195 protein-coding genes and 7 pseudogenes (2 of these 202 cut by a window edge) are annotated in these 230,686 nt (G+C 62.8%); 103 read left to right on the top strand and 99 right to left on the bottom strand.

Annotated elements, in window-relative coordinates:
* The 3 genes from E6B08_RS11880 to E6B08_RS11870 form a co-directional block, all read right to left on the bottom strand.
* Positions 1-1,526 carry the beginning of an NEL-type E3 ubiquitin ligase domain-containing protein gene (locus E6B08_RS11880; protein WP_192938654.1) on the bottom strand. Its footprint begins 3,049 nt before the window's first position, so the window shows 1,526 of its 4,575 coding nt (coding positions 1-1,526); it begins with the start codon at positions 1,524-1,526; its stop codon lies off the left edge, out of view.
* Positions 1,527-1,601: 75 nt separating this feature from the next.
* Positions 1,602-3,962 carry a DNA polymerase II gene (locus tag E6B08_RS11875; protein ID WP_136914172.1) on the bottom strand — a complete coding sequence of 787 codons (2,361 nt, stop codon included), beginning with the start codon at positions 3,960-3,962 and terminating at the stop codon, positions 1,602-1,604.
* A gap of 64 nt (positions 3,963-4,026) precedes the next feature.
* The gene (locus E6B08_RS11870) at positions 4,027-5,217 is read right to left on the bottom strand and encodes an MFS transporter (RefSeq protein ID WP_136914171.1); all 1,191 of its coding nucleotides are present in this window, start codon (positions 5,215-5,217) and stop codon (positions 4,027-4,029) included.
* 115 nt (positions 5,218-5,332) lie between these two features.
* Between E6B08_RS11870 and E6B08_RS11865 the strand changes: the two genes are divergently transcribed.
* Positions 5,333-6,244 carry a LysR family transcriptional regulator gene (locus E6B08_RS11865; RefSeq protein ID WP_136914170.1) on the top strand — a complete coding sequence of 304 codons (912 nt, stop codon included), beginning with the start codon at positions 5,333-5,335 and terminating at the stop codon, positions 6,242-6,244.
* On the opposite strand, the gene E6B08_RS11860 is transcribed toward E6B08_RS11865, so the two are convergent.
* The gene (locus E6B08_RS11860) at positions 6,225-7,145 is read right to left on the bottom strand and encodes a LysR substrate-binding domain-containing protein (RefSeq protein ID WP_136914169.1); all 921 of its coding nucleotides are present in this window, start codon (positions 7,143-7,145) and stop codon (positions 6,225-6,227) included. The two genes, E6B08_RS11865 and E6B08_RS11860, sit on opposite strands and share 20 nt — an antisense overlap.
* A 160-nt stretch (positions 7,146-7,305) precedes the next feature.
* Between E6B08_RS11860 and E6B08_RS11855 the strand changes: the two genes are divergently transcribed.
* From E6B08_RS11855 to E6B08_RS11820, 8 genes are all read left to right on the top strand, one after another.
* Positions 7,306-8,082 carry a YqcI/YcgG family protein gene (locus E6B08_RS11855; RefSeq protein WP_136914168.1) on the top strand — a complete coding sequence of 259 codons (777 nt, stop codon included), beginning with the start codon at positions 7,306-7,308 and terminating at the stop codon, positions 8,080-8,082.
* A gap of 2 nt (positions 8,083-8,084) precedes the next feature.
* Entirely contained in the window at positions 8,085-8,714 is a 630-nt protein-coding gene (locus E6B08_RS11850) for a LysE family translocator (RefSeq protein ID WP_136914167.1), read from the top strand.
* 40 nt (positions 8,715-8,754) lie between these two features.
* Positions 8,755-9,849: a hypothetical protein gene (locus E6B08_RS11845; protein ID WP_136914166.1), complete on the top strand. Its 1,095-nt coding sequence runs from the start codon at positions 8,755-8,757 to the stop codon at positions 9,847-9,849.
* 156 nt (positions 9,850-10,005) lie between these two features.
* The gene (locus E6B08_RS11840; RefSeq protein WP_136914165.1) at positions 10,006-10,701 is read left to right on the top strand and encodes a sel1 repeat family protein; all 696 of its coding nucleotides are present in this window, start codon (positions 10,006-10,008) and stop codon (positions 10,699-10,701) included.
* Between the two features lie 99 nt (positions 10,702-10,800).
* On the top strand, positions 10,801-11,502 hold the full coding sequence (locus E6B08_RS11835) for an AzlC family ABC transporter permease (protein ID WP_136914164.1): 702 nt from the start codon (positions 10,801-10,803) through the stop codon (positions 11,500-11,502).
* Positions 11,499-11,813, top strand: a complete 315-nt coding sequence (locus tag E6B08_RS11830; protein ID WP_136914163.1) for an AzlD domain-containing protein — start codon at positions 11,499-11,501, stop codon at positions 11,811-11,813. The genes E6B08_RS11835 and E6B08_RS11830 overlap by 4 nt, the downstream gene beginning before the upstream one ends.
* Positions 11,810-12,643 (top strand): AraC family transcriptional regulator, encoded by an 834-nt coding sequence (locus tag E6B08_RS11825; RefSeq protein ID WP_136914162.1) that lies wholly within the window; start codon positions 11,810-11,812, stop codon positions 12,641-12,643. Before E6B08_RS11830 ends, E6B08_RS11825 begins: the two co-directional genes overlap by 4 nt.
* 74 nt (positions 12,644-12,717) lie before the next feature.
* Positions 12,718-12,945, top strand: a complete 228-nt coding sequence (locus E6B08_RS11820; RefSeq protein ID WP_136914161.1) for a hypothetical protein — start codon at positions 12,718-12,720, stop codon at positions 12,943-12,945.
* 42 nt (positions 12,946-12,987) lie between these two features.
* Here the strand turns inward: E6B08_RS11820 and E6B08_RS11815 are convergent, their stop codons facing one another.
* From E6B08_RS11815 to E6B08_RS11795, 5 genes are all read right to left on the bottom strand, one after another.
* Positions 12,988-13,476 (bottom strand): copper chaperone PCu(A)C, encoded by a 489-nt coding sequence (locus E6B08_RS11815; protein WP_136914160.1) that lies wholly within the window; start codon positions 13,474-13,476, stop codon positions 12,988-12,990.
* A complete protein-coding gene (locus E6B08_RS11810; RefSeq protein ID WP_136914159.1) occupies positions 13,476-14,084 on the bottom strand; it encodes an SCO family protein in 609 nt (202 codons plus the stop codon). Before E6B08_RS11810 ends, E6B08_RS11815 begins: the two co-directional genes overlap by 1 nt.
* Before the next feature lie 226 nt (positions 14,085-14,310).
* Complete coding sequence (nfuA, locus tag E6B08_RS11805; protein WP_063545100.1) at positions 14,311-14,895, bottom strand: Fe-S biogenesis protein NfuA; 585 nt, start codon at positions 14,893-14,895, stop codon at positions 14,311-14,313.
* A 58-nt stretch (positions 14,896-14,953) separates the two neighbouring features.
* Positions 14,954-15,988: an acyltransferase family protein gene (locus E6B08_RS11800; protein WP_136914158.1), complete on the bottom strand. Its 1,035-nt coding sequence runs from the start codon at positions 15,986-15,988 to the stop codon at positions 14,954-14,956.
* Between the two features lie 108 nt (positions 15,989-16,096).
* Entirely contained in the window at positions 16,097-18,436 is a 2,340-nt protein-coding gene (locus E6B08_RS11795) for a fatty acid cis/trans isomerase (RefSeq protein ID WP_416194381.1), read from the bottom strand.
* Between the two features lie 137 nt (positions 18,437-18,573).
* Here E6B08_RS11795 and metH point away from each other — a divergent pair, with 137 nt between their 5' ends.
* From metH to dkgB, 5 genes are all read left to right on the top strand, one after another.
* Complete coding sequence (gene metH, locus E6B08_RS11790) at positions 18,574-22,281, top strand: methionine synthase (RefSeq protein ID WP_136914156.1); 3,708 nt, start codon at positions 18,574-18,576, stop codon at positions 22,279-22,281.
* Between the two features lie 116 nt (positions 22,282-22,397).
* Positions 22,398-22,616, top strand: a complete 219-nt coding sequence (locus E6B08_RS11785; protein ID WP_136914155.1) for a DUF2970 domain-containing protein — start codon at positions 22,398-22,400, stop codon at positions 22,614-22,616.
* Between the two features lie 413 nt (positions 22,617-23,029).
* Complete coding sequence (locus E6B08_RS11780) at positions 23,030-24,682, top strand: nitrite/sulfite reductase (RefSeq protein ID WP_136914154.1); 1,653 nt, start codon at positions 23,030-23,032, stop codon at positions 24,680-24,682.
* Entirely contained in the window at positions 24,666-25,160 is a 495-nt protein-coding gene (locus tag E6B08_RS11775; protein WP_136914153.1) for a DUF934 domain-containing protein, read from the top strand. The genes E6B08_RS11780 and E6B08_RS11775 overlap by 17 nt, the downstream gene beginning before the upstream one ends.
* 225 nt (positions 25,161-25,385) lie before the next feature.
* Positions 25,386-26,189 carry a 2,5-didehydrogluconate reductase DkgB gene (gene dkgB, locus E6B08_RS11770; protein ID WP_136914152.1) on the top strand — a complete coding sequence of 268 codons (804 nt, stop codon included), beginning with the start codon at positions 25,386-25,388 and terminating at the stop codon, positions 26,187-26,189.
* Positions 26,190-26,192: 3 nt separating this feature from the next.
* Here dkgB and E6B08_RS11765 read toward each other — a convergent pair whose 3' ends face one another.
* Complete coding sequence (locus tag E6B08_RS11765; protein ID WP_136914151.1) at positions 26,193-26,669, bottom strand: sn-glycerol-3-phosphate transporter; 477 nt, start codon at positions 26,667-26,669, stop codon at positions 26,193-26,195.
* Between the two features lie 123 nt (positions 26,670-26,792).
* Here E6B08_RS11765 and E6B08_RS11760 point away from each other — a divergent pair, with 123 nt between their 5' ends.
* The 4 genes from E6B08_RS11760 to E6B08_RS11745 all read left to right on the top strand — a co-directional run bounded on the left by E6B08_RS11760 (position 26,793) and on the right by E6B08_RS11745 (position 30,965).
* Entirely contained in the window at positions 26,793-28,223 is a 1,431-nt protein-coding gene (locus E6B08_RS11760) for an alpha/beta hydrolase (RefSeq protein WP_238349326.1), read from the top strand.
* A gap of 108 nt (positions 28,224-28,331) precedes the next feature.
* Positions 28,332-28,796: a DUF1348 family protein gene (locus E6B08_RS11755; RefSeq protein ID WP_136914149.1), complete on the top strand. Its 465-nt coding sequence runs from the start codon at positions 28,332-28,334 to the stop codon at positions 28,794-28,796.
* Positions 28,797-28,918: 122 nt separating this feature from the next.
* Positions 28,919-30,154: an MFS transporter gene (locus E6B08_RS11750; RefSeq protein ID WP_136914148.1), complete on the top strand. Its 1,236-nt coding sequence runs from the start codon at positions 28,919-28,921 to the stop codon at positions 30,152-30,154.
* 37 nt (positions 30,155-30,191) lie between these two features.
* On the top strand, positions 30,192-30,965 hold the full coding sequence (locus E6B08_RS11745) for an AraC family transcriptional regulator (RefSeq protein WP_136914147.1): 774 nt from the start codon (positions 30,192-30,194) through the stop codon (positions 30,963-30,965).
* A 7-nt stretch (positions 30,966-30,972) separates the two neighbouring features.
* On the opposite strand, the gene E6B08_RS11740 is transcribed toward E6B08_RS11745, so the two are convergent.
* From E6B08_RS11740 to E6B08_RS11705, 8 genes are all read right to left on the bottom strand, one after another.
* Positions 30,973-31,935 (bottom strand): aliphatic sulfonate ABC transporter substrate-binding protein, encoded by a 963-nt coding sequence (locus E6B08_RS11740; protein WP_136914146.1) that lies wholly within the window; start codon positions 31,933-31,935, stop codon positions 30,973-30,975.
* Between the two features lie 15 nt (positions 31,936-31,950).
* Positions 31,951-32,910 carry an ABC transporter substrate-binding protein gene (locus E6B08_RS11735; RefSeq protein ID WP_136917386.1) on the bottom strand — a complete coding sequence of 320 codons (960 nt, stop codon included), beginning with the start codon at positions 32,908-32,910 and terminating at the stop codon, positions 31,951-31,953.
* Between the two features lie 214 nt (positions 32,911-33,124).
* Positions 33,125-34,180, bottom strand: coding sequence for an ABC transporter substrate-binding protein (locus E6B08_RS11730; protein WP_136914145.1), 1,056 nt, complete (start codon positions 34,178-34,180; stop codon positions 33,125-33,127).
* 389 nt (positions 34,181-34,569) lie between these two features.
* Positions 34,570-35,592: an aldo/keto reductase gene (locus tag E6B08_RS11725; protein WP_192938653.1), complete on the bottom strand. Its 1,023-nt coding sequence runs from the start codon at positions 35,590-35,592 to the stop codon at positions 34,570-34,572.
* Between the two features lie 36 nt (positions 35,593-35,628).
* Positions 35,629-37,416, bottom strand: coding sequence for an ABC transporter ATP-binding protein (locus E6B08_RS11720; RefSeq protein ID WP_136914144.1), 1,788 nt, complete (start codon positions 37,414-37,416; stop codon positions 35,629-35,631).
* A 25-nt stretch (positions 37,417-37,441) separates the two neighbouring features.
* On the bottom strand, positions 37,442-38,605 hold the full coding sequence (locus E6B08_RS11715; RefSeq protein ID WP_136914143.1) for an LLM class flavin-dependent oxidoreductase: 1,164 nt from the start codon (positions 38,603-38,605) through the stop codon (positions 37,442-37,444).
* 50 nt (positions 38,606-38,655) lie between these two features.
* A complete protein-coding gene (locus E6B08_RS11710; RefSeq protein WP_238349325.1) occupies positions 38,656-41,181 on the bottom strand; it encodes a TonB-dependent receptor plug domain-containing protein in 2,526 nt (841 codons plus the stop codon).
* A 146-nt stretch (positions 41,182-41,327) separates the two neighbouring features.
* Positions 41,328-42,545, bottom strand: a complete 1,218-nt coding sequence (locus E6B08_RS11705) for an acyl-CoA dehydrogenase family protein (protein WP_136914142.1) — start codon at positions 42,543-42,545, stop codon at positions 41,328-41,330.
* 269 nt (positions 42,546-42,814) lie between these two features.
* Here E6B08_RS11705 and E6B08_RS11700 point away from each other — a divergent pair, with 269 nt between their 5' ends.
* The 11 genes and pseudogenes from E6B08_RS11700 (at position 42,815) to E6B08_RS11650 (ending at position 54,766) form a co-directional block, all read left to right on the top strand.
* Positions 42,815-43,804, top strand: coding sequence for an ABC transporter permease (locus E6B08_RS11700; RefSeq protein WP_136914141.1), 990 nt, complete (start codon positions 42,815-42,817; stop codon positions 43,802-43,804).
* Positions 43,801-44,646 carry an ABC transporter permease gene (locus E6B08_RS11695; RefSeq protein WP_136914140.1) on the top strand — a complete coding sequence of 282 codons (846 nt, stop codon included), beginning with the start codon at positions 43,801-43,803 and terminating at the stop codon, positions 44,644-44,646. Before E6B08_RS11700 ends, E6B08_RS11695 begins: the two co-directional genes overlap by 4 nt.
* 33 nt (positions 44,647-44,679) lie before the next feature.
* A complete protein-coding gene (locus E6B08_RS11690) occupies positions 44,680-46,275 on the top strand; it encodes an ABC transporter substrate-binding protein (RefSeq protein ID WP_136914139.1) in 1,596 nt (531 codons plus the stop codon).
* A 169-nt stretch (positions 46,276-46,444) separates the two neighbouring features.
* Complete coding sequence (locus tag E6B08_RS11685; protein ID WP_136914138.1) at positions 46,445-47,365, top strand: ABC transporter substrate-binding protein; 921 nt, start codon at positions 46,445-46,447, stop codon at positions 47,363-47,365.
* The gene (locus E6B08_RS11680; protein WP_136914137.1) at positions 47,362-48,510 is read left to right on the top strand and encodes a phosphotransferase enzyme family protein; all 1,149 of its coding nucleotides are present in this window, start codon (positions 47,362-47,364) and stop codon (positions 48,508-48,510) included. Before E6B08_RS11685 ends, E6B08_RS11680 begins: the two co-directional genes overlap by 4 nt.
* Positions 48,511-48,520: 10 nt before the next feature.
* Positions 48,521-49,399, top strand: a complete 879-nt coding sequence (locus E6B08_RS11675; protein ID WP_136914136.1) for a sulfurtransferase — start codon at positions 48,521-48,523, stop codon at positions 49,397-49,399.
* Between the two features lie 112 nt (positions 49,400-49,511).
* Positions 49,512-51,679: pseudogene (locus tag E6B08_RS11670) on the top strand (TonB-dependent siderophore receptor).
* Positions 51,680-51,688: 9 nt separating this feature from the next.
* On the top strand, positions 51,689-52,522 hold the full coding sequence (locus E6B08_RS11665) for a 5'-nucleotidase, lipoprotein e(P4) family (protein WP_136914135.1): 834 nt from the start codon (positions 51,689-51,691) through the stop codon (positions 52,520-52,522).
* Positions 52,523-52,543: 21 nt separating this feature from the next.
* On the top strand, positions 52,544-53,140 hold the full coding sequence (pnuC, locus tag E6B08_RS11660; protein ID WP_136914134.1) for a nicotinamide riboside transporter PnuC: 597 nt from the start codon (positions 52,544-52,546) through the stop codon (positions 53,138-53,140).
* Entirely contained in the window at positions 53,137-53,910 is a 774-nt protein-coding gene (locus tag E6B08_RS11655) for a GntR family transcriptional regulator (RefSeq protein ID WP_136914133.1), read from the top strand. The genes pnuC and E6B08_RS11655 overlap by 4 nt, the downstream gene beginning before the upstream one ends.
* 364 nt (positions 53,911-54,274) lie before the next feature.
* On the top strand, positions 54,275-54,766 hold the full coding sequence (locus tag E6B08_RS11650; RefSeq protein WP_136914132.1) for an isochorismatase family protein: 492 nt from the start codon (positions 54,275-54,277) through the stop codon (positions 54,764-54,766).
* Here E6B08_RS11650 and E6B08_RS11645 read toward each other — a convergent pair.
* From E6B08_RS11645 to E6B08_RS11630, 4 genes are all read right to left on the bottom strand, one after another.
* Positions 54,744-56,372: a BCCT family transporter gene (locus E6B08_RS11645; protein ID WP_136914131.1), complete on the bottom strand. Its 1,629-nt coding sequence runs from the start codon at positions 56,370-56,372 to the stop codon at positions 54,744-54,746. The genes E6B08_RS11650 and E6B08_RS11645 overlap by 23 nt on opposite strands.
* A 203-nt stretch (positions 56,373-56,575) precedes the next feature.
* Positions 56,576-57,706 (bottom strand): hybrid-cluster NAD(P)-dependent oxidoreductase, encoded by a 1,131-nt coding sequence (locus tag E6B08_RS11640; RefSeq protein ID WP_136914130.1) that lies wholly within the window; start codon positions 57,704-57,706, stop codon positions 56,576-56,578.
* Positions 57,707-57,711: 5 nt separating this feature from the next.
* The gene (locus E6B08_RS11635) at positions 57,712-58,968 is read right to left on the bottom strand and encodes an aromatic ring-hydroxylating oxygenase subunit alpha (protein WP_136914129.1); all 1,257 of its coding nucleotides are present in this window, start codon (positions 58,966-58,968) and stop codon (positions 57,712-57,714) included.
* Between the two features lie 108 nt (positions 58,969-59,076).
* A complete protein-coding gene (locus tag E6B08_RS11630; protein ID WP_322349414.1) occupies positions 59,077-60,036 on the bottom strand; it encodes a LysR substrate-binding domain-containing protein in 960 nt (319 codons plus the stop codon).
* Between the two features lie 469 nt (positions 60,037-60,505).
* On the opposite strand from E6B08_RS11630, the gene E6B08_RS11625 reads away from it, so the two are divergent.
* The 3 genes and pseudogenes from E6B08_RS11625 to proX all read left to right on the top strand — a co-directional run bounded on the left by E6B08_RS11625 (position 60,506) and on the right by proX (position 63,752).
* Positions 60,506-61,666 (top strand): quaternary amine ABC transporter ATP-binding protein, encoded by a 1,161-nt coding sequence (locus E6B08_RS11625; RefSeq protein ID WP_136914127.1) that lies wholly within the window; start codon positions 60,506-60,508, stop codon positions 61,664-61,666.
* A gap of 16 nt (positions 61,667-61,682) precedes the next feature.
* A pseudogene (proW, locus tag E6B08_RS11620) lies at positions 61,683-62,654 on the top strand (glycine betaine/L-proline ABC transporter permease ProW); the annotation flags it as partial.
* A 69-nt stretch (positions 62,655-62,723) separates the two neighbouring features.
* Complete coding sequence (proX, locus tag E6B08_RS11615; protein WP_136914125.1) at positions 62,724-63,752, top strand: glycine betaine/L-proline ABC transporter substrate-binding protein ProX; 1,029 nt, start codon at positions 62,724-62,726, stop codon at positions 63,750-63,752.
* A gap of 947 nt (positions 63,753-64,699) precedes the next feature.
* Here proX and E6B08_RS11595 read toward each other — a convergent pair.
* The 6 genes and pseudogenes from E6B08_RS11595 to E6B08_RS11570 all read right to left on the bottom strand — a co-directional run bounded on the left by E6B08_RS11595 (position 64,700) and on the right by E6B08_RS11570 (position 72,639).
* Positions 64,700-67,762 carry an efflux RND transporter permease subunit gene (locus tag E6B08_RS11595; protein WP_136914122.1) on the bottom strand — a complete coding sequence of 1,021 codons (3,063 nt, stop codon included), beginning with the start codon at positions 67,760-67,762 and terminating at the stop codon, positions 64,700-64,702.
* Positions 67,762-68,847 carry an efflux RND transporter periplasmic adaptor subunit gene (locus E6B08_RS11590; RefSeq protein WP_136914121.1) on the bottom strand — a complete coding sequence of 362 codons (1,086 nt, stop codon included), beginning with the start codon at positions 68,845-68,847 and terminating at the stop codon, positions 67,762-67,764. The genes E6B08_RS11595 and E6B08_RS11590 overlap by 1 nt, the downstream gene beginning before the upstream one ends.
* Before the next feature lie 42 nt (positions 68,848-68,889).
* A pseudogene (locus E6B08_RS11585) lies at positions 68,890-69,560 on the bottom strand (DUF998 domain-containing protein).
* Positions 69,561-69,679: 119 nt separating this feature from the next.
* Positions 69,680-70,729 carry an NAD(P)-dependent alcohol dehydrogenase gene (locus E6B08_RS11580; RefSeq protein ID WP_136914120.1) on the bottom strand — a complete coding sequence of 350 codons (1,050 nt, stop codon included), beginning with the start codon at positions 70,727-70,729 and terminating at the stop codon, positions 69,680-69,682.
* Positions 70,730-70,950: 221 nt separating this feature from the next.
* Positions 70,951-71,655 carry an SDR family oxidoreductase gene (locus E6B08_RS11575; RefSeq protein ID WP_136914119.1) on the bottom strand — a complete coding sequence of 235 codons (705 nt, stop codon included), beginning with the start codon at positions 71,653-71,655 and terminating at the stop codon, positions 70,951-70,953.
* A 90-nt stretch (positions 71,656-71,745) separates the two neighbouring features.
* Positions 71,746-72,639, bottom strand: coding sequence for a LysR substrate-binding domain-containing protein (locus E6B08_RS11570; protein WP_136914118.1), 894 nt, complete (start codon positions 72,637-72,639; stop codon positions 71,746-71,748).
* Positions 72,640-72,921: 282 nt separating this feature from the next.
* On the opposite strand from E6B08_RS11570, the gene E6B08_RS11565 reads away from it, so the two are divergent.
* The 3 genes from E6B08_RS11565 (at position 72,922) to E6B08_RS11555 (ending at position 77,029) form a co-directional block, all read left to right on the top strand.
* A complete protein-coding gene (locus E6B08_RS11565; RefSeq protein ID WP_136914117.1) occupies positions 72,922-74,271 on the top strand; it encodes an MFS transporter in 1,350 nt (449 codons plus the stop codon).
* A gap of 21 nt (positions 74,272-74,292) precedes the next feature.
* Positions 74,293-75,555, top strand: a complete 1,263-nt coding sequence (locus E6B08_RS11560; protein WP_136914116.1) for a gallate dioxygenase — start codon at positions 74,293-74,295, stop codon at positions 75,553-75,555.
* 226 nt (positions 75,556-75,781) lie between these two features.
* Positions 75,782-77,029, top strand: coding sequence for an OprD family porin (locus E6B08_RS11555; RefSeq protein WP_136914115.1), 1,248 nt, complete (start codon positions 75,782-75,784; stop codon positions 77,027-77,029).
* A gap of 6 nt (positions 77,030-77,035) precedes the next feature.
* Here E6B08_RS11555 and E6B08_RS11550 read toward each other — a convergent pair whose 3' ends face one another.
* A complete protein-coding gene (locus E6B08_RS11550; protein WP_136914114.1) occupies positions 77,036-78,247 on the bottom strand; it encodes a LysR family transcriptional regulator in 1,212 nt (403 codons plus the stop codon).
* A 158-nt stretch (positions 78,248-78,405) separates the two neighbouring features.
* On the opposite strand from E6B08_RS11550, the gene galB reads away from it, so the two are divergent.
* The 5 genes from galB (at position 78,406) to E6B08_RS11525 (ending at position 84,027) form a co-directional block, all read left to right on the top strand.
* Positions 78,406-79,140 (top strand): 4-oxalmesaconate hydratase, encoded by a 735-nt coding sequence (gene galB, locus E6B08_RS11545; protein ID WP_136914113.1) that lies wholly within the window; start codon positions 78,406-78,408, stop codon positions 79,138-79,140.
* On the top strand, positions 79,137-79,853 hold the full coding sequence (locus E6B08_RS11540; protein WP_136914112.1) for a 4-carboxy-4-hydroxy-2-oxoadipate aldolase/oxaloacetate decarboxylase: 717 nt from the start codon (positions 79,137-79,139) through the stop codon (positions 79,851-79,853). The genes galB and E6B08_RS11540 overlap by 4 nt, the downstream gene beginning before the upstream one ends.
* Positions 79,854-79,855: 2 nt before the next feature.
* Positions 79,856-80,947 (top strand): 4-oxalomesaconate tautomerase, encoded by a 1,092-nt coding sequence (locus E6B08_RS11535; RefSeq protein WP_136914111.1) that lies wholly within the window; start codon positions 79,856-79,858, stop codon positions 80,945-80,947.
* A gap of 86 nt (positions 80,948-81,033) precedes the next feature.
* On the top strand, positions 81,034-81,963 hold the full coding sequence (locus tag E6B08_RS11530; RefSeq protein WP_136914110.1) for a D-2-hydroxyacid dehydrogenase family protein: 930 nt from the start codon (positions 81,034-81,036) through the stop codon (positions 81,961-81,963).
* Positions 81,964-82,113: 150 nt separating this feature from the next.
* Positions 82,114-84,027, top strand: coding sequence for a tyrosine-protein phosphatase (locus E6B08_RS11525; RefSeq protein ID WP_136914109.1), 1,914 nt, complete (start codon positions 82,114-82,116; stop codon positions 84,025-84,027).
* Positions 84,028-84,046: 19 nt separating this feature from the next.
* Here E6B08_RS11525 and E6B08_RS11520 read toward each other — a convergent pair whose 3' ends face one another.
* The 8 genes from E6B08_RS11520 to E6B08_RS11490 all read right to left on the bottom strand — a co-directional run bounded on the left by E6B08_RS11520 (position 84,047) and on the right by E6B08_RS11490 (position 92,960).
* Complete coding sequence (locus E6B08_RS11520; RefSeq protein WP_416194397.1) at positions 84,047-85,024, bottom strand: AraC family transcriptional regulator; 978 nt, start codon at positions 85,022-85,024, stop codon at positions 84,047-84,049.
* A 68-nt stretch (positions 85,025-85,092) separates the two neighbouring features.
* Positions 85,093-85,251, bottom strand: coding sequence for a hypothetical protein (locus tag E6B08_RS30825; RefSeq protein ID WP_192938652.1), 159 nt, complete (start codon positions 85,249-85,251; stop codon positions 85,093-85,095).
* On the bottom strand, positions 85,218-86,810 hold the full coding sequence (locus tag E6B08_RS11515) for a S8 family serine peptidase (protein WP_192938651.1): 1,593 nt from the start codon (positions 86,808-86,810) through the stop codon (positions 85,218-85,220). The genes E6B08_RS30825 and E6B08_RS11515 overlap by 34 nt, the downstream gene beginning before the upstream one ends.
* A gap of 150 nt (positions 86,811-86,960) precedes the next feature.
* Complete coding sequence (locus E6B08_RS11510; RefSeq protein ID WP_136914106.1) at positions 86,961-89,366, bottom strand: glucose/quinate/shikimate family membrane-bound PQQ-dependent dehydrogenase; 2,406 nt, start codon at positions 89,364-89,366, stop codon at positions 86,961-86,963.
* Between the two features lie 58 nt (positions 89,367-89,424).
* Positions 89,425-90,792: a carbohydrate porin gene (locus E6B08_RS11505; RefSeq protein ID WP_136914105.1), complete on the bottom strand. Its 1,368-nt coding sequence runs from the start codon at positions 90,790-90,792 to the stop codon at positions 89,425-89,427.
* A 289-nt stretch (positions 90,793-91,081) separates the two neighbouring features.
* Complete coding sequence (locus tag E6B08_RS11500) at positions 91,082-91,336, bottom strand: hypothetical protein (RefSeq protein ID WP_136914104.1); 255 nt, start codon at positions 91,334-91,336, stop codon at positions 91,082-91,084.
* A gap of 71 nt (positions 91,337-91,407) precedes the next feature.
* Positions 91,408-92,169, bottom strand: coding sequence for a cache domain-containing protein (locus E6B08_RS11495; protein WP_136914103.1), 762 nt, complete (start codon positions 92,167-92,169; stop codon positions 91,408-91,410).
* A 41-nt stretch (positions 92,170-92,210) separates the two neighbouring features.
* Positions 92,211-92,960, bottom strand: a complete 750-nt coding sequence (locus E6B08_RS11490; RefSeq protein WP_136914102.1) for a FadR/GntR family transcriptional regulator — start codon at positions 92,958-92,960, stop codon at positions 92,211-92,213.
* A 256-nt stretch (positions 92,961-93,216) separates the two neighbouring features.
* Here E6B08_RS11490 and E6B08_RS11485 point away from each other — a divergent pair, with 256 nt between their 5' ends.
* The 7 genes from E6B08_RS11485 (at position 93,217) to E6B08_RS11455 (ending at position 100,604) form a co-directional block, all read left to right on the top strand.
* A complete protein-coding gene (locus E6B08_RS11485; protein WP_136914101.1) occupies positions 93,217-94,641 on the top strand; it encodes a gamma-aminobutyraldehyde dehydrogenase in 1,425 nt (474 codons plus the stop codon).
* A 224-nt stretch (positions 94,642-94,865) separates the two neighbouring features.
* Positions 94,866-95,471 carry a dimethylamine monooxygenase subunit DmmA family protein gene (locus E6B08_RS11480; RefSeq protein ID WP_136914100.1) on the top strand — a complete coding sequence of 202 codons (606 nt, stop codon included), beginning with the start codon at positions 94,866-94,868 and terminating at the stop codon, positions 95,469-95,471.
* On the top strand, positions 95,468-96,436 hold the full coding sequence (locus E6B08_RS11475; RefSeq protein WP_136914099.1) for a PDR/VanB family oxidoreductase: 969 nt from the start codon (positions 95,468-95,470) through the stop codon (positions 96,434-96,436). The genes E6B08_RS11480 and E6B08_RS11475 overlap by 4 nt, the downstream gene beginning before the upstream one ends.
* Before the next feature lie 16 nt (positions 96,437-96,452).
* Positions 96,453-97,499: a heme-dependent oxidative N-demethylase family protein gene (locus E6B08_RS11470; protein ID WP_136914098.1), complete on the top strand. Its 1,047-nt coding sequence runs from the start codon at positions 96,453-96,455 to the stop codon at positions 97,497-97,499.
* 72 nt (positions 97,500-97,571) lie between these two features.
* Positions 97,572-98,777 carry an MFS transporter gene (locus tag E6B08_RS11465; protein ID WP_136914097.1) on the top strand — a complete coding sequence of 402 codons (1,206 nt, stop codon included), beginning with the start codon at positions 97,572-97,574 and terminating at the stop codon, positions 98,775-98,777.
* 147 nt (positions 98,778-98,924) lie between these two features.
* A complete protein-coding gene (locus E6B08_RS11460; protein WP_136914096.1) occupies positions 98,925-99,674 on the top strand; it encodes an electron transfer flavoprotein subunit beta/FixA family protein in 750 nt (249 codons plus the stop codon).
* Positions 99,675-100,604, top strand: a complete 930-nt coding sequence (locus E6B08_RS11455; RefSeq protein ID WP_136914095.1) for an electron transfer flavoprotein subunit alpha/FixB family protein — start codon at positions 99,675-99,677, stop codon at positions 100,602-100,604.
* Between the two features lie 82 nt (positions 100,605-100,686).
* On the opposite strand, the gene E6B08_RS11450 is transcribed toward E6B08_RS11455, so the two are convergent.
* From E6B08_RS11450 to E6B08_RS11430, 5 genes are all read right to left on the bottom strand, one after another.
* On the bottom strand, positions 100,687-101,454 hold the full coding sequence (locus E6B08_RS11450; RefSeq protein ID WP_136914094.1) for an SDR family oxidoreductase: 768 nt from the start codon (positions 101,452-101,454) through the stop codon (positions 100,687-100,689).
* Positions 101,451-103,127, bottom strand: coding sequence for an FAD-binding protein (locus E6B08_RS11445; RefSeq protein WP_136914093.1), 1,677 nt, complete (start codon positions 103,125-103,127; stop codon positions 101,451-101,453). The genes E6B08_RS11450 and E6B08_RS11445 overlap by 4 nt, the downstream gene beginning before the upstream one ends.
* Entirely contained in the window at positions 103,124-104,842 is a 1,719-nt protein-coding gene (locus tag E6B08_RS11440) for an FAD-binding protein (protein WP_136914092.1), read from the bottom strand. The genes E6B08_RS11445 and E6B08_RS11440 overlap by 4 nt, the downstream gene beginning before the upstream one ends.
* Before the next feature lie 140 nt (positions 104,843-104,982).
* A complete protein-coding gene (locus E6B08_RS11435) occupies positions 104,983-106,563 on the bottom strand; it encodes an amidase (protein WP_238349324.1) in 1,581 nt (526 codons plus the stop codon).
* A gap of 32 nt (positions 106,564-106,595) precedes the next feature.
* On the bottom strand, positions 106,596-108,032 hold the full coding sequence (locus E6B08_RS11430) for a coniferyl aldehyde dehydrogenase (RefSeq protein WP_136914090.1): 1,437 nt from the start codon (positions 108,030-108,032) through the stop codon (positions 106,596-106,598).
* Between the two features lie 186 nt (positions 108,033-108,218).
* On the opposite strand from E6B08_RS11430, the gene E6B08_RS11425 reads away from it, so the two are divergent.
* A complete protein-coding gene (locus E6B08_RS11425; RefSeq protein WP_136914089.1) occupies positions 108,219-109,202 on the top strand; it encodes a flavin reductase family protein in 984 nt (327 codons plus the stop codon).
* Positions 109,199-110,533, top strand: coding sequence for an MFS transporter (locus E6B08_RS11420; protein ID WP_192938650.1), 1,335 nt, complete (start codon positions 109,199-109,201; stop codon positions 110,531-110,533). The genes E6B08_RS11425 and E6B08_RS11420 overlap by 4 nt, the downstream gene beginning before the upstream one ends.
* A gap of 8 nt (positions 110,534-110,541) precedes the next feature.
* Here E6B08_RS11420 and E6B08_RS11415 read toward each other — a convergent pair whose 3' ends face one another.
* Positions 110,542-111,288, bottom strand: a complete 747-nt coding sequence (locus tag E6B08_RS11415; protein ID WP_136914088.1) for an enoyl-CoA hydratase — start codon at positions 111,286-111,288, stop codon at positions 110,542-110,544.
* Positions 111,289-111,488: 200 nt separating this feature from the next.
* Between E6B08_RS11415 and E6B08_RS11410 the strand changes: the two genes are divergently transcribed.
* The 5 genes from E6B08_RS11410 to E6B08_RS11390 all read left to right on the top strand — a co-directional run bounded on the left by E6B08_RS11410 (position 111,489) and on the right by E6B08_RS11390 (position 115,637).
* Positions 111,489-111,998 carry an RNA polymerase sigma factor gene (locus tag E6B08_RS11410; RefSeq protein WP_192938649.1) on the top strand — a complete coding sequence of 170 codons (510 nt, stop codon included), beginning with the start codon at positions 111,489-111,491 and terminating at the stop codon, positions 111,996-111,998.
* 65 nt (positions 111,999-112,063) lie between these two features.
* Positions 112,064-112,828: a FecR family protein gene (locus tag E6B08_RS11405; protein ID WP_238349323.1), complete on the top strand. Its 765-nt coding sequence runs from the start codon at positions 112,064-112,066 to the stop codon at positions 112,826-112,828.
* An 88-nt stretch (positions 112,829-112,916) separates the two neighbouring features.
* Positions 112,917-113,225 carry an STN domain-containing protein gene (locus tag E6B08_RS11400; protein WP_136914086.1) on the top strand — a complete coding sequence of 103 codons (309 nt, stop codon included), beginning with the start codon at positions 112,917-112,919 and terminating at the stop codon, positions 113,223-113,225.
* Complete coding sequence (locus E6B08_RS11395) at positions 113,216-114,442, top strand: TonB-dependent siderophore receptor (RefSeq protein WP_238349322.1); 1,227 nt, start codon at positions 113,216-113,218, stop codon at positions 114,440-114,442. Before E6B08_RS11400 ends, E6B08_RS11395 begins: the two co-directional genes overlap by 10 nt.
* Positions 114,443-114,551: 109 nt before the next feature.
* The gene (locus E6B08_RS11390; RefSeq protein ID WP_136914085.1) at positions 114,552-115,637 is read left to right on the top strand and encodes a M28 family peptidase; all 1,086 of its coding nucleotides are present in this window, start codon (positions 114,552-114,554) and stop codon (positions 115,635-115,637) included.
* A 42-nt stretch (positions 115,638-115,679) separates the two neighbouring features.
* On the opposite strand, the gene E6B08_RS11385 is transcribed toward E6B08_RS11390, so the two are convergent.
* The 3 genes from E6B08_RS11385 to E6B08_RS11375 form a co-directional block, all read right to left on the bottom strand.
* On the bottom strand, positions 115,680-116,183 hold the full coding sequence (locus tag E6B08_RS11385) for a CinA family protein (RefSeq protein WP_136914084.1): 504 nt from the start codon (positions 116,181-116,183) through the stop codon (positions 115,680-115,682).
* Between the two features lie 144 nt (positions 116,184-116,327).
* Positions 116,328-117,497, bottom strand: coding sequence for a PAS domain-containing sensor histidine kinase (locus E6B08_RS11380; RefSeq protein WP_136914083.1), 1,170 nt, complete (start codon positions 117,495-117,497; stop codon positions 116,328-116,330).
* Entirely contained in the window at positions 117,490-118,302 is an 813-nt protein-coding gene (locus tag E6B08_RS11375; RefSeq protein ID WP_136914082.1) for an alpha/beta fold hydrolase, read from the bottom strand. Before E6B08_RS11375 ends, E6B08_RS11380 begins: the two co-directional genes overlap by 8 nt.
* 91 nt (positions 118,303-118,393) lie before the next feature.
* Here E6B08_RS11375 and E6B08_RS11370 point away from each other — a divergent pair, with 91 nt between their 5' ends.
* Genes E6B08_RS11370 through chrA form a run of 3 tightly spaced genes read left to right on the top strand, consistent with a single transcriptional unit; the run spans position 118,394 to position 120,972 of the window.
* Entirely contained in the window at positions 118,394-118,636 is a 243-nt protein-coding gene (locus E6B08_RS11370; protein WP_136914081.1) for a hypothetical protein, read from the top strand.
* Between the two features lie 31 nt (positions 118,637-118,667).
* Entirely contained in the window at positions 118,668-119,609 is a 942-nt protein-coding gene (locus tag E6B08_RS11365) for a chromate resistance protein ChrB domain-containing protein (protein WP_136914080.1), read from the top strand.
* Positions 119,602-120,972, top strand: a complete 1,371-nt coding sequence (gene chrA / locus E6B08_RS11360) for a chromate efflux transporter (protein WP_136914079.1) — start codon at positions 119,602-119,604, stop codon at positions 120,970-120,972. The genes E6B08_RS11365 and chrA overlap by 8 nt, the downstream gene beginning before the upstream one ends.
* A gap of 59 nt (positions 120,973-121,031) precedes the next feature.
* On the opposite strand, the gene E6B08_RS11355 is transcribed toward chrA, so the two are convergent.
* From E6B08_RS11355 to E6B08_RS11345, 3 genes are read right to left on the bottom strand one after another with little or no spacing between them, the layout of a single operon-like run.
* Positions 121,032-121,532 (bottom strand): ferritin-like domain-containing protein, encoded by a 501-nt coding sequence (locus E6B08_RS11355; RefSeq protein WP_136914078.1) that lies wholly within the window; start codon positions 121,530-121,532, stop codon positions 121,032-121,034.
* A gap of 32 nt (positions 121,533-121,564) precedes the next feature.
* Positions 121,565-121,795 carry a hypothetical protein gene (locus tag E6B08_RS11350; RefSeq protein ID WP_136914077.1) on the bottom strand — a complete coding sequence of 77 codons (231 nt, stop codon included), beginning with the start codon at positions 121,793-121,795 and terminating at the stop codon, positions 121,565-121,567.
* 15 nt (positions 121,796-121,810) lie between these two features.
* Positions 121,811-122,689, bottom strand: a complete 879-nt coding sequence (locus E6B08_RS11345) for a manganese catalase family protein (protein WP_136914076.1) — start codon at positions 122,687-122,689, stop codon at positions 121,811-121,813.
* A gap of 363 nt (positions 122,690-123,052) precedes the next feature.
* On the opposite strand from E6B08_RS11345, the gene E6B08_RS11340 reads away from it, so the two are divergent.
* A complete protein-coding gene (locus E6B08_RS11340; protein ID WP_136914075.1) occupies positions 123,053-123,274 on the top strand; it encodes a DUF2061 domain-containing protein in 222 nt (73 codons plus the stop codon).
* Here E6B08_RS11340 and E6B08_RS31130 read toward each other — a convergent pair.
* A complete protein-coding gene (locus E6B08_RS31130) occupies positions 123,271-123,558 on the bottom strand; it encodes a hypothetical protein (protein WP_136914074.1) in 288 nt (95 codons plus the stop codon). The genes E6B08_RS11340 and E6B08_RS31130 overlap by 4 nt on opposite strands.
* A 294-nt stretch (positions 123,559-123,852) precedes the next feature.
* Here E6B08_RS31130 and E6B08_RS11330 point away from each other — a divergent pair, with 294 nt between their 5' ends.
* The 4 genes from E6B08_RS11330 (at position 123,853) to E6B08_RS11315 (ending at position 127,309) form a co-directional block, all read left to right on the top strand.
* Positions 123,853-125,055 (top strand): zinc-dependent alcohol dehydrogenase, encoded by a 1,203-nt coding sequence (locus tag E6B08_RS11330; protein ID WP_136914073.1) that lies wholly within the window; start codon positions 123,853-123,855, stop codon positions 125,053-125,055.
* Between the two features lie 37 nt (positions 125,056-125,092).
* Complete coding sequence (locus E6B08_RS11325; RefSeq protein ID WP_136914072.1) at positions 125,093-126,418, top strand: SDR family oxidoreductase; 1,326 nt, start codon at positions 125,093-125,095, stop codon at positions 126,416-126,418.
* A gap of 184 nt (positions 126,419-126,602) precedes the next feature.
* Complete coding sequence (locus tag E6B08_RS11320) at positions 126,603-127,001, top strand: response regulator (RefSeq protein WP_136914071.1); 399 nt, start codon at positions 126,603-126,605, stop codon at positions 126,999-127,001.
* A gap of 155 nt (positions 127,002-127,156) precedes the next feature.
* Positions 127,157-127,309 carry a general stress protein gene (locus E6B08_RS11315; protein WP_136914070.1) on the top strand — a complete coding sequence of 51 codons (153 nt, stop codon included), beginning with the start codon at positions 127,157-127,159 and terminating at the stop codon, positions 127,307-127,309.
* Between the two features lie 380 nt (positions 127,310-127,689).
* Here E6B08_RS11315 and E6B08_RS11310 read toward each other — a convergent pair whose 3' ends face one another.
* On the bottom strand, positions 127,690-129,237 hold the full coding sequence (locus E6B08_RS11310; RefSeq protein WP_136914069.1) for a sensor histidine kinase: 1,548 nt from the start codon (positions 129,235-129,237) through the stop codon (positions 127,690-127,692).
* Positions 129,238-129,676: 439 nt separating this feature from the next.
* Here E6B08_RS11310 and E6B08_RS11305 point away from each other — a divergent pair, with 439 nt between their 5' ends.
* The 6 genes and pseudogenes from E6B08_RS11305 to E6B08_RS11280 all read left to right on the top strand — a co-directional run bounded on the left by E6B08_RS11305 (position 129,677) and on the right by E6B08_RS11280 (position 136,225).
* Positions 129,677-130,030: a hypothetical protein gene (locus tag E6B08_RS11305; RefSeq protein ID WP_136914068.1), complete on the top strand. Its 354-nt coding sequence runs from the start codon at positions 129,677-129,679 to the stop codon at positions 130,028-130,030.
* 24 nt (positions 130,031-130,054) lie between these two features.
* Positions 130,055-131,323: a DUF4303 domain-containing protein gene (locus E6B08_RS11300; protein ID WP_136914067.1), complete on the top strand. Its 1,269-nt coding sequence runs from the start codon at positions 130,055-130,057 to the stop codon at positions 131,321-131,323.
* 213 nt (positions 131,324-131,536) lie between these two features.
* Positions 131,537-132,052, top strand: a complete 516-nt coding sequence (locus tag E6B08_RS11295) for a sigma-70 family RNA polymerase sigma factor (protein WP_136914066.1) — start codon at positions 131,537-131,539, stop codon at positions 132,050-132,052.
* Positions 132,049-132,972, top strand: a complete 924-nt coding sequence (locus E6B08_RS11290; RefSeq protein WP_136914065.1) for a FecR domain-containing protein — start codon at positions 132,049-132,051, stop codon at positions 132,970-132,972. Before E6B08_RS11295 ends, E6B08_RS11290 begins: the two co-directional genes overlap by 4 nt.
* A gap of 134 nt (positions 132,973-133,106) precedes the next feature.
* Positions 133,107-135,517 (top strand): annotated as a pseudogene (locus E6B08_RS11285) (TonB-dependent siderophore receptor).
* Positions 135,518-135,811: 294 nt separating this feature from the next.
* Positions 135,812-136,225, top strand: coding sequence for an Imm50 family immunity protein (locus E6B08_RS11280; RefSeq protein ID WP_192938648.1), 414 nt, complete (start codon positions 135,812-135,814; stop codon positions 136,223-136,225).
* 739 nt (positions 136,226-136,964) lie between these two features.
* On the opposite strand, the gene E6B08_RS11270 is transcribed toward E6B08_RS11280, so the two are convergent.
* From E6B08_RS11270 to E6B08_RS11240, 7 genes are all read right to left on the bottom strand, one after another.
* Positions 136,965-138,281, bottom strand: a complete 1,317-nt coding sequence (locus E6B08_RS11270) for a serine hydrolase domain-containing protein (protein WP_136914062.1) — start codon at positions 138,279-138,281, stop codon at positions 136,965-136,967.
* A 20-nt stretch (positions 138,282-138,301) separates the two neighbouring features.
* On the bottom strand, positions 138,302-140,155 hold the full coding sequence (locus E6B08_RS11265) for a DUF1302 domain-containing protein (protein ID WP_136914061.1): 1,854 nt from the start codon (positions 140,153-140,155) through the stop codon (positions 138,302-138,304).
* A 174-nt stretch (positions 140,156-140,329) separates the two neighbouring features.
* Positions 140,330-141,514, bottom strand: coding sequence for an acetyl-CoA C-acyltransferase (locus tag E6B08_RS11260; RefSeq protein ID WP_136914060.1), 1,185 nt, complete (start codon positions 141,512-141,514; stop codon positions 140,330-140,332).
* A gap of 21 nt (positions 141,515-141,535) precedes the next feature.
* Positions 141,536-141,970: an acyl-CoA thioesterase gene (locus E6B08_RS11255; RefSeq protein ID WP_136914059.1), complete on the bottom strand. Its 435-nt coding sequence runs from the start codon at positions 141,968-141,970 to the stop codon at positions 141,536-141,538.
* Positions 141,971-141,972: 2 nt separating this feature from the next.
* On the bottom strand, positions 141,973-143,136 hold the full coding sequence (locus tag E6B08_RS11250) for an iron-containing alcohol dehydrogenase (protein ID WP_136917381.1): 1,164 nt from the start codon (positions 143,134-143,136) through the stop codon (positions 141,973-141,975).
* 43 nt (positions 143,137-143,179) lie between these two features.
* Positions 143,180-144,967: an acyl-CoA dehydrogenase C-terminal domain-containing protein gene (locus E6B08_RS11245; protein ID WP_136914058.1), complete on the bottom strand. Its 1,788-nt coding sequence runs from the start codon at positions 144,965-144,967 to the stop codon at positions 143,180-143,182.
* Positions 144,964-146,235 (bottom strand): 3-hydroxyacyl-CoA dehydrogenase NAD-binding domain-containing protein, encoded by a 1,272-nt coding sequence (locus tag E6B08_RS11240; protein WP_416194380.1) that lies wholly within the window; start codon positions 146,233-146,235, stop codon positions 144,964-144,966. Before E6B08_RS11240 ends, E6B08_RS11245 begins: the two co-directional genes overlap by 4 nt.
* A 67-nt stretch (positions 146,236-146,302) precedes the next feature.
* On the opposite strand from E6B08_RS11240, the gene E6B08_RS11235 reads away from it, so the two are divergent.
* Both E6B08_RS11235 and E6B08_RS11230 read left to right on the top strand, forming a co-directional pair.
* On the top strand, positions 146,303-147,202 hold the full coding sequence (locus tag E6B08_RS11235) for a LysR family transcriptional regulator (protein ID WP_085663427.1): 900 nt from the start codon (positions 146,303-146,305) through the stop codon (positions 147,200-147,202).
* Positions 147,203-147,303: 101 nt separating this feature from the next.
* The gene (locus E6B08_RS11230; RefSeq protein WP_136914056.1) at positions 147,304-149,262 is read left to right on the top strand and encodes an alkyl/aryl-sulfatase; all 1,959 of its coding nucleotides are present in this window, start codon (positions 147,304-147,306) and stop codon (positions 149,260-149,262) included.
* Positions 149,263-149,280: 18 nt separating this feature from the next.
* Here E6B08_RS11230 and E6B08_RS11225 read toward each other — a convergent pair whose 3' ends face one another.
* From E6B08_RS11225 to E6B08_RS11215, 3 genes and pseudogenes are all read right to left on the bottom strand, one after another.
* Positions 149,281-149,580 carry a DUF202 domain-containing protein gene (locus E6B08_RS11225; protein ID WP_085616246.1) on the bottom strand — a complete coding sequence of 100 codons (300 nt, stop codon included), beginning with the start codon at positions 149,578-149,580 and terminating at the stop codon, positions 149,281-149,283.
* The gene (locus E6B08_RS11220; protein WP_136914055.1) at positions 149,570-149,959 is read right to left on the bottom strand and encodes a YidH family protein; all 390 of its coding nucleotides are present in this window, start codon (positions 149,957-149,959) and stop codon (positions 149,570-149,572) included. The genes E6B08_RS11225 and E6B08_RS11220 overlap by 11 nt, the downstream gene beginning before the upstream one ends.
* Before the next feature lie 12 nt (positions 149,960-149,971).
* Positions 149,972-151,308, bottom strand: a pseudogene (locus E6B08_RS11215) (DUF1329 domain-containing protein).
* Positions 151,309-151,458: 150 nt separating this feature from the next.
* Here E6B08_RS11215 and E6B08_RS11210 point away from each other — a divergent pair.
* A complete protein-coding gene (locus E6B08_RS11210) occupies positions 151,459-152,421 on the top strand; it encodes a LysR family transcriptional regulator (protein WP_085616240.1) in 963 nt (320 codons plus the stop codon).
* On the opposite strand, the gene E6B08_RS11205 is transcribed toward E6B08_RS11210, so the two are convergent.
* From E6B08_RS11205 to E6B08_RS11180, 6 genes are all read right to left on the bottom strand, one after another.
* Positions 152,406-153,716 carry an MFS transporter gene (locus E6B08_RS11205; protein ID WP_136914054.1) on the bottom strand — a complete coding sequence of 437 codons (1,311 nt, stop codon included), beginning with the start codon at positions 153,714-153,716 and terminating at the stop codon, positions 152,406-152,408. The two genes, E6B08_RS11210 and E6B08_RS11205, sit on opposite strands and share 16 nt — an antisense overlap.
* A 64-nt stretch (positions 153,717-153,780) precedes the next feature.
* Positions 153,781-154,944 carry an acyl-CoA dehydrogenase family protein gene (locus E6B08_RS11200; RefSeq protein ID WP_136914053.1) on the bottom strand — a complete coding sequence of 388 codons (1,164 nt, stop codon included), beginning with the start codon at positions 154,942-154,944 and terminating at the stop codon, positions 153,781-153,783.
* A 15-nt stretch (positions 154,945-154,959) separates the two neighbouring features.
* Positions 154,960-156,507 (bottom strand): AMP-binding protein, encoded by a 1,548-nt coding sequence (locus tag E6B08_RS11195; protein ID WP_136914052.1) that lies wholly within the window; start codon positions 156,505-156,507, stop codon positions 154,960-154,962.
* Between the two features lie 830 nt (positions 156,508-157,337).
* The gene (locus E6B08_RS11190; RefSeq protein WP_238349321.1) at positions 157,338-158,294 is read right to left on the bottom strand and encodes a tetratricopeptide repeat protein; all 957 of its coding nucleotides are present in this window, start codon (positions 158,292-158,294) and stop codon (positions 157,338-157,340) included.
* A gap of 464 nt (positions 158,295-158,758) precedes the next feature.
* Positions 158,759-159,211: a GNAT family N-acetyltransferase gene (locus tag E6B08_RS11185; protein ID WP_136914050.1), complete on the bottom strand. Its 453-nt coding sequence runs from the start codon at positions 159,209-159,211 to the stop codon at positions 158,759-158,761.
* Between the two features lie 10 nt (positions 159,212-159,221).
* The gene (locus E6B08_RS11180; RefSeq protein ID WP_192938646.1) at positions 159,222-159,752 is read right to left on the bottom strand and encodes a GNAT family N-acetyltransferase; all 531 of its coding nucleotides are present in this window, start codon (positions 159,750-159,752) and stop codon (positions 159,222-159,224) included.
* A gap of 219 nt (positions 159,753-159,971) precedes the next feature.
* Between E6B08_RS11180 and E6B08_RS11175 the strand changes: the two genes are divergently transcribed.
* On the top strand, positions 159,972-160,346 hold the full coding sequence (locus E6B08_RS11175; RefSeq protein WP_136914048.1) for a DUF4440 domain-containing protein: 375 nt from the start codon (positions 159,972-159,974) through the stop codon (positions 160,344-160,346).
* A gap of 449 nt (positions 160,347-160,795) precedes the next feature.
* Here E6B08_RS11175 and E6B08_RS11165 read toward each other — a convergent pair whose 3' ends face one another.
* The 6 genes from E6B08_RS11165 to E6B08_RS11140 form a co-directional block, all read right to left on the bottom strand.
* Complete coding sequence (locus E6B08_RS11165; RefSeq protein WP_136914047.1) at positions 160,796-161,308, bottom strand: GrpB family protein; 513 nt, start codon at positions 161,306-161,308, stop codon at positions 160,796-160,798.
* 75 nt (positions 161,309-161,383) lie between these two features.
* Positions 161,384-161,926, bottom strand: a complete 543-nt coding sequence (locus tag E6B08_RS11160) for an AAA family ATPase (RefSeq protein WP_136914046.1) — start codon at positions 161,924-161,926, stop codon at positions 161,384-161,386.
* 121 nt (positions 161,927-162,047) lie between these two features.
* Positions 162,048-162,341, bottom strand: coding sequence for a hypothetical protein (locus tag E6B08_RS11155; protein ID WP_136914045.1), 294 nt, complete (start codon positions 162,339-162,341; stop codon positions 162,048-162,050).
* Positions 162,342-162,396: 55 nt separating this feature from the next.
* Positions 162,397-162,975, bottom strand: a complete 579-nt coding sequence (locus tag E6B08_RS11150; protein WP_238349320.1) for a hypothetical protein — start codon at positions 162,973-162,975, stop codon at positions 162,397-162,399.
* Between the two features lie 10 nt (positions 162,976-162,985).
* On the bottom strand, positions 162,986-163,423 hold the full coding sequence (locus E6B08_RS11145; protein WP_136914044.1) for a DUF3592 domain-containing protein: 438 nt from the start codon (positions 163,421-163,423) through the stop codon (positions 162,986-162,988).
* 242 nt (positions 163,424-163,665) lie between these two features.
* Positions 163,666-164,535, bottom strand: coding sequence for a DMT family transporter (locus tag E6B08_RS11140; protein ID WP_136914043.1), 870 nt, complete (start codon positions 164,533-164,535; stop codon positions 163,666-163,668).
* Positions 164,536-164,656: 121 nt separating this feature from the next.
* On the opposite strand from E6B08_RS11140, the gene E6B08_RS11135 reads away from it, so the two are divergent.
* Positions 164,657-166,039 (top strand): PLP-dependent aminotransferase family protein, encoded by a 1,383-nt coding sequence (locus tag E6B08_RS11135; RefSeq protein WP_136914042.1) that lies wholly within the window; start codon positions 164,657-164,659, stop codon positions 166,037-166,039.
* A 177-nt stretch (positions 166,040-166,216) separates the two neighbouring features.
* Here the strand turns inward: E6B08_RS11135 and E6B08_RS11130 are convergent, their stop codons facing one another.
* Entirely contained in the window at positions 166,217-166,609 is a 393-nt protein-coding gene (locus E6B08_RS11130; RefSeq protein ID WP_136914041.1) for a RidA family protein, read from the bottom strand.
* 140 nt (positions 166,610-166,749) lie between these two features.
* Here E6B08_RS11130 and E6B08_RS11125 point away from each other — a divergent pair, with 140 nt between their 5' ends.
* Positions 166,750-167,652, top strand: coding sequence for a LysR family transcriptional regulator (locus tag E6B08_RS11125; RefSeq protein ID WP_136914040.1), 903 nt, complete (start codon positions 166,750-166,752; stop codon positions 167,650-167,652).
* 90 nt (positions 167,653-167,742) lie between these two features.
* Positions 167,743-168,591: a CAP domain-containing protein gene (locus E6B08_RS11120; RefSeq protein WP_136914039.1), complete on the top strand. Its 849-nt coding sequence runs from the start codon at positions 167,743-167,745 to the stop codon at positions 168,589-168,591.
* 51 nt (positions 168,592-168,642) lie between these two features.
* Here E6B08_RS11120 and tssM read toward each other — a convergent pair whose 3' ends face one another.
* The 3 genes from tssM to vasI are packed head-to-tail and all read right to left on the bottom strand — an operon-like array spanning position 168,643 to position 174,265.
* Positions 168,643-172,203 carry a type VI secretion system membrane subunit TssM gene (gene tssM, locus E6B08_RS11115; protein ID WP_136914038.1) on the bottom strand — a complete coding sequence of 1,187 codons (3,561 nt, stop codon included), beginning with the start codon at positions 172,201-172,203 and terminating at the stop codon, positions 168,643-168,645.
* Positions 172,204-172,211: 8 nt separating this feature from the next.
* On the bottom strand, positions 172,212-173,660 hold the full coding sequence (tssA, locus tag E6B08_RS11110) for a type VI secretion system protein TssA (protein WP_136914037.1): 1,449 nt from the start codon (positions 173,658-173,660) through the stop codon (positions 172,212-172,214).
* Positions 173,648-174,265 carry a type VI secretion system-associated protein VasI gene (gene vasI / locus E6B08_RS11105; RefSeq protein ID WP_238349319.1) on the bottom strand — a complete coding sequence of 206 codons (618 nt, stop codon included), beginning with the start codon at positions 174,263-174,265 and terminating at the stop codon, positions 173,648-173,650. Before vasI ends, tssA begins: the two co-directional genes overlap by 13 nt.
* Before the next feature lie 355 nt (positions 174,266-174,620).
* On the opposite strand from vasI, the gene tssB reads away from it, so the two are divergent.
* From tssB to E6B08_RS31120, 18 genes are all read left to right on the top strand, one after another.
* Positions 174,621-175,124: a type VI secretion system contractile sheath small subunit gene (tssB, locus tag E6B08_RS11100; RefSeq protein ID WP_136914036.1), complete on the top strand. Its 504-nt coding sequence runs from the start codon at positions 174,621-174,623 to the stop codon at positions 175,122-175,124.
* Positions 175,125-175,163: 39 nt separating this feature from the next.
* Positions 175,164-176,633 carry a type VI secretion system contractile sheath large subunit gene (tssC, locus tag E6B08_RS11095; protein ID WP_416194396.1) on the top strand — a complete coding sequence of 490 codons (1,470 nt, stop codon included), beginning with the start codon at positions 175,164-175,166 and terminating at the stop codon, positions 176,631-176,633.
* The gene (tssE, locus tag E6B08_RS11090; RefSeq protein ID WP_136914034.1) at positions 176,630-177,040 is read left to right on the top strand and encodes a type VI secretion system baseplate subunit TssE; all 411 of its coding nucleotides are present in this window, start codon (positions 176,630-176,632) and stop codon (positions 177,038-177,040) included. Before tssC ends, tssE begins: the two co-directional genes overlap by 4 nt.
* 2 nt (positions 177,041-177,042) lie before the next feature.
* A complete protein-coding gene (gene tssF / locus E6B08_RS11085) occupies positions 177,043-178,809 on the top strand; it encodes a type VI secretion system baseplate subunit TssF (RefSeq protein ID WP_136914033.1) in 1,767 nt (588 codons plus the stop codon).
* Positions 178,773-179,789 carry a type VI secretion system baseplate subunit TssG gene (gene tssG / locus E6B08_RS11080; RefSeq protein WP_136914032.1) on the top strand — a complete coding sequence of 339 codons (1,017 nt, stop codon included), beginning with the start codon at positions 178,773-178,775 and terminating at the stop codon, positions 179,787-179,789. Before tssF ends, tssG begins: the two co-directional genes overlap by 37 nt.
* Entirely contained in the window at positions 179,786-180,349 is a 564-nt protein-coding gene (locus tag E6B08_RS11075) for an FHA domain-containing protein (protein WP_136914031.1), read from the top strand. Before tssG ends, E6B08_RS11075 begins: the two co-directional genes overlap by 4 nt.
* Positions 180,346-181,092, top strand: a complete 747-nt coding sequence (tssJ, locus tag E6B08_RS11070; RefSeq protein WP_136914030.1) for a type VI secretion system lipoprotein TssJ — start codon at positions 180,346-180,348, stop codon at positions 181,090-181,092. Before E6B08_RS11075 ends, tssJ begins: the two co-directional genes overlap by 4 nt.
* 46 nt (positions 181,093-181,138) lie before the next feature.
* On the top strand, positions 181,139-182,476 hold the full coding sequence (gene tssK / locus E6B08_RS11065) for a type VI secretion system baseplate subunit TssK (RefSeq protein ID WP_136914029.1): 1,338 nt from the start codon (positions 181,139-181,141) through the stop codon (positions 182,474-182,476).
* 1 nt (position 182,477) lies between these two features.
* Positions 182,478-183,323, top strand: coding sequence for a type IVB secretion system protein IcmH/DotU (icmH, locus tag E6B08_RS11060; protein WP_136914028.1), 846 nt, complete (start codon positions 182,478-182,480; stop codon positions 183,321-183,323).
* Between the two features lie 133 nt (positions 183,324-183,456).
* On the top strand, positions 183,457-183,972 hold the full coding sequence (locus E6B08_RS11055; RefSeq protein ID WP_136914027.1) for an Hcp family type VI secretion system effector: 516 nt from the start codon (positions 183,457-183,459) through the stop codon (positions 183,970-183,972).
* Positions 183,973-184,046: 74 nt separating this feature from the next.
* On the top strand, positions 184,047-186,113 hold the full coding sequence (locus tag E6B08_RS11050; RefSeq protein ID WP_136914026.1) for a type VI secretion system Vgr family protein: 2,067 nt from the start codon (positions 184,047-184,049) through the stop codon (positions 186,111-186,113).
* The gene (locus E6B08_RS11045; protein WP_238349318.1) at positions 186,110-187,033 is read left to right on the top strand and encodes a hypothetical protein; all 924 of its coding nucleotides are present in this window, start codon (positions 186,110-186,112) and stop codon (positions 187,031-187,033) included. Before E6B08_RS11050 ends, E6B08_RS11045 begins: the two co-directional genes overlap by 4 nt.
* A complete protein-coding gene (locus E6B08_RS11040; RefSeq protein ID WP_136914025.1) occupies positions 187,030-190,221 on the top strand; it encodes a T6SS effector BTH_I2691 family protein in 3,192 nt (1,063 codons plus the stop codon). The genes E6B08_RS11045 and E6B08_RS11040 overlap by 4 nt, the downstream gene beginning before the upstream one ends.
* The gene (locus E6B08_RS11035) at positions 190,218-191,018 is read left to right on the top strand and encodes a DUF6708 domain-containing protein (RefSeq protein ID WP_238349317.1); all 801 of its coding nucleotides are present in this window, start codon (positions 190,218-190,220) and stop codon (positions 191,016-191,018) included. The genes E6B08_RS11040 and E6B08_RS11035 overlap by 4 nt, the downstream gene beginning before the upstream one ends.
* A complete protein-coding gene (locus E6B08_RS11030) occupies positions 191,015-191,272 on the top strand; it encodes a PAAR domain-containing protein (RefSeq protein ID WP_136914024.1) in 258 nt (85 codons plus the stop codon). The genes E6B08_RS11035 and E6B08_RS11030 overlap by 4 nt, the downstream gene beginning before the upstream one ends.
* Positions 191,273-191,545: 273 nt before the next feature.
* Positions 191,546-192,439, top strand: coding sequence for a hypothetical protein (locus E6B08_RS11025; protein ID WP_136914023.1), 894 nt, complete (start codon positions 191,546-191,548; stop codon positions 192,437-192,439).
* Positions 192,436-192,693, top strand: coding sequence for a PAAR domain-containing protein (locus E6B08_RS11020; RefSeq protein ID WP_136914022.1), 258 nt, complete (start codon positions 192,436-192,438; stop codon positions 192,691-192,693). The genes E6B08_RS11025 and E6B08_RS11020 overlap by 4 nt, the downstream gene beginning before the upstream one ends.
* 891 nt (positions 192,694-193,584) lie before the next feature.
* On the top strand, positions 193,585-194,361 hold the full coding sequence (locus E6B08_RS31120) for a hypothetical protein (RefSeq protein WP_322349413.1): 777 nt from the start codon (positions 193,585-193,587) through the stop codon (positions 194,359-194,361).
* Here the strand turns inward: E6B08_RS31120 and E6B08_RS11010 are convergent.
* From E6B08_RS11010 to E6B08_RS10935, 16 genes and pseudogenes are all read right to left on the bottom strand, one after another.
* Positions 194,328-195,398, bottom strand: a complete 1,071-nt coding sequence (locus tag E6B08_RS11010; protein ID WP_136914021.1) for an ABC transporter substrate-binding protein — start codon at positions 195,396-195,398, stop codon at positions 194,328-194,330. The two genes, E6B08_RS31120 and E6B08_RS11010, sit on opposite strands and share 34 nt — an antisense overlap.
* 14 nt (positions 195,399-195,412) lie before the next feature.
* Entirely contained in the window at positions 195,413-197,860 is a 2,448-nt protein-coding gene (locus tag E6B08_RS11005) for a TonB-dependent receptor plug domain-containing protein (RefSeq protein WP_192938645.1), read from the bottom strand.
* 133 nt (positions 197,861-197,993) lie between these two features.
* Entirely contained in the window at positions 197,994-198,917 is a 924-nt protein-coding gene (locus E6B08_RS11000; protein WP_136914019.1) for a LysR family transcriptional regulator, read from the bottom strand.
* Between the two features lie 92 nt (positions 198,918-199,009).
* A complete protein-coding gene (locus E6B08_RS10995; protein ID WP_136914018.1) occupies positions 199,010-200,161 on the bottom strand; it encodes an ABC transporter ATP-binding protein in 1,152 nt (383 codons plus the stop codon).
* A complete protein-coding gene (locus E6B08_RS10990) occupies positions 200,158-201,888 on the bottom strand; it encodes an ABC transporter permease (protein WP_136914017.1) in 1,731 nt (576 codons plus the stop codon). The genes E6B08_RS10995 and E6B08_RS10990 overlap by 4 nt, the downstream gene beginning before the upstream one ends.
* Positions 201,885-203,000: an LLM class flavin-dependent oxidoreductase gene (locus E6B08_RS10985; RefSeq protein WP_136914016.1), complete on the bottom strand. Its 1,116-nt coding sequence runs from the start codon at positions 202,998-203,000 to the stop codon at positions 201,885-201,887. The genes E6B08_RS10990 and E6B08_RS10985 overlap by 4 nt, the downstream gene beginning before the upstream one ends.
* Positions 202,997-204,055: an ABC transporter substrate-binding protein gene (locus E6B08_RS10980; protein WP_136914015.1), complete on the bottom strand. Its 1,059-nt coding sequence runs from the start codon at positions 204,053-204,055 to the stop codon at positions 202,997-202,999. The genes E6B08_RS10985 and E6B08_RS10980 overlap by 4 nt, the downstream gene beginning before the upstream one ends.
* Positions 204,052-205,191 (bottom strand): LLM class flavin-dependent oxidoreductase, encoded by a 1,140-nt coding sequence (locus E6B08_RS10975; protein WP_136914014.1) that lies wholly within the window; start codon positions 205,189-205,191, stop codon positions 204,052-204,054. The genes E6B08_RS10980 and E6B08_RS10975 overlap by 4 nt, the downstream gene beginning before the upstream one ends.
* 47 nt (positions 205,192-205,238) lie before the next feature.
* Entirely contained in the window at positions 205,239-206,291 is a 1,053-nt protein-coding gene (locus tag E6B08_RS10970; protein WP_238349316.1) for an LLM class flavin-dependent oxidoreductase, read from the bottom strand.
* A 330-nt stretch (positions 206,292-206,621) separates the two neighbouring features.
* Positions 206,622-207,692: a sigma-54 interaction domain-containing protein gene (locus E6B08_RS10965; protein WP_136914012.1), complete on the bottom strand. Its 1,071-nt coding sequence runs from the start codon at positions 207,690-207,692 to the stop codon at positions 206,622-206,624.
* A 102-nt stretch (positions 207,693-207,794) separates the two neighbouring features.
* The gene (locus E6B08_RS10960) at positions 207,795-208,667 is read right to left on the bottom strand and encodes an alpha/beta fold hydrolase (RefSeq protein ID WP_136914011.1); all 873 of its coding nucleotides are present in this window, start codon (positions 208,665-208,667) and stop codon (positions 207,795-207,797) included.
* Positions 208,660-209,883 (bottom strand): LLM class flavin-dependent oxidoreductase, encoded by a 1,224-nt coding sequence (locus E6B08_RS10955; RefSeq protein ID WP_136914010.1) that lies wholly within the window; start codon positions 209,881-209,883, stop codon positions 208,660-208,662. Before E6B08_RS10955 ends, E6B08_RS10960 begins: the two co-directional genes overlap by 8 nt.
* Positions 209,880-211,507: pseudogene (locus tag E6B08_RS31480) on the bottom strand (dipeptide ABC transporter ATP-binding protein). Before E6B08_RS31480 ends, E6B08_RS10955 begins: the two are co-directional and overlap by 4 nt.
* Positions 211,504-212,352, bottom strand: coding sequence for an ABC transporter permease (locus E6B08_RS10945; protein ID WP_136914009.1), 849 nt, complete (start codon positions 212,350-212,352; stop codon positions 211,504-211,506). The pseudogene E6B08_RS31480 and the gene E6B08_RS10945 overlap by 4 nt, the downstream one beginning before the upstream one ends.
* Positions 212,349-212,573, bottom strand: coding sequence for an ABC transporter permease subunit (locus tag E6B08_RS10940; RefSeq protein WP_238349312.1), 225 nt, complete (start codon positions 212,571-212,573; stop codon positions 212,349-212,351). Before E6B08_RS10940 ends, E6B08_RS10945 begins: the two co-directional genes overlap by 4 nt.
* Positions 212,534-212,935, bottom strand: coding sequence for an ABC transporter substrate-binding protein (locus E6B08_RS10935; protein WP_238349311.1), 402 nt, complete (start codon positions 212,933-212,935; stop codon positions 212,534-212,536). Before E6B08_RS10935 ends, E6B08_RS10940 begins: the two co-directional genes overlap by 40 nt.
* 303 nt (positions 212,936-213,238) lie before the next feature.
* Here E6B08_RS10935 and E6B08_RS10930 point away from each other — a divergent pair, with 303 nt between their 5' ends.
* Complete coding sequence (locus E6B08_RS10930) at positions 213,239-214,609, top strand: tetratricopeptide repeat protein (RefSeq protein WP_136914008.1); 1,371 nt, start codon at positions 213,239-213,241, stop codon at positions 214,607-214,609.
* 3 nt (positions 214,610-214,612) lie between these two features.
* Here the strand turns inward: E6B08_RS10930 and E6B08_RS10925 are convergent, their stop codons facing one another.
* Complete coding sequence (locus tag E6B08_RS10925) at positions 214,613-215,605, bottom strand: P1 family peptidase (protein WP_136914007.1); 993 nt, start codon at positions 215,603-215,605, stop codon at positions 214,613-214,615.
* A gap of 374 nt (positions 215,606-215,979) precedes the next feature.
* Here E6B08_RS10925 and E6B08_RS10920 point away from each other — a divergent pair, with 374 nt between their 5' ends.
* The 8 genes from E6B08_RS10920 to E6B08_RS10890 all read left to right on the top strand — a co-directional run bounded on the left by E6B08_RS10920 (position 215,980) and on the right by E6B08_RS10890 (position 224,940).
* Positions 215,980-218,391: a TonB-dependent receptor plug domain-containing protein gene (locus E6B08_RS10920; RefSeq protein WP_136914006.1), complete on the top strand. Its 2,412-nt coding sequence runs from the start codon at positions 215,980-215,982 to the stop codon at positions 218,389-218,391.
* A 63-nt stretch (positions 218,392-218,454) separates the two neighbouring features.
* Complete coding sequence (locus E6B08_RS10915; RefSeq protein ID WP_136914005.1) at positions 218,455-219,798, top strand: LLM class flavin-dependent oxidoreductase; 1,344 nt, start codon at positions 218,455-218,457, stop codon at positions 219,796-219,798.
* Entirely contained in the window at positions 219,795-220,733 is a 939-nt protein-coding gene (locus E6B08_RS10910) for a 5'/3'-nucleotidase SurE (protein WP_136914004.1), read from the top strand. The genes E6B08_RS10915 and E6B08_RS10910 overlap by 4 nt, the downstream gene beginning before the upstream one ends.
* Positions 220,730-221,734 (top strand): LLM class flavin-dependent oxidoreductase, encoded by a 1,005-nt coding sequence (locus E6B08_RS10905; protein WP_136914003.1) that lies wholly within the window; start codon positions 220,730-220,732, stop codon positions 221,732-221,734. Before E6B08_RS10910 ends, E6B08_RS10905 begins: the two co-directional genes overlap by 4 nt.
* Entirely contained in the window at positions 221,731-222,762 is a 1,032-nt protein-coding gene (locus tag E6B08_RS10900) for an LLM class flavin-dependent oxidoreductase (protein WP_136914002.1), read from the top strand. The genes E6B08_RS10905 and E6B08_RS10900 overlap by 4 nt, the downstream gene beginning before the upstream one ends.
* A 39-nt stretch (positions 222,763-222,801) precedes the next feature.
* On the top strand, positions 222,802-223,290 hold the full coding sequence (locus E6B08_RS31320; RefSeq protein ID WP_265411743.1) for an LLM class flavin-dependent oxidoreductase: 489 nt from the start codon (positions 222,802-222,804) through the stop codon (positions 223,288-223,290).
* Positions 223,287-223,799 carry an LLM class flavin-dependent oxidoreductase gene (locus E6B08_RS31315; RefSeq protein ID WP_265411742.1) on the top strand — a complete coding sequence of 171 codons (513 nt, stop codon included), beginning with the start codon at positions 223,287-223,289 and terminating at the stop codon, positions 223,797-223,799. The genes E6B08_RS31320 and E6B08_RS31315 overlap by 4 nt, the downstream gene beginning before the upstream one ends.
* Positions 223,789-224,940: an LLM class flavin-dependent oxidoreductase gene (locus tag E6B08_RS10890; RefSeq protein ID WP_136914001.1), complete on the top strand. Its 1,152-nt coding sequence runs from the start codon at positions 223,789-223,791 to the stop codon at positions 224,938-224,940. Before E6B08_RS31315 ends, E6B08_RS10890 begins: the two co-directional genes overlap by 11 nt.
* 2 nt (positions 224,941-224,942) lie before the next feature.
* On the opposite strand, the pseudogene E6B08_RS31105 reads toward E6B08_RS10890, so the two are convergent.
* From E6B08_RS31105 to E6B08_RS10865, 5 genes and pseudogenes are all read right to left on the bottom strand, one after another.
* A pseudogene (locus tag E6B08_RS31105) lies at positions 224,943-225,076 on the bottom strand (IS5/IS1182 family transposase); the annotation flags it as partial.
* 39 nt (positions 225,077-225,115) lie between these two features.
* Positions 225,116-226,618, bottom strand: coding sequence for a tripartite tricarboxylate transporter permease (locus E6B08_RS10880; protein ID WP_136914000.1), 1,503 nt, complete (start codon positions 226,616-226,618; stop codon positions 225,116-225,118).
* Positions 226,619-226,624: 6 nt separating this feature from the next.
* The gene (locus E6B08_RS10875) at positions 226,625-227,086 is read right to left on the bottom strand and encodes a tripartite tricarboxylate transporter TctB family protein (RefSeq protein ID WP_136913999.1); all 462 of its coding nucleotides are present in this window, start codon (positions 227,084-227,086) and stop codon (positions 226,625-226,627) included.
* Entirely contained in the window at positions 227,083-228,402 is a 1,320-nt protein-coding gene (locus E6B08_RS10870) for an LLM class flavin-dependent oxidoreductase (RefSeq protein WP_136913998.1), read from the bottom strand. Before E6B08_RS10870 ends, E6B08_RS10875 begins: the two co-directional genes overlap by 4 nt.
* A 7-nt stretch (positions 228,403-228,409) precedes the next feature.
* Entirely contained in the window at positions 228,410-229,780 is a 1,371-nt protein-coding gene (locus E6B08_RS10865; protein WP_136913997.1) for an MmgE/PrpD family protein, read from the bottom strand.
* A 113-nt stretch (positions 229,781-229,893) separates the two neighbouring features.
* Between E6B08_RS10865 and E6B08_RS10860 the strand changes: the two genes are divergently transcribed.
* Positions 229,894-230,686 carry the 5' portion of a Bug family tripartite tricarboxylate transporter substrate binding protein gene (locus tag E6B08_RS10860; RefSeq protein WP_136913996.1) on the top strand. It continues 176 nt past the right edge of the window, so 793 of the gene's 969 nt are visible here — the first part of the coding sequence; its start codon is at positions 229,894-229,896; the stop codon falls past the right edge of the window.

Raw genomic sequence — 230,686 nt, 5'->3', positions numbered from 1 at the left:
CCACGGTCCACGGCCGCCGGCACCAAATTGTCGACCCAAGTCGAACGGGTCCAGGCAGCATGGCCCAAGCCGATGGCAGCACCCGTCGCCACCACCACCGCGACATCGATGGCGACATTGATCAGGTGTTCCAAGGCTTCGGCGCTGTATCCGTCATGCCAGGCCTGGATGCCCTGGAACACTTCGTCCAGCAGTTGCCAGGCGGTGTACGCCAACAAAGCCACGCCCAGTCCGGGAATGAAGACCCCTGCCAGATTGAGCAGCGCCCAACCTTCGGCAGCCAGCCGCTGATCATGGGCAAGCTGCACCTGTCGGTCGACTGCGGCCACCGGTACGGCGATCATCGCAGCATCATCTTCGATCTGAGCGATACGCGCCGCACCCAAGGTATCGAACCAAGGTGCAGGACAGTCGTGCAAGCGCTCGTCCAGATCACTGTTGGCCAGGTCCGACAAACCCGCGTACGCCTCGATCACTTGGGAGAAGAACGCCTGGCTGTGGCGCCGCCGTACAAAGCGGGCAAAGAACTTTTGGTAGTCGCCAGTGCGCAAGCGCTTGCCCAGGTCATTGGCGAAGTGACGTAGATCCGGATAGGCCCGCCAGGGCGATTGCGGGTCACCTGGAATGTGCACCAGTACTCGGTGCGAGGAGGTGCGGATGGGGCTGTAGGTTTCGTCCCGGGCATCGAGCACGAGGATTTGCTCCAGCCGACAGCCAAGCAGCTCCAGTTGCTTGACCTCGACCGGATACTCCTGCAGCTTCAACGGTGCGTGCAGGCCGCACAAGGCAACCAGCAGCGCGTGCTCATGCGCCTCGATCTCGCCTTTGATCAGGGCCACGTGAGCATCGGCAAGCATGGCGTAGCGATGGGCACGCGCGAACAGCGAACTCACCGTGGGAACTGCGATGAATTCCTCCGACCCTGGCTCGGCGGGCGCTCGCAGCACCGACCCCAGGTGCTTCTGATAGGCTCCGCCCAAATCCAGCTTTCGGCACATGACAGCAAACTCGATGGCGCTGGGCAGCACCTTGGCGTTAGCCGTACCGGACTCGGTGCTCGTCTCGGCAATGGCCGCGGGGTCGACCAGCCGGTTGCCGACCAGTTGCCCGCCTTCCTGGCCTTCACTTGCGGTGAAATTGCGCAGCGCGGCCTCCAGCAACGGCATCTCGCGGTAGACCGGCACGGTGACCGGATAGCCGATCGGTTGCGACGTCACCACCGGCTCCCGATGGCCCCAGCGCAGCCGCAGCGCCATCACCTCGTGCCCGCTGCCGAACGCCTGATCCATGGCCAGTTGCAAGCGGGGCCGGGCGAACGCGGCAACATCCGTTATCCTGCCCAGCACGGCCCTGACCCGCTCATTGAAATACAGGCTCAGGCTCATCGCATCACCCAACCAGCGCAAATGCTCCACGCTGGCCGTGCGCAACCAGGCCGGCAGTCGCTGGGCAATCAGCCAGTCCTGGTAGGCTTCGTCGAGCGTGGGAGTTGCGGTTGTCGGGTCCTGCTGTGGTTCGTGGCTCATCCTGTCCATCCCTGCGAGAAAAGCGCAGGCTAGGCGAACGTCGCGACCTGATGTGTTGGACAGTTACCACCTGTGTCAGAACAAGGCCATCTGCTGGTCGGTCAATGCCGAGAAACTGTCCCCCACCATGGGCAGGATGGCATCGGCGATCGGTTGCAACTGGCGGCTCAGGTAATGCTGGTAATCGATGGGCGAGCGACGATCTTCCAAGGGCTCGGGGCCGGCGATGGTGATCACGTAGCTGATCCAGCCACCGTTCTGGTACTGCCTGGGCCGACCCAGCTGGCGGTTGTATTCGTCCGCCAGGCGCGCGGCACGCACATGCGGTGGCACGTTGCGCTGATAATCGGCCAGTGGCCTGCGCAGGCGCTTGCGATAGATCAGCAACTGGTCCTGCTCGCCGGCCAAGGTGCTGCGCACGTATTCGCGCAGGTACTCACGGTACGGCTGGCCACGAAAGATCCGTCCGTACAGTTCCTGTTGGAACTGACGGGCCAGTGGTGACCAGTCGGTGCGCACCGATTCCAGGCCCTTGAACACCGTGTCGTCGCTTCCGTCGGCACGCTGCACGAGGCCTGCGTAGCGCTTCTTGCTGCCCTCGTCGGTGCCACGGATGGTAGGCATCAAGAAGCGTCGATAGTGAGTCTCGTATTGCAGCTCCAGGGCACTGGCCAGGCCCATCTCCTGTTGCAGGTGCTCGCGCCACCACTGGTTGATCTCGGTCACCAAGCGCCGACCGATGCTGGCGGCGGCCTCCTCGTCATGGGCCTGCTTCAACCACACGAACGTGGAGTCGGTGTCGCCATAGATCACATCGAACCCACGCGCCTCCACCAAGGCGCGGGTCTGGCGCATGATCTGATGACCCCGCATGGTGATCGACGAGGCCAGGCGCGGGTCGAAGAACCGGCAGCCACTGGAGCCGAGCACGCCGTAGAAGGCATTCATGATGATCTTCAGCGCCTGCGACAAAGGCGCGTTGCCAGCGCGCTTGGCCGCTTCACGTCCCTGCCACACCTCCTCGACGATGGCCGGCAGACAATGCTGGCTGCGTGAAAAGCGCCCACCGCGAAAGCCCTCCACCGAATGGTCGTTGTCCGGCTGGCGCAGGCCTTCGACCAGGCCCACCGGATCGATCAGGAAAGTGCGGATGATCGAGGGATACAGGCTCTTGTAGTCCAGCACCAGCACCGAGTCGTACAGCCCTGGGCGCGAGTCCATGACGAAGCCGCCGGGGCTGGCTTCGTCCGGGCGACTGCCGAGATTGGGCGCGACGAAACCCAAGCGGTGCATGTGCGGGATGTACAAATGGCAGAACGCGGCGACCGAGCCACCGCTGCGGTCCACCGCCAGGCCGGTGACCGAGGCCCTTTCAAGAAGGAAGTCGAGCAGCCGGGCATGGCTGAAGATCCGCGTGACCAGCTCGCAGTCCTTGAGGTTGTAGCGCGCCAGGGCCGGCTTGTCCTCGGCGAACATACGGTTGATCTCGTCCATGCGCTGGTACGGCGTGTCGATGGCCTTGCCCTCCCCCAGCAAGGTCTGCGCGACGTTCTCCAGGCTGAAGGAAGGGAAGCTCCAAGTCGCCGAACGCAGTGCCTCGATGCCGTCGATGAGCAGGCGCCCGGGGGCATCGGCGAACACGTGGCCGCGGTTAGCGTGGCTGCGCAGGGTCATCGGCGCACCGCCCCGCCCCAGCGCCAGCGGCATGTCCAGTTGCCGGGCATGTTCGTGGAGGATGCGCAGATCGAACTGGATCAGGTTCCAGCCGATGATCGCATCCGGGTCGTGGCGGGCCATCCATTGGATCAGGCACTCGAGCAGCGCGGCGCGGTCTGCGCAGTAGTGCAGGTCGAAGTCCACCTCGGCAGTGTCGCCGTCGGCGTCGCCTAGCATGTACACCTGGCGTTGACCGCAGCCTTCCAGGGCGATGCTGTAGAGTTCGCCACGCTCGCTGGTCTCGATGTCCAACGACACCAGGCGCAAGGGCGGGCGATACCCCGGCGCAGGCTTGAGCTGGGCATCGCATACCACGCCTTGGGCATCCTCCCGCCCAGTGAAACACACGGGAGCGGTGATGAAGCGCTCCATCAGGTAGCGCTCCGGCGGGCGGATATCGGCTTCGAATACCTCGATACCGGCACTGCGCAGGCGTTGCTCCAGTTGCAGCAACTGGCGATGCTGGCGGCAGTACAGGCCCACCACCGGACGCTGCTCGAAGTCACGCAGGCGCAGCGGCTTGAGTTCGACTCCGGCCTCATCGCTCAACAACACCCGGGCATGCGCGCCCTGCGCCTGCGGCACGAAGGCAACCGACTCCTGGGGCGCCAGCCGCAACAGACGCGGGCCCTGGTCGGTGGCGAGCCAGAATTCCACGCAGGTGCCTTGGGGCGTGTCGTGCCAATGCCGGGTCAGGACAAAGCCCTGCTGCAACTCCACTGCGGTATTCCTCGAAGCGCCCGGGGGGCAAAAACACGATTCTACCCCATGGCGCAGCGCCAGGTTACCGCGCTCCTGTGCTGAAGCCCGCCCGCCGGCCCGTCCAGGCCAACGCCCAGGCAGCGCCGATGAACACCAATACCACCGGCCCGAAGGCCGGGGCGCCAGCGCCGGTAAGCAGGAGCCCGCCGATGATGCCTCCCAAGGCGATGGCGCTGTTCCACACCGTCACCAACATCGACTGGGCCACGTCGCCGCCCTCACCCGCCGCATCGGCGCAGGCTGTCTGCAACAGCGTGGGCGCACCGCCGTAGGTCAGGCCCCACAGCGCCACGCCGAGGTACAACCAGAGGGCGCTCGCCTGCCCCAGCGCCAGCGCGGCCAGGGCAAAGGCGCCAAGGCTGAGCAGCACCAGCGGCCGCAGGTGGCGGTCGACCAGCACCCCGACCAGGCCGATTCCGGCCAGCGCTGCCACGCCGAATACCATCAGTACCGGGCCGACCTGGGTCGCCATGCCGGCGGCAGCCAGCAAGGGCACGATGTAGGTGTAGAGGATGTTGTGGCCAAGGATCCATGCCAGGATCACCAGCAGCACGCGCGCTACACCGGGCGTGCGTAGCACCTGGCCCGCAGCAGGACGTCGATCGGCGGCATGGCCCGGATAGTCGGGCACCGCTCGCAGCACCCAGGCCACCAGCAGTAACGCCGCCAGCGTGACCACGGCAAAGGTGGCGCGCCAGCCCAATCCGGCACCCAGCCAGGTGGCGATCGGCAACCCCAGTGACAGGGCAATCGGCTGACCCAGCATGGCCACGGCCATCGCCCGCCCTTGCAGGGCGACCGGCACCATGCGCCGTGCATGTCCGGCGATCAGGCCCCAGGCCAGGCCTGCCGCGGCGCCGGTGAGAAAGCGCAGCGCCAGGGTCAGGGTGTTGTTCGACGAAAGCGCGGTCAAGCCATTGAACAGGACGAAGCCAAGGATCGCCAGCAATAGCGCTCGCCGACGGAACCAGCTCTGGGTCAGGGTTACCAGGGGGATCGCCGTCAGCAGCGAGCCCAGCGCATAGGCGGTGACCCACTGCCCGGCCATGGCCTGGCTGATGTGCATGCCCTCGGCGATCTGGTCGAGCAGCCCCGCCGGCAAGGTTTCACTGAGAATGGCGATGAAGCCGGTCATCGCCAGGGCCAGCAGGCCGCTCAGGGGCAGACGGCCGGGGCTGGCATCGGACAGCGACGCAGTGCAGGTCTGGGACATGGTGTTTGCCTTGGAAAAAGAATGGGGAAACAGTGTGCAAGGGCAGGCATTGCGGAAAAAGACGGGTAGTATTCCGCTCACCCAGGACATCGGAGTCCGCAATCAGGAGCGTTTCATGGACAGCCTAAGTGGCTTCGTGGTGTTCAACCGGGTAGCCGAAACCCGCAGCTTCGTCGCCGCCGGCCAGTCGCTGGGCATCAGCGCATCGGCCGTTGGCAAGCGTGTGGCGCGGCTGGAAAGCCGTCTGGGGGTGCGCCTGTTCCACCGCAGTACGCGCAGCATCACCCTGACTGCCGAAGGCATGCTGTTTCTCGAACGCAGCCGGCGCATCCTGGCGGAGATCGAAGCCACCGAGCAGGAGCTGTCCCAGGCCAGCGAAACGCCCAGTGGGCGCTTGCGCATCAGCCTGCCCCAAGTGACCGGCCTGGTGATGCCGGCGCTGGCAGACTTCATGGCGCTGTACCCACAAATCGAACTGGACCTGGAGTTCACCGACCGCATGGTCGATATCGTCGGTGAGGGCTTCGATGTGGTGATGCGCGGCGGCCAGCCCCAGGATTCGCGGCTCAAAGCCAAGTTCCTCGGCCACTTCCAGCACTGTCTGGTGGCGTCGCCCGCCTACCTGGAAGAACGCGGCACACCCCTGCACCCGCGTGATCTGGCCGGACACACCTGCCTGCACTACCGGTTTCCCAGCAATGGCAAACTGGAAACCTGGCCATTGCGCCAGGACCACCCCGAGCAGGCCTATGACATCCCCATCTCGATGGTCTGCAACCACGTCGAGACGCGTATCTGCTTCGCCATCAACAACCGCGGCATCACCTGCCTGCCCAACTTCGCCGTGCGCCGCGAGCTGACCGCCGGCACGCTGGTCAGCGTGCTCGACGAGTTCATCGAGCGGCGCGGCAGCTTCTATCTGCTATGGCCTTCGGGCCGCCAGGTACCGCCGAAACTCCGGGTGTTCATCGATTTCATGCTCGAACGGGTTTTCGCCGATCGCCCGGTCAGTCATACAGGTAGTTGATGTCCTTGTATGACAGCGGCGGCACCTGGCTGACCAGGTAGTCACGCAACTTGAGCATTTGCCGCGCCTTGGGACTGGACTTGAGCCAGGTCATGTAATACCCATCGCCAGTCGCCACCGCGTGCTTGAACGGCGTGACCAGGCTGCCTGCCGCGAGGTCCGCGCTGGCCAGCGCCAGGTCGACCACCGAGATGCCCAGACCCTGCTGCGCCGCTGAAATGCCCTGGTCGAGGGTGTCGAACACCTGGCCCTTGTCGATGCTGATGTCCAGCGCGTCCATGCGCGCCAGCCAGCGCCGCCAGTCACGCCGGTCCGGCGAGGGGTGGAGGAATTCGCAGTGGCGCAGGTCGGCCAATTCGGGCGCAGCCTGGGTCATGTAGCCTGGATGGCACACCGGTATCAGCCACTCGTCGAATAGCTTGAAGCTCTCGACGTCTGCAGCGAACCGCCCGTTGCCCAGCAGGATCGCGCAGTCGTACGGCTCGGAGTAGAAGTCCACCGAGTCGATGTCCATCCAAACGCTGGACAGCTGCACACTGCAGTTGTCGTCAAGTTTCTTGAAGCCGTCCAGGGCCCGTAGCAACCAGCGCACGGTCAAGGTCGAAGGCGCCTTCAGGCGCAAGGCGTAGCGGTCCTGGCGCAGCAATGCACAGGCGTTCTCGATGATCTTGAATCCGACCTTCAGCTCCTGGGCCAGCAAGCGGCCGTGGTCGGTCAGGCGCAGCTTGGGGCCACGGCGCTCGAACAGGTCGCAACCGAACATCGACTCGAGGGTCTTGATGTGGTGGCTGACCGCCCCCTGGGTCAGCGCAAGCTCTTCCGCCGCACGGGTGAACGAGCCGTAGCGCGACGCGACCTCGAAGGCGCGCAAGGCATGCAAAGCCTGAATCCGTTCCGACATGATGCCCCCGAAGCATGAGTGAGACTAATAGTAGGTCATAGTTCCACGCGTTTTACAACCTAGGGGGTGTTTCAGAAAATGCGGGTAAATAACAAAGATAACCAAGCATCTTGCCTGCATGTGACTGGATCACCCACTTAACAAAACGCCTGGGGAAATCATGTTTACGGGTTATGGAAATTGCTATCGCCTGGACGCGCTAGAGCTCACCTCTGAACATGTCCGGAACACCCAACACTGGACGTACAAGACCATAGAACACTTTCGCGGCATTCTCGCCAATCCCGACTTTCCCTGCCTCTTCGGGCGCAAGGCGGTCGCCTCGCAAAGCTGCCACATCCTGTTCGCCCGCGCCGAGCATCTGGCCGACGATATCGCCCGGGGCTTGTCCGACTATGTCGCCCTCGTCATCCCTGTCCCCCTCAAGCAGCGCATCGGCAGCCCGCTGGTGGTATTTCTCGAAACAACCGGCGACAGCACCCTGGCGCAGCAGCAGGCACTGGCGTGGAAGGTACTGCGCGGCGTGCACGCGCGCGACCCACAACCCTGGCCGCAGGCCATGCCCACCGACCCCGAGGATAGCGACTGGTCGTTCTGCTATGCCGGCATGCCGCTGTTCATCAACATGAACTTCCCCGGCCACCAGCAGATGAAAAGCCGCAACCTGGGCCCGCACATCACCTTCGTCATCAACCCAAGGGAGAACTTCGACGAAGTTGCCAATGCCGCGACCGAAAGCGGCAAACGCATCCGTGCGCGCATCCGCGACCGGGTTCGCCACTACAACGATGGCGTGGTGCCCGACACGCTGGGCGCTTTCGGCGAAGAAGGCAACTACGAATGGAAGCAGTACCAGTTGCAGGAACAGGGGTCGCTCAACCCCTCGCGCTGCCCCTTCCACGCCCATGCGACAACCGATACCGTGACCGAGAACTGACCGTGAATACCGCACTGACCGCTACCTACGCCCTGACCGTCCTGCTGCTGATCGCCACCCCTGGCCCGGTCGTGGCCCTGATCGTCAACACCGCCGCCGCCTCCGGATCGCGCAAGGCCATGTTCACCGCCGTCGGCACCAACTGGGCCTCGCTGGTGCTGATTGGCGCCGCGGCCTGGATCATCATGACCAGCGCCGCCATCGACAAGGCCTGGCTCAGCGGCATGAGCCTGCTGGGCTGCCTGTTCATCGGCTACATCGCCGTCGGCACCCTCAAAGATGCCCTGCAGACACCGGTTGCCGAGGCCCCCGACGCCCTCCCCCGAGCGGTGCGCGGCGGCGGCCTGTGGCAGGGTTTCATGGTGGGCATCTCCAACCCCAAGGACATCATTTTCTTCATTGCCTTCTTCCCGCAGTTCATCCAGATCACCGAGTCGTTCGGCAAGAGCATGGTGGTGCTTTCACTGCTGTGGGTTGCCATCGACTTTGCCGTGCTCAGCCTCTACATCTTCGCCATCGGCAAGATCGCCTCGCAGCGCAGCAACCGCTTCATTTCCCTGGCCTCGGGGGTCGCGCTGTTGCTGATCGCCGTGGGTGGGCTGGCCTACAACCTCAAGGAGCTGGCGGGCTGACGGCCTTGCGCCGACGCCACGCCCGCCACAACGGAGCCTCATGCGACTGACCGATACCACCCCGCACGTCCCCGGCAGCCCGTCGCCCCTGCAACAGGATTACCAGCATTTCCTGCTGCTCGGTCGCCGCCGCGCGCCCCACACGTTGCACGTGCACGAAAGCGGTTACCGCTCCGGCACCATCAACACCGATGCCCTCGGCCTGCGCTACAGCCACTGCGCCGGCAAGCGCTTTTCCGCCGCAGAACGCGGCGGCGCGCCGCGGGTGAACCTGTTGGTCGGCGGCTCCACGGCACTGGGCATCGGCGCCAGTGGCGACGAACACACGGTGGCCTCGCACCTGTCGATGCTGACCGGAGAGGTCTGGCTGAGCCTGGCCGGTTGCGGGCTGAACGCCAGCCAGGAACTGCTGCTGTTTCTCAGCCACCAGCACCGTTTCGGCCAGATCGGCCACGTGGTGCTGCTCAGCGGCCTTAACAGCCTCGCCCACGAGGCCCTCGGCGAAGTGCTGGACGGCGCCCAGGAACCGCTGCAGGCTGCAGCCTACCAAGATTTTCTCAACGCCTTCAGCGAGGGCGTCACGGGGGGCGACGGGCAACGGCGAAAACCATTCTGGCGCCGCTGGATGCAAGCCCTGGCACCCCATCCGGTACCGCCACCGATAACATGGTCGCTGTCGGCACCGAACAAGCGCCTGACCCGCGCCGCCGACAGCATCGGCCGCACCCTCCTGCAATGGGACCGCCTATTGGCGGGCAGCCATACCAGCCTGACCTTCATTCTGCAGCCCCTGCTGCCGTGGTGCCGCGATACCCTGCCGGCCGGTGAGCAAGCAGCGCTCGAAGCCCTGGAACGCCAACCAGCCAATTTCGACCGCCTGCTCGATGGCGTCTTCGACAGCCAACTGCATTCGGCTTTCTTCCGCCGCATCAAGCAACAGGCTGACCCTGTCCCCTGCTACGACATGAACAGCATGCTCAGCAGCTCGCCAGTGTTCGGTGCCGACCTGTTCATCGACCGCCTGCACCTGAACGATCTGGGCAACAACGCTTTGGCCAAGGTGATCACCGCCAAGCTCGGCCTGGCCCAGGAAAAACACGCCCAACGCAAGGTGACACCGATCAAGCTCGTCTGACAATGTTGCATAAGCCTTTCAGCCTGCCCCCTCCCATGGCTAGAATACGCCGTCGTCTTGTTTTGCCTGAGACCAACGGGTACCTGCCATGAACATCGAAACCGTCCATCCGCAGCTGGCTGCCTGCCGTGCCCCTGGGTTGCACGAGGCTTGCCTGTGAGCCGTATCCGTCTCATCGGTTCGTTTCTGCTGACCCTGGCCCCTTTCAGTGCCCATGCAGTGGAAGTGCACATAGACCCCCATGCCGACCTGCTGTACCGCCAGGCGCTGCCGTTACTCGAACAGGCCGACGCTCAGGACGACACGCCAAGCCCACTGCGTACCGCAGTCGACGCCGACCCGGAACTCACCCGTCAGGGTCAGGCCATGGCCCGTACCCTGCCCACCGCCGTAGCGCTGTTGAAGAAATCCGTGGCCCTGGGCCACCCAGTGGCGCAGTACCGGTTGGCGCTGTACTACATGACCTACCTGCCTGCCGCGCAAATTCCCGATGCCGCCTGCCCGCTGCTGGAGTCGAGCCTGAAGCAGGGCTTCGCACCACCTGCCACGGCCATCGCCACCTGGTGTCCCCCCTACAATGCCAGCCCGGCCTATCGCAGCGACCTCGAGGCGGTGCCGAGCATGGCCACGCTGTACGCGCCCTACTATCCGCAACCGGCCACGCGCCTGGCCTGCAGCCGCAGCCAGCCACAGGGGCTGGAGATGCAGTGGGGGCGCCAACGCGACTACCAGGCCGAGGTCTACCGCCTGCTCGGCGATCTCGATCCGTCGCAACGCCAGACACTGCTGCAGAAGGCCGTGGACATCAACGGCTGCGCGGCAGCCCAGCAACGGCTTACCAGCTACCGCTGAGGCCTGGGCGCCGACGGACTGAGCAAGATCGTACAAGCCACCTGGTAATCGCTCTGGCATGCTGGCAGTCCAAGCCATCCATACCCTGTCGTCGCCATCATGACCAGCCATGCCCCTATCGCCCGCCACGCCTATCTGCGTGGCGCCATTGCCATCCTGCCACTCTCGCTCGCCGTTGCGCCCTGGGGCCTGCTTGCCGGTTCCATGGCCATAGAGGCCAACCTCAGCGCGTGGGAGGGCCAGGGCCTCTCGGCCATCGTCTTCGCCGGCGCGGCGCAACTGGTGGCCATCGGCATGCTCAAGGGCGGCGCCAACCTGGTGTCGATCCTGCTGACCACCCTGCTACTGACCTCCCAGCATCTGCTCTACGGCCTGTCCATGCGTCCCCTGCTGTCCAAACAGCCGCTGCGCTGGCGCCTGGGCCTGGGCTTTCTGCTGACCGACGAATTTTTCGCCCTGGCCAGCCAGCACGACCAGCAGCAGTTCAACCGCTGGTACGCCCTGGGCGTGGGCCTGACCTTCTACGTGGCCTGGAACCTGTTCACCTTTGCCGGCATCGTCCTCGGCAAGAGCATCCCGCACCTGGATCAGCTAGGTCTGGACTTCTCCATCGTCGCCACCTTCGTGGCGCTGATCGCGCCGTTGGTGCGCAACCTGGCCACCGTAGTGTGCGTGGCGGTGTCGCTGTTCTGCTCGGTGCTGTTCAGCCACTGGCACTGGGAAACCGCCCTGGTAGCCGCCGGTCTGCTGGGTATGAGCGCAGGCTTCATCTGCCAAAAATTCTCGGGGGTTCGCCAATGACCTGGCTGCTGATCTTCGCCATGGGCGCGGTGGTATTCCTCAACCGCTATGCCTTCCTCGAGCCGCGTCTACCGCTGCGCCTGAGCTCCAATGCGCGGCAGTTCCTGGGTTTTGCCGTGCCGGGCATGCTCACGGCAATCTGTGGCCCGATCATCTTCCTGCCCGACCATCAACTGGACCTGAGCCCGCTCAACCCCTATCTATTGGGTGCAGTGGCAGCCGTGGCGCTGGTACTGTTGACCCGCAGCGTATTGCTGAGCATGCTGCTGAGCATGTTGATCTTCTTCCTGCTGCGCAGTTGGCTGGCATGAGCCGGCCCCTGCGCGAACAGACCCACCTTTGGCAAGCGCCCGCGCTGGGCGATGTCGAGATGCTGCACGCGCGCTACTACCAGCAGCGCTTTGCCCCACACGTGCACGAAGGTTACGTGTTCACCGTGATCGAGTCCGGCGCCCAGCGCTTCTGGCACCGCGGCAGCGAGCACCTGGCCCCGCAAGGCAGCATGGTACTGATCAACCCCGATGAACTGCACACCGGTGCCACGGCCCACGAAGCCGGTTGGCGCTACCGTGGCCTCTACCCGGAGCAGGCCAGGGTCAGCGGCGTACTCGACGAACTGGAGCTGGGCCGCCATGGCATGCCCCACTTCAAGGCCAGCGTGATTCATGATCCGGCCTTGGCAGGCGCCTTCAGCCACCTGCACAGATTGTCCGAATCTGCAGCCAGCGCCCTGGAGCAGCAAACAGCCTGGCGCCAGGCAGTGCTGGCCCTGGTGCAGCGCCACGGACATTGCGCCGAACCCGCCACTCCCGGCAACGAACCCTTGGCCGTGGCCCGTGCCCGTGAGCTGTTGGAAAGCCGGCTTGCCGATCCGCCTTCGCTGGAGACGTTGGCGGCAGCGGTGAACCTGTCGCCCTTCCACTTTGCCCGGGTGTTTCGCCAGGCCACCGGCCTGCCGCCCCACGCTTGGCTAAAGCAGCGACGCCTGGCGCGGGCGAGGGAATTCCTGCGCAGCGGCCTGGCTGCCTGCGACGTCGCCTGTACCTTGGGTTTCACCGACCAGAGCCACCTCAGCCGCCAGTTCAAGCAGGCCTACGGCGTCACTCCAGGGGCTTACCGCAGCGCCTGCCTGCAGGGCTAGCCAGGGCGACAGCATGCCGCAGGCGTGCGCGTTTACCGCTGCTACACTGAGATGGCTGAACGGAGGTTCCTGCCATGTCCGAAAAAGAGATCACCACCCTCCTGTCGCTGATGAGCCAGCGTCAGGCCTGCCTGAGCAGTGCCTGCAAGGAGATCGCCGATTGGATCGACCGGCAGGGCGACGTGCCCGCGGCCGGCAAGATCCGCGCCAGCCTCAAGGCCATCGAGGCCGACGAAGCCCAGGTCCGCAAGACACTGACGTCGCTGACCCTGGATCGGCCGCTGCCGCGCTTTCGCAGCTGAGGCACATAACGAAAGGGGCCGCATTGCGCGGCCCCTCGTACATCAGTGGTTCATGTGCATGTGGTCGTGACCGGCGCCAGCCTCAGCGTTGAGCGGGCGTACCTCGGCCTGCACGTCCAGGGTTTCCTTGCCACCCTTGGCATCTTCGATGGTCAGGGTCAGCGGTACCTTGTCGCCTTCCTTGACCTGCTGGTTCAGGCCCGTCAGCATCACGTGCAGCCCGTTGGGGTCAAGGCTCACCGCCTTGCCGGCAGGCAGCTCGACGGCCTTCACCTCGCGCATGCCCATGACATCGCCGTTCATGGTCATCTCGTGCACCTGCACGGTCTTGGCCACCGGCGAGGCGACGCTCACCAGCTTGCTGTCGCTACTGGCGGTGAGGGTCATGAACGCGCCGGTGGACGGCTGGTGCGCCACGGTGGCGCGCACCCAGGCTTCGCTCACGGTGGTCTGGGCCAGGGCTGGCAGCGCCATGCCCAGCAAGGCGATGGCGGCCAGGCCGCGCTTGATCGGTTGCAGTGAAACAGCCATTAGCAAATCTCCATCAGGGTGACCAGGTCTTCAGCGCATTCCTTGGCGTTCAGGGAGTGGCCCAGGCTCAGGCGCAGCGTGCCACGTGTATCGTAGACGTAGCTGGTGGATGAGTGAGAAATGGTATAGGTGTCGCCAGCCGGCACCTTCTCGTAGAACACCTTGAATTCCTTGGCCACCTCGGCGATTTCCTCCGGGGTGCCGGTCAGGGCGGTGAACGACGGGTCGAAGGCCTTGAGATAGGCGTCGAGCACCTCGGGCGTATCGCGTTCCGGGTCCAGGGTGATGAACACCACCTGGAACAGATCGCGGTCACGACCCCTGAGCAGATTCTTGATCTGCACCGCACGCGCCAGCGTGGTCGGACAGACCGCCGGACACTGGGTGAAACCGAAGAAGATCATCGGCATCGAGCCGTAGAAGCTCGACAGGGTGCGCTCGTTGCCCTGGGTATCCTTGAGGCGGAACTTGCGCCCGAGGATCTCGTTGCTCATGTTCTTGCCGTACTTGAACTCGAGCCCACGCGCCGGGCTGCAGCCCGCCAGCAAGCCAAGCCCGAGAACGCCCATCCCGGCGACAACTGCGCGCCGGGTAAACAGATCATTCATGGAACCATCCTTTACAGGGAAGGTGCCGACCCTCGGGACGGGCCGGCCGAAAAACCGGGGCATTCTGGCATGACACCCCAAGGGCAGCTACCCGACCTTGGGGCAGATGGCCTGCAGCCCTTTGTTTACGGGCTGCGGCTTGTTGTCGCAGGGATTGAATCCGTAACACTTTGTTGCTAGGAGGCGGCGCACAAGGCCGCCCTCCTCCGCAACCGGGCGCTTCGCCTTAGTAGTAGGCGTTTTCTTTCTGGGTATGGTCGGTCACGTCACGCACGCCCTTGAGCTCTGGGATACGCTCGAGCAAGGTGCGCTCGATGCCGTCCTTGAGCGTCACGTCGGCCTGACCGCAGCCTTGGCACCCTCCCCCGAACTGCAGCACCGCGATGCCGTCGTCGACCACGTCCACCAGGCTCACCTGGCCGCCGTGGCTGGCCAGGCCCGGGTTGATCTCGGTTTGCAGGTAGTAGTTGATACGCTCGTTGATCGGGCTGTCTTCGTTGACCATCGGCACCTTGGCGTTCGGCGCCTTGATGGTCAACTGGCCGCCCATGCGGTCGGTGGCGTAGTCGACCAGCGCGTCCTCGAGGAACGGCTCGCTGACCGCGTCGATGTAGGCGGTGAAGCTTTTCAGGCCCACGGCGGTGTCGTCGGGCTTTTCTTCGCCGGGCTTGCAATAGGCGATGCAGGTCTCGGCGTACTGGGTGCCCGGCTGGGTGATGAAGACACGGATGCCGATGCCAGGCGTGTTCTGCTTGGAGAGCAGATCGGCCAGGTAATCATGGGCGGCGTCAGTAATGGTTATAGCGCTCATGTAGGTTCCTCACAGACTTGCCGCCAAGTGTACGCCAACACGGCCATCGAACAAAGTCCTAGTATTTGACTCGGGAAAGCACGTAATCCCCGGTTTGCTCCCGTGGCCGCGCCAGCCAGGCCTGCATCCGCCGGTACAACCCGCGTTCGAGCCACTGGTAGCTGACCCAGGACATTAGTCCAATGGACGGCACGCACAAGGCGAACACCAGGTACGGGTTCAGGCCCAGCCGCTGGCTGGCGAACCAGCCCGCGTACAGCACCAGCACGTGGATCAGGTACACCGAGTACGAGCAGTCGCCCAGCGCCTTGAGCACCCGGTTGCCACTGAACCAAGGTTCGAGCGACAGGAACGCCAGCACGATCAACGCGCTGGGCACTCCCCAGTGCAGCAGCCGCACGGAGGCGTCCAGGTGGTAGATGGCATAACCTGCCGCCGCCAATACCAGCAGCGGCAACACTCGCCCTTCACGCACCAGCCCGCGCCTATACAGCACGCCCAGGCCGATACCGAGCAGGAACTCGTAGATGATGCCGTTGTTGTAGAAGTGGCTGAGCACACCCATTCGGCCAAGCACTTCGCTGGCCAGCAGCAATGCCGCCGTGACCAGCAGCAGGTGGTGACGTTGGCGAACCAGGAACGCCAGGCCGAACAACAGGTAGAAGAACATCTCGAAGTTGAGCGTCCAGCCGACGTTGAGCGTGGGGTACAAACCATAGCCGCCGGGGTTTTCCGCCGGGATGAACAACAACGACAGCAGCAGGTGCTGGCCGTCGTACACCTGGTGCGGCATCCAGCGGCTGAACGCCAGGATCAACGCCGCCATCACCAGGGTATAGAACCAATAGGCGGGCACGATACGCAGGGCGCGGTTGAGCAGGAACTGGCGCGGCTCGATGTCTTTGTCACGGGTCGACAGATAGATCACCAGGCCGCTGATGACGAAGAAGATGTCGACGCCCACGGCGCCTCGGTCGCTGAACAGTTGGCCGATGGGGCCGGTGGCGTGGAAGTCGAAGAAGATCTGCATGAAGTGGTGGCAGACCACCACCCAGGCGGCGAACGCCCGCAGTGCCTGAAGCGAATACAGCATGGAATACCCTGCGATTGCCGGTGCATTGAGGCCCCTGGACAATGTTGCCTTCCAGGGGCCACCTAGCGTTTCGGACCGCAGTGCTTACGAAAAGATCAGCCAAACCGATCAGAGGTTCTCGTAGCGGTTCATGTCCAGCACACCGGCCTCTACCGGCTGGGTCTCCTTGATGTAGCTATTGAGGTCATGGAAATACCGCCAGAACTGCGGATGGCTGCGGCGAATCCCCCAGCGCATGACGATGCGCTCGAAGCGCTCGGCGTCGTCACCGGCGTACTCCAGGTCCTCGACGAACTCCGGCACATCGGCGGTGGGCACGTTGAAGATGAAGTTCGGGTAGCTGCTGAGCACGCCCGGGTACAGCGTCAAGGTATCGAGCCCTGGCTGGTAGCGGCGCGCCTCGCCGAGAAGGAAGGCGACGTTGCTGTGCGCGCGGTTGTGCAGCAGGCTGTAGACCTGGCGCTGACCGCCCTGCCCTTCGATGCGCAGCATGGTGGCCTCGGGCAATTGGCCGATCACCTTCAACCCGGCCGCTGGACGCGACACCAGGCGGCTCAACGACTGTTCGGCATTACGGAACTCCTCGCTCAGACCGGGCCGCGAGCAGTAGGCGCCCGTGCAGCGGTTGATCGGATCAGGCGAGGCGTTGATGCTCGTGGTGCGCTGCAGCAGCTTCAGGCCGAAATCGCGCTTGGGATGTTCCTTGTCCAGTTTCAGGCCACTTGGCGTGTCGCTGTCGATGTCCTCGTAGTCGAGCCACATCTTCACCTTGCCGCCGTTCTGGTACCAGTCGCTGAGGATCGCGCCGCGTTTGTCAGCCGGCATCAGGCGCAGGAAATTGACCTCGGCGCCGTTGCGGATCAGGTCGAAGTACAAGCGCGTCTGCAATTGATGCGAGACGTTGCCATACACGTCGAAATTCACCGCCAGTTGGTAGTAGGTACGCTCGAACAGCGGATAGTCGAACAGCCACAGGGTCAACGGCACATCGCCGATCAGACCCTTGGTCACCGAGGCGCTGTCGAAATGCCGGAAGATGGTCAGCAGGGCGTTGTCATTGCCGGCCCACAGGGTCGACCAACCCGGCGCCGGCATCTCGGCATAGGCCTCGCGACGCAGTTTCTCGTACTCGTTGCGCTTGTCACGGTAGGCGTGCCACAGGGTCAGCACGCTGCCCACGTCGTCGATCTGCCCCGGCATGGCCAGCAGCGGCGTGGCCTCGCCGCGGTACTTGGCGTCGGTGATGTAGCGGTCGAACGCCGGTTCCTGGAACAGCGCCCAGAAGTTGTCGCGGATCACGTCCGTGGCGATCTGCCCGCGGCACACCGGGCCGCGAATGAAGGTGCGCACGAAGTACTCGGCGTTATCGAGCATGAACTGGTAGCGCGCCACCGCCGGGATCGCCTCGAACGTCTCGAACGGGTTGGCCCGGTGCCGCGGCCCATAGCCCGGCAGCGCGGTGGCGTGCCAATCGCCGGCGTAGAACAGCTGCTTGACCCGCTTGAGCTTCTGCGGCCCCATCGGGTAGGTGATGTGGGTCTTGTGCACGATCACGCCCTGCACCGGAATCAGCCGGTAGTAAAAATCGGTGCCGGGCGGGTCGTTGGGGCGGCGCGTGGCGATGATGTCGACCGGCTTGCCGCTCGGCGTGCGCGAGCGCACCCACTGGAAGAAGTGGCCCTGCTCGCCGCCGACGAAATAGATGTGCGCCAGGAACAGGTGCTCGTACAGCCACCGGCCCACCAGCGCTTCGGTCGAACCTGGGCGGTTGAGCAGTTCTTCCCACTCGCCGATCTGCCTGGCTTCCGCCGCGCTCGGCTGGACCGGCTGGTATTCGACCGGCGCACCCGCCGCCAGCCAGCGCTGCATGGTCTGGTACTCCTTGTCGGTGAGGCCTGTCACCGCCAGCGGCATGCCTTCCTTGGGATGTGCGCCGGCATAGGCGTCGAACTCATGGGGCATGGGGCACATGTTGTTGCGCGCAAGGCCCAGGACGATGTCATCGGGCAACTTGGCGTTGGGGGTGATCGGCGTCTTGTGCCCCAGTTCGAGCATGCGCGCCATCAGCGCAGCCTGGCTGCCCTGGTTGTCGAGCACCGAATAGAAGCCCTTGGCCCGCCATTGCTCCTCGGTCTGGGCGTCGTAGAACAGGCGCGTGGTGGGCACCGCCTTGCTCCGCTCGCCCTGGTACACCGGCACCTTGCTGGCGCCGCGCACGGCGCCTTCCGGGCTTTCCAGCTTGAGCTGGCAGGCGGCGTCGTTGCAGGCGTGGCAAGCGACGCATTTCTCGGTGAAGATCGGTTGGATGTCGCGGGTATAGGAGATTGCCGGGCTCGACTGGGGGGCTTGCGCACCCGCCATGCCGCTCATGAACAGCGCGCATGCGCTCGCCCAGGCAAGAAAACAACGATGCAACATGTGCCGAAAGTCCTGGTTCTTGAAAGCCATCACGGTGTGCCTGGTCGTCCTTGTGTGCGTGTTTGCCAACATGAGCATAATTCATGGAAATGGCCGATGCGCCTAAAATCCGCGCAGCTTTGTTATGATTCCGCACCTTCTGATATTTGCCCGACCAGGTAGTTCTTATGTCCGACCGCAGCGCTCGTCTCCAAGCACTCCAGAACGCACTCAAGGAGCGCATCCTGATCCTCGACGGCGGCATGGGTACTATGATCCAAAGCTACCGGCTGGAGGAACACGACTATCGTGGCACGCGCTTTGCCGATTGGCCAAGCGATGTGAAAGGCAACAACGACCTGCTCCTGCTGAGCCGCCCCGATGTCATCGCGGCCATCGAAAAGGCCTACCTGGACGCTGGCGCCGACATCCTCGAAACCAACACCTTCAACGCCACGCAGATTTCCCAGGCCGACTATGGCATGGAGTCGCTGGTCTACGAGCTTAACGTCGAAGGTGCGCGCATCGCCCGCCAGGTGGCCGATGCCAAGACCCTGGAGACCCCCGACAAGCCACGCTTCGTCGCCGGCGTGCTCGGCCCTACCAGCCGTACCTGCTCGATTTCTCCGGACGTCAACGACCCCGGCTACCGCAACGTCACCTTCGACGAACTGGTGGAAAACTACATCGAGGCCACTCGCGGCCTGATCGAGGGCGGCGCCGACCTGCTGCTGATCGAGACCATCTTTGACACCCTCAATGCCAAGGCGGCCATCTTCGCCGTGCAGCAGGTGTTCGAGGACGATGGCATCGAGCTGCCGATCATGATCTCCGGCACCATCACCGACGCCTCCGGCCGCACCCTGTCGGGCCAGACCACCGAAGCGTTCTGGAACTCGGTGCGCCACGCCAAGCCGATTTCCGTGGGTCTGAACTGCGCCCTCGGCGCCAAGGACCTGCGCCCCTACCTCGAAGAGCTGGCGACCAAGGCCGACACCCACGTCTCGGCCCACCCCAACGCCGGCCTGCCGAACGCCTTCGGTGAATACGACGAGACCCCGGCGGAAATGGCCACGGTGGTCGAGGAGTTCGCGGCCAGCGGCTTCCTCAACATCATCGGCGGTTGCTGCGGGACCACCCCGGGCCACATCCAGGCCATCGCCGAAGCGGTAGCCAAGTACAAGTCACGAGAAATCCCCGAGATTCCCAAGGCCTGCCGCCTGTCGGGCCTCGAGCCGTTCACCATCGATCGCCAATCGCTGTTCGTCAACGTCGGCGAGCGCACCAACATCACCGGCTCCGCCAAGTTCGCCCGGCTGATCCGTGAGGAGAACTACACCGAAGCCCTGGAAGTCGCCCTGCAGCAGGTCGAGGCCGGCGCCCAGGTGATCGACATCAACATGGACGAAGGGATGCTCGACTCCCAGGCCGCCATGGTCCGCTTCCTCAACCTGATCGCCGGTGAGCCGGACATCTCCCGCGTGCCGATCATGATCGACTCCTCCAAGTGGGAAGTGATCGAAGCGGGCCTCAAGTGCATCCAGGGCAAGGGCATCGTCAACTCGATCTCCATGAAGGAAGGCGTCGAGCAGTTCAAGCACCATGCCCGCCTGTGCAAGCGCTATGGCGCCGCCGTGGTGGTGATGGCCTTCGACGAGGTCGGCCAGGCCGACACCGCCGCGCGCAAGAAGGAAATCTGCCAGCGCAGCTACGACATCCTGGTCAACGAGGTGGGCTTCCCGCCTGAAGACATCATCTTCGACCCGAACATCTTCGCCGTCGCCACCGGCATCGAGGAGCACAACAACTACGCCGTCGATTTCATCGAGGCCTGTGCCTACATCCGTGACCACCTGCCGCATGCCCTGAGCTCGGGCGGGGTGTCCAACGTGTCGTTCTCGTTCCGTGGCAACAACCCGGTACGCGAGGCGATCCACTCGGTATTCCTCTACCACGCCATCCAGAACGGCCTGACCATGGGTATCGTCAACGCCGGCCAGCTGGAGATCTACGACGAGATCCCGGCCGCCCTGCGCGAGAAGGTCGAGGACGTGGTGCTCAACCGCACCCCGCACGGCACCGATGCCCTGCTGGCGATTGCCGACGACTACAAAGGCGGCGGTGCAACCAAGGAAGTCGAAAACGAAGAGTGGCGTTCGCTGCCGGTTGAAAAACGCCTGGAGCACGCCCTGGTCAAGGGCATCACGGCGTTCATCGTCGAAGACACCGAAGAGTGCCGCCAGCGGTGCGCACGCCCCATCGAGGTCATCGAGGGGCCGCTGATGAACGGCATGAACGTGGTCGGCGACCTGTTCGGCGCGGGCAAGATGTTCCTGCCCCAGGTGGTCAAGTCGGCCCGCGTGATGAAGCAGGCCGTGGCCCACCTGATCCCGTTCATCGAAGCCGAGAAAGGCGACAAGCCCGAGGCCAAGGGCAAGATCCTCATGGCCACGGTCAAGGGTGACGTGCACGACATCGGCAAGAACATCGTCGGCGTGGTGCTCGGCTGCAACGGCTACGACATCGTCGACCTCGGCGTGATGGTGCCGGCGGAGAAGATCCTGCAGACCGCCCGCGACGAAGAATGCGACATCATCGGCCTGTCCGGCTTGATCACTCCGTCTCTCGACGAGATGGTCCACGTCGCCCGGGAAATGCAGCGCCAGGGCTTCAACCTGCCGCTGATGATCGGTGGCGCCACCACCTCCAAGGCGCACACCGCGGTGAAGATCGAGCCCAAGTACAGCAATGACGCGGTGGTCTATGTCACCGATGCTTCGCGTGCAGTCGGCGTGGCCACCCAGTTGCTGTCCAAGGAACTCAAGCCGGGCTTCGTCGAGAAGACCCGCCAGGACTACGTCGAGGTCCGCGAGCGCACCGCCAACCGCAGTGCCCGCACCGAGCGCCTGAGCTACGCCCAGGCGGTGGCGGCCAAGCCCAAGTACGACTGGGCCGGCTACCAGCCAGCGGTGCCCTCCTTCACCGGCGTCAAGGTGCTGGAAGACATCGACCTGCGCACCCTGGCCGAGTACATCGACTGGACCCCGTTCTTCATTTCCTGGGACCTTGCCGGCAAGTTCCCGCGCATCCTCACCGATGAAGTGGTCGGTGAAGCGGCCACGGCGCTGTATAAAGATGCCCGCGAGATGCTCGACAAGTTGATCGACGAGAAGCTCATCAGCGCCCGCGCGGTATTCGGCTTCTGGCCGGCCAACCAGGTGGCCGATGACGATATCGAGGTTTACGGCGCCGACGGCCAGCCTTTGGCCACCCTGCACCACCTGCGCCAACAGACCATCAAGCCTGACGGCAAGCCTAACCTGTCGCTGGCCGACTTCGTCGCACCGAAATCCAGCGGCGTCACCGACTACGTGGGCGGCTTCATCACCACTGCCGGCATCGGTGCCGAGGAAGTGGCCAAGGCCTACCAGGACAAGGGCGACGACTACAGCTCGATCATGGTCAAGGCCCTCGCCGACCGCCTGGCCGAAGCCTGCGCCGAGTGGCTGCACGAGCAGGTGCGTAAAGAGCACTGGGGCTATGCCAAGGACGAGCATCTGGACAACGAGGCGTTGATCAAGGAGCAGTACAGCGGCATCCGCCCTGCCCCGGGCTACCCGGCCTGCCCCGATCACACCGAGAAGGAGACCCTGTTCCGCCTGCTCGACGGCAGCGCCATCGGCGAAACCGGGCCGAGCGGGGTGTTCCTCACCGAACACTTCGCGATGTTCCCGGCGGCGGCGGTCAGTGGCTGGTACTTCGCCCATCCACAGGCGCAATACTTTGCCGTGGGCAAGGTCGACAAGGACCAGATCGAAGGCTACAGCGCGCGTAAAGGCCAGGAGGTTAGCGTGAGCGAGCGCTGGTTGGCGCCGAACCTGGGTTACGAGAGCTGAGACCGCTTCGCCGGCAGGCCGGCTCCTGCAGGTTCTCCACCGATCTGTTGGAGCCGGTTTGCCGGCGAATGGGCCTACACTGTCCTTGATTGCCTCTGATTACCTCAGGAGCCACCATGGACGATTCCAGCCAAGGCAAGCCACCGACCTTCTGGCAGATGTTGCACAGCGTCCTCGCCGCCGCGTTCGGCGTACAAAGCGGCAAGAATCGCACGCGCGACTTCACCCATGGCAAGGCGAGCCATTTCATCGTGTTCGGTGTCGTGTTCACGCTGGTGTTCATTCTGGTGCTGATCGGCCTGGTACAACTGGCCGTGCACCTGACCGCTCGCTGAGCTGCGGCGGTACAGGCACATCACGGTGGCAGGATTAAGGCTACTGGTGGCTGACCCAATACACGGCAGTGACCACCACCAGAACGATCAGGCACAGGATCGCCCAGGCATCGACGCTGCTGTCAGCTTTGCGGACCTTGGTTGAGTTGCCCATTGCATTGCCTCTTGTAGTGTTATGGGAAATGCACTTCAACCCCCAGTAAAGACGAGCAATGCCCTTCCCTCAAGCAGGGTCTTCGATCGCCGACGAACGCTACAAATGGCAGTTAGTCTCACTTAGTTCTTTTGGTTCTTTTCATATGCAAAAACATCACTTTAGCGCATAAACACAACCTGCTATCGTTCGCCGGCTCCGAACCGGAGTGCGCGGCCGTGCGCGCGAATAGCTGCATGCAGCCTGAGACAGGACTTTTATGTACGTATACGACGAGTACGATCAGCGGATCATCGAGGACCGCGTCAAGCAGTTCCGTGATCAGACCCGCCGCTACCTGGCCGGTGAGCTGAGCGAAGAAGAATTCCGCCCTCTGCGCCTGCAGAACGGCCTCTATATCCAACGTTTCGCCCCGATGCTGCGCGTCGCCGTGCCTTATGGCCAACTGAACGCACGCCAGGTTCGCACACTGGCCAAGATCGCCCGCGACTACGACAAGGGCTATGCCCACATCTCCACCCGCCAGAACGTGCAGTTCAACTGGCCGGCCCTGGAAGATATCCCGGACATCCTCGCCGAGCTGGCCACCGTGCAGATGCACGCGATCCAGACCAGCGGCAACTGCCTGCGCAACACCACCACCGACCAGTTCGCCGGGGTTGCCGCAGACGAGATCATCGACCCGCGCCCGTGGTGCGAGATCGTTCGCCAGTGGACCACCTTCCACCCGGAATTCGCCTACCTGCCGCGCAAGTTCAAGATTGCGATCAACGGCTCGAAGGAAGACCGCGCCGCCATCGAAGTGCATGACATTGGCCTCGAGCCGGTACGCAATGCCGCCGGCGAGCTGGGCTTCCGCGTGTTGGTCGGCGGTGGCCTGGGTCGTACCCCGGTGGTCGGTTCGTTCATCAACGAATTCCTGCCATGGCAGGACCTGATCAGCTACCTCGACGCCATCCTGCGCGTGTACAACCGTTACGGCCGCCGTGACAACAAGTACAAGGCGCGGATCAAGATCCTGGTCAAGGCACTGACGCCTGAAGTGTTCGCCGAGAAGGTGGAGGCCGAAATGGTCCACCTGCGTGGCGGCAACACCACCCTGACCGAAGAAGAAGTGCAGCGCGTCTCGCGTCACTTCGTCGACCCGGACTACCTGGCCCTCGATAACGTCGACTACGCCGCCCAGGATGCCGAGAACCCAGGTTTCGCCCGCTGGCGCTCGCGCAACACCCGCGCCCACAAGCGCCCCGGCTACGTGGCCGTGACCCTGTCGCTCAAGCCCACCGGCGTCGCCCCTGGCGACCTGACCGACAAGCAATTGGACGCCGTGGCGGACCTCGCCGAACGCTACAGCTTCGGCTTCCTGCGCACCTCCCACGAGCAGAACATCATTCTCGCCGACGTCGAGCAGCGTCAGCTGCACGCGCTCTGGCTGGAACTGCGCGAAAGCGGCTTCGCCACGCCGAACATCGGCCTGCTGACCGACATCATCTGCTGCCCAGGTGGCGACTACTGCTCGCTGGCCAACGCCAAGTCGATCCCGATCGCCGAATCCATCCAGCGCCGTTTCGACGACCTGGACTACCTGTTCGACATCGGCGAGATCGACCTGAACATCTCCGGCTGCATGAACGCCTGTGGTCACCACCACGTCGGCCATATCGGCATCCTCGGGGTGGACAAGAAGGGCGAGGAGTTCTACCAGGTTTCCCTGGGTGGCAACGCCGCGCGCGACGCGAGCCTGGGCAAGATCCTCGGCCCATCGTTCGCACAGGAGCAAATGGCCGACGTGATCGAGAAGCTGATCAACGTGTACGTCGAACAGCGCACCGAGGAAGAGCGCTTCATCGACACCTACCAGCGTATCGGCATCGACCCCTTCAAGGAGCGCGTCTATGCAGCGAATCATTAAGAACAACCAGATCGTCGACGAAACCTGGCACCTGCTGCCCAAGGAAACCTCGTTCGACGAGCTGACCAACTGCGACGACTACATCGTTCCGCTGCAGATGTGGCGCGACCACGCCCACGTGCTCAAGGCCCGCGACGGCGGCCTGGGCGTGTGGCTGGACAGCGACGAGCAAGCCGAGGAAATCGGTGACGACGTCGAGCACTTCCAGGTCATCGCACTGAACTTCCCGGCCTTCACCGACGGGCGCAACTACTCCAATGCGCGCCTGCTGCGTGACCGCTACAAGTTCAAGGGCGAGCTGCGCGCCATTGGCGACGTACTGCGCGACCAGCTGTTCTACCTGGCCCGTTGCGGTTTCGACGCCTTCGCCATCCGTGCCGACAAGGACCCGGAAGACGCGCTGCAGGGCCTGAAGGACTTCTCGGTGACCTACCAGGCCGCCACCGACGAGCCGCTGCCGCTGTTCCGCCGCCGCTGATCGTCGCTGCTTCACCAACGGCCCGCCTATTGGCGGGTCGTTTCGTTTCTGCAAACTTGCTTCATCAATCCCTGGGCACTCTTGCCTTCAGGTCAAATGACCTTGGCCCTACCCCGCCTTAATCAATCCCATCGAAACCCGCACACTGTTCCCCACTCGAACATCAACCGGCTCTGGAGCGACTAGGCTCTACCGGTTCATTCAACATTCAGCAGGAGCAGCGCCATGAGCATTCCTTCCTTCGGCCTCGGCACCTTCCGCCTTTGCGGCCAGGCCGTCATCGATTCGGTCAAGACCGGCCTGGAGCTGGGCTACCGGGCCATCGACACCGCGCAGATCTACAAGAACGAAGCCGACGTTGGCCAGGCGATTGCCGAAAGCGGCGTGCCGCGCAACGAGCTGTTCATCACCACCAAGATCTGGGTCGACAACTACGCCGAAACCAAACTCATCACCAGCCTGCGCGAGAGCCTCAAAAAACTGCGCACCGACCACGTCGACCTGCTGCTCATCCACTGGCCGGCACCTGGCAACGGTGTCGAACTGCGCGAGTACATGACCGCCCTGGCCGAGGCCAAGAAGCAAGGCCTGACCCGCCAGATCGGCGTTTCCAATTTCAATATCGAGCTGACCCGACAAGCCATCGAGGTCGTCGGCAAGGGCGAGATCGCCACCAACCAGATCGAGCTCAGCCCTTACCTGCAGAACACCAAGCTGGCAGAGTTCCTGAAGGCCCAAGGCATCACCGTCACCTCGTACATGACCCTGGCCTACGGCAAGGTACTCAAGGACCCGGTGCTGGCCGAGATCGCCGCCAAGCACAAGGCAACGGTCGCCCAGGTAGCCCTGGCCTGGGCCCTGCAACTGGGTTACGCGGTGATTCCGTCGTCGACCAAGCGTGAGAACCTGGCCAGCAACCTGCTCGCCCGCGACCTGCGCCTGGATGCCGAAGACATGGCGCGTATCGCCAGGCTCGAACGCAATGGCCGCGAAGTCAGCCCCGATGGCCTCGCCCCGCAATGGGACTGATCGCTAGAAGCGCAGCCCGACGTTGACCATGCCCGCCGCTGCCCCGAGGATCACGAATTCCGCGCCCACCGGCCCCCAATGGGCTCCCAGCGAAGGAATGATCACCGGGGCGACGCCAAAGCGGTTCAGCGGAATCTTGTCGTCGTATTCGCCCTTGTAGCCCTCGATCAACCCGGCACTGAGCTTGACGTACAGTGGGTAATCCGGATGTTCCCAGACCTTGCCAAGATAGGCATAGTAAGAGCGCTGGTAGAAGGAGTTCTTGAAGGTCGCCGCGCCCCACAACACGCCGTCGGTGTAAACCCGCTCGATGCCGACCAGTTCCTGATGGTTGTTGTGGTCCGGATCATGGGTCCAGTGCTTGGTCCAGACGCTGGTCTGGATGTACCAATAATCACCTTCGCGCTCGCTATCGGCCGCAGTTGCAACCAGACTTGCTACCAGCAGGCCGATCCCTGCGACTGACGACAACCACCTCATGCTCAAAGCCTCGCGGGGACGATGCACAGACACTAGTCGCCCCCAAGGCAAAACGCCAACCCCTGCCATTGCGGCGGGCGAGCCTGCTGTTTCCAAGGAGGAAGGATGCCGATGCGGCGGCTGATGGTTTCATTGGTAGTGCTGGTGCTGGCCCTGTTATCGATCGCCCTGTTCGGCTTTCGCATCACCGCGATCGCCGACTTTCGCCTGGAACCCTGGCACACCTACGTGCCCGAAGAGCTAGATGCCGAAACCCTCGACCGCAGCGACTGGGCAGACTATGTGAATGCCGAGGCAAAGCTCTTTCGAGCACTGCACCGGGAGATGCGCGAGCACCTGGCCACAGAGCGATCCTCAGCGTTCAACCGTTTCGATGCCAACAGCCGTGTGTACCCCGGCAACCTCACCCGTGACTGGAACCGCTCGTACATCGCCGAGCCATCCCAGCCGCCCAAGGGCGCCGTGGTGCTGCTGCACGGCCTGACCGACTCGCCCTACAGCCTGCGCCACCTGGCCAGCCATTTCCAGGCCAAGGGCTACGTGGTCGTCGCCATCCGCCTGCCTGGGCATGGCAGCGTCCCCGCCGGCCTCACCGCCGCGCACTGGGAGGACTGGATGGCGGCCACCCGCCTGGCGGTGCGCGAGGCCACCCGCCAGGCACCGGGCAAGCCGCTGTACCTGGTCGGCTTTTCCAATGGCGGCGCGCTGGCGGTCAAGTACGCCCTGGATGCGCTGGCCACGCCCGACCTGGCCCGGCCCGACCATCTGGTGCTGATCTCACCGATGATCGGCGTCAGCCGCTTTGCCCGCTTTGCCGGCATCGCCGGCCTCCCAGCGTTGTTCCCGGCGTTCGCCAAGGCGGCCTGGCTGAGCGTGCTGCCAGAGTTCAACCCGTTCAAGTACAACTCGTTCCCGGTCAATGCGGCGCGCCAGTCCTACGAGCTGACCGAAGCGGTGCGCCAGCAGTTGCTCGATGCCAGCAAAAACCCAGAAGGCTTGCAGGCACTGGCACCGATCATCACCTATCAATCACTGGTCGACGGCACGGTGAGCACGGCGGCGATCCAGACCGAGCTCTATGATCGCCTGCCAGCCAACGGCAGCGAACTGGTCATCTTCGACACCAACACGTCACTGGATATCGACGAAATGCTGCGCCCGACGGTGGCGGCCCTGCGTGACCGCCTGTTCGCAGCGCCGGCGCGCGGCTACGGGCGCACCCTGGTGGCCACGCGCGGCCCAGGCGATGCGCGACTGAGGTCATTGCACTACGCGGCGGGCTCCACCAACGCCGAGGAGCACCTGCTCGACGCCAGCTACCCGGCGGGGCTGTTCTCGCTGTCACATGTCGCCCTGCCCTTCCCGCTCGACGACGCGCTCTACGGTCAACAGCCCAGCCAAGCGGAAAACTACGGCGTCAACCTGGGCACCTTGAGCATGCGCGGCGAACGCGGGGCGCTGATCCTCGACGCCGGAAGCTTTTCGCGCGCGACCTCCAACCCCTTCTTCGAGCTGATGCTGGACAACCTCGACCAGGCCGCCCAGGTGCGCTGAGGCCGGCTGTTTCGCCCGGCGCAATTATGATGTGCGCATGCCGGATATTCTCCACGTACCGTAGGCGTACTACGCTTGGTATCCGCACCCAAGCACGAGGAAGCCGCGATGTCCCGCCCACCCCTGCCGCCGTTCACCCACGAAAGCGCCATCGAAAAAGTCCGCCTAGCCGAGGATGGCTGGAACAGCCGCGACCCGGCCAAGGTCGCGCTTGCCTATACCGTCGACACCGTTTGGCGCAACCGCGTGGAGTTTCTCCGTGGTCGGGACCAGGTGCAGGCCTTCCTGACCCGCAAGTGGAACCACGAACTGGAATACCGCCTGATCAAGGAACTGTGGGCCTTCACCGGCAACCGCATCGCCGTGCGCTACGCCTATGAGTACCACGATGACAGCGGCCAATGGTTCCGGGCCTACGGCAACGAGAACTGGGAGTTCGCCGAGGACGGCCTGATGCAGCACCGCCATTCGAGTATCAACGAACACCCGATCCTGGAGACCGAGCGCAAGTTCCACTGGCCCCTCGGCCGTCGTCCGGACGAGCATCCGGGTCTCAGCGAACTGGGATTGTGATCGCTGCTCGATAATGTCCGATTCGCGCTAGTGGGTGCCTGTTCGGCGTGAGACAGGCAAACCGCCCAATCGATACCCTCCCTGGGCAATGCCTTGTTCCCACTCGAAAGAAGAAAACACCCATGACGACGCCTTCCGCCACTCTGGCCGCAGCGACGGCGCACGACGACCAGCCCCAGGGCTTCGTGGTGCGCATCGTCGGCGCCGCCGCCTTCGCCCATCTGCTCAACGACCTCATCCAGGCCGTGCTGCCGTCGATCTACCCCATGCTCAAGAGCGACTTCTCGCTGAGCTTCGCGCAGATCGGCTGGATCGCCCTGGTCTACCAGGTGACCGCCTCGCTGCTGCAGCCCTGGGTAGGCATGTACACCGATAAACGTCCGCTGCCCTTCCTGCTGCCGTCCGGCATGCTGGTAACGCTAGTCGGCATCGCCCTGCTGGCCTTCGCCGGCAGCTATGAAATGCTTCTGCTGGCGGCTGCGGTGGTCGGGGTTGGCTCGGCGACCTTCCACCCGGAAGCGTCGCGGGTGGCGCGCATGGCCTCGGGCGGGCGCTTCGGCACTGCCCAGTCGACGTTCCAGGTGGGCGGCAATACCGGCTCGGCGATCGGCCCGCTGCTGACCGCCGCCATCGTCATCCCCCACGGCCAGCCAGCCATCGCCTGGTTCATGCTGGCGGCCGGGCTTGCGGTGTGCGTGTTGCTGCGGGTCACCGGCTGGACCGTGCGCCACGGCCAGACCCAGCTCAAGAGCCTGGCGGGCCAGCAGGCACCAGGCCTTGGCAAAGGCGCGATGTGGCGTGCTGTCGGCGTCATTGCCCTGCTGATGTTCGCCAAGTTCGTCTACATCGCCTCGTTCACCAACTACTTCACCTTCTACCTGATCGAACGCTTCGGCCTGAGCGTGCAGCAGAGCCAGCTGTACCTGTTCGTGTTCCTCGCCGCCGTGGCCCTGGGTACCTTCGCCGGCGGCCCGGTGGGCGACCGCATTGGCCGCAAGGCGGTGATCTGGGTGTCGTTCCTCGGCGTGGCGCCGTTCGCCCTGGCCTTGCCATACGCCAACCTGGCATGGACGGCGGTACTGGCGGTGGCCATCGGCCTGGTGATGTCCTCTGCCTTCGCCGCGCTGGTGGTGTATGCCCAAGAAGCCGTGCCGGGCCGGGTGGGCATGGTTTCCGGGGTGATGTTCGGACTGATGTTCGGCATCAGCGGCATCGGCGCTGCCGGGCTCGGCGAGCTGGCCGATCAGCACGGCATCGTCTGGGTGTACCAGGTGATTTCGTTCCTGCCGCTGCTGGGGCTGGCCACGGCGTTGCTGCCGATGACCCGCTCCAAGGCACGCCCGAGCCGCTGCTGCTAACATGGCCGCGCAGCATCCCGGGGCGCGTGAGGGCAACATGGTCAGATCTCAGCAGGACTTTCTCGCAGAAGTGGACGAGTCACCCTGGGAGGTAGGCAGCCGGGCGACCGACTACCCACCGAGCTGGTACATCGCCCCCCACGCACATGCCAAGCACCAGCTGATCTATGCCATCAACGGCCTGATGATCGTCGAGTCGGCCTGCGAGCGCTGGACCGTGCCACCGAGCCGCGGGATCTGGATGCCCTGCGGCCAGGTGCACGCCATACGCTGCGTGGGCGATGTGAAGATGCGCAGCGTGTTCGTACGCCCCGATGCCGCCAGCGACCTGCCGCTGCAGAGCAAGGCCATTGGCATTTCGCCGTTGCTGAGCGAGCTGATCAAGGCCTCGGTGGCCCTGACCGGACCCTTTGCCGCCGATTCGCGCGCGGGCAGGATCATGCGCCTGATCCTCGACGAGATCTGCGTGTTGCCGACCTTGCCGCTGAAGCTGCTGCACCCCGGCGACAAGCGCCTGCAGATGATCTGCGCGACCTTGCAGTCCTCGCCCGACGACGCCTCGACGGTGGCCGACTGGGGCGAGCGCCTGGGGGTGGACGAGAAGACCATCCAGCGCCTGTTCCGCAAGGAAACCGGCATGACCTTCGGCCAGTGGCGCCAGCAGGCGCGACTGATGCAGGCATTGGAACGGATCGCACTGGGCGAGCGCATCATCGATGTGGCCGGCACACTCGGCTACGACAGCCCGAGTGCGTTCGCCAGCATGTTCAAGCGCCAGTTCGGTATCACCCCCAGCCAGTTCTTCAAGTGAGCCCGGTTCACTGCCCTGCGTGCGGCTCGAACACCGTGACCGCCCTGGCATCCACCGGCTTGGGCAACAAGCCTTCGCGGTAGAACGCATCTGCGATTTGCTGCTGCTCGCCCAGGTTGTCCAGCTTCACCGGTTGCACGTCATAGCTGCGCCGCGCGTTGGCTTGCTGCACCGTGGCGCTGTCGAGGTTGCCCCACAGCGGGCCAAGCACCCGCGCCGCCCCCTCAGGATTGGCCTTGGTCCACGTGCCGACCTCGCGCAGGGCCTGGTAGACCTGCTCGAGCACCTCGGGATGGGCCTTGGCGTAGTCGCTGCCAGCCAGATAGTAACGCTGGTAGCTGGCCAGGCCCTGGCCATCGGCCAGAATGCGTGCGTTCTGCTGGCGCTGGGCGCTGGCCACGTAGGGGTCCCAGGTCACCCAGGCATCGACCTTGTGGTTCTCGAAAGCTGCACGCCCATCGGCGGGGATCAGGTAGGCCGGGGTGATGTCCTTGAAGCTCAGCCCTGCCTTGGCCAGCGCCTGGATCAACAGGTAGTGGCTGCCGGCTGCCTTGGTCACCGCGACGCGCTTGCCCTTGAGATCGGCAAGCGTCTTCAGGGGCGAATCGGCTGGCACCAGGATCGCCTGGGCCGATGGCGACGGCGCCTCGCGGGCGAAATAGGTAAGCTTCGCCCCGGCGGCCTGGGTGAACACCGGGACCGTGTCGGCCACATCAGCCGACAGGTCGACATTGCCCAGGTTCAGCGCTTCGAGCAGCGGCAAGCCGCTGGGAAACTCATGCCAACTGACGCGAATGCCTTCGGCCTGCAGGCGTTGCTCCAACGTGCCCCTGGCCTTGAGCAGGGTCAGCAGGGTCGAGGATTTCTGGTAGCCGATGCGCAGGGTTTGCTCGGCGCTGGCCAACGACGGCAGCAGGCCACCGATCAGCAAGCCCAAGGCCAGGTGACGCAGGTGTTTGAAAGGGGGCATCGAGATCGCTCCGAATCAGTGTTGGGCTGCCAGCGCATCGGCGCTGGGCACGGTGAAGCCGGTGGCGAAGGTCGGCGCCACGTCGAGGCGTTGATTCATCAAGCCATGGGCGTGATAGAAATCGGCGGTTTCCTGTTGCTCGCCCACGGTCTTGCTGTCGATTGCCTGCCAATGCAGCTGACGGCGTTCGAACTGCAGGTGCGCGGCGTCTTCGGGGAAACCGATGATGGTGGCCAGGGTCTTGGAATAGCTGTCCAGGTGCTGGTAGGCCCAGACCTGCGCGCCAGCCAGGCGTGCCAGGTAATCCTGCAGCGCGGCGCGCCGGGCAGGCTCGTCGAGGGCCTTGTCGGTGGCGGCAAGGAAGCTGTTGCCACTGGAAAGGCCGCGACCGTTGACCAACACACGGCCCTGCCCGCTCAGCTCGGCCAACGCGGTGTAGGGCTCCCAGGTCGCCCAGGCATCGACCGAACCATTGGCCAGGGCGATCTTGGCATCGACCGGGCCGAGAAAGCGGAACTCGACGTCCTTCTCGCTCAGCCCGACCTGATCCAGCGCCTTCAGCGCCACGTGATGGCCGATCGAGCCGCGCCCGGTGGCGATGCGCTTGCCCTTGAGGTCGGCAGCGCTCTTGAACGCCGCGTCCGGTCGCACCAGCACGGCAGTGCCGTAGGGATCGGACTTGTCCACGGCAATGGCCTTGACCGGCGCCCCCGAAGCCAGCACGAACAACAGCGGCGCATCGCCGATGATGCCAGCGTCGATCGCCCCGGCGTTGAGCGCCTCGGCCAGCGGAGCGGCAGCTGGGAACTCGGCCCAGTGAATGTCGTAGGGCAGATCGCGCAGGGCACCTGCGGCCTCCAGTTGGGCGCGCATGTTGCCCTTCTGGTCGCCGATGCGCAGGGTCAGGCGTTCGGCGGCGATCCCTTGGACCGCGACCAATGAGGCAATGAGAAAAATCGAAAGACGGCTACGCACTGACATCCTGTACTCCTGAAAACATGCTGGACAGGCGAGCCACTCTAACGGGCATGATTAGATTAATGAAATTGATTTTAGGACTAAGCTAATATGCAAATTATTTGAACGGCACAAAATTGTGCATCCCCTTCGCGGGCAAGCCCGCTCCCACACCTTCAAGGACGCTGCTGTACCTGTGGGAGCGGGCTTGCCCGCGAAGGGTTCGATGCGATCAAGACTCGAACGCAATCTGCCCGACCAACGCCGCCGCCGCTGCCAAAGGCCCCGGATCGACCCAGCTGTCGAAATCGAAGTCCTGTTCAAGAAACCCTTCGGCCAGCAGAAACGCCTTCTGCCGCCGCAGCCCTTCAAGGTACACAGGCGTCAGCTGTGGCTCGAATGCCAGATGCAACCTCGGGCCAAACGCCAGACGTACGTCGTCGGCTGGCACCCCGGTTTCCGCCGCGACTGCCGCCACCACCGGCCCAGGGTTCTGCGCCGCCCACTGGGCAGTCTTGAGCAACACCGCCAGGTAGCGCGCCACCAGCTCGGGCGCGCGCACCAGGGTCTGCCGGTCGACAGTGACCGGGCGCGGTGACCCGGCGCTCAGGCGCAGCAACGGGTCGGTCTGTTCGTTGAGGTTGATGATGGGCCGCAAGCCGTGCGCCAATGCCTTGGCCACGCCGGCGCCCTTGATGAAGATTGCGTCCACCGTGCCATCGAGCAGCGCCTGGGTAGGCAAGGCGTGATGATCCTGCTGGCCCGCGCCGGCTTCCTTGAGTTCCCACTCCGGCGCCTCGATGTCGACCCAGGTTACCGCCTCGCGTGATACACCGCCGATCTGCAATGCTGTCAGCAACCCTCGGAGCGCTTCGGCGCGGCCGACATCGACGAGCTCGCCCGCCCTCTTGCGCACCAGCCCCAGGCGCCGCCCAGGCAAGTCGGCGACGGTCTTGATGTCGTCGTCGGCGCGCACCAGCACCCACTGTTCTTCGTCGACCCAGGTGATCGCCACCACCACCGTGTCCTGGCCTTTGGCACGCGCCCAGATCGGCGGCACGTTACCGCCTTCGCGGAAGCTGCCCGGCAGGCTGTGGCGAAAATGCGATTCGCGCACCGCACGGTCACCGGAGGCACGGATGGAGTCGAGGGTGATGCCCTGGGCGGCGAAGGCGTCTTGCAGCCAGCGCTTATGCTGGGCGATGCCTGATGTGGTGGGCACCGGGCAGCGGGTGTACCACAGGGTGTCGAGCGCGGCGCTGGGCGTTACGTGGGAGGCGTGGGACATCGTGGGTCTCCGGGTACGAACGTGTTTGGGTTGGATTTTTTTGTGGTTTTGGCAAACAGCGAGTGGTTCGCTTGGGATCTGCAGGGCCGCTGAAATCGAGCGCCGCCCGCGCGGCGCATCGCGGCGCAAGGCCGCTCCTACATTTGTTGCAACGTGCCTATGTCTGTCAGGCCATGGTTGCTCGCCTTTGGCGCACCACTGAATATCGGGGGTGCGCCCTGCGGCAACACAGATATCGCGCCGGGCCCACCAGGCCGGCAACCATGGCCTACCAGACATGATTGGCCCGAAACAGATGTGGGAGCGGCCTTGCGTCGCGATGCGCCGCGCGGGCGGCGCTCGATTGATGCGCCACCATCAATCCCAGGCGAACACCTCACGCCCTTCCCTCAAACCCGCGACTGCCGCCCATGGAACGGATGGCTCGGGTCGTTGTACCCCGGCGTCGACGAATGCCCGGTCACCACCAGGTCATCGATGAACGCCTCGTCCTCGGCAGTGAACGCATAATTCAACGCCGGAATGTAGTCATCCCACTGCGCCTCAGTACGCGGCCCGGCAATCGCCGAGGTGATCAAACGGTTGTTCAGCACCCAGGCCAATGCGAACTGCCCCGGCGTGATGCCGCGGGCCTCGGCATGCGCGCGCACGCGCTGGGCCAGGTCCAGCGACTCGGGGCGCCATTCGGTCTGCGCCAGGCGCTTGTCGTTGCGCCCGGCACGGGTGCCCTCGGCAGGCGGCTGGTCCGGCGCATATTTACCGGTGAGCACGCCTCGGGCCAGGGGGCTGTAGGACACCACGCCAATCCCGTAGTAATCGGCGGCTGGCAGGTGCTCGTTCTCGATCTGGCGGTTGGCCAGGTTGTACAGCGGCTGGCTGGCACTCGGCCGCTCGATGCCCAGCAGGTCGGCCGTGCGGCTGAACTCGGCGAGCTTCCAGGCGCGGTGGTTGGACAGGCCGTAACTGCGGATCTTGCCTGCGCGGATCAGGTCGCCCAACGCCCGCAACGTCTCCTCGACCGGTGTGGTGTGATCCTCGCGGTGCAGGTAGAACAGGTCGATGTAGTCGGTGTTCAGGCGCTTGAGGCTGGCATCGACCGACTGGATCACGTTATGCCGCGAAGCGCCCTGGTCGTTGGGCCCCTGCGCCCCCGGATTGGGATTGACGAACTTGGTCGCCAGCACCCACTGGTTGCGCCGCGCGGCGATCAGGCGTCCGACCACCTCTTCGGAGGCGCCTCCGTTGTAGCCGTTGGCGGTGTCGATGAAGTTGACGCCCTGCTCGAAGGCCTTGTCGACGATGCGCTGGGCGACCTCGTCCGACGTTTGACCGCCGAACATCATGGTGCCCAGGGTAATCGGCGAGACCTTGATGCCGTGGCGACCCAGATTGCGATATTGCAGCGTGCTCATGCTTGCTCCTTGTCGATTGAAAGCGTCCAGGAAAATCTAGACGGCGAAACGCGATAACAGGACCGTCACCGGCAACGAATGCCAGGTCGGATCGATATAGGGAAAGCCCTGCGCAGGCACCGCCTCGTGGCTGAAGCGCGGTACCGGCACGGCGCCGATCAACGTGCGGGTATAGGCGTGGGATGCGTGCTGCCAGATATCGCAGCCGCCCTCCTCGACGATGCGACCGTCGTGCATCACCAGCACACGATCGGCCATGTACTTGACCACCGCCAGGTCATGGGAGATGAACAGGTAGGACAGGTTGAAATCGTGCTTGAGTTCGGCCAGCAGGTTGAGGATCTGTGCCCGCACCGACACGTCGAGCGACGACACCGCCTCGTCGAGAATCACCAGTTTGGGCCGCAGGATCAGTGCCCGGGCGATGCCGATACGCTGGCGCTGACCGCCGGAGAACTCGTGGGGGTACTTCCACGCCGCCTCGGCCGGCAGGCCGACCCGCTGCAGGGTGTCGAGAATCCGTGCGCTGCGTGCCTGCGCCGAGCGCTCGCCATGCTGGCGCAGCACGCCGTCGAGAATGCTGTATACGCTGTGCCGCGGGTTGAGCGAACCGTAAGGGTCCTGGAACACCATCTGCACCACTGGCCGATGCGCGCGCCACTGGCGGTCGCTGAGGCCGGTTACCCGCTGACCGTCCAGCAGCACCTCGCCGTGGCTGCTGGCGATCAGGCCGAGAATGGTCTTGCTCAAGGTCGACTTGCCGCAACCGGACTCGCCCACCAGGCCCAGTGTCTCGCCAGGGCGGATGACGAACGATACCTCGTTGACCGCTGCCACCTTACCCTGGCGCTGCCGGTACTCGGTGACCAATCCACGCACCTCCAGCACCGCGTTGCCGGCCAATACCGGGGTGGGCGTGGAACCCTGGTATTCAGGACGATGTAACTCGAAGCGCGTCGCCTGCCCCTGCTCCCGACTGACACGGATTTCCGGCAGCCCTTGCTGCAAGTAGTGGCGGTCGGCATCCAGGCGCAACGAAGCGCCCAGCAAACCCTGGGTATAGGGATGCCGCGGCGCGGTGAAGATGCGCTCGGCGCTGTCGGTCTCGACGATGCGTCCATCGTGCATCACCGCCACCCGATCGGCCCATTGCCCCACCACCCCGAGGTCGTGGGTGATCAGCAACAGGCCCATGGCGTATTCCTGGCTGAGTTCGCGCAGCAGTTGCAGGATGTGCGCCTGCACGGTCACGTCGAGCGCCGTGGTGGGTTCGTCGGCGATCAGCAGCGCCGGCCTGCAGGCCAGCGCGATGGCGATCATCACCCGCTGCCGCTGGCCGCCGGAAAGATTGTGCGGGTAGTCGTCCAGGCGTTGCTCGGCGTTCGGGATACGCACTCGCTGCAATAGTTTCAATGCCTCGTCACGTGCGGCTTGCTTGCCGAAGCGGCGATGCCGGCGCAACACCTCGACGATCTGCTGGCCGATGCTCAATACCGGGTTGAGCGAAGTCATTGGGTCCTGGAACACCATGGCGATGCGGTTGCCGCGCAGTTCGCGCATCTGCCCATCGGTGAGTTCGGCGAGGTTCCGGCCTTCGAAATCCACCCGCCCTTCCAGCGCCGTTCGCCCACCGAGCAAGCGCAGGATGGCCATGGCCGTGGTCGACTTGCCACATCCGGACTCACCGACCAGTGCCAGCGTCTCTCCTCGTGCCAGGCTGAAGCTCACGCCCTTCACGGCCGCGTGCTGGCCATAGCGCACGCGCAGGCCGTCGACGCTGAGCAACGGCTGGCGGATGTCGTTCAATGGCACCACGGCGTTCATCGAGGCTCTCCCCGTCGGCGCCCCATCACAAGCGCAGCCCGGCAGCCTTGAGCCGCGGCAGGATCTGTTCGCCGAAGTGGGTCAGGTCCTTGGCAAAGTCATGGAAGTTGAGCTGCACCCCATCGATGCCTGCGGCCTTGAGCGCTGCCAATTGCTCGACCACCTGGTCAGGCGTGCCGACGATCTCGATATTGCCGCCCAGGCCCAGGCCGGTGTTTCGCGTGCCGCCACGCTCGCGCCAGGCATGGGCATCGCTGGCATAGGCGGTGTGCGTACCGAAGGTGCTGGTTACTTTGTTGCCGGTGATGCCCTCGAGATAAGCACGGGTTTCGGCTTCGCTGTCGCGGCTGACCACGACCGGATTGATGATCACCTTCACCTCGCGCCCGTATTCAGCGGCGCGGGCCTTGACCCTTGCCACATGCGCCGGCAGATCCTCCAGCACCTCGGTGATACCCGAGCCGGAAGAGTTGGTGACGAACACCAGATCCGAGTGCTGCGCCGCAAAGTCGATGCCGGCCCCCGAGCCTGTAGCGGTGACCAGCACCGGTCGCCCGTACAGCGGCTTGGGCGTGATGTAGCCGTCCTTGATCTTCCAGCCATGCTTGCCTTCGTAGCTGAAGTTTTCCGGGTGCGTCCACAATGTGTTGAGCACATCGAACAACTCGCCAGCCAGCTGGTAACGTTGGTCGTGCTCGATCTGCGGCCTGCCGAACATCTCGTGTTCGACCGGCCGGTGCCCGGTGACGATGTTGATTCCCCAGCGACCCTTGGCGATGTGGTCCAGGGTGGCGCCGTACTTGGCCAGGTGCAACGGGTGCAGCGGGCCGTACAGCACATGGATGGTGGAGATCAGCAGCATGCGCTGGGTGGCCGCAGCCATGGCGCCAAGGGCGATGAACGAGTCCAGCGAGGCCTCGCCATCGTAGCCCCCCTTGGGCAGCCACTGGGTGCGGCTGAACGCCAGGTCGAAACCCAGTGCCTCGGCCTGCTGGACGATGCCCAGGTTGTAATCGAACGTCCAGGTATTGGAGGTCGGGTAGTCGCTCAGGCGGATGTCCTGCATGTTGAGGAACAACCCCAGCATCAACGGCTGGCGCAGCGCCTGACTGAGCGGGCTGTCCGGGTAGTCGCGCGGCGTGGGGAACTGGCTGCGCGCGAATGCAGGTTGCGGGTGTGGCTGGGCCATGGTCGTTTGCCCTCCTTGCGGGGTTCGGGAAAGGTGCCGAGGCGCTGGACTCACCAGAAGTAGTCCAGCCGTGCGTAGTAGTAGCCACCGTCCACGCCATACGGCGAGTACCAGCTGTAGGCCGGGTTGTCGACCGGGAACAGGTAGTACAGCTTGGCCTGCGCGGAGAGCTGCTCGGGGCGTTCGTTGAAGATGTTCAGGCCGCCCACCGAGACCTTGAGCTGGTCGCTGACGTTGTAGCCGACGTCCAGGTCGGTGATGAAGGCCGGCTTGATCTTCTCGTCGCGGTTGGCGTTGTACTGGCTCTTGCCGGTGACCGACGAGTAACGGGTTTCCTTGAGGGTGACTTCGAAGTCATGGATGAACCAGGTGTGCTGCAACGACGTCTTGTTCTTCGGGACGGCGCTTTCCAGGTTGCCCTGCTTGTCGCGCCCCAGCACTTGCACGCCAGTGCCGGCCAGCGAATCGGGCTCCTTGATATCGCGGATCTCGTGCAGCTGCTGGGTGCTGGTCAGGGTCCACTTGCCACGCCCCCATGGGCCGTACTCGGCGCGGTAGTCGGCCACCAGGTCGATTCCACGGGTGCGGGTGTCGGCCAGGTTGCCGTAATAGACCACGCTCTGGTTGGTATCCAGGCCGGCGGCGGCGAGGATAGCGGCGATATTCGGGTCGTTGAGGCCACTGAGCGAGCTGGTCTGCAGAATGCGGTCCTTGATGTCGATCTGGTAGAAATCCACCGTCACATCGAGGTTGCTCGCCGGCGTTGCGACGAAGCCCACACTGTAATTGCGCGACTTCTCGGGTTTGAGCTTCTTCGAGCCCAACGCTGTGGCAGCGGCGGAGCCCGGCGCGGCATAGTTGGTGACCTGCTGCTGCAACTCGCCGGTGATCGGGCTGGTGCCCCAGGCCGAAGTGCTCGACGAAAAGTGCTGCTGTTGCAGCGAGGGCGCACGGAAACCGTTGTTGATGGTGCCGCGCACGGCCAGGGTCGGGGTCAGTTGGTAACGAGTCGAGAGCTTGCCGCTGGCTGTGTCGCCGACATCGCTGTAGTGCTCGAAGCGCCCGGCCACGCTCACTTCCCAGGCGTCGGTGAATTTCTGCGTGAGGTCGACGTAGGCCGCCGTATTGCTGCGTTCCCAGCTACCCGCGGCGGCGGGGCTGAAGCCGCCCCAGCCGGCCGAGCCGGCGTTGGGGCGCTTACCGGCATTGGGCGAGCCCTCGGGATAGATATAGCCACCGTCGGCGTAGGACGCGTACTCGCCGGCGCGGATCTGGTAGGTGTCGGTACGGTATTCAAGGCCCGCGCCGACATGCAGCGGATCCTTGAACAACCCGGTATCGAACGCCCGATTGACGTCGAAGTTGTTGGTCCACTGGCTGAAGATCGCCTGGCCGTTGTCGAAATCGGTCGGGCTGTCCGGGCCGAACGAGGCATTGAGCGAGTCGTCGTTGTGCAGGCTCAGGTCGTTGCGCCCCCAACTGGTCGAGGCGTCCCACCCCCAGCCGAGCAGGTCGTCGCCCTTGAGGCCGAACACGCCCTGGAAGTCGTCCTCCACGGAGCGGAACTTGGGCTGGAAGCCGTCGGCGTAGATCTCCGGGATGTTCTGCGCCGATACCGCCGTGCGGAAAGTGCCAAAACCCGTGGAGTCGCGGTGGCTGAAAGTCGAGAACGAGTAAAAGTCCAGCGCCTCGTTGAGCGGCAGCTCCATGTTGTAGGAGGCGTTGTAGGTCTGCACCCGCGGCTGGCCCATGATCTGCCGGTAACGGCTCTTGCCGTACTCGCGCGGGTCGTCCCCGGGGTAGATCCGGGTGCGGTCGGGCACGGCGCCGGCGGCGTTGCTGGTTTCCTGGATCTTGATGTCGGCACTGAGGTTGAAGAACCCTTCGTTGGGCAGTTCGAAGCCTTGGTTGATCGAGGTTTGCCCGGTGGCGCCGAAGTTGCCCTTGCTGCCCTCGCGCTGGCCGAACTGGCCGTACAACGCACTGGCCTGCCCGCCGCTGGCGTTGCGTTTGAGAATGACGTTGATGACCCCGGCGATGGCGTCGGAGCCGTACTGCGCCGCCGCGCCATCACGCAATACCTCGATGTGGTCGACCGCGGCCACGGGGATCAGGTCGAGGTCGACTGGGGACTGGCCGTTGGCCGTGCTCGAAGCCTGGTGGAAGATCTGTGCGGTATTGTGCCGACGCTTGCCGTTGACCAGCACCAGCACCGCATTGCCGCCCAGGCCACGCAACGTCGCCGACTTGACGGCGATCCCGGTGGCCCCGGTGAAGCCTGCGTCATTGGTGTAGGACGGCACCTGCGCAGCCAGTGCGTCGCGCAGGTTCTGTTTGCCGCTGCGCGCCAGGTCGTCGGCGCTGATCACATCGATGGGGGCCAGGCTCTGCGCGACGGTGCGCTTCTCGGCGCGGGTACCGGTGACCACCACGGTCTCCAGGGCATCGGCCGGCTGGCCAGCTGGCCGAGGGCTGTTCGATTCATCGGCCAGCGCGCCGTGGCCATACAAGGAAACGAGGCCGATCGAGACCATCTTGCCGAGGTTCGAGCGGGAACTGCGGAGCAACGCATTCATGCGACTACCTGCAAAACAATAGATTGCTGGCGTGGTGGTCGTGCCTGGCCAAGATCAAATAAGTGTGATGTAAAGCGTTACCGGGTGGGGCGTACGCGAACCGGACAGGCGCAGATGCAAGTTGATCCAGCCTGATCGAATAGCAACTAGAAGACCAACCCCTCCTGCAAGTGGGTCACGTTCTGATTGATATAGTAATCACCGACCACCCGCGCTTTATGCAGCAGCGGATTATGATTGAGCAGCGTGCGAATATTGCGCCAATGCCGATCGAAGTTGTGTTTACGTGAAGTCGCCGAACCACCGCCAACTTCGTACAAGACTTCTGCGGCGCGCAAGGCCAACTTGGCGACGATCACCTGCATCTGCGAGTTGGCCAAGGCGCCGTCGATCAATATCTGTTCGAGTTGCGGGTCGCCGCTGAGCAACGCCTGCGAGCCACGGTCGAGCTGGCGGGCAGTCTGGCCGATCAGCGCATCGGTGGCATAGGCAGTGGCGGCGATCTCGCCCACCACCTGTTGCACGAACAGGTCGTCGCGGGCCTCCTGCGCCGGGCTGTGCATGGCCGCCCGGGCGCTGCGCCGCACGTACTGCACGGCATCTTCGCGGATGTTGCGCACCACCCCGACCGCGCAGGCCGCCAGGTGCAATTGGCGCAGGGCCGAGCAATGACGGCCGGCGGCCTGCTGGTGGGCACGGGGCTGGACTTCCTCGGGCCAGACCTGCACATCGACCAACTCGATGCCGCCACTGGCGGTGAGGCGTTGGCCCATGCCGTCCCAGTCATCGAGAATGCGAATGCCGGGGCGATCGGCAGGCACCAGCACCGAAACCACCTGGCCCTGGTCATCGGTGGCCGAGAACACCAGGTAATCGGCGTAGGCGGAGCCGGTGGCGTACCACTTGCGGCCATTGAGCCGGTAGCCTTCGCCCTCACGGGTCAAGCGGGTGAGGATGGTCCCCAGTGGCGCTCCCACCTCGGTGTGCGCGCCGGCGAACAGCTTGCCGTCCAGTACCTTGCCCAGCAACGCCTGCCGTCTCTCGCTATCGGGCGCATGGATCAGCCCTTCGACGAAATTGAAGTGCGACCGCAGGGCATGGGCGACATTCGGGTCGCCCTGGGCCAGGCTGGCGATGCTCTCGATGTAGTCGACCACTTGCCCACCCGGTCCGCCCAATGCCACTGGCACACGCAGGGTGCCTATGCCGGCCTTGCGAATGCGCTCGAACGCGGCGACCGGCAGCTCCCGCTGCAGGTCGCGGCGGCTGGCCTGTTCGGCGATCTCGCCACGGATCAGCTGTACCTGGGCAAGGATCCGCGCCAATGTATCGGCGGACTCAACATGCACTTCGGACTTGGACATCGATCCCACCTTCCACCCCAACTAACCATTCCCTATAAAGTGTCGCCCAAACAGGCGCCTTTGCATCTTCCAAGTTATCAACCGGTTAGTGCAGGCCGCTGACAGTACTGGCCAGTCACTCGACAGGTCAACTAAGCGATCACCCTCGGGGTAGACCGTTTTTATCTAAGGTTAGAAAGAATAGACTGAATAACCTTATGCATTTTTCGCGCATTGACAAAGCGTTTCGGCAACCGTGTAAATAGCTGCGCCTTTTGTGGAACACACTAATGAAACAGATCATGGACGTCGGCCAGGCGTTGTTGCGCGCGCTGGTACATACCGTACCCACGGTGCTTGGAATATTGCTGATCAACTTTCTTTTGCTGCAATTGGCCCCAGGGGATGCGGCTGATGTAATGGCCGGTGAATCCGGTTCGGCAACCGCCGAAAGCCTGGCGGCCCTGCGTAGCCAGTTTGGCCTGGATCAGCCCTGGTGGGTACAACTGTGGACCTACCTCGGCCACCTGGCGCACTTCGAACTGGGCTACTCGCCGCGCTATGGCGCCCCGGTGGAGGCGTTGATTGGCCAACGCCTCGGTATCACCCTGGCGCTGATGGGGCTGGCGATGGTGCTGGCGTTGTCGTTGGGGGTGACGCTGGGCGTGATCATGGCGAGCTTTCGCGGACGTTGGCCCGACCGCCTGCTGTCGGCCGCCTCGCAACTGTTCTATTCCCTACCCGGTTTCTGGGTCGGGCTGATGCTGATCGTGGTGTTCTCGGTCAAGCTGGGCTGGTTGCCCACAGGTGGCGCCGGCACCATCGGCAGCGACCTGCATGGGCTGGCGGCACTGCTCGACACCCTTCGCTACCTGACCTTGCCGGCCTGCTCGCTGGCGCTGATCTACATGGCGATCTATGCGCGCCTGACCCGCGCCTCGATGATCGACGTGGCCCGCCAGGACTTCGTCCGCACGGCCACCGCCAAGGGCCTGGCACCACTGACCGTGACCCTGCGCCATGTGCTGCGCAATGCGCTGCTGCCGATCACCACCATGGCCGGCCTGCACCTGGGCGGCATGCTCGGCGGCGCTGTGGTGATCGAAACCGTGTTCAGCCTGCCTGGGCTCGGCCGCCTGGCCTACGACGCGGTGATGGCCCGCGACTACAACGTGCTGCTCGGCATCCTGCTGATTTCCTCGCTGCTGGTAATCGTCACCAACTTGCTGGTGGACGTGTTGCAAGCCTGGCTCGACCCCCGCATCCGGAATCGGACATGACCACGACCCGCCGTATCGCCTTGTGGGCGCCTCTGCGCGCCCCCCTCTCGCTGTTCGCCATCATCGTCCTGCTGACCGTGCTGGGCAGCGCCCTGCTGGCGCCCTGGTTGTTTCCCGGCGACCCGCTGGACATGCAGGCCGAGGCGTTTCTCTGGCCGGGCCAGGACTGGCACTACCCGCTGGGCACCGACATGCTCGGTCGCGACGTGCTCGCCGGGCTGGTGCATGGTGCGCGCATCTCGTTGCAGGTCGGCGCCCTGGCCACGCTATGCGGGGTGCTGGCTGGCGTGCTGCTCGGCGCGCTGGCCGGCTATTTCGGTGGCCGCCTGGATTACGCGGTACAACGCCTGGTGGAGATCTTCCAGACCATGCCCAGCTTCGTGCTGCTGGTCGCGCTGGTGGCCATCGTGCAGCCTTCGCTGCCCACCGTGGTGTTCGCCATTGCGCTGATCTCGTGGCCGACGGTGGCGCGCCTGGTACGCGCCGAGGTCCGTTCGCTGCGCCAGCGTGAATACGTGCTGGCAGCGCGCAGCGTGGGCTATGGCCACTGGCGGATCATGCTGCGCGAGATTCTGCCCAACGTCCTGCCGACCCTGGTGGTGACCACCTCGATCATGATCGCCTCGGCCATCCTCATGGAGTCGGCACTGTCGTTCATGGGCCTGGGCGATCCCAACCACGTGAGCTGGGGCAGCATGATCGGCAATGGCCGCGAGCAGATCCGTACCGCCTGGTACCTGACCGCCATCCCGGGCCTTGCGATCTTCCTCACCGTGCTCGCCTTCAACCTGCTGGGCGACGCCCTGACCGACGCCTTCACTCCTAACCGGGCCGACGCTTGACGGCCCCACCCTCCCCGACCACGGACCTTGCCCATGAGCCTGACCCGACGCCAACTCCTGGCCTATGGCGGAGCATCCGCCGCCTTTTTGCAACTGTCGCCGCGCCTGTCGTTCGCCGAAGGTGGCCCGGTCGCCGGGGGCACCCTGAACCTGCACGTGGCCATCGAGCCGCCGATACTGGTCAACCTGACCCACACCGCCGGCCCTACGGTGTACATCGCCGGCAAAATCACCGAGGGGCTGCTGACCTATGACGACGACCTCAACCCCAAGCCATTGCTGGCCACGGCCTGGGACATCAGCGCAGATGGCCTGCGCTACACCTTCACCCTGCGCCAGGGCGTGAAATGGCATGACGGCCAGGACTTCAGTGCCGATGACGTGGTGTTTTCGCTGCAGACGCTGAAGGCATCGAACCCGAGGGGGCGAGCGACCTTCGCCAATGTCACCGAGGTGAAGGCGCTGGACCCGCACCGGGTCGAACTGACGCTGAGCAAACCGGCACCCTACCTGATCACCGCCCTGGCGGCCTGTGAATCGCCGATCGTCGCAAGGCATGTGTACGGCCAGGCGAAACCTGAAACCCATCCGAACGCCACGGCGCCCATCGGCACCGGGCCCTTCGTGTTCCGTGAATGGGTGCGCGGCAGCCATGTGATCCTCGAGCGTAACCCGCATTACTGGGACGCCCCGCGGCCCTACCTGGACCGCATCGTGGTGCGTTTCATCGGCGACTCGGCGGCCACGGTGGCCGCACTGGAGGCCGGTGAAGTGCATTTTTCCACCGGTGGCGTGCCGCTCACCGACATCGCCAGGCTGCAAGGCAACCCGCGCCTGGCCGTGGAAGATCGCCGCGAGCCCTATATCAACGGCATCATGCGCATCGAGTTCAACCTCGAACACCCGCACCTGCAGAAGCTGCCGGTACGTCAGGCGATTGCCCATGCGATCAACAACGACTTCATCCGCAAGACCATCTGCCTGGGCTACGGCAAGCCCCTGCCCGGCCCCATCAGCCCGGACATGACACGCTTCTTCGATCCCGAGTTGCCGCGCTATGCCTACGACGTGGCCCTGGCCAACCAACTGCTGGAGGACGCAGGCTATGCCAAGGGTGCCGATGGCGTGCGCCTGCGCCTGACCCTGGACCCACTGCCGGCTGGCGAGGTGTACCGGCGCACCGGCGACTACCTGAAGCAGGCGCTGGCGCGGGTAGGCATCCAGGTCAACCTGCGTACCCAGGATTTCGCCACGTACGTGAAGCGGGTGTACACCGACCGGGCGTTCGATTTCACCCTCAACGGCATGAGCAACCTGTTCGACCCGACAGTGGGCGTGCAGCGGCTGTACTGGTCGAAGAACTTCCAGCCGGGGGTGCCGTTTTCCAATGGTGCGCGCTACAACAGCCCGAAGGTGGATGCGTTGCTCGAAGCCGCCGCGACCGAGACCGACGAGCAGAAGCGCTATGCGTTGTTCTCCGACTTCCAGCGCCAGGTGGTCGCCGACCTACCTGATCTGGGGGTGATCACCCAGGTCAACCCGGTCGTCTACGACAAGCGCGTGCGGCAGTTGTTCACCAGCGGCGAAGGCCTCGGCGGCAGCCTGGCGCAGGCCTGGCTCGACAGCTAGCCATGGGAGGCGCGAACAACCACGCGCCCATAGATGCCGCAAAAAGAAATTAAATGACCCATTCATATTCTGTAGCGGCATAAAAATAGCACCCATCGATATTGGTATATACCAGAGCCCTCCCCGTTAAATCTGCTCATGAGCCTCAGGGCACCACGGAGCAAGATCGATGACCGTTGTACGGGTGATGCTGGAATACTTTCATCCCTGGCCGAATTCGGCCGGGTTCTACCTGGCCCGCGAACGCGGCTGGTACCGCGATGCGGGACTGTCGGTGCAACTCTCGGTACCGGACCCGTTCCACGGCGACACCCTGGAGCACCTGCTCCAGGGTCAAGCCGACCTTGGCGTGTTTCCCAGCAATCGCCTGCTGGTCCGACGCAGCCTGGGCCAGCCCTTGCTGGGCGTCGCGGCCATCAACCAACGCGGCCTGGAATCGATCCAGACCCTGACCGACAGCGGCATTCGCCGCCCCCGCGACCTCGCCGGCAAGCGCCTGGCACTCAACCCGACGCCACGCGGGCTGGCCATGGTCCGCCACCTGGTAGCAGCGGACGGCGGCGATCCCGATGCCGTCATCATCGTCGACAGCAAGGTGCGAGAGCTGCGCCCGGAAGACCTGGCCGCTGGCGTTGCCGATGCCAGCTTCGGCGGCTACTGGGCCTGGGAAGCGCTGATGGACAGCACCATCGCGCCAGAGCGCCGGGTCGTGTGGCCGGTCGACGACATCGGCGCGCCGCGTTATCACAGCTACCTGCTCGGCGGCCAGGAGCATTGGCTCGAGCAAAATCCCGACATCGCCCGCACCTTTCTGGCGGTCACCGAGCGAGGCTTTCGCGCCGTGGCCGACGACCCTCAAAGCGCCCTCGAAGCGTACGAGGCGGCGATTCCCTACTTCCCCCGGCAGTTGCTCAGCCAATCGCTGCAGCACATCGCCCCGACCTGGCTGCACGAGCGACGCTGGGGCGAGCAACGCGAAGCACTGATCGCGCCCTATGCCCACTGGTTGCATGAGCACGGCGTGCTGGCCGATGCCGATGCCTGGCGCGGTGCCACCCATAACGACTATCTGGCGGAGCCGCAAGCATGAGCGCGCCCTCGCGTATCGCCCACGGCATGGGCTTGCAGCCGGTGCAAGCCGACTGGCCCGCACTGAGCCAGGACGATGTGGAACAGGTGCTGCGCCACTATCCTGGGCTCGGCGCTGCAGGCCCACTGCAGTGGCACAGCCCCCGCCCGTTCTCGGCTGCGGCGCTGGTAGGCACGGCGCGGGGCGCGGTGTTCGTGAAGCGCCACCACCGCAGCGTGCGCCAACCGGCCTGGCTGCTGGAAGAGCACCGTTTCGTGGCGTACCTGAAGCAACGCGGCGCCCCAGTGGTCAACCCGCTGTTCGATCAGCATGGGGCCAGCGTGCTCGCTCTGGGAGAATGGACCTACGAGGTCCTGCCCGTTGCCCAAGGCCAGGACCTGTACCGTGAGGCGTTGTCCTGGACGCCGTTCCTCGGCCTGCCTCATGCCCACGCCGCAGGCCTAGCCCTGGCGCGCCTGCACCAGGCGGCCGAGGGCTACGCGGCACCCGCACGGCAGACCCAGGTACTGGTCTCCAACCTGCGCCTGCTGGGTGCCAGCGCACCGGTGCAGGCCATCGAACAGAGCCTCAGGCACCAGCCCGCCCTCGCCCACTACCTGGCCGACAAGGACTGGCAACGCGCACTGCGCGAACTGTACCTGCCCCATCACCGCTCTCTGCTGCCGCTGCTGGCACACCAGCCCGCGCTCTGGACCCACAACGACTGGCACGCGTCCAACCTGCTATGGTCCGACGCCGACGCCACGGCCCAGGTACAGAGCGTTCTCGACTTCGGCCTGAGCGACCGCACCTTCGCCCTGTACGACCTGGCCACCGCGCTGGAGCGCAATTGCATCCCGTGGCTCGAACTCGACGAAGGAGGTCGCGCCAGCGCCGACCTCGACGCCGTCGATGCCCTGTTGGCCGGTTACCACAGCCAGCGCCCGCTGACCCAGGCTGACCTGCTCACGCTCAAGGCGTTGCTGCCGCTGGTGCACGTGGACTTCGCCCTGGGTGAGATCGACTACTTCCAAGGCATCGTCGGCGCGCGCAGCGACGCCGACATCGCTTATCACAACTTCTTCATTGGCCATGGCCGCTGGTTTGCCGACAGCGAAGGCACCCGCCTGCTCGGCCATCTCGACCGCCTCGCCCGTACGCGCTGAGAGGTGCCCCATGCCCGCCCTACTGATTTCCCCCACCGCGCTGCACCAGACCCTGTCACAACCGGGCGTGCTGGTGCTGGACGCCAGCGTCGAACTGGCCGCCGCGCAGTTCGATGGCGATTACCGTGTCACCAGCGGCCATGCGGCCTGGCTGGCCGGGCATGTTCCGGGAGCGCGTCACGCCGACCTGACCTGCGACCTGGCCGACACCACGGCGCCCTACAGCTTCGCGCTACCGACGCCGGAGGCAGCCGCAGCTGCGCTGTCGCGCCTGGGCGTCGGCGCAGCCCGGCACATCGTGGTGTACGACCGCTACGATGGCTTCTGGGCCGCACGGCTGTGGTGGATGCTGCGCAGCTTCGGCGTCGCCGCCCGCGTGCTCGACGGCGGGCTCAGAGCCTGGCGCGAGGCTGGCCTGCCACTTGACCGGGGAGAACATGCGCAACTACCGCTGGCACGCCCGCCGGTTTCCCTCGTGGCCAAACCCGGCTATTGGGTGAGCCGTGAGGACGTACAGTCGGTACTCGACGGGCAACGTCAGGGCACGTTGGTCTGCGCGTTGTCCGCCGGGCTGTTCGACGGCAGCGCGGTCACCCGCTATGCCCGTCGTGGCCATATCCCCGGCAGCCTTAACCGACCGGCGCGTGCGCTGTTCGACGACCAGGGCCGCTACCTGCCACCCGAGGCGCTGAGCACCGCCCTGGGTGCCTCGCTGGTAGAAAGCGAGCAGCCGCTGATTGTGTATTGCGGCGGTGGTATTTCTGCCGCCGCCACGGCCCTGGCCCTAACTCTGCTGGGGCGCCAGAACGTCTCCTTGTACGACGGCTCGCTGCAGGAATGGGCAGCCGACCCTGCGTTGCCAATGACCACCGGAGCAGCTCCGACCTGAAGTTCCCCAAAGAAGCCTGCTCCAACGCTCAGGCGCAACGCGAAAGCGCCAGCGCAGGCACACGTTCATCCGTATTTCGGCGGCCTGCCACGGGTCGCCCAGGAGTCTGTTCATGGCTGTAACCCTGATCCTGCAGCACCGCCACGGCCTTGCGCTGGGGCTGTTGAGCCTTTCATTGAGCCCGGCAGTGGTGTGGGCGGACAACACCACACTGCTCGATACCATTACCGTCAGCGGCCAACAGGCCGACAGCTACCAGGCCACACGCGCATCGGTCGGCGGCTTCGGCGAAGCCCCGCTGCTCGACACCCCTGCCTCGGTATCGGTGTTCACCGAGCAGTTGCTCAAGGATCGCCAGGCCAGGCTGCTCAGTGAAGTGCTCAGCAACGACGCCTCGACCGGCGACAGCTACGCCCCATCGGTTACTACGAGAACTTCGTGGTGCGGGGTTTTTCCCTGAACGCGGCCAACAGCTACAAGATCAACGGCAGCACCATCAGCGGCGAGCAGAACGTAGCGCTGGAAAACAAGCAACAAGTCGAACTGCTCAAGGGGCTGTCCGGCTTGCAAAGCGGCGTTTCCGAGCCAGGTGGGCTGGTCAACTACGTCACCAAGCGGCCTGAAAACGTGCGCTCGGTCACCGTGGCCAGCAACGACAGCGGCGAGCGCTACATCGCCACCGACCTCGGTGGCTGGCTCGACAGCGAGCAGCGCCTGGGCGTGCGCGCCAACTTCGCCCACGAGGACATTCGCACCTACGTCGACAACGCCGACGGCAAACGCGACTTCGCCTCGCTGGCCGTGGACTGGAACATCAGCGATGCCGCACTGTTGCAACTGGACGCCGAGTACCAAACCCGCGAACAGCGCTCGGTGGCGGGCTACCAGTTGCTCGGCGGCAGCGTGGTGCCCAGTGGCATCGACCCCAAGGACCGGTTGGCCGACCAGAGCTGGTCGAAACCTGTGAAGATCGACTCGCTGAACCTCGGCAGCCGCTTCGAATACCGCTTCGACGACAACTGGGTCGGCAAGCTCAGCGCCTCGCGCAGCCGCGTGGTGATCGACGACTACAGCGCCTTCCCCTGGGGCTGCTATGGCGCGGCAAGCTGCGCCAGCTCGGCCGTGCCCAACTACTTCAGCCCCGAGGGCGACTACGATGTCTACGACTACCGCAGCCCCGACGATACCCGTCGCAACGACGAACTCCAGGCAGCCCTCGATGGCCGTTTCGATACCGGCCCGCTGCGCCACGAGCTGACCGTCGGCAGCAGTGCCATGCGCCGGATCGTCGACCGACGCGACTCGGTCAACGAATGGGTGGGCACGGGCAACATCTACCAACCTTTGCCCGACTTCGCCCCTGCCGACGTCCCGCTCGGGCATACCTACCGGCGTCTGGACAGCCGCCAGTACGGGCTGTTCTTCACCGACCGCCTGAGCTACGGCGAACATTGGCAGGCGATTCTCGGTGGCCGCGAGGTGCGCCTGGACGAGAAGACCTTCGACATCGATGGCAATACCACGCGCCATACCCAGCGCTGGGAGTTCCTGCCCAACGTCGCGCTGATCTACAAGCCGCGCCCGGACGTGTCGCTCTACACCAGCTACAGCAAGGGCTTGTCGCTGGGCGGAGAAGCGGCGTGGTTCACCACCAACGCCGACGAGATCCTGCCACCCACCGTATCGCGCCAACTGGAGGTCGGCGCCAAGCGTGACTGGCAGGGCCTGAGCCTGGGCGCAGCGCTGTTTCGCATCAGCAAGGCCTACCAGTACTCGCGCCCCAATGGCGACGGCACCTTTACCTACGTGCAACAGGGCAAGCAGGAAAACGTCGGTCTGGAGCTTTCCGCCACAGGTCGGCTGACCGAGCGGTTGCAGGTTTCGGCAAGCGCCGCGGCAATCCGCGCCCGCATCGACGGCAGCGGCACCGACAGCTACGAAGGGCACCAGGCGATCAACGTGCCCAAGGTCCGCGCGAGCCTGCACGCCGACTACAGCATCCCTGGCATCAAGGGCCTGGCGCTGCTCGGCGGACTGCGCTACAGCGCCAGCAAGTATGCGAGCCAGGCCGGTAACGTGAAGGTCGATGGCTACACCGTGTTCGATGCCGGCGCCCGCTACAGCGTCAAGCTGGAAGGCTACGAAACCGTGCTGCGCCTGACCGTGGACAATCTGTTCGACAAGCGCTACTGGCGCGACGCCGGTGAGTACATGGGCGATGGCTACCTGTTCCAGGGCGCGCCGCGTACTGCCAGGTTGTCCGCCACCGTGAGCTTCTGAGGTATCGCCATGACCCGATCCGCTTCCCTGGTCGTCACCCTGTCGGCTGCCTTGCTTGCCGGCTGCCAGGTGCAACCGGCTGCCAATGACCAGCTCGATGCCGTGCTCTGGACCCAGACCTCGGTGGAGCACGATGCGCTGTTCCTGCAGGTGTTCGCCAGCGCCACGCGGCAACTGGAGCAGGCATTGGCCGATCCCGGCTGGGACGCGCTGGCGCAACCGCCGCGTGACCTGCAAGGCTTGCCACCGGCAGTGATCGTCGACATCGACGAGACCTTGCTGGACAACGTGCCGCTCAATGCCCGGGCGATCCTTGCCGACCGCCCCTACGACTACGCTGCCTGGTACCGCTGGGTCGACCACGCCCAGGCCCCTGCCTTGCCGGGTGCGGTGGCTTTCATGCAGGCCGTTGCCCGGCGTGGTGTCACGCCGTACTACCTGACCAACCGTGAAGCAGGCCAGGAACAGGCCACCTTGGAAAACCTGCGTCGTGCCGGATTCCCCATCGCCAGCCGCGCGCAGATCCTCACCGCTGGCACCCCGGTCGGCGCTTGCCAGGCCAGCGGCTCGGACAAGACCTGCCGCCGCCACTGGGTCGGTACCCAGGCCCGCGTGCTGATGCAGGTGGGCGACAGCTTCGGCGACTTCATGGCCACCCGCGGCAGCCAGCAGGCCCAACTGCAAGCGGCGGCGCCGTATCTGCCGTGGCTGGGCGAACGCTGGTTCCTGCTGCCCAACCCCACCTACGGCAGTTGGTACAGCGCGCCTTACCAAGGCCGCGACGGATTGTCGGAGCCGCAGAAGCGCGCCTTCAAGCACAAGGCCCTCAAGCCCCAATACTGATACCTGCCCGAGGAGGCGCCCATGTCATCGTTGGAAATCGTCGCCGTGCTGTTCAATGCGCTCGGCGTCTGGCTCACCACCCAGCGCATCCGCTGGTGCTGGCCAGTGAGCGTGATCGCCGTGCTGTTGTATGCGTGGATCTTCTTCGAGGTGAAGCTGTACTGCGACATGCTCCTGCAACTGGTGTTCGCCGTGCTGCAGGGCTATGGCTGGTGGCGCTGGAGCCAGGGCGCCAGCGAGGCCGGCAAGGTCCATGTGCAGCGCCTGCCCAGGCGCGAGGCCGTTGTCAGCCTCGCCCTGGGGCTGGCCGGTGCAGTGCTGCTGGGCGCCGTTATGCAGCGCTATACCGATGCCTCGGCGCCCTGGCTCGACGCGCTGCTCAGTGCCCTGAGCCTGGTCGCGAGCTTTTGGGCGGCGCGCAAGTACGTGGCCAGCTGGGGCTTGTGGATCGTGCTCGACAGCGCCTACGTCGGGCTGTTTTTGTTCAAGGGGCTGAACCTGACCGCGGCCCTGTATGCCGGCTTCGTGGTACTGGCTGCATACGGCCTGCTGGCCTGGCAGCGCGAGTTGCAGGCCCGGCAAAGCGTCCGCCCGCAAGGCGCCGAGGTGTTGCCATGAGCCCGTTCCGCACCGCGTTCGTCAGCGAGTCGCAACCGCAGGTCAGTTGGCGGGCGAGCCAGGCGCACTATCTGCGTATCCGAGATCAGTTGGTCGCCGACCTGGCCCAGGGCTGCCTGCCCGCCGACAGCAAGTTGCCCGCAGAGCGCGAGCTGGCCGAACGTTTCGGCTGTACCCGCGTGACCCTACGCCAGGCCTTGCAGCTATTGGAAACCGACGGTCTCATCTATCGCCAGGACCGCCGCGGTTGGTACGTCAGCCCGCCACGCATCCGCTACGACCCGACCGGCATCGTCGGTTTCATGGAGTACGTCGCCAACCAGGGGCGTACGCCTCGCACCGAGTGCCTGCATGCCGAACGCCGCCCGGCAGGCGCCTGGCTGGCCAAGCGCATGGGCCTGGAACACCCGGAGGAGCCGGTGTTCCATCTGCAGCGGCGGCGCTGGGTCGACCAGCGCCCGGTACTGCTCGAATGCAATGTGCTGGTGTGCGACTGGTGCCCACAGTTGCTTGATGCCGACCTCAATACCTCGCTGACCACCCTGTTGCGCGAACGCTTTGGCCGGATACAGTCGCGCAGCGAGTTGTGCATGCACTCCGAGACGATGAACGATTTCCAGGCTGATGCGCTGCAGGTTTCGCCCGGGTCGAGCAGTTTCTATGTGGAGCGACTGAGCTTTGGCGAGCGGGGACAGCCGGTTGAATTCGACCAGGAGTTCTGGCGGCCGGATGCGCTTGCGGTGGTGTTGCAGACGCGGTATCCCGGGTAGGTTTGGCTACAGAGTTGTGGTGTATGGGAGATCGAGCGCCGCCCGCGCGGCGCATCGCGACGCAAGGCCGCTCCCACATCTGTTTCGGGCCAATTATGTCTGATAGACCATGGTTGCCAGCCTGGTGGGACCGGGGGCGAGATCTGTGTTGCCCCCAAAGGCGAACAACCATGGCCTGACAGACAGTGGCACGTTGCAACAAATGTGGGAGCGGCCTTGCGTCGCGATGCGCCGCGCGGGCGGCGCTCGATTTCTGCCCCACCACAACAACCAAGACATGCACCCGTCCGCCGCCGCACAATCCCCCGCCCAACCCACCTAACCCGTTATACTCCGCCGCCCTCGAACCCCTCTGGAGTCCCCCATGCGCCAGGTCCTGCTCATCGTCGATGTCCAGTCCACCTTCAGCCCACCCGAATGGCTGGTGGATGGCATCCGCGTGCTGTCGGCCAGCATTCCGTCGATCGCATCGGTAGAGCTGCACGATGAACAGGTAACGCCCTTCGAGCGACAACTCGGCTGGCATCCGGCGCGCGAAGACGAGTGTCTGGTCGAGGTGGATCAGGTGTTCGTCAAGCATGGCTACGGCCAAACCGCCGAGCCCCTCGCTTACATCAGGCAACTGGACGTCGAGCGGGTGCTGGTGTGCGGCATCCAGACCGAAACCTGCGTGCTCGCGGCCGGGTTCGCGCTGTTCGACGCAGGGCTGAATCCGACCCTGGTGACCGACCTGACGATGGGTTCGTCGCTCGACCGGTCTGGCAAGCTGGGGATTGACCTGTGGAAGCATCACTTCGGCCAGGTGACTACCGCAGCCGAAGTGATTGCAGGATCTACTGCCCTACCCGCTCCATGAAGGCCTGGTCCCTGACCTCGAGCGGTGCGGGCGCCGGCACCAGGTCAGCGTTGGAGAACAGGCTGCGGGTCAGGCTGTAGGCGGTGATCAGCATGTAGATGGCGATGGGAAGCCCGACCACGATGCTCGCCATCTGAATGGCCAGCAGCCCGCCTGCGATGATCAGGCTCGCGGCAATCGCCCCTTCCAGAATGCACCACAACAGCCTGTTCCATTTCGGCGGGTCGATCGCGCCGGATGAGTTCAAGGTCGAGATGACCTGCGTGCCGGCATCCGCTGCGGTCACGAAGTGCACCGCCAGCAGCAGGCAGATCGCCAGGCTGAGAATACCGCCAACCGTCGGGCCATCCAGGCGAGCCAGGAAGGTGAACATGGCCGTGGTGGTCTCGCGTCGGGTCGCCTCCAGTACCGGGCCTCCGGTGAATGGTCCCGCTGCCGCCTGTTCGGCCACCGGCAGACTGGCGTAGGCCTTGCGCGCCTGTTGCTCATCCTTCAGCGCGGTGCCACCGAACACCGACATCCAGATGATGGTCACCAGGGTCGGCACCAGCAGCGCGCCGAAGATCAGCTCGCGCACCGTACGCCCGCGAGAGATCTTGGCAATGAACAGCCCCACGAACGGGCCCCAGGTCATCCACCACGGCCAGTAGAACGCGGTCCAGCTCTTCTGCCAGCCGCTGTCGGCCTGGGCATCGGTCCAGAAGCTCATGCCGACGATGTTCTGCAGGTAGTCGCCGGTCGATTCGAACAGCAGGTTCATGATGTAGTGGCTTGGGCCGAGCGCCAGCACCACGGTCATCAAGCCCAGGGACAACCACATGTTCAGCGTGCACATGCGTTTCATGCCCTTCGACACTCCGAGCAACAGCGAGATCGAGGCGACGACGGTGACCACGGCGATGATCGCGAGCTTGAAGCCCAGGCTGACCGGGAAACCGAACACCTGGTGCAGGCCCATGTTGATCTGCTCGACACCCATGCCCAGTGCCTGCGACACGCCGAAGGCAGTCACGACCGTACCAACGATGTCGACGGTGTGGCCGATCGGGCCGTAGATCCGGTTGCCGATCAGTGGGTAGAGAATCGACCGCAATGCCAACGGCAGCCCCTCGCGGTAGGCGAAGTACGCCAGCCCCAGGCCAATGATGGTGAAGATCGACCACGGGTGCAGGCCCCAATGCAGCAAGGTGATGCGCATCGCCATGGAGGCGGCTTCATCGGTGAGCCCCGGGGTGAACGGGTTGCTCGCGTAGTGCAGTACGGGTTCGGCCATCGACCAGAAGATCAAGCCGACGCCCATGCCGGCGCTGAACAACATGGCGATCCAGGCGGCGAAACTGAATTCTGGTTTTTCATCGGGGCGGCCCAGGCGCAAGCTGCCATAACGGCTGGTGCCGATGACCACCAGCACCACCAATACCCCGCTGACCAGGGAGATATAGAACCATTTGAAATTGTCGAGGATGGCGTCCGAGGCGGTCTTGAACACGCCTGTCGCGTCGTTGCCATAGGAGGCGCAGAAGATGACGAAGGCCACGACGATGGCAAGCGACCACAAGGTCACGGTTGGGTTGAGGCCCTTGAGCAGGCCCTGTTTTGCACGCATCGGCTATATCCTTCTTATTCTTGAAAGGCTGGAGATCCAGCTCGGCGTATTCGCTGATAGGGACACAAACAAAAAAGGGCGGCACCTGGCACAAGCCGTGCACCAGCCAAACGCCAGGGCACATGCCTGGCGACACATCGCAAGCTCCGTTCCAGAGGGATCGGGAAGCGCCCGAGCGCCTTGGGGCCGGACGCTGTCAGGTGTCAGAGATCGACCACCAGGTCCGAGGTGGGCCGACTGCAGCACAACAGCCGCAGCCCCTTGTCGATCTCGCGCTGGCGGATGCCGCCGTTGTGTTTCATCTCGACGGTGCCCTCCAGCACAGCGGTCTTGCAGGTACCGCACACGCCTTGGCTGCACGAGGACGGCACCACTGCGCCGGCCTTCTTGGCGGCCGATAACACGGTCTGATCAGCCGTCATGCTGAACACCTTGCCGGACCTGGCCAGGCGCACGGTGAAGGTGTCCTGTGCCTGCCCGGCCGGCGTCGGCTCGGCCATCGCTTCGAGTACTTCCTCGGCATTGATGTCGAAGCTTTCCTGGTGATAGCGGCCCAGATCGAAACCGTTGTTGCCCAGCAACGCCTTGGTCGCATCCATGTAGCCTTTCGGCCCGCAGGTGAATACCTCGCGCTCCCTGAAATCGGGGATCCGACGCTGCAGCTCATCGGCCGACAAGCGCCCAAGCGGGCCTTGCCAATCCGGCTCGTCGCCCAGCCCTTCGCAGAAGAACAACGTGCGCAGGTTGGGCAGCGCCCGCTCTAGTCGAGCCAGCTCTTCACGGAAGATGATGTCCTTGGGCGTACGCGCACTGTGGACGAAGACGATATCCAGATCAGCGTGCAGGTCGGCGGCGGCGCGGGTCATGGCCATCAGCGGGGTGACGCCGGAGCCTGCCGAGAGGTACAGCAGCTTCTTCGCCGCTGCGGCGACGGGGGTGAAGATACCCGCCGGCCCCGAGGCTGCCAGCGCACTACCTGCCCTGAGGTTGTCGTGCAGCCAGTTGGACACCGTGCCACCGGGCACCCGCTTCACCGTGATGGAAAAGGTGAATGGCCGGGTCGGCGTCGACGACAAGGTGTAGCAGCGCGACACGCTCTGCCCGTCGATGACCGGCGACACGGTCAGGAACTGCCCCGGCTCGTAGGCCAGCGCGGGGTAATCGGGGCACTGGAAGACGAAGGTCTTCACATCGTGGGTTTCTTCCACCACGTTCAGGCATTCGATGCGCTTGCTTTCACCACTGGCCCACTGGACGCCGAAACTTGCCCAATGGTCGGTGTCGGCAAACCGCTGATCAGCCCGCAGGCTGGCAATGTTCTCGAGCATACCCATCACCGTCAGATCCCATGTGCTGCGAGGCGGGTGGAATACCAGCGGGCGAACTGGTCCACGTACGGCTCGGTGAACTGTGAATAGGGCCCTGGTTCGAAGCCTGGGTCCTGGGTGCCGCTGTGCGTGATGGCGACCAGGTTGGCATCCTGCTGGGTGGTAGCGACCCACACTTCGGTCAGACGCTGCAGGTCATAGTCCACACCCTCGACGGCATCCTTGTGCACCAGCCACTTGGTCCGCACCAAGGTTCGGTCTGGCGACAGGGGCAGAATCCAGCTGATCATCGCGTGGTCGCTCATCACGTGGGTCCAGGCGTTGTTGCCCCACAGGTGCGTATCGCCCAGGTCGCGACGGGTCAGGTTGCCCAGCAGGCGGCTGCAGGCCACCTTGGTGTCCAGGGTCTGCGACTCGCCGCTGCCGGCAATGATCATGCGTTGCGTGCGAAACTGCGTGGGCGCATCGTCGGCCAGGTGCTCGACGGTGGCATACAGCAAGCCGTCGCTCTCCCAGTCGGCTTCGATCCCGGCCTTGCGCACCTGGTAGGCGTCGTAAGAGGCGCGCTGCTCCTCACTCATTTCCTCGAGGCTGACGCCGAGGTCTTCGGACTGGTAGGACACGATCAGTTCCGGGTGGGTACCTTCGCAGTGATAGCACTCACGGTTGTTTTCCATCACCAACTTCCAGTTGCCGTTCTCGATGTAGTCGAGTTCATGGGCAATGCGGGTGTTGGTCAGGTCGAACGGTGCGAAACGTGGACCCATGACCTCGGCCAGCACCTGGATATCCTCCGGCGCCTCCTCGCTCAGGCATACCAGCACATGGGTACCGACAACCACGCAATGCACCGGGATCAGGCTACGGCACTCGGGCTTGAAGTCCTTGCCCATGTGCTTGGCGTGCTTGAGGCTGCCGTCCAGATCGTAGGTCCACTGATGATAAGGGCACACCAGCATGCCGACGGTGGATTTGCCGGCCTCTTTCAGGCGAGCGCCGCGGTGGCGGCAGACGTTGCGATAGGCACGGACCTGCTCGTCGTCGTCGCGCACCACGATGATCGAAGCCTTGCCGATGTCGACGGTGTACACGTCGCCGGGTTCGGCGATGTCGGCCGTCACGGCCACCAGGATCCAGTGCTTGTGGAAGAAAATATCGAGGTCGTTTTCGAACACGTCCTGGCGACTGTAGAGTTCGCCAGGCATACCGAAACCAGGCTTGCGCGCGTCCAGCAATTCGCGATGCGTTTTAACAGGAAGAGTACTCATTTAAATCCTCACGGGCTCTTGTTCTTAGTTCGCCAGGAACGGGAGGATTATTCGAGCACCCTGTTTTTTCAGTCAACGCATTAATTTTGTCGCCTGCATAACCTCAAGTTATTCACGGAGGATAGGCAGAGAACTGGTTGCCGCCTTGCTTTGCAACCATTGAACGATCGCCAATACATTGGGCGTAATACCCTGGCCATTGCGCACCAGCAGGTAATAGGACTCTTTCTGCCGAACCACGAAGGGTTCGAGTTTAACCAACTCACCACTGTCGATAAGATGATCGACCATGCGCCCCCAGCCCAGGGCCAGGCCAAAACCATTGACCGCGGCCTGGATGACGTCGGTATAGAGGCTGCAGCGCAAGTTGATGTTCAACTTGCTCGGGGTCAGGCCCAGTTCCTTGAACCAGCCCGCCCAGGTAATCCAGCCCTCCGATGTCGCATCGGAGTCGAGCAGTCCTGAACTGGCCAGGTCTTCCAGGCTTTGCGGGGTCTGGTTGCGCGCCAGCCAGGCGGGCGAACACACCGGAAACACCTCTTCCTCGAACAGCAGAACGGACTCGCCCTCGGTCCAGCGGCCATTGCCGAAGCGGATTTCCATGTCGGCATCCGGGCTGCGCAAGTCACCGACGAACATCTGCGTGGCAAGGCGCAACCGGGCATGCGGCAACACTTCCACCAGCCTGTTCAGGCGCGGCATGATGCGCAGCTGCGACACGGGCGCGGTCGAGGCAAGTACGATTTCCTCTTTCTCGCTGCCCTGGATGATCTGGTCGAAGCCGCTGGCGATTTTCTGCAACGACTCGGAAATGATGGCGAACAGCGTCTCGCCCGCCTCGGTCAGGTAGATGTTGCGGTGCATGCGCTGGAACAGCTGCACCCCGACGTTATCTTCCAGTACCCTGATCTGCTTGCTGACCGCAGCCTGGGACACCCCCAGCTCCTTGCCCGCCAGGGTGAAGCTGTTCAGGCGCGCCACCGACTCGAACTGCAGCAGCGCGGTCATGGAGGGGATAATGCGCCGATAGCCCTTCTGCGGGGTGCCCGTTTCTTTATTGTTCATCATGGTTCCAAGCCAAGGGCCAATGGCACTGGATGCAGGCAGTGCGCTGATCGTTTCGGCGCCAATGAAATCAGTTTTTCATCGGGCTGCCTACATGCGCTGTCGTGAATGAGCATGTCCCGCCAGCACCGATAACCACACGGTTATCGATGAATAACCTCAAGTTCTTCAACAGCGACGGCCAGCCGAGCAAAGACCGGGAAAAGCCGAGCCATTATACTTTTTGACCCCTGCGTACAATTCGAAGACATGCAACTGGCCTAGAGTAGAGACTGTGAAGTGCCACAGACCAATAAAAACATCACCCCAATAGCGATCCCCTCCTATTGATCGGGACACTTCTCAGTACGTCACTTATTACGACGTCACCTATCTCGATCGCGCACGCAGTACACCTGCCAATCCCAAATAGTTTCAGTGTCGACACCCACGACGCCCGGGATTCGGGCACAACTATAAGAAAGAGGGTTGTATGAGTGATGCCAGCGAAATACTCTCGGTCAAGAACATCTTCAAGGTCTTCGGGCCCAACCCGAACATGGCCATGGAGATGCTCCGCAAGGGAGCCGACAAGAACGAGATCTTCAGCAAGACCGGCCACGTCGTCGGCGTGTTCGATGCCAGTTTTTCCGTCAAGCGTGGCGAGATCTTCGTCATCATGGGGCTGTCCGGCTCGGGCAAGTCGACCATGGTTCGGCTGTTCAACCGCCTGATCGAACCCACCTCCGGCAGCATCCACCTCAACGGCCGTGAAATCACCGGCCTGTCCGACAAGGCCTTGCTCGACGTACGACGCAAGGAAATGGGCATGGTGTTCCAGTCCTTCGCCCTGATGCCGCACATGAGCGTGCTGGCAAACACCGCCTTCGGCCTGGAGATCGCCGGCGTGCCGGAGTCCGAGCGCCACAGCCGTGCCCGCGAAGCCTTGAGCCAGGTCGGCCTGGCCGGCCACGAGCACAGCTATCCGCACCAGCTCTCCGGTGGCATGCAACAGCGGGTGGGCCTGGCCCGCGCCCTGGCCAACGACCCGGCGATCCTGCTGATGGACGAGGCCTTCTCGGCCCTCGACCCGCTGATCCGCAGCGAGATGCAGGGCGAGCTGATCCGCCTGCAGGCCGAGCAGCAGCGCACCATCCTCTTCATTTCCCACGACATCGAGGAAGCCATCCGCATCGGCCATCGCATCGCGATCATGGAGGGCGGCCGGGTGGTGCAGATCGGCACGCCGCAGCAGCTGATCAACGAGCCGGCCAACGACTACGTGCGGACCTTCTTCAAGGCCTTCGACAGCTCGCGGGTGCTCAAGGCCGGCGATGTGGCCAAGTTCGACCCGGCGGTGGTGTGCAAGGTCAACGGCAAGGCGCCGAGCTTCCAGGCCGGCGTGCCGTTCGGCTACCTGGTCGATGACCGCGGCCAGTTGCTCGGCGTGGTCGACACCGACGCCAACGGCGCCACCGCCAGCGATCGCTACAGCCTGCACGAGAAGCGCCCGGTCTATACCGACACGCCATTGCACGAGGTGCTTGGCATCGCCGCCGACCTGCCGTACCCGGTACCGGTGCTCGACCGCGAGGGTGCCTTCAAGGGCACCTTGTCGAAGAACGAGCTGCTGCAGACCCTGAGCCGCAACTAACAGCGCCCGCTGGCCTAAAAAGAGGCAAACCCTCATGTCCGACTTCAGCCTTCTCGATCCTTTCCAGGCGGCCACCATCCCACTGGGCGACTGGGTCACCGCTACCCTCAACTTTCTCGTGCACAACTTCCGCGAGGTATTTCGCGCCATCCGCTGGCCGATCGACCAGGTGCTCAATGGCATCGAGCTCACCCTGCAGAGCATCCCGCCGACCATTGGCATCCTGCTCTCGTCACTGCTCGGCTGGCAGCTGGCCGGCAAGCGCATGGCCATCCTCTGCTTCATCACCCTGACTCTGCTCGGGCTGATCGGCGTGTGGGCCGAGTCGATGACCACCCTGGCGCTGGTGCTCACCTCGGTGTTCTTCTGCGCGGTGATCGGCATTCCGCTGGGCATCGTCTGCGCCCGCAGCAACCGCCTGGAAAGCATCATCCGGCCGTTGCTCGATGCCATGCAGACGCTGCCGGCGTTCGTCTACCTGGTGCCGGTGGTGATGCTGTTCGGCATCGGCAACGTGCCGGGCGTGCTGGTGACCATCGTGTTCGCCCTGCCGCCGTTGGTGCGCCTGACCAACCTGGGCATTCGCCAGGTGCCCGAGGACAAGATCGAGGCGGCCCGCGCCTTTGGCTGCACGCCTCGGCAGATGCTGACCCGGGTGCAATTGCCGCTGGCCACCTCGACGATCATGGCCGGCCTCAACCAGACCCTGATGCTGTCGCTGTCGATGGTGGTGATCGCCTCGATGATTTCCGTCGGTGGCCTGGGCCAGATGGTGCTGCGCGGTATCGGCCGGCTGGACATGGGCCTGGCCACGGTCGGCGGCGTCGGCCTGGTGCTGCTGGCGATCTTCCTCGACCGCCTGACCCAGGCCATGGGCGCACGCACCAGTGCCGACCCGAGCCTGCGCTGGTACCACACCGGCCCTGTCGGCCTGGTGCTGCGCCTGTGCGGGGCGGGGCAAACGCAAGGGCGGCGCAAGACTGCCTGAACCTGCAAGACTTTAGAAACGTTCGATCTGCCGCACTTGAAGATAACAATCAAAAGAAGGTACGCGACGATGCACGAATCCAAATTCTCCCGCAGCATCCTGAAAGCCGCCATGGCGCTGACCTTGGTCACCGCCGCGCTGGGCGCTCACGCCTCGGCGGACAAACCGGGCGAAGGTGTCAAGATCACCCCGGCATTCCCTACCGTCGATGAAGAGCGCTTCCGTGGCGAGGTGGCCTTGGCCGGCCTGCGCGAACTGGGCTACGACGTACAGACACCCAAGGAAACCGAGTACGCGACCATGGTCCTGGCCGTTGGCTTCGGCGACGCCGACTTCACCGTGAACGCTTGGGACAAGCTGCACGCCAGCTTCTACGAGAAGGCTGGCGGTGATGCCAACCTGGTCAAGACTGGCAATGTCCTGCCAGGCGTGCTGCAGGGTTACCTGATCGACAAGAAAACCGCCGACCAGTACCACATCCAGTACATCACCGACCTGAAAAAGCCCGAGATCGCCAAGCTGTTCGACACCGATGGCGACGGCAAGGCCGACATGACCGGCTGCAACCCTGGCTGGGGCTGTGAGTTGGTGATCGAGCACCAGATGAAAGCCTATGATTTGCAGAAGTCGATCCACGTGAATCAAGGCTCGTACTTCGCACTCATGGCCGACACCATCACCCGCTACAAGGAAGGCAAGCCGGTGCTCTACTACACCTGGATGCCACAGTGGGTCGCGGGCGTACTGGTGGAAGGCCGCGACGTAGTCTGGCTGGAAGTCCCCAAAACCGATCTGCCGGGGGGCGACAATACGCTCGACACCACTTATGAAGGCAAGAACCTTGGCTTTGCCATCGACCGCGTCCAGGCCTTGGTCAATCGCAAATTCGCCGACAAGAACCCCGCAGCGGTGAAGTTCCTGTCACTGATGCAGATCCCCGCTGCGGACGAGAGCGCGCAGAATCTGAAGATGCAGCAAGGCGAGAAATCCCAGGCGGACATTCAGCGCCATACCCAGGAGTGGATTGCCGCGCATCAGGCCCAGTTCGAGGGTTGGGTAAAGGCGGCCAGGGCTGCGGCAGTTCAGGCCAGTAACTGATTCAAGGCTGTTTCGCGGGCAAGCCCGCTCCCACAGGTACGGCGTAAGACTTGCCAGCGGTGAAGATCCTGTAGGAGCGGGCTTGCCCGCGAAGCAGACACCTCGGTGCATGGCACCGGCTTCGCCGGTGTTCGCGGGCAAGCCCGCACACAGGTACGGCGCAGGACTTGCCAGCGGTGAAGATCCTGAGCGGGCTTGCCCGCGAAGCAGACACCTCGGTGCATGGCACCGGCTTCGCCGGTGTTCGCGGGCAAGCCCGCTCCCACAGGTACGGCGCAGGACTTGCCAGCGGTGAAGATCCTGTAGGAGCGGGCTTGCCCGCGAAGCAGACACCTCGGTGCATGGTACCGGCTTCGCCGGTGTTCGCGGGTAAGCCCGCTCCCACAGGTACGGCGCAGGACTTGCCAGCGGTGAAGATCCTGTAGGAGCGGGCTTGCCCGCGAAGCAGATACCTCGGTGCATGGCACCGGCTTCGCCGGTGTTCGCGGGCAAGCCCGCTCCCACAGGTACGGCGCAGGACTTGCCAGCGGTGAAGATCCTGTAGGAGCGGGCTTGCCCGCGAAGCAGACACCTCGGTGCATGGCACCGGCTTCGCCGGTGTTCGCGGGCAAGCCCGCTCCCACAGGTACGGCGCAGGACTTGCCAGCGGTGAAGATCCTGTAGGAGCGGGCTTGCCCGCGAAGCAGATACCTCGGTGCATGGCACCGGCTTCGCCGGTGTTCGCGGGCAAGCCCGCTCCCACAGGTACGGCGTAGGACTTGCCAGCGGTGAAGATCCTGTAGGAGCGGGCTTGCCCGCGAAGCAGACACCTCGGTGCATGGCACCGGCTTCGCCGGTGTTCGCGGGCAAGCCCGCTCCCACAGGTACGACTGCGACCTTGGCAACGGTGAGGATCTTGGGGTGGGCTGGTCGGGGCGCCGAACCGCCGCGAAGGGGTCGGAACAGATTCACTGGCCCGCCGGTTTGACCTTGAAAAACAGGCTGAACAGCATCGGCAACACGATCAGCGTGAGCAAGGTAGCAAAACCCAGTCCGAACATGATGACCACCGCCATGCTCTGGAAGAACGCATCCAGCAGCAGCGGCGCCAACCCCAAAATGGTCGTCAATGCAGTCAGGCAGATCGGCCGCAAACGGCTGGTCGCCGAGTCCACCAACGCGGTGTAGGCGTCCTTGCCCGCATCGGTCTGCGCGCGGATCTCCTCGACCAGTACGATCCCGTTGCGAATCAACATGCCGCTCAAGCTGAGCAGGCCCAGCAGCGCCATGAAGCCGAACGGGATCCCGGTCGTCAGGAAGCCCACCGTCACGCCGATCATCGCCAGCGGGACGGTCAGCCAGATCACCGTGGCCTTGGCCAGCGAGCCGAACATGATGATGGTGATCAGGAACATCGACAGGAACGCGATGGGCAGACTGCCGAACACGGCAGCGCGGGCATCGCGCGAACTGGCGAAGTCGCCGCCCCACTCCAGGCTGTAGCCATCGGGCAAGGCCATGGCCTCGATCGGCGGGCGTACGCGCCGGAACAACTGATCGGAGGTTTGCCCAGAGTCGAGTTCGACATCCGCCTCCACGGTCAGCGTGCGGTTTCGATCACGACGCATGATCAAGGGGTTTTCCCATTCGGTGGAGAACCCGGTCACCACCTGCTCGATCGGCACGTAGGCCTGCTGGACATGGCTCCAGACCTGGATGTCGTTGAGCTGCTCGGGGTCCAGGCGATCTTCGCGCGGCGGTTGCACGACGATGGGCATCAACCGCGTGCCGTCGCGATAGAGGCCCACGGTCAAGCCGCTGAAGGTCATGCGCAACATCGCATCCAGGTCGCGTTTGTCGATGCCCAGCTCGCGGCCTCGCGCCTCGTTGTATTGCGGGCGCACGACCTTGGTCCGCGCCTGCCAATCGTGGCCGACGCCGCTGGAAACGCGATCGCTGCGGATGATGTCGATCGCCTGTGCGCCAAGCTGGCGCAGCACCTGCGGGTCGGGGCCGCTGAAGCGCGCCTCGATCGGGCTGCCGGCGCTGGGGCCGAACATCAAGCGGCTCAGGGAGACATTGGCCTGCGGGTACGTGTCGCGCAGGTAGCCCTCCAGTTCGCCGATCAACGGCGCAATGGCCGCCAGGTTTTCGGTGCGCACCAGCAATTGCGCATAGTTGCCATGCTGGCGCTGCCCGCTGTAGGTGAGGATGAACCGTGGCGCACCTTGACCGACCGTGGTCAGTACCTGCTCGACTCCAGGTTGGGCCAGCACGTGCCTGTCCACCTCCGCTGCCACGGCTTGGGTCTCGTTGATATCGGTGCCCTGGGGCAACCACAGGTCGACGAAGAACATCGGCGTGTTGGCCGGCGGAAAGAAGCTCTGGCGCACCTGGGTGAAGCCGTAGATGCTCGCGGCGAGCAAGCCCACCAGCACCACCACGCCCGGCCACCGCAAGCGCAGCGCCTTGTCCAGCAGCCAGCGGTAGCTGCGGTAGAGCCAGCCATCGTAGGGGTTGGCAGTACCCGCAGCCGGTACCTTCACGCCCATGTTCTGGAACGCCCACTTGGCGAACAGCGGCGTGATGCTGATGGCCGTCGCCCAGCTGAGCAACAGCGAGATCAGCAGCACTTCGAACAACGAGCGGCAGTATTCGCCGGTCGAGTCGTTGGACAGGCCAATCGGCGCGAATGCCAGGATCGCGATGACGGTGGCCCCCAACAATGGCCAGCAGGTCTGCCGCACGGTGGCGTTGATCGCCTCGTGAATGCCTTGCCCACGTTGCTTGCCGACCAGCACGCCCTCGACGATGACAATGGCGTTGTCCACCAGCATGCACAGGGCGATGATCATCGCGCCCAGCGAAATGCGCTGCAGCTCGATACCCACCAGGTACATGATCAACAGGCTGCCGAGCACGTTGATCGCCAGCACCACAGCGATCACGATCCCGCTGCGCAGGCCCATGAACAGCAGCAAGGTGCCGACCACGATGGCCAGCGACATGAGGAAGTTGAGAATGAAGCCGTTGACCGACTGGCGCACCTCCACCGACTGGTTGTAGAACACCTTGACGCTCATGCCCGCCGGCCGCTGGGCTTCCAGCGCCTGCAGACGGGCCTGCAAGGCATGGCCGACGTCGACCACGTTGACCTTGGGCGCGAACGAGATGCCCAGGGCCAGGGCCTGCTTGCCATCGGCGCGCACCAGGTGCGTCGGCTCGTCGGAGAAGCCCAGGCGGATATCGGCGATGTCGCCCAGGAACAGGGTCTTGTTGCTGCCAGGTGTGCTGATCAGCAGTTGCTCCAGTTCATCGACGTCGTGGAATTCGCCGGTGGGGTGTAGCCGGACCGACTCCTGGCCAACGCGCAGCCGGCCGGCGTCGGACACCACGTTCTGGCGCCCGAGCAGTTCGCCCAGGCGGGTGGGCGAGATCCCCAGCGAGATCATGTCCTGGCGCGGCACCTCGACCTGCACCTGCTCCTGCTGCAACCCGGCGATGCTGACCTTGCCCACGCCCGGCACCAGCACCAGATCGCGTCGCAGGACATTGGCGAACGAGCGCAGCTCGCGATAGCTGTAGCCTTCCCCGGAAATCGACAGCAGCACGCCGAACACATCGCCGAAGTCGTCGTTGACCATCGGTGGACCAGCGCCCGGCGGCAACTGCACGGCCTGGTCGTTGACCTTGCGCCGCAGTTCGTCCCAGATCTGCGCCAACTGCTCGGCGCGGTACTCGGAACGGATGTTGACGGTAATCTGCGACAGGCCTGGACTGGAGATCGAAGTGACGGTATCGAGTGAGGGCAGTTGCTGGATGGCACTCTCCAGCGGGTAGGTGACCTCTTCCTCGACCTGTTCGGCAGAGGCGCCGGCGTAGCGGGTTACCACCACGGCGGTTTTCACGGTGAATTCCGGGTCTTCCAGGCGGCCGATATTGTCGATGGCGTACAAGCCGCCCAGCCCTAGCAGCACGATGACGATCCAGCTGTAGATCTGCTTGCGGATGAAGTAGCCGGCGATGTCCATCAAAGACCCCGCTCGCGCGTCCATTCCCGCACGGGCTGGCCTGCATGGAGCTCGGCGCCACCGACTGCCACAACACGGTCACCGGGCTGCAGCCCGGTCAGCACTTCGATGCCGTCGCGGGTCAGCTGCCCGACCTCGACCCGACGCCCGCTCAGTACCAGCGCGCCGCCCTGCTCCTCGGCCACCCAGACCTGGACCTCGCCGGGCTTGTCATCCGGGGCGAACACCGCCTCGGCGGGCACCACCACCGGTACGACCCGCTCTCGGGTCATCTGGCTCAGGTCGAGTTCGAGGGTGGCGCTCATGCCTGGCAGCAGGTTCAGGTCTGCCGGGCGCTCGATGGTGTAGGTGACCGTGTAGGTCAGGGTGGCCGGATCGGGCGCGGTGGAATGGTCCTTGTAGGTCGCAGGGAACGTCCGATCCGGCACACGGCTGATGCTCACTTGCGGCTGCACGGCCTTGCTCTTGGCGTTGGTTTCGATTTCCTTGACCAGGTTGGCCTGCATCTGGAACGTCACATCCAGGGTGTTGGAGGAATGCATGATCACCACGGCCTGCCCCGCCTGGACGACGTGGTGGTTCTGCACCGCGACCTTGGCGACCGTGCCATCGAAGGGAGCCAGCAGACGCGAGAAGCTCAGTTCGTTCTGGGCCAGGCGCAACGCCGCGCTGGCGGTGTCACGCTCAGCGCGGCGCTGGTCGAACTCGGCGCGCGAAATGAGATTGCGCTGGTTCAGGGTTTCGACGCGCTGGAACTGGGCCCGGGCCAGGTCGAACTTCGACTGGCGATCCTTGACCTGCAGCTGCAGGTCCTTGTCGTCGATCTCGGCCAGCAGTTGGCCCTTCTTCACCGACTGGCCGTCCTTCACCGGCAATGCGCGCAGATGGCCACCCCGGCGGAACGCCATGGCCACCTCGTCGCTGGCGCGCAACTGCGCGGGAAAACGGCGCAACTGGTTCAGGCTCTGGCTGGTCACCGTGAACAGCTTGACCGGTCGGACCACCGTCGGGCCCTCGGTCTGTTCTTCGTTGCCACAGCCGACCAGGGCCATGGCCAGGAGCAGCGGAAGGATTCGTAGATTCATAACGGAGATGCCCCAGCGCCATACCGAAACGGAGTCTGGTAGCTATCGACGAGATGTCAAGGCAAGGCCCTGCGCTGGCGTTCCCTTCTTCCTTGGCCCGGAGAGTGCCACTCCCGCCAGGCCGGCCACCCATATCACCGACACCGCATAATTGAGCCGCTGATACAGCCCAAACAGATGCCCTTCGGCAAACGCCTTGCCCATCAGCGATACCGTCCCCACCGCCAGCACCACGCACAGCAGGGAAAACCATCCAAACCCCGGCGATGCCAACTGACGCCGCCCCAGCCACACCCATAGTGCGCTGGCCAACGTCAGCGAAAGGAACATCACCAGCCCTGCAAGATTATGGATTTGCTGGGAAACGCTCGGCTCTGCCGGCACGCACCCCTGGTCGCAAGAAAAATGCCCGGTGGCGAAGCTCGCCAGGCCATGCAGCAGAATCAGCATTGCGCTCGAAACGGCCAGCCGAGACCCGGAAAACCGCCGTGCCACGCCCACCGCGAACAGCACGAACAACATGCCCAGGGGATAGTTGTTCACCCAGGCTGAGAACCCATGGGTGGGCGCGCCAATTGCGTTTCCAATTGGCTCATGGCCTGTTCGAGATGGTCGTAGCCTGGATAGGCCAGCGCCGTCAGCGCCACGCCCAGCAGCAACCAGAACGGAATCAACAGCCCCAGCCCCAGCAACACCCGGTCGATGGTTTTCACGTTGCAACACTCCTTGTCATGATGATGCCCCACCCTGGGGCACCCTCATGCTAGAGCCTTGCGCCACCTCGGTGCCAGTTCTTTCCAACCGGCGCCTTGCAGACCCGCGTCGAAGCAGTTCAACCCGCCAAGCTGGCGCTATCGATCACGAAGCGGTACTTCACCTCACCGCGCAGCATGCGGTCATAGGCGTTCTCGATGTCCTGGACGTCGACCATCTCGATGTCGGCGACGATGCCGTGCTCGGCGCAGAAATCGAGCATTTCCTGGGTTTGCGGTATGCCACCGATCATCGACCCGGCGAGCGTGCGGCGCTTCATGATCAGGTTGAACACGTTCGGCGATGGGTGCGGTGTGGCCGGGGCACCGACCAGGGTCATGCTGCCATCGCGCTTGAGCAGCACCAGGAACGCATCGAGGTCGTGGGGTGCGGCCACGGTATTGAGAATGAAGTCGAAACTCTTGATGTGCGCCGCCATCTGCTGGGGATCGCGTGATACCACCACTTCATCGGCACCCAGCTGCAACGCGGCTTCGCGTTTGCTCTCGGAGGTGGTGAAAGCCACCACGTGGGCGCCCATGGCGTGGGCCAGCTTGATGCCCATGTGACCCAGGCCACCGATGCCGACCACGCCGACCTTCTTGCCTGGGCCGGCGCCCCAGTGACGCAGCGGTGAGTAGGTGGTGATGCCGGCGCATAGCAGCGGCGCCACTGCGGCAAGCTGCGCCTCGGGATGGCGGATACGCAGGACATAACGCTCATGCACGACGATGGCCTGGGAATATCCACCCTGGGTCCAGCCGGGCGCATCCGGCGTGGGCGAGTTGTAGGTGCCGACCATGCCGTCGCAGTAGTTCTCCAGCCCCGCGTCGCAGTCATCGCAGTGTTGGCAGCTGTCGACGATGCAGCCGATGCCGACCAGATCGCCGTTCTTGAAGGCAGAGACATGCGCGCCAACCGCCGTCACCCGCCCGACGATTTCATGGCCGGGCACACAGGGGTACCGGGTGCCCTCCCACTCCGAGCGTACCTGGTGCAGGTCCGAGTGGCAGACACCGCAATAGGCGATTGCGATCTGCACATCGTGAGCGCCTGGAGCGCGCCGGGTAATGCGCAGCGGCTCCAGAGGCTGGTTGCCCGCGTGGGCTCCATAAGCATTGACTTGCATCGAACGACCCTCCTGCTTGTTGGTGAGGCCATTGTCTGGCCTGGTCCTTTTCAATCAGTAGTGCAATCCCGTGGTTTGGTTGCCTGATCCTGCGAGCTTGGCGCTTGCTTGCACGCTGAGGCTTACCTTAGTTCAGGAGGTAGACAGCCGCTGAAGGACTGTTTCCCGTTCGATAGCTGCCCCATCTGCTGGGGCCCAACCGTAGCCCCCATCGAAGGGAGTCAAACGCTTCGCGTCACCCCCCCATCGACCTTGATGTTCTGCCCGGTGATGTACGCAGCGCCGTCGCTGGCGAGAAAAGCAATGGTGGCCGCGACCTCCTCGCTGGTGCCGTAGCGCTTGAGCGGCACGCTGTCGCGACGCTGGTCGGTTGCCGGCAGGCTGTCGATCCAGCCCGGCAGCACATTGTTGATGCGCACGTTGTCGCCGGCGTAGGTGTCGGCGAAGATCTTGCTGAACGACGCCAATCCTGCACGGAACACCGCGGAGGTGGGGAACAGCTCGGTGGGCTCGAACGTCCAGGCCGAGGAGATGTTGATGATCACCCCGCCCTTCTGCCGCTGCATGATCGGCGTCACCAGGCGGGTCGGCCGGATCACGTTGAGCAGGTAGGTGTCCATGCCTTTGTGCCAATCCTCGTCGCTGATCTCAAGGATCGGCGCGCGCGGGCCGTGGCCGGCACTGTTGACCAGCACATCGACACGGCCCCACTTGGCGACCACGGCATCGACCAGGCGGCGCAGGTCCTCGACCGACTGGTTGCTGCCGGTGACGCCGATGCCGCCCAGCTCTTCGGCCAATGCCTCGCCCTTGCCCGAGGACGACAGGATGCCGACCTTGTAGCCCTCGGCCGCCAAACGTCGCGCTGCCGCCGCGCCCATGCCACTGCCACCTGCGGTGATGATCGCTACTTTTTCCACTGCCATGTTGTCTCCACGCTGTTGTTCAAGGTTTGCCTAACCTTAGCGCGCTCAGGGTCAACGAGAGAGACAGGCCAGCTTGTTTGAGCCAGTAGATTAACTATCGACGGCCTGTTGCCGCAGCCAGTCCTTCACCACCCCCAGCACTGCTGCTTGTCGCGCTTTGCGTGGCCACACCAGATAGAACGCCTTGTCGTGCCGCAGCGCTTGGTCAAATACCTGCTGCAAGCGCCCGGCGGCGATGTCACCGGCCACGAAGGCGTGGTTGGCCAAGGCGATCCCCTGGCCGTTGATGGCGGCTTCGATGGCCAGGGAAGTCTGGTTGAAGCGCATGTGCTTGGCCGTCATCTGCACATGCTGCGGGAACAGCGCCGCGTTGAACTCGGGCCAGAAGTCATGGGCATCGTGCAGCATCAAATAGCCCTGCAGGCCTTCGGCCGTGATCGGTGCGCCCTGCCCAGCAAACAATCCCGGGCTGGCCACGGCGACGATCCGCTGTTCCATCAGCAATTCGCTTTCCAGGCCTGGGCCGAAGGGAGGTCGGCCATAGCGCATGGCGATGTCCACCGCGTCGGTGTGAAAGTGGGAAAGCCGATCGCTGGCCAACACCCTCAGGTCGATATCGGGGTGACATTCGGCGAACGCGCCGAGCCTTGGGATAAGCCATTTCGATGCGAAGGTGGGTGTCACGCTGACCGTCAGGTGCGAAGGTTCCGGCCGCAGCAGACGCGTCGCTTCGTCGATCATCGCCAGGGCGCTGCGGATGCTGCCGCTGTACGCCCTGCCTGCGTCGGTCAAGGCCAATCCTCGTGCCTGGCGTTCGAACAGCGCCAGCCCCAGGCTCGCCTCCAGCCCCCGGATCTGCTGGGCGACGGCGGCCTGGGTCACGCCCAGTTCCTCCGCCGCCAGGCGGAAGTTCAAATGGCGGGCGACCACCTCGAAAACACGGAGCGCATTGAGCGAGGGCAGCGCGGCAAAACCTTCTGACATGGCAAGGGTACGAGGCAGGAGATGGAGGTCTGGCCGAGGCTAGCCGCTGGCGCCGGGAAAGGGAACCCGGCCGGGTGCAAAATCTGCCTGCCCGCACCCCGATAAGCAAAATAGATATCTCATTAAAGAATTCCCGCAGGCGCCACACCGGGCCCAAGGCTTAGAGTCACCCTAACGCCGAACTCCGGCGCGGTGATTCCTGCTGATTATCAAGCAATTCGAAGGCTTTGGAGTGCTTTGCGGCGGAATTCGCACCAATACAAGAACAAAAGGTGACCACCCATGCTCAAGCCCAATGTCGATACTGCCATCGACGTCAAAGACTGGATCGACAACCGCCCCATTTCCGCCTACCAGTGGTTGATCCTGTCGCTGTGTTTCCTGATCGTGCTGTTCGACGGTTTCGACGTCGCGGTCATGGGCTTCATCGCCCCTTCGTTGATGCAGGACTGGGGGCTGTCACGTGCAGCCTTCGGGCCTGTGATGAGCGCCGGCATGATCGGCCTTGCCATCGGCGCCCTGACCGCCGGCCCCTACGCCGACCGCCTGGGGCGCAAGAAGGTGCTGCTGATCGCGGTCACCGGCTTCAGCGTGCTGAGCCTGGCCTGCGCCTTCGCCCGCAGCCCCTATGAACTGGCCGCACTGCGCTTGCTGACCGGTATCGCCCTGGGCGCTGCCATGCCCAACAGCACCACCCTGCTGGCCGAGTACCTGCCCGAGCGCAGCCGCTCGCTACTGATCACCATCATGTTCACCGGCTTCAACATGGGCTCGGGCCTGGGGGGTTTCCTGGCTGCCTGGCTGATCCCCCAGCATGGCTGGCAATCGGTGCTGCTGGCCGGCGGCCTGCTGCCGCTCGCGCTGCTGCCCCTGCTGCTGTGGCTTCTGCCTGAATCGGCGCGCTTTCTCGCCGCCCGCCAGGCGCCGGCCAAACAGATTGCCGCCGCCCTGGCCAAGCTGGGCGGGCGCTTCGCCGAAGGGACCCGCTTCACCGTCAGCGAACCCACCGTGCAGCACAAGGCCCCGGCCCGCCAGCTGTTCAGCGAACGCTACCGCTTCGGCACCCTGGCCCTGTGGCTGACCTATTTCATGGGCCTGCTGGTGATCTACCTGACCATGGGCTGGCTGCCGACCCTGCTGCGCGACGGCGGGCTGTCGATCGAACGCGCCGCCACCATTACCGGCCTGTTCCAGATCGGCGGCACGGTAGGTGCGATCGTGGTCGGCTGGATCATGGATCGGCGCAACCCCAACCGGGTGATCGCCATCGCCTATGCCCTCGGCGGCCTGTGCATCGTCTCGCTGGGCGCCCTGAGCCTGGAGTCGAGCCTGCTGGTGCTGGGCGTGACTGCCGCGGGGTTCTGCATGAGCGGCGCGCAGACCGGCCTCAACGCCTTCGCGCCGGGCTACTACCCGACCGAGTTCCGTGCCACGGGTGTAAGCTGGATGCTCGGCATCGGCCGCTTCGGCGCAATCTTCGGTTCCCTCATCGGTGGCGCCGTGCTCAGCCTCGGGCTGGGCCTGCCGCTGCTGTTCACCCTCCTCGGCCTGCCGGCATTCGCCGCCGCCCTGGCGATCCTGGCCAACGGCCACGCCCGGCGCCGCGCGAACACGGCAGTGACCGCGCAGTAACCTGTAATAGAGGACATTCGCATGGCTCGCATCATTGGTGGCCTGGCCGTTTCCCACACCCCGACCATCGGCTTCGCCGTCGACCACGACAAACAACAGGAAGCCGCCTGGGCGCCGATCTTCGAGAGCTTCGAGCCGATCCGCGCCTGGCTGCAGGCGCGCCAGCCGGACGTGCTGTTCTACATCTTCAACGACCACGTCACCTCGTTCTTCTTCGACCACTACAGCGCCTTCACCCTGGGCGTCGACGAGCAGTACGGCGTGGCCGACGAAGGCGGCAACCCACGTGACCTGCCACCTGTGGGTGGGCATGCGGCACTGTCGCGGCACATTGGCCAGAGCCTGATGGCCGATGAATTCGACATGAGTTTCTTCCGCGACAAGCCGCTGGACCATGGCTTCTTCTCGCCGATGTCGGCGCTGTTGCCATGCGACGAAGGTTGGCCGGTGCAGATCGTGCCGCTGCAAGTGGGCGTGCTGCAGCTGCCGATCCCCACCGCACGGCGCTGCTACAAGCTCGGCCAGGCCCTGCGCCGCGCCATCGAGAGCTACCCGGAGGACCTCAAGGTAGCCATCGTCGCAACCGGTGGTGTGTCGCACCAGGTGCATGGCGAACGATGCGGCTTCAACAACCCGCAATGGGACGCCCAGTTCATCGAGCTGCTGGTCAACGACCCACAGCGCCTCACCGAGATGACCTTGGCCGAGTACGCAACGCTGGGCGGCATGGAAGGCGCCGAGGTGATCACCTGGCTGATCATGCGTGGTGCCCTGTCGGGCAACGTCGAGCGCAAGCACCAGAGCTACTACCTGCCCTCGATGACCGGCATCGCCACCCTGCTCCTGGAAAACCGCGACCAGGCGCTGCCAGCGCCGGTCAACGAGCGTCATCGCCAGCACATGCAGCACCAGTTGGCAGGCGTGGAGCAGCTCGAAGGCACCTACCCCTACACCCTGGAACGCAGTGCCAAAGGCTACCGCCTTAACAAGTTCCTGCATCGCCTGATCGAGCCGCAATGGCGCCAGCGCTTCCTGGCCGAACCCGAGGCGCTGTACCGCGAGGCGGGCCTGAGCGAGGAGGAAAGCGACTTGCTGCGCCGTCGCGATTGGCGCGGGCTGATCCACTACGGGGTGATCTTCTTCGTCCTGGAAAAACTCGGCGCCGTGCTGGGCGTGTCCAACCTGGACATCTACGCCGCCATGCGCGGCCAAAGCATCGACGACTTCATGAAGACCCGGAACCAGCAGGTGCGTTACTCGGTGGCCGGCAAGGCCGCCAACTGACAGCACTGACCTCCGGGGCCTCCCCTGGCCCCGGAGCCCCAGCAGCAACGAATTCCACAATAACGTCCAACAACGGAATCCGCGCCATGCCCCGATACACCCTGCCTCCCGCCTGACCGCGTGATGGCGCCCCACGTGCGCCGCCGCCCAGCTCCCCGTTTCAACCTGCCCAGCGTCCAGCGCCGCTGGCAGGCAGCGCTTTGCCTATCACTGGAGAACAACAACAATGAAATGCCGCACCCTGTACCCGCTCGTTCCCACGTTCGCCCTGGCCGCCAGCCTGCCGCTCGCGGCCTCGGCCGAAGGCTTCCTCGAAGACGCCAAGGGCAACCTGACCCTGCGCAACTTCTACATGAACCGTGACTACACAGGCACCGCCAGCCAAGGCAAGGCCGAGGAATGGACGCAAAGCTTCATCCTCGATTTCAAGTCCGGGTTCACCCCCGGCGTGGTCGGTTTCGGCGTCGACGTGCTGGGGCTGTACAGCATCAAGCTCGACGGCGGCAAGGGCACCGCTGGCACGCAGTTGCTGCCGGTCCACGACGACGGGCGGCCGGCGGACGACTTCGGACGCATGGCGGTCGCAGGCAAGGTTCGCGTCTCCAAAACCGAACTCAAGGTCGGCGAATGGTCGCCCGCCCTGCCGATTCTGCGTTCGGACGACGGGCGCTCGCTGCCGCAGACCTTCCAGGGCGCGCAGGTCACCTCCAACGAGCTGGCCGGCGTCACCCTGTATGGCGGTCAGTTCCGCCAGAACAGCCCGCGCAACGACGCCAGCATGCAGGACATGAGCCTGTTCACGCGCACCGCGTTCACCTCCGACCGCTTCAACTTCGCCGGTGGCGAATACCGCTTCAACCAGGACCGCACCATGCTCGGTGCCTGGTACGCCCAGCTCGAGGATATCTACCAGCAGCGCTATTTCCAGATACAGCATCAACAGCCCGTGGGCGACTGGGTGCTTGGCGCCAACCTCGGCTATTTCTGGGGCAAGGACGATGGCAGCGCCAAGGCCGGCGAACTGGACAACCGCACCGCCTCGGGCCTGTTCTCGGCGAAGATCGGTGGCAATACCTTCTACGTCGGCCTGCAAAAGGTCATGGGTGACGATGAATGGTTCCGGGTCAATGGCGCCAGCGGCGGAACGTTGGCCAACGACGCCTTCGGCTCCAGCTACGAAAGTGCCAAGGAGCGCTCCTGGCAGGTGCGCCACGACTTCAACTTCGCGGTGCTCGGCGTGCCCGGCCTGACCCTGATGAACCGCTATATCCACGGCGACAACGTGCACAACGCCAGCACCGACGATGGCACCGAATGGGGCCGCGAAAGCGAACTGGCGTATGTGATCCAGTCCGGGCCGTTGAAAGCCCTCAACGTCAAATGGCGTAATTCCAGCCAGCGCCGCGACTGGGGCAGCACCAACAGCTTCGACGAGAACCGGCTGATCGTCAGCTACCCGTTGAGCCTGCTGTAAACCGCCCTACCCAACCTGCTCGGCGATCACCTGGCGGATAATGGCCATCAGCGCAGCGGCAGCTGGTGATTGCAGGCAACCGGCGCGCTGCATCAGGCCAATCGCGCGCGCCGTGCCGGGCAGCGCCAGCGGCAGGCGTTGCAGCTCACCGCTGGCGATCTCGTGGGCCAACTGATGCGCGGACACCGCTGCGAGCATGTCCGAGCGCAACAGCAGCCCACGGATCACCGCCAGGTCGCCGCTCTCCACCACCGCACTGTTCATCTCTACCCAAGGCGCACCCAGCCCGGCCGCGGCAAAACAGCTGTCGAGCTGTACACGTGCCGGCGAACCCGCCCGAGGCAACACCCAACGCGCGTCACGCACCTCGGACAAGGTCGTGCCCGCTTTCAGCAATGGGTGGCCGGGCCGGGCCAGCAATACCATCTCCTCGGTGATAAGCGGCTCGCTCGCCAGGTCGCTGGCGTAGTCGCTCGGGCGCAAGGCCCCCAGCACGAAATCGACGTCGCCCACGCGTAGCTCGGTCGCCAGCAGGTCGAATGGGCTTTCGTTGGTGATGACGCGCACCTGCGGGTGCTGCGCCGTGAAGCGTACAATGGCCTCCGGCAGGATCCGCGAGCGCCCCAGCGGCAATGCACCGACATGCACCACGCCACGCAGGGTGCCCTGCATGGCGCTGAGGTCACTGTCGATGTGGCGCAGCTCGTTGAGCGCCCGACGCACCGGAAAGAGGATTTCCTGGCTTGCCCTGGTGGGCTGCAGACCCCGTGGCGTGCGCTCGAACAATGCTTGCCCGCAGCCCCCCTCGAGGACCTTGAGCGCTGCGCTGACTGCCGGCTGGCTGAGACCGAAATGGCGCGCCACGGTTTGCATGTGACGGGTTTCGCAGAGCTTGACGAACACCTCCAGGCGCCGCGCCTGGAACAGGTAGATAGGCTCGGCCTGGCCGCTGCCGAGCAGCCGTGGCACGCCATCGAGCTCGGCCAGTACGCGCCGGGCACGCGGCAATATGCATTCGCCGTAGTCGGTCATGCGCATGCCGTTGGCATGACGCTCGAACAGCGGTGCGGCCAGTCGCGTCTCCAGCTCGGCGATGGCTCGGGTGACCACCGACTGGGCGCGAAACAGCAGCTCGGAGGCGCGCGACACACTGCCCGCCTCGGCCACCCGGACGAACGCGCGAACCTGCATCAGGTTGGGGAGTTCCAGCTCGCTCATAGGGCCTCCGCGGCGCTCGGCTCTTCATTGGCGGGACTATGCCGCCACTACCTGCACTTGGCAATAAATAAAAAGCATACCCGCAAAGCTGGAACGCATTAGTCCCGCATCCGCCCCGATGACATCCTGCCTCTACCCCCCGCAGGAGCCTACGAACAATGAATACCCCACAAGAATCCGCCCTGGTGGTCAGCGCCCATTCCGCCGATTTCGTCTGGCGCGCCGGTGGCGCCATCGCCCTGCACGCCGAGCGTGGCTATGCCGTGCACGTGGTGTGCCTGTCGTTCGGTGAACGTGGCGAGTCGGCCAAGCTGTGGCGCAAGGGCGAAATGACCGAAGCCAAGGTCAAGGACGCGCGCCGCGAGGAAGCCCTGGCGGCCGCTGAGATCCTCGGCGCCAGCGTCGAATTCTTCGACATCGGCGACTACCCCATGCGCGCCGACAAGGACACCCTGTTCCGCCTGGCCGATGTCTATCGCCGGGTACAACCGCAATTCGTCCTGAGCCATTCGCTCAAGGACCCCTACAACTACGACCACCCGCTGGCCATGCACCTAGCCCAGGAAGCGCGCATCATCGCCCAGGCCGAAGGCTACAGGCCAGGCGAGCAGATCGTCGGTGCACCGCCGGTCTATGCCTTCGAGCCGCACCAGCCCGAACAGTGCGAATGGCGCCCAGACACCTTCCTCGACATCACCTCGGTGTGGGACAAGAAATACGCTGCCATCCAGTGCATGGCCGGCCAGGAACACCTCTGGGAGTACTACACCCGCGTCGCCCTGCAACGCGGCGTGCAGGCCAAGCGCAACGTCGGCATCACCAGCGCCCGCAATATCGTCTACGCCGAAGGCTTGCAGAGCGTGTTCCCACGCGTGACGGAGACGCTGGCATGAGCGCACTGATCGGCAAGACCGGTTTCGTGGTACGTAATATCCCCCGTGCCGATGCACAGGTAGTCGATGCGCTGGGCCGCCTCGGCGTGGCTACGGTGCATGAGGCGCAAGGTCGCAAGGGGCTGCTGAACACTGCTGTGCGGCCTATTCAACAAGGCGTGGCAGTGGCCGGAAGCGCCGTCACCGTTCTGGTCGCCCCCGGCGACAACTGGATGTTCCATGTCGCCGTGGAGCAGTGTCGCCCCGGTGACGTGCTGGTCGTCGCGCCCAGCTCGCCGTGCAGCGATGGCTATTTCGGCGACCTGCTGGCGACATCGCTGCAGGCCCGCGGCGTGCGTGGCCTGGTCATCGATGCGGGCATCCGCGACAGCCAGACGCTGCGCGACATGGGCTTTGCCGTGTGGTCCCGCGCCATCAACGCCCAGGGCACGGTGAAGGAAGTGCTGGGTTCGGTGAATCTGCCACTGCTGTGTGCCGGGCAACTGGTCAATGCCGGTGACATCGTGGTCGCCGACGATGACGGCGTGGTCGTGGTACGCCATGCCGAGGCCCAGTCAGTACGCGAAGCAGCCACCCAGCGCGCCGAGCTCGAAGAACGCAAGCGCCTGCGCCTGGCGGCCGGCGAGCTTGGCCTGGACATCTACGAGATGCGCCCGCGCCTGGCCGCCAAGGGCCTGCGCTACGTCGACAACCTCTGCGATCTGGAAGACTGACCATGGGCCAGACCCGCATACCTTGCCTGTTGATACGCGGCGGCACGTCCAAAGGCGCGTATTTCCTCCATGACCACCTGCCCGCGCCCGGCCCGCTGCGTGACCAGGTGTTGCTGGCGGTCATGGGCTCGCCAGACAGCCGGCAGATCGACGGCATCGGCGGCGCCGACTCCCTTACCAGCAAAGTGGCCATTATCCGTGCCTCGCAACGCGACGACGCCGATGTCGATTACCTGTTCGCCCAGGTCGTGGTGAACGAGGCCCGGGTGGACTACGGGCAGAACTGCGGCAACATCCTGGCCGGCGTTGGCCCGTTCGCCATCGAGCGGGGTCTGGTGGCCGCCAGCGGATCGACCACGCCGGTGCGGATCTTCATGCAGAACACCGGCCAGCTCGCGGTGGCCCAGGTACCGACCACAGGCGGCCAGGTCGAGTATGCCGGCGACACCCGCATCGACGGCGTGCCGGGACAGGCCGCAGCGCTGGTGGTGACTTTCGCCGACGTCGCAGGCGCCAGTTGTGGTGCGCTGCTGCCCACGGGCAACAGCCGTGAACGCATCGATGAAGTCGAGGTGACCTGCATCGACAATGGCATGCCCGTGGTACTGGTGCGCGCCGAAGATCTGGGTGTGACCGGCTACGAGCCATGCGAGGTGCTGGACGCCGACACCGCGCTGAAAGCGCGCCTGGAGTCCATCCGTTTGCAAGCCGGCCCACGCATGAACCTGGGTGATGTCAGCCAGTGCAACGTGCCGAAGATGTGCCTGTTGTCGCCAGCGCGCAACGGCGGCACCGTCAACACCCGCTCGTTCATCCCCCATCGCTGCCATGCCTCCATCGGCGTGTTCGGCGCCGTGAGCGTCGCCAGCGCCTGCCTGGTCGAGGGTTCGGTCGCCCAGCCGCTGGCTGGCACCACCAGCGCCAGCCTGCAACGCTTGTCGATAGAACACCCAAGCGGCGAGTTCAGTGTCGAGATCCGCCGGCAAGCGGGCGTGATCAGCGGTTGTGGCCTGGTGCGCACGGCGCGCCTGTTGTTCGACGGCCAGGTGTGCATCCCCGCCGAGCTGTGGCCCGGCAGTGAGCCACGGCGTTGATCTGATCGGCCAGGCAAGGCATGTTAGGCGAACCCTGCAGCCTGGCATGCGCCTCGCGGCTGCGCAGAACCGCCTGGGAGGCATTCATGCACATCGTCATCCCCGATGACTACCAAAACGTCATCCGCAGCCTGGACTGCTTTGCCTTGCTCGAAGGCCACCAGGTCAGCGTCTATCACGACGCAGTCGCAGACCCCGACGTGCTGGCGCAACGCTTCGCCGATGCCGACGCCATCGTCCTGACCCGCGAACGCACGGCGATCGACGCAGCGCTGCTGGCGAGGCTGCCGAAACTCAAGGTGATCAGCCAGACCGGCAAGGTCTCGGGGCACATCGACCTGGCAGCCTGCAGCCAGCGCGGGATCACCGTACTGGAAGGCCGAGGCTCGCCGATAGCCCCCGCAGAGCTGACCTGGGCGCTGATCCTCAATGCCCGGCGCCAGCTGGTGCCTGCCATCCAGGGCCTGTATGCCGGCAAGTGGCAAGTCAACCTGGGTAGCCGCCTGGCCGGGCAGACGCTGGGCATCTGGGGCTATGGCAAGATCGGCCAGCGCTTGGCCCGTTACGCCCAGGCCTTCGAGATGAACGTGCTGGTGTGGGGCAGCGAAGGCTCACGCCAGGCGGCCATTGCCGATGGACACAACGCGGCGCCTTCGCGGCGGGCCTTCTTCGCCGAGGCCGACGTGCTGAGCCTGCACCTGCGTCTTGCCGAGAGCACACGGCACCTTGTCACCGCCCAAGACCTGGCGGCGATGAAGCCGAGCGCCCTGCTGGTCAACACCAGCCGCGCCGAACTGATCGCGCCGGGTGCCTTGCTCGAAGCGCTGGACAAAGGCCGCCCAGGCGCTGCAGCCCTGGACGTGTTCGAGCACGAGCCGATCCTCGACCCCGACCATCCTCTGCTGCGTCATCCATCAGTGTTGTGCACACCGCATCTGGGGTATGTCGAGAAAGAAAGCTACGAGCTGTACTTCGGCGATGCCTTTGCCAATGTCGTCAATTACTTCAATCACTAGCGGGACATAGCCGCCCCTCTCAGGAGGACAAAAAACGCAGGGCTCGGACACAACGCGCACTCTTCGACGCCCTGCGCCGCTTTGTAACATTCAGTTTCATCCCAGCCACGGACAGTAGCCGCTCAATCCAATCACAATGAGATCTGACCCGTGCTGCAACGTGCGCTCTGCTCCCTGCCCCTGCTCACCCTCGCCATTGCCACCGCCAACGCCGCCGACGCGCTCGACACTCCGCGCCTGGCTGGCATGGACAACTTCCGCGATATCGCCGGCACCACCGAGGCGTATACCACAAGCCATGACGGCGTGATGCGCGCTGGGGTGTTCTACCGCGCCAACGCACTGACCCCGACCGCCTCCGACCTCACCGTGCTCAACGGCCTGGGCATCAGCGATGTCTACGACCTGCGTACTGCAAGCGAAATCGCCAGCACGCCGGACACCCTGCCCGAAGGTGCCAGCTACACCCATATCGATATCCTCGGCAGCACCAGTTCGGGGGCGAACATCACCAGCATCTCGCTGACCACAGCGGCCGAAGCGCGGGCGATGATGGAAGACGCCAACCGCAGCTTCGTCAGCGATGCGACCATCCGTGGCCAGTTCACCACGCTGTTCAACGACCTGGCCGCCGCCGATGGCGCAGCGTTGTTCCACTGCACCGCGGGCAAGGACCGCACCGGCTGGACCGCTGCGGTGCTGCTGAGCATCGCCGGCGTCGATGATGCGACGATCATGGAGAACTACCTGGCGACCAACGACTACACCGCGGCCCGGGTGGCCGCCACCCTCGCCGCCATGCCGGCGAGCATGGCCGAGGTCTACGCGCCGCTGCTGGGCGTCGAGGCCAGCTACCTGCAAGCCGGGCTGGACGAGGTCGCTGCCGAGTACGGCAGCATGGACAACTACCTCAAGCAGGGCCTGGGGCTGACCCAGGAAACCCTCTATGTGCTGCGCGGCAAGATGGTCCGCTATGCCGTGCTGCCCGGCCAGGCGGGATTGCTGGGCAACGCTGCAGCCGGTGCACGCTTGCTCAACCAGTTGCAGGACACCTCGCTGTCGGGCGACTACACCGCCTACAACTACTACCTGCAATCGGCGATCGACGCTGGCACCCTGGGCGGGGTCGATGCACGCGTCGGCGGCCAGGTCCATGCCGATGCCGCCAGCTACCTGCTGCGCCAGGACGCGATGATCGACCGCGCCGCCGCACCCTTTACCGATGGTGTCGACCTCAAGGCCGGCCAGTCGCGCCTGTGGAGCACAGCCCTGGCCGGCTACCTGGGCACCGACGGCTCGGCCCAGGCCTCGAGCAGCAACGAGCACAGCCAAGGCCTGATGGTGGGCCTCACCCGACGCTTCAGCGAGCAGCTCAGCGGCTACGCAGGCTTGGGCTACAGCAACGGCAATGTCGGCGGCGCCGGCGGCGAGGTGGACACGGACCTGACCTTCCTCAGCCTGGGCGCACGCTTCGCCCCCGGCAGCCTGGAACGGGGGGTGTTCGTCGAGGCCAAGGCCAGCGGCGGCTGGCTCGACTACAGTAGCAAGCGCGACATCGGCGGCGGGCTGGGCACGGCCAAGGGCGACAGCCACGGCAACCTGGTCGGTGGCAGCCTGGCCCTAGGCTATCGGCTGCCCACTGGCGCCTTGGTGCTGGAACCGAGCCTGGGCGTGCGGGTGAGCCATGTGGACCTGGCGGGCTTCGATGAAAAAGGCAGCGAACTGGCCCTGCAGGTTGACGACCTCAAAACCACCCGCCGCGCCGCCGTGGCTAACCTCAAGGCATCGTTCGCGCCCTACGCGCTGGGCGCCTGGCAGCTTGTCCCTGGCGTTGAGGTCGGTTACGAGCACGTCCTGGGCGATCACCAGGTCGACAGCGAAGGCCACCTGCTGGGACTGGATATCGAACAGCGCGCCGCGTTCGACAATCGCGACCCGTTCAGCGCTGGGGTCAACCTGATGGCCAACCTCGGCGCCCTGAGCGTCGGCGCCGAGGTCGCGGCCCTGGGCGGTGGCGACAGCCACGGTGTGAGTGGCAGCCTCAAGGCCAGCTACGCGTTCTGATGTACTGGGCGGGGTCGATCTAGCGCAGGCCGCCCCGCCGCACATCCGCCGGGCTGACGCCATAGGCTTGCTGGAAGTACTGGGCGAAACGCCCGGCGTTGCTGAAGCCCAGGCCCAAGGCGACCTGCGCAACCGAACCGCCCTCCCCGCGCTGCAACGCACGATGGGCCAGCTCCAGGCGCACCTGGCGCTGGTAGGCAACGATCGACGTGCCGGTGAAGCGCTTGAAGCCATCCTGCAGGGCACGCAGGCTGACATTGGCCAGGCTGGCCAGCTCGCTGCCGCTGACCAGGCTGGCGGGATGTTCGCGAATGTAGGCCATGGCCAGTTTCACATGGCGCGGAGCAATCGAGGGTTGCGGGCTGTGCAACGCGTCGCTGTAGTTGTGTGGCCAGGTTTCCAATACCGCGTCGACCAGCATTTCCTGCAGTCGCACGGGCATCAGCAGCCCGCTGTTGATCAGTTGATCGAACTCGACGCCCGTGGCCATTTCGAGCAAGGCACGAATACCCTGGAACGCCGACGCCTTGAGGTCTACCACCGGGGCGAAACGAATCGGTGCGGCCAGCGGGCGCTCCAACAAGGCCGACAGGCGCTCGACGAACAAGCCGCGGCGAATCGACATCCCGCATTGGGCATGTCCATCGCCAATGCGCACCGAGCGGATATCCAGCTTGTCGACCGCAAGGCCGACCTGGCTGCCACCTACTGCCTCGCCACGATGATCGAAGACGATGCGCCCGGCGCTAGGCAGCACGAAGGTGATCTCGTCCTGGGGCGTCGGCAAGGCAATGGTGAAGTCGCCTCGGTAGTGCATGCGCCGTACGCTCATGCCCTCGAAACGGCCATAGACGCCGCCGATGGATATGCCATCGGCCAAGCGCGGCATGTCGCCATACAGGTTGCCGAACATCTGCGTGAACAGCGCGCCGAAGTCATCGCTGCGCATGTTGTCGGAACGCAGAATGAACTGCTTGCGGGTCGTGCCGGGTTGCACCGTGTCGCTCACCTGTGCCGCTTGAGGGGTCCCGCACGCTAGCAATCCCCTGTGACAGGTATGTGACATCAGTGTACGCCAGGTTCGCGACTGAGAATGGCCAGGCGCAGCGCCTCCAGCAGGTCCAGGCGGGCCGACTGGCCGATTGCCGGGTCGTCGCTGCGGGCGCGCTCGTCGGCACGCAATGGGGCGGTCAACTCCAGGCCCGGCCCGGCGGCCACGGGCAAGGCGCTGCGCCGTAGCAAAGCTTGATCTGCGCGGGCTGCAGGTCGGGGTTGATGGACACTACCGCCGCAACCGCTGCGCTGACCAGCGCAGCGGAATAGGACGTGCCGCAGCCACCACCGCGTCCCACCTCAGGCGCCGCGGTCAGCGGCGGGCGGGGGCAGGCGGCGGCAGTGATGTCGACCCGAGGACCGAGGTTGGAATTGCCGCGTCGTACCACGAACCGCGCGTCCTCAACAGCGACATCGCGGCCACTGCGCTGATGTGCGCCCACCACCAGAAGTTGTTCGGATGGCAACGATGCCGGTAGGTGATCGTCGGTGCTGGAGGCAGTGTTACCCGCGGAATTGACCACCAGTACCTGGGGATACTCACGCTTCAACCAGGCGAAAAACCGCACGAGCAATCGCTCATAGCCATCGAAGGCAAGGTCGGAGCGGACATTGGCCGTTACCGGCTCACCCGCCATATCAAGTCTGCCCATGCGGTGCACGCCCCAGCTCCAGTTGAGCACGCGCACCTGATCCTGGACCAGGTTGACCGATGCCGCCACGCGGCCCACCACCCCGGTTTCACCGCCAATATCGACGATCACCTTGAAGCCTTCGCCCAGCGATCCGATACGGCTCAACAAGCCCCTGTTGCCGCCCTCGACGATTCGCGCGACCAGCATGCCGGTGACGATGGAGCCATGGGCGTTTTCAGGCTGACTGTGCCGTGCATGCAGGCACACCCCGGCCTGCCCGCAGGGGGCGGCGAGCTCGGCGAAGTCCGGCGACTCGAAGTTCACGCCCTTTTCGATCACACCGACGCTCACGTTGCCAGGGCGCCGAGGCTCCCATGCGGTCTGGCGCACGTACAGATCGACACCCTGGTCGAAACGATTGGCCATCCAACCCTGCTGGTCTGGCGGGGTGGTGGCCTTGCGCGGGCTCTGTCCGTCCGGGCGGTTGTCGTCTTCCACCAGCACCGTCTCCACATCAGGTTCTCGGCCCAGCGCCTGCACCATCGCATTGCGTTCGAGAAGCGTGGTGCTGGGCAGGCGCATCTGGTACAGGTTGAGCGGTGCGATGGCGCCCACGATCTGCAACCCGTGGGCCTTGGCGATACGGCGCGCCTCGGGCACGCCCTTCACCTCGTCGCGCAGCAAGACACCCAGCAGGTCCACCGAGGTGACCAGCTGATCGGCGATAAACACTTGTCGCTCGGGACTGGCCGATAGCACATGACTCGGGCGCATACTGAGCCAGACCGGGTTGCTGGTACGCGAGCCATCGCGCAACCACAGCGGCCCACTGTCCACGTCTTGCCTCGGCAGGTAGAGGCGCAGCGTCTGCCCGTTGCGCGTGACATTGCGGGCCGGCAATGGGTGGCCGTCGAGCAGCACCACCGGCATCGCGCCGGACATGCCGCTGACCTGGACGCACCAGCTCCGCGGCGGCCCCGGGGTCCAGGGTCCGCAAATCGCCAACCGCTCTATACGTATCGCCGACGCGGCTTCACCAGCATTGCTCATCAGGATCACCACCAATGCCAGCAGACCCAATGCCCGCTTGCCCATACCTGCCATTTCCTTTCGGCCCAAGGCAACGTTTACCGGCACCCTAAAGGGCGCAGGCATCGGTGCCTACTGGCAAAAATGTCAGGTCGGGATCAACCGGCAGATATGAAAATGCCGCTCGAAAGCGGCATTTTCACTACAGCGGTGACGTCAGTCGGCGAGCTTGTAGGCGATCACATAGTCGCCCTGCTTGGTGCCCAGCGAACCATGACCACCGGCCATGACCAGCACGTACTGCTTGCCGTCCTTGCCCTGGTAGGTCATCGGCGTGGTCTGCGCGCCAGCCGGCAGGCGGCCTTCCCACAGCACCTTGCCGTCGCGCACGTCATAGGCACGCAGGTACTGGTCCAGGGTGCCCGACAGGAACGCCAGGCCACTGGCGGTCATGAAGCTCCCGCCCAGGCTCGGTACGCCCATCGGCAGGGCCAGCGGCAACGGCGAGTTGTCGCGCACGGTGCCGTTCTTGTGCTGCCAGATAACCTTGTGGGTGGTCAGGTCGACCGCCGCCACGTAGCCCCAGGCCGGTGCCTGGCAAGGCAGGCCGATCGGCGACAGGAATGGCGACATGATCACGCCATACGGTGCGCCCTTGTTAGGCTGCACGCCTTCGGTCTCGGACTTGCGAGCCGGGCCGCCGGCCACGTCCTCGCTCGGTACCAGCTGCGAGACGAACGCCATGTAGTCCGGGTTGGCGAACAGCACCTGGCGCACCGGGTCGACCGAAATGCCGCCCCAGTCGAACACACCGAAGTTGCCTGGGAACACCAGCGAACCCTGCAGAGACGGCGGCGTGAACATGCCCTCGTAGCGCAGCGACTTGAACTGGATGCGGCAGAGCATCTGGTCGAACGGGCTCACGCCCCACATGTCGCTTTCTTTCAATGTGGTCGGCGAGAAGTTCAGGTCCGAGAAGGCCTGGGTCGGTGCGGTGTGGTCGCCTTCCACGGCGCCCTGCGGCACCGGACGCTCCTCGATCGGCACGATGGCCTCGCCGTTACGGCGGTCGAGCACGTAGATGCTGCCCTGCTTGGTCGAGGCCAGCAGCGCAGGCTTGACGCCATCGGCGGTCTTCAGGTCCATCAGCGTCGGCTGGCCACCGACGTCCATGTCCCACAGGTCATGGTGAGTGAACTGGTGGGTCCAGCGCACCTTGCCGGTGGCCAGGTCCAGCGCGGTCACGCCGGCGCTGTACTTTTCCGACTCTGGGGTACGGTTGCCGCCCCACTGGTCAGGCATCTGGTTGCCCATGGGCAGGTAGACCATGCCCAGTTGTTCGTCGACCGAGGCCACCGACCACATGTTCGGCGAGTTACGGGTGTAGAACTCGTCGGCAGCGATCGGCTCGGTGGCGTCCGGCTTGCCCGGATCCCAGTTCCACACCAGGTGACCGTCGTGCACGTCATAGGCACGCACCACGCCCGACGGTTCGTCGGTGGAGACGTTGTCGGTGACGTGGCCGCCGATGATGACCAGGTCCCTGGTCACGGCAGGTGGCGAGGTGGAATAGTAACCACCGGCGGCGAAGGTGCCGATGTTGGTGGTGAGGTCGATCTGGCCTTTGTTGCCGAAGCCTTCGCAGACCTTGCCGGTGTCGGCGTTGAGCGCGATCAGGCGGGTGTCGGCGGTTGGCAGGAACAACCGGCGCGGGCAGGCGTTGGCGTCAGCGGCAGTGCTTGGGCTCTGCTCGGCAGAGGACTCGGCGTAGGCGGCCTGGTCATGGTAAGCCACGCCACGGCAGGTCATGTGCGCCCAACCTTTGAAGTTGTCGGCGTTCTGCGTCGACAGCTTCGGATCGAAGCGCCAGATTTCCTTGCCGGTGTCCGGGTCCAGGGCAATCACCTGGCTGTGCGGGGTGCACACGTAGAGCATGCCGTTGACCTTGAGCGGGGTGTTCTCCGCGGTGGTCTCGCCTGGGTCGTTCTCGGTCGGGATGTCACCGGTGCGGAACGTCCAGGCCGGTACCAGCTTGTGCACGTTGTCCGGGGTGATTTCCTTGAGCGGCGAGTATTTGTCGCCGAACGGGGTGCGCCCGTAGTGCTGCCAGTCGCCATCGGGTTGGGCCGGGGCATTGTGGGTGACGTCGGTGCTGGTGCGCTCGAGGGTACCGTTGATCTCGCGGTGCTCGACGAACTGGCTGGCCAGGGCCGCGAGGCCCGCGACCACGACGGCAAAGCCCAGCGCGCCAGTGCCCTTGCCGGCCGCTTCGCTGTTGTGCAGCGGACGGCGGAACCAGGGCAGCAGCATCACGATGCCGAGCACGAACCACAGGGCCAGGCGTGGCACCAGGCGCCACCAGTCCAGGCCGACTTCGACCAGCGACCAGACGGTGCTGGCGAACAGCACCAAGGCATACAGCCACAGCGCGGCAGGCTTGCCGAGCAGCAGCAGGATACCGGTCAGGGCAATGCCCACGCCGGCGATGAGGTAATACAGCGAGCCACCGACGGTGGCGAGCTTGATACCGCCTGCCACCAGGGCAAGGCCCATGAGTAGCAGAACGATACCGAGCAGGCTCGGTAGCAGTCGGCTACGGTTCGAAGCACCCTGAGTGCTCATAGAAAAAACTCCATTTAGAGTTGGTCAAAAAGTCCGGACCAGGCCGGGGCGCATCACGTCAGAAAGACGCTTGGATCTTCAAGCCACCGACCCAGGCATCGTCCACTTGGGTCACGCCACCGGGGTGACGGACGTACTGCAGGTTCGGTCGAACGGTCAGCCAGTTGGTGACATGAACCCCGTAGTTCAGCTCGGCGTTGTACTCCGTGTCTTGCACCGGCGTGTAGGACGGGTCGTCATAATCGTAGACGCCGTTAAACAGGTTCGATGCTTTGGCATTCTTGCGATACGCCGGATTCACGTGGATCAACGAGACGGCGAAGCCGATATCGTCCAGTGGACGTGCGTCGAACAGGCCCTTGTAGACGGCTCCTGCAGACAGGTAGTGATCGACCAGGTTGGTCTTCTTGTCGTGCACGGTGGCCATGGTGAACAGGCTCAGGCCGCGTGAGGGGTCGCCGCCCACCTGGGTCACCTGTTGCTTCACGCCGAACCAGAAGCCGTGCTTGCTCGAAGCGCTACGGTAGTCGTTGCCGGTGATGGCGGCAGGCTGGCCGTTGCTGTCCTTGAGCACGTCCTTGGCATCGGCGGTGCTGTAGTAGTAACCGGCGCGGTACTCGCCCGGCAGGCCGTTCAGGCGGGGCTGCCAGACCAGCTCGACCGGCAGCACCGCACCCTCGGTGCCACTGCCGCTGAGCTTGAAGCCATTGCCTGACTCGGTATTGGAAGGGTTCTGCTCGTACGCACCGATCTGTGCGTAGAGCTCGGGGGTGATCGCGTACTTGACCCGTGCAGCCCATTGGCTGACCGGCCAGTTGTACCAGATGCCACCCCAGTTACCGACCTGCGAGCCGCAGAACGCCAGGTTCTGGAAATCGCAGTCGTAGGTGTTGAAATCCTCGCCCTCACCGAACCGACCGACCTTGATGTCCAAGCGCTGGTCGAGGAACTTCTGCTGGTAGAACATCTGGGTCAGGCGCCAGTGCGACCCGCGCCCCCAGACTTCCTGGGAGGAACTCAAGGTACCGACTCGTGGATCACCCACGCGGTCGTTGGAAATGTTGTCGCCGTTGCGATCGGTGACCGTCAGCTGGAAGGCAGCATCGTCCCAACCCAGCAACTTCTGCAGGTCGAACTTGGCGCCGAAGGCGAACTGGTCGCTGTAGCGAGTGGCGCGGCTGTTGTTGTAGCCGCCGCCGAGGTTGGCCCCGACCTCACCCACGTAGCTTGCGTTGAACTCGATACCACGTTGCGCCAGGTCGTCACGCGTACCGCCCCAATTACCGAACATGTAGGGCGATTGACTATCGAAGGCATCCGTTGCCGAGGCTTGGCCGACCACTGCCAAGCCGCTGAGCAGCGCGAAGGTGAACGTGCAGGCCTGCAACCCTGAAGGGCCGAGGTAGCGCTGTCTTGAATCATGCATGCAAGTATTAACGCTCGTTTTTTGTATGGGAATTTAGGAGGAAAAGGAGGCTGACGTTTGAATCAACAGCAGATGTTACTAGGTATTTCTAGCTCATTCGCAAGTGTAATGCATTGTCCAATGAAATTTCTTGAGGACCGTGCACGGAATTATTGTGGAATTTGTACGACTGAGGGCGTGCGGGATGGGATATGGAGGGGGAAAAGAAGTTGCCAAACGGGATTGATGCAGTGGGAGAAATCCAATGGGGCCAGCGCTGCAGGCGCGTTGACTGGCCCCGCTGAGGAAGTTAGCTCTTACCGGCAGTTCTTAGTTTTTGCAACGCTTGCAGGGTATCGCTGAGGCACTTCTTGGCATCGCCCTCTTGCTTGGCATCTTCAGCGTCCATACGCAAGGCTTTGACCTCCGAGCGCAATGGCTCCGGTACAACCGCGATTGACGCTTTAAGGTCACGCAGCTTTTGCAGGTTCAGATCACATTGGCTCATGTCATCATCCGCAGCCATCGCCGAGCAGGCAACAAAACCAGTGAACAGAAAAGCCATTAGTTTTCTCACAGGGACCATCCTCTCTTCGGGTAGGGATAAACAAACGAGCGCAATCAACGCAATCCCTACTAAAGCCTATTTTCCGAAGTTTTGCGCAACCCAGGTAAACGCACCAACGACCAGCCAGCTTCCGACTCGGCCAAGGCCAGGCGCAATCCATCGCGTGGCAACGTGCTGAGCAACGCCGAAGCAAGATCGCCGACCATCCAGTTGGCACTGTTCGAGGCGATCACCCGGCCATCGGCCGACAGCAGCACGGCTTCGTGCTCCAGGCGCATCAGGCTGCGCACCAGCAGGCGCTCGACGTTGTGCAGCGACAGGTCGAGGCCCGCCACGCCGATGAACCGCCCCTGCACCATGATCGGCATGGTGAAGGTCAGCACATACAGGTTGGTGCCATAGAGATCGACATAGGGGCCCTCGACCACACTCTTGCCGGTATCGCGCGGGCGGCTGTACCAGGGCATCTCGGTGTAGGCGTAGTAGTTTTCCCGGCGACGATCGAAGTTCGGGCGCAGCGGCAGGGTCTTGCCCGCATCGGCCAGGTACCACCATTCCAGGTGCATCTCGCGGTCAGCCAGGCAATGAGGTTCGACGATCACCCCGCCACCGCAACCGAACGCGCCGGTGCTGAGCAGCTGCTGGTCGATGGCCGGGCGCAAGGTCGCCAGATCCTTCGCGGCGGGCTGGCGCCCCTCGGCCAGGACGCGCTCCCAGAGCGCGCGGGTCTCGTCCACCAACTGGCGGACTTGGCTGAAGATGGTCCCCAGAGTGCCGTCCAGCTGCTGGGCACAGACGGACAGCGGATCGTTATCGCTCAGGGCAAACATGGCATTACCTCACGCAGGTATGGCGTTGTTGTTCTGGTGTGTCAGTCCTGGCCGTCGGCCAGCAGCTCCAGGCGCAGGCTGATCAAGCGCTTGATGCCGCGGCTGACGTGGGCTTCGGCGAGCGCACCGGCCAGCACTGCATCGCCGGCGACCAGGGCCTGGAGGATCGCCCGATGTTCCTGCTCGACCACGCTGACCTCGGCGCCCCCGGCAGCTTCCATCCACAGCAGCTCACCGACCTCCGACTGCAGGCGCATCTCGGCGTGAGTCAGGCGCAGCGACTGCGCCGCCGCCGCGACCTCGATGTGAAAGCGCGCATCGGCACGGTGGCGTGCCAGGCGCGAGCCTGCCTGGTTGAGCGTGTCGATGTGCTGGGCGATCCGCGCCTGCTGTTCGGGGGAGCTGCGCTTGGCAGCCAGCCGCGCCGCCGTGCCAGAGATGGCTGCCTGCTCATCGCCCAGGTCACGCAGGTCCGGGCCGCTCATGTCGCGCAGGCGTTGCAGCAGCAGCGCTTCGGGCAACTCCACCGGCGCGCAGACGAAGCTGCCGCCATTACGTCCACGGCGCGTTTCGATCATTCCACGCTGACGCAGCACCACCAGCGCCTCGCGCAGGGTCACGGTGGCGACGCCCAGTTGCAAAGCCAACTCCGACTCGCTCGGCAATTGCTGCCCCTCGGCGAACAGGCCGAGCTCTATCGCCTCTACCAACCTGCGCGCCACTTCATCGGTCCGCCCTTCCTGGCGCAACCGGATGAAGGCGGTGTTACGAGCACTATTCAGGGCAGTCATTGCCTCTCCCTATCGAGCATTGCAGGCGTGGCGCATGTCGCGGCTAAAAAATCCAATCCCGCATCTTATAGCGAACGCGCAATCGTTCGATACCGGCTTGCGGGCCTTTCTACCCCTCCCAAGCGGGATTTCAGGGATATTGGCAAAAATAAAATTATAAGATATGGTTTCAAATGTTTAAAGCGATCAGCACCGGCTGCTGGCGCTTTGCAAGTGGACCGAGACTTCAAGAACAAGACTGACCAAGGATCACGCCATGCAAACGAAACTCCTGATCAACGGCCAGTTGGTCGATGGGCAAGGCAGCCCGTACACCGTGTACAACCCATCGACCGGCGAGGCGCTGGTGGACATCGCCGAAGCGGCCAGCGACCAGGTCGAAGCCGCCGTGCAGGGCGCAGACCAAGCGTTCGACAGCTGGTCGCAAACCCCGGTCAAGGACCGTGCGCAACTGCTGCTCAAGCTGGCCGACCGTATCGAAGCCGAAGCGGCCACGTTCGCCCGCCTGGAATCGCAGAACTGTGGCAAACCCTATCAGGCCGCGCTGAACGACGAGATCCCCGCCATCGCCGACGTGTTCCGTTTCTTCGCCGGCGCCAGCCGCTGCCTGCAAGGCTCGGCCGGTGGTGAATACCTGCCTGGCCACACCTCGATGATCCGCCGTGACCCACTGGGCGTGGTGGCTTCCATCGCGCCGTGGAATTACCCGCTGATGATGCTCGCCTGGAAGCTCGCCCCGGCCCTGGCTGCCGGCAACTGCGTGGTGCTCAAGCCTTCCGAGCAAACCCCGCTCACGGCACTGGAGCTGGCGCGCATCATCGCCGAGCTGTTCCCCGCTGGCGTGGTGAACATTCTCTTCGGACGCGGCCCAAGCGTGGGCGAGCCCCTGGTCACCCACCCCAAGGTACGCATGGTCTCGCTCACCGGCTCCGTGGCGACCGGCGCACGGATCATCGCCGGTACCGCCAGCAGCGTGAAGCGCACCCATATGGAGCTGGGCGGCAAGGCCCCGGTGGTGATCTTCGACGATGCCGACATCGATGCCGCTGTCGAAGGTATCCGCGCCTTCGGTTTCTACAACGCAGGCCAGGACTGCACCGCCGCCTGCCGCCTGTATGTGCAACAAGGCGTCTACGACACCTTCGTCAGCAAGCTCGGGCAAGCCGTCGCCAGCCTGCGCATGGGCCTGCAGGACGACCCGCAGACCGAGCTCGGCCCACTGATCACCCGCGACCACCTCGAACGCGTCGAGGGCTTCGTCGAACGCGCCAAGGCCCAGCCGCACATCCGTGTGGTCACCGGCGGCAAGCGCGCCGACCGCCCCGGGTTCTTCTTCGAGCCGACGGTACTGGCCGATGCCCGCCAGGACGACGAGATCGTCCAGCGCGAAGTCTTTGGCCCGGTGATCAGCATCACCCCGTTCAGTGACGAAGCCCAGGCCCTGGCCTACGCCAACGACTCCGACTACGGCCTCGCCTCGTCGGTGTGGACCCGCGACGTCGGCCGCGCCAACCGCATGGCTGCCCGCCTGCAATACGGCTGCACCTGGGTCAACACGCACTTCATGCTGATCAGCGAGATGCCCCATGGCGGCATGAAGCAATCGGGCTACGGCAAGGATATGTCGATGTACGGCCTGGAAGACTACACCTGCGTGCGCCACGTGATGTTCAAGCACTGATGCACACGCGCGGTGCCGAGCGTTCGCACCGCGCACTCCGCCGAGGCGGCCATTACCCGCAGCAGTCGCTGCCAAGCGCCCGGAAACGCCGAAAATGGCGGCTCGCAATAAAACATATAAAACCATAGGCAATATGGCATGGGTTCTGCTTCATCCCCTGCATGAGCCTCAATCCAGCCGACAACGTTACCTTCCGGCACACACGGGGGTACGGAGGTGTCACCATGTTAATTACCGGCATCAAAAGCCGCCCGGTCTACGACCGGCTGCAGCCCATGGCAGGCGGCCTGCGCCACCTGATCGCAGGCCAGGGCAGCGGCGGCGCGGCCATGCTGCGCCTGATCGCGGACATGTCGCCCAGCCAACGCGACCACAGCACCCTGCTCTACTCCACCGAATCCTTTTCAGGGCATGACCATCTGCAGGCCTTGCAAGCGGCGCCAGCAGCCGGGCTTGAAGTATTCGCCAGCAACCAGGCCTTGATCGACGCCCTGCGCCAACGCCTGGGCGCCGCGCACATGGGCACACGCCTGTACCTGAGCGGTTCGGAGAGCTTCATCGGCACCGCCATGCAGGCCGCCAACGCCGTCGACCTGAACCGCGACGAAGTACTGCGCGAGCACAGCGGCACCTTGGTCCGCCGGGTCTGGTGCGCGCATTGCGACACCTACACCGAAAACGTCACCCAGCGCGTGTTCACCTGCCCCGGTTGCCAGCTCAACCTCGTGGTACGCGACCACTATTCCCGCCGCCTGGCCGCCTTCCAGGGCATCAAGGCCGATGGCGAAGTCCCGGGCGAACTGCCTGCAGCCGAGGAGCTGGACACATGAATACCCATAACGGCACCCTCAGCGTACGCGTGGCGCGGATCGAGGCGCTCACGCCCGAGATCAAGCGCTTCACCCTGGTCGATCCGCAAGGCAAACACCTGCCGGCGTTTTCCGGCGGTAGCCATGTGGTGGTGGTCCTCGAAGAGGGCGACAAAACCTACCGCAACGCCTATTCGTTGATGAGTTCGCCCTACGACTCCAGCGCCTACCAGATCGCAGTACGGCGGGTCGACGAAGGCCGTGGTGGCTCGCGTCACCTGCACGACCGGGTCCGTGAAGGCGATAACCTTCATATCCTGCAGCCGGCCAACCTGTTCCCACTGGCCAAGCATGCCCGCCAGCATCTGTTCATCGCCGGCGGTGTCGGCATCACGCCGGTGTACTCGCAACTCGAGGAACTGCAACTCAAGCAGTCCACCTTCGAGCTGCACCTGGCCGTGCGCGGTCCGGAGCACACCGCGCTGGGCCTGGAACTGCAAGCGCGTTTCGGCGAGCGGGTGCACCTGTACGTGCAGGGCCAGGACGCGCGCATGGATATCCGCGACATCCTCGCCGGTCGCCCACTGGGTAGCCACGTGTATGTCTGCGGTCCGGACAGCATGATCGACGACACCCTCGACAGCGCCCATGCCCTGGGCTGGACCGACAGCCACATCCATTACGAGCGCTTCGTCGAACAAGGCTCCAGCGGCCAGCCGTTCAGCGTCACCCTGGCGCGCCAGGGCGTGACCCTCGAAGTACCGGCCGAGCAATCGCTGCTCGAGGCGGCCGAACAGGCCGGCTACAAGGTGCCCTACCTGTGCCGCGGCGGTGCCTGCGGCTACTGCGAAACCGACGTGCTGGAACTCGATGGCGAACTGGACCATCGCGACGACTGGCTCAGCGAAGAAGACAAGCTGAGCAAGCGCAAATTCATGCCCTGCGTATCCCGCGCCACGTGCAGCCGACTGGTCGTGGACCTCTGATAAGGAAAACAACAAGATGACCGTATTCAAGCCGATCGAGACCTACGCCGACCAAGGCCAGGGACACACCTACAGCAACAGCCGCGAGGCCGTCCTGCGCCTGCCCTTCCCCTACCCCGAAGACCAGTACATGTACTCGATGAACGTCGAGCCGCACGTACCGTTCGGCAGCGGTGCGCTGCGCGGGCAGTTCGACATCGATGAACACTACATCTCCGAATGCCACCACCGCGCCCACACCCTCGACAGCCAGCCTGGCGTGCATTGCGCCGCCCTGCCGCACATGATGGAGGCTCAGTGGGACCTGCTGGAGCTGCTGATGGAGTCGTATTCGCGCGACTACCCCGAGCACTTCACGCTGGAGAAGAAGGGCAGCCAGTGGCATTGGATCAACCGCCCGCTGCAAATCGACGACACCTTTACCTTCGGTGATGCCACAACCCTGCCGATGGACCCGATGGAGTACATCACCCGCCAGGCCCAAGGCGAGTTCATCCTGCTCGAAGAGCGCGACGAGACACTGGTGATGGGCGCCGGCATGGCCACCCAGCGTGCCGACTATTCGTTGCGCTTCAACCTTGGCATGAGCTTCATGGAGTTCCACGGCCCGGTGCCCAAGCTGCATGAAATGGGTATCCTGCAACGCGCGCTGAAGTTCCTCCTGCGCTTGCGCCCTGGCCACCCGGTACGCCGCACCAACTGGTCGATCACCGTCAATCCGCGCCTTGAGACCTCGGCCGAGACCCTGCCGGACTGGGCACCGGAGCGCACGATCGTGACGGCGCAAAACGCCGGCGAGCTGGTCAACCTGCGCATCGAGCTGCAGCCTCTGCACCGCCTGCCCCGCAGCAATGCCGTACTGTTCCCGGTGCGTACCTACCTGGTCAGCCTCAAGCAACTGGCGGAATTCGCGCCGCAGTGGGCCAAACGCATGCACCGGGTCATCCGTGATCTGGACCAGGAGCTGGTGGACTACAAGGGCTTCACCCGCTACCGCGATGCCATGGTCACCTGGCTGTCGCAGTACGACGACGGCACCCCGGTCGACGAAAGCCAACAGTAATACCCGCCTTGCGTGCGCCGATGGCCGGCGCACGCCTACCCAACGATGTGCTTGCCATCCCGGGATCATTCAATGAAAACAATAAAGAGTTGCTTGCCCGAAAGCTGGAGCCTGGTCTTTTCCGCGGCAGGGTCGGCCTACGGCGTCGGCTTGCTCGGCCTGTGGGCCTTGCCGTTCCTGATCAGCGCCATCATCCACGACCTGCAGTTGAACGAAGCCCAGGCCGGGCTGCTGATGTCGGCGGAGTTCGGTTTCACCATGCTCGCGTCGCTGCTGGTCGCACCGTTCATGGGTCGCGCACCTCGGCGCACCCTGGCCATCGTCGGCACCCTGCTGGCGATCGCGGCCAACCTGGTCAGCGCCAGCATCGACAGCCTCTACGGCCTGGCCGCGGTACGCTGCGTAGCGGGCATCGGCGCAGGCCTCGCGCTGGCCTGTGGCAATGCCGCAGTGGCCAGCGCGAAACACCCCGACCGCGTTGCCGGGCACATGAACGTGCTGTCGGTGGTGCTGATGATCGTGGTGATGCTTGGCTATGCCAAGGTCATGGCGTTGTATGGCCTGCCGGGTCTGTACTACGCGATGGCCGCGACCATGGCAGTGATGCTGCTGGCCATTGCGGCGATGGCGCAACATGGCGTGGTCGCCTCTGCGGCTGCAGTTCCCAGCAGCGGGCAAAGGGGCGCGGGCAATGTCCTGCTGAGCTTGCCAGCCATCTGCATGATGCTTGCGATGTTCGTCTTCCAGGCCCGTGACACCATGGGCTGGGCGTTCGTCGAGCGTATCGGCACCATGGTCGGCTACAGCGGCGATGAATTGGGTGTGCTGCTGTCGTTCCAGTCGGTGGTCGGGCTGATCGGCCCGCTGATCGCCGCCATGGTCGGCAAGCGCTTCGGCATGAGCACGCCGGTGATCCTGGCGATCCTGCTGACCGGCGCGACCAGCCTCAGCTACGTGCTGGGCGAGCATTCCAAGACCCTGTACACCGCTGGCGTGATGACCATCTGCGTGACCTACTTCTATGCCTTGAGCTACCTGACGGGCCTGGCTGCAGCGCTGGACCGCGAAGGGCGGGTGGTAGCGGCCGCAGGCAGCTTCCTGAGCCTGGGTCTGGCCGCGGGGCCGGCGATCTCCGGTGGGCTGATCTCGCTGGGCGGTTTCACCCTCGCAGCCTGGGGCATTGGCGTGACGGTGATATTGACGCTGATGCTGGTGGCGGTGCCGCTGGCGAGCCTGCGACGCGAATGCGGAGGGGTAATGCCCGCTGCCGTGGCGTGAAATCTGCCCTCGGCGGTTGAACCATGAGGGCGTCGCAAGGCGCCCTTCGCCGCGCTAGTTGAAACGGACGATCCCCGCCCTCACCCACTGCGTTAACGTCGCTACCAGGCAACCCTAACACCGGTAATTTCAACGACTGGAGAACCTATGAGGGTACTGGTAAGCGTCAAGCGAGTGGTCGATTACAACGTCAAGGTTAGGGTCAAGGCGGATAACTCCGGCGTCGACCTTGCCAACGTCAAGATGTCCATGAATCCCTTCTGCGAAATCGCCGTGGAACAAGCCGTGCGCCTGAAGGAGCAAGGTATCGCCAGCGAGGTCGTGGTGGTCTGCGTCGGTCCAGTTGCTGTCCAAGAGCAGTTGCGCACCGCCCTGGCCCTGGGTGCCGACCGTGCCGTCCTGGTCGAAGCCGCTGACGAGCTGAACTCCCTGGCCGTGGCCAAGGCGCTCAAGGCCGTCGTCGACAAAGAGCAGCCGCAGCTGGTGATCCTCGGCAAGCAGGCCATCGACAGTGACAACAACCAGACCGGCCAGATGCTGGCCGCGCTGACCGGCTACGCCCAGGGCACCTTCGCCTCCAAGGTCGAGGTCGCTGGCGACAAGCTCAACGTCACCCGTGAAATCGATGGCGGCCTGCAGACCGTTTCGCTGAACCTGCCAGCCATCGTCACCACCGACCTGCGCCTGAACGAGCCACGCTACGCGTCGCTGCCGAACATCATGAAGGCCAAGAAGAAGCCGCTGGAGACCGTAACTCCGGACGCGCTGGGCGTATCGTTGACCTCCACCAACAAGACCGTGAAAGTCGAAGCCCCGGCTGCTCGCAGCGCAGGCATCAAGGTCAAGTCGGTGGCCGAACTGGTCGAGAAGCTGAAGAACGAAGCGAAGGTAATCTAAATGACTATCCTGGTTGTCGCTGAATACGAAAACGGTGCCGTAGCCCCGGCCACCCTGAACACCGTCGCCGCTGCCGCCAAGATTGGTGGTGATATCCATGTCCTGGTCGCTGGCCAGAATGTGGGCGGCGTCGCCGAATCCGCTGCCAAGATCGCTGGCGTGGCCAAGGTGCTGGTCGCCGATAACGCGGCTTACGCCCATGTGCTGCCAGAAAACGTCGCGCCGCTGATCGTCGAGCTGGCTAAGGGCTACAGCCACGTGCTGGCCCCGGCCACCACCAATGGCAAGAACATCCTGCCACGCGTTGCCGCGCTGCTGGACGTGGACCAGATCTCCGAGATCATCTCGGTCGAGTCCGCCGACACCTTCAAGCGCCCGATCTATGCCGGTAACGCCATCGCCACCGTGCAATCGAGCGCTGCGGTCAAGGTCATCACCGTGCGCACCACCGGCTTCGACGCCGTGGCCGCCGAAGGTGGCTCGGCTGCCGTCGAAGCGGTCGGCGCTGCTCACGACGCCGGTATCTCGGCCTTCGTCGGCGAAGAGCTGGCCAAGTCGGACCGCCCAGAGCTGACCGCTGCCAAGATCGTCGTCTCCGGCGGCCGCGGCATGGGCAACGGCGACAACTTCAGCCACCTGTACAGCCTGGCCGACAAGCTCGGCGCTGCCGTCGGCGCCTCGCGCGCCGCAGTCGACGCAGGCTTCGTGCCCAACGACATGCAGGTCGGCCAGACCGGCAAGATCGTCGCCCCGCAGCTGTACATCGCCGTCGGTATCTCCGGCGCGATCCAGCACCTGGCGGGCATGAAGGACTCGAAAGTGATCGTTGCGATCAACAAGGACGAAGAGGCGCCGATCTTCCAGGTCGCCGACTACGGGCTGGTGGGCGATCTGTTCGAAGCCGTTCCGGAGCTGGAAGCGTTGGTTTGATGGATGTGTTGCGGATGTAAACCAGCCGGCCCTCGTCATGAGGGCCGGCTTGCCGGCGATCATGGGCGCAGCCCGTGCCCCTTCAGATCGACATCACCAACTGCCCGCTGTCGATCCGCAACTCCACCCCGTTCACCGCCCGTGCCTCGTCACTGGCCAGGTACAACACGCTGGCCGCCACATCCTCCGGCAGGCACATGCGGTTCATCGGATCGCTATCGATGGTCAAGCGCGCAGGATCGACCCCCTCGGGAAAGCCCCCGCGCGTCATGTCGGTCAGCACCCCATCTGGATGCAGCGAGTTGCAACGTATGCGGTAACGTCGTCGCCGGCAGAACGCCGCCACCGAGCGGGTCAGCGCTGCCACCGCGCCCTTCGAGGCACTGTAGGCCAGGTAATCGTCGCGCCCGGCAAGGGCCGCCACCGACGACAGGTTGATGATCGAGCCACCGTGCTGTTTCATCAGCGCGATGCCTGCTCGGCAGCCGAGGAACACGCTGGCCGCATTGACCCGCATGAGCCGTTCCCAATCGCCCAGCGATGTCTCCTCGATGTTGCCGGGCTGCAGCATGCCGGCATTGTTGAGCAGGATATCCAGCCGACCATGGCGCTCGGCGACCATAATCATCACCCGCTGCCACTGCGATTCGTCGCTGGCGTCATGCTGAATGAAGCTGGCCGCCGGGCCGAGCGCTTCGGCCAGCGCCGCCCCAGCCTGCTCATCGATATCGCTGATCAAGACCTGGGCGCCCTGCTCCACCAGCAACCGTGCGCTCGCCGCACCGATGCCCCTGGCGCCCCCCGTGACCAGCGCGACCTTATCTTGCACCCGCCCGTTACGTTCGTTCATGACGCCACCTCGCAATCCGAGTTCAGACGTGCGCCGAGCACCACGGCGGCCCCGGCGCGACGGCCGGAGAACACGCAGTCGGCCAGCGACAGGCCACTGATGTAAAGATGAGAAGGAATACCCAGCGCCGTGCGCCCGGCAGCGAACAGCCCGGCGATGGCCTGGCCTGCCTGATCGAGCACCGCACCCGTGCGTTCATCCACGCGCAGGCCTCCAAGGGTCAACGCCCCCAGCGGGAAAATCGGGTTGCCCACGGAAATGTCGCAGGCGTAGAACGGCCCCTGCTCGAGCACCTGGCGACCGCCTGGTGACTTGCCCAACGGATCAGGCGCCAGGCCTCTGGCTGCGGCATTGTTGGTCGACAGCGCCTGGCGCAGGGTCTGCTCCTGCATGCCGGTGGCCCGTGCCAACTGCTGCAGGTGCTTGCCCTTGCGTGCGCCCAGCAGCATCAGCACCAACGCAGGCAACGCCTGGAACCACCAGTAACCCCCGAACAACGCCTCGCGCAGGGCGCGCTTGCGCAGCGGTGCGTCGAGCACCAGCCAGGCCTGACCGCCCTGCTCTTCCATCAACGGCTGGCCAAGGGTGGCGCCATACACCTCTTCGTTGCAGAAGCGCTCGCCGGCGCGGTTGACCACGATGCCCTTGTGCCAACTGTAGGGCGGGTTGATGAAGCGCCAGGCCGATACCCGCTGCAGGCGGTCGCTGGCAGCACCGACACTGAGCCCCAGGCGCAGGCCGCTGCCGTCGCAACCGGTGGTTCCGACCTTGAAGTTGCGGCGAAAGGCCGGCGCATGAGCCTTGATCAACTCGCGGTTGAAGATGAAGCCGCCGGTACTCAGCACCACGCCTTTCGTGGCGCGCACCAACCAGGGCCTGGCGTGCTCGTGCTCAAGCACGCTCAACCGACGACGCAGGCGGTCGCAGTAACCCGGCATGAAATTCTGCAACCGCTCGGCACGCGCCGCCAAGCGTGCATGCTCGCGTGCCACCTTGCTACCCGGTGCCAGACGCCACAACTCGGCGCCGATCACCCGCCCATCGCGGTCGAGCACCAGGCGCCTGGCCGCCGACTGCGGCAAGGGACGCACCCCGGCGCGCAGGCAGGCCGCCTGCAGATGGCTGTACAACACAGCGCCACACTGGCCCTTGCCAACCGTACGGTGGCCGCGTGGTGCCGGCGCCTGGTCACCGGCATAGGCCGGCACCAGTTCGTTGCCTGAGTAATAGAGAAAGGCACCATCGGGCGGGTACGAGGTCTTGCCGCCCGGCGGCATCTGATGGGCAAAAGGCGCGCCGTGGCTTTCCAGCCACTGCAGGTTGGCGACGCTGTCAGTGCAGAATCGCCGCAGCGTGTCCTCGCCGACCACGCCCTGGGTCTCGTGCCGAAGGTAGTCGAACATCGCCTCGGGCGTGTCCGCGAACCCCGCCGCCTGCTGCTGACGGGTACCCCCACCGGCATACACCACCCCGCCGCTGCGGGCGCTGGCACCACCGCCGTTGAAGCGGTCGGCGATCAACACATCGGCGCCTTCGGCACGTGCTTGCAGCGCCGCGCAAGCACCGGCGGCGCCCCAGCCGATGACCAGCACATCGCACTGTGCGGACCACTGCAGCGCAGCCGCGTCATCGACCTGCAAAGGGTCGAGAATCGGCGTGACGGAGGTGCTCATACGACCTCCTGGCGCTGCGCTGCGAGGTGGTTGGCTGCCACGTAGCCGAACGTCATGGCCGGGCCCAGGGTTCCACCGGCGCCGGGGTAGCTGGTGCCCATCACCGAAGCCGAACAGTTGCCGATGGCGTACAGGCCGGCGATGGTCGTGCCGTCCTCACGCAACACCTGGGCCTGGGCATTGGTCAGCAGGCCGCCCTTGGTGCCGATGTCGCCGGCGTCCAGGCGCATGGCGTAGTAGGGTCCCTTGCGCAGCGGCGCCAGGCACGGGTTGGGCTTGATGTTGCAGTCGCCGTAGTAGCGGTCGAAGACATTGCCGCCACGGCCGAAATCCAGGTCGACGCCGGTACGTGCATAGTCGTTGACCTGGGCCACGGTACTGGCCAGGCCCTGGGCATCGACGCCGATCTTGCCGGCCAGTGCTTCGAGGGTATCGGCCTTCCAGTACAGGGTGTCGCGCCACTCCTTGCGCAGGCGGCTATCGGGCATGACCTGGGCCGGCATCAGCGGGCCCATGGCGTAGTTGAAACGGAAATGCCCGTCGAAGATCACCCAGGCCGGCACCGAGCCGCCAGTGCGCGCATTGTCACGGTGCATGGCGTCGACGAATTCCAGGTACGGCGCGGCTTCGTTGACGAAGCGCCGGCCCTGGGCGTTGACCACGATCGCACCGGGGAAGGCGCGCTCGGCGAAGATGCCACGGGGTTTGTCCTCGCCCGGCACGGCGATGGTCGGGGCCCACCAGGCCCAGTCCATCAATGCGGTAGCCGCGCCCTGGGCAAGGCCCGCCTGCAACGCGGCGCCGGTGTTGTTGCCAGGTGGCGTGGCACTCCAGGCCATGCGGGTTGGCTTGGGCAGGTACTGCTCACGCAGGGCCTGGTTCTGCTCGAACCCACCGCTGGCCAGGATGACGCCATGGCGGGCTTGCAGGTCGATGTCGCGGCCCTCGCGATGGATGCGCACACCACGGACCCGACCCTCTTGCACGATCAGTTCGCGAAAATCACTGTTCAGCCACAGCGGCACGTTGCGATCCATCAACGAGCGACGCAGTGAACACACCAGCGAACTGCCCAGGGCGGCGCGGCGGTCGAAGCGGCTCTTGCGGCGCCACTTGAAATCGAGCTTGTAGCGCAGCATCAACCGCAGGATCAGCAGGCGCCAGCCGAAGCTACGGGCCATGGCCTTGTGCGCATCGCGTGCGGTCCAGGCGATGCGGCCCATGAGCAGGGTCGAGGGCGATGGTTTGCGCAGGTTGGCCAGCTCGTCGCCGAGCAGGCTGCTGTCGAACAGCTCAGGGTCAAGCGTGCGTCCGCCGGGCAAGGCGCCCGGCAAGTGCGGGTAGTAATCCGGATACTTCGCCGCCACGGCGTAGCGCACACGGCTGCAGCGGGTGAGCGCCTCGATCATCTTGGGCGCGTTGTCCAGGTAGGCCTGCAGGCGGTCCGGGTCGACCTGGTCGCCTGCCGCGGCATCGAGGTAGCGTCGCGCCTGTTCGGCACTGTCCCTGCCGCCCTGGCGGGCGAAATAATGGTTGTTGGGGATCCAGATGCCGCCCCCGGAAATCGCCGAGGTGCCGCCGAACTTGTCGCTCTTTTCCAGGACCAGCACGCTGAAGGCCTGGTCGGCTAGAAACACCGCCGAGGTCATCGCACCGGCGCCCGAGCCGACCACAATCACGTCGTACTGGGTTTGAGACTGATCTTGAGCCGTCATTGTTGTTGTGCCACTCGCTAAGGTCAGGGAGAAGCCGCCAGCCCCCTGGTGGTACGGCTGGCGGCGTGCATCCCATGATCGGCGCTGGTCGACGGGCACTCATCGTCAAAGCGGACTAGGCGCCCGCCTCGACCCGGCGCCTACAGCAGCGCGCGGCGCCCGGCCCAAGGACGATCCTGTTCGAGTTGGCTGGCCAGGCGCAGCAACACGTCCTCGCCCCCCAGGCGCGCGGTGAACAGCATGCCCACTGGCAAGCCATTGTCGCTGTGGCCCAGCGGCAGCGAGATCGACGGCTGGCCGCTGACGTTGGCCAACACGGTGAAGCCGGCGCTGCCCATCGCCCGCTGGGCGTAGCTGTCCCAGGGCTGGTCGAGGCTGAGCTGCCCAAGTGCCGGGGTGAGGTTGGCGGTGACCGGCGACAGGATCACATCGAAACGGGCGAAGGGTTGCTCCATGGCCGCACCGATGCGCTCGAAGCTCTGCCGGGCGCGGTACATTGCCTCGCCGTTGGTGGCGCGGGCCCGCTCGAGCACCACCTGGGTGACCTGCTCGAAATCAGCCGGGCCTGCACTGCGCCCCAGCGCCTGCTCGCGCTCGTGCACCAGGCTGGTCAGCGCGGTGCCGATCACCGTGCCGTGAGCGCCAAACAACTCACGTGGATCGACGCTCAGTTGCAACTCTTCGATCTCATGGCCCAGGCCGAGCAACTGCTTGATGGTCTGCTCCAGGGTGGCAGCAACCGCCGCATCCAGTGGCGCGCCGGTCAGCGATTGGCGCACCACGGCCACCCGCAGTTTGCCCGGGGCACGCTGCAGCTCGTCCACATAAGGACGCTCCAAGGGTGCGCTCCAGTAGGCACTGCCGGCCTCGTGGCCCTGCCCCGCGTCGAGGAACAGCGCCGTGTCGCGCAGCGTGCGCGATACCACGTTGCCGACGCTGGCGCCGAACCAGCCCTCGTAGTGCAGCGGGCCACTCGGGGTGCGATAGCGACTGGGCTTGAGCCCGACCAGGCCGCAGTAAGACGCCGGAATGCGGATCGAGCCGCCGCCGTCGGTAGCATGCGCCACCGGCACGATGCCGGCTGCCACCGCGGCGGCGGCACCACCCGATGAGCCACCGGCGCTCATGGCCAGGTTCCAGGGGTTGTGGGTCTGGCCCCAGAGCAGCGATTCGGTGGTGGTGGTCAGGCCGAACTCCGGGCAGGTGGTCTTGCCGAACGGCACCGCGCCGGCCTGTTCGTAGCGCGCGATCAAGGTGCTGGTGACACTGGCCGGCGGCGCATCGCGGAACAACCGGCAACCATTGCTGGTGGGCGTGCCTTGCAGGTAGGTGTTGAGGTCCTTGAGCAGCAGCGGCACCCCTGCCAGCGCGCCCTTGGCGCTGTCACCAGCGCTGCGCCGGCGGGCCAGCAAGGCCCGTGCGTACTCTTCGTGCAACATGTTCACCGCACCGACCTTCGGGTTGACTGCGCCATGCCGGGCCAACGCAGCGGCCAGCAGCTCTTCGCCACTGAGGCTGCCGGCACGTACCGCCTCGGCCATGGCCCAGGCATCCAGGCCTTGATAGTCGGCGCCCGACAGGCCGCCGCTGGCAGCGTCGGCAAACCGCCCCAGCAGGCCGGCGCCGACGCCGACGGCGCCGGCCTTGAGCACGCTGCGTCGGGACCAGGGGGCCGGATGGGTGCTCGCGGTGGATTGCGGATCTTTCGTCTGGGTACTCATGGCGTCCTGTTCTTCATTGTTGTGGTTACGCATCAGTCGGCGGTGACCTGGGCCAGCATGGCGGCGAGGTAATGCTCGCCATAGGGCGGCAACAGCCCCCACTCGCGGCGCGGATCGTGCGCCGGGGCCTGGAACACGCTACGCAGGTGGCTGAATTCAAGAAAGCCCTCGCGGCCGTGATAATGCCCCATGCCCGAGGCGCCGACACCCCCGAACGGTGCGTCATGCAGCGCGGCATGCATCATCACGTCGTTGAGCGTCACGCCACCGGAAAGGGTGTGATCGAGCACCCGCTGCTGCTCCTGCGGATCTTTGCCGAAGTAGTAGAGGGCCAAAGGACGAGGCCCGGCGTTGACCTGGGCGATGACGTCGTCCAGTGCGTCATAGGCCAGCACCACCAGCGCCGGCCCGAAGATCTCTTCGTGCATGATCTGCGCCTGCTCGGGTGGGTTGACCACCACCTGTAGTGGCCGCCGACGGTCGTCACCCACACCGGGGAGCGCCTCGGGCATCGACTCGATGCGCGCCCCCCGTTGCCGAGCGTCGCCCACCAGCGCCTCGACCCGCGCCAGGTGGCGGGCGTTGACCACGGCGACCACGTCCGGGTTGCCTGCCACGGTCGGATTGAGCGCGCCGTAGGCGTTGCGCAGCTCGGCGATGAAGGTTTCCAGATCGGCTCGAGGCACGTGGACCAGGTCCGGATTGATGCAGATCTGCCCGGCGTTGCTGGCCTTGGCCACAGCGATGCTGAACGCCGCCTTGGCCAGATCCGCAGTGGCCGACACGATCACCGGCGACTTGCCGCCCAGCTCCAGGGTGACCGGCACCAGGTTCTGCGCGGCGTTGCCCATCACCAGGCGCCCCACCGCCGTGCTCCCGGTGAACACCAGGTGGTCGAACGGCTGGGCGGTGAAGGCATCGGCCAGGTCCGGCCCTCCGGTCACCACGGCGACCTCCAGCGGGTCCAGGTGGGCGGCGCACAGTTCGGCGACCAGCGCAGCGGTGCGTGGCAACACCTCGGAGGGTTTGAGGATGGCCCGATTGCCGGCCGCCAGGGCCGACGCCAGCGGGCTGAACAAGGTGTACAACGGGGCGTTCCAGGTGCCGATGATGCCCACCGAACCCTTGGGTTGGTAGCGAATCCAGGCCTTGGCGCCCAACTGGTCGTACGGCGCGAACGGTGGCCGAGGCTCATCCGCCATCCACTGAGGCAAATTGTCCCTGGCGTGCTTGAGGCTGGCCAGGGCGCCGAGCACATCGTTCATCAAGGTGAAACCGGCTGGCCGACCGCCGAAGTCTTCGTCGATGGCCTGGGTCAGGCGCTGATGATGCGTCACCAACAGGTCGATCACCTGCTGCAGGCGCTGGCGACGGCGTTCGGCAGTGACCGCACCTTCGGCGACGAAGGCGCTTTTCTGCCGCGACAACAGGGCGCCGAGCGCCTGGACCGATGTCGGAACGGGTGGCATGCGTGTCTCCTTTGGCTGTGGATTGCGCCCGATGCGCATGGCGCCACACTAGCCATGACAGCGCGCCTCGCGCCTCGTCCAATCGGACCAGAATCGAGCAAGAGCGTTAGTCCGTTGAGACGATGCCTGGCAAGGCCTGGCGGCCAATACTGGCGCCACGAAAAAGCCATCCGCATGAGGCCAGCCATGACAACGCAACAGATCGGTTTCGACCCCCAGGCCTTCCGCGCCGCACTCGGTACCTTCACCACCGGCGTCACCATCATCACGTCCCAGGGCGAAGACGGCTCACCGGTGGGGATTACCGCCAACAGTTTCAACTCGGTATCGCTGAACCCGCCGCTGGTGCTGTGGAGCCTGTCCAAGCAAGCGCGCAGCCTGCCGGCGTTCAGCAGCGGCAAGCACTGGAACGTGCACGTGTTGTCGATAGAGCAGGAGAAACTGTCCGGCCGCTTCGCCACCCAGGGCGAAGACAAGTTCGCCGAAATCGAGCTCGACAACGGCATCAGCGATGCACCGCTGCTGCAGGACTGCACCGCCCGCTTCCAATGTCGCACCGCCTTTCAGTACGAAGGCGGCGACCATGTGATCTTCGTCGGCGAGGTGCTGGCGTTCGACCACAGCGACCGCGCGCCGCTGGCCTTCCAGAGCGGCCAGTACGCCCTGGCCACACGCAAACCGCGCAGCGAACTGCGCCTGGCCACCACGCCACCGCCACCGGAGTGCAGCTACACCGAAGACCTGCTCGGCTACCTGGTGGGCCGCGGCCACTACCAGGTGCTCAACCTGCTGCGCCAGTTGCTCAGCAACCAGCAGCTGGATGAACAGGCGTTCTTCGTGTTGGCGGTGCTGTCGATCCGCGACAGCCTCACCCTCGACGAGCTCAACACCTTCGTCAGCTACACCGGCCACGTGGTCACCCTGGCCGGCATGCGCTTCCTCGAGCGCCAGGGCCTGGTGGCCATCGAAGGCGCCGGCACGCACCTGCGCTTCGTGCTGACCGCCAACGGTCGCGAGCTTTCCTTGCAGCAGGTGGCCTTGGCCAAGGTGGTGGAAGAAGACCTCATCGGCAAGCTGGGCGAGGCCGATGCCCAGGCACTCAAGGTGCTGCTCAAACGCCTGATCGTGGTCAGCGACCCAGGCCTGCCGGACCTGTGGGCACCACGATGAACAGCGCCGCGCCTGGCTTGCCGAGCACCGCTGTCGGCTGGCGCAGCCATGGCTTGTTGATGCTGCTGGCTGCAGTGTTCGCCGACAACTTCGTGGGCCGGCAGATCCTGGCGGTGATGTTCGAGCCGATCAAGGCCGAGTTCGGCGTTGGCGACAGCGCCCTGGGGCTGATTTCCGGCCTGGCCTTCGCCGCTGTCTATGCGCTGCTTGGCCTGCCCGCCGGCCGCCTGGTCGACCGCCTGCCCCGGGTACGCCTGCTGGGCGTGGCTTGCCTGCTATGGGCGCTGGCGACCATGAGCTGTGGGCTGGCCGGCAGCTTCCTGGTGCTGGCGATGGCGCGCATGCTGGTGGCGGTGAGCGAGGCGCCGACCACCTCGGCGTCGCTGTCGCTGATCGCCGACCTGTATCCACCGCACCGACGTTCGTTCGCCATCAGCTGCTTCACCGCCGCGCCCACGTTTTCGTCGATCATTGGCTTGAGCATCGGCGCCTGGGTGGTCGAACAGTATGGGTGGCGCACGGCGTTCATCGCGCTGGGCCTGCCCGCCCTCGCCTTCGCCGCCATTCTCGGGCTGCTGGTGCGCGAGCCAAAACGCGGTCGCTGGGACCTGAGCCCGCACTCGGTACCTGCGATGCGCCTTGGCCTAGCCGCCGAAGCCAGAGCGCTCTGGGCGCTGCAACCCTACCGCTGGCTGATTCTCGCGGGTGGGCTGACCACCCTCGGTTCCTATGCCGTGGCCATGTGGAATACCAGTTTCCTGGTCCGCTCCCATGGCCTGTCGCTGCAGGACGCCGGCATTCTCGCCGGGGTGGTTTGCGGCGGCGCCGCTGGGGTCGGCGGGCTGTTCAGCGGCTGGTTGAGCGATCGTCTTGGCCGCCGCGCCGCTCATTGGCAACTGTCATTGCCGATTCTGGGCCACCTGGCAGCGATCTCGGCCCTGGCCACCTACCTGTTGTGGCCCAGCGACTTGCTGCTGCACCTGGGTGCCCTGCCGGTGCCGGTGGCCATGCTCTGGTGCGCGTTGTACAGCTTCTTCGCCGTGTGGTGGGTGGCGCCTTCGTACAACCTGGTGACGCAACTGGTGGCGCCACAGCGGCGCGGCACGGCGATGGCCTTGCAGACCATCGTCAGTACCCTGCTGGGCGTGGGCATCGGCCCGTTGCTCACCGGCTTGCTCAGCGACCTGCTGCAGCCACTGTTCGGCCTGCAATCGCTGCGCTACGCATTGCTGCTGGTCAGCCTGCCGGTACTCGGTGCGGTGTTGCTGTTGTTGCGCACCTCGCTGCACGTCACCGGGCAAGCTCGTCAGACGGCCTTGCCCGTGGAGTGAGCCGGCGCTCAGCGCGCGCGGCTGGCGAAGGCGGCGATGGCGGTTTGCGCCGCTTCTTCCTGCAACAGCGTGGCAAAAGCCTGTGCCTCGGCGTCGATACGAGCGCTGGCCTCGGCATATACACCCATCTTGAGCAGGCGCTTGGTCTGGATGACGGCAGCAGAAGGTTGCTTCGCGACCTTCTGCGCCTGGTCCAACGCCCAGGCCTGCACCTCGTCCGCAGGCAACAGGCGGTTGACCAGCCCTGCCCGCAGGGCGAATTCAGCATCGAACGCCTCGCCGAGCAGCAACGTTTGCGCCGCAACCTGGTAACCCAGCAGCCTGGGCAGCAGCAGGCTCGACGCGCCTTCGGGGCACACGCCGAGGTTGACGAAAGGCAGGCTGAACCGTGCGTCGCTCGCCGCATAGACCAGGTCACAATGCAACAGCATGGTGGTGCCGATGCCCACTGCCACGCCGCTGACTGCCGCCACCAACGGCTTGGGAAAATCGTTCAGGGCATGCAGGCACTGCCAGACCGGGGCTTGCAGCTCCAGCGGTGGGTGTTCGATGAAGTCGCCGAGGTCGTTGCCTGCGCAGAACGCCGAACTGCTGCCTTGCAGCAGTACGGCGTGGATGGCGTTGTCTTGCGCGGCGTGGCGCAGTGTATCGGCGAACGCCTGGTACATCGGTGTGGTGAAGGCGTTCTTGCGGGCTGGGCGGTTGAAGGTGACGACGAGTACGCCTGCGGTTTGCTGGGTGAGGATATCGCTCATGCTGCGCTCGGATTGGCAGGGGCCGGGATTGGTGGTCTACCTATAGGGCGTCCTGGTTCGGGTTGAAACGTCCGAATTGAGTAGACTGCCGCCCATTGCTCTGGTTTGCTGGGGGGCGCCATGAGCGCAAGGAATGACGAATTGGCAACCCTCGATCCGCCATGTTATAAATGAGACTCACTATCAATTGAGACGGCGTCATGCCTTCGACCGACAACGATCTGCTGCAAGCTCTGGCCTTGCACTATGACGATTTAGTCGAACATATTCGCCGGCGTTTCTCGAACCAGCACTTTGCCCGCGACGTCGTGCATGACGTTTGCCTGCAGTTGTTGGAAAAGCCGCCACTCAAGGCAATCAGCGTGCCGATCGCCTTCTTGCGCCGCGCCACGCTGAACCGGGCAATCGACCGCCGCCGCGCCGAGAGTACCCGGATCCAGTACGTACAAACGCAGATCCCGTTGGCCGAGCAGTACCGCGATGACCTCGACGGCGCCATCGCGTTGGAGTTCGAGCAACGCTTGCGCGCGCTGCTCGCCGTTATCGATTCGTTGCCGGCACGCCAGCGGCAGATCTTCCTGCTGCATCGCATCCATGGCATGCCTCAGCAGGAGATCGCCGTGGAGCTGGATATTTCGGTAAACATGGTCGCTCAGCATTTCATGCGGGCCATGCGCACCCTTGCCCTGCGCTGGCTACCGGAGGCCTGATCGATGCAATCTCGCCCCCCGCCGACGAGGCCCTGGAGCCCTACGCCGAAGCGCTGCGCAAACGGGTGCCAAGCCGCGAGGCGCTTCTGGCAGAAGCCAAGGCGCAAACTGCCCGCCAGGCCAGCCGTAAACGTAAAGCCGCCGGCACCGCACTGGTGCTGATACTCGCTGGCTGCTTCTGGCTGGCCGACCCGAGCCTGGGCTACCGGGAGGTTCAGGTCGCCAGCCACGGCCGCGAAGTGCTCCGGCTGGACGATGGCAGCGTCATCGAATTGGACGCAGGCAGCGTTCTGCGCCAGGAATACCACCTGCGTAGCCGCCAATTCGAACTGCTCGAGGGTGAAGCCCTGTTCAGCGTGGCGCATCAACCCAAACCGTTCATCGTGCGTAGCCAAGGCGTGACGGTGCGCGACATCGGCACAGTGTTCGATGTACGCAGCGATCGGGTCGGCGTACGCGTGGCAGTGCTTGAAGGTGAGGTGGAGGTGCAAAACAGCGGGACTCGCCAGACCTTGACCGCCCGGCAACAGGTGCAGGCGACCTCAAAGCACATGGGTGCGGTCGAGATCAGCAAGCCCGGTGCGATCGAAGCGTGGCGCCAAGACCTGTTCCATTTCGACGGCACGCCTTTGGACGTGGTAGTGGCGCAACTGCGCCGCCACCGTGTCGCGCCGATTCGGTTGGAGGATGCCGACAGCGCGCAGCATCGCCTGAGCGGCGAGTTCCCCACGGCCAACATCGAGCAACTCATCGACAGCCTGCCGCTGCTCGCACCAGTGCTCGTGCACCGTGAGCAAGATGACAGTGTGAGCGTGGCTGTGCGCCGCTGAAATTTTTCTCAGCGGTACATCAATGTTTCATGCAGGCAAAACGCCAATCCCTATGAAACGCATTCTCACCAGCTACGATAGGGACTCCATGAACCGCTTTGCCTACCCTCTGCGCCAGTCGTCGCTCCTGGCGACCCTAAGCATCCTGCTCGCCGGTCCTCTGCAGGCTGAAACATTGCTGTACCGTATCGACCTGCCGGCCCAGCCGCTGGACCAGTCGCTCAACGCTTTGGCTCGTCAGACCGGTAGCCGCGTTTTGTTCAACACCGATGCTGCCCAGGCCGTGCAGGCCCCAGCACTGCACCAGCAATCGAGCGTCGAGCAGGCGCTGCGCCAGCTGATCAATGGCAGCGCGCTCAGGCTGAGCCGCACCGCCGACGGCCAGGCGTGTACCTGAGCGAGCACAACGGTGCGACCTATCAGGCATTGTGGGATGCACTACCGGTCAACGGTTCGACCGACAATACCTACATCGACTGGGCCACCGACTTCACGACCCATAGCAAGGGGCTGGACGTCTACCTGGACGGCGTGTTCACCGGCCTTGGCTTCGAGCAGAGCTTCCTCCTGGGCGCCAACTATTCACGCATCGACACCGACGACCGCTGGGCCCGCGCGCCCACCTTCGGCGCCGATTCCTCGGCAGTGGACCACCATCGGCCGATGCCCAACATCTATGACCTGGCCAGCCGAGGCAGGGGCGAAACGCCGCAATACCGGATCGAGCAGAAAGGCTTCTACTCGCGCTGGTCGATCAACCTGACCGAGCCGCTGAAGCTGATCGTGGGCGCACGCACCAGTTGGTACGACTACAGCTATGCGTCCGAGAGGTTCGACGGCAGTGCGCCAAGCGAATCAACTACCAAAAGTACGGGCAAGGTTTCGCCCTATGCCGGCCTGGTGTATGCGTTGGACCGTCAATGGTCGGTCTACGCCAGCTACACCGACGTGTTCCAGCCCCAGACCTCGCGCATGGCGTCAGGTTCGGTGGTCGAACCGATCGTGGGCAGCAACTACGAGCTGGGTCTCAAGGGCGAGTTGCTCGATGGCGCGCTGAACACGTCCATCGCGCTGTTCCGCTACGACCAGGAGAATCGCGCCGTACTGGAGCGCAACGGGCCGATGGACTGCGATGGCTGGTATTGCTCCACTGCCTCGGGCAAGGTGCGCAGCCAGGGGTTGGAAGCCCAGGTCAGTGGTGAATTGCTTAGCGGCCTGCAAGTGATGGCGGGCTATGTCTACAACACCACCCGCTACCTTGAGGATGACACGTACAAGGACAAGGTTTTCAGCACCTGGACGCCCAAGCACCAGTTCAAGCTGTGGGCCGACTACACCCTGCCGGGGAACTGGAGTCGGGCCTCGGTTGGCCTGGGTACCACTGCCGTCACGGGTACCACTTCCTACGACCATGTCTTCGATATGCCGGGCTACGCGATCTGGGATGCGCGGGTGGCCTACAAGGTCAGCGACGAGATCACCGTGGCGGCGAACCTGAACAACCTGTTCGACAAGAAGTACTACCTGTCGGCGTACAACACCGTGGACTACAACAACTATTATGGCGATCCGCGTAACGTGATGTTCAGTGTGAAGTACACCCCGGAGCTTTAAGCCTGGAGTGCCATTCGCACCTGGAGGAACGCTTTCACTGCAAGGGCGCTTGAACACATGTCCGCTCCTGGCGGTCTACCGGGCGTATCGGAAGCGACGAGGAATGGTGATGGAAATCTTGCCGTTACTGGAGGCCCTGCTCAACGCACGCGGCCCCGGGGGTCAGGAAGACGAGGTTCGGGCAGTTGCACAGCAGGCATTGGCGGCGGTATGTGATGAGGTGTACACCGACAATGCCGGCAACTTGGTCGGGGGGGTTCGTAGCAGCGCTACAGCCCACCCGGACACGGCTATAAGGGTCATGGCACACCTTGATGAGATCGCGATGATCGTCAAGAACGTCAGGCAGGACGGTACGCTAGAAGTTTTGGCTCTGGGCGGTGCACAGCCGATCTGTTTCGGTGTGTGCCCAGTGGACATCCTGGGTGACGCGCAGGTGCTACCGGGAGTGCTGTCGTACGGTTCGATGCACAACAGCGGGCGCAGCGCGAATGGGCGGGACGTGCTTGCAGGTGCGGTGAAGTGGCAGGACGTTTACGTCGTTACCCGCCAATCCAGGCAGGCGCTGGAGCACGCAGGCGTTCGCCCAGGCACCCGGGTGGTACTCAGCCAGCACTGGCGCAAACCGTTCAAGGTGCATGATTGCATCGCTGCGCATTTTCTCGATGACCGAGCGCCGCTGGCGGCGGTGGTCCATTGCGCTCACCTGTTACAACAGCGGCGCAGCGAGTTGCGCCAGGATGTATGGTTCGTCCTGACGACGTTGGAGGAAGAGTCCAATGCCGGCGCGATGTACGCGTCAGCCAGGCTACCAGGCGACACGACAATCGCCGTGGAGGTTGGGCCAGTGCTGGACGAATACGCTACCCGGCTGTCGGCAGACCCAATCATCAATACCGGTGACCAGAAAGGCTACTACAGCCGAAGCGTGGTTCAGGCCTTGATGGCGGCCACACGTAGGGCCGGGTACGCGCCGCAACCGGCATTGCTGGTCGATTTTGCATCCGATGCGAGTGCGGTACTCAGTGCCGGTACCGATGCCCGAGCGGGATGTATCGCCATTCCGACCGAAAACACCCATGGTTTCGAAATGGTGTTGGTGGAGGGGATTACCGCTTGCGCCCGAAGCCTGACGGAGTATCTGCTACGGCCGGAAGGCGACATCATTCCCGCGGCGCCAAGGGTTTCGTATTGAGGCTGACCAGCGACAGACAGATGTCCAGCATGTCCCCGCCCCTTAAGCGGTCTCCCCCCGCAACCAGCGTTGATGATAGTGCGCCAGGCGCGACAGGCCGTAGTGTGCGCCTTGGCGCATGACATCGGCACGTTCGCCAAAAAAGCGCTGGCTGCGGGTAAATACGGCCAGTCGCTCACCGGCGAAGGCCCAGGCGAAACACAACGTGCCCGGCGGGACGCCGCCCTGTGGTTCAGGCCCGGCAACCCCTGTCGTGGCGACGGCCACTGTGGCCTTACTGTCTTTCAAAGCGCCCAACGCCATCTCCCATGCGACGGCTTCGCTGGTCAGACCGTAACGTTCGATCGTCTGAGGGCTAACTCCAAGCAGGCGCTGCTTGGCTTGGGGGGAATACACCACATACCCGCTTTCCAGCACCTCGCCGGTGCCCGGTAGCTCTGCCAACAGGGCGACCATGGCGCCGGCCGTGCAGGATTCTGCGGTGGTAAGCAGCAATTTGTGAATCTTGAGATATTCCAGTGCGTCGAGCACAGCGTCAGCGGCCATCACACGTCACCCTTGCATGTTTACTGGTGGACGCGTTTGCGGTTGGATTGGTTCAGAGTTGCTAGCCCCGTCGGTCTTGGCCAAAGGAAATGTCCCGAACTTTGTTCAGCTCGAAGTTTTTTCAGGGTCGCGCGTCGAATTTGCTCAGTCTGAAGCAGCCACAGGCAGGCGAATGGTGAAGCTAGTGCCCTCTAAAGCATTTGAAGTGACGGTGATATCGCCGCCATGGGCCTCTGTGATCTCCCGGACGATGAACAACCCCAATCCCACGGAGCGCACCGTGTCGCTACGGTCGCTGGCACGGGTCATCGGTTCGAAAAGGTCAGGAATCAACGAGTCCGGTATGCACGGGCCGTGGTTGTGCACGGAAATGGTTGCGACGCCGTCTGCCCAGTCACAGATCACGGTGATGGGCTGAGCCAGCTCCCCGTAAGCCACGCTATTTGCCACCAGGTTTCCAATCATTTGCTGCAGCCGGTCAGGGTCCACATGCACCTGCGCTGTTCTCCGCGCCAGATGGAGAATACAGGCATGACCAAAGGCGACCTGCAATTCGCTGACGCTTTGCTCGACAAGCTTCTGCAGTTCAACGGGGCGGCGGTTGATGACAATCCCCTGGCCAATCTGCACCGAGGCGAAGTCGAGCAGGTCCGCGATCATGCGCTGTGCGCGCTCTGAGGAGCTGCTGATACTGCCGAGAAGCCGCCTTTCCCTGTCCCGACGCTCGCTACGCTCTAACAGTTGGGTAGCCATGCGAATCGCAGTCAGCGGGTTTTTCAGGTCGTGGCTGGCGATGGCTACCATCTGTTCGGCGAATGCGGCGCGGCGCTCGGCGCTTTTATAAGCGGCGGCCAATTCGGCCTTGGCCTGCTGCAATGCCGTCTCAGCGTGGGTTTTCTGTGTGACCAAGTCTTCGGCACGTCGTCGTGCGGCTAGAATCTCGCGCTCATACCGATCGCGCTCAACGGTGCCGAACAAGGCCAGCTCGTAGCAGTGACCGCTGCCGTATTCACGTCGCACGCCATTGAGCAACATCGTAATGACATGGCCGTCGCGATGCAGCAGCTCAAGCTTGACCTCCGCGACCGACCCCTGCATTCGCATCAGTGGCGCCCAGTGGGTCTGGAGAAAGATCCTCCCGCCGACAGTCAGCAGGTCTTGGAAGCGCCGCTCCAGCAGCCCAGCCTGGTCGTGGCCAAGCCAGTCACAAAAGGTCTGGTTGCTACGTAGGATGAAGCCATCCTCAGTGGTGACCACCAACCCGCAAGGGGCGTGCTCGAACAGCGCATCAGCATCGGGCGGCGTCCTAGCCATGCGCGCAACTCCAGGGTACCAGGAACTCGTCCATGGCCGCCGAGCAGGCGCGAGGGGCACTCATGTGTGGGCAATGGCCAAAATTGTCGATCAGCCACAGTCGGCTATTTGGCAGTATGGTGTGCAGGTACTCGCCGACGGCAACCGGCGCAATCAGGTCGTCGCTCGATTGCAGGATCAGCGTCGGGGTCTCTAGGCCCTTGATGTCCTGACGGTTGTCCGAGAGGAAGGTGACGCGGGCAAAGTGCTGGGCAATCCGAGGGTCTGTGCGGCAGAAACTGTTCGTCAGCTCCCCAGCGAGTGCTGGCTGCTCTGGGGCGCCCATGATCACGGGTGCCATGGTGCTAGACCAGCCAAGGTAGTTGCTGTCCAGGGTGTCCAGCAGCGAGTGGATGTCCTGCTCTTTGAAACCGCCCACGTAAGTGCCCGAGTCGATGTAACAAGGTGAAGGTCCCACCATCACGTGGGCGGCGATGCGGCCGGGTTGTTGACGGTCCGCAAGGGCGCCGATCATGGCACTGACAGAGTGGCCGACATGAATGACTGGCCCGACTGCCAGCTCGTTGACGATGTCGGTGAGGTCCTGCGCGTACCCCCAGAGCGAGTCGTACTTTTCCCGATCATAAGCCCTGAGATCGGACTGGCCTGCACCGACCAAATCGTAGGTGACCACACGAAAGCGCTCTTGAAAGTGAGGAAGCAAGAATTTCCACATCGAATGATCGCAACCAAAGCCGTGGGAGAAAACCAGAGTGGCATTGCCGCTGCCCGAAAGGTGAACGTTGTTACGCTGTTGGAGGCTCATACCGGTTCCATGTTCAGCAACGACTTGAGGCGATGATCAGATAGATATTAAAGCGACAACCATAAGCGAAGCGAGTACGAGTCGACTCACTGTGAATGGCAAAGTTTCAAAGCTGGTTCTCAACCTGAACCACCTGATCGAGGCCGTGCGGCCGATTATTGGGTGCGCGGTCGAACGGACCGAAACCCGCGGTCCCAAGTTTGAGGCCGACCCAAGCCGTATCTGCCGCATGATCTGGCTCGCGGGTCAGTACTGGATCGTCCAACCAGTCTGCGTAACTGTTGTCGAGGTCGAGGAAGAAACGTTGCTTTTTCCCAAGCCTGGTTTAATGTAGAGACAGATACATTTTATGTTGAGTTAGCTACATGACTACCTGGTCGCTTTTGATTCTTGGACTGCCGACGGCCAATGCTACCGAGCGTATGCGTGCCTGGAGGACCCTGAAAGCCTCTGGTGCGGCCGTGCTACGCGATGGCGTGTACCTGCTGCCGGAAAAAAGCGCGAGCCGCGAAACGTTCGAAGACGTGGAGCGAGATGTGCTGGCGATCAACGGTACAGCATTTCTGCTGTCGCTAACTGAACGTGAGGAGCGCTTCAGCGGGCTATTCGACAGAAGTGGTGAGTACGCCAAGCTCATGGAGGAAATCACAGGCTGCCGTGCCGATCTATCGACGGATAATGCGCTGCAGACTGCTCGGCAGGTACGCAAGCTCAGGAAGGCCTTCGCGCAGTTAGCGGCGATCGACTTCTTTCCTGGCGTGCTGAAGACCCAAGCCGACTCGGTTTTGCAGGAGCTTGAGACCGCGATCAGCCGTGTGCTGTCCTGCGACGAACCGAGTTCGCACGATGTGGCCATCGACCAGCTGGAGCGCAGCGAATATCAAGGTCGCCGATGGGCAACACGTAAGCGCCCCTGGATAGACAGGTTGGCATGTGCTTGGCTGATCCGTCGCTTCATCGATGCCGACGCTCAATTCATCTGGCTGGACAGCCCCAGCGACTGCCCAAGCGATGCGCTTGGCTTCGATTTCGATGGGGCAAGGTTCAGCCACGTTGGCCAGCGAGTTTCCTTCGAAACCCTCGTCGAAAGCTTTGCCGTTCAACAGCCGGGCCTGGCACGCCTGGCAAGCGTCATCCACTACCTGGATGTGGGAGGCAGTCAACCTTCCGAGGCAGCAGGTGTCGAGCGTGTCCTCGCAGGCTTGAGAGAGAGCATTGGCGATGACGACCAACTGACAACGGTCGCCGGGGGCATCTTCGATGGCCTGCTGACGGCCTTCGCAAGTGAGGAAACCCAAAATGGTTGATACCCCCTCGGCAGTGAGCGAACAGCCGCCATCACAGGCCGGTCAGCAGCCAGTCGGCCTCTATGAAGCTTTCCTGTTCTGGCTCAAGTTGGGCTTCATCAGCTTTGGCGGACCCGCCGGACAGATCTCGATCATGCACCAGGAGTTGGTCGAGCGTCGGCGCTGGATCAGCGAGAAACGCTTTCTGCACGCGTTGAACTACTGCATGTTGTTGCCAGGCCCCGAGGCCCAGCAGCTCGCTACCTATATCGGTTGGCTCATGCACCGTAGCTGGGGCGGGGTGATTGCAGGCGCCTTGTTCGTACTGCCTTCGCTGTTCATCCTGATCGGTTTGTCCTGGGTCTACGTCGCCTTTGGCGAGGTGCCGGTAGTCGCGGGGATCTTCTATGGCATCAAGCCAGCAGTCACCGCCATCGTTGTCCACGCAGCCCATCGGATTGGCTCACGAGCGCTGAAGAATGGCTGGCTGTGGGCCATCGCCGGGGCTTCGTTCGTCGCCATCTTCGCTTTCAACGTGCCGTTTCCGCTGATCGTGCTCGGGGCCGCAATCATCGGCTACCTGGGTGGTCGCTTCGCCCCAGGCAAATTCGTCATCGGGGCCGGTCACGGGGCCGCAAAGAACACCTATGGCCCGGCCCTGATCGACGACGATACTCCACCCCCTCAGCATGCCCGCTTCAGTTGGTGGCATCTGTTACGCCTGCTGCTGATCGGAGCCGGGCTCTGGATCTTGCCCATGGGGTTGCTGACGCTTTCGTTTGGCTGGGATGGAACACTGACCCAGATGGGCTGGTTCTTCACCAAGGCCGCATTGATGACCTTTGGCGGTGCGTACGCTGTGCTGCCCTATGTCTACCAAGGCGCCGTCGGGCATTACGGGTGGCTGACGCCAACCCAGATGATCGATGGCCTCGCCTTGGGGGAAACCACACCAGGCCCGCTGATCATGGTGGTTGCCTTTGTCGGCTTCGTGGGTGGCTACGTACAGTCGATGTTCGGTGCCGAACACCCTTTCCTTGCCGGAGCCGTCGCGGCGAGCCTGGTCACCTGGTTCACTTTCTTGCCGTCGTTCCTGTTCATACTCGCTGGTGGCCCGCTGGTGGAGTCGACCCACAACGAGATGAAATTCACCGCGCCGCTGACGGGGATCACGGCCGCTGTAGTGGGTGTGATCCTGAACCTCGCCATGTTCTTCGGCTACCACGTACTCTGGCCGAAGGGCTTCGTTGAGGCGCCTGACTGGCCTTCAGCGGTGATCGCGGTTGCAGCTGCGATTGCCTTGTTTCGCTTCAAGCGAGGGGTGATTCAGGTGCTGCTTGCCTGCGCATTGGTAGGCTTGATCTTTTACATGCTAGGTGTGTGAAACCAAGTGCAGGATAGATTATGAACAAGCCCGGGGCATCCCGCCCCGGGCCTGCAGGTTCATTTTTCGAGCGTGGCCGCCTGGTTACCACCTTCTTCAGCGATGGCAGACAGCTTCTCGTCCGCCGCTTTTTCCTCGGCCAAGGTATCACCCAGCAAAGACACAGCCTCCTTCATACCCAAGTGCTTAGCCATGGCGATCAGCGTTCCGTAGCTGGCGATCTCGTAGTGTTCCACCTTCTGGCAGGCACCGATCAAGGCTGCATCGAGCACCGCGCCTTTTTCGATTTCGTCGAGGAGCTCCCTGCTCTCCTCCACCAGCCCCTCCATCGCAACGCATTTCATGCGCTTGAGCTTCAGACCTGCCGATTCCACCAGTTGATCGATGCGCTCGATCTGACCCTGTGTTTCGGCCAGATGGGATGTGAAGGCGTCGGCCAACAGTGGATTTGTGGCAGCCCTAGCCAGCCGAGGCAGCGCCTTGGTGATCTGCTTTTCAGCGCTATACACGTCCGACAGCTCGTGGATAAACAGGTCTTCAACACTCTTCCGTGCAGCCATGGGTTATCTCCTAACGGTAGTGGTCAGTGCAGTCAGTGCAGGGTGTGACTCAGAAAAGTTTCTGGGCGCTCGACTTCCGGCACATCGCGGGGGAGGTCGTTGGGTAGAACCGAGCCGACTCCAAATCTCATAACGGCCATACGTAAACGTAGAGCCCGGCAGGCCATGCGTGATTCCGCTTCAAATTCGGCCAATGCTTGGCTCATGAGGTGTTCAACGCCAACCAGGCGATGTGGCGAGGCTTTCTTGCGCAGAGTGTTCATAAAGCCTCCGCCAGCTCAATCCTTGCCATTGATCAAGCCAGAGCCGAGATCGGCTCCGGTGACCGGGTTGGTGGTTGGATCGGACATCGTCCGAAGCTTCATCGCCTCGACTGTTTCGGTCTCGGCAGGAGTGAGCGTCACCGAAGCGGTGCCATCTCCCCCATCAACAGCTGCGGATGGATTTTCCACGTACTCCCACTCGCTGCCCTCGTTCCACGGGCCACGCACATTGGGTTCACCAGACATGTTGAAATACTTGTTGGTGAACTCCGGCATGCCAGGGAGCTTGCCTTGGGGGAAATTAGGCTGAATGGCGTGAAGCGCTTTTTCGAAGGAAAGCTGATGGGCGATCTCCCGCGTCATGAGAAAGCCCAGCGCCTCTTTCACGCCTGGGTCATCGGTGACGTTCATCAGACGCTCGTAGACGATCTTGGCCCGCGCTTCAGCGGCGATGTTCGAACGGAAATCTGCTGTAGGCTCGCCGATGGTATCGACATAGGCAGCGCTCCAAGGTACCCCAGCCGAATTGGTAAGCGGGGCGCCGGCACCGTACAGGATGCTGGTGATGTGGGAGTCGTTGCCCGCACCGTTGATTGCCCGGTACAACTCGCCCTCCTCTTCTACCCCTTCGGCCAGGCGGCCCTTGGCGCCCTTGTTGAGCATGACGATGATGGAGCCGACGATCTCCAGATGACTGAGCTCCTCGGTCGCGATATCCATGAGCAGATCTTTACGCCCTGGATCGTCCTCCGCCAATGCTTGGGTGAAATAACGGCTAGCAGCCGCCAGTTCGCCTTGAGCACCACCGAATTGTTCGAGTAACAGATTGGCCAGGCCCGGATTGGGCTGCGCTACTCGCACGGTATATTGCAAGCGCTTGGTATGGATAAACATGGTTTTCTCCTCGCAGCTAATAGAACGGCCGTTGATATTTAGGGGCGCCGTCTATGAGTGGGAGTGACCAGCTATCAATATCGTGCTAAAGCCCCATCAAAATTCAGGACGGACGGGTAACTGAAAAAAGTTCAAGAAAAAACCAACCAGACAGTTCAAATGAATTCACCCCAATAGTTTGCGCACTCTTCCATTCGTCGGCGTTGGCGAACAGTTGTCAAAGGCGGGTCTCCTAATAACTCCCGCACACAGAATCTTCACCAGGGCGACGCCGACTGAGAACTTAATGGATGGGCTGCGGGATGCTCACCAGCCGTATCGAGTTGATACGGCTATTACTTTACCGCTGAGCCTCTTATCGACATGAAAGACTTTTCGACCATGGACTGTTGCCATTCTCGCCGGAAAGGCCCGCTCTGGAAGACGCTGAGCTTTAGCGTCTTGCATTTCTCGATAGCCTTTACCGTCGCCTACTGGCTCACGGGATCTGCATTGACGGGCGGCCTTATTGCGATCATCGAGCCCGCCTGTAACACCGTTGCCTTTTATTTTCATGAAAAGATGTGGCAACGTCTCCAGCGCTAACGATTGGCTACCTTGCAACCAGGATCAGTGGCGATTCTTCTGGCCCTTCCCACGCCCCAGGCCAGTGCACGAGTCATCGATTCTCCTGGCCTGGCGTCAAATGCTTCTTCATGCAGAGGCATTCCACTGGACGCATAAATACCGATAAAAACCTGGGTCGCGCCGGTTCGCGACAATCTCGTCTGTACGTCAATAACCGTTCCGTCGTCCAATGTTTCATCGTGGCTTCGATGATGAAGCGCAGGGTCGGCCCATTTCCTGAAAACATCACCACGTATGCGCATGCCAGTCTTCCTCTGACTCTAATATTATTTGGATATCACTCGACCTCGGGGAGCACCCCAGCACCGCGAAAAACGCCTGTGCGCACAAAGTCTTTTCGGACAGCTGTTAACGAACCGCGCCGCTAGGGCGTGCCTATTAACTCATTCGATGCTGACGTGATCAGGAATGTTCAGCCTGAAATCTTGAAACGCTGCGATTTACGTACCGTCGGAGTTGTTGGTCTGAACTTTGTCGCCTGTCATGGCTTCCCCTGCATACCAATCACGGAAATAAACGCTGCAGGAGCTGAACTCATGAGAGCACTGACCTACCACGGAGCAAACGACGTCAGGGTCGATACCGTCCCTGATCCCATCATTGAACAAGAAGACGACATCATCCTCCGGGTCACCGCCACAGCCATATGCGGTTCCGACTTGCACCTCTACCACGGCAAAATTCCAGAAACCGAAGCGGGTGATATCTTCGGCCATGAATTCATGGGGATCGTCGAGGACACCGGGAATGCCGTCACCCATCTCCAGGTGGGTGACCGCGTGGTGATTCCCTTCGTGATCGCCTGCGGTAGCTGCTTTTTCTGTCAGCACGATTTGTTCGCTGCCTGCGAGACCACCAATACCGGCCGTGGCGCGATCATCAACAAGAAGGGCATTCCCCCAGGCGCTGCGTTGTTCGGATACAGTCACCTGTACGGAGGTATCCCAGGTGGCCAAGCGGACTACGTCAGGGTGCCCAAAGGTAACGTCGGCCCGTTCAAAGTGCCCACCAACCTGGCCGATGACAAGGTGCTGTTCCTCTCGGACATTTTGCCAACCGCTTGGCAGGCGGTGATCAATGCCGAGATTGGCCAGGGTTCATCGGTGGCAATCTACGGCGCCGGGCCGGTTGGCTTGCTAAGCGCCGCCTGTGCGCGGATGCTCGGTGCTCACACCATTTTCATGGTCGATGACAACGACTACCGCCTGGCTTATGCCCAGGAGGCTTATGGCGTCCTTCCCATCAACTTCGAGAAGGACGACGATCCCGCTGACAGCATCATCCGTCAGACGCCAGGCATGCGCGGCGTCGATGCGGTGATCGACGCGGTCGGTTTCGAGGCCAAAGGCAGCGCTGCCGAAACGGTGATGACGGCGTTGAAGATCGAAGGCAGCAGTGGCAAGGCGCTGCGCCAGAGCATAGCGGCCGTTCGTCGAGGCGGGGTTGTCAGCGTCCCGGGTGTGTACGCTGGTTTCATCCACGCGTTCATGTTCGGCGATGCGTTCGATAAGGGACTCACCTTCAAGATGGGCCAGACCCATGTCCAGAAATACCTGCCTGAGCTCCTTGAACACATCGAAGCAGGCCGCCTGCAACCGGAACTGATCGTCACCCACCGCTTGGCCCTCGAAGAGGCGGCCATGGGCTACAAGATGTTTGATCAGAAGCAGGATAACTGCCGAAAGGTCATCCTTGTGCCAGGCGCTGCGCCCGGCACCCTGGGTCCTGATCACGTGTAGAGGACATTTCCGAGCCCCGCCTACAGAGGTTTGCAAGATGATCGATCAAGCGACAGGTATGAAATCAGGTGAACGCTATCGCGTTAACAATGTGGAGCGAGCACATCAGTTTCCAGGCTTCTTCCAAGATGGGAAGTATTACCTCGGCCCTGAGCTTCTCACCGCCGTAGGATGGCTCGAAGGTACACGCTTCATCTACGACAGCCTGGATGCCCAAGGTGAGCCCGTGTTTCCAAACCGAGAGGCAGGTACGGTCGAAGGGCTGACCTTGACACTGGTCGATGGCGCCGCGCTTGAGCTTTCTCCGGTCGACGCCGACGAGATCATCGCACCACTCGACCACAGATCCTCTGGCGCAGAGCGAGAAGCGTCCCGCAGTGGCGATCCGATCGAGGGGCCGCTGCGTGGCAAAGTCGTCGTAATCACCGGCGCATCCAGCGGCATAGGCCGCGCCGCCGCGCATGCGTTCGCTTGCAAGGGTGCTCGCTTGGTACTCGCGGCGCGCGATGAGGAAGCGTTATTCGACGTCCTGGATGAATGCACCGATTGCGGTACGGACGCCATCGCGATAACGACGGACGTCACCCGTAACGACCAGGTTCAAGCGCTGGGCGAGCAGGCAGCAGAATTCGGCCATGGACGGATCGATATCTGGATCAACAACGCCGGCGTTGGCGCGGTCGGCAACTTCGAGGAAACGCCACTGGAGGCACACGAGCAGGTCGTCCAAACCGACCTGATCGGTTACCTGCGAGGTGCCTACGTCGCCCTTCCCTTCTTCAAAGCGCAAGGTACCGGCACGCTGATCAACACGCTGTCACTGGGCAGCTGGGTAGCCCAACCCTATGCAGCCGCGTACTCGGCAAGCAAATTCGGCTTGCGTGGACTGACCGAAGCGCTACGGGGCGAGTTAACGGAGTTTCCCAATATCCATGTGTGCGATATCTATCCTGCTGTCATGGATACCCCCGGATTCCGAGACGGCGGCAACTACACGGGACACGCACTGACACCACCGGGCCCCATATACGACCCCGAACGGGTGGCAAAGGCCATGGTGACCTGCGCAATCTCGCCTCGGGCTCACACCATGGTCGGTGCTACGGCTCGCCTCGCGCAGTTGGCCAGCTATCTGCTGCCGGGGCTGCCTCTAGTGGCAGGATGGCTGACCCGTTGGGGGATAAATCGCAGCCCCATAGCCGAAACATCATCAGGCAACCTCTTTGAGCCTCCAAGTGGCAGGAGGAGTATCGAAGGCGGTTGGAGAAGGCCAAAAGATAAAATGCCGCTGCTAATCGGTGCAGCGGCGCTTGGAATCATCGCAGGTTTGACATTCGTACGTTCCCGTCGGAGGAGTAACTAGGAAGGCGGCATTTGCACCGGGGTGTGGGTCCGCCCGCAGATGGGGCTGGGCGGTACTCACCTTGGAGTGAATTTCTTGAACACTGACGATGTCGTAGCAATGGCGAACTGCTACGTCTTGCTGAAAGTCAGCAAGCAGACCTGGATGTCACTCCTTCCCTGCAGCCGCATAACCGAGTACCTGTATGAAAGAGCTGCATCCTGTTGCGCAGATCATCCGCCCAACAGTCCTCATCGTTGAGGACGAACCCATGATCAGAGAGCTGTTAACCCTCTATCTCGAAGATTGGAGAGCTGTGGTGACAGCGGTGGCAACTGCCGATGACGGTGGAGAAGCGTTGAGCAAGCAAGATTGGACGTTGCTGCTGACAGATGTCCAAACGCCTGGCCTGCTCAACGGGATAGATCTTGCCTGGATGGCAAGCCAGCAAAAGCCCCAGACCCGGATCATTGTCATGAGCGGCTATTACGAATTTGCCGGACGCGCGTTGCCGCAAGGTGCGCAATTCCTGCCGAAGCCGTGGCCGATTACCCTGCTAAGGGAACTCCTGTGCGATCAGCTTCACCACGTCGTCGAGGGCTGACGCGTCGGCTTACGGGATACAAGCTTGATCCTTTCGAAAGGTTCGCGACCCAAGCTTAAGTACGCCCCAGCAGAAACCCATGACGCAAACACCACGGTGCAGAACGTCGGAATTGAACACAGACTTTCCTGTGTGACGACACGAGGTTAAAGATCATGGCTGATAACCCAACCCATCGTGGCCACCCAGGTGGCACTGGACAGAACAACCCTGGCAATTTTGCCAACAACCGTGAGCGTGCCTTTGAGGCAGGCCGTAAAGGCGAGCAAAACAGCCACCGCGGCGGTCGCGATAGCGAAAACCGTTAAGTGGGAATGAGCTTGGCCAGGGGTACGGCATCCTGGCCAAGTGGGAGAAAAATGGACTAACCGGTCTCAAGAAGACAGCGCAATGGGCAACAGCGGTTTGCCTCTCGCTCGTAGCCGCCCCCCCGTATACACCATTACCAATGACACTGCCGCTAACGATAGGCCCACCCCAAGCATCTGGTTAGAGTGGTTATGTACCCCTAGAGCAGCAGCGCCGACCATAACCAATACCCCTGAAATCCCAGCGTAGCCCAAACCCGTCATAAGCCATCCCAAGGTACGCATCCCGGACTCCTTCAATGATAATGCTAGGTCTCAACGTCGACTAATTACGAGACCACAAGCACTTGGCGAAGTGCCATTGGCTTAGTTAGGTGCACCTAGAGCTTGAAGCGGACGTGGATACAGCTTTTACGTTCCTCGCGATCTACCACCACTGCCGCGCTGCCGTAGCCGGAATAGCTTTTGACCAATCGCATGCCAAGCCCCGTACCTGTCGGCTTAGGGTAATTATCAGGAAAGCCGTCGCCCTCATCCTTGACGGTGAGCAGGGCATGGTCACCGGCATGCTTGACGAACACTTCGATGGCGCCCTTCCCGTACTTGAGCGCATTGGTGATCAGCTCGGAGATCACTAATCCCAAAGGCGCCATTCTTTCTGGTGGCAAGACGAAATCGTCGGCCTCTAGCAGAATTTTCCGGTCGGCCAAGGCTTTGCCCAGATCTCCTAATAGCGCATTCAGGTAATCGCGGGCGCGAAGCTCTTGGTTTTCAGCAGACTGATACAGCCGCTCGTGAACCGTGGCGATGGTCACCACGCGGCCTGCGGCGGTTTCTAGCTGCAATTTAACCGCTGTATCAGGTGTGAGATTTGCCTGCAGCAACAGCAGAGTGTTGACCAGGTGAAGACTGTTCTTAACACGATGGTGGATTTCGTCGAGATAGAGGTCGCTTCGGTTTTGCTTGGTGTTCTGAGCCTCGATGAGCGACAGCAATTGAGCCTCATACTGATGACGCTCTGTAATATCCCGCGATACCGCAATGATTCGGTCGACCTCACCTTCCGCTCCGAGGATTGGCGCTACCGTCACGTCCCACCATTTTGGATCATCTGCAGAGATGGAGTGATGCGCCTCGAATCGAGCGGTTTCGCCGCCGCTCACTTTTCCCATAGCCTCCCAAACGAGTGAGCGAGACTCCTCGGGCCACAGATCATGCCAATGCTGACCTTTCACATCCCCCAGCTGGATACCCAAGAAAAGGAGTCCCGCTTCGTTCATGAACTCGATCTCGCCGCCTGGCGTCAGGATCTCAATCCAATCGGGACTCGCATTCAGAAGGGTTTCAGAATACGGATCGGCAAGAGGAGCATTTACCCCTGCAGACATGCGTTCAAGAGCCATGGAAATAACGTTCGAGATGCCCTCCAAAAACACCAGATCGCTCTCTACAAAATCATCTCCATCACTGCTATCGGCTTCAAGCACACCAAACGGGCTCAGCACGCCCCGGATCGGGACATTGATTGCACGCTCGATTCCATATTTCTTCAGCAATTCCGGTGTCCGGAAGCGGCTCTCCGTGCTGAGATGGTTCGAGAGTACAGGCCTTTGAGTAGTCAAGGCATATCCAGCTGGACTAGCCACGTCGCCACCGACAGTAGCCCGCCCGATGTCTGAGGGATCCCAACCAACACCGTGGGACAAGACAAAACCTTCCTGGTCCTCCGCTGGCTGGAGCACCTTGGAAAAGCGAGTTTCCATTCCTTCAACGACTACTTCACATGCGTGGGTGAGCAATGCATCCAAAGCGGTAGCCTTCAAGGACATCACCCCAAACTCGGCAACGAGTTCATGTTGACGGTTCAGCCGCGCATGGGTCTTCTTCAGGGCCGCTCGGATTGTTTCTTCCGCTGGTAGCTGCTGCATAGTCTTCACTTCCGGATGAACGGAGAACGCCCAACGTCCTTTTTGAGCGTGGAGGCGGGTCGCTTACGGCTTTCCTACGATAGCCGCTAATCCAGAACGGCGCATGACACCCCACTCATCGCTCCGACGCCTGCGCCCAACAAGCCTGAGCCCTGATGCAAGTGGATATTACGTCATGCAATTCGCCCCTCAGGCGATTGGCAGAGAATGCGACACGCTACACCAGGCGTCTCGTGATCAACAAACGGACGATGCTGCTCGAGATAAGCCGCAGCGCTAGTGCCTTTAAGATCGGAGGTTGAGGGAAGTATTGAGGGAGTGTGTGAAGGGTCAAGCGCCTGACCGATAGCTTCAGAACCGTCTATCGATCATGCTCTGTCGCAGATGGCCCAATACAACCTATTGCGACGAACGCCTTCCCCCTAGAGGACGCACACGTATGAGCGACATCGAAATACTGTCGTTGTCTCCGGACGGTCGCTACCAAGTCCAGGCGACCCCGTGGGAAGCTGGCAACTCGCACTGGCTGTTCCCACCACAAATCATCGATACCCAGAACGCAAACGTGGTGTTGGCCTTCCAGGACCTTCTGTGGTCCGCAGACCTCAGCACCTGGCTAAGCCCGACCAAGGTCGAACTCAAGCTGCGCAAATACCCCGGACATCGAGCCCCTCTGGGGCTCACGGTGATCATTGAATGTGCGCTGGGTATCGCTGAATATGGCGATGGCACCCCCATTGAATTAGCCGGTCTGGAAAGCACCCTTGAGGGGATGCTCGATCTGCTCGGCTGAACCCACTCGTCAGCAAGGACCTGAATGATGAATTGGAAGGCTCTGGAACAGGCGCTGTTCGACGCCGCCAGACAGACATTGCAAACGCTGCTCGATGAGGGTGGCAGCCCTTTGTACGCTGCAGCCTTTCATGCCAGCTACCGAGAAGAAGAGGCGGTCCTGTCGCTGCCCAGCTTTGCCGCAAACAGCCTGCAAGCACTCAGCGAAGACTACCCCGACGAGGAAGATGAAAGCTTCAGTTCGGTGAAGTGGAACCCCGCGGACTGGCGCTGGGATTGGGAAATCTGCGATGGTGAGCCGTTCACGCGGCTCGATGATGAACTGCAAGCCCACGCCAATCGGCTAGGCCCGCGCCAATGGCAAGCGGCTGAGCAGCGCTTTCTGGTCACCGTTAGCCGTGCCGCCAGGGCGCTGGGTCGCCATTTCAGTCAGCATCCTGGTGTGACGCCTGGCTTCGTGGTGATTTTTCATGACTTTGCGGGCGATATGCCCTTGGCCAAGCGCAGCATGACCCGCCAGCAGTTCGAGGATAATTTTCCTGTCGAAATGGCCATTGAAAATACCCTGCGCGATGTCGCTGCGTTGCCGCTCGGCGAGCAGGTGGCGTTCTACGTCGGTCGCCTACATTGTTCGGATGGCATTACGGGGGAAGACGCAGAGCGCTGGCTGATTGCCAACGGCCGGCCCGCACAGGCAGCGCTTATCGAGCAGCTCTACGGGCATGAAGCGCCTACCATTGCTGCGCGTATTCTCGGGCTCGCCGGCATGTCTGATGAACCCGTCATCCAGGCCTTGCGCCAACAGGCGATTGAGGCCCGTGAGCAGCCGACCCGCAACTGGTGCGCAAAGGCCTTGGGTTACCTCGAGGATTTCGACTGGCTCATGCAGCAATCGCCCGACGTCGCTGTGGCGGGGATTTGCGCTAACTTCGACGGTTTCCGCTGGCGGGGGGTGCAGGCACCGGTGTTGAACTACGCAGCGGTTGAGCGTCTGCTTGATCAGCGGCCTGAGCTTAGAGCTGCCGTTGAAGAAACCCTTGAAGAAGTCTACGGACAGATCGATACCACCACCGCCGATGTCAGCGAAGCCTTGCGCGGTTTGGTTTCACCCCACGTTGCCATTCGTCGTCATGCTGCGAGTGGACTGAACAACCGTGGCTTGCTGCCCGACGACGCGCTTCGAGCCATCGAGGCACTACGCCTGGCAACACAGGATACCGATGAGCAGGTGAGGCACGTCGCGGGCCTTGGCCTCGAAGCGATGACACCCAGCCTGGCTCATCGTTTTTCCTGAGTACACCACAGATCGATACTTTATGAGCGTCCAAGTCGAGGGGCTTGAGAGGCCGTGCCCCTCGACAACTACAGTACTATCAACCCCGCTTCGAGCAATCGATTCATATCCACTGAACCCACCTTCACATGCCACCATTCCCAATCCCATCTTTGCAAAGTACACTTGCGAAAAATTCCTATTTGCATCTAAAGACTTTGGGGAGAGCGCGCAATGTCCACCGTTGTTTCAGACGGAGCTGCGCATAGGGGCCTGGAGACGCTGTACCGCGAGCACAACGGCTGGCTGCACGGCTGGTTGCGTCAGCGCCTGAGCAATTACGCCGATGCCGCCGATCTGGCCCAAGACACTTTCATCCGGGTGATGCTGGCGCGCTCCGCCAACACGCTCAACGAGCCGCGTCATTACCTGGCGACCATCGCCCGTGGCCTGGTCATCGACCTGTATCGCCGCCGAAGCCTTGAAAACGCCTATCTCGAAGCCCTGGCACTGCAGCCGGAGCACCATGCGCCGTCTGCCGAAGTCCGCGCCGCAATCATCGATACGCTGATGACCATTGACCGAATGCTCGATGGCCTCGGTCCGCGTACTCGTGCGATCTTTCTCGCCGTACAACTGGATGGGTTGAGCTACGAGAAGGCCGCCGAACGACTCGGTGTGTCGGTAAGCACCGTTCGCAAGCACCTCGCGCGTGCACTGATGCATTGCTTGCTGATCGAGGACGCATGAAAGCGATTCTCGCTGACGCGGTGGACTGGTACGTGCGCTTGCATGACAGCAATGTCGAAGATTCCACGCGCTCAGCCTGGCAAGCCTGGGTTGCCGCTGACCGTCGCCACGCCGAGGCCTGGGCGCGCCTGGAGCAGCTGCAGTGCCAGCTGGGCAACGCCCCCAGCGGTGCTGCCCGAACGCTGGCGATTGCACGGCGGGACCGACGCAACGCCGTGAAGGCATTGACGCTGTTGCTCGGTGTCGGGGTGGTCGGTTGGCAGGGCTATCGGGTTTCGCCGTGGCGTTCCGATTACTCGACGCGGATCGGCGAGCGACGACAATTCACCTTGGCCGATGGCACACGCCTGGACCTCAATACCGACAGCCGCGTGGATGTGACCTTCGACTCAGGCAGGCGCCTGATTCATCTGCACCAGGGCGAAATCCTGGTGGAAACTGCCAAGGATCCCCGCCCGCTCAGCGTACGCACCGTTGCCGGCGACATCCTTGCCCTCGGTACCCGTTTCAGCGTGCGCCAGGATGCAGCCTCGACCCGGGTGGCGGTGGCCGCCCATGCCGTGGAAGTACGACCCAATCGATCATCTGAGGTGGTACGCATCGATAGCGGCTACAGCATGAGCTTCAACGCTGACAGCGTGGGGCCACTGCGCGCCCTGCCCCCCGATGCTCTGGCCTGGGTTCAAGGCATGCTGGTCAGCGTCGATTGGCGTCTGGGCGATGTGATCCACGAGCTGGCGCGCTACCGCCCCGGTTATCTTGGGTGTTCCCCGCAAGTCGCCGGGCTGCGCCTGTCCGGTGCATTCAATCTCGACGACACCGACGTCGCCCTGCTCAGCCTGGAAGACGCCTTGCCGATCCGCGCCCGGCGCATGACGCGCCTTTGGGTGCGGTTGGAGCCACTCGGGCTCCATTCATAGCCAGCGCAGACCTCCCTACTCGAGTCACTGAAAATATTTCTCATTCAGGGGTAGCAGATTTTCCCCGCTGATTCGGCTCTTGAGGACGCGCGCGTTCCACGCGCTCAAACCCATCTGAACAGGAGCCACATTTCATGTCCGCAAGCCGTACCTCGCTAGCCTGGAGTTTTCGCAAGGCCGCTCTCGCGCTGAGCCTTTGCAGTGCCTCGCTGGCGACCTCGACTGCCTGGGCTGCCCCGCAGCGCTACGCTATCCCGGCAGGCAGCCTGGCCTCTGCGATCAGCCAGTTCGCCGCTGCCAGCGGCGTGACCATCAGCTTCAGCAATGACGAAACGGCCGGGCTGCAGTCATCCGGCCTGCACGGTAGTTTCGAGCTGGAGCAAGGGTTCGCTACATTGCTGCAGGGCACTGGGCTGCGGGTGCAGCAGGCTGGGGAAAAACGCTACGTGCTGAGCAAGGCGGACACCAGCGGTGCCCTCGAACTGGGGGCCACCAGCGTCAGTGCCGCGGGCCTGGGCAGTACGACCGAAGGCACCGGCAGCTACACCACGGGCTCGGCCAACACCGCGACCGGGCTACGCCTTTCTGCACGCGAAACACCGCAATCGATCAGCGTAGTCACCCGCCAGCAGATCGAGGACCAGAACCTGACCGACGTTGCCCAGGTGCTGGAACAGACGCCTGGGGTTGTCGTGGACAGCATGGGGCCGGCCGGTAGCGACGCCAACAATATCTATGTACGCGGCTTCTCGGTCGGCAGCATCCAGGTTGACGGCGTCAACCGCCCTGATACCTACGGGTTTCGCGACGACCTTGCCGACATGGTCAGCTACGACCGGGTAGAGGTGGTACGCGGGGCCACGGGGCTGATGTCGGGGACTGGCGACCCGGGGGCGACCATCAACCTGGTCCGCAAGAAACCGACGCTTGAAACAAAGCGCACGCTGACACTCAAGGCAGGCTCGTGGGACAACTACCGCACCGAGCTGGACATCTCCGGGAAGCTGAGCGAAAGCGGCAATGTACGCGGGCGCTTCGTGGCGTCGAACACCGACAGCGGGAGCCATGTCGACCGCCAGTCCCTGGAAAGACAGGTCGCCTACGGCGTGCTGGAATGGGACGTCACCGACGCTACGATGCTGACCGTGGGGGCCGAGTACCAGGAGATGGACAACGATGGGGCCGGCAACCATGGCTTCCCGATGTACAACTCCGATGGCAGCCACTTCAGCCCTTCCCGCTCGTTCAACTCGGCCTCGGACTGGAGCTACCACAAGCGTAGAACCAAGACGGTGTTCTCCACGCTGGAACATCAGCTGGACAATGGTTGGCAGCTGAAATTCAATGCCGAACACAGCCGGCGCAGCTATGACGACGCCTTCGCCACAGCCGCCAGCGGCACCGTGAACCCCGATGGCAGCGGTGTCAGCACCTGGACTGGCCGTTGGGCCGGCGAGCCCCGGCAAACGTCGTTCGATCTCTCGGCTTCCGGGCCATTCGAGCTGTTCTCTCGCGAGCACCAGGCCTATCTCGGGGCCAGTCACTACAAAGCCTACTACCGTAACCCCGGTTATCCGCTCTGGACCATCCAGAGCATCGACAACATCCATACCTGGGACGGATCGCTGCCGATTCCGGACGCCATCCACACCAAGTCGTCGGAAGATGCGCTGGATGAAACCCAGGACGGCCTGGTGGCTTCGGTCCGCTGGAGCCTGGCCGATGACCTGTCACTGATTACCGGTGCGCGGGTGATCGACTGGCACCGTGACGAAACCTCCACCACCTTGTCGACCGGCGACACCAGTCGCACTTCGCGCAGCGAAACCGGGGTGGTCACGCCTTACCTCGGCCTGGTTTATGACCTCAACGAGAACTGGTCGGCCTACGCCAGCTACACCACCATCTTCAAGCCGCAAAGCAACAAGGATGTCAGTGGCAAGTACCTGGACCCCGAAGAAGGTGTGAACTACGAGCTGGGCATCAAGAGCGAGTTCTGGGACAAACGCCTGACCACCGCCTTCAGTGTCTTCGAGGTGCGCCAGGACAACCTCGCAGTGGCCGACGGCGACAACCTGGCTCCCGACGGCAACCAGGCCTACCGTGCCGAGTCCGGCACCAAGACCCGTGGTTTCGAGGTGGAAATGGCGGGCGAGATCCTGCCCGATTGGCAAGTGTCCGCCAGCTACACCTATGCCGAGATCAAGGATTCGGATGACGACCGCCTGCTGACTGAAGTACCACGCGACACCTTCAAGCTGTTCACCAGCTATCGCCTGCAGTCCGTGCCGCAATTGAAAGTGGGGGCGGTGTGCGTTGGCAGGGTACCGAGTACTACAAAGGTGCCGGGCCGAACGACGAAACGTTCACCCAAGACCCCTACAGTGTGGTCGATCTGATGGCGCAATATGCGTTCACGCCACAAACCAGCGTAGCGCTGAACGTCAACAACGTGTTCGACGAGAAGTACTACACCGCGATCGGCTCTCGCGGCTGGTATGGCACCCCGCGTAGTGCCACAGCCACGTTGGTGTATGCGTTCTGAGGCGAAGGCACTGGCATCGATGGCTCCCAGGCGTGGGGGCCATTGGCGCCCCCTCCTCCTCCGAGCATTCATTTCAGCGATGTCGCGGCCAACTGATCTACGCAGAGAGCAAATATTGCCTGCGTATACGCAGACCTGGTCTGCTGTGGATCGGGAGTGGCCGCTATCGACCCGAAGCTGCCATTCCCACGCTCGTTACCTCAGATTTACCGTCCTGATCAGGGTTAAGTTAGCGGATGCCAAGTGGTAATGTGGTCGGCCTTGAATGTCACTGTTCCGCCAGGAAAGCTAAGCATGGAATGCCCAACCTATATCTGCAATCCCGAAAAAGTGACTGATGCGCTTGGCTGCTGGCCTAGTTTTCATGATGCTGAAGTCATTTCTTTTTCAGCCACTCGTGCTGCGCCGGGCCAGGCAGGCAAAACCTCCGCTCGCCTTTGCGTTAACGTTTGTCAGTACAAGGAGGTCGGGGGCGGCACCGCAGATTACGAAATAGTCTGTTGCAAAAACGTGCTAATCGAAATGTTGTTCACGGATCTTCAATTTCTTTCCCTTGAAGACTTCAATCACCAGAATGTCATTAATTCGATCAAGTTCAGCCGATTGGAGAATCCATTAATCGAAGTGGAAATTGAGTCCATCTATGGAGTAGGAGGTGTTATTCGCTGCATGAATGTAGAAATCAGTGACGTTACCCTACTGCTCTGAGCCCAGTTGACTCACCATAGCCGCAGCCGTCATCTCAGTGATGATGGTGTTTCAGGCTTGAATGTAAATACGCATAGAGGACAGCTCCCATCCCTTGCTTATACATCCGCCGGACGTAATTAAATCTTCCCCTTTGTGCTTTGTAGGCTTACCCGTTGTAGTCGAATGTCATTGGCAGTGAAGGGGTCGAAGGAAAATGAAAAACAGTGAGAGGTCAAGCAAGAGCGTGTCGATGATTTTAGATAGCGCTATTGTTATCGCCAGAAGTATAGTCGATGGAAAAATAAATATGCTTGAAGGGGTCAGGAAGCTTTGCGATTTACACGCATCGCTCGGATCTCCGCAGATAGATGCATTCTATGTCCTGAAAGCAATCGACTCAGAGACCGATCACTTTCCCCTGGGGTCTATTCGAACGAAATGTTCGGAACAATATCTGTTAGCTGCAGATGAGGAATTGCGCTTGTATCTAGGCGATCAATCTACAATCATCATGGAAGCGTGCAGCACGATAATTTATTTATATGAGGATAGATAGGCTTTGAAAACATGAAAGAGCGCGGTAGAGCAAAACGAAAGGTGAGGCGTTTAATTTTCGATATGCATCACCCCGCCAGGCGAATGCAGATTTTCGAGAGTCTCGCGAACGACTGCTCTCGCCCCCTGGCAGCCATACGCTGAGGGCACCGATTGGCCAAAAGCGGATGATCACACCCGCCCCTCGTTGCGCTTTTGCACATTAACCCGGCAGTGCCGCCAACACCGCACCCACCATGCGATTGAACGTAGCCGGCGAGTCCACGACGCGCGCGGGGGCGTTTGCCTCGCCGTCGGCACGCGTGGCGCGACGGGCCTGGTCGACAGTGGCTGAGAGCTTGACGATCACCAGTTCGCGGCGAGGATTTATGTAGATTTTCTGCCCGAAGCGCCCGCTGGCCTCGAACGAACCGTCGCCGTCGTTTTTCTGGTACCAGTAATTGCGGTAGCTGTAGCCAGGGCGGCCGGGGCCGAGGCTGCCCTTGGCGAACACTGCTGGGTCCGCAGGCTGGAACGTGCTGTGCACAGCCTGGTTGAAGCTGTCGCCCTTGGCATCACGGGCCAGTTCGCGGCGCACCAGTTCGGCGAAGCGGGCGGTGTCGCGCAAATTACAGCTGATGCCGCCACTGGCCATTTCGGTACCGAGCGGATCGACCTGCACATAGGCATCGTCCTCGGCGAAGCGTGACCACAACCGCTGTTCGACCAACTGGGCCCAATTCAGCCCGGTGACGCGCCGCAACGCCCAGGCCAGCGCTTCCGGCGAGCCGTTCTGGTAGAAGAATGGTGCTTGGTCGGGGTTCGGCGCCTGCTGCACCTGCCGCAGGAAGCTGTAGATATCCCCCGGCATTCCTTCGCCCCGAGGTATCAGGCCAGTAGCGGCAAACAGGCCGAGGTCCGGCGGCATCTGCGCGGGGTACTGCACCGCCACCTGCATGTCCAGGTTGGCCTGCACCGTCGCCTCGCCAAACGGCGTTCCGCGCAGTTCCGGCACGTAATGCGCCAGCGTACGCTGCGGGTCCAGCGCACCTTCGGCAATCAGCTGGGCCGCGATCAGGCCGGTGACCGACTTGGTCATCGACGCCCAGATATGGGGCTGGCGAGGTTGGAAGCCGTCCAGATAACGCTCGTACACCACCTTGCCCTGGTGCAGCACGATCAGCCCGTCAGTGCTGGTTTGCTCCAGGTAGCCGGCCAAGGTCAAAGGCTGATCACCGGCGCTGAAAGCCAGTTGGTCGAGCGCCGCCGCGCGGCCTTCGGTCAAGCTCAGCGGTGTGGCTGCCCGACCGATGCCACGGGTAGGCGATACCTCACGGGCATGGCGCATCGACCAGCGCAAGTACGGTGGTTGAAAGGCATTGGCCGGGGTGACCCGCAACTCCGGCGCCGGTGGGAACCCCTGCATCACACCCTGCCCGGTCGGTGCACCGACCGCCAGGGTTGGGGCCAAGGCACCGGCCAGCACGAGGGCGATACCAGTCAGGTTGGCGGATGAAGGGTGCATGCTGCGCTTGGACATGGTCTTGCTCCTTGGTTGCCTTAGAAGTTGGCGCCCACGCTGAACGCCACATAATCGCGGTCGCCGCGGGTACCGTAATCGCCGTCGAGGTAATCGGTATAGGCCAGGCTGGCCCAGTACTGGCTGGCCAGGCTGACGTCCACGCCCAGGCTGATCGAGCGAGAGCCTTCGTTGAAGGCCGAGCTGTCCGCCGGCGAGTAACCCTTGACGTCATGGGCCCAGGCCAGGCCTGGGCGAATGTCCAGGCCTTGGATCAGGTTGGGGTAGCTCCAGGTCGCGCGCAGGCGGTAGCCCCAGGAAAAGGGTGTGACAAAGCCCTCGCCGTTGCAGTCGACCGGGCTTTTCGAGATCGCCAGGCACAGGCTGTTGTCCGCCAGCTCGCCGTTGCCATAGGCACCAGAGCGGCCATAGCGCGGCCCGAAACGCCCCTCCAGCCCGCCTACATAGGTGGCGCCCACCTCGCCCATCAGCAGTAGCTGGTTGCTGCCCATGACTTGGTTGAACGCCTGCACGGCCGACACCTGGGCCTGGGTCACCTCCTTGCGCCGGTAACCGTCGAAGGGGGTGTTGTCTGTCGCAGGGCGCAGGCCGTCGGCGTTGAGCGGGCTGCGGCCCGGGGCATTGAGCAATGACTGCAACACATCGTTGCCGTTGAGCTGCACCGGCATGTTCGGCCGGTAGCTCAGTTCACCCTGCACGGCGGCACCGTTGCGCAAGGTGGTGGCGAAGGTCAGGCCGTACAGGCGGATGTCCTCGGGGTATTGCGCCCGGTACTGCGAGGTGCCCATGCGTAGCGCGCCAGCCAGGGTCTGCCCGTTGCTGGAAGCCAGAAAGGCCCCGCAATTGGCCGGCGCCACACCGACATTGCCGCACAGTTCACGGGCAAAGCCCGTATTGGCGTAATAGCGGCTGCTGACCGTGCCCAGGTAAGGCGAACGGCTGTGGTAATTGGCTGCGAACAGGCCGAACTCGGTATCCAGTGGCTCAACGTACCAGTGCAGCGAAAAACCCCATTGGCCACTGTTGCGTGCATTCTGGTCGGCGCCCCGAGGCACGCGCACGCCCTCCTCCGTCAGCGTCACACCAAACGGGGCCAGGGCCGACGACACGGCTGGATTGGTCACCATCTGCCCGCCGACATCCAGTCCCTGGCAGCCTTCGGGCATGAAGTCGTTGCCGGAAAAGAACGTTGCGCAGTTCTCCAGCCGGGTTTGCTCCCAGTCCAGCTGGTAAAAGGCATCGAAAGACAGCGCCTGGTTGAGGTTCTGCGTGACATACAGCAGGTTGACCGGCGCCAGGGCGTCTTTAACTTCCGACCCTGGCCGGCGCAGCGCAGCCTGGCTGAAGGGGTTGATCACGTTCAGCCCGCCCTGGATGAACAGGCTTTCCCCCCAGTTGACCACCTGTTTGCCCACCCGCAGCGAACCGGGCTCACCGCCAATGTCGTAAAGGCCATAGACGAACGCATCGAGCAGCTCCGTCCCCGCGGTTTTCGCCGACACCTGGCGGTTGCGATCGTCGATGTCAACGGCCCGCTGGCTGTGGTCGCGTTGCGCGGTGTCGTACCAGTAGGTGCCACGCAGGAATACACCCACTTTTTCGCCGCGCAGCTCCAGGTCATGGGTGCCTTTGAAGATCGCCGAAAATATGTCGCCCGACCGGTAGTTGCGCCGCCCATCATTGCCATTGGCAGCCTGCAACTGTTGTTTATCGGGGTTGGCAGTGCTGACGGCGGTACTCAATGACAGCGCCGAGTCGAAACGCCCTTGCAGCGAGCCAACGTCGAATTGAACGCCCGCCACCGGAGTGGCGAGCAGGCAGCACAAGGCCGCCAGCGGCGCCTGGCGCCGGCAGGATAGAAGGGTTGCGCTCACTCTTAACCTCTTGTTGTTTTATTAGAGAGGGAAATGATGGGTTCAGCGCGGACGCGCCGGCCGCCCAGGCCGGCGGTGTCGGTGACGAGCAGTATCAGGGAGGTTTGTTTACACTCACAAATAGCGTCTTCGGATCAATGCCATGCCGGTTCGTTATGGCTCGATGGCGGTGCTTCAGAGCACTTCGAACAAGCCAGCCGCGCCCATGCCCCCGCCCACGCACATGCTCACCACCACGTAGCGAACCTTGCGCCGGCGGCCTTCGAGCAAGGCATGCCCGACCATGCGCGCACCGCTCATGCCATAGGGGTGGCCGATAGCGATGGCGCCACCGTTGACGTTGAGCCGCGCCGGGTCGATGCCCAGGTGTTCTGCGCAGTAGAGCACCTGGCAGGCGAATGCCTCGTTGATCTCCCACAAGCCAATGTCCTCGACCCGCAACGCGTGGCGCGCCAACAGGCGCGGTATCGCCAGCACCGGGCCAATGCCCATTTCTTCCGGGGCCAGGCCGACCACCGCCATGCCCCGGTACAGTCCCAGCGGCTGGCAGCCTGCGCGTGCCGCCCGGGCACCGCTCATCAGCACACAGGCGCTGGCACCATCGGACAACTGGCTGGCATTGCCAGCCGTCACGCAGCCGCCCTCGATCACCGGTTGCAGTGCCTCGAGGTCCGCCAGTCGGGTGTGCGGGCGGTTACCTTCGTCCTGGCTCAGGTGCACGCGCTCGTGGGACTGGACGCCAGTGGCCTTGTCGACGACCTTGCGCTGCGCCGTGACTGCCACGATTTCATCTGCGAACAGCCCGGCCTCCTGCGCTGCCGCTGTTCGCTGCTGCGACAGCAAGGCGTAACGGTCCTGGGCATGACGGTCGATACCATAGCGTTTGGCGACGTGCTCGGCTGTGTGCAGCATTGGCATATAGGCGTGCTCGCACAGCCGCCGCACCGTCTCGTCCTGGGCAGCATTGGCGGCCTGCATGTGTGCCTGCTGCACCAGGCTGATCTGCTCCTGCCCGGCTCCGACCACCACGTGCATGCCCTCGCCGCGGATCTGCTGAGCGCCGATGGCAATGGCCATCAGCCCTGAAGCGCATTGGCGGTCGATGGTCTGCCCGGCCACCGACTGCGGCAAGCCGGCCGCCAGGGCCGACAAGCGCGCCGGGTTGATGGCGGCGGTCCCGCTTTGCATGGCGGTGCCCAGCACCAGGTCCTCGACTTCGCCCGGCTCCACGCCGGCGCGCTCGACGGCGGCGCGGATGGCAATAGCGCTCATGCTGGGGGTGGTGAGGTCGTTGAACGCGCCGCGCCAAGCCTTGGCGATGGGCGTGCGCGCGGTGGATACGATGACTGCGTCTTGCATGAAACGGCTCTCCTTGGGCAATTACACCGGCAGCAGGCTTTCGTAGGCACTGCGCAATTGGGCGGGAATACTGACCGGGCGGTTGTTGCGGCGATCGACGAACACATGGGTGAAACGGCCAGCGGCGCAGGCCTCGGGTTCGCCCTCGACGAACACGGCCAGGGCGTAGTGCACCGAACTGTTGCCCAAACGTTCGACGGCAATGCCCACCTCGATGCGTTGCGGGAAGGCGACGGCGGCGAAATAGTCGCAGGCGGACCCGGCCACGTAGGCCACCACCGTGTCGTGGTGGATATCGAGGCCGGCCTGCTCGATCAACCAGGTATTCACGGCACTGTCGAAATACCCGTAATAAACGACGTTGTTCACATGCCCGTACAGGTCGTTGTCATGCCAGCGCGTGGTGATCGGCTGAAAGTGGCGGTAGGCGCCGCGCAGCGGGCGTTCCCTGGCCATGTTCAAAACGCCGCCTGATAGAGGGCCAATGCGTCGTCGAGGGTGACCTTGCGCGGGTTGTTGACCAGCAACCGTTGCTGTTGCAGGGCATCCTCGGCCAGCAATGGCAGGCTGTGCCGCGGTACACCGACATCTCGCAGCCGACTGGGCAGGCCGCAGCGTGGCGCCAGCTGCTCCAGCTCATCGATGAACTGGTTACACAGCGCATGGGGGTCGCCAGGCACCAGGCGATCGCCCAGCAGGGCCGGGGCCAGCGCGGCATAGTCGGCGAACGCTTCGCGACGGTTGAAGCGCATCACGTGGGGCAGCACCAGCGCATTGGCCAGCCCGTGCGGCACGTGGTAACGCGCCCCCAATGGGTAGGCCAGCGCATGCACCGCCGCCACCGGCGCGTTGGCAAACGCCTGCCCGGCCAGACAGGCGCCCAGCAGCATGGCCTGGCGCGCCACCAGGTTGCCACCGTTGTGCACCGCCTGGTCGAGGTTGCCGGCCAGCAGCGCCAGCGCCTCACGGGCCAGCAGGCTGGACAGCGGGTTGCTCTTGAACTGGCTGGTGGTGGCCTCGATGGCATGGACCATGGCATCGATCCCCGTGGCGGCGGTGATCGCCGGGGGCAGGCCCAGAGTGCGCTCTGCGTCGAGCAAGGCCAGGTCGGGCAGCAACAGGGGTGAAATCACCGCCATCTTGGCCGCCTCGCCGGTGGTGATCACGGCGACGGGCGTGACCTCCGACCCCGTCCCAGCGGTGGTCGGCACCTGGATCAGCGGCAGGCGCTGGCCTTTGGCCCGGTCGATGCCGTACACCGCCTCCAGGGTCTGATCACAGGCCGGGTGCGCCAGCAGCGCCACCAGCTTGGCGACATCCATGGAGCTGCCGCCACCGAAGCCGACGATCAGCTCGGCGCCGATATGCCGCGCCCGAGCGGCGGCCGACAGCACGCAGGCATGGCTGGGGTCGGCGCTGACCTCGCTGAAGATCGCCACGCTCAAGTGGGCCTGGGTGAACCCTGGGAGCAAGTCATCGAGCATACCCAGACTGACGATACCCGGGTCGGTCACGATCAGCACACGGCGCACGCCGCGTTGCTGGCACAGCTGCGCCAGGCGCCCGGCCGCGCCGGGTTCGCAGAGCAGATGGGGGGTGGTGGCAAAACTGAACGGCTGCATACTCATGTTCCTCTTGTTCTTGTGGGTGAACAGCAGGGCCAGGTCAAAAGGCGAAGTGCGAATCATCCAGGCTCATCAGGCACTGTGCGCCGCCGCGCAAGGCCTCGCAGTGGGCACTCGCGCGCGGCAACACCCGCCGCCAGTAAAAGGCTGCAGCCTGCAACTTGGCCTGGTAAAAGGCGCTGTCCTGGCTGCCGGCGGTCAATGCCGCGCTGGCGGTTTCGGCCGCCCGAAGCCACAGTGCGGCCAGCAGCACGTAGCCCGAGTAGGCGAGAAAATCCACCGACACCGCGCCGATTTCTTGCGGGTCGCAGCGGCAGGCGTCGAGCACCTCGGCGCTCAGGTTGCGCCATTCCTGCAGGCGCTGGGCAACCGCCTGGGCCATCCCGGCCAGCGCGTCTGCGCGGCAGTTGCGTGCCGCTTCAAGCAACTCATCGATCAGCAGGCGCAACTGCTCGCCACCATCGCCAAGCAGCTTGCGGCGAATCAGGTCCAACGCCTGAATGCCGTTGGTGCCCTCGTACAGCTGGGTGATGCGGCTGTCGCGCATCAGTTGCTCCACGCCCCATTCGCGGATGTAGCCATGCCCGCCGTACAGCTGCACGCCTAGGCTGGCAGTCTCCTGGCCGACATCGGTGAGGAAGGCCTTGACGATGGGGATAAGCAACGCCGCCCGGCGCCCTGCGGCCGCCTGCACTTCAGGCTGCAAAGCACCGTGCTCCAGGTCCAGCGCTTGGGCGGCAAAGGCCGCCAGCATGCGGCAACCTTCGCTGAGGGTTTTCTGAGTCAGCAGCATGCGCCGCACGTCAGGGTGGCAGATGATCGGGTCGGCACTGCGCTCGGGCGCCACCGGCCCTGCCAGACTGCGCGACTGCAAGCGCTCGCGGGCATAGGCCAGGCCACCCTGGAAGGCCGCCTCGGCGATGCCCAGCCCCTGCAGGCCGACCTGGAAGCGCGCATCGTTCATCATGGTGAACATGCACGCCAGGCCCTGGTTGGCCTCCCCCACCAGCCAGCCTCGGGCGCCATCGAAATTCATCACGCAGGTCGCCGCGCCCTTGATGCCCATCTTGTGCTCAAGCGCGCCGCATTCGACCGCATTGCGCGGGCCCAGCCCTCCGGCTTCTGTGCATTCGAACTTGGGCACCAGGAACAGGCTGATGCCACGCACACCGGCCGGCGCATCCGGCAGCCGCGCCAGCACCAGGTGGACGATGTTGTCGGTGAGATCCTGGTCGCCGCCGCTGATGAAGATCTTGCTACCGCTGATGCGGTAGCTACCATCGCCCTGCGGCTCGGCACGGGTACGCAGCAGCGCCAGGTCGGTGCCGGCCTGCGGCTCGGTCAGGCACATGGTGCCGGCCCATTCGCCGCTGACCAGCTTGCCCAGGTAATCGCGCTTGATCGCTGCGCTGCCATGCCGGTGCAAGGCCAGCACGGCGCCCTCGGTCAGCCCGGAATAGATCCGAAACGACAGCGACGCGCCCATCAGCATTTCGTGAAAGCAGGCCGAAACCATTTGCGGCAGGCCCTGGCCGCCATGTTCCAGCGGGCCGGTCATGCCCCCCCAGCCCTGCTCCACATACTGCCGGTAAGCCTGGCGAAAGCCATCCGGGGTGCGCACGTTGCCTTGCTCCAGGCGGCAGCCCTGCTCATCGCCCTGGCGGTTGAGCGGCGCAACCACTTCGCTGGCAAAGCGTGCACCCTGCTCAAGAATGCCATCGATGGTTTCGCGGTCCAGCTCATTGCCCAGGCGGGCACAGTGCGCCGTCACATCGAACAGTTCATGCAGCACGAAGTGCATGTCACGCTGGGGGGCTCGGTAGTTCATGCCCGGCCCTCGCGAACGTCGACCAACTGTTTACCCTCAGCCACCAGGCTCCTCAGCAATCCGGCCTGGCGCCAGTGCTCGCCGAACAGTCCCTCCAAGCGTTCCAGGCGTGCCAGCAGCAAGCCCAGCCCCTGCTGGTCGGCCCAGCGCATCGGCCCGCCAACCTCGTGCGGGAAGCCGTAGCCATGCAGGTAGACACGGTCGATGTCAGCGCTGCAGCTGGCCACCGATTCCTCAAGTATCTTTGCCCCTTCGTTGACCAGCGCCAGCAGGCAGCGCTCACGGATTTCCTCGTCGTCGATCTGGCGCCGACGCACGCCCAGGTCATGGGCGACCTTGAGCACCAGTGCATCGACTTCGGGGTCGTGCACCGCATCACGGCTGCCAGGGGCATAACGGTAGTAACCCTGGCCGGCCTTCTGCCCGAAGCGCCCCAGCGCACACAGGCTATTGTCGACCTGGGCCAACGGCGCATCCATGCCTTTCCCAGCCAACTGACGGGCCCGCCACTCCAGGTCGATGCCGATCACGTCGTACATGCGAAACGGGCCCATGGCCATGCCGAACCTTTGCAACGTCTCATCCACCTGCCGCGGCGTGGCGCCTTCGAGCAGCAGCTTGCGCGCCTCGGCCACATAGCTGGCGAGCATGCGGTTGCCGATGAAGCCTGGACAGTTGCCGGCCACCACCACTTCCTTGCCCATGCGCTGCCCAAGGGCCTGGGCCGCCTCGAGCACCGCAGGCGAAGTGCGCGCCCCGCGCACCACTTCCAATAGCTTCATCACATGGGCCGGGCTGAAGAAGTGCAGCCCGAGCACCTGTTCGGGCCGGCGGGTGACTGCCGCGATGGCGTCGATGTCCAGTGCCGAGGTGTTGCTGGCAAGGATGGCGTCAGCCTTGAGCGTGCTGTCCAGGGTACGGAAGATGGCCTGCTTGAGCGCCAGGTTCTCGTACACCGCTTCGATCACCAGGTCGGCTTCGGCGAGGTCATCATAAGCCGTTACCTGGCGCACCCGCGCCAGGCAGGCGTCAGCCTCGGCCTGATCGATACGGCCCTTGGCCACCTGCTGTGCCCAGGTTTGCGCGATCATCGCCAGGCCGGCTTCGGTAGCGCTGGGGTCGTTGTCCAGCCACAGCACCGCAAGGCCCGCACGGGCCAGGCTGATGACGATGCCGCGGCCCATGGTGCCGGCGCCGATCACCGCCGCCTGTTGAACGTTGTAGGAAATAATCACGCGTGACGCTCCTGATCCAAGGTGTGAAGGCATTGCCCTCACCCTAGTCAGGCGCCTACTATTTTTGAAATTCTCATTTTCCATCCCATGTATTGCTCACATGAATATAACCAACTTCGACCTCAACCTGCTGCGCGTCCTGGACATGCTGCTGCGGGAACAGAATGTGTCGCGCGCCGCCGAACGCCTGGCTCTGACCCAGCCGACGGTGAGCAATGCGCTGGCGCGCCTGCGCGACCTGCTGGGCGACCCGCTGCTGGTGCGCGTGGGCCGGCGCATGCGCCCCACTCCGCGCGCCTTGGCCCTGGAAGGCCCGATTCGCGCGGCATTGCTGCAGATCGAACAGACCCTTGGCGCCGGCGACAGCTTCGACCCGCGGCTCAGCCACCGCCAGCTGCGTATCGCGCTCACCGACTTCGCCGAACAGCTGTGCATGCCAAAGTTGCTGGCCACCTTGCAAACCCAGGCCCCGCACTTGCGCGTGGATGTGCTGCACCTGACCCCCAATCTGCCCGCCGAAGCCCTCGATCGCGGCGAGCTCGACCTGGTGCTGGGGCGCTTCGATGAGGTGCCCGCGCGCTACGAGCGGCGCCACTGGCGCAGCGAAACCCTGCACGTGGCGGTGCGCCAGGGCCACCCCGAAGTGGATGGCACCCTCGACCTTCAAGCGTTTCTCGCCCTGCGCCACCTGTGGGTGCACGGCGGGCAGACACGTGGCATGGTCGACCAATGGCTGGGGGAACAGCGTCTGGCCCGGCGCATCGTCTACACCACGCCCAATTACCTGCAGGCCGCACACCTGGCCGCAAGCTCCGACTTGTGCGTGGTGCTGCCCACCGCCCTGGCCCGCTATTTCGCCCGGCTGCTGCCGCTTCAGGTATTCGAGCTGCCGTTCGCCCTGGAGCCCTTCCAGCTGGAGCTGGTGTACCTTGCCCATCGCCAGCACGACCCGGCACTGGCCTGGCTCGTGGCGCGCATCATGGACATTGGTGCCGGCTGAGCCATAGCACTTGGGCATGGGTGGCCATGCAAGAGTGGTATTGGTTCGCCGGCGAGCTCTTTCCTTAGAGTGTTCGGCTTCAGAACAACAAGGACTACCCCATGCGCCTACGCACACTGCCTTGCCTGCTGGCCCTGGCCCTGCCCTACGCGGCGCTGGCCGACGGGCCGGCCAAGGACGCCAGCGACCTCACCCGCCAGAGCAATCAGCAATGGTTGCAGCGCCTGCCCTTCGGCGACCGCAGCGACTTCGACAATGCCCGCCGCGGGCTGCTCGAAGCTGTTGACCAGCCCGTGGTCAATGCCGACGGTAAAACCGTTTGGGACCTGCAGCGCTATGCCTTCCTCAAAGGCGAGGCACCGGCCACGGTCAACCCAAGCCTGTGGCGCATTGCCCAGCTCAACACCCTTGCCGGGTTGTTCAAGGTCAGCGAAGGCATCTACCAGGTGCGCGGCCTGGACCTGGCCAACATGACCCTGATCGAAGGCGAGCACGGTCTGATCGTGATGGACCCGCTGCTGTCGGTGGAAACCGCCAGGGCCGGGTTGGCCATGTACTTTCGCCATCGCCCGCAGCGACCGGTGGTGGCGGTGATCTATACCCACCCGCACGTCGATCATTTCGGGGGCGTGCGTGGGGTGATCGACGAGGCGGACGTCAAGGCCGGCAAGGTGCAGGTCATCGCCCCGCTGGGCTTCTTCGAACATGCCGTCAGCGAAAACGTGCTGGCCGGGCCAGCAATGAAGCGCCGGGCGCAGTACATGTACGGTGCACCACTGCCACGCGGTCCACGCGGCCAGGTGGATGCCGGCCTGGGCAAGGGTGTGCCGACCAATGCCACGGTTAGCCTGATTGCCCCGACCCGGCTGATCGAACAGCCCTTCGAGACCCTGCGCATCGACGGTGTCGACATCGAATTCCAACTCACCCCTGGCACCGAAGCGCCTGCTGAGATGAACCTGTGGTTCCCCCAGTTCAAGGCCCTGTGCATGGCCGAGAACGCCTCCCACGTGCAGCACAACGTGCTGACCCTGCGCGGCGCCCAGGTGCGCGATGCCAAGGTGTGGGCGCACTACCTCGACCAGTCGCTGTTGCGCTATGGCGAGCAGGCCGAAGTGGTATTTGCCCAGCACCACTGGCCGACCTGGGGCGGCGCGGCGATCCGCGACTACCTGGCTGACCAGCGCGACATGTACGCCTTCATCGACAGCCAGACCCTGCGCCTGATCAACCGTGGCCTTGGCCCCACCGAGATCGCCGCTGAGCTGACCACCTTGCCGCCTCGGCTGGCCAGCAAATGGTACAGCCGCGACTACTATGGCTCGCTCAGCCACAACGTGCGAGCGGTGTATCAGCGCTACATGGGCTTTTACGACGGCAACCCGGCAACCCTCAACCCCTTGCCGCCGAGCGAGGCCGGTGCGCATTACGTCAAGGCCCTGGGCGGCGCCGAGCGGGTGCTGACCCTGGCCCTCGAGGCCTACGGCAGCGGTGATTACCGCTGGGTTGCCGAGCTCACCCGGCACTTGGTGTTCGCCGAGCCCGACAACAGCGCAGCGCGCGAGCTGCAGGCCGACGCCCTGGAGCAACTGGGCTACCAGAGCGAGAACGCCACCTGGCGCAACGCCTACCTGACCGGTGCGCAAGAGCTGCGCAACGGTGTGGCACCGACCGCCAGCAAAGGCGGCAGCGCGGACGACCTGGTACGCGCCCTGAGCCCGACGCTGTTCTTCGATTACCTGGGCGTACGCGTGGATGCTGCCAAGGCCGCCGAGCAGGACCTGACCATCAACTGGCACTTCACCGACCTGAACGAAGACTATGCACTGACCCTACGCAACGGCGTGCTCACCCACCGCGACCACACCCGCCACGGGCAGGCGGATGTCGAGGTGAAAATGAGCAAGGCTCTTCTGGACCGCATCGCCCTGAAGCAGACCGGCTTTCTCAAGGAAGCGACCGTCGGTGATATCGACATCAGTGGCGAGCGCATGAAGTTCATGCGCTTCATGGCCGGGCTGGACGAGCCGGACGGGCGCTTCAATATCGTCACCCCCTAAATCACCCACAGCGCCGCCCTAAAGCGAGCGGCGCAACCAAACGCTCAGCACCAGGCCCGCCACCCCCAGGGCACAGAGCAGCACACTCCAGGCGGCCGCGTGGCCCTGCTCGCGATGCAGCATGCCCAGCCCACGGCGGTACACCCGGCGGTCACGGGCCCGGCACAACACCGCCAGCAGCGCCGCCAGGCCAGCCACCATCCACATCTCGCCACGCCAGGCGAGGCACGCTACCAGCAGCAACGAGACCTGCGTGCGCCGCCAGGCCAGCACCGTACGCTCGGCCTGCAGCCCGGTGTCTCTGGCGCTATCCGCCATGCCAACGCGCCCATAGCACGCCGACAAGCGCCACGCCGGCAAGCCCGCACGCCACGCTCAGCAGTGGCACCAGGCGCGGGAACGGCAGCGGCGCCTCGCGGCGCAATGCGCGCTCCACCGCGAACCAGCGCCAGCCGGCGCCCAGGCTCACCAGCAAGCTGATGGCCAGCAACGCCAGCTCCATCGCCACGCGCCCAGAGGGTGGCCAGGCATGGGCAGCGAAGGTTTCGATGGCGATGGCGCCACCGAGCAAGGCCAGTGCGGTGCGGATCCAAGCAAGAAAGGTGCGCTCATTGGCCAGGGTAAAACGCGGATCGGGCGCCTTGCCCTGCCCTAGCAACCAGCGCTCCAAAGGAGTACGACGGTGATCGGAATTCATGAGAGCCCTGTGTCAGCGCAGCCCTTGGCTGCGCAATGCGCCGGGGGAAAAGTAGGAAGCACTGGTGCGCACGTCGAAGGCGTACGGCCTTGGCTGCTCGTTGGTCAGGCCAGACAGCTGGTAGCGGCCACTGCGCAGGTCGTAGATCGCCTCCATGGCGTTGACCAGCGCCTGCCCAGTCACGTGGTAGTAGCTGTGGGCCTGGGCGGTGCGCCACAACTGGCCCTTGTGGTCGAAAAAGTCCGCCTCGAGGATGGCCCAGCTGTCCTCGTCCAGGTAATAGCGGCGACTGGCGTACAGATGCTTCGCCCCAGGTTTGAGGGTGCCCACCACTTCCCACACCCGGTGCAGCTCGTAGCGGGTGGGTTGCGGGTTGACGTGCCCCGGCCCGATCAGCGCGGCATAACCGAGCACGGGCGAAGCCAGGCGATAGCTGTTGTATGGCACGTGCAGGGCCTTCTTGCCCACCAGGGTCCACTGGTAGAGGTCCGGGGCGCCGTTGAACATGTCGCGGCTGTCGGCGGTGCGCAGGCCGGCCGTGCCCGGGGTGATGCTGTCATAAGCCAGCGTCGGGGCACGCCGCACCCGCCGCTGACTGCTGCTGTACAGCCACGAGAGGCGCGGCTGGGCGACCTGATCGAGGGTTTCGTGCAGCACCACGGCATCGCCCGCCAGGCGCGACGGCGCGGTCATACGGTAACTCAGGTAATACAGCACGTTGCCCGCTTGGCCGCCTTCCAGTACATCGGGGCGGGCGAAGTTCTGTTGCAGGCTCATCGTCGCGAAGCGGCCATCGCCACGCGGGGTGATGCTGTCCGAGGCTAGGCTGTAACTGCCGTTGCGCGGCCGCGTGAGGTGGTTCCACAGCACCTGCAGGCCATTCTCGGGCCTGGGGAATGCCACTACGCCGGCAAAGCCCGCCACGCCGTTGCCGTCATTGACCAGCCGGGCACTGGCCGCATTGTGCCGGGCCCACTCGCCCACGGCTGGCGGCACCGCGACACTGCGGTGCGAGGGATACACAGGCAGACGGAAAGACTGGGGGTAACGCTGCATCAAGGCCACCTGCCCCGCCGTCAGTTGCTCCCGGTACTGGGTGTAGTTGTTGGCGGTGATCACATACAGCGGCTGCTCATCGGCGTACGGGTCCAGCGGCGTGCCGTTGACCGCCAGAGACACTTGCCCCGCCCGCAGGCCGCCGTTCCAGGCCGGTATGCGCCCGTCGCCGCTGGGCCCGCGTTCGGCCCCACCGGCGTCAGGTTTGCGGGCAGTGGCGTGGCCCCCACGTACAGGCTCAGCAGGCTGGCGTTGACGAACAGGAAGCTGCGCAGCAGAGCGAATGGTTTCATCGGGCTTGGCCTCTTATTGTTGTGGTGTCTTGGCCGGGCTTGCCTTGGCACGCCCTTTCGGGGTGATACTAGGAGCCGCGCTTCGAACCCCACAAATAACGTGTTCGGATACGTGCCATATCAGTTCGGCATACCCTTGGAACCGCTCCGATGACCCTGAAACAGCTCCGCTACCTGATCGCCATCGTCGAAGCCGGCAGCTTCTCTTCGGCTTCACGTCGCGCCTACATTGCCCAGCCTGCGTTGAGCCGGCAGATCAGCCTGCTGGAAAGTGAGCTGGAGATGCAGCTGCTCGACCGCCAGCACGATGGCATTGCCCTGACCGATGCCGGGCGCCAGCTCTACGAAGTGGCCCGGCAGGTAGTGCAGAAACTCGACTCGGTGAAGGATGAGCTGAAATCCAGCCGCGGCGACCCCAAGGGCCACGTGGCCATTTCCATCCCGGCCACGGCCGCCGACCTGCTGCTGCCAGAAATCGTCAGGCGCGCCGAACAGCGCTTCCCCGGCGTCACTCTGACCGTATGGGACGGCCTCAGCCGTGAAGGCGGCCAGGCCATCGAGCTGGGCAAGGTGGACTTCGGAGTGGTGCCCAATGCCGAGGAACTCGACCATGTCGAGGCCGAGCCGATCTTCACCGAGGCGCTGTACTGGGTTGGCGCATCAGCCCCCGGCACCCCCGACACCATCACCCTAGCCGAAGCCGCCGCCACCCGGCTGGTGCTGCCGCCCAAGACACTGCACCTGCGCCGACGCATCGAGCAAGCCGCCATGGAAGCCGCCGTCCCCCTGGCCGCTGCCTACGAGCAGCAATCGGCACCCGGTATCGCCAGCCTGGTGCGCGCCGGCCTGGCGGCGACCATCAGCAACTGGCCGCCGCTGAGCGTACTGCTCGAACCCACGGCGGCGCGGCGCATCGTCGAACCGCGCATCAGCCGCACCATCGCCTTGGCGCACTCCCAGCACAAACCCCTGTCGTTCGCTGCCGGTTGCCTGCGCGACCTGGTGCGCAGCGTGCTGATTGACCTGGTCAACAGCGGCCGGTGGCGAGGCGAACTGATCGGCAAGGAGACCGAGCCGCTGGAGTCGGTGCTCGGCGTTCAGCTGGCGGTCTGAGCGCACGCCTGCCCGTCAGCGGCAGCAGATTCGCGCAAGCGCTGCTGGGTGCGCTGCGGGTTCATGGTGGCCAGGCCCACCACCCCGGCCACCACCAGCACCGCGCCGCACACCAGGAAGCCCTGGGCATACCCCGCCGGGTGTTCGCTACCCGCACCTTGTACCAGCAAGCCGGTCACCACCGGCGCTGCCAGCCCGGCCAGCGAGGCGATGCCGTTGCCCATGGCGAGGATGCCGCCGCGCTGGGCCGCCGGGGTGAACTCGGCGAGCATTGCCGGGCCCACGGAATACATCACCAGCGCCAAGCCACCACTCAACGTCAGCGCGGCGACCCTTACGGCCGTGCTCAAGCCAGGCAGCATCAACGAAGCCGACAACAGCCCGCCCAGTATCAGGCACACCGAAACGAACACGCCGCGTGCCACCCGTGACTTCACGCCGCGACGCATCAGGCGCTGGGAAAACCAGGCCAGCAGCAAGCTCAGCGGCGTGGTCACGACCACGAACATGATGAAGATGCGCCCGGTCTGCAGCGGGTCGATACCCAGGCCCACCTGCAGGTAGCTGGGCACCCAGGTCAGGGTGAGGGCAAGCGACCAGTTGGCGGCGAAGTGGCACAGATAGTTGCCCATCACGCTGGGGTCGCCCAGCAGCCTGCGATAGGGGATAGCCGATTCGTCGGCCTTGAGCTGGCTGGCACGCAGGCGTTCGAGGGTGCCCTCCTGGCCCAGCCGCCACCACAACAGGCACCAGACCAGGCCGATCAGCGCAAGAATGATGAAATTGGTGCGCCAGCCGTAATGCAGGCTGACCCAGGGGATCATTGCCCCCGCCACCAGCAGGCCCATGGCACTGCCCGCATGCAGCAGGGCCACCGGCAGGTTGCGCCGGTCGTTGGGGAACCACTTGTACAGTGCATGAGTGGCCACCGGCGATGCCGGCCCCTCACCGATGCCCAGCAGCACCCGGCAGGCGACGATGGTCCACAGTGAGGTGGCGAACAGCATCGGCAACTGGATCAGCGCCCAGAACAGGCCCATGCCCAATAGCAAGGTGCGGGTGGGGCGCCGGTTGGCCATGAAGCCACCGACCACGGCGGAGATCGCGAAAAACCAATGCAAGGCACCACCGATCAGGCCGAACTCGGTGGCCGTCAGGCCCAGTTCGGCGCTCATCGGCACCGCCACCAGGCCAATCACCACCTTGTCGAGAAAGTTGACCAGCATCAGCAGGGCCAGCAGCGCGGCCACCAGCCAGGCGGTACGGGGGTTAGGCAGGGAAGAATCCGCAGTCATGGCGAGTACTCTTGTTATTGTTGTGAGGTGTTGCAAAAAGGCCGCCGCAAGGGCGGCCCGTCGTTCAGGCAGGCATCAGCACGCCTTTGGCGATGGTGTTGCGCTGGATCTCGCTGGTGCCGGTAAGGATACGCATCATCCGTGTGGCGCGGAAAATCCACTCCACCGGATGGCCCTGCATCAGCCCGGCACCGCCGTGCACCTGCACCGCCTTGTCGGCGATGCGGAAGGCAGCCTCGGAGACGAACAGCTTGCACATCGCCGCCTGGGTGCGGATATCGCCCCCTGCGTCGTTCACCTGGGCCGTGGCGTAGACCATGCTGCGCGCAGCGTGCAGCTCGGTGGCCATGTCGGCGATCATGTGGTTGACCGCCTGGAACATGGCGATCGGCTGGCCGAACTGCTTGCGGCTGCGTGCATGCTCGATCGACAAGTTCAGCGCCAGGCCGGCCATCCCCAGCAGGGTCGGGCAATGCAGCAGACGGTTGAGGGTGATGCGCCCCATGGCCAGTTTGAACCCCTGCCCCTCTTCACCGATCAGGTTGGCCACGGGCACGCGCACCTGGTCAAGCACGATGTCGCCGTGGGCACCGCCACCGGACATCACCGAGTAATCGCTGTCGATTCGCACACCCGGCGCGTTGAGGTCGACGAAAAACGCCGAAATGCCCTGGGCGCCTTTCCCCGGCCCGGTCACCGCCAGCAGCACCGCCAGGTCGGCGTAGGAGGCGCCAGAGATGTAACGCTTGCAGCCGCTGAGCACATAGTGGTCGCCGTCGCGGCGCGCCTGGGTAGTAATGGCGGTGGCATCGGAACCTGCCTCGGCTTCGGTCAGGGCAAAGCACACGGCCTTTTCAGCGCGGCACACTGGCTTAAGAAAGGTCTCGACCTGGTAGGGGCTGGCCACCTTGAACAGGTGGCCGACGCGCGGCGGCCCCGACAGCTCGCCCAACACGTGTGAGGCAAGCATCGAGCCTGTCAGCACCGTGGCCTCCTTCACCGCGCAAAGGTCGGCCACGTTCAGGCCGGCTCCGCCCATGCTTTCGGGCAGCATGACGGTGTACAGGCCCTGCTCGCTGGAAAGTTTCCACACCTGCCGCAGCACCGGCTGGGGGTGCGGGCGCGCCCAGTCCAGCTGTGCCTGCTGTTCCAGCGGGCGTACCTGATCGCGGACGAAACCCTCGATCGCTTCGATAATCTGCGCAGCCTTTGCACTGGGTTGATACATGGTGATGCTCCCGGGTCAGATACGACGTTCGCTGTGTTGCCAGTAGGTGTCCCGGACCAGGCGGCGCACCACCTTGCCATTGGGGTTTTTCGGCAGTTCGCTGACAAAATCGACGCCGCGCGGTTTCTTGAAACCGGCCAGCGCACGGCCGCAACGATCGATCAGCTCGGCGGCCTCCAGTTGCGCCCCGGGCTTGAGTACGACCACCGCGCGCACCGCTTCGCCCCACTGCGCGTCGGGCACGCCGACCACCGCCACCTCGAACACTTCGGGGAAACCGTAGATCACCTGCTCCACTTCGCTGGGGTACACGTTGAAACCGCCGGAAATGATCATTTCCTTCTTGCGATCGACGATGAACACGTACCCCTGGGCATCGACTGTCGCCAGGTCGCCGGTAAGGTAGTAACCGTCACGCATCACTTCGGCGGTGAGCGCCGGGGCACGCCAGTAGCCCTGCATCACGTCGGGCCCCTTGACCACGATCTCGCCGACTTCACCCGGGGTCACATCCTCGAATGCCTCGTTGACCACCCGCAGGTCGGTCTCGAAGTAGCACCGCCCGCAGGAGGCCAAGCGTTGATAATCGCCGTCTTCCACCAAATGGTCCTGCTCGGTCAACACCGTGACCAGCGAACAGGTTTCACCGGCCCCGTAACCTTGCGCGAGAATCGGCCCGAACAGTTCGATGGCCTTTTTCACCAGGGCAGGTGCCATGGGCGCGGCGCCGTACATGACCAGCTTCAGGCTCGACAGGTCGAAGCGTTCGACGCCGGGGTAATTGACCAGGCGGTTGATCATCGCCGGCACCAGGAACAGCCGCGTCACCCGTTCGCGCTGAATGGTCTCCAGCAACAGGCGGTCGTCATAACGATCGAGTAGCAGGTTGCAGGCGCCCACCGCCAGCAGCGGCATGATCTGCATACCGCTGGCATGGGTGATGGGCCCCACGTGGGCCATGACATCGCCTGGCCCGGAGCGCCGTGTGGGGCTGGCAATGCTCTTGCGCACCAGCGCCTTGCGGTTGCCGAACGACAGCATCGCAGCCTTGAGCACGCCGGAGCTGCCGGAGGTGTAATGCAGCACGGCCAGCGCATCGTCGGCCGGGTCCAGGCCCAGCGGAGCCTCACTGCCGCGCTCTAGTAACGCGGCATAACCCAGATCACCGCCCTCGTCTTCCAGCACGATCAGCTGGCGCAGCAGCGGCAACTCCGTGCGCCGCGCTGCCAGCGCCTGGGCAAAACTGGCATCGGTGATCAGTGCAACGCTGCAGGAGTCTTCCAGCACCCGCACCACTTCATCCACTGACAGCCGCGCATTGATGGGCACCTTGACCATCGCCGCCTTGTACAGCGCCACTTCGGCTTCGACCAGCTCCACGCGGTTGGCGGCGAGTATCGCCACATGCTCCCCGACACCCACGCCTAGCGTACCCAGCGCTGAGGCCAAGCGGTTGCTGCGGCGCTCCAGTTGGGCGTATGTGACGCGTGCCTGGCTGTCCGCCACGGCGATGTGGTCCGGCCAGTAGCGGGCACTTCGGGTAATGATCGTTCCAAGGTTCACGTTGTTGTTCTCGTCGACAGGAAGACATCGACGATGCTAATCAGGCGAACGCGTGCAGATGAAATACAAGATTCAGATGTGGGCCATAACTTTATTGGCTGGCGTAAGGCCCAGACATGTTGGGGCTGGCGATCGGTTGGGATAGGGCTGTCATTGTCTGTGGCAGCGTTGTTTCATGAGGGAGCGATTTCGACCCAAAGCAGACCCTCACAGCGCAATCTGTAAAATTCTCCCGGTGCGTAGATCGGTGGAGCATTTGCCAAACCGTCGTCTGAGTTCATGGTCGGCCTACGGCCGTAAGGAAGGGCGGATGCGTCGAACATCTATCACCAAGACCACCAAATGCATCACGCCATCTGCAGCATCCGAGGACAAACAAAAAGTTAAGGGCTAGTAGCGAACGACCTTAAGGTCGCAAAGTCGTCTACGTCACTCTGGCTTTTCGGCCCGCCCAGGTCCGGGTCGTCCATCACCACGCCGATGGCGATGCGCTCGATGCGCGAGAAGCGCTGCATCAGCGACAGCGCACCAGCACCAGCACTAGCACGCCTGCGAAGTTCATGGCCTATATCAGGCCGGCGGCGCGGGCGCAGCCGCCCGCATGCACAGCCAACTTCGACACCAGCTCGGTGAGCTGAGTGGCGATGCTGATGTACGGGATACGGTGACGCATCGCGTACTTCGCCGAATGTGTCGACAGATCGTTGTGTCGGCACGGCAATCTTGCTGATCTGCTGATCGGGCGGCAGGCTCAGGTCACCCTGTATGGCTGCAGTACCCCAGCGCCTCTCTCAATAGTCGTTGAGGATTCGCCGCAAGGTCATCGCGGCTCAGGCCAGCAACCGGTCGATCAACGCCTGTTCGTAATCGTTGAGAGGCTGATCCTCGTAGAGCTTGTCGGAGGCCACGATCAGCGCCTGGCCCTCGATCTCACGCCCACTGTCGCCATATACATGCCCAAGATTCTCCAGCGACTGCAGGTTGCCGTGCAGAGAGAAGGAGATCAGGTACCAGCGCTCGGCCGCCTCGAGCTCGCCCAGGCGGTGATAGGCCACAGCCAGGTTGTGCTGGGCGTAGACGTGGTCGGATTGTAGGGCCTGCAACAACGCCTGCTTGGCCTGCTGATAGTCTTCGAGCTGCAAGTACAGGAGGCCAAGATTGTTATAGCCGTCGACATTGCCCAACTCGGCCGCGCGCCGGTAAGCCTGCTCAGCCTGCGGATAGCGCTCGGCATGCAGATGGACGTCGCCGAGCAGGTTCAGCGCCTCCGGATGATCGTGGCGCACGGCGTTGTTGAGGTGCTCGACGGCGGCATCGTGATCGCCATCCTGGTGTGCCATGCTGCCAAGGTAGAAGTGGCTGCGGGGACAATCGTACTCGGCGGCTTCCTGGAAGTATTGGCGGGCGGTGTCGTGATCACCTTCCTGGAAGGCCATGCTGCCGAGGTTGCAGTGGCTGCCCGGATAATTGTGCTCGGCAGCCCTCTGGAAGTGTCGGCGGGCGACCTCGTGATCACCGTCCTGGTAGGCCATGATGCCGAGGTTGTAGTGGCTGCCGGGATAATCCCGATCGGCGGCCATCTGGAAGTGTCGATGGGCATCGGCGCGATCGTCACGTGCCAGGCTCACCGCGCCAACGCCATTCATCCAGCGTGCGTCGGCGGGACACGCCTTGGCAAGGATCTGGAAGCACTCCTGCGCGGTGTCCAGATCCTGCTCGCGAAACGCCGCCCAGGCCTGCTCATGGAGCGCAGTCGCTTGCTCGTCACTGAGCGTTTTTTTATTCATGAACCACATGGTATTTCCTTCCTTGCGAGGGCCGACCATTCTAAAGGCGTGTATGGAAGCCAACAAGGCAATGGCTCTGCTGGGCAGGTTCGAGCCTTACTAGCTACACCCAGGTAGCAGCGGCACGACGCACTGGCGCGTGCCCTGAGCATCAGCGGTGTGGCTCCGCAGCGGACGCAGCAGCATCGCGGGAGGATGAAAAGAGCGCCAGCGACGCGCGCCGCTCCACCCTACCAGTTAGCCCCCGTGCAGAGCGCCAATCATCAGTACGAGGGCAAGCAACTACAATGCCTCCAAGATATCTGTGCTGACATGCAGGCGCGGCAGGGCAACAGACCGAACTATCGTTTCATTCATACGCTGAGCATCCTCCCTGTTTACGACAAGTCCTCCACGTGGTGAAGGACTAGGATGACTAAACAGAGCAACGGTCGCTAACGACCCAGACGGAACATAAAGGGACGTCAAACGGTCAAATCCTTGATCATTTTTAGAACCTCATAACTACCTGTGACGGATGTGCGAACAAATCTGTCGCAAACACGGAAACCACAACTTAAGTAGCATCTGATGGCACGCATATTGGTTGACCGCACGTTTAGCGTTACTACCAGCAGGCAGTGGTCTCCAGCCAGTTGATCAAGCGCAAGCTGTATGGCACGTCGTCCGATCCCTTGCCCCATCAGAGCGGTGTCACCCAGGAGCACGCCAAGGCTGGCATGGGCTGGATGGTCGCAGGACTCTACCCAGATCGTGCCGATGTCTCGCCCATCGACAACGATAACTTGCCAGAGCAATGCCTTTCGACTGGGTTGTGTTCGTGCCATGTAGTGCAAAGCACGCGCATCAATTGCCCAGCGCTCCAGCGCCGCTTGATCGGCCTGAGTGAATGCACGCAGAGCGACCTGTTTCGTCATGAATCGAGCATCAAGCCATAGCGGGTAAGCGGGAGGGGTTCACCATTTTCTTCAAGATGCGTTGGCTTTCTGCCTGCGCTGAAAAACCATGCTTGCAGTAAAAGCGTGTGGCTCGCTCGTTGCCGTCGAGCACCCACGCACAAACCTGTTGATAGCCATGGCCCATCAATGCCTGCCGGGCCTCTGCCCAAAGAGCCGTACCAATACCACGTGCCCAGCATAATGGGTCGAGGTAGATTGCCATCAGTTCAGCAGTGCCGGTGGGAGCATCCTGGTCACGGCTAGGGCCGAACGAAACCCAGCCAATCACTTGCCCATCCAATTCGGCGACGCGAATTGAGGGGCTGCCCGACTCGATTGCCTGCTTCAGGAACACCACACGGCGTTCCACACTGGTGTCCAAGGCGCTCAGGTATCGTTTCGACAGCAGCCCTACGTAGGCGCTTTGCCAACTGCGGATGTGAAGGATGGCTATGGCAGCGGCATCATCACTGACAGGCTTGCGGACAAGGAGCTTGGGTAACAAGCTGATGCTATCCATGAGATCAGACCTAAAAGGGTACGCCTTAGGCATGCTGCATGCGCCATGCCAGTTGGCGAGTTACGATCATGTAGCGCTTGTAACGGCTAATCAGCAGCATTGCCCTGCTCCCCAGCCGCGCAAACTGTTTCGGCAGTGTTGCCAGACCAACAGTGACGGTTTGGTTCCATCCAGCCATGCCTATCGGGGGGGTATGTTTCAAACAAGAGGGTCAACAACATGAGTGTTTCGAAGGCATGGCCGGAGTCAGCCATCCACGCGCTGGAAGTACGTCTGCTTGAACGCAAGACTCGCCTTGATCGCGACATACTGAACAGCTTGCTGGCTCCAGATTTTGTAGAATTTGGCGCGAATGGTGTCGTCTGGAACCGAGCACAGATCATCGACGCCTTGCTGGAACAAGACTTTGTCCAGCGTCAGATCTATGATTTTCAGATACGCATCCTTTCCGAAACAGTGGTGCTGACCACCTATCGATGCGCTGTTCTTGATCCGAGCGGCGGTAGCGAATCTTTGAGAAGCTCAATATGGCGCCAAGTAGGAGGCGATTGGCAAATGGCGTTCCACCAAGGAACGGCGAGGGCAAGAGAATAATACATAGCGCCAGCAGTTGAATGGCCGCTATGGGTCGAAAGCAGACACCCGCAACCATCAGCTCTTGACCCATACCAGATCGCTTCGACTGTCTAATGCAGCCAATGTAACCTTGGGCTTTGCGTGTACCGCTCAGGGCTATAAGCTGGAGTTTTCAATTCCGATTAGCTTTGCCAAGAGGCATCCCTTTGTCTTCAGATCCTCTCTGTCTCGTATGTATACCGACGCTTGTATCACTGTTAAAAGCGGCCGAGGAGCGAAAAGGCACACCGCTCAGTGAGGATGAGGTGTTGAGATTCGAGATAATGCAACCGCGACAGCGGTGCCCTTCAGTGTGGCTTTGGCGTTGGAGAAAGAGCGGGGGTACGAAGACATAGCCCCAGAAGAATGCTGGAGTGAATGGCAGCGAGTACGCTCAGGCATCTGAGCAACCGCACCATGGCGGCCCATCACCCTCGCCTGTTATCGACCTCAAGCAACGCCGCGATAATGAACGGCCCCTTTTTCTCCAGATACTCGGCCATTCCGCCGATATTGGTGGCTTCCAGTTTCATCTTGAGGTCTTGATATCGCTGCCGAAGGGAGGCGTCGCTCCTGAGCAAATCTCTGAATGTCAGCATCTGGATGACTGAACGGTGACCACGCCTGCAGATGTGAATCTTGTGGGTCCGTATCTCGCCAATATTGCGGCGGTAGAAGTGGTGTCCTTCCGACAGGTCACTGCCGCGCACATACCCCAGCGTCAGAAACACCTCGTCTCGCGCTGCCTCATTGCGATGCTCTGAAACCTCGATCAGCACATCGATCTCAGGCTTGGCTGCAAGTTGCGGGACAGCCGTGCTGCCTACAGGGTGCATGGCGACAAGCTCATCGCCGAATGCCGAGGCAAGCAGCACTTTGTCCGCCTCGTACCGTTGCGGCCATGCAGGGTCGTAGGCCGTGATCTTGCTGGTCAGCGCCATGGGGTTTCCTTGGACAAAACGTTCTGATGCGACTTCACGGCAGGCGCCTGCCGCCAATCAAGCGCGATCTAACATCTAATGACCTTGCACAACCTGATCAGGCTGCGTGCCGATGCTCGCGAGAAAAACATCGGCTTCCCGATTGGATCGCAGGCAGACCACGCGACAGCCCGACGGGACCGTCGCCACGAATCGCTTGATCGCCTCTCGAGACGAGGTTTTCGTTCGCCACATGAACCTGAAAAACTCCGGCAGGTTGGCCAGCAGTTCCGGACAGTTGTCCGGCAAGTCAGGCCGGGATCGACCACGGCTCAACATCGTTCTGAGGAGCACGCGCCAGAATCGAAGCGGCGCCGAGCGATCAATCCATATCAACATGTCAGCACGGGCCAGCCGGTTGTTCCATGTTGTCGAATGCCCGCCTTCGAAGATCCAGCGCTCACGGGCCTCGACCTCATGACAAAGACGTGTCTTCTCGTCCCGGCTGCGCTCGACCCACCCTGGCTGCCAATGAATCGTGTCGATATGCACGACCGGCAAGCCTGTGCGCTCGCCAAGCTTACGCGCCAGGGTACTTTTCCCAGACCCTGGCTGACCAATGATCATCACCCGCTGCATAGAAGCTCCCTCTCGACATGCCTGCTGAATTTAGGGCGCGCGATTCTACGGCAATGGGCGACGCGGTCAACTGCAAGCGCACTCGTGCTCTGGGCGGCCGTTGCTACGGGACAAGCCCACCTCAATGTTCGTCACAGACCGCCTTCAGGCCAAGAACAGTGGTTGGCGTTTGGCCAAGCTGGGTACGGGTAGCGACGACCATATTGGCACCGCTGTCACCTTCAAGATGATAGGGCTTGCCTTCGCACACTTTTTTGGCCTTTTGATTAATATTTTCCAGCAGGCCTTCCCTTGAATTAAAGATGCTGCCGTGGCTGGTTATCATGAATTGGCCGGGGGCAACTTCGTTGGCGCCTGTAAATGTGCAACCCGTTAGGCTCAGGGTGAGGCTTGCGATCAATGCGAACTTTTTCAAAGGATTGGATCTCAGGTAAGCGGTGGCGAAAGAGGGGGAAACAAGGCGACCGTATTCAAAACAGCCCGCCCAAGGAAATCGTCGCGCCAGCACCGGCCTGTAGCCCCATGTTGAGTCCAGCAGCCATGATCACGCCTTTGGCCGAGCGCAGCAGGCGCACTGCGCTGTCGTGCGGCAGAAGTAAATTGCCCACCGGCGTCAGCGTAGCGGCAGTCATCGCCAACAGCTTGGCATCCAGACCGAACAACATCGCCGAGCCGCTGGCGCCACCGAGCAGCCCCACCCCGCCTTCGATGAACACACAGGCACCTTCGAAGTCGTCGCGAACCAGGCCACGCGCAGCGACCGAGTCGGCCACCAGCACCCTGCCGACTGCGGGAAAGTCCTCGCTGGCGCCCGCCGCCCCAATACTCTTGCCACGCACATGCAAGTTGACCTTGCCAAAGCGCGGCAACCGCGCGCCAAGGCCGACGCCGACACCCAACGAACCGTAGCGAAACTGTTGATCGACCCCCAGGGGATCGGTGAGGGTCAGCGCACCGCCAGCAGCAGCGGCGAAAACCACGGTCAAACCGCCTCCGCTGGCGGTCTTGTAACGCCAGTCACTGACGCTGACGGGTAATGGAATCTGCATCTGAATATCCTTATACAGGCCGCGCCATCCGGCGCTGGCGAATCCATGCAGCCAAGTGATAGCCGCCTCCTGAGGTGAATACGAGAGCGAACAGGCCCGCCAGCAGGCTCGCTCCCCATAGCGCGCCTCGGTCATTGATCATCGCAGTTGCAGCGGGCGCTTCGGGGCGGTAGAACACGCCCACCCGATCGCCTACCGCGTAGCCGAAGATCAACCCGCTTTCGGGGTAGCTGACCACCCTTCCCGTGGCGTCGGTGAAGTCGATTTGTGGATGACTGCCGCCTGCGTTTAGCGCGCTGACACTTCCCTGGGCGCGGTGGGCTTGGCTCAGAAAGCTAAGCCGGTCTTCAACCAGCCAAAGTGTGAGGTAGAGCAGGCATAGGCCCAGCGGAATAAAAATAAGAGCCCGGAGCAGGTCGCCCCGTGGCGAGGATGGCGTCTCGGCCATGACAGGTTCCTTGAATCGTCCTTGAAACGCCGGCTATTGCAGTTAATTTGCGGGACGCTGTCAAGCGCGAAGACAACGGGCGTGGCGACCCCGATGACACGTTTGCCTGGGGCGAAACGACCACCCAGGTAGCCGGTGATAGCGGCCCCGAGCACGATCAGCGGAAACGGCACGTTGAGGGCGAAGATGGCCACGAACGCGGCCCCGGCGATGGCGGATGCGTCCGAGCCGTGGAGTTTCATCTACCGGGCGTACCTCTTCGCCCCGGCAACACAGATAACAGCACCCAGCGTCACCACAAGCATCATCCAGCTGACGTGCTCATGCAACAGCAGCGCTGCCAGCCCAAGCCCCATGAACGGCTGCAGGAGTTGCAGTTGGCCCACGGCTGCGATGCCACCCTGGACGAGCCCTCGGTACCAGAACACAAACCCGATCAACATACTGAACAGTGAAACGTAACCGAAGCTGAACCACGCAGGGGCGCCGACCTTCGCGAAAGCATCCGGCGCGGGAAGATGCGTGATGGTCAACAGCAGCATGAACGGCAACGCCAGCAGCAAGGCCCAACTGATCACCTGCCAACCACCCAACGTCCGCGACAGACGCGCCCCTTCCGCATAACCCAGCCCACAGACAACCACCGCCGCTATCATCAACAGATCGCCTACCGCCGACGCCTCTCCTCCATTCATCAACGCATAGCCAACGACCAGCCCGGCGCCGAGCAACGAGAACAACCAGAACAGTGGCCGAGGCCGCTCACCGCCCCTGAGCACGGCAAATCCTGCGGTACAGAGCGGCAGCAGGCCGACGAACACGATGGAATGGGCAGAGGTGATGTGCTGCAGGGCCAGTGCCGTGAGCAGCGGGAAACCGATGACCACGCCAAGCGCTGTGACCGCCAATGACGACAAATCACCACGTTCAGGTCGAGGTTGGCGCAGCACGAGCAGAAAAAGCGCACCCAGCAAGGCGGCAATCGTTGCCCTGGCACAGGTCAGAAACGTCGGTTCGAAGGCCGCAACTGCCACACGGGTTGCCGGCAAAGACCCGGCAAAGATGGCGACGCCTATGAAACCGTTTATCCACCCGCTCGTTGATTTCTCCATCGGTAACTCCTCGGTAAGCCAGGCTTCAGTACATCACTGACACGCTCACCAAGGCCACGTACAATCCAATACAGTTGAACAGAACTGTTATGCATATTAATCCAGCACAGTTGAGGGTGCGATGAAACGGACCGGAACGCGAATTCGAACGGTCATGGGTGAAATCCAGTCCAGGATAGCCTCCAGAACCTACACGCCAGGTGCGAGAATTCCTTCCGTCCGCGCGATGGCTCAGACCATGCAAGTATCGGTTTCGACCGTTCTCGAGGCCTATGAACGGTTGATGGCAGAGGGTGTACTCAGCTCTCGTCCTGGCTCCGGCTTTTACGTGGCGGGGCCAGTGGCACCGTTGGCACTCACCGAAATCGGCCCCCGACTCGACCGTGAGGTCGATCCGCTGTGGATCTCGCGCCAGTCGCTCGAGACCTCCAGCGATGCCTTGAAACCAGGGTGCGGGTGGCTACCGGCTTCCTGGATGTACGAAGCTGGCATGCGCAAAGCGCTCCGAGTCGCTGCGCGTTCAGACACGTTGCACTTGGCCGAGTACGCTTCTCCGCTGGGTCATCCCCCGCTCAGGCAGTTTCTGTCGCGGCGGCTGGCAGGTATCGGGATCGAAGCCCCTCTGGAACAGATCATGCTCACGGAGTCCGGCACCCACGCCATCGACCTGATCTGCCGCTTCTTGCTGGAACCGGGAGACACGGTCCTGGTCGACGACCCCTGCTATTTCAATTTTCACGCACTGTTGAAAGCCCACAGGGTGAACATCGTGGGCGTACCCTACACGAGGACAGGCCCAGACATCGATGCGTTCGGCGCGGCCCTGCTACAGCATTCTCCCCGGTTGTACATAACCAACTCCGGCATCCACAACCCTACCGGGGCGACCCTGTCTCCGGTGACGGCCCACCGGCTGCTGAAACTGGCCGACACCTCTGACCTGGTGATCGTCGAGGACGACATCTTCGGAGATTTCGAGACTACGCCCGCCCCACGACTGTCTGCCTTCGATGGCCTTTCTCGCGTTATCCAGATCGGTAGCTTTTCCAAGACCATCTCCGCTTCGATTCGATGCGGCTACATCGCGGCTCGCGCTGAGTGGATCGAGCGCCTGGTCGATCTCAAGATTGCCACGACATTCGGCGGTGGACGCCTGGCGGCGAACATCATCCATCATGCCATCACTGACAGCGGGTACCGAAAGCACATGGACAGTGTGCGTCTTCGCTTAGCCGAGGAAATGGACAGAACGGTCGCCAGGCTTCAGGCCATCGGGATCACGCCGTGGCTGATTCCCCAGGCCGGCATGTACGTCTGGTGCCAACTCCCTCAAGGCAAGGATGCAGCGACACTGGCCAGGGCTTGCTTGAGGGAGGGCTTGGTGCTCGCGCCCGGCAATGCTTTCAGCCAGTCGATGACTGCCGGCGACTTTCTGCGTTTCAACGTTGCTCAATCGGGTGACCCGAAGGTCTACGACGTGTTGAAACGAGCGCTGGGCAGTTAGGCGCGAGCCAGAACCGTCCCTTGACCTTTCTTTCACTCAATTTTCACGCCCAGTTGGGCAGTCTCTAGCTATCCCTACGTGTGATAGACCTTGCCCGCCTAGCAGCGGGCTTTCTTTTGTCCGCGATTTTTTACAGGCGCCTCGGTGGTCAGCATCGGAAGTAGGGTCTGGTCTGCCCTACGGTATTTTTGCGATCACCTTGATCTCGAAGTCGAACCCGGACAGCCAGGTCACGCCGATAGCGGTCGCCGTGGGATAGGGCGCTTCGCCCCAATACTCGGCCGCCACCTCCCAGATGGTTTCGAATGTCGAGGCGGGGTCGACCATGAAGATGGTCGCGTCGACCACGTCCTCGAAGCTACTGCCCGCCTCGGCCAGGATCGCATTGAGGTTGGCGAAGGCCAGGCGAACCTGTTCTGCGAGGTCCGGCTTGGCCGATCCATCCTTGCGGCTACCGACCTGGCCGGATACGAACAGAAAACCGTTGGAGCGAATCGCCGGGGAATAGCGGTGGAGTTCGTACAGTGCGTGGCGGTCAGGCGGGAAAACGACATCACGTTTAGTGGACATTGCATACCTCGTTCGGGGCCATCGCGGCCCGGTGTCTACGGTGAAGCCACTATAAAAAGGCCAACGCACGGGATAAACGGGCAGCTTTGGCCTGGACTGTTTGTATAATCCAAACAATCCAGACACGGGTGAGGCATGACGTGGACCGTTTCGATGCAATGCAGGCATTTGCTCGCGTGGTGGAAACCGGCAGCTTCACCAAGGCGGCAGCCACCCTGCATATGAGCAAGACCACTGTGACGCAGCTCGTCCAGCAACTGGAAGCCAGGCTGCGTGTGCGCCTGCTCAACCGCACCACACGCAAGGTCAATGTCACCGCCGACGGCGCGGCCTATTACGAACGCGTCGTCCGGCTGCTGGCCGACATGGACGACGCCGAGACCAGCTTGTCCAGCGCATCGATGGCACCGCGCGGCCGGCTGCGGGTGGATGTACCCAGCCCACTGGCGCGAATGCTGCTCATACCCGCCTTGCCAGGGTTCTTCGCACGTTATCCAGAAATTCAGCTGACCTTGGGCGTGAGTGATCGCATCGTCGACATCATGGGTGAGAACGTCGACTGCGTGGTGCGTGGCGGCGAGATCACCGATCAATCTCTGGTAGCAAGGCACGTGGGCGATTTGAAACTCGGCATGTACGCCACGCCCGCCTATTTGCAGCGCTTCGGTACGCCGGTCCATCCCAGTGAGCTAGAGGAAAGCCGACACAGCACCGTCGGTTTCCTCTGGTTTCGCACAGGCAAAACCTTACCCTTCGCAATGCAGCGGGGTGAGGAGCGGATCGAGGCGCACGGTCGTCCGCAACTGACGGTCGACGACGGCAATGCGTACCTCGCCGCTGGCCTGGCTGGCCTGGGCATGCTCTGGCTACCGCAGTACATGGCCAGGCCGCACCTGATCAGCGGTGAGCTGGTGCCGCTGTTCGAAGACTGGCACATGTCGCCGATGCCGATGTATCTGGCATTCCCGCCCAATCGCCATGTCAGCGCCAAGGTAAGGGTATTCATCGACTGGATAATCGAACTGATGACCGAAAAATTGTAACGCTGCTCATGAACCAGTTTCGAGGCGCGCAGTCTTAGCCGGGCCCTTTAATCGGCACTGCGCCGCCACCCCGTCCGAGCTGTTCGCCCCATGCGCCAAGCTGCCCGCCGCTCTTCCTTCCTCATCCCTTTGTTCGCCCTGTTCCTCAGCCCCGCCCATGCCAGCGGGGAAAGGCAATTGGTGGCGGCCATCAACGACTACCGCGCCCAACCACAGCGCTGCGAGGGACGCAGGGTTCAAACCTTGGCGCCGCTCACGTTGAGGTCGAACCTGGTGGTACCAGTCGGCTACGGCGGCGGTTTGCGCGAAGGCTTGAAGGCCGCCGGATATCAGGCGGTCAAGGTACGCGCCATCCGCCTGATTGGCGCGGAGGATGCCGAGGAGGCCTTTGCCATGCTGGAGAACGATTACTGCTCGGCGTTGCTCGACAACCAATTTGCCGACATCGGCGTCAGTCGCGTTCGCAGCGAATGGCGAGTGGTGCTGGCGCGTCCGGTGCTCGACGCTCAGCTCGGCGATCAGCGCTCCGCCAGCAAAGCGCTGCTGGCGCAGGTCAACGCGGCGCGAGCGAAACCGCGCCTGTGTGGCCGCCAGCGCTTCGCCGCTGCACGGCCGCTCACCTGGAACGGCGCCTTGGGAACAGCGGCGCAGCGACACAGCCGGGCGATGGCCAACGACAATTTCTTCGCTCACCGTGACCCCGACGGTGATCTGCCGGCAGACCGGGCATGGGATGCCGGCTACCGTGGCCGTCAGATCGGCGAGAACATTGCCGCCGGCCAGGGCTCACCGAGCAAGGCGATGGCCGGCTGGCTGGCCAGCCCAGGGCATTGCGCCAACCTGATGAATCCGATGTTCACCCAGGTGGGCGCGGCATTTGCCGAGAACGCCCGAAGCGATGAGGGGGTGTATTGGACCATGGTGTTCGGCGCGCCTTGACGGGGTGCATCCCCCCAGGGTAAGTGGCCAGCCTGGTCCTACGCTGCGCACTCACAGGGCCTGCGCCGAACGCTCTTGCAGCAGGCCTCGCGGCAATTTGAAGCCCTTGAAAGGTTGCTGGGTGATGGGGTTGAAGGCTTTCTCGGCATTCAGACGATAGCGCATTACCCCATCACCTGCCTTGAAGCTCAGGTCCACGCTGGTAGCGGTGCGCCCATTGAGCGCCCCACGACTCAGTAGGCGGAACATGGACCACGGCCCCCGGTATTCCAGGCGATTACTGTTGCCGTTTTGCCTGAGTAAGGTGAGGTTGCTGCGCACCTGCGGCCCCAGGGTGTTAGGCCAGATAATGCCCGTTATCTGGCGAGGGCCATGGGTGTATGAAACCAGTTGCCCGTCCAGATCCAACAAGCTGGTGCGCTGATTACCACTGAGCCCCAACGGCTCGATACTGAACTGCACACTCAGGTTTCCCCGCTGGTCGAAGAATGTTTCCCTTATCCGCTCGGCTACCGACAATTGCTTTAGGACGTCGCCGCGGATCAGCGAGCCTCCCTGTTGACTGCCCAGCGCCTCCAGGTTTTCCTCGAGAAAGACTTCAAGGTAGCGATCCTGGAATTGGCGCAACCTTCCCTTGGGACCGAAGAACGCTTCAAAATCATCCAGGGAGGCATCAGGCGCATGGGCAACGAATGGATACCGACCCGCCAGCCGTTGCTGGAAAAAGCTGTACACGTCTGCATCCCACCGCCGCTCCAGCTCCCGCAATGCTTCGACATTGAGCACCCGGGCGGTCTGCTCAGCAAGTTTTCTCACCTGTTGATCGAGCGGTTCCGGAAGTCCAGAGGCGACCCGTTGCAGGTTGGCTATCGGATCGGAACCGGTCATTGAAAAGCGCTGGAGTACCACATGCAGAGCGGCCTTGCCACGGTCCGAGCTGTCCTGCACTGCCTTTGCGTAATCGTAAACGGCCGTCACTGCACCTAGCGTTTCATCGTAATAGCTCGGCTGAGTGCCTTTGGGCTCCAACAAGGCATGCATGCCCGAGAACGCACGCCGAATATCGAGCCCATACTGTTGCTCCTGTTTACCCTCAGCTGTCGGCAAGGGCTGGAGTTCGGTGTTGTCCCGCACGGTTTCGAGCAAACGCAGCAATGGTGCTGCGGGGCCGGTCAACTGATGCAGAACCGACACGCCATGGTTCAGGTCATGGAAATCGGTCACCGCGAATGCTGCTAACGACCGCCGCCAGGTGTCGATGTAATCAGAGGTGTACAGATTGCGAATACTCTCGGTCAGCGCTTTCCGATCGGCGCTTGAGTAGTCCAGTTGCCGCCGCTCACCCAACGCCCACTGATCAATCATGGCCATCTCGGTGATGTGCTGGCTGCGCGGCTCGAAGTATTCCTTGAAGCCTTTGGCCGTCACCAAGGGCGCAAGCACGACGGTCCCTTGGCTCCCTCCTGGCACTGACGCCGACTGATAAACCACATCGAACGCTGGCCCGATCTGATTGCGCAAATCCAGGCCGGCGTGCAGCTCATCCTGAGCTTCCTGTTTGAGGCTGGCGTACACCCGCTGTGGCAGAGGCACCTTGCGCAAGGCCTGCTGGACTTCGCTCACACGCTGGCTGAATTGTGGCAGGTCAGTTTCGGCATAGGCCAAGGCATACTGCAAGTGCCGCATGAGATCACGTTGCACAGCGCCCTGCCCTGGAAAAGCCTGTTGCCATTGCAGGGACATCCAGTCCTCTACCCATTCCGGACGACGATTGTCACGGTCCTCGATCATTCGATAGACCCTGAGCGCAGCCATTTGCTGATCACTGCCAAGCGGTGCGGCATTCATTGCATCGACAACGCCACTGGCAATTGCTGGGAGGAATCGACGAGATAGCAGCTTCAGGTAGGCCTCATCGACCCTGGGCCCGATGGCGCGCCCTTGGTAGAGCCCCAGATCCGCAACGCCCGGCCATGCAGAACGATAGGCACCAAACACCGAAACGGCATCACGAATCTGATTGAGCGGCGCCAGGAGGTTGCGACCGGTGGGATCCAGACGCTGATCCACCTCCTGACTACCGAAAGCCTGAGTCTTTGCCAGCACTCCGTCCGCCTTGGCAGCATTGATGTCGAAGTAGCGATGCCAACTGGCGATGGCGATGGCAAACGCCAGGACGCCTACTCCAGAACCCACCCACAATAGCTGACGCTTGCTGCGTGCCACCCTGACGTTGTCCCCCGCCAGCCCGGCCTCCTTGTAGATCACACCCTGAAAAAGTTGCTGGATGAAATAGACCTGCGGGTTCTTTTGCGATTTGCTCTCGCGCAGTGGCGGCGTGGTCTTGTAAGGCTGCGCAGCCCGACGGACAAACGCGTTGCTGATTTCCCCTTGCTGCATGACCGATGAACAATAGACCCCACGCACCAATGCCGGGGTGGTAAAACGGTCGCTGGCCAATATCTCCCGCAGCAACCCCACCAGCACAGGGCGCAGGCCAGCCAACTGGGCATGCAACGATGTCAGGCGCTCACGCTGCGTCGGGCAGCCAACACTGTGCAGGGTCTGCGCCACCTGTTGCTGCACCTGGCAGACCAATTCATCGTAGTGTTCGATAAACTCATCCAGCCAAGCGTCGAACCTGCTGACGGCATCCAACTTGAAAGTGAACCCAAGCGTCTGTTCACGTTCAGCAGCGCTCAATCGCGAATAGAGCTCATCGAACCCGTCCAGTAAATCGAACTTGCTGAGCACTACGTACAACGGAAGCCGGGAGCCAAGGTGGCTACTCACCTCGTGCAGCCGGGTGCGTAGCGTTCGCGCCAGGGCCGTTCGCTGCTCGGGTCCGCCGCGCAACAGCGATGACAGATCGATCACCAACAACAAACCGTTGAGTGCTCTTCGGCTCCGGTTGCACGCCAACCACCCCAGCAAGTGTTCCCAGAGCCTTGCCGGCGTACCGAGTGGTACGGCGGCCTGTGCCTCTGCTTCCTTGTCATCAAAGCGTTCGCTCGTTGAGCTCTGGGCGATCAGTTCTCCGGGTGGATCGAGAATGACGGCCTCATCGCTGATCCACCAGCTGACTGGGTACTCAAGGTCCTGTATGTGAAGCCCCTGGGCTTGGACCTTGGTAATACGGGTGAGGGAAAAGCGCTGATTCGACCGGTCGATGAAGCTACTCTTGCCAGCGCCCTGCTCACCGATGACGAGGTACCAAGGCAAACGGTACAGCGCCCGTCGCCCGCCGGCGTTTTCCAGATAATGGGCCAAACCTTGGTTCAGCGCCCGCTCTTGGGCTTGGACATACGCTAGACAAGGGTCGGCTTCGGCAGCAGCCTCATCACATTGCTGCGCCTGCAATCGACGAAACTTCACACGAAGCATGAACGCCCAGGACAAGACTGGCAGCAACACCAGCAACAGGCTGGCCATCCCGCGGCTCGACAGGCTATCCAGCGGCTGCTGTCCACGCCAGGTCCATTGCGGCCCAAGCCACCAGATGGCGATTAACAGCAGCGAAACGCCAAGTCCAAGCAGCACGGGCATCGCCAGCCCGATACGCATCACGAGCGGCGCTCCCCAGCGCTTGCACAGTGTCCAGAGTCGATTCATGAAGGCTCCTATTGCTTGTTCTTCTCGAGCAGCGCTGAGGTTGCGCCGTAGTGCTGAAGTCGTTGGAACACGTCAGGTTCCCAGTCATTGGCAGTGGTTTGCTGCATCGTCTGGGCGACGCTGGCGCACAGATCCTGGGCAAGCCAGGAAATGCCTCTTGCCGCCAGTAAATCGGCAGCTATGGTCGTGCTGTGGCAACGCTCGCGGGGAGCCAGGAACTCCGCTTGCATACTCTGCAGGCGCAGCAGCAATGGCTCTACCCCGCCATCCAACTGGCTGGCCAGCTCCTCACGCAGGCTTGCGAATTCCCGCCCCGCGCTTGGGTGCTCGGCACCGGCCTGCCCACCCCTCAGCCACGCCAGGCACTGACTATCGACGAATGCTGTGCCATCGCTGAAACACAGTTGCTGAAGAGCCGGCAGGCGCTGTACGAACCGCGCCGTGGTGCTGCGGATGGCCTCCGCCACTTCATCCATCGCTAGCCGCGCGGCCACCGCTGCGGCGAGAAAACTGCCTCGGATCCAGTAGGGAGACGACGTCACACTCTTTTCGATCCGAAGCAACAAGGCAGGGGAAATCGACGTGCTGGCGATCGCTTCCTCATAACCGCGGACGATATCCATGGGAACCGCCATCAACTCTGTGCGGTTCTCCTGCCTGGTCCCGGGTTCAGTCTGGATATGGGCCCACAAACCGAAGCGTCGCAATTGATATCCGGTGGGGTCGTATTGGTCCTGCTGGTTGATGAACTCGGCCATGCTCAACACGGCTCGACGAGTCTCGCGTTCGTTGCCGAGCGACAGGCTGGGCTTGGGCGCAGCGAAGACCTCAAGCAAGGGCGACGGCTCTAGCTTTGGGGTGACGACGTTGGTGGCAGGGTCTCCACCGCTCTCGGCGGATTTCAAGTGTTTGAGCAACAAACGCTCAAGTTCCCCCAGGACCTTGGCATCCAACTGCGCTGCATCAGCTTGCCGCTGCAGGCGTTCCAAGGCGTTTTGCGCAGCGACAGCATGCGCCCGGCTATAGGTAAATCGGTCTAGCCTTGCAAGCGTATCGAGCAGTCGGTCGATGATCAGACCGACCAGCTTGCGCTTGCCTAGAAGCCCCTTGGGACCCGGCTTGGGATGAGCGCTCTCCCAGTAGTGTTCGACAATGCCGCCGAGCAACTCCAGGCTACAACTCCACTGTTGCCAACAATCGCTACGCAGCCAGGCGACAGTCAAGTGCCAGACAATCCGTAGGTGTTTACACTGCTCGATCAGGTACTGGCGTGATGCTTCTTCGATATAGCACCAGTCGATCGATGCCTCTTGAAGCCCACCCAGCTTCACCATTTCCTGGTCAATGGCCTGGTAGGTTTCGTCTTCCATATCGAACAGCCCAGCAGGAACCTGCGGGTCTATAGGTGAAAGCAACCGCGCCATTTCCGCCGCCGATACCTGCATTACCAGCGACATGTCTTGCGCGCCTTGTCGATGAGAGGATCCAGGCCTTCAGCGTCGAACGTCAGTCCATCGATCGCGGAGTGGTCACTGGCCACACGGATACGGTGGGCACCTAAAAGCGCCTTGATCTGCTCGATCGCCGGCAGACCTCGACCTGCATCGAGCACCTGACCGTTCTCCATGACCTGCCAGTGGGCAGGGACCGTAGAACTTCGCTCGCCCGTTAGCTGCACCTTGACCCGGCTGGTGTTGAACGGTTCTCCGGCAATCAACTGCAACCGCGAGATGTTCTGGATGCAACTGATCGCCAGGTAGGTGCGTGGCTCAACCGATGCAATCGCCGGGGCGGAGATGATCACCCGCGGCTGCGTTTGTCCCTCACCCAGCTCGCGCATGTGGAAAGTCAGGTCGTCAGGGGTTCGCTCGACTTCGTTGGCCAACACGTTCAAAACGCTCGGCGCCTCTTGCTCGGGTGCCGACCAGTTGTGTTTCGCGACCCGTGCAGGCGTTCGTGCGGCCTCATCAAAGCAGGCCAGACGCTCGAGGTTAGACACGATACCTGGACAATCCCGAACCGGGCTTGCCAACGCCGGACCAAGATAAAACAGCAGCGACAATCCAGCACCATATGCGCAGCGACTAATCATTGGAACCAAACTCTCTTCCATGGGAATGGCAAAAAAGTTGCCAAGAGAAATTTCCTACACTTAATCCTACAAATTACGACAGCAACAATTTTCGAGGACCGAAAACAAAAACGAGACTAGTACACAGAGCCAGCCGCACACAAATAAATATCAACTTACAAATTAAGCCTCGACTAAAAACCAGCTCAAGATGCATGGTTTTCAGGCCAACCTTAAGCAACGGACAACAAATAAGCGATCCAAGCAACTTTGTAGGAGCCATCCTACAGAAAAATTACACACAATTAGATTTAGTAGGAAACCTCTTACAAGGAGTTAGCTCTTCATGTCCAAAACCATGAGTTCTGTCGCGCCAAAAGAATGCATCAACATCCGATATGTTCCTGCCACGGGCAATGAGCAAGCGGAAATAGAGTTGCCTCACAAAATGCTGGTCCTGGGGGATTTTGGGCTGCAGGACGACAGATCGCTCGAAGACCGGCCCGTCTTGCGCATCGACAAGCACAGTTTCAACGACGTACTGAAAGATGCCGACGTCAGGCTGGATATGTCCGTGCCCTCGGCACTCAGCCCCACGCCCGACGCCGAAATCGCTGTCAGCTTGCACTTCCGCACGTTCAATGATTTCGGGCCAGACCAGATCGCCCGGCAAATACCCGAACTCAACAAACTGCTGGCGCTCCGCGAGGCGCTGGTTGCCCTCAAAGGTCCGCTGGGTAACGTCCCCGCTTTTCGCAAACAGATGCAACTTCTGCTGAGCGACGAGCAAACCCGAAAGCAACTAGCGCAAGAGCTGGGTCTGGTGCTTGAGACATCCACCGAAGGCTAAATCAAAGGAACGCGCCCAATGCCAAACCAGAACAGCACGATGCCCGGCACCGACATTGAAATAGAGACACTCGGCAAAGCCACATTGCTTGACCAGATCATGGCCGAAACCATGTTGGTTCCGACCCAGGACGGCTACCACGTTGCCAAACAAGGCGTCGCCGCTTTCATTGCGGAAATGCTCAAGAGCAATGAAACAGAACAGCTGATCAACAAGCACCGCGTAGACCAAATGATCGCTGAAGTCGACCGTGTGCTGGGCAAGCAAATGGATACGATCTTGCACGAGCCTGAATTTCAAGAACTGGAATCCGCCTGGCGCAGTCTCAAGCTCCTGGTCGACCGGACAGACTTCCGCGAGAACATCAAACTCGAGGTTCTCCATACCAGCAAGGAGGACTTGCTCGATGATTTCGAGAACGCCGCAGATATTACCTGCAGCGGACTCTACAAACATGTCTACACCGCAGGTTACGGGCAGTTTGGTGGCGAACCGGTAGCGGCCATGCTTGGCAATTACAGCTTCGGCCCCTCCTCCCCTGACATCAAGCTGCTGAGTTACATGGCCTCGGTCGGCGCCATGGCACATGCCCCTTTCCTGACAGCACCCGCGCCGGAATTCTTCAACCTCAGCAGCTTCGAAGGCCTGCCTGACCTCAAGGAGATCAAAGACATCTTCGCCGGGCCTCGGCATGCCAAGTGGCGCGCATTCCGCGACAGCGAAGACGCTCGCCATGTTGCCCTGGTGGCGCCCCGTTTCATGCTGCGCTCTGCCTATCATCCTGAAGAGCAACCCATACAGAGCTTCAACTACGACGAAAACATAGATGGCCGACATGCCAACTATCTATGGGGAAATGCCGCCTTCCTGCTGGCAGGTTGCATCAACGATAGCTTCGCACGCTATCGCTGGTGCCCGAACATCATCGGCCCGCAGTCGGGAGGCGCCGTAGAGGACTTGCCGGTCCACTTGTTCGAGTCACTGGGGCAACTGCAAGCGAAGATCCCCACCGAGGTACTCATCTCTGACCGCAAGGAGTTCGAACTGGCCGAAGAAGGCTTCATCGCCCTGACCATGCGCAAAGACAGCGACAATGCGGCGTTCTTCTCGGCCAACTCCGTGCAAAAGCCAAAGACCTTTCCGAAAACGCCGGAGGGCCTGCAAGCACAGACCAACTACAAACTCGGCACCCAGTTGCCTTACCTGTTCATCGTCAACCGGCTGGCCCATTACATCAAGGTGCTCCAGCGCGAACAGATCGGAAGCTGGAAGGAGCGCCGCGATCTGGAGTCCGAGCTCGGCAAGTGGATCAAGCAGTACGTAGCCGACCAGGAAAACCCGTCCGCCGACGTGAGAAGCCGTCGTCCGTTGCGTGCCGCGAAGATAGAAGTTTCGGACGTGGCGGGCGATCCGGGTTGGTACCAGGTGTCGCTCGCGGTACGTCCGCACTTCAAGTACATGGGCGCCAATTTCGAGATTTCACTGGTCGGTCGGCTCGACACGCAATGACCGGTCTTTTCATCCGCCTGGCAGCTCATTCGCAGACGTCGCCGGCGCTCTCTAGACGAGAGCGCGCCAGGCACAAAATCGAGCTGATCAAGCGCCACCTCGAAACGCTGTTGAACACGCGCCAGGGTTGTTCACAGAGCAGCCCTGGCCTGGGGCTGCGTGATTTCAATGGCCACAATTCGAGCAATGGCGATCTGCTCCATCAAGTCAGCGAAGACATTCGTCTGACCATTACCCGCTTCGAGCCGCGGATACACCTCCAGACGCTTATCGCTATCCCGGATGCAAATGCGCCCCTGGAACTGCATTTTCGGCTGGATTGCCAAGTGCAAGTGAACAATCACGCGGAGCACGTGCAAATTGAATTGTTGGTCAACGGCCACAACCGTTACACGCGAGTAAGCTAGCCATGTCGTTAAAGGATCAATTCAGCGAAGAACTTCGCTACCTGCGCGAGCTGGGAACCGACTTCGCCAAGGACAACCCTCAGCTGGCTCGTTTTCTCGGCAAGGACAGCAGCGACCCTGATGTCGAGCGCCTGCTGGAGGGCTTTGCGTTCCTGACTGCCAAGCTACGGCTCAAGCTCGAGGATGACCTGCCGGAACTGACGCACCCGATGCTGCAACTGTTGTGGCCCAACTACCTGCGTCCGCTACCGAGCGCAACCATCATCCAGTTTGCACCGCTTGAGCAGTCACTCAGCCAATCCCACTGCATTCCCAAGGGTGCCCGCCTGTTCTCCACACCGGTGGACGGCATCGCCTGCGAGTTCCGGACCTGCACCGAGGTGACGCTGCAGCCTTTCGAGATCAGCCAGGTCGACGCCACCCAGACATTGGATAGCTCAGTGGTCAGCATCAGCCTGAAAACAGGCGTCGACCGACCGCTGAATACCCTGCAGTGCGATAGGCTCGACATCCATCTGAGCGGCGACGACCGCAGCGCCCAGACGCTGTATCTCTGGCTTTCGCAATACCTCCAACACATCGATGTGACCATCAACGGCCAGGTTCGCAGACTGCCGGCCAGTAGTGTCGGATTCCCTGGTTTCGGTCCCGAAGAGGCCTTGCTGCCGTATCCGCAGAATGTATTCGATGGGTACCGAATCTTGCAGGAGTATTTTCTGTTCCCGCAGCGGTTCCACTTTTTCAGCCTGGCTGGGTTGAGCAGAGTCTGGCCCGACGAGAGCAGCCAAACGGTACATATCGAGTTCAATTTCAGCCGTCAATTGCCCCAGTCAATACGCGTTGGCAAAGACGACTTCAGCTTGTTCTGCACCCCTGCGGTCAACCTTTTTCCGCATGGTGCCGAGCCTATCGACCTGTCCGGCGAACAGGCACACGCCTTGTTGAGGCCAAGCGGCCCCCAGAGCCACGCCTACGAAATATTCAGCGTCGATCGGGTAATCAGCACGCGCACCACTGCAGGCAGCGCCGGCGGTCAGCTTCTGCGGGTGTTCCGCCCCTTCGAGTCATTCGCCCATGAGATCGAACATGTTCAGGGCCGCACCGCGCTGTACTACCGCTGCCAGGTGGAAGACTCGCTGCAAGACGATGGAGTGATTCACCGCATAGCTTTCGTCCGCGCCGACGCGAGCCTCTACATCGGTGAGCTGGAAACCGCCTCGATCGATCTGACCTGTACCAATCGAGATCTGCCCCTTTCCCTGAGCGTGGGCGATATCAGCGTGAATACAGAGGTCACCCCACCATTGGTGAGCTATCGCAATATCCGCCGCCCTTCCCGACCCTGTCGTCCGGTGCTCGATGGTCAGTTGCAATGGGCATTGATTTCCAACCTTTCGCTGAACTACCTGTCGCTGTTGTCCGCCGACCCACTCAAGGCGGTTATTGGCGCTTACGACTTCGCGGCATTGCATGACATCCAACAAGCGCGGTCCACACACAAGCGCCTCCAGGCTATCAGCGAAGTCAGCACCTCCCCCCTGGACTGGCTGATCAAAGGGCAGCCGATCCGCGGCCTGCGCACTCACTTGCACATCGATCAGAGCGGATTCCTCTGCGAGGGCGATCTCTACCTGTTCAGCTGTGTGCTTTCCCAGTTCTTCGCGCTCTACGCCAGCATCAACTCCTTCCATCAACTGGAAGTGACCAACACCACTAATAACGAGCATTACACATGGCCACAACTGACCGGCAAGCAACCGCTGATCTAGCCGACCGGCTGCTGGCCGAGGCGCATCAGTACAATTTTTTCCAGTTACTGGAGCGTCTGCACGGCCTTCATGGAGACGATCTGGAGCCTCGCCGGGCGGCGGACACGGTACGTCTGCGCGTGCGGCTTACCAATGACCCACGCCTGAAATTCCCGACCTCCGATGTGTTGAAAGCAGAACGAATGCCGGATCGGGAGGACCGTTACAGCGTGTGCACAACGTTCATGGGGCTTCACGGTACCGACTCGCCATTGCCCACCTACTACTTGGAACAATTGGCCTACGAACATGCCCAGGGCATCGGTGCACGTCCCGCATTCTTCGATTTCTTCAATCACTGCATACTCAGCCTGTTGCACCGGATCTGGCGTAAATACCGCTATTACATCCGCTTCCAAGCGGGGGCCAACGACCAGTTTTCTCAATACGTCTTCGCATTGATCGGGCTCAACAACCAGCAACTACGGGGCGCCACCGCGCTGCCCTGGAGTCGGCTGCTGAGCTTTGCCGGCGTCATCGCCAGCCGTAGCCGTGCACCCGGTACAGTCGCGGGAATTATTGCTCACTGTTTCGACCTGAGTTCGGTGCAGATCCGCGAGTTCGAGACGCGAGTGGTCGGCACCGCCGCGAAGCAGATCGTGAGTCTCGGGCGAGCCAACGGCCAACTCGGAGGCAGCTTCTCAGTCGGCACCCGAACGCGTACCCGGAGTAGCAAGTTCACCCTGCTGATCAGCGACCTCGACCAGGCCCAACTGCGTGATTTGTTGCCTAGCGGAGTCAACTTCGGACGCTTACGCGCACTCATCGATTTCCTGCTCCGCGATGGCCTCGCCTACGACCTGGAGCTGCGACTCAAACAGCATGCGCTTTCGCCCTTCTGCCTAGATCGCAACCAGGGCGCTCACCTTGGCTGGACCAGTTTCATCGCCGACAGGCAGGGTATCCATCGTCCCGTCGTCAGCATCCGGGGGCGCTCATGAACACATTGACCCTCAGTATCGTCAACTACCAGCAACTGCAACACGGCATGAGCCGCCATCACCGGTTCGATCGCGAAGGAGGCACCATCGGTACCCAGGCCGCAGATTGGCGACTTCTCGACAACTGCAAACGTGTACGGCCTATCCATTGCGAAATCCGCTGGGCAGAGGACAGCTTTTGCGCTGTCGACCATTGCAACCGGACCTTTCTCAATAGCAGTTCTCGCAGCCTTGGACAGTCGGGCCCCATGCGCCTGAAGGATGGCGACCAACTTCGCATTGGCAACTATCTGATTCAGGTTCATTACCAGGAGCAAACGGTCGTTCGCTCGTTGGAAGGATTTTTCATGCCAGCGCAGGGGGTGCTCGCTGCTCTGCCGCCGGCATATCCAGACGATAACGAAGTCGAACACGCAGCGGTTCGGCCTCCTCCGGAAATATGCCAGGCACTGCACAAGGGTATGGGATCCGATCCGTTGCTGGCCTTGGACACCCTGCAGCATTTGAAGCTGGCGCAAGAAGACAACCTGCATGGCCTTTTTGTGGGGGATCAGCCATGACTCGCCGCTTGCTGTTCCTGATCGCGCTGGCGTCTGCGTTCGTCGCCAGCGCAGGCTGCACCACCATGAGCAAACTGGGTCAGGTCATCATGGACCCCTCCGTGCCCGTGGGCCAACCTGAAGATCAGCCCACCGAGGTTGCTTTCAGTATCAACGTCAGCCCTACGATCAATCGCAATCCCAACAGCCTTGCCGCCATCCTCGAGGAAAAACCCGAGGTGGAGCCTTTCGCCTACGCGGCAAGCCTCAACACAGAACAATTTCCAGCGACCGCACCTCAGGAGATGGAACACGACACCGAAGTGGAACCGGCCCAATTGCCCGTTGTAGAGGACACCCCCGGTAGCTACGACGATCCAGCCTTTCTCCTGGATTCACCCAACGACACAGCCGAAGCCTCGGAGCAGATAGCCACGCCCATCGCCATAAAAATCCTGCAGCTACGGGACGATTCCCTGCTGCGCAGTAGCCTGTATCAAACGCTCGACAGCGACCTGGCGAAAACACTGCGCAGTACATACATCCACGATGACGACTACCTGCTCTTCCCTGGACAGTTCAAGTTTGTGCCCTTCACAAAGGTCCATGCCGAGACTCGCTACATAGCCGTGATTGCCGATTACGGCTCCCAGCAGGACGCGACCTGGAAGCAGGTGCTAAGGATCGAGCCCCAAGGCCGGCACATAGTCCTCTCGCTGCAGGTCCAGGACTCGCAGTTGATCCTGAAGGAAGAAGGCCGATGAAAGCCCATTCTGCCCGCCAACCTCTCCATTCTGACCTGGAGCGCCCATGAGCTCACGTAACCCCGTCCTGTGGCCCGAAGGCTTGTTCGTCAAGCCCCAGCACTTCCAGCAATCGGCCCGAGCCAGTGAGGCAGCGTTTCACCAACGCCTGAGCAGTCTCAACGGAGCCTTCTACGGTTTCAGCGAACTCCAGTTGAACGATGAATACCTGAGCCTCGGAAAGATCGCCATTACCCGTGCACGGGGCATCATGCCCGATGGCACCGCGTTTGACATTCCTGGTGACCTCGCCCCTCCAGCGCCTCTGCAAGTCACCGGCGACGCATCACAGTCCAACGAAATCTACCTGTGCCTGCCACTGCGCACGGAGGGTGGCCGGGAGGTCAGTTGGCCAGACAACGCTGCGAACTTTCGCTATCTCGCCCAGCCTTACGAAATCAAGGACACCCACACTGCGGACGGTGACTTGGTACAAGTCGACCTGGCAGTACCGAACTTCCAACTCAGGGGAGAAGCGCAGGACAGCAGCGCCTATACCCGCCTTGCCGTGGCCAAGGTCCTTGAACGTCGCCCTGATGGAGGACTGCGACTGGACGAAGGCTTTTATCCCACGAGCCTTTCGGTAGGAGCAGTGCCTGGCCTCAAACGCTTTCTCGACGAGATCACCCATACACTGCGCGAGCGCGCCAGGAACCTGGCAGCACGTATCGGCTCGTCGGGCCAGTCCGGTATCGCGGACATCCGTGACTTCAACCTGCTGCAAGCCATGAACCGTTGGTGGCCGCATTTCCAGCACCTGGCGCGCCAGCCGCAGACCCATCCAGAGCAACTCTATATCTGCATGAGCCAGGCGTGCGGCGAACTGGTGACCTTCACCGATGAGAGCAGGACGCCTCAGGATTATCCCGCTTATCACCACACGGATCTTCGTACCTCGTTCAAGCCACTGGAAGAGACGCTGCGCCGAACGCTGAGCACCGTGCTCCAACCGCGTGCGATTTCGCTACCGTTGATATCCCACCAACACGGCGTACTCAACAGTACCTTGGAAGATCGTCGCTTGATCGACACAGCGGCTTTCATCCTCGCCGTACACGCTGACCTGCCCGCTGAGGATCTGCGACAACAGTTCCTGCAAAGAACCAAGGTGACCTCGCTGGTGGCAACCAGTGAACTGGTGCCGTACCTGTTGGATGGCATGACCCTGCTGCCGTTGCCCGTGGCACCACGCGACCTGCCCTTCCACGCAGGGTTCTGCTACTTCGAGCTTGAACAGCGGGGACCGGCCTGGGAATCCATGAAGGACAGCAACGGCTTCGGCATACAGATTTCCGGCGAGATACCCGGCCTGCAGTTGCAGTTCTGGGCGATCAGGAGTGAGTGAAATGGACAACCATCTGTACAAAGCCGATGACGACAGGAACGCTGACAGAGGACCTTTGCCCTCTGAACTGCAAACCAGCACATGGACGAGAGCCCGTGCAAGAGAGCAGCAAACCAAGCCCCATGAGGCCTGCTATCCGGCCGATCCTGATTTCGCGCTTCGGGGTGGCTACGCCAACCAGATGATAGACGCCGCCATGCCATTGTTCGGCCTGGTGATGCGTCTGCGAACCCTTGACGAGCTGCCTCACATCGCAGAGGTGCACAAGCAGGTTCGCAACGAAGTCACCAACATCGTCGAGGAAATGCGCCAGCACGCCTACGAACCTGCCCATTTGCTGGCCTATTCCTACGCGTTGTGCCTGTACCTGGATGAAGCAGTCATGACCCGACCTTGGGGGACGCCCTCCTGCTGGAGCCATGAACCGCTGTTGAGCATCTTCCATCATGAAACCTCGGGCGGCGACAAGATCTTCACCGTGCTGTCGCGGTTGATGCAGGAACCCAAGCGCTACCTGGACGCCATCGAGTTCATCTACATGTGCCTGTGCCTTGGCCTGAAGGGCAAATACGGTATTGCCCCGAAAGGTAACGAAGCACTGAACAGCCTGATCAAGAAGGTATATGCCGTCATCCGAGAAGCGCGGGGCCCTGTGCCGGCGCGAACCCACGACCCCCTCGCCAATGTTGCACCGCGTCATTACCGCATGAGTCGGCAATGGCCTTGGTGGAGCCCCTTGGTCATATCCGCCATGGCCATGGCGGCGGCATACGGTATTTACAGCTACCGCCTCCACCTGATTACCACCGAAGTGCTGGAGTCGCTCAACGGCATCCTGCAGCAATAGCCGCTAAACGGCTGAAACCGCTCGTATCAACGAATTGGCGGGGCCTTGGCCGCGCTGACAAGTCCATCGTCTTCGATGGCCACGCCACCGGTGGTGCGCGTGTTTTATCCACATGGATGCAGGAGAGACTGCAATGCCAACACCCGCTTACATCAAGATCGAAGGACAAACCCAGGGCAACATCACGGCCGGTGCGTTCACTTCCGACTCGGTCGGTAACGTCTTCGTAGAAGGCCATGAAGACGAGATTCTGGTACAGGAAATCAAGCATCAGGTAAGCGTGCCCACGGACCCACAGAGCGGTCAACCTGCAGGCCAGCGGGTACACAAGCCGTTCACCTTTACCAGTTCGTTGAACAAGGCCACACCGTTGATGTACCAGGCGCTGGCGAGCGGCGAGATGCTGCCAACTGTCGAAATCAATTGGTATCGAACCTCGGTAGAGGGCAAGCAGGAACACTTCTTCACCACCAAGCTCGAGGACGCGACCATCGTTGAAATCAGCACCGTCTTGCCACACGCCCAGAAGAAAGAGAACGCAGACTTCACCCAGTTGATCGAGGTATCCATGGCCTACCGCAAGATTGCCTGGACCCACGTCACCGCAGGTACCGAAGGTTCCGACGACTGGCGCAAACCGATCGTCTGACCTGCCTCGAATGCTCCGGACAGGTTTGTCCTGTCCGGCTCTTCGCTTCCCCAAATGGCGTACAAGGAGTTCTCATGCCTAGCCAATCCGACCTGCGTTTCACCTTCCAACCCCTGGTCGGCACGACGCAGCTCGAAGTGGTGTCGTTCTCACTCACGGAGGCAGTGAGCACACCCTTCGAACTGACCCTTGAGCTGATCAGCTTCGAGAAGAACGTCAACTTCGCCCATCTGCTCGACAAGCCCGTGCTCTTCACCCTCTGGCGCGCTGATCGCCCGGTGCGTTACGTGCACGGCCTGGTCAGCAGCTTCACCCAAGGCGAGACCGGTTTCTACCGCACCCGCTATCACGCCGTGGTCGAGCCGCAGTTGGCACGTGCCGCCCTGCGCTCGAACTGGCGCATCTTCCAGCACAAGACCGTTCCACAGATTCTCGAGATCATGCTCAAGCGCCAGGGCATCATCCGCCATGAAATCTCCAGCAACTTCAACCATCAAGTCCGGGAGTTCTGTGTCCAGGCCGGTGAGACCGACCTCGAATTCATTGCCCGCCTGGCAGCCGAGGAAGGCTTCGTCTACCGCTTCGAGCACACTGCCAAGCAGCACAGACTGATCTTCACCGACCATGTGCTCACCCTCGGGCAACTCAGTCGCGGCGCCATCGAGCAGGAAAGCGAACACCGTGCCAACGATTCGCAAAAGCCCAAAATCGACACCGTGCTGTACCACGCCAACAGCGGCGGCGATCAGCCCGGGCCGTGCCTGCGCCGCTTGCGCTACAGCGAGCAGGTCCGCACCTCGCGCCAGGTGCAGCGCGACTACACCTTCACCAACCCAGCCTATCGCCAGGAGCACCTGGCCGGCATCGAGCAATCCCCCGACTACGAGCGTTTCGACTATCCAGGCCGCTACAAGCGCGATGCGGTCGGCAAGCCCTTCACCGCCACCCGTTTCAGCGCGTTGCGCCATGATGCCCGGATCGCGGAAGTCATCGGCGACGACGAACGCCTGCAAGCGGGCCTGAGCTTCACCCTCACCGAGCACCCGCGCGAAGACCTCAATGTACACTGGCGCGTGATCGAGGTGAAACACGAAGGCTCCCAGTTCACCAGCCTGCAGGAAGAAGCCGCAGGTGCCGATCGCGGCACGCATTACCAGCACACTGCGCTGCTGGTTCCCGGCATGGCCGAGTGGCGCCCCAAGTCGTTGCCTAAACCGCGGGTCGACGGCCCGCACATGGCCACCGTGGTTGGCCCGCCCGGCGAAGAGATTTATTGCGACGAGTGGGGTCGGGTCAAGGTCAGCTTTCCCTGGGACCGCGAAAGCAAGAACAACGAGTTCAGTTCCTGTTGGGTGCGCGTGTCACAAGGCTGGGCCGGAGGCGGCTGGGGCGCGATGGCCATCCCCCGGGTCGGTCAGGACGTGATCATCCAATACGTCAATGCCGACCCCGACCAGCCGATGATCACCGGGCGCACCTATTGCGGCAACCAGCTGCCGCCCTACGAGCTGCCCCAACACAAGACGCGCATGACCATCAAGAGCAAGACCCATAAGGGGCGGGGCTTCAATGAACTGCGCTTCGAGGATGAGCTGGGGCGCCAGGAGGTGTTCATGCATGCCGAGCGTGATCAGAACAATGTGGTCAAGCACGATGAAACCACTAGCGTCGGACACAACCGCATCGAGCAGGTTGGCAATGACGAACAACTGACCGTTGGCCACGACCTACGACAGGAAACGGGGCGCGATCGAATCCATTTGATTGGGCGCTCCTGCCAGGTAAACATCGGCCATAACCTGACCGAAGAGGTCAAGAATGACCGATCCGAATCCACCGGTGCCAATCACCGCATGGCCATAGGCGGACATAGCGCGCTTTTTGTCAAAGGCCACCAAACCATCAATGTCGGCGAGGGAGTGAGTCAGCAAACCACTGTCTACGAGCTGAAATCCAGCGAACGTATCGAGTTCAGAAGCCCCGGCGGCAGCATCGTCCTGGATCAGGAAGGCGTCACGATCAATGGCCGAACACTCACACTTCTCGGGCCGACCACTGCGGGCGCCAATGGAGAGGGGAACACAGTTGCATTAGATCTCACGCCAGAGGGAAACACGGTCTGTGAGGAAAAGCGTCGATGAACAGCGATGCCGTGATCAAACTCATCACAGAGCAATTGCGACCTGAGATGTACTGCCTCGTGCTAGTCGATCCTTTGGCGGTTCGTGAAGATAGCCACCTTTCTATATTGGCTCGGGTACATGAAACTATGGGCGAAAGTGCGATCACCCGGGTTTATCGCGCCGACTTGCCGCCAGAGCCGGCTCTGCATCCTGCCTTGATTTGTTTGTCGAGCCCAGGAATGCAACCGTGCCCCTCTCTGTTGAAAGCAACGGCGGAAGCAGCCCTCCACGATGTACAGCGGCGCAAACGCCATGTCTGTGGCTGGTTACTGAGCAAAACACCGCCGGCTCGAATCGCGTATCACATCACTGCTTTGTGCCGACTACCGAACGAAACCGGCGCTACCTCGTTTTCTCCAGTGTACGAGCCCTTGCGCTTGGAGTTGCTCGTTGCCTTGTTGCAACAGCCAGAGCATGGGCCGTGGTGGCCAATCGAGCACTGGGTATTTCTGACTAGCGGCGGCAGGCTCGCCAGCCTTAATGGGCACCCCAACTCCCGTAGCGACCTGCCCGCAGCCACTACACGTGTTCTCGGAGACGTAGCGCTGATCGAGGCCCTTCTGGCCGCACGCCGAGTCTTGCTTAGTCGTCCTCGGTCCCCGGAACTGTTGCCTCTGCCCACCTTGGCTGCAGTGCGCGCATCCAACCACATTGAAGATGCGCGCAGGCTCGGTCTGAGTGAGCAAGAAGACATTCTGGTGCTGGCCCTCCATCAACTGTGCCTGCATCCCGACATACACAAATTGGCTGCCGTGCAGCGACTCATCGACACCTGCATCCGCTTGCGCCGTCCCCTTTCCTCGCTGTTATCCACGCTCAGCGCAGCAACCTGGGATCGCATGATTGCCACCCTCCCCCCAGCCAGGCCTCACTCATGACCATCAGCCAAATCATTGCCACCGCGGTCGCCGAAACCGCGCTGCCCGACCAATGCAAGGCCTGTGAACGCCATGGCCTGCCCATCCTGCCCCTGAGACGGGCACTCGTGCCCGATACGCGACCTGCCTGGATCGCAGACGACGCCCCACCCGTGCCAGGAACCATGCTAGGACTGCGCACACTGCGCAGCGGCTACCTCTATGTGTTGCTCGACGAGAGCGTCTGGCATGCCTACGAAGTCACCGAGCAGGGCCACCTTCGCCGCTTCGACCCCTACGAGCCGCCGCTCGGTGCCCCACCTCCGTTGCCAAATAAGTGCGTGAACGCGGACCACGACATTCCCTCGGCGTTCTTCAACGTCGATACGGATCGCTACAGCACGGCGTGGATCGCATTTTCCAGTGATCCCTGGCCGGTCAGCGTGCTCATTGACTACAAGACCGCCAAGGCGCCATCTGACCGTTTCCAGGTGTTGGACCTGGCCCAGGCCCGGGACAATCCTGGCGACGTTGGCATGGCCATGACGCCCGAGCATCTTCAAGTCGATGACCTGGTGTTCGAATACAACCAGCAATTGGCCGGCCCTTTCGACAGCGCCCACGGGTTCCACAGCCGCCTACTGCGCAAAACGGCCCTGCGTGGTTTCGTGACCAACGCCATGGCCAAGCACACGCTTACGCAGGGTGTTCCCGCGGTTATCCTCCACGACACGGTCGGGCTCATCCAGGAGTACAACCATCAACGCCTCGGCTGGATCGTCAAACGCCAGGTCTGGCGCGAGGACCCGCAGCGTGCCTACCAACTGCAAACCTCGCAGATCCTGCAAATCATCCGGGCGACCCACCGTGAGTGGGCTGCGCAAGAGGTCCCAGCGTTCGGGCCTCAAACAGGCGACGGGCCGCCGGTGTTCGTCGATCCAGAAATCGAACGCCAGCGCATCGTCGAGATGCGCCAGCAACAGAGCGATGCAAGGCTCGAGGAACGTTACGACGAACCCCGGCGCGCCGCCTTTCAGCTGGAGTACGACAGCCAGGAGGCACGCTTCCAATGGCATATCGACCACCACGCGAAAAAGTATGCCGCCCTCTGTGAAAGCGTGGCGTTCGCGCGCATCGAGCAGTACGACTACGACGGCCGTGACCGCGATTCAGGCGTGGCGTACTGCAAGACCATGGCTGCGTGTCTGGCCGGCGGCATCACCGAAGCGCCGCGCTCCGAGCCTGGTCCTCCGCCGCCCGGAAGCAGCGAAGCGCTTTGGCTGAAGTGGCTGCGAGACCCGAACAGCCCGGCCTATCGGGCCGTTCTCTTACGCGACCAGGCGTTGCTCGCTGCGCTGCTTCCGAGCTTCTCTCATAACGACCCGGTGCAATGGAATGACAGCGACAAGCTCTATGCTGCGCTGACCAAGCTCATTGCCAGCGATGATTTCGGGCTGCGCCTGCGTGATGCCCTGAAACAAGCAGTCAGCGAAGCGCAGGGCGCCCTGAATGCTGCCACCCAACGCCTGCAGGCCCAATTGGCCCCCGGTATCCAGCATGTGGTGCTGCGCCTGAACACGGCCAGTCAGTTGCTCTACAACGGGGTGCATCTGATCGAACTGCAAGTGCCGATGAAACTGGGCGAGTACTACGCCTTGCAGTGCGCTCATGTGCGGGAGGTGCAGCAGAAGGCCAATGAAGCGATGGCCAAGGCACGGGATCGGGTGATGCCGAGCCTCGATGAAATGATGGCCGGCGCGCAGGGCGGGATGCGCAAGGTGAGACCGATCATCCAGACAGGGCTGCTGAGCCTTGCGGTGCTTGATCCGAAGATTGCGAACACGGTGATCAATGTCAGCGTTTGGGTGGAGGGCAAGGCTCATGTATTGCGTGAGCAGCTGCTCAAGGAGGTCCATTTGAATGTCAACCAACTCGGTAATACGGCTCAACTGGGGTTGGTGAACATTTCAGTGGCGGCTGGGACGCTCGAAGTACATGCACGGAAGGCGCTCGACGGGGTGCGGGTTAACGCTCGACAGGCTTCGCAATTGGTGCGAAGAAGCTTTAGCGGGTTGAGAGGGATGAAGGGCAGCGGGGAAGTATTACTAGCTCTGGGTGGGCTGTATTTACTGAACAACAGCTTGGAGAAGAACGCGGAACGTGCGGAGGCCGAAATAGGGCCGACAGCCCGCGAAGCAAGTATTGCGCTTTTTGGCTCGTATATAGCGATAGTGGGCTCAGCCACAGAAGCCCTAGGAATGCTAATCACAACAGCAACGAACGCCAAAAATACAGGACGAAACTTTATTCGCATCGGCGCGTCAATTAGCGCCGCAACAGGACTTATCGACGCAATTCAGGCTGCGATGGCGACCACAAGAAGTTTTCAATCAGGCGATGACACAGCCGCTACCGTATACTTTTTCTCAGGCGTTACGGCGAGTGCAGGCACATACTATGGAGTCATCGCCATTGGCACCCCTGCAATATTTGGCCCGCTCGGCATAGCAATTCTTCTAGGTCTATTCGCCCTCTCTCTGTCCAAATTTGCGCAGAAAGAAGAGTCGACTGAATTGGAAAAATGGGCAAGACGTAGTTATTTCGGATTTGCTAACGAAAAACCGAGCATTCACTGGAATAAACCGCATCACGCGGACCTTGCCTTCTCCGAACTAAATGCAGCCACATTAGGTGTACGCACGAATATCTCATTCTCGTCCCGATTAGTAAATGCTTCAACAGGCTCACTGCAGGGAAAGGTTGAAAAGATGAAGCTCGAGGAAAAACTGAAATTCCATCTCACACTCCCTGGCTTCATTGAAGGCCTCTCTAGTTATCGATGGGCAGTGGTTTTTCACCATAATGGAGAGAATGAAGGCCCTGTTCACAATAGCGGTCAGCTTGTAGCCTATGCAGAGCATTACCCCCCCAATGAGCCACCCGAAATCCTGCACCTTAGCAACCCATTGCTCACCCCTTTGCAGCGCTCCAAGTATCGACCCGAACATGTAAAAATCTCCGAGGCAAAATTAAATTCAAGCGGAGGAGACCAAGCCAGTTCAACCATCACCTTTACGGGCGAAATAGAACTCACTCCCGGCGCCTGGACGAAAGAAATAAGCTCTGCATCTCTATATGTAGCTTACTGGCCCGAACGCTTTTCTCCAGACGGTTACGCAGAAATCATAAGAAAGGAGTACAGCCAATGAAAACAGCAAACCGAGACATCGGCTGGAAATACGATCTACCTAGCCCACTTATGCCGCCTGAGCTAGAGTGCAGCATCACAGAAGTCTTTCCTCCACCGACCCAGATCAACAAAATATTCTTGGACCTCCCTCTATCAAGAATTCCGTTCAGAGGAATTCTCAGCATTGCCGGTCTCGCCATCCTCCTAACTTCCGCCGCAATATCAGCATTTCTAGCCATACACTTTATCGCCTCACCAAGAACCGACCATACATTAATAATCCAACTCATGCTCGCCTGGATAGCAACTTTTTATTTGCTCACACCATACATAAGACTAGATCTGATGTTGCCGCGCAATGAGCCAATACGCTTCAACCGATGCCGTCAAAAAGTTTACTTCTACCACTATAGATTCGACCGAATCCGCCCTCTTGGCCGCAAAAGCTGGGGAGTTAAGCCCGTCACATATGAATGGAACACTATTACGGCTGAGTATTATCGAGTATACCTACCGATGGGTCACGGCGGAGTCGTGGAAAAAGTCATGCTTTCAGTTCGCGCCCCGGAAACTGGCGAAGTAATAGACCGATTACTCTTAGCTGATAACTTAGAGAAGGGAAAGCAATATTGGGTCATCGCTAGGCAGTTCATGCAGAGCGGCCCTGAAGAATTACCAGATTTCAAGTACGCACCTCATGACCCAGAAAGAGATGACCATCCCAACCCATTCCACCGGCTCGCCCCAAAAGTTGAATGGCCAGCCGACATGGGCCTCGAATCTCGTACCGCACCTGGTTCGGGAGACCAATCATGAAACCCGTGACACTCGTCGGCCACCGCCATGACTGCCCCTTGCACGGCGCTGGCGTCGTCGAAACGGGTAGTGCTGACTACACCTTCAACGGCAAACCCGTTGCTAGAGTCGGCGATCGCGTAAGTTGCGGCGCTCTCATCGTAAGCGGGTCAACGAACTACCTAATCGGAGGAAAATCCGTCGCACGCCAAGGAGACGAAACGGATCATGGAGGCGTATTAACGGAAGGGGATGCCGACTGGCTACTTGAGTGAGTTTTATCCCTCACTCAAGTAAACAGTCACAACGCTGCGCCGCTGAACTTAGAGTACAGAGTTCACCCGCTTGGACCCGCTGAGTCACAAGAGTGGTGCTGCAAACTTCGGTTATAGCTACGAGTTTAATCATTCCCCTCAAACGCCACCTCCCAATTGCACCGCAACGCCGGCCACACTATCTGAAAAATAAATCTGTCCCTTTTTCTTTTCAACATTAAAGATGACTTTTCACCCACCTCAACGCTAATACCCACGATTGAGAAATGACATATGTCTACGCAATGGCTTTTCACGCATGAACCGAACCCAACTGTAAAGGCAAGAGCCACAAGTCAAGCACTAGAAGTAAGCCAGCTAGTACTTGCATTGCGAAACCCGTGGGTCACGGACTCTGTATTCATGGGAAAAATTTATACAGCGATGACTTTAGCCATGATGTTCACAATTTACCCTGACATATTCGACCCCAGCTACAGAACCAACGTACTTACCGACACAAACGGATTAGCATTTTATTTATTTTTACCACTTATCTTCACGCCATTTTTAGCATATAGAATTTTCTTCATCAGAGGTCTTTCGCATGTTTACTTGAACAGGGCGACGCAAGAGATATATTACAAACGATTCAGCACACTAATCACATTCGAATGGCCAAATACTATCGGAGGTGTTTTCAGGCGCACCGAATTTGGTGGTTCGTCCTTCAGCACAAGCTATGCCCTTGCGTTCGCCCCACGGCGCAAGGATGGCACCCTCCACCAAAAAGACTGCCTCTGGGTCGACAGCAACGAACCCACCGATCCCGACATCCAATACGTCGCCGAAGTCTGGGAATACCTCCGTCATTTCATGGACCACGGCCCCGACAAACTCCCCCCACCTGGCGAGCCCAATTGGTGGCACAGACCGCTTCATGCGATCTGCCTGACTCCAGCAGAAGCGTGGCGCCACTACGCCCCCTGGCGAACCGGCGAACCCGGTGAAATGCAAGGCAAAAAGAACTGGCAACTACCCTTCTGGGCTGTGCTGTTCCCTTACAACTTCTCTCTCGCCATCTGCTGGTACGTCATCTGTCGGGTGTTCAACGTACGCGCCGCCCCTCCTCCTCCAGAAGCTTTCGAGGAAGCTCCTATCAAACAAAGTAAAAGGAAACGCCCATGAGGCCGATCGTACTCGTCGGACATCGCCACGATTGCCCTATCCATGGCCTAGGAACAGTTGTAACCGGCGCCAGCGCCACCTTCGTCGATGGCAAGGCCGTCGCCAGGGTAAGCGATCAAATCAGTTGCGGCGCACTGATCGAAACCGGTGCAGAGTGCACGATCATCGAAGGCCAACCAGCGGCCAGAGTGGGAGATACAACCAGCCACGGCGGAACCCTTGTGGAGGGCGACCAGGGTTGGCTGATCGAATGAACTCCGCGCATCTGACAATAACAGCGGGCATTCACCTCGTCTCAAACGCCACCTCCCAGTTACGGCGTAACGCGGGCAGAACTATAAGACCACCAAACCCAACCTAGCGCACAACACCCCCTGCCCCCGTTTTTTGATTCTAACTTTAGAAGGAGGCCTCGCCATTGCGGGAGCTACGACCGTAATACCCTTCGCAGGATGGGCTGCAGCAGGGGTAGTATTAATTGGCATGGCGTTGATAGCAGGTGGCGTTTACCTTCACTCTAAGGCACACCAAAGAATCCACTCCCCTATAGAGCTTTGGGCAGCCAGAAGCATTTTTTAAACTAAAAACAATGATGGCGAATCCCGGCACAACATCACATTGGACATCAATCAAAAACTCCCGAGCTACCCATCCTTGATTGATGAACTGAAGGCGTGACACATCGAAACCTTCGCTCCCATCATGTTAACAATTGAAGGCTCGAGCGGCTTAGACCTCAACAACTTATCCAGCGAATGAAATAAACAAAACAACTGCCCCCACCTAACTGGTCGAATATCGTTTCGAACAATGTCCCTACCAACAACCCTACAGTAGAATTCACGATACTATTGCGGGAATTCATGCTCGGCCAGAGCGAATGAGTGAGGGCAGAACACTCGAGCCAGATCCGAACTGCTATATCACATCAGCAGGCCTAGTACTGAACATCAAGCAAGAAGTCGAAAAAGAAAAAACTGCAAAGCTGACAATCAATTATCGCCCAAGCCAGGGGCTTTGCCAAAATGTCGAATCAACAGAAACCTTAAAACTAGAAAACTAACCAATGGCCATCACTAATTTGTTCAAGCCCTGCACGCCAACACGATTCAGCCCAAGAATCACGGGCCAACTGCATTCCATCCATGGAAGTTTTTAGCCCTGCGAAACCCATGGGTAAGCGATTCCGTATTCATGGCCAAGCTCTATACCGCCATGGTGATATGTATCGCACTCTATACTTACCCGCACATATACGACCCCACACGAAACTATCCTCGCGAGGGCGCCTATACTTTCGCAGCCTTACTCGCCTGCGGACCGCTCATCTTCGCGCCATTCCTCATGTATCGGATATTTTTTATCAAGAAACTTTCCGGATTCTATTTCAATCACCAGACAAAAAAATCTACTACCAACGAATCAAAGAAACAATCATTTTCGACTGGCGTGAAGTAGAGGATGCACTGTTTTCGCGCAGAGAATTTGGCGGCTCATCTTTCAGCACTAGCTATGCATTAGCCTTCGCTCCTCCGCGCGCAGACGGCAAGCTCCATCAAAAGGACTGCCTCTGGATCGACAGCAACGAACCCACCGAACCCGACATCCAATACGTTGCCGAAGTCTGGGAATACCTCCGCCACTTCATGGACCACGGCCCCGACAAACTCCCCCCGCCTAGCGAACCCAACTGGTGGCACAGACCGCTTCATGCGATCTGCCTGACTCCAGCAGAAGCGTGGCGCCACTACGCCCCCTGGCGAACCGGCGAACCCGGTGAAATCGTACTCGTCGGCTGGATCATCAAACACCAGGCTCGGCGCGACGATCCGCAGCGCGCCTACCAATTGGGATGTCGTCCAGGTTCCAATCGCCGCCAGCCCGAAGCTCATCGCCAAATGGCGCGGGTTTTCTCACGATAGCGATCGAAGTAAGCGTTCACTTGCTCGAAGGGAATGCTCTTCTGCCTGAAGCTCTCGATCGGCGGAAATCCCTTCGGTGTGGGACTACCGGGCATGGTCCCATACGCATACTCCTGTTCGGCGATGATCGCCTGGGCCCTTGGAGTGAACAGCCAATCCTTGAACAACCGAGCTGCGTGGGGGTGCGGCGCGTTGCGCAGACTGGCGACGCCAGGGCCATAGAGAATGGCCACGTCAGCAGGGAATGCCAGCGCCACCGGTGCACCGTTGTCGCGTAACCGCGCTACCACCTGTGCCGGAGCCCAAAGCACGAAGTCGGTACGACCCTGGGCCAGGTTCGCTGTCAGGGTGCCGGGGTTGTCGCTGACCCCGCCGTTATCATGGATGCCCTGCAGCTGTGCGTCGCTCAGCTTGCCCTCTTCCTGAAGCAACACCACTGCAGCGTCGAAGGGGCTGGCACCGACGAAACGTACGTGGGCGAAGCGCCCCTTGAAGCGCGGGTCAAGGATCTGCTCCCACGTTTGCGGTACCTGCTCCGGGCGTAGCAAACGGCTATTATAGGCCAAGGTGAAGGCGTTGACCCAGGGCTGTTGGAAGTACCCGTCCGGGTCACGGTAGGTCGCTGGAATGGCGGCGCTACTGGCAGGCACATCACGCTCCAGACGGCCTTGGCGAACCAGTTCGGCCAGTTCGCTGTAGCCGGTCAGCACCAGGTCGCCGATATGGTTACCCGAAGCTGCCTCACTGGCCAGTCGGGTATACAGCTGGGTAGTGGCCGTCGGCTTGAAGCGGATCTCAGGGAAATCCTGCTGAAAGGCCTGCCACAACTCCACCGTCTCGGGAAAAGCAGTGTACAGCACCAGTTCCTTTTCCCCGGCTTGCTTGGCTTGCTCGTATAGCGTCTGCAGTTCGGCCGACAGCGCTGGTGCCGCCGCGGCAACTTCCGGCGGCGAGTCAGCGCCACAGCCGCCCAGCAGAAGCAGTCCCGCCAGGGCCGGGGCCAGCAGCCAGTGGCATGAAGTCTTGGTAGCAGGCATGAAAGTTCCTTGTCTCAGAAGTGGTAGTCGAGGTTCAGGTAGTAGAAGGCTCCCTCGGCGCCGTCCGGGACGATGTGCGAATACTTCACGAGGTAGCCGGAGGTGCTGCGCGAGGCCCCAGTGGACTTGTCCGGGTGAGTGTTGAATAGGTTGTTGGCGCCGACCGATACGGTCAGCTCGCGGGTTACGTCATAGGCCAGATCGAGATCGGTCACCCACTGCGGGCCATAGCTCTTGTCGTAGCTCTCCTGTCCCTCGGCAGCCTTCAGGCTGTACGTGCCGTAACGGGTGGCAGCTAGGGTCGTATGCCATTTACCTATGTTGTGGCGTGCCTCCAGTCGCAACTTGTTGTTCGGTGCAGCATCCTCGGCGAGGCTGACGATACGTCGGCCGATGGGGATGTTGTCGGTGCCGGCAAGCCTTGGGATCTCGGCGATGTCAGTCACCTTGGTGCGTCCGGCACTAAAGCTCGCCGACAGGTCCACATCACCGTATGCGGCAAGGCCCAGATGTTGGCGCCCGACGATGTCGACGCCGGTGGTCTCGGTGTCCATGCCATTGGTGAAGTAGCTGGCACCGATGATGTTGGTGTAGCCAGCAGCACTGAGGATCTCGCGCACACGGCTGCCGGTGAGGTTCTCGGTGAGCACCACACGGTCCCGCAAGAAAATCTTGTAGGCATCTATGGTAAGCGAACTGTCCGGCGTCGGCCGCAGCACCAGACCCAGAGAGTAGCTCGTCGACTTCTCCGGTTTCAGGTCGGTAGCGCCCAAGGCGCGCGCAGCTTCCGAATCGGCCGGAAACATGTGGATGAGTGAGTAGTAGTCGGTACCGGCGAGGATCTGCCCGTCAGTGCGCTGGTAACCGATTTGCGACAGCGAAGGCGCCCGATAGCCGCTGCTGATGGTGCCGCGTAGCGCCACTGCAGGGGTAAAGTCATAACGCACGCTGAGCTTGCCGGTAGAGGTACTGCCGAAATCGGAATAGCGTTCGGTGCGCGCGGTGACACCAAGGTTCAGCTTGTCGGTCAACTGGTGCTCCACGCCACCGTAGACACCGAATACGTTACGTTTGTAGACACCTTCGTCGGCAGGCCGGTAGCCGGCGCCGGGATTAGGCGTGGAGCCATTGGGATTGCGGTAGTCGCCCGTTTGCCAGGAGTCATCGTCACCGGCAAGTTCTTCGAACTTCTCATTACGCCAGGCGATACCGGCGTTAACCGTGAAGGGCCGTTCCAGGCCGCCGAGGTGCAAGTCGTTGACGTAGTCCAGGGTGGCGTTGTTCTGGTAGAAGCGGAACTGCCCCGAGTAGTTCTTGGTAGTGCTGGCGGCATCCACGTAGGTCGGGTTTAGGGTAACTGGCCGGTAATAGCGCGAGCGGTTCTCGCCATGATTCAGCGAGAAATCGAAGCGCCCAATGTCGCCCAGGTCGTATTTGAGCCCTCCGGTAGCGCCGATGTCTTCAGTCTTCAGGGTGATTTCCGGGGTGTAGCCGGCTGGGTAGACATCCAGTCGGTTGTTCGCATTGGTGGGCGCAACAAATGGGGTGTTGGCGCGCACTCGGTTGTAGGAATAGGTGGCGAATCCGTAGGCGCGCAGAGCATCGCTGAGGCCGACGTCGGCATTGAGCGCGAAGCTGTAGCGATCGGCCGCAGCGTCGCCGGTATCCCACTTGCGGTCGAAAGCTATTTCACTACCATCGCTGTTGAAGAAGTGCCGTCGGTCGGTCGAGGCGGAGCGTGTCTTATCCTTGTCCAACGCATCCAGACTCAGGGTGAGGAAACCGTCGCCCGGCAGTGCGAACCCTTTCCATGCGCCATAGCTTTTGCGCAGGCCATCGCCCTTACTGTATTGGCCGATACGGGTGTTAAAGCCGCCGCCGCTGTCGCGCTCTTTGAGCACGATATTCACAACGCCAGCGATGGCGTCCGAGCCATATTGCGCCGACGCCCCGTCGCGCAGCACCTCGACATGGTCGATAGCGCTCACCGGGATGGCATTGAGGTCGGTGTTGGTCGAGCCACGGTCGTAGACGCTACCGATGTTCAGCAGAGGCGAAGGATGACGGCGCTTGCCGTTCACCAGAATCAGCGTTTCTCCCGGCGGCAAGCCGCGCAGCGAACCACCGCCGACCGAAAACACCGCGTCCGCCTGCTGCATGGCCTGGGGGAAGTGGAACGAAGGCAGCAGGTTCTGCAGGATGCCGCTTAAGCCTGTGCCAGGTGCCCGCTGCAGTTGCTCTGCGCTGATCACATCAACCGGCGAACTGCTCTGCAGCGAGGTGGCGTCGTGGCGGTTGGTGCCTAAACTGATCACCGGGTCCAGACGGGGGGTAGCGGCTTCGGCGCCTGGCTGCTCAGCGGCCAGGGCGCTGGCCGGGTCCAGCAGTTGGGTCAGGCCCCAGGTGCTCAGCAAGGTGAAACTCAGGCTCCGGACTCCGGGAGCAACATCGACAAAACGCATCCAGGCAAACTCCATCAAGTTGTGTAGAGCCGCCGAAGATAGTTTCCGAAGTGCAAATAAGGAAATACGTTTTAATTCACACTGGTGCGCTTTGGGAAATATAATTTCCACCTAACTCAGGCTTAACTTTCAGTTATTCTGAAAATAACTTTCCAGCCTGCTCGCAGCCGTAAAGCTCGCTCGCCGATTCGACGATAAAGGTTCTCAGCCAATTCGCCGCCATGTCCCCCGCCAAATGAGGGTGCCACTGCAGAAGAATGGTCTGCCCAGGAAACTCGAACGGCAATTCGACGAATTTCAGCGGAAAGCTTTTTGCCATTTGCCTGGCGAAGTAACTCGGCACCGTGGTGAGGTAACGGGTGCCCACTAGCATTGGAGGGATGCTGCCATAGTGATCGACCACTTGGGCGACCTTGCGCACGTTACCTAGGCGCGCCATGGTCGCTGCTTCGAAACTCGGTGCTCCGGTGTGCCCGGCATGGCGGACGATGTGGTTGGCGGCAAAGTAGTCTGAATGGCTGACGCTGCCAGCCAGTGCCGGATGCTCCGCGTCGGCCAGCACGCAATAGTGGTCGGTATAGAGTACGCAACTGGCATATTCCGGCGTGTGCAAGCCGACCGGGCGGATGAAGAAGTCGATCATCGAGGCCGCTGCTACCGAGCCATGGATGAACAGGCGGATGTTCGGCGCCACCTCGTGCAGCCCGCGAACAACGTGGGACAGCAGCAGGATTGAGTCGATGTCGCCAGCATGTATATGAAAATCGCGCCCGGTAGTGGCGGGGTCGAAGCCCTGGCGCAGGCCGATCACCCGCTGCGCCTGCTCGATCAGCTCCCGCACCGGCTCACGCAGGGTTTCGGCGAACGGGGTAGCGACCAGGCGACGCCCCCGGGGAACGAAGATATCGTCACCAAAATGGCTGCGCAATTTCGCCAACTGCACGCTGATTGCCGCCTGGCTCACACCAAAACGGGCAGCGGTTCGGTTGACACTGCCTTCGCTGAGCAACACATCAAGCGTGGCGAGCAGGTTCAGATTGAGGTCGAGATTGGCCATGGCCGACGCACTTCTATATCTACAAGAAATAATAATTACACATAATAATTACTTTTAGATATATCAAAACGATCCATGCTTACAACCGTGACTTAGCCTGCTATCGCTGGTTGGGCCTGCGAGTGCTGCTTGGCTGGCGTGGCAGCCAACAGCACGCAACGCTGTGCGGCAAACTGCAGGTGCAGTGTCTGCGGTCCGACCAGGGCGGCGGGTGGAACCGACCAGTCTTGCGCCTGCAGCGTCACCCGCAGCTTCACGGCACCCGCGTGCACCAGTGCCTCATGACGGCCTCCGAGGTATTGCACATCCATAACCCGAGCCTGGGGCAGTGCCAGCGAGCCGGGCATGGCCTGAGGGCTAGCCAGCAGATCACTGGCGCGCACCGCCAGTTGCCCTACCTCATCTACGCCCCGCCTGGCTCCAGGCAGCCATAGCGGCCTCGTCAGGCCGAGGTCCAGCGCCAGCCCGCCGGCTGACTCACGCACGTCCTGCACCGCGAGCAGGTTGTCGAAGCCGACAAAACTGGCAACGAATGGTGAAGCGGGCCGTGCATAGATCTCCTGCGGCGTGCCGAGCTGAGCCAGTTGCCCGCCCTGCATCACGGCGATGCGGTCGGCCAGTGCCAGGGCTTCGCTCTGGTCGTGAGTCACATAAACAGCTGTGTAGCCCAGCTCCCGGTGCAAGGTTCTAAGCTGTTCGCGCAGTTGCAAGCGTAAACTGGCATCCAGGTTAGACAGTGGCTCATCGAACAGAAGCAGCTGTGGTGAGGCTGCCAACGCCCGTGCCAAGGCCACACGCTGCTGCTGGCCGCCGGACAACTGGGCCGGGTAGCGGCCAGCCAGAGCCTCCAGGCCCACCTGACGCAGCGCACGCCGGGCCACCAGACCAGTGTCATCAGCACTACGGCGGGCTCGGACCGGATAGGCCACGTTGGCTTCCACCGTCATGTGTGGCCACAGCGCGTAGTTCTGGAACACCATGCCCAAATCACGCCTCTCCGGCGGGACGAACAGCCCGCGCTCTGGCGCAGCCACCAGGGTTCCCGCGATCTCGATGCTACCTTCGTCAGGGCGCTCTAGCCCAGCAATGCAGCGCAGAGTGGTGGTCTTGCCGCAACCGCTGGGACCGAGAAGAACGAAGAACTCGCCGGGCTCTATCGAGAGGTCCAGCCCATTGATTGCCTTGGTCGCGTCGTGATTGGCACCGTAGCGCTTGCGCAGTTGGTTCAGGCGTACATGACTCATGATTGGTCCTCGGTCGAGGGGCCCCGGCGCCAACGGCGCATCGGACGCCCGACAGCCAATAGCGGCGCGGGAAGCAGGATCAACAGCAACAACAGGCAGAGCAAGGCTGCGGCCTGTCCGAGCTGCCCACGGGCGTTGTAGGTGTAGATGGTGGTGGACAGTGTCTCCAGGCCCGGACCACCGAGCAGCAAGGGAATGTCCAGGGAGCCACTCACGGCGATTAGGGCCAGGTACCATCCGACGAGAAACCCCGGCAGACAGAGCCGCATGGTGGTGTCGCGCCAGGCCCGCCAGGGTGCCGCGCCGGACACCCGGGCGGCCTCGTAGAGCTGCGGCGACAGCTGCGCCAGGCTAGCCTGGCCAATCTGTACCGCCAGGGGAGTGAGCGACACCACCAAAGCGATGAGCATCATTGCAAAGCTGCCATACAGTGCTCGCAGGCCGGGAATGCCAACGTAAGCCCAGCTGAGCGCCAGGGCTACCACGACGCCCGGCATCGCCAGCGGCAGCATGGTCAAAAAACGCAGCAGTTGGCCGGCTCGTCGCGCCAGGCTTCGCTCGACCTGGGCCAAAACCAGGCCCAAGGTTGACGTCAGCAGGCCGGTACCACATGCAAGGCCTAGGGTGTTGACCAGGGCTCCACGCACTTCCGGGCTTGCCAGCACTGCGTAGTAGTGCCGCAGACTGAAGGCACCCACCACCCCAGGGAATGGCTGGAACGACGACGCCAGCAGCGACAGCATCGGCATCAGTTGGGCCACTGCCAAATAGCCCCAGACCGCCAGCGCCAATGGCCAACGCCACCGGCCCAAGGCCAGGGTGCGCGGCGCGGCGGCCTTGGCGCCGACACTGACGAAGCTGCGGCGCCCCACCAATCGCGCTTGCGCCCATAACCCTATGCTCAGCACCAGGACCATGCCCAAGGCGACCACGGCCGCCTCGCCATAGCGTGGCAGGGGGGCATTCAGCCAGTCGAACAGCTCCACCGCCAACACCGGGATGCCAGCAGGCACACCGATGATCAGCGCCAGGTCGAACACCTCAAGGCCGCCGAGGAAGGCAAAGATGGCGGCGCCGGCCAGCGCCGGTGTCAAGCCAGGCAGCCCGATCCGCCAGAAACTGTACAAGGCGCCACGGCCGCTGACGCGTGAAGCCTCCTCCTGTTCGGCGGCCATGGCACGGACCGGTCCCAGGAGGAACAGATAGGTGAAAGCGATGCAACGAAAGCCGTTGACGAGCGCCATTCCGGTAAACGATTCGATGTTCAGCAACCCAGGCGTCAGCAGGCTGTTGAGCAGGCCAGTGTAAGGATTCGCGAGCAGCTCGAAACCCAGTGCGTAGAACAGCGAGGGCAGCGAGAACATCACTAGCATCAACGGCGTGATCGCCTTCCGACCTGGCAGGTCGCTGCGTACCGCCAGTACCGTAAGTACCGCAGCCACCGGAAGCGCGACCAGCAGGTTGAGCAGCGACAGGGCAAGCGAATTGAACGCTGCTTCGACCAGCCGGGCATCGTTGACGACCGCAACCCAGGCAGCCAGCGTCCACTGCCCGGCCTGGCCAAGGGGGGCGCTGCGCAGGCTGGCTACCAGCAGGCTGAGGAGCGGGCTACCGTAAAATACCAGCGCGGCCAGCAGCACCCAGGCCCCGAGACCTGGTCGCCAGCGCCAGTCCCTGGGCGCTGATAGCATCCGCAAACGGCGACCAAGCAGTAGGCTGTCCGTCACAGTACCTCCGCCGTGTGCGCCGCACGCGTGCGGTCGCGTTCCAGGGCGCCTTGTCGGATGCGTTGCAGCAGCTCTGTTGCAAGGCCTCGATCCGCCTCTGAATCGCCGTCGAAGCCGACCGAAAACAGCTCGATACCCAGGTCGTAGTAGTCCAGCACTGCCGCAGCCACGGTTTCCGGGCTACCGACGAAGGGCGGGCCGCCTACGCCATAGGGCAGCAGTCCGGTGTAAAGCGCTCGGTCATGCCAATGACCCTTCTCAGCCGCGCGGTGCAAGCGACGCAGACCCTCGCTCTCCGGCTGCCCAGAAACCTTTGCTGCGCCTTGCGCCGCCAGATCGCGGGCCAATGCTTCGACTTTCTGCCGCGCTTGGTCGTCGGTCTCGGCCAGCACGAAATTAGCATCGCGCCAGAAGCGAAGGTTCCTGCCGTGTCCGGCCGCCGCCTCACGCACCCGACGCAACAACTGGGCGGTGGCGTCCAGCGGCTCGGGGAAGAGCGCATAGCCGTCGACATGGCGCGCAGCAAAGGCGATGCCCTCCTCCGAAGCACCCGCTGCGGAGATGAAGGGTAAAGGCTGCTGCATCGGCTTGATCTGCGAGAATCCCTGGCGTACCTGGTAGAACTCGCCGTCATAGTCGAAAGGCTCGCTGGCAGTCAGGCTGAGCTTGAATACCTCCAGGTACTCACCGCTGCGCCGGTAACGGTCCGCCTTCGCCAGCAGGTCGCCGTCGCGCCGCTGCTCGGCGTCCTGCGACCCCTGAATCACATGCATGGACACCCGCCCGCCAGACAACTGGTCAAGTGAGGCGAAAGCTCGCGCAGCCAGGGTTGGCGCCTGTAGCCCAGGCCTATGCGACAGCACCGCTGCGATCCTCCGGGTCGCAGCCAAACTCCAGGCCGCGAGGCTCCAGACGTCGGCACTGGATCCGTTTTGTGCGATCAGCATGGCGTCCAGGCCGTCGGCCTCATGTCGCTGAGCCAGCTCTGCGAGACCAGCCGGGTCCAGCTCGTAGGGCTGCGGACTCCCTTGCCGGGCGAACACCGCCAAAGGTTTGCTCGCTACGGCGCGGGTCCGACCCATGCCGAGGCGTCCACGCAGTTCGAGGCTCATGCGACCCCCTGCTGCTGTGTTGCTTGCAAACTGGCCCAGGCCTGGGAGAGGAATTCCGGCCGAGCCCAATCTTCGATGGCAAAATCGTTGCGGATGAAGCCATTGTCGCGCAGCCAGTTCTTACCGATGGTCAGGCCGGCCAGGTTGCGTGGCGCCAGCGAGGGTGTGAAATCGACCCCTTCGATGACCCGCAGAACGTCTTCTACTGTGGCATCGTAGGTGGCCTTGTGGAAGATTTCCGCCGCCTCACGAGCATGTTCACCGACCCATTGGGCGGCACGGATATTAGCGCGCAGCCAAGCGACTGCCACTTGCGGACGCTCTTCTACCAGGGCCTTCGAAGCCACCAGGGTGTAAGGCGTAGTAGCAATGCGGGCCACCCAGTCTGGCAGCCGCGAAAGGTCGGCCAATACCTTGAAACGACCGGTGCGCTCGTAGATCTCGGCCCTCCCCTGTGTGGTGTAGATGGCATCCACCCGACCCTCCTCAAGGGCCGTGAGTTCGGGGGTAAATGGCAGATTCAGGGTGCGCTGCTCTTTGCTCTGCGAACCATCGGAGCCGCGCCAAGGCCCATTACCGGGAGCATGGGGCACATCCACCAGATGCACTTGCGATGACTCCAGACCGCTATGGCGCAAGGCGATGTGGATGCTGCGCAGGGAGTTAGCGCGCCACCAGTCGACGCGCTGCTCATCAAGGCTATGGGAAACCCCGATGCGCTTGCCACGCAGGTCCTCAAGGCGCCACAGCGGCGCCTCGGCACGCACCACGATCTGCCCGCCTTGGTTGATGTCGGTGGTGCCCAGTAACACAGTTTCGCTGTGGTCGGCGCGGGCGGAAATCGCCGGCACGTTGCCCCCGTCGCGCACTTGGTAGCGCGCGCTATGGCGCGAGTGAATAAGCGCGCCCAAACCACTGGGGTGCTGCTCCAAGCCGAGGGCGCGCTCGCCCACGGCATACAGCTCCTCCTCGAGCAGGCCAAGCCGATGCGAGACGTGCGAAACGACGAATACCGGGCAGATGGAGAAAAACAGTTGGTCGGCGGACTGGCTCATACGCGCTCCCGTTGTGGTTCGTTGGAGGCCCGACGTCGGTCCTCATCGGCGACGCCCCGACGGATCAGGGCAATGACTTCGGCCAGCAGTTCACGGTCTTCATGACCGATCAGGTCGCTGCCATCGTAGCTGTGGTATTCGCAAAGCCCACCCAGGGTGAAACACGTCACCCCGGCGCGGTAGAAAGCCAACACGTGGGCTGCCACCGTCGCGGGACTGCCCACCAGGGAGGGTCCGTGGCCACTGAGGCGGCCCAGGCGGGTATACAGCGCACCGCTGTCGGTTTGCGGCTCGCCAGCGCTGGAGAGCAGAGGTTGCGGCGCGTGGCCTGCGGCGATGAATGCCTCTACCTCTTGGGTGATGGCCTCGGCCTTGGCCCAGGCCAGCTCGTCACTACGCCCGAGAATCAGGTTAAAGGCCCCGACCCAGAAGCGTTGCAACTCACGACCATGGCGTTCAAGAGCGAGCCTGCTGACGCGTTCGATGCCCATGCGGGCTTGCTCGGGGGTATGGCCGGCAACCGCCCAGACGTCGGCATGCCGCGCCGCCAAATCAAGGCCGGCGTCCGATCCCCCCGGGAAATGCAAGGTCGGTAAGCGCGTCGGGCGTACCGTTGAGTAGGCGTCACGCACCTGGTAATAGCGGCCCGAGAAGTCGAACGGCTGCTCTGCGACCAGGGTGCGCTTGAAGATCTCCAGGTACTCCTCCGAGCGCGCGTAGCGCTCGGCCTTGTCGAGAAAATCACCGTCACGGCGCATGTCCTCGTCGGTTCGCCCTTGGAGTATGTGCACTTGCTGGCGGCCCCCAGACAGCTGATCAAGGGTCGCCAGGGTCCGCGCCGCGAGGGTCGGCTGCTGCCAGCCGATGCGGTGCGCCGCCACCAGGTTCAACCGCCGGGTCGCCGTCAGTGCCCAGCCGCAGCAGGTCCAGACGTCTGCACGCAGGCTGTTCTGCGGGATGAGGCTGCTGTCATAGCCCAATGCCTCCTGTTCGCGCGCAGCGCGGATGATCACTGAAGCGTCGGCGCCAGCACGCGGACTGCGCTGGACGAAGAAGGACGCATAACGGCCCGCCGGGGTGTCGCTCAGCGGCTGCTTGCCGTTGAAAGGTATCCGTCCGCGGATTTCGATAGGCATGGAGTCTCCTTGACGGATGCATGCATCCGCCTGCTCGGGAAAGGCTGTCAAAAGGTACCGTTGGCGGTTGCAGCGACCTCAGCGTCGATGCGTTCGGCACCCACATGCAGGCGTTCGATCAACTCCCGCAGCAGTACCAGATCCTGCTCAAGGTCCTGGCTGCGCCCGGTGGCGTCGTAGCGGTTGCCGATGCCACCCAGGGTGAGAATGCCTACACCAAGGCGGTAGAAGCTCAGCAAGTGCTCGGCCAGGGTGTGCGGTGATCCGACCAGGGTATAACCGTGCCCGGTCAGGGCATTCAGACGCGGGTACCAGACGCCGCTGTGCAGCGCCGCCTCGCCCAGCCCCTGTAGAGCGGCGCGTGCATTTGCGTGATCCTGCAGCGGCTCGCGCGTCTGGCGCAGGGCGATTTCGTCGGCCAGTCGCCGAGCGATATCCCAGGCCAGCTCATCGGTGGACGCGATGATGATGTTGGCATCGCCCCAATAGCGCAGCCTGCGGCCACGGGCTCGAGCCAGCGGCTCGATCCGCTCTATGGCACGGCGGGCGGTATCGAGGGTGGCGATCGGGACGCTGTAGATATCGGCGAAACGCGCTGCCAACTCGATGCCGGCGTCTGAGGTGCCGGGGATCGACAGCGGCGGCCAGGGCCGTTGCACCGGCAGCACATCCGAGTGTGCGCCCTGCACCTGGTAGTAACTGCCTTGGTAATCGAAAGGCTCCTGGCGACTGAGTTCGGCGAGAAATACCTCAAGGTATTCGGCGGAACTGGCGTAACGCTGCGCCTTGTCAAGGAATACGCCATCGCGCTGCAGGTCGGTCTCATCACGCCCCTGCAGGAAATGGATATTGACCCGGCCATCCGACAGCCTATCCAGGGTTGCCAAGGTACGAGCCGCCACCGTGGGCCGCTCAAGCCCCACACGATGGGCTGCCACTACCCGCAGGCGATGGGTTGCCGCCAGCGCCCAGCCAACTATTGGCCACACTGCCGGACCTGTGGCGCGCTGCGGGAACAAGCTGCTGTCGAAGCCCAGCGCCTCCTGATCACGAGCGGCCTGCACCAGCACTTCAGGGCTGAATGTGGGTACACCTCCCAAATAAAACTCAAGGTAATGCTGAAGGCTAGTGCTCGCCGAAGAAGCCGCAGCCCCCACAGGTAATCGCCCCCGAATGTCCAATGGCATTGTTATTCCGCCGTACGTATTTGAATACAGCCACATTAACCTTTAGACAAAAAACCTCTAAATAATTTAATTACACCGAAACAACTAGTTAAGTTATATAATTATAACTTATTCAAGACCTAAAAATATTTTACCCCGCACACCTGTCCACCATGTGTCCGGTCCATACACATGTAATTAAGTGTGCCCAGTATTGTCACAAGGGAAAGTGTGGAACTCGTGAGCCTTGGACAAGGCCGACCTTCAACCCCGCCCCTTCAGCATCCCGTGGTTGACCAGCAAGGTCCGCATGGCATTGCGGGTGATCCCGAGCAATTGCGCCGTGCGTAACTGGTTGAAGTTGCAGTGAGCGAACGCCTCGCGCACGATCAGGTCTTCTATGTCGTGCAGCAGCGAATCACCCGGGGTGTCGAACAACCGCAGCAACTGCTCGCGGATTCCCTCCTGGGGCAGCTTCTGCGTACCGGAGGTTCCTGCCTGCAAGGCGCTCAATCCCGCAGAGAACTTGAGGTGCTTTGGCAGGATCGGCTTGTCGCCCGCGACCAGCAAGGCCAGGTGCACCACGTTCTCCAGCTCGCGAATATTCCCCGGCCACGGATAATCCAACAGCGCCTGGGTGGCGGATTCAGAAAGCATCGGCTCGTTGATCCGCAAGCGGGCGCTGTACAGCTTGCGAAAATGCTCCACTAACGGCAGCACATCCAGAGGCCGCTCGCGCAGCGGCAACACCTCCACTTGAGCGACGTTGATCCGATAGAACAGATCGAGGCGGAAGTTGCCCGCTTCCACGGCCTGCTCCAGGTTGACGTTGGTGGCAGTCACCAGGCGGATGTCGATCTTCACCGCCTTGCGCGAACCTACCCGCACCACTTCCTGTTCCTGCAACACCCGCAACAATTTCACCTGCAGTGGCAACGGCAGATCGCCGATCTCATCGAGAAACAGCGTGCCGCCGTCGGCTTCCTCGAACCAGCCGGCACGCCGACCGACCGCCCCAGAAAACGAACCGGCCTCATGACCAAAGAATTCACTCTCGGCGAGGTTCTCACTGACGGCGCCGCAGTTGACCGCGACAAAAGCACCTTTGCGGCCGCTGGCGGCGTGGATGTACCTGGCAACCAGCTCCTTTCCGGTACCGGTCTCGCCGTTGATCAGCACCGGTACGTCGCTGGGGCCGACCCGTTGCAGGTAATCGAGCAACTGGCGTGAGCGCGGATCGGCGAAAACCAACGCTTTGGCACGGATCGACAACGGATCCTTGTCACCCTGAGGCAAGGTCAAGATGGGGTTCGGCTGTCCCTGAGAACCGCTCATGGCAAATACGTCCCGGTGTCTACATCTGATGGCTTGAGGCTGCACTCTACTGGCGCGGCCTTATAGCCAGAAATATTAAAAAAGCATTAGAAAATAACCGTTTCAGCAAGCTGACGAACTGCACAAATACCGGTCAGCTTCAGTGGGACGTGCCGGCAGTGCTGTCACCAATTGGTTGAACGCATCCAACACCTCAGCTGGCTTCTCCAGCATCAACTGGTGCCCGCACCGCTCCAGCAGCCGGAACTGCGCCCTGGGCAATTGCTGGGCCAGCGCCACGCCTCCGCTCGCCGGGGTCAGGCCATCGCGGTCCCCCGCCAGCACCGAAATCGGCACGTCCAGGCCCGCCAGCGCCTGCGGATCCGGCCAACGCGCATGGCCAAACAACGCCTTGAACACATGCAGTGGGTTGTTCAGCGTCAGCGCTTCTTCATAGTCCACCAGGGCCGGGTCAGCCTCAGGGTGCCAGGCCTGCTCGCGAAAGCCCCGGGACAACCGCGAGCGCATCAACTCCAGCACCCATGCCGGTAGGTTCAACAAGCCGTTACCCTTGAGCGGCCGGTGCAAACGGCTGCCGAGTAACAGTGCCGCATCGACCTTGACTGCGCGGCCGGACAACAAGGCGCTCAAGGCCAGGCCGGTACCGAACGAATGGGCAACGATAACGTTGCGCCGACCGGCATACCGGCGAAGGATTTCCAGTTCGTCCTCCACCAGTTCATCCCAGGCATAGGCACGCGCCTTGCGAGGCTTGTCGCTGGCGCCATGCCCGAGTAGATCCCAAGCCACCAGGGTATGCCCCTGCTCGCCCAGGTCACGCCACAGCTCACGCCATTGGTCCTTGTTGCCGCCGGCGCCGTGGCCGAAGAACACGACCGTGTCACCACCAGGCTGGTGCGCCACGCTCAGGCGTCGTCCCGGGCGGACCTCCAGCGGTTCACCGCGGACCTGCGGCAGGTTCGAAAAATCAGCCATGGGTGACGTGCTCCTGTTGAAAATGGGGATGGATAGGCCGCGAAAGGCCCAGATGATCACGTAAGGTTCGTCCCTGATAACCGCGACGAAACACGCCGCGCCGCTGTAATTCAGGCACGGCCTTGTCGACGAAGGCCTCGAGCCCGCCGGGCAGGTAAGCAGGCATCACGTTGAAGCCATCCGCCGCCCCCTCGACGAACCACTGCTCCAACACATCGGCGACTTGCCCGGCGTCCCCCACGACTACCAAATGACCGCGCGCTGCCGCCATGCGCAGGTAAAGCTGGCGAATGCTCAAGCCCTCCCGGCGGGCTACGCTGATCAGAAGATCACGCCGGCTGACTCCGGAATTGGTCGCAGGCAGCTCGGGCAATGGGCCGTCGAGTGGATGGGCGCTGAGGTCGGTGCCACCGGCAATATCCGCCAGCAGCGACAAGCCGACCTGCGGCTGCACCAGCGTCTGTAGCTGCTCGAATAGCGCCTGTGCTTCTTCCGCGCTGTCAGCAACAATGGGCAACACGCCTGGCATGATCTTCAGTTGCTCGGGATCACGTCCGTACCCAGGCATGAGGCCCTTGAGTTGGCGATAGAACTGCTGCGCCCCGGCCAGTTCCGGCTGGGCGGTGAAAACTACTTCTGCATGGGCGGCGGCCAGCTCACAGCCGGCACTGGATGCCCCTGCCAGAACCTGCACAGGTGCCACGTCACTTTCCGCCCAGCGGGCACGAACCCGATCCAGAAAGCCGCGCGCGCGGACATAGCGGTGGGCGTGCTCGAGATGCGCCACGCGACCGAAATTGAACGCTTCTTCGGCATTGCTCGAGGTCACCAGATTCCAACCACTGCGCCCGCCACTCAGACGCTCCAGCGAGGTAAACGCCTGGGCCAGAGTATCGACGCTGTTGTAGGAGGTGGTCACCGTCGCCACCAGCCCTATACGTTCGGTCACTGCCGCCAGCGCGCCCAGCAGGGTCAACGGTTCGAAGTGCTCGGTACGCGACATTCGGCTCAATGCCTTCATGTCGCCCGGTAGCATCGCCAGGGTGTCGGAGAGAAACAGCGCATCGAAACAACCACGCTCGGCAGTCTGGGCCAGTTGTCGGTAGTGGGTGAAATCCAGCCCGCCATCGGCCTGTGCGTCGGGATGCCGCCAGCCAGCGACGTGATGACCGGTAGCCATGAGAAAAGCGTTCAGGCTCATCGTGCGGCGGCTCATGGCGCTACCTCCGCCAGCGCCTGTGGCCTAGGACCGCAACCTAGGCCACTTACCAACGTCCGTGTGTAAGGGTGCTGGGGTCGACCGAGAACGGCTGCCGCCTCGCCCTGCTCTACGACACGACCGTTATGCATGACCGCGATGCGGTCGCACAGCCGCGCTGCTACCCGCAGGTCGTGGGTGATGAACACGATGCTCAGCTTCAGGCGACGCTGTAACGCTTCGAGCAACTCGAGAATCTGTACCTGGATCAGCGCATCCAGCGCCGATACGCACTCATCGGCGATGAGAATCTTTGGCTCCAGGGCCAGCGCACGGGCAATACCAATGCGCTGGCGCTGGCCGCCGGAGAACTCGTGGGGGAAACGCTCAAGCGCTGCAACCGGCAATCCGACCAGCTCCAGCACCTCCCGCGCACCTGCTGCGGCCTGCTCGCGGCTCGCACCTCGCGCCAGCGGCCCGGTCATGAGGATGGTGTCGACACGCTGGCGTGGGTTCAGCGAAGCGAACGGGTCCTGGAAAATCATCTGCACATCGCCACGCAAGGCTCGCAGTCGTGCCTGGGACACGCTGGATACTTCACGGCCCTGCCACTCGATGCTGCCGCTGTCGACCGACAACAGTCGCACCAGCGCACGGCCCAAGGTGGACTTGCCCGAACCGGACTCGCCGACAATGCCAAGGGTTTCGCCTTGGGCCAGTTGCAGATCGACGCCATCCAGCGCCTGGGTGCTGCGCCGCTGCCACCATCCGGCCCGACGACTGAAGCGCTTCTCCAGCGCCCGCGCCTGCAACACCGGATTGCTGTCGTTCAAGGCCGGGCGTGGGTGCAGAGCGTTGGCGCTGACCGCTGCGATCAGTCGCCGGGTATAGGCTTCGCGGGGGCCTGGAGCACCTGCGCAGCGCTACCCTGCTCCACCACATGGCCTTTCTCCAGCACCAGCACACGGTCTGCAATGGCCTGCACAACGCCGAAGTCGTGGGTGATGAAAAGCATGGCCATACCCTTTTCCCGCTGGATGCGGCGCAACAGTGCAAGAATCTGCGCCTGGGTGGTGACATCCAGCGCCGAGGTGGGTTCGTCGGCAATCAGCAGCGCAGGGTCGAACGCCAGTGCCATGGCGATTACTACCCGCTGACGCTGGCCGCCGGACAGCTCGAACGGTAGCGAGTGACGCAGCCGCTCGGGGTCTGGCAGGCCCACGTAGCCAAGCAGTTCGATGATCCGCCGTCGTCTTGCCACTTTGTCCTGCACACCATGGGCTTGCAGGGTCTCATCGATCTGCCGGCCTACACTGAGCAGCGGGTTGAGCGCGCTCATGGGTTCTTGAAACACCATGCTGATATCCCGTCCGCGCAGCTGGCGCAGGGTTTCTTCATCGAGGTCGGCAAGCTCGGCGCCGCGATAGCGGATACATCCGCCCTCTACCCGGGGGCCGTTCGGCAACAGGCGCAACAGCGCCTTGGCCAACATGGACTTGCCCGAGCCGGACTCGCCCACCACACACAGGCATTCACCCTGCGCCAAGTGCAGTGACAAATCATCCAGCGCATGGCTGCGGTCGGCACCGTCCGGCAGTGCGATGCGCAGGTGTTCAATATTCAATAGGATCGGTGAGTTCATAAGGACTCTCCTGAGCGGCGGGCCGGTTCGAAAGCTACCCGCAGACCCTCACCAACGCGGTTGACCGCCAGCACACAAAACAGAATCGCCAAGCCGGGCAGCAGGCTCATCCACCAGGCTTCACGAAGCAGGCCGCGCGAGGCATTGATCATGTAACCCCAGCTCATGGCTTCCGGATCTCCCAGGCCGAGAAACGCCAGGGCTGCCTCGGTGAGGATGGCTGTGGCTGTGACGAACGTCAGGGTCACCAGCAGCGGCGCCAGGGCGTTGGGCAGGATTTGCTCGAAGACAATGGCCAGCGGCGACTGTCCCAGTACCCGCGCCGCCAGCACGAATTCGCGTTGGCGCAAGCTGAGGAACTCGGCGCGCACCAGGCGCGCCACGGCAGGCCAGGCCACCAGCGAGATGGCCAGGACGATCGAGCCCAGCGAGGGTTCGAGGATGGCGACCAGAATCACTGCCAAGACCAATTGCGGAATGATCTGGAAGAACTCGGCGAGACGCATCAGGACGCCGTCCAGCCAACCGCCGAAGTAGCCGGCGATGGCCCCCACCACCAAGCCCACCAGCAGCGTCGCCAGGCTCGCCAAGGCGGCGACTGCCAGGGAGACCCGGGCGCCATACAGCAGGCCGCTGAACAGATCGCGGCCCAGCAGATCGGTGCCCAGCCAGTGGCCGGGCTCCTGCAAGGGTCCAAGCATCGGCTGCGCGGCCATCTCCCAGGGCGAGCCCGACGTGATCCAGGGCGCGGCCAGCGCCAGCGCACTCAACAGCAACAACCACGATGCGCCGACCACCGCCGAGCGTTGGGCAAGGAAACGTTGCCACACGGTAGACGCGATCATGGTTGCTGCCCTGCCACGCCGATGCGAGGATCCAGTAGCCGGCAGGCCAGGTCCGTCAGCAGATTGAAACCCACTACCAGCACCGAAATCAGCAGAAACCCGCCCATCAGCACGCCGTAATCGCGTTGAGCCAGCGCGTCGTACATCAGCCGGCCAATGCCGGGCCACGAATAGACCACCTCTACCAGCAAGGCGCCGCTGGCCAGTTGGCCAAGCTGCAAGCCACATCCTGTTCGGTGAGGGGTTCGCCATCGTGCCAGGTGACGCCGGGTTGCAGATCAAAGGTGTAGGTCAGACCGTCCGGCGAGACTGTCCAACGCTTGGCCAGCACCGGCTGCGGCTTGAGGTCTGTGTCGAAGGTCAGCAGCCCCTGCAGCACCTTGCCACTGACGTATTGGGTAGACACATGGGTGACCACGCCGTGCATCAGCGACGGCGGTTCTGGCTGGGCGACCAGACTGAGGACGCCGCCATCTTTCGGTTCGGCGTAAGCGTGACTGCCGAACAGCGCGGCGCAGGTGAGCATGGCGAGCCCCAGCCTTTTCAGAGCGTGACGCGGGTAGCGATGAAGATGACCGGGCATGGTGACTCCTTGGCAATGGTCCAACGAGGCCCGCAGGCCTCTTTGCCAGCGATTTTGCAAGCGCTATGCCACCCGGTTCGGCCACCGTAAATGCAGGCCCAGCCTGGGGCCAAGCATCCGGCGGCTGGTGAAAAAGCCACAACCGACCCTGTGGAGTGTGGAAAAAGCAGCAGCCCGGCAGCCATGTTCATCTTGGCCGCCAGCCTTCTCGGCCCTGGCACAGGCTTTGCTCCACTCCTGGCCACCTTGCGGGAATGGCCGCACATCCCCATCCACACGCCATCACTGGCAGACAGGAACACTATGTCACTCGACTATCTGGGCAACCCGCTCGACACTAACGATCTGGAAGCCCGTCAGGGGCTGAATGACTTCGTCTCTGGCTTTATCGGCTATCACCCTCGGGCCGAGGCCATTCTCGGCTGTGCCGACCAGCATCCTGACTCGGCCCTGAGCAACGCGCTAGCAGGAATTCTGCTGATGTTCAGCGAGTCGCCCGAAGGGCCGGGGTTGGCCGAAAAATACCGGCAGCGAGCCAGCGCAGTCAGGTCGGCGCACCCCAGGGCGACGCTTTATCTGGCACTGCTCCAGGCCTGGATAGGCGAAGACCTGGACCAGGTGCTGACCTTGAGCGGACGCCTACTGCAGCAGTACCCCCGTGACCTGTTCGCCGCCAAGCTCAATCAGTACGTGGAGTTCAACCGTGGCAACTGGCCGGCGCTGCTGCGCATCGCGCTGCAGGCGGTGCAGGCTGCGCCGGATATTGCCCAAAGCCACGCCATGCTGGCCTTCGCCTACGAGCAATGCCACCTGCTCGAAGAGGCCGAGGCCAGCGCCCGCCGGGCGCTGGCGATTCAGGCCGACGAACCCTGGGCTCAGCATGCGCTGGCCCACGTGATGCTCACCCAAGGCCGGATCGAGGAAGGCATCGCGTTTCTGGAAAGCGTCAGCGGCCACTGGAAGGGTTTGAATTCGTTCATGTATACCCACAACTGGTGGCATCTGGCGCTGTTCTACTTGGCGCGGGGCGAAGAAAAGCGGGTGCTGGCGATCTACGACCAGCATGTGTGGGGGATTCTGCCGGAGTACTCCCAGGACCAGGTGGGCGCGGTGTCGCTGCTTGTACGGCTGGAGCTGGCGGGGATCGATGTGGGTCCGCGCTGGGAGGCACTGGCGCCCTACCTACAAAAGCGCCACGGCGATACCGTGCAGCCGTTCCTTAGCCTGCAATACCTCTATGGGCTGGCCCGCGCCGGGCAACCGCAGGCCGAGCAGTTGTTCCAAGCCCTGCTCCAGCGTAGCCGCGAGGCCCCCACGTTCAGCCGCGCGGTGTGGGCCGAGGTGACCCTGCCGGTGGCAGAAGCCCTGCTGAGCCACGCCCGTGGCGATTACTCACGGTCTGCGCGGCTGCTGGCCAGCAGCCTGCCGCGCCTCAACGAAATCGGCGGCAGCCACGCCCAGCGCGATCTGTTTGCACAGATCGAACTGGATGCTCGGTTGCGGGCGGGCGACTGGGAGGTGGCGCAGCAGACGCTGGAATTGCGTCGCCGCTATGACCCACTGGACGTACCGACCAACCGCAGTCTCGAACGGGTGTACAGCGCCCTGCACCTACCGGACCTGGCGTGCCAGGCCAGGCAGCGGGTCGAGCAGGGGCTCGCCTACAGCCGCTGATACTCAGTGGCGGGCGGCGTGCACGCCACGGGCAATGGCCCGGGCCACGCAGTCCGCTGCCGCGGAGCCGATGCTGCCGATCTGCACCTGGCGCCCGGCACCGCTGCCCAGCTCCACCGCACCGGAGGCCAACGCGAACACGGTATCGCCGTCGAACGGCAGGTGTGCCGGACGCACTGCCCGGGCGATGCCATCCTGCGCCATGATCGCCACCCGCTTGCACTCAGCGGTGTTCAGCTTGGCGGTGCTGGCAACCACTACCAGGGTGGTGTTGGCGCCTGCTTGCAGGCGCCCCATGGAGTCCAGCCGCGACAGTTCGGGGATCGGGTCACTGCAATCCTGATCACCCTGCGGCCGCGCGCCGCCGAATTCGCCAGCAATCTCCCAGGGCCAGGCCCAGAAGGTCTTGCCATCGGGCATGTACACCGAACCGATGGGGTTGGCAACCACCAGCGCGGCAACCATCAGGCCATTGCCCAGGTCTAGCGAAGCGCTGCCCAAACCGCCTTTCAATACACCCGCCATGGCGCCACGGCCGGCACCGACCGCGCCCTGGGCGACGTGCAGCCCAGCGTTGGCCAGCGCTTCGAAACCGAGGCGCCGGTACGGTGGCTCTAAGCCCCACTGTTTGTTTCCGCCGTTGGCAAGATCATGCAGCACGGCAGATGGCACGATGGGGATGGCCGGGGCACCGGCTTTCAGGTGCAGGCCGATGCCTTCGACGGAGAGTGCCGCGGCTACCGCATCCGCCGCGCCCAGGCCGAACACCGAGCCGCCAGCAAATACCAAGGCGTGCAACTGACCGACCATGTTCTCCGGCTCCAGCGCCGCCGACTCGCGCCCGCCGGGACCGCCGCCGCGGATGTCGACACTGGCCGTCCACACAGCATCGGTGCGGATCACCGTGACGCCGGTGTCGACCTGGGTATCGGTGGCGTGGCCAACGGTCAGGCCTGGGATGTCGGTGAGGGCATTGCGGGGACCTGGGAACGGCATAAGCGAAAATCCTTGGAAATCAGAAGGGGGTGGTCACGGTGGCTGAGCAAGTGATGTGCCACTAGCCAAATCCTGGCCGACCTACCCACCTGCCATCGCTCTCAAGCCTGTGCAGACGTGGGCCTGAGCGACATCCATCTCATGGCCACTGGCTTGCCAGCAATGACGCCGGAACTAACACCCTCTGCCAGAGTGTAGAAAAACCAACACCCTGCTCTCGCTACCGCTGAAAAATCACCAACCTACAGCCTCAACACCCTACAAGTCGCTGTTTTAAAAGTATTTTCCCATCTGGCACAGCCCTTGCTCCTGTCCTGTCACCAGAGCTTGCCCCAACAAGCCGCCCTCACTGACCTCATCGGAGTAAGCCCTTAATGCGTTCCTCGATCCGTGGCGCCTCGCGTCCGCCCCACAAAATCTTCGCCTATAGCCTGCTGTTCCTTGCCCTCGGTGAAGCGGCCCCGCTGCTTGCCGCCGACAACCCACTGGACACGGTGGTGGTCGTCGGTAACCGCGGCCAGGCGCGTACCCTCGCCGAGAGCCCTGCCCCTGTCGATGTGATTTCCTCCAAGCAACTGCTCGCCACCGGCCAGGGCGACCTGACGAGGGCCTTGAGCAGAGTACTGCCATCGCTCAACCAACCTGCCTCATCCGGCTTCGGCTCCACGTCGGTGGTACGCCCGATCAGCCTGCGCGGACTCAATGGCGACCAGGTGCTGGTCTTGGTGAACGGCAAGCGCCGGCACAACAGTGCCCTGCTCAACAACGGCACTTACCTCAACTCCGGTTCGCAACCGGTCGACCTGGACATGATCCCCACCGCCCTGGTGGATCATGTCGAAGTGCTGCGCGACGGCGCTTCGGCCCAGTACGGCTCAGATGCCATCGGCGGCGTGGTCAACATCGTGCTGAAGCAGACCGACAACGGCGGCAGCGTCTCCACCACCTATGGCCAGAACTACGAGAACGGCGACGGCGAGACCGTGCGCCAGACCGGCAATGTCGGCCTCGCCCTGCCCAACGACGGCTTCATCAACCTTGCCCTGGACGTGAAGAAACAGAAGATCTCCGATCGCTCCGACAACGCGCCGTACACCGACAGTGCCGGTAACACCAGCCTGCAGCACACCTACTACGGCACCGGTTTGCCAGAGGCGCGCAATTTCAGCCTCGGCTACAACGCCGAACTGCCGATCAACGATGCACTGAGCCTGTATTCCTTCTCGACCTACACCCGGCGCAACTCAGAAAAACCGCTCGCGTTCCACCAGCCTGCCAGCTTCGACGGCATCGCTACGCCCTTCCCGGAAGGCGTGGAAGACACCCTACGCTTCATCGAAAACGACTTCCAGGTCGCCTTCGGGGGCAAGGGCACGGCGCTTGGCTGGGACTACGACCTGTCCAGCACCTACGGCCAGGACCACGCCGAGGCCACCCTGCGCCATACCTACAACCTGAGCTACGGCGCCGACTCGCCGACCTCGGTGGACACCGGTGTGAAGACGTTCAGCCAGTGGACCAACAACCTCGACCTGACCCGCGCCTTCGACCTTGGCCTGGCCAGGCCCACGCAGATTTCCTGGGGTCTGGAACAGCGCTACGAGAACTACAAGATCGGCAAAGGTGACTATGCCTCCTACGCAAGCGGGCCGTTCACCACGGGCGCCAGCGGCAATCCGATTGCACCGGGCACCATCTCCGGAGCCGGTACCACCCCTGAAGACGCGGCCGAGAAAGGTCGCACCAGCCTGGGCGCCTACGCCGAGGTCGGCCAGGACCTGACAGACCAATGGCATGTGGACCTCGCCGGCCGCTACGAGCATTACAACGACGGCTCCGGCACCACCACAAACGGCAAGATCTCCACCCGCTACCAATTGACCCCGATCCTGGCCGCGCGCGGCACCTTCAGCACCGGCTTCCGCGCCCCATCCCTGGCCCAGCAGATCTACAGCTCCACCTCCCAGAGCAACGTCAACGGCAACCTGATCGATTACCGCAACGTCGCCGTCGACTCGGCCGTGGCCAAGGCTCTGGGCGCTACCACCCTGAAGCCGGAGAAGTCCACCAACATCAGTGTCGGCCTGACCCTGCAACCGAGCGACAACACCTCGGTCACCCTCGATGCCTACCAGATCAAGATCAAGGACCGCATCGCCCAAACCGGCTACCTCGGCGGCACTCCGCAAATCGAGGCGATCCTCGCCGCTGCGGGTCTGGCTACCAACCAGTCGGTGACCTACTTCACCAACGCCCTCGACACAACGACCCGCGGCATCGACCTGGTGGGCGACTATCGCCAGGACCTCAAAGCCTGGGGCGGCCTGCGCTATACCCTGGGCTTTAACTGGAACACCACCGAGATTGATGACATCCATGCCTCCTCGGTGGCTCAGCAAGCCCTCGGCCCGACCGGCGGATATGACCGCCAACGCCAGGGCAACCTCAAGCACGGCCTGCCTGAATCCAAGCTGCTGCTGGGCGCCACCTGGACCTTCAAGCAACTGGAGCTGAGCCTGAACCTGACCCGCTACGGCGAGTACACCCAATACGGCACGCTTGAAGCCTACGACCGCACCTTTTCACCCGCCTGGATCACCGACCTCAACCTGGACTACCACCTCACCAAGGACCTGACGCTGACAGCCGGCGCCAACAACCTGTTCAACAAGTACCCAGAGCGTACCGGACTGCCGAGCAGTTCTGGCGCGTTCCCGTACGGCAACTTCTCGCCCTACGGCACCACGGGCGGCTACTGGTACACCGGCCTGACCTACAACTTCTGATCGACGCCCCGCCCGCCGTGTGCTCGGCGGGGCCTCCACCCCATAAACGGGAGCTTGCATTCCATGAGCCGTCGCACCGATCAACTCAAGCTGGGGGCATTCCTCGCCAACAGCGGACACCATGTCGCCGCTTGGCGCCACCCGCTCGCCCAGGCGGATGCCAGCCTGGATTTCGACCATTTCAAAGCCATCGCCCGCAGTGCCGAGCGCGGCAAGTTCGACGCGCTGTTCGTCGCCGATGTGGTCGCGCTCTGGGGCCATCACCTGGACGCCCTGAGCCGTACCGCCCGCGGTGAACATTTCGAGCCGCTGACACTGATGTCCGCCCTGGCCGCGGTGACCGACAACATCGGTCTGATCGCCACCGCCACCACCAGCTACAACGAGCCGTACCACATCGCCCGCAAGTTCGCCTCCCTCGATCATCTGTCCAAGGGCCGTGCGGCCTGGAACCTGGTGACTTCGGTAGTTTCGGACGAAGCCTGGAACTTCGGCCGGGAGACCCACATCGAGCACGCCGACCGCTACCAGCGCGCGGAAGAGTTCCATGATGTGGTCAAAGGTCTGTGGGACAGCTGGGACGACGATGCCTTCGTCCGCGACAAAGCCAGCGGCCAGTACTTCGACCCAGACAAGCTCCACACCCTAAACCACCGGGGTGAGCATTTCTCGGTCCGTGGGCCGCTGAACGTGGCGCGCCCTCCCCAGGGCCACCCGGTGCTGGTCCAGGCCGGTGCTTCGGAGTCGGGCAAGGCCTTGGCGGCAAGGGTCGCCGAGGTAATCTTTGCTGCTCACCACCAGTTGCCGGCCGCGCAGGCGTTCTACCAGGACATCAAGGGGCGTGCCGCCGCCCTGGGGCGTGATCCCGATCACATCAAGATCCTGCCGGGCGTTACCCCATTCATTGGCCAGACGCGCGAGCAGGCTCAGGCACTGTTCGACGAGTTCCAGGCGCTGATAGATCCAGTGCTCGGCCTGCGCCTGCTGGCCGATACGCTCGGTGAGGACATCGACCTGTCCGGCCACGACCTCGACGGCCCACTGCCGGAAACCCCAGCGGGCCAGCGCGGTAGCCGCCGCGAGCAAGTGCTGGATCTGGCCCGCCGTGAAAACCTGACGATCCGCCAGCTGTACCTGCGTTTGGCCGGTGGCAACCCGGTGATAGGCACCGCCGAGGACATCGCTGACAGCTTTGAAAACTGGTTCCAGGCACGCGCCTGCGACGGGTTCAACGTCTTCTTCCCGTACTTCCCCGGTTCCATCGACGTCTTCGTCGACCAGGTGATTCCGCTACTGCAGGCGCGCGGGCTGTTCCGCCACGAATACGAAGGCCGCACCCTGAGGGAAAACCTCGGTCTGCCACGCCCGGCCAACCGCTTCAGCCAGAAAGAGCAGGTGCCGGCATGACCAAGCTGCCTGCGCTTGTGCTGGCCCTGTGTGGCATGGCCGCCAGCCCGGCGTTCGCCTTGAACATCTTGCTGAGCAACGACGACGGCTACAGCCACCCGAATATCCGTGCGCTCTACAGCGCCTTGAAAGTCGCCGGACACCAGGTAAGGATCGCCGCACCACAAAGCGAACAAAGCGCCCGGGGCGGCGCTTTCCTCTATGGCCGCGAGGTCCGCGTGGGGCGCGACAGCGACCCGGCCTATCCGGACAGTTACTACATCACTACCCACGAAACCGGCCTGTGCAGCAGCGACGCCTGCGCCGGCAAACGGGTGGAGATCGAGATCAGCGGCACGCCGGTGATGGCGCTGCTGATGGGTTTGAAAAAGGTAATGCCGTCGCCGGACCTGGTGATCGTCGGGCCAAACCCCGGCAACAACGTCGGTGCCATCAACACTGCATCCGGTACTTTCAACGCCGCCAGCTTCGCCGTGCGTGCGGGCTATCCGGCGCTGGCCGTGAGTACCGACCTCAAGGACAACGACCCGCAGCGCGTTGCCGCCCACGTTGTCGAGCTCGTGGACGCTCTGGACCGCCATCGCCAGCCCAACGGCAAGCTGCTGCCGCAAGGACTCGGCCTCAACGTCAACTTCCCGGCTGGTAGTGTGATCAAGGGCGTGCGCCTGACCCATATCGGCAGCTACGTAGGCTTCGATCCCCTGTACACCGACGACCTCGCCCCCCTGTTCCCCAAGCTCGCCGGCAAGCCCGGCATCAGCTTCCAGTACAGCCCCCCCGCCACTTCAGCACAACAGGACGACGAAGCAGTGTGGTTGGCCAGGGGCTATCTGACCCTCAGTCCGTTCAACGGCCAGTTGCAGTCTTCCGACCTCTCCGGGGCGGCGCAAGCGCTGGCCGCCCTGCCCTTGCTCTCACAGGAGAAACAGCCATGAGTGGCGGATTTTCCCTCGGCTTTCTCAGCCGGGTGTACCAGCCTGAATACAACCCGCGGGTCTACCGTGAAACCATTGAACTGTTCGAGGCTGCCGAAGCACTGGGTTTCGACACCGGCTGGGTGGCCCAGCATCATTTTGCCAGCGAACAAGGCCGTCTGCCGTCGCCGCTGGTACTGCTGTCGGCAATCGCCCAACGCACCCGACGCATCGGCCTCGGCACGGCGATCATCGTGCTACCGCAGGAACCTGCGCTCAGACTGGCCGAGGACGCCGCCGTGCTCGACCTGCTGAGCAACGGGCGCTTGGAATTGGGCCTGGGCGCCGGTTTCGACCCTGACACCTTCAGCGCCTTTGGCCACGAGCACGCACAGCGCCACCGCGACTACGAGAACAATCTGAAACGGCTGCAAACTGCTCTGGGCAACGGACCACTGAATGACCAGGGGCTGCGTCTGCAACCCCAGACGCCAGGCCTGGGTGGACGCCTGTGGGAAGCGACTTCACGGGTGGAAATGGTCGCTGCGCGGGGCCATGGCCTGATCATGGCCCCCAACCCGCACCTCCCGGCGCAAGCCGGGATCGAGGCGGCACAACGTTATCGCGAGGCCTGGACCGGCGACAACGGTACCCCGCCACGTATCGCCCGGGTCCAGGGCGTCTTCCCGCTCGCCCACAGCGATGCCCTGCGCGAGGACATTCAGAGTTACCTCAAGCGCCAGCACAGCATCGGAGTCTACCAGGGCCCCCTGGACGGTGACTTCAACGAAACCTTGCAACGACTCGGCGTACTGCATGGCTCAGCGCAGCTCATCGCAGAAGGCCTGAAGGCAGGGCCGCGCCTAGGCAACCACGATCACCTGATCGTCCAGGTGCAGACCGCCAGTACACCGCTGCGCGAGGCAATTCGCGCCCTTCAGGTCATCGCCGAAGAGATCGCCCCGGCGCTCGGCTGGCGCCCTGCCGTTGCTCACTCGCCCAAGGAGCTGTCCCTGTCATGACTGCCGCGACTCCCCGCCCGCCATTCAAACTGGGCTTTCTCACCCACGCCTTTGGCGACAATTCGCAGCAGGTCTATCAAGACTTGCTGGAGCAATTCGACGTGGCCGAAGCCCTGGGTTTCGACGGTGGCTGGATCGCTCAGCATCACCTGAGCAACGGCTTCGGCCGCCTGCCCTCGCCGCTGCTGGCACTCGCGGCCGTCGCCGAGCGCACCCGCCACATCGAACTGGGCACGGCGGTTACCGTCCTACCTTTCGAAGATCCGATACGCCTGGCCGAGGACGCCAGTGTGCTCGACCAGCTCAGCGCTGGTCGCGTCCAACTGGGGCTGGGCAGTGGCGGCGCCAATCTGGACAGCTTCAGCGCCTTCGAGCGTGATGCCGGGCAGCGCCAGCAACGCTTCGCCGAGGATCAACAACAGCTGCAGGCGCTGCTCAATGGCCAGGCACTGCGTACTGACAGCCCACTGACCTTGCAACCGCCCGCACCTGGCCTGGCGAAGCGACTCTGGCATTCCCATGGCAGTGTGGGGGGAGCCCGCTATGCAGCAAGCCAGGGCAATGGCTTGCTGCTCGGCACGGCAACCCATGATCCGCTGACCGTGCAGAAACCCTTGGCCGACGCCTATCTGGATGCCTGGAACCATCCGAACAGCAAACCACGTATCGGCGTGGTTCGTGCTGTGTTCCCCGCAGCCGATCGGGCCACCGCCCAGGCCGAGTTGGCGGTGGACATCGAACGACACGTGCCGCGGCTGCAACGAGAAGGACTCATCGACCAGGCCAGCGACCTGCAGGAACACCTGCACCTGCTCAACGTCCATCACGGGCATCCTGACGAGGTGTTGCACAGCCTGCGCAACGACCCTTCACTGCTGCCCTACGCCGATTACCTGATCGTCGTGGTCCAGGCCGAAAGCTCCACCCAGGCCCAGGTACTGCAGCGCCTGCGAATCATCGCCCAGGAGATCGCTCCAGCCCTGGGCTGGCAGCCACGCTCTACCCAGTCCCAAGCAACGGTGGGATGATGGCCCATCCTTCCATCATTCTTGTTGCGCAGGCCCCGTATGGCCCTTGAGTTCAGCTGGCAGATGCCGCTTTGTAGCCCGGCGCCGACACCCGGGCAATGGATTCAGCTGGCGCAAGCGGTGGAATACGCAGGCCTGGATGGCCTGTGGATTCCAGGTGGCGGGCCCTGCGCCGACAGCCTCGGCGTTGCAGCAGCGCTGTGTGCCCATACTCGCCATGTACAGTTGACCGTCAGCGTCCCCCCGCAAGTGATGCTACCAGCCGCGCTCGCAAGCACATTGCAGAGCCTGCAATCGATCAGTGAAAAGCGGGTCCGCCTGCACTTGCCCGACGGCGAGCAGCGCAGCCTGCACAAGACCTTTGGCGAATGGCTGAACCGCGATCAACGCAGCGAGCGGATCGGCGAATACCTCGAGATCCTCAAGCGCCTGCTGAGTCCTGAAGAAGGCGGATTCAACTACAGCGGCCGATACTTCCAACTGGAAAATGCCGGCTTCGCAAAACGGCCACTGCCCGCGCCCCCTTGATCCTCGACGACAGCCAGAACACCCCGCTGATTGTCGCGCATGCCCACCAGTGCCTGCTGCGCAGCGCCCCACCCGACTGGCTCGCAGCGCAAATCCGCCGGCTGGGTGAAGCCTCCGATGGACGCTTGGCGTTTGCCTGTTCGTTCGGCTTGATCCAGGGCGATAACGAAGACCTGGCCTGGGAGGCCGCCGCCCGGCAGCTCTCAGCCAATATCCAGGCGCAGCCCAGCGCTACCCCGGTGCGCCGGCTGACCCGCAACAGTCACCCGCTGCGCCAATTCGAGATTCACCCAAACCTGCTGCAACTGGCCCCTGGCCAACCCCTGTATCTTGTTGGCACTGCACAGCAGATCGCCACTCGCCTGCAAGAACTGCATGGTCTGGGCATCGAACATATCGTCATTCAGGATCAGCCGGCGGTCAGCGACGTGCTGCGCTTCGGTGAACGTATTTTGCCCCTGCTTCGCAGCCAGGGCCTGCGCAAGGAGAGCCCGCAACATGGCCAATGAGCCCCGTGGCCCGATCGAGCTGGACTGGTTTCTGCCCACCAATGGCGATGGCCGCCACCTGACCAGCAGCGGCCTGCCCAAGGTCGGGCTGTTCCAGCAAGGCGAGCGCGAGCCCAACCTCGATTACTTGCGCCAGATCGTGCGCGCCGCCGAATTGTCAGCCTTCGACGGCATCATGGTGCCTACCGCCAGCGGGTTCGAGGACCCCTGGCTGATTACCGCGGTGCTGGCTCAAGAGGTCCGCCGCCTACGTTTTCTGCTCACACTGCGACCAGGCTTGGAACTGCCGGCGTGGAGCGCGCACCGGGCCGCCACCCTGCAACTGCTCAGCGACAACCGTCTCGACCTGCATGTGGTCAGCGGCTCCAGCCGCTTCGAGCAACGTTCACTCGGCGACTACCTGGAGCATGATGAACGCTACGCCCGCACTGGCGAATTTCTCGATGCCTTCAAGGCGATCTGGTCCGGCCGCCGTCAGCCTCACCATGGCCGCTACTACCGCAGCGATGGCGACACACCCATCGACCCGAGGGTGAAGATACCGGCCATCTACTTCGGCGGAGCGTCCAGTGCCGCCGAGGACGTCGGCGCCGCTCATGCCCAGACCTGCCTGATGTGGTGCGAGCCGCCATCGATGATCGCCGAGCGCATTCAACGCATGCGCGAACTGGCGGCCGTACGCGGTCGCACCCTGCGCTTCGGACTGCGTGTGCATGTGTTTGCCGCCGCCACTGACGACGCGGCTTGGCGACATGTGGAGCGCTTGCTGGAGGAAATTCCCAAGGACGCCATCGACAAGGCGCAGTCGCAAATGGCGGCCTACGAATCGGTGGGGCAATCGCGCCAGACCGACTTGGTCAAGGGCCGCGGCCGCGGCGCACGGGAATTGGAAGTGTCGGCCAACCTCTGGGCCGGCGTCGGTCTGGTGCGCGGTGGCGCCGGCACGGCGCTGGTGGGGAGCTACCAACAGGTCGCCGAGCGGATCGAGGAGTACCATCAGCTCGGCGTGGACTGCTTCATTCTGTCCGGATTCCCTCATCTCGAAGAAGCAATACACCTGGGCGCGGAGCTCTTGCCTTCCTTACGGCGTATGGGTGTCCAGGCTTCGTCTGCAGCTAGGAAAGATCTGCCTCTGCGCTAGGCTCAGTACGAAAAGCAATGTCGCAAACATCTCATGGAACAAGCCAGTGAGCCCTTGGCGGCATAGCTTTTCGCAAGCTTGTCGAGGAGCCTCAAGATCCGGCAATTTTATTCAGCCAGCCCAACATGCGTTCGATTCGACGGAGTGCTGACCTAGTAAGCAGCACGACCGCCTATCACTCCCCCTCAAACGCCACCTCCCGATTACGCCGCAACGCCGGCAACACCATCAAAACCACCAACCCCAACGTGGCCACCAACAACCCCAACGAAATCGGCCGCTCCACGAACACGGCAAAATCCCCCCGAGAAATCAGCAACGCACGCCGCAGGTTCTCTTCCATCAACGGCCCAAGCACAAAACCCAGCAACAATGGCGCCGGCCCCAACTTCAGCTTGGCCAGCAGATAACCCGCCACACCGAAGACCAGCATGTGCCACAGATCGAAGATCGAGTTCTGCACCGAAAACACCCCAATCGCGCAAAACACCAGAATCGCAGGAAACATCAGGCGATACGGCACCTTGAGCAACTTCACCCACAACCCGAGCATCGGCAGGTTCAAGGCCAGCAGCATCAAGTTGCCGATCCACATCGAGACGATCAACCCCCAGAACAGCTCGGGATTCTGACTGATCACCATGGGTCCTGGCTGAATGTTGTGAATCAGCATCGCGCCAATCATCATCGCCATCACCGCGTTGGAAGGTATGCCCAACGTCAGCAGCGGTACGAACGAGGTCTGGGCTGCGGCGTTGTTCGCCGACTCTGGCCCCGCCACGCCTTCCAGCGCCCCGTGGCCGAAAGCCTGCGGCGTGCGCGAGACTTTCTTTTCCAGGGCATAGGACGAGAACGAAGCCAACGCCGCGCCGCCACCTGGAAGAATGCCAAGGAAAGAACCCAGCGCCGTGCCGCGCAGGATCGGTGCCGCCATACGCTTGAAGTCTTCCTTGCGCGGCCAGAGCTGATCCAGCCCCTGGGTCACGGCGTGACGTACCTCATCGTCCTCAAGGTTACGCACGATCTCGGCGACGCCGAACAGGCCCATGGCCAGACAAACGAAGTTCAGGCCATCCACCAACTCAAGCTGCCCGAAGGTGAACCGCGCGATGCCCGAATTCACATCGGTACCGACCATGCCCAGCAACAGGCCGACCAGGATCATGCCGATGGCCTGATAGATCGAGCCGGTAGCCAGCACCACCGCGCCGACCAGGCCAAATACCATCAGCGAAAAGTAATCGGCGGGGCCGAAGTCCATGGCAAGGTCGGTCAGCGGCCCGGCGAAGGCGGCCAGCAACAGCGTGCCGACGGTGCCGGCGAAAAACGACCCCAGCGCAGCCGTGGCCAAGGCCAGACCGGCCTTGCCCTTGCGTGCCATTTGATAACCATCGAGCGTGGTGACCACCGACGACGATTCCCCCGGCAGATTGACCAGAATCGCCGTGGTCGAACCGCCATACTGGGCGCCATAGTAGATGCCGGCGAGCATGATCAGCGCACTGGTCGGTTCCAGGGCGTAGGTGGCCGGTAGCAGCATGGCGATGGTCGCCACTGGCCCCAGGCCGGGCAGTACGCCGATCAGTGTACCCAGTAAGCAACCGGTGAACGCGTACACCAGGTTTTGCAGGGTCAAGGCGGTGGAAAAACCCACCGCCAGATGATTGAGTAGTTCCATGGGGCATTAACCTAGAAAAAGAGGCCACAGCGGCATGGGCAAGCCCAGGCCAACGACGAACACCAAGGCGCAGAACACGCTGACCACGCCAGCGCTCACCAGGCTTGCCCGCCAGGTGAACTGTGCGCTGGCGCGGCTGCTGACCGATACCAGCAGGGCGGTGGCGATCAACAAGCCCGCCCACGGCAACAGCACGGCGAACAGTGCCAACCCTCCGAGCACCCAGCCCAACGGTTTCCACGCCCAGCGCTCCAGGCGTTGCCTCGGCAGTTGGCGAGACCACGCTCGGAACATGGCCCCTGCCCCCAACCCGCCCAAGCCGATGCCCAACCAGAACGGAAAGAACCCCGCCCCCATTCGCGCAGGCGTACCCAGTCCGTAGCCGTAGGCTCCCCAGGCGAACCCCAGGCCGAGCAACGAATAGAGCAGACCGACGCTGAAATCGACCTGCTGACGCGGAGCACTCATCGCTCGGATCCCCAGCGTCGATGGGCGGGGCGCGGCAGGCCCAGATGCTCGCGCAGGGTGCTGCCGCTGTATGCCTCACGGAACAGCCCGCGCTGACGCAGGATCGGCAGCACGCCCTCGATGAACAGATCCAGCCCTTCCGGGAAATGCGACGGCATCAGGTTGAATCCATCGGCCGCTTCGGTCTCAAACCAGGCAATCATCTCGTCGGCCACCTGTGCCGGGGTGCCGACCAATATCTTGTGCCCGCGTGCGCCGGCCACCAGGTTGCAGATCTGACGCAAGGTCAGGCCGTCGCGGTGGCTCATGTCCAGCAGCAGCTTGGCGCGGCTTTTCATGTTCTGCGGGAGTGGCAGGTCTGGCAGTGGCTGGTCCAGGTCGAAACCGCTCAGATCCTGCCCCAGGCGTTCGCCCACGAGTTTCAGCGCCGTGTCCAGGTCCGTCCATTGCTGCAGCCGTTCGAAACGGGCCTGCGCCTCGGCAGAGGTCGCCCCCAGGATCGGCATGATCCCCGGCATCACCAGGCAGTGCTGCGGGTCGCGGCCATGGGCGATAACCTGCTGCTTCAGATCGCGGTAGAACTGCTGCGCGCCTTCGATATCCTGCTGCGCGGTGAACACCACCTCGGCGATTCGAGCGGCCAGGCTCATGCCCGGCCCGCTGGAACCGGCCTGGATCAGCACCGGGTGGCCCTGCGGGCTACGCGACAGATTGAGCGGGCCATCGATGTTGAAGTGCTGACCGCGATGATCAAGGCGATGCATCTTATGGCTGTCCAGATACACCCCGCGACTGGCATCGCGCACGTAGGCGTCATCTTCGAAGCTGTCCCACAGTCCACGCACCACGTCCACGAACTCTTCGGCCACCTCGTAGCGCAGATCATGGTTCGGGTGGGTGGCACGGGTGAAGTTCGCCGCACTGTCGTAACCGGTGGTGACCACGTTCCACGCCGCACGCCCTTCCGAGATGTGGTCGACGGTGCCGAACTGGCGAGCCACGGTGTAGGGCTCGCTGTAGGTCGTCGATGCAGTGGCGGCCAGGCCGATCTTCTCGGTGATCGAGGCCAGCGAGCCGAGCAGGGTCAGCGGCTCGAAGCGCACGATCATCGACGGATGCTCCTGGGCGCTGGTGACCAGTTTGTCGCCGAAGAACACCATGTCCAGGCATGCCCGCTCGGCCGCCAGGGTCAGTTGCTTGATCAGCTTGAAATTTTCGCTGCCGCTCTGGGCGCCGGGATAGCGCCAGCCGCTGGCGTGGTGGCCGGCGGCCTGGATGAACAGGCCCAGGCGCATCTGTTGCAGGGTTTGGCTCATGACAATCTCAACGGTTCGTGACAAGAGGAGCGACTGCGTCGAGCAATCGCTGCAAAGAGGAAGCATCGTCCAGCAACGCGATGCCACCGAGCAGTCGGTCACCGTGCTCGGCGGTAGCGGCAGCGGCCCGCAGTTTTTCGAGGGGGTCACCGGCCTGGGGCGCGTCGGCACGGGCACTTGAACGCAGTCCCTTGGCATCGAACAGCTCGACCACGGAGAAACGGGCGAATGGCGGCTGGGTAATCGATGCGGCCTGGGCATCCACCTTCACCACCACCCTGGCCATCAGATCCGCCACGCCGGCGTCGATTTCACCCGCCTCGAATGCGCTGGCATTCAGGTGTCCATGCCACAGCGCATGCGCCACCACGTACTCGACGCTGAAGCGCCCGGCCTGACGATCCCGTGGCAACTCACGCGCGAGTGGCGTGGTCAGGCCTGGCGGGAAGGTCACCACGATGCGCTGGGTAGCGCTGGCATCGGCGCCCTGCTGTTGCCTCAAGGCCAACACAGCATCGGCGGCATGGTGAGTGGCTGCGCAGGATGCATAACGCTTGAAAATCAATCCGGGTTGGAGAATCTGCCAGGTGTCGTCCCGTGCCAGCAGGCGCTGTGGAACCGCCTGACCGTAACCATAGACGTCGAGAAAGCCGCCCTTGCCCTCCAGGCTGTCGATCGCCCCGCCCAGCCCCGCTTCGGCCAACAAGGCGCTACTCAGGCCATTGCGTGCCGCGAGTCCGGCGTGCAGCGGCTTGGCCGCACTGCCGAATTGCACGCGCAAGCCCGCAGCCTGTGTAGCCGCCAAGCCGATCGCCACTGCCAACGACTGCGCAGGCAACCCAAGCAGCCAGGCGCACGCAGCGGCGGCCGCCACCGTGCCAAGGGTGGCGGTGTTATGGAAGCCCGCTTCGTAGTGCGCGCCGCCGATGGCCAGACCCAGGCGCCCCATCGCTTCGACCCCGACCGCATACGCCGCGAGCAACTGTCGTCCGGCCAGCCCGCGGCTCTGGGCCAACGCCAGCAACGCGGGCAGCAGGACGGTGCTTGGATGACCGCGCACGCTGCGGTGCACGTCGTCGTAATCCAACGCGTGGCCGCTGTAGCCGTTGAGCAAAGCCGCCAGGGTCGGCTCAGTGGCCAGGTCACGCCCGATCACCGTCGCGGTCCCAGGCGCGGCCGACCACGCCTGCAACAGCGCATCGATCCCAGGATCGTTGGCGCCGCCGAGCGCGCACGCCAGGTAGTCGGTAAGGCCGGTGCGCGCGGCTTCGAGGACTGCGGGTTCACCAATGGGGTCCAGGCCCGCCAGTTGCTCGGCCCAGGCCAATGTGAGTGACGACGTTGCGGGTGGTTGGAGGTATGGCTGCGGGTGGGACACGGGAGCCTCTGCGTATAAAGATAGGCGAAAACGTTATAAGCTTTTTTTATCTATTGATGAAATCATCATAAATATAAATCATCTTAAACGTCTACCCGGAACGTGAGCCCGCCATGCCCTTGTTGAAAAAAATCGCCGTTGCAGCCCTGATCTCCTTGTCCGCAGGCAGCGCGCTGGCGCAGTCCTCGGACAAGCCCTACCCGGACAAGCCAATCACCTATGTCGTGCCTTACACACCCGGTGGCACCAACGACAACATCGCGCGCATCATCGCCCGCCACCTGGGCGAGCGACTGGGACAACCGGTGGTGGTGGAGAACAAACCGGGGGCGGCCGGCACCCTGGGCGCGGCCTATGTCGCGCACGCGGCAGCGGATGGCTATACCCTGCTGAACGCATCCATCGGCAACCTGGCGATCGCGCCGCAACTGGTGCCCGTGCAATTCGATCCGTTCAAGGACCTGACGCCGGTCGCCCATCTGGCCGCCTCACGCTCGGTGATCGCGGTCAATCCGAAGCTGCCGATCCACTCCATTGCGCAGCTGATCAGCTATGCCAAAGCGCACCCCGGGCAACTCACCTACGGCACCTCCGGCAACGGCACGCCGGGCCACATCTCGACCGAATACCTGAAACTGCTCGCGGGCATCGACCTGGTGCATGTGCCCTACAAAGGCAGCGCCCAGGCGTTGACCGACGCCACGGCCGGGCATATCGACCTGGTCAGCGACCCGCTGGCCAACACCTTCGTGCAGGCGGGCAAATTGCGTGGGCTGGCCTTCTTCGGCACCGATGAAGCGCCCGACCTGCCAGGCGTTCCGGCGCTGACCGAAACCTACCCGCAATGGAAGTTCTCCGGCTCGTTCGTGGCCATGGCCCCAGCAGGTACGCCGCCAGAGCTGCTGG

Source organism: Pseudomonas putida (assembly GCF_005080685.1).
GTDB classification, from domain to species: domain Bacteria; phylum Pseudomonadota; class Gammaproteobacteria; order Pseudomonadales; family Pseudomonadaceae; genus Aquipseudomonas; species Aquipseudomonas putida_V.
This window is presented reverse-complemented; position numbering and strand designations above follow the sequence as displayed.

Excerpts from the sequence above, each read along its gene's own strand:
- E6B08_RS11870 (WP_136914171.1), bottom strand. The coding sequence starts at position 5,217 with ATGTCCCAGACCTGCACTGCGTCGCTGTCCGATGCCAGCCCCGGCCGT.
- E6B08_RS11865 (WP_136914170.1), top strand. The coding sequence starts at position 5,333 with ATGGACAGCCTAAGTGGCTTCGTGGTGTTCAACCGGGTAGCCGAAACC.
- E6B08_RS11860 (WP_136914169.1), bottom strand. The coding sequence starts at position 7,145 with ATGTCGGAACGGATTCAGGCTTTGCATGCCTTGCGCGCCTTCGAGGTC.
- E6B08_RS11855 (WP_136914168.1), top strand. The coding sequence starts at position 7,306 with ATGTTTACGGGTTATGGAAATTGCTATCGCCTGGACGCGCTAGAGCTC.
- E6B08_RS11845 (WP_136914166.1), top strand. The coding sequence starts at position 8,755 with ATGCGACTGACCGATACCACCCCGCACGTCCCCGGCAGCCCGTCGCCC.
- E6B08_RS11835 (WP_136914164.1), top strand. The coding sequence starts at position 10,801 with ATGACCAGCCATGCCCCTATCGCCCGCCACGCCTATCTGCGTGGCGCC.
- E6B08_RS11830 (WP_136914163.1), top strand. The coding sequence starts at position 11,499 with ATGACCTGGCTGCTGATCTTCGCCATGGGCGCGGTGGTATTCCTCAAC.
- E6B08_RS11825 (WP_136914162.1), top strand. The coding sequence starts at position 11,810 with ATGAGCCGGCCCCTGCGCGAACAGACCCACCTTTGGCAAGCGCCCGCG.
- E6B08_RS11820 (WP_136914161.1), top strand. The coding sequence starts at position 12,718 with ATGTCCGAAAAAGAGATCACCACCCTCCTGTCGCTGATGAGCCAGCGT.
- E6B08_RS11815 (WP_136914160.1), bottom strand. The coding sequence starts at position 13,476 with ATGGCTGTTTCACTGCAACCGATCAAGCGCGGCCTGGCCGCCATCGCC.
- E6B08_RS11810 (WP_136914159.1), bottom strand. The coding sequence starts at position 14,084 with ATGAATGATCTGTTTACCCGGCGCGCAGTTGTCGCCGGGATGGGCGTT.
- nfuA (WP_063545100.1), bottom strand. The coding sequence starts at position 14,895 with ATGAGCGCTATAACCATTACTGACGCCGCCCATGATTACCTGGCCGAT.
- E6B08_RS11800 (WP_136914158.1), bottom strand. The coding sequence starts at position 15,988 with ATGCTGTATTCGCTTCAGGCACTGCGGGCGTTCGCCGCCTGGGTGGTG.
- E6B08_RS11795 (WP_416194381.1), bottom strand. The coding sequence starts at position 18,436 with ATGGCTTTCAAGAACCAGGACTTTCGGCACATGTTGCATCGTTGTTTT.
- metH (WP_136914156.1), top strand. The coding sequence starts at position 18,574 with ATGTCCGACCGCAGCGCTCGTCTCCAAGCACTCCAGAACGCACTCAAG.
- E6B08_RS11785 (WP_136914155.1), top strand. The coding sequence starts at position 22,398 with ATGGACGATTCCAGCCAAGGCAAGCCACCGACCTTCTGGCAGATGTTG.
- E6B08_RS11780 (WP_136914154.1), top strand. The coding sequence starts at position 23,030 with ATGTACGTATACGACGAGTACGATCAGCGGATCATCGAGGACCGCGTC.
- E6B08_RS11775 (WP_136914153.1), top strand. The coding sequence starts at position 24,666 with ATGCAGCGAATCATTAAGAACAACCAGATCGTCGACGAAACCTGGCAC.
- dkgB (WP_136914152.1), top strand. The coding sequence starts at position 25,386 with ATGAGCATTCCTTCCTTCGGCCTCGGCACCTTCCGCCTTTGCGGCCAG.
- E6B08_RS11765 (WP_136914151.1), bottom strand. The coding sequence starts at position 26,669 with ATGAGGTGGTTGTCGTCAGTCGCAGGGATCGGCCTGCTGGTAGCAAGT.
- E6B08_RS11760 (WP_238349326.1), top strand. The coding sequence starts at position 26,793 with ATGGTTTCATTGGTAGTGCTGGTGCTGGCCCTGTTATCGATCGCCCTG.
- E6B08_RS11755 (WP_136914149.1), top strand. The coding sequence starts at position 28,332 with ATGTCCCGCCCACCCCTGCCGCCGTTCACCCACGAAAGCGCCATCGAA.
- E6B08_RS11750 (WP_136914148.1), top strand. The coding sequence starts at position 28,919 with ATGACGACGCCTTCCGCCACTCTGGCCGCAGCGACGGCGCACGACGAC.
- E6B08_RS11745 (WP_136914147.1), top strand. The coding sequence starts at position 30,192 with ATGGTCAGATCTCAGCAGGACTTTCTCGCAGAAGTGGACGAGTCACCC.
- E6B08_RS11740 (WP_136914146.1), bottom strand. The coding sequence starts at position 31,935 with ATGCCCCCTTTCAAACACCTGCGTCACCTGGCCTTGGGCTTGCTGATC.
- E6B08_RS11730 (WP_136914145.1), bottom strand. The coding sequence starts at position 34,180 with ATGTCCCACGCCTCCCACGTAACGCCCAGCGCCGCGCTCGACACCCTG.
- E6B08_RS11725 (WP_192938653.1), bottom strand. The coding sequence starts at position 35,592 with ATGAGCACGCTGCAATATCGCAATCTGGGTCGCCACGGCATCAAGGTC.
- E6B08_RS11720 (WP_136914144.1), bottom strand. The coding sequence starts at position 37,416 with ATGAACGCCGTGGTGCCATTGAACGACATCCGCCAGCCGTTGCTCAGC.
- E6B08_RS11715 (WP_136914143.1), bottom strand. The coding sequence starts at position 38,605 with ATGGCCCAGCCACACCCGCAACCTGCATTCGCGCGCAGCCAGTTCCCC.
- E6B08_RS11710 (WP_238349325.1), bottom strand. The coding sequence starts at position 41,181 with ATGAATGCGTTGCTCCGCAGTTCCCGCTCGAACCTCGGCAAGATGGTC.
- E6B08_RS11705 (WP_136914142.1), bottom strand. The coding sequence starts at position 42,545 with ATGTCCAAGTCCGAAGTGCATGTTGAGTCCGCCGATACATTGGCGCGG.
- E6B08_RS11700 (WP_136914141.1), top strand. The coding sequence starts at position 42,815 with ATGAAACAGATCATGGACGTCGGCCAGGCGTTGTTGCGCGCGCTGGTA.
- E6B08_RS11695 (WP_136914140.1), top strand. The coding sequence starts at position 43,801 with ATGACCACGACCCGCCGTATCGCCTTGTGGGCGCCTCTGCGCGCCCCC.
- E6B08_RS11690 (WP_136914139.1), top strand. The coding sequence starts at position 44,680 with ATGAGCCTGACCCGACGCCAACTCCTGGCCTATGGCGGAGCATCCGCC.
- E6B08_RS11685 (WP_136914138.1), top strand. The coding sequence starts at position 46,445 with ATGACCGTTGTACGGGTGATGCTGGAATACTTTCATCCCTGGCCGAAT.
- E6B08_RS11680 (WP_136914137.1), top strand. The coding sequence starts at position 47,362 with ATGAGCGCGCCCTCGCGTATCGCCCACGGCATGGGCTTGCAGCCGGTG.
- E6B08_RS11675 (WP_136914136.1), top strand. The coding sequence starts at position 48,521 with ATGCCCGCCCTACTGATTTCCCCCACCGCGCTGCACCAGACCCTGTCA.
- E6B08_RS11665 (WP_136914135.1), top strand. The coding sequence starts at position 51,689 with ATGACCCGATCCGCTTCCCTGGTCGTCACCCTGTCGGCTGCCTTGCTT.
- pnuC (WP_136914134.1), top strand. The coding sequence starts at position 52,544 with ATGTCATCGTTGGAAATCGTCGCCGTGCTGTTCAATGCGCTCGGCGTC.
- E6B08_RS11655 (WP_136914133.1), top strand. The coding sequence starts at position 53,137 with ATGAGCCCGTTCCGCACCGCGTTCGTCAGCGAGTCGCAACCGCAGGTC.
- E6B08_RS11650 (WP_136914132.1), top strand. The coding sequence starts at position 54,275 with ATGCGCCAGGTCCTGCTCATCGTCGATGTCCAGTCCACCTTCAGCCCA.
- E6B08_RS11645 (WP_136914131.1), bottom strand. The coding sequence starts at position 56,372 with ATGCGTGCAAAACAGGGCCTGCTCAAGGGCCTCAACCCAACCGTGACC.
- E6B08_RS11640 (WP_136914130.1), bottom strand. The coding sequence starts at position 57,706 with ATGGGTATGCTCGAGAACATTGCCAGCCTGCGGGCTGATCAGCGGTTT.
- E6B08_RS11635 (WP_136914129.1), bottom strand. The coding sequence starts at position 58,968 with ATGAGTACTCTTCCTGTTAAAACGCATCGCGAATTGCTGGACGCGCGC.
- E6B08_RS11630 (WP_322349414.1), bottom strand. The coding sequence starts at position 60,036 with ATGATGAACAATAAAGAAACGGGCACCCCGCAGAAGGGCTATCGGCGC.
- E6B08_RS11625 (WP_136914127.1), top strand. The coding sequence starts at position 60,506 with ATGAGTGATGCCAGCGAAATACTCTCGGTCAAGAACATCTTCAAGGTC.
- proX (WP_136914125.1), top strand. The coding sequence starts at position 62,724 with ATGCACGAATCCAAATTCTCCCGCAGCATCCTGAAAGCCGCCATGGCG.
- E6B08_RS11595 (WP_136914122.1), bottom strand. The coding sequence starts at position 67,762 with ATGGACATCGCCGGCTACTTCATCCGCAAGCAGATCTACAGCTGGATC.
- E6B08_RS11590 (WP_136914121.1), bottom strand. The coding sequence starts at position 68,847 with ATGAATCTACGAATCCTTCCGCTGCTCCTGGCCATGGCCCTGGTCGGC.
- E6B08_RS11580 (WP_136914120.1), bottom strand. The coding sequence starts at position 70,729 with ATGCAAGTCAATGCTTATGGAGCCCACGCGGGCAACCAGCCTCTGGAG.
- E6B08_RS11575 (WP_136914119.1), bottom strand. The coding sequence starts at position 71,655 with ATGGCAGTGGAAAAAGTAGCGATCATCACCGCAGGTGGCAGTGGCATG.
- E6B08_RS11570 (WP_136914118.1), bottom strand. The coding sequence starts at position 72,639 with ATGTCAGAAGGTTTTGCCGCGCTGCCCTCGCTCAATGCGCTCCGTGTT.
- E6B08_RS11565 (WP_136914117.1), top strand. The coding sequence starts at position 72,922 with ATGCTCAAGCCCAATGTCGATACTGCCATCGACGTCAAAGACTGGATC.
- E6B08_RS11560 (WP_136914116.1), top strand. The coding sequence starts at position 74,293 with ATGGCTCGCATCATTGGTGGCCTGGCCGTTTCCCACACCCCGACCATC.
- E6B08_RS11555 (WP_136914115.1), top strand. The coding sequence starts at position 75,782 with ATGAAATGCCGCACCCTGTACCCGCTCGTTCCCACGTTCGCCCTGGCC.
- E6B08_RS11550 (WP_136914114.1), bottom strand. The coding sequence starts at position 78,247 with ATGAGCGAGCTGGAACTCCCCAACCTGATGCAGGTTCGCGCGTTCGTC.
- galB (WP_136914113.1), top strand. The coding sequence starts at position 78,406 with ATGAATACCCCACAAGAATCCGCCCTGGTGGTCAGCGCCCATTCCGCC.
- E6B08_RS11540 (WP_136914112.1), top strand. The coding sequence starts at position 79,137 with ATGAGCGCACTGATCGGCAAGACCGGTTTCGTGGTACGTAATATCCCC.
- E6B08_RS11535 (WP_136914111.1), top strand. The coding sequence starts at position 79,856 with ATGGGCCAGACCCGCATACCTTGCCTGTTGATACGCGGCGGCACGTCC.
- E6B08_RS11530 (WP_136914110.1), top strand. The coding sequence starts at position 81,034 with ATGCACATCGTCATCCCCGATGACTACCAAAACGTCATCCGCAGCCTG.
- E6B08_RS11515 (WP_192938651.1), bottom strand. The coding sequence starts at position 86,810 with ATGGGCAAGCGGGCATTGGGTCTGCTGGCATTGGTGGTGATCCTGATG.
- E6B08_RS11510 (WP_136914106.1), bottom strand. The coding sequence starts at position 89,366 with ATGAGCACTCAGGGTGCTTCGAACCGTAGCCGACTGCTACCGAGCCTG.
- E6B08_RS11505 (WP_136914105.1), bottom strand. The coding sequence starts at position 90,792 with ATGCATGATTCAAGACAGCGCTACCTCGGCCCTTCAGGGTTGCAGGCC.
- E6B08_RS11500 (WP_136914104.1), bottom strand. The coding sequence starts at position 91,336 with ATGGCTTTTCTGTTCACTGGTTTTGTTGCCTGCTCGGCGATGGCTGCG.
- E6B08_RS11495 (WP_136914103.1), bottom strand. The coding sequence starts at position 92,169 with ATGTTTGCCCTGAGCGATAACGATCCGCTGTCCGTCTGTGCCCAGCAG.
- E6B08_RS11490 (WP_136914102.1), bottom strand. The coding sequence starts at position 92,960 with ATGACTGCCCTGAATAGTGCTCGTAACACCGCCTTCATCCGGTTGCGC.
- E6B08_RS11485 (WP_136914101.1), top strand. The coding sequence starts at position 93,217 with ATGCAAACGAAACTCCTGATCAACGGCCAGTTGGTCGATGGGCAAGGC.
- E6B08_RS11480 (WP_136914100.1), top strand. The coding sequence starts at position 94,866 with ATGTTAATTACCGGCATCAAAAGCCGCCCGGTCTACGACCGGCTGCAG.
- E6B08_RS11475 (WP_136914099.1), top strand. The coding sequence starts at position 95,468 with ATGAATACCCATAACGGCACCCTCAGCGTACGCGTGGCGCGGATCGAG.
- E6B08_RS11470 (WP_136914098.1), top strand. The coding sequence starts at position 96,453 with ATGACCGTATTCAAGCCGATCGAGACCTACGCCGACCAAGGCCAGGGA.
- E6B08_RS11465 (WP_136914097.1), top strand. The coding sequence starts at position 97,572 with ATGAAAACAATAAAGAGTTGCTTGCCCGAAAGCTGGAGCCTGGTCTTT.
- E6B08_RS11460 (WP_136914096.1), top strand. The coding sequence starts at position 98,925 with ATGAGGGTACTGGTAAGCGTCAAGCGAGTGGTCGATTACAACGTCAAG.
- E6B08_RS11455 (WP_136914095.1), top strand. The coding sequence starts at position 99,675 with ATGACTATCCTGGTTGTCGCTGAATACGAAAACGGTGCCGTAGCCCCG.
- E6B08_RS11450 (WP_136914094.1), bottom strand. The coding sequence starts at position 101,454 with ATGAACGAACGTAACGGGCGGGTGCAAGATAAGGTCGCGCTGGTCACG.
- E6B08_RS11445 (WP_136914093.1), bottom strand. The coding sequence starts at position 103,127 with ATGAGCACCTCCGTCACGCCGATTCTCGACCCTTTGCAGGTCGATGAC.
- E6B08_RS11440 (WP_136914092.1), bottom strand. The coding sequence starts at position 104,842 with ATGACGGCTCAAGATCAGTCTCAAACCCAGTACGACGTGATTGTGGTC.
- E6B08_RS11435 (WP_238349324.1), bottom strand. The coding sequence starts at position 106,563 with ATGAGTACCCAGACGAAAGATCCGCAATCCACCGCGAGCACCCATCCG.
- E6B08_RS11430 (WP_136914090.1), bottom strand. The coding sequence starts at position 108,032 with ATGCCACCCGTTCCGACATCGGTCCAGGCGCTCGGCGCCCTGTTGTCG.
- E6B08_RS11425 (WP_136914089.1), top strand. The coding sequence starts at position 108,219 with ATGACAACGCAACAGATCGGTTTCGACCCCCAGGCCTTCCGCGCCGCA.
- E6B08_RS11420 (WP_192938650.1), top strand. The coding sequence starts at position 109,199 with ATGAACAGCGCCGCGCCTGGCTTGCCGAGCACCGCTGTCGGCTGGCGC.
- E6B08_RS11415 (WP_136914088.1), bottom strand. The coding sequence starts at position 111,288 with ATGAGCGATATCCTCACCCAGCAAACCGCAGGCGTACTCGTCGTCACC.
- E6B08_RS11410 (WP_192938649.1), top strand. The coding sequence starts at position 111,489 with ATGCCTTCGACCGACAACGATCTGCTGCAAGCTCTGGCCTTGCACTAT.
- E6B08_RS11400 (WP_136914086.1), top strand. The coding sequence starts at position 112,917 with ATGAACCGCTTTGCCTACCCTCTGCGCCAGTCGTCGCTCCTGGCGACC.
- E6B08_RS11390 (WP_136914085.1), top strand. The coding sequence starts at position 114,552 with ATGGAAATCTTGCCGTTACTGGAGGCCCTGCTCAACGCACGCGGCCCC.
- E6B08_RS11385 (WP_136914084.1), bottom strand. The coding sequence starts at position 116,183 with ATGGCCGCTGACGCTGTGCTCGACGCACTGGAATATCTCAAGATTCAC.
- E6B08_RS11380 (WP_136914083.1), bottom strand. The coding sequence starts at position 117,497 with ATGGCTAGGACGCCGCCCGATGCTGATGCGCTGTTCGAGCACGCCCCT.
- E6B08_RS11375 (WP_136914082.1), bottom strand. The coding sequence starts at position 118,302 with ATGAGCCTCCAACAGCGTAACAACGTTCACCTTTCGGGCAGCGGCAAT.
- E6B08_RS11365 (WP_136914080.1), top strand. The coding sequence starts at position 118,668 with ATGACTACCTGGTCGCTTTTGATTCTTGGACTGCCGACGGCCAATGCT.
- chrA (WP_136914079.1), top strand. The coding sequence starts at position 119,602 with ATGGTTGATACCCCCTCGGCAGTGAGCGAACAGCCGCCATCACAGGCC.
- E6B08_RS11355 (WP_136914078.1), bottom strand. The coding sequence starts at position 121,532 with ATGGCTGCACGGAAGAGTGTTGAAGACCTGTTTATCCACGAGCTGTCG.
- E6B08_RS11350 (WP_136914077.1), bottom strand. The coding sequence starts at position 121,795 with ATGAACACTCTGCGCAAGAAAGCCTCGCCACATCGCCTGGTTGGCGTT.
- E6B08_RS11345 (WP_136914076.1), bottom strand. The coding sequence starts at position 122,689 with ATGTTTATCCATACCAAGCGCTTGCAATATACCGTGCGAGTAGCGCAG.
- E6B08_RS11340 (WP_136914075.1), top strand. The coding sequence starts at position 123,053 with ATGAAAGACTTTTCGACCATGGACTGTTGCCATTCTCGCCGGAAAGGC.
- E6B08_RS31130 (WP_136914074.1), bottom strand. The coding sequence starts at position 123,558 with ATGCGCATACGTGGTGATGTTTTCAGGAAATGGGCCGACCCTGCGCTT.
- E6B08_RS11330 (WP_136914073.1), top strand. The coding sequence starts at position 123,853 with ATGAGAGCACTGACCTACCACGGAGCAAACGACGTCAGGGTCGATACC.
- E6B08_RS11325 (WP_136914072.1), top strand. The coding sequence starts at position 125,093 with ATGATCGATCAAGCGACAGGTATGAAATCAGGTGAACGCTATCGCGTT.
- E6B08_RS11320 (WP_136914071.1), top strand. The coding sequence starts at position 126,603 with ATGAAAGAGCTGCATCCTGTTGCGCAGATCATCCGCCCAACAGTCCTC.
- E6B08_RS11315 (WP_136914070.1), top strand. The coding sequence starts at position 127,157 with ATGGCTGATAACCCAACCCATCGTGGCCACCCAGGTGGCACTGGACAG.
- E6B08_RS11310 (WP_136914069.1), bottom strand. The coding sequence starts at position 129,237 with ATGCAGCAGCTACCAGCGGAAGAAACAATCCGAGCGGCCCTGAAGAAG.
- E6B08_RS11305 (WP_136914068.1), top strand. The coding sequence starts at position 129,677 with ATGAGCGACATCGAAATACTGTCGTTGTCTCCGGACGGTCGCTACCAA.
- E6B08_RS11300 (WP_136914067.1), top strand. The coding sequence starts at position 130,055 with ATGATGAATTGGAAGGCTCTGGAACAGGCGCTGTTCGACGCCGCCAGA.
- E6B08_RS11295 (WP_136914066.1), top strand. The coding sequence starts at position 131,537 with ATGTCCACCGTTGTTTCAGACGGAGCTGCGCATAGGGGCCTGGAGACG.
- E6B08_RS11290 (WP_136914065.1), top strand. The coding sequence starts at position 132,049 with ATGAAAGCGATTCTCGCTGACGCGGTGGACTGGTACGTGCGCTTGCAT.
- E6B08_RS11280 (WP_192938648.1), top strand. The coding sequence starts at position 135,812 with ATGGAATGCCCAACCTATATCTGCAATCCCGAAAAAGTGACTGATGCG.
- E6B08_RS11270 (WP_136914062.1), bottom strand. The coding sequence starts at position 138,281 with ATGTCCAAGCGCAGCATGCACCCTTCATCCGCCAACCTGACTGGTATC.
- E6B08_RS11260 (WP_136914060.1), bottom strand. The coding sequence starts at position 141,514 with ATGCAAGACGCAGTCATCGTATCCACCGCGCGCACGCCCATCGCCAAG.
- E6B08_RS11255 (WP_136914059.1), bottom strand. The coding sequence starts at position 141,970 with ATGGCCAGGGAACGCCCGCTGCGCGGCGCCTACCGCCACTTTCAGCCG.
- E6B08_RS11250 (WP_136917381.1), bottom strand. The coding sequence starts at position 143,136 with ATGCAGCCGTTCAGTTTTGCCACCACCCCCCATCTGCTCTGCGAACCC.
- E6B08_RS11245 (WP_136914058.1), bottom strand. The coding sequence starts at position 144,967 with ATGAACTACCGAGCCCCCCAGCGTGACATGCACTTCGTGCTGCATGAA.
- E6B08_RS11240 (WP_416194380.1), bottom strand. The coding sequence starts at position 146,235 with ATGCCTTCACACCTTGGATCAGGAGCGTCACGCGTGATTATTTCCTAC.
- E6B08_RS11235 (WP_085663427.1), top strand. The coding sequence starts at position 146,303 with ATGAATATAACCAACTTCGACCTCAACCTGCTGCGCGTCCTGGACATG.
- E6B08_RS11230 (WP_136914056.1), top strand. The coding sequence starts at position 147,304 with ATGCGCCTACGCACACTGCCTTGCCTGCTGGCCCTGGCCCTGCCCTAC.
- E6B08_RS11225 (WP_085616246.1), bottom strand. The coding sequence starts at position 149,580 with ATGGCGGATAGCGCCAGAGACACCGGGCTGCAGGCCGAGCGTACGGTG.
- E6B08_RS11220 (WP_136914055.1), bottom strand. The coding sequence starts at position 149,959 with ATGAATTCCGATCACCGTCGTACTCCTTTGGAGCGCTGGTTGCTAGGG.
- E6B08_RS11210 (WP_085616240.1), top strand. The coding sequence starts at position 151,459 with ATGACCCTGAAACAGCTCCGCTACCTGATCGCCATCGTCGAAGCCGGC.
- E6B08_RS11205 (WP_136914054.1), bottom strand. The coding sequence starts at position 153,716 with ATGACTGCGGATTCTTCCCTGCCTAACCCCCGTACCGCCTGGCTGGTG.
- E6B08_RS11200 (WP_136914053.1), bottom strand. The coding sequence starts at position 154,944 with ATGTATCAACCCAGTGCAAAGGCTGCGCAGATTATCGAAGCGATCGAG.
- E6B08_RS11190 (WP_238349321.1), bottom strand. The coding sequence starts at position 158,294 with ATGAATAAAAAAACGCTCAGTGACGAGCAAGCGACTGCGCTCCATGAG.
- E6B08_RS11185 (WP_136914050.1), bottom strand. The coding sequence starts at position 159,211 with ATGACGAAACAGGTCGCTCTGCGTGCATTCACTCAGGCCGATCAAGCG.
- E6B08_RS11180 (WP_192938646.1), bottom strand. The coding sequence starts at position 159,752 with ATGGATAGCATCAGCTTGTTACCCAAGCTCCTTGTCCGCAAGCCTGTC.
- E6B08_RS11175 (WP_136914048.1), top strand. The coding sequence starts at position 159,972 with ATGAGTGTTTCGAAGGCATGGCCGGAGTCAGCCATCCACGCGCTGGAA.
- E6B08_RS11165 (WP_136914047.1), bottom strand. The coding sequence starts at position 161,308 with ATGGCGCTGACCAGCAAGATCACGGCCTACGACCCTGCATGGCCGCAA.
- E6B08_RS11160 (WP_136914046.1), bottom strand. The coding sequence starts at position 161,926 with ATGCAGCGGGTGATGATCATTGGTCAGCCAGGGTCTGGGAAAAGTACC.
- E6B08_RS11150 (WP_238349320.1), bottom strand. The coding sequence starts at position 162,975 with ATGCAGATTCCATTACCCGTCAGCGTCAGTGACTGGCGTTACAAGACC.
- E6B08_RS11145 (WP_136914044.1), bottom strand. The coding sequence starts at position 163,423 with ATGGCCGAGACGCCATCCTCGCCACGGGGCGACCTGCTCCGGGCTCTT.
- E6B08_RS11140 (WP_136914043.1), bottom strand. The coding sequence starts at position 164,535 with ATGGAGAAATCAACGAGCGGGTGGATAAACGGTTTCATAGGCGTCGCC.
- E6B08_RS11135 (WP_136914042.1), top strand. The coding sequence starts at position 164,657 with ATGAAACGGACCGGAACGCGAATTCGAACGGTCATGGGTGAAATCCAG.
- E6B08_RS11130 (WP_136914041.1), bottom strand. The coding sequence starts at position 166,609 with ATGTCCACTAAACGTGATGTCGTTTTCCCGCCTGACCGCCACGCACTG.
- E6B08_RS11120 (WP_136914039.1), top strand. The coding sequence starts at position 167,743 with ATGCGCCAAGCTGCCCGCCGCTCTTCCTTCCTCATCCCTTTGTTCGCC.
- tssM (WP_136914038.1), bottom strand. The coding sequence starts at position 172,203 with ATGAATCGACTCTGGACACTGTGCAAGCGCTGGGGAGCGCCGCTCGTG.
- tssA (WP_136914037.1), bottom strand. The coding sequence starts at position 173,660 with ATGTCGCTGGTAATGCAGGTATCGGCGGCGGAAATGGCGCGGTTGCTT.
- tssB (WP_136914036.1), top strand. The coding sequence starts at position 174,621 with ATGTCCAAAACCATGAGTTCTGTCGCGCCAAAAGAATGCATCAACATC.
- tssC (WP_416194396.1), top strand. The coding sequence starts at position 175,164 with ATGCCCGGCACCGACATTGAAATAGAGACACTCGGCAAAGCCACATTG.
- tssE (WP_136914034.1), top strand. The coding sequence starts at position 176,630 with ATGACCGGTCTTTTCATCCGCCTGGCAGCTCATTCGCAGACGTCGCCG.
- tssF (WP_136914033.1), top strand. The coding sequence starts at position 177,043 with ATGTCGTTAAAGGATCAATTCAGCGAAGAACTTCGCTACCTGCGCGAG.
- tssG (WP_136914032.1), top strand. The coding sequence starts at position 178,773 with ATGGCCACAACTGACCGGCAAGCAACCGCTGATCTAGCCGACCGGCTG.
- E6B08_RS11075 (WP_136914031.1), top strand. The coding sequence starts at position 179,786 with ATGAACACATTGACCCTCAGTATCGTCAACTACCAGCAACTGCAACAC.
- tssJ (WP_136914030.1), top strand. The coding sequence starts at position 180,346 with ATGACTCGCCGCTTGCTGTTCCTGATCGCGCTGGCGTCTGCGTTCGTC.
- tssK (WP_136914029.1), top strand. The coding sequence starts at position 181,139 with ATGAGCTCACGTAACCCCGTCCTGTGGCCCGAAGGCTTGTTCGTCAAG.
- icmH (WP_136914028.1), top strand. The coding sequence starts at position 182,478 with ATGGACAACCATCTGTACAAAGCCGATGACGACAGGAACGCTGACAGA.
- E6B08_RS11055 (WP_136914027.1), top strand. The coding sequence starts at position 183,457 with ATGCCAACACCCGCTTACATCAAGATCGAAGGACAAACCCAGGGCAAC.
- E6B08_RS11050 (WP_136914026.1), top strand. The coding sequence starts at position 184,047 with ATGCCTAGCCAATCCGACCTGCGTTTCACCTTCCAACCCCTGGTCGGC.
- E6B08_RS11045 (WP_238349318.1), top strand. The coding sequence starts at position 186,110 with ATGAACAGCGATGCCGTGATCAAACTCATCACAGAGCAATTGCGACCT.
- E6B08_RS11040 (WP_136914025.1), top strand. The coding sequence starts at position 187,030 with ATGACCATCAGCCAAATCATTGCCACCGCGGTCGCCGAAACCGCGCTG.
- E6B08_RS11035 (WP_238349317.1), top strand. The coding sequence starts at position 190,218 with ATGAAAACAGCAAACCGAGACATCGGCTGGAAATACGATCTACCTAGC.
- E6B08_RS11030 (WP_136914024.1), top strand. The coding sequence starts at position 191,015 with ATGAAACCCGTGACACTCGTCGGCCACCGCCATGACTGCCCCTTGCAC.
- E6B08_RS11025 (WP_136914023.1), top strand. The coding sequence starts at position 191,546 with ATGTCTACGCAATGGCTTTTCACGCATGAACCGAACCCAACTGTAAAG.
- E6B08_RS11020 (WP_136914022.1), top strand. The coding sequence starts at position 192,436 with ATGAGGCCGATCGTACTCGTCGGACATCGCCACGATTGCCCTATCCAT.
- E6B08_RS31120 (WP_322349413.1), top strand. The coding sequence starts at position 193,585 with ATGGAAGTTTTTAGCCCTGCGAAACCCATGGGTAAGCGATTCCGTATT.
- E6B08_RS11010 (WP_136914021.1), bottom strand. The coding sequence starts at position 195,398 with ATGCCTGCTACCAAGACTTCATGCCACTGGCTGCTGGCCCCGGCCCTG.
- E6B08_RS11005 (WP_192938645.1), bottom strand. The coding sequence starts at position 197,860 with ATGCGTTTTGTCGATGTTGCTCCCGGAGTCCGGAGCCTGAGTTTCACC.
- E6B08_RS11000 (WP_136914019.1), bottom strand. The coding sequence starts at position 198,917 with ATGGCCAATCTCGACCTCAATCTGAACCTGCTCGCCACGCTTGATGTG.
- E6B08_RS10995 (WP_136914018.1), bottom strand. The coding sequence starts at position 200,161 with ATGAGTCATGTACGCCTGAACCAACTGCGCAAGCGCTACGGTGCCAAT.
- E6B08_RS10985 (WP_136914016.1), bottom strand. The coding sequence starts at position 203,000 with ATGAGCCTCGAACTGCGTGGACGCCTCGGCATGGGTCGGACCCGCGCC.
- E6B08_RS10980 (WP_136914015.1), bottom strand. The coding sequence starts at position 204,055 with ATGAGCCAGTCCGCCGACCAACTGTTTTTCTCCATCTGCCCGGTATTC.
- E6B08_RS10975 (WP_136914014.1), bottom strand. The coding sequence starts at position 205,191 with ATGCCTATCGAAATCCGCGGACGGATACCTTTCAACGGCAAGCAGCCG.
- E6B08_RS10965 (WP_136914012.1), bottom strand. The coding sequence starts at position 207,692 with ATGAGCGGTTCTCAGGGACAGCCGAACCCCATCTTGACCTTGCCTCAG.
- E6B08_RS10960 (WP_136914011.1), bottom strand. The coding sequence starts at position 208,667 with ATGGCTGATTTTTCGAACCTGCCGCAGGTCCGCGGTGAACCGCTGGAG.
- E6B08_RS10955 (WP_136914010.1), bottom strand. The coding sequence starts at position 209,883 with ATGAGCCGCCGCACGATGAGCCTGAACGCTTTTCTCATGGCTACCGGT.
- E6B08_RS10945 (WP_136914009.1), bottom strand. The coding sequence starts at position 212,352 with ATGATCGCGTCTACCGTGTGGCAACGTTTCCTTGCCCAACGCTCGGCG.
- E6B08_RS10935 (WP_238349311.1), bottom strand. The coding sequence starts at position 212,935 with ATGCCCGGTCATCTTCATCGCTACCCGCGTCACGCTCTGAAAAGGCTG.
- E6B08_RS10930 (WP_136914008.1), top strand. The coding sequence starts at position 213,239 with ATGTCACTCGACTATCTGGGCAACCCGCTCGACACTAACGATCTGGAA.
- E6B08_RS10925 (WP_136914007.1), bottom strand. The coding sequence starts at position 215,605 with ATGCCGTTCCCAGGTCCCCGCAATGCCCTCACCGACATCCCAGGCCTG.
- E6B08_RS10920 (WP_136914006.1), top strand. The coding sequence starts at position 215,980 with ATGCGTTCCTCGATCCGTGGCGCCTCGCGTCCGCCCCACAAAATCTTC.
- E6B08_RS10915 (WP_136914005.1), top strand. The coding sequence starts at position 218,455 with ATGAGCCGTCGCACCGATCAACTCAAGCTGGGGGCATTCCTCGCCAAC.
- E6B08_RS10910 (WP_136914004.1), top strand. The coding sequence starts at position 219,795 with ATGACCAAGCTGCCTGCGCTTGTGCTGGCCCTGTGTGGCATGGCCGCC.
- E6B08_RS10905 (WP_136914003.1), top strand. The coding sequence starts at position 220,730 with ATGAGTGGCGGATTTTCCCTCGGCTTTCTCAGCCGGGTGTACCAGCCT.
- E6B08_RS10900 (WP_136914002.1), top strand. The coding sequence starts at position 221,731 with ATGACTGCCGCGACTCCCCGCCCGCCATTCAAACTGGGCTTTCTCACC.
- E6B08_RS31320 (WP_265411743.1), top strand. The coding sequence starts at position 222,802 with ATGGCCCTTGAGTTCAGCTGGCAGATGCCGCTTTGTAGCCCGGCGCCG.
- E6B08_RS10890 (WP_136914001.1), top strand. The coding sequence starts at position 223,789 with ATGGCCAATGAGCCCCGTGGCCCGATCGAGCTGGACTGGTTTCTGCCC.
- E6B08_RS10880 (WP_136914000.1), bottom strand. The coding sequence starts at position 226,618 with ATGGAACTACTCAATCATCTGGCGGTGGGTTTTTCCACCGCCTTGACC.
- E6B08_RS10875 (WP_136913999.1), bottom strand. The coding sequence starts at position 227,086 with ATGAGTGCTCCGCGTCAGCAGGTCGATTTCAGCGTCGGTCTGCTCTAT.
- E6B08_RS10870 (WP_136913998.1), bottom strand. The coding sequence starts at position 228,402 with ATGAGCCAAACCCTGCAACAGATGCGCCTGGGCCTGTTCATCCAGGCC.